At 64.9% G+C, this 219,927-nt stretch carries 236 protein-coding genes, 2 tRNA genes and 1 other RNA gene (1 of these 239 cut by a window edge); 152 read left to right on the top strand and 87 right to left on the bottom strand.

Translation table 11 applies throughout. The features are described 5' to 3' along the window. The 5 genes from J2X67_RS02715 (at position 1) to J2X67_RS02735 (ending at position 5,880) form a co-directional block, all read left to right on the top strand. Positions 1 to 1,923, top strand: coding sequence for a DEAD/DEAH box helicase (locus J2X67_RS02715; protein ID WP_309950278.1), 1,923 nt, complete (start codon positions 1 to 3; stop codon positions 1,921 to 1,923). 214 nt (positions 1,924 to 2,137) lie between these two features. Continuing rightward, positions 2,138 to 3,211, top strand: coding sequence for an NAD/NADP octopine/nopaline dehydrogenase family protein (locus tag J2X67_RS02720; RefSeq protein WP_309950281.1), 1,074 nt, complete (start codon positions 2,138 to 2,140; stop codon positions 3,209 to 3,211). Further along, positions 3,201 to 4,208 (top strand): 3-hydroxybutyryl-CoA dehydrogenase, encoded by a 1,008-nt coding sequence (locus J2X67_RS02725; protein ID WP_309950283.1) that lies wholly within the window; start codon positions 3,201 to 3,203, stop codon positions 4,206 to 4,208. The genes J2X67_RS02720 and J2X67_RS02725 overlap by 11 nt, the downstream gene beginning before the upstream one ends. Then, positions 4,205 to 5,005: an alpha/beta hydrolase gene (locus J2X67_RS02730; protein ID WP_309950285.1), complete on the top strand. Its 801-nt coding sequence runs from the start codon at positions 4,205 to 4,207 to the stop codon at positions 5,003 to 5,005. The genes J2X67_RS02725 and J2X67_RS02730 overlap by 4 nt, the downstream gene beginning before the upstream one ends. Further along, positions 5,002 to 5,880 carry a zinc-binding alcohol dehydrogenase family protein gene (locus J2X67_RS02735; RefSeq protein WP_309950287.1) on the top strand — a complete coding sequence of 293 codons (879 nt, stop codon included), beginning with the start codon at positions 5,002 to 5,004 and terminating at the stop codon, positions 5,878 to 5,880. The genes J2X67_RS02730 and J2X67_RS02735 overlap by 4 nt, the downstream gene beginning before the upstream one ends. Here J2X67_RS02735 and J2X67_RS02740 read toward each other — a convergent pair. Continuing rightward, complete coding sequence (locus tag J2X67_RS02740; RefSeq protein WP_309950289.1) at positions 5,877 to 6,353, bottom strand: MarR family transcriptional regulator; 477 nt, start codon at positions 6,351 to 6,353, stop codon at positions 5,877 to 5,879. The two genes, J2X67_RS02735 and J2X67_RS02740, sit on opposite strands and share 4 nt — an antisense overlap. Before the next feature lie 159 nt (positions 6,354 to 6,512). On the opposite strand from J2X67_RS02740, the gene J2X67_RS02745 reads away from it, so the two are divergent. From J2X67_RS02745 to J2X67_RS02850, 22 genes are read left to right on the top strand one after another with little or no spacing between them, the layout of a single operon-like run. Next, a complete protein-coding gene (locus J2X67_RS02745; RefSeq protein ID WP_309950291.1) occupies positions 6,513 to 8,705 on the top strand; it encodes an indolepyruvate ferredoxin oxidoreductase subunit alpha in 2,193 nt (730 codons plus the stop codon). A 4-nt stretch (positions 8,706 to 8,709) separates the two neighbouring features. Continuing rightward, positions 8,710 to 10,218, top strand: coding sequence for an indolepyruvate oxidoreductase subunit beta family protein (locus J2X67_RS02750; protein ID WP_309950294.1), 1,509 nt, complete (start codon positions 8,710 to 8,712; stop codon positions 10,216 to 10,218). A 20-nt stretch (positions 10,219 to 10,238) separates the two neighbouring features. Beyond that, complete coding sequence (locus tag J2X67_RS02755; RefSeq protein ID WP_309950295.1) at positions 10,239 to 11,231, top strand: PDR/VanB family oxidoreductase; 993 nt, start codon at positions 10,239 to 10,241, stop codon at positions 11,229 to 11,231. Positions 11,232 to 11,247: 16 nt separating this feature from the next. After that, entirely contained in the window at positions 11,248 to 12,561 is a 1,314-nt protein-coding gene (locus tag J2X67_RS02760) for an aromatic ring-hydroxylating dioxygenase subunit alpha (RefSeq protein WP_309950298.1), read from the top strand. After that, positions 12,561 to 13,049 (top strand): aromatic-ring-hydroxylating dioxygenase subunit beta, encoded by a 489-nt coding sequence (locus J2X67_RS02765; protein ID WP_309950300.1) that lies wholly within the window; start codon positions 12,561 to 12,563, stop codon positions 13,047 to 13,049. The genes J2X67_RS02760 and J2X67_RS02765 overlap by 1 nt, the downstream gene beginning before the upstream one ends. A gap of 7 nt (positions 13,050 to 13,056) precedes the next feature. Then, positions 13,057 to 14,706 (top strand): AMP-binding protein, encoded by a 1,650-nt coding sequence (locus J2X67_RS02770; protein ID WP_309950302.1) that lies wholly within the window; start codon positions 13,057 to 13,059, stop codon positions 14,704 to 14,706. Beyond that, the gene (locus J2X67_RS02775) at positions 14,703 to 15,875 is read left to right on the top strand and encodes a thiolase family protein (protein WP_309950305.1); all 1,173 of its coding nucleotides are present in this window, start codon (positions 14,703 to 14,705) and stop codon (positions 15,873 to 15,875) included. The genes J2X67_RS02770 and J2X67_RS02775 overlap by 4 nt, the downstream gene beginning before the upstream one ends. Next, positions 15,872 to 17,125 carry an SDR family NAD(P)-dependent oxidoreductase gene (locus tag J2X67_RS02780; protein WP_309950308.1) on the top strand — a complete coding sequence of 418 codons (1,254 nt, stop codon included), beginning with the start codon at positions 15,872 to 15,874 and terminating at the stop codon, positions 17,123 to 17,125. The genes J2X67_RS02775 and J2X67_RS02780 overlap by 4 nt, the downstream gene beginning before the upstream one ends. Positions 17,126 to 17,141: 16 nt before the next feature. Next, on the top strand, positions 17,142 to 17,954 hold the full coding sequence (locus J2X67_RS02785; RefSeq protein ID WP_309950309.1) for a cyclase family protein: 813 nt from the start codon (positions 17,142 to 17,144) through the stop codon (positions 17,952 to 17,954). Beyond that, positions 17,951 to 18,676 carry an SDR family oxidoreductase gene (locus J2X67_RS02790; protein WP_309950311.1) on the top strand — a complete coding sequence of 242 codons (726 nt, stop codon included), beginning with the start codon at positions 17,951 to 17,953 and terminating at the stop codon, positions 18,674 to 18,676. Before J2X67_RS02785 ends, J2X67_RS02790 begins: the two co-directional genes overlap by 4 nt. A 49-nt stretch (positions 18,677 to 18,725) precedes the next feature. Then, complete coding sequence (locus J2X67_RS02795; protein WP_281149687.1) at positions 18,726 to 19,892, top strand: ABC transporter substrate-binding protein; 1,167 nt, start codon at positions 18,726 to 18,728, stop codon at positions 19,890 to 19,892. 49 nt (positions 19,893 to 19,941) lie between these two features. Continuing rightward, complete coding sequence (locus tag J2X67_RS02800; RefSeq protein ID WP_309950314.1) at positions 19,942 to 21,087, top strand: ABC transporter substrate-binding protein; 1,146 nt, start codon at positions 19,942 to 19,944, stop codon at positions 21,085 to 21,087. Between the two features lie 21 nt (positions 21,088 to 21,108). Continuing rightward, the gene (locus tag J2X67_RS02805) at positions 21,109 to 22,428 is read left to right on the top strand and encodes an aromatic ring-hydroxylating dioxygenase subunit alpha (protein ID WP_309950316.1); all 1,320 of its coding nucleotides are present in this window, start codon (positions 21,109 to 21,111) and stop codon (positions 22,426 to 22,428) included. Further along, positions 22,425 to 22,892, top strand: coding sequence for an aromatic-ring-hydroxylating dioxygenase subunit beta (locus J2X67_RS02810; RefSeq protein ID WP_309950318.1), 468 nt, complete (start codon positions 22,425 to 22,427; stop codon positions 22,890 to 22,892). Before J2X67_RS02805 ends, J2X67_RS02810 begins: the two co-directional genes overlap by 4 nt. A 40-nt stretch (positions 22,893 to 22,932) precedes the next feature. Further along, entirely contained in the window at positions 22,933 to 24,096 is a 1,164-nt protein-coding gene (locus J2X67_RS02815; protein ID WP_309950321.1) for an ABC transporter substrate-binding protein, read from the top strand. A gap of 37 nt (positions 24,097 to 24,133) precedes the next feature. Then, a complete protein-coding gene (locus J2X67_RS02820; RefSeq protein ID WP_309950323.1) occupies positions 24,134 to 25,189 on the top strand; it encodes a branched-chain amino acid ABC transporter permease in 1,056 nt (351 codons plus the stop codon). Then, the gene (locus J2X67_RS02825; protein WP_309950827.1) at positions 25,189 to 26,976 is read left to right on the top strand and encodes a branched-chain amino acid ABC transporter ATP-binding protein/permease; all 1,788 of its coding nucleotides are present in this window, start codon (positions 25,189 to 25,191) and stop codon (positions 26,974 to 26,976) included. Before J2X67_RS02820 ends, J2X67_RS02825 begins: the two co-directional genes overlap by 1 nt. After that, a complete protein-coding gene (locus J2X67_RS02830) occupies positions 26,973 to 27,704 on the top strand; it encodes an ABC transporter ATP-binding protein (RefSeq protein ID WP_309950324.1) in 732 nt (243 codons plus the stop codon). The genes J2X67_RS02825 and J2X67_RS02830 overlap by 4 nt, the downstream gene beginning before the upstream one ends. Beyond that, positions 27,694 to 29,292 carry an ATP-dependent acyl-CoA ligase gene (locus tag J2X67_RS02835; RefSeq protein WP_309950325.1) on the top strand — a complete coding sequence of 533 codons (1,599 nt, stop codon included), beginning with the start codon at positions 27,694 to 27,696 and terminating at the stop codon, positions 29,290 to 29,292. Before J2X67_RS02830 ends, J2X67_RS02835 begins: the two co-directional genes overlap by 11 nt. A 41-nt stretch (positions 29,293 to 29,333) precedes the next feature. Then, positions 29,334 to 30,110 (top strand): SDR family NAD(P)-dependent oxidoreductase, encoded by a 777-nt coding sequence (locus tag J2X67_RS02840; RefSeq protein WP_309950327.1) that lies wholly within the window; start codon positions 29,334 to 29,336, stop codon positions 30,108 to 30,110. Further along, on the top strand, positions 30,110 to 30,637 hold the full coding sequence (locus tag J2X67_RS02845) for a MarR family transcriptional regulator (protein WP_309950329.1): 528 nt from the start codon (positions 30,110 to 30,112) through the stop codon (positions 30,635 to 30,637). The genes J2X67_RS02840 and J2X67_RS02845 overlap by 1 nt, the downstream gene beginning before the upstream one ends. After that, entirely contained in the window at positions 30,637 to 31,092 is a 456-nt protein-coding gene (locus tag J2X67_RS02850; protein ID WP_309950331.1) for a thioesterase family protein, read from the top strand. Before J2X67_RS02845 ends, J2X67_RS02850 begins: the two co-directional genes overlap by 1 nt. A gap of 9 nt (positions 31,093 to 31,101) precedes the next feature. Here the strand turns inward: J2X67_RS02850 and J2X67_RS02855 are convergent, their stop codons facing one another. Continuing rightward, positions 31,102 to 31,512: a hypothetical protein gene (locus J2X67_RS02855; RefSeq protein ID WP_309950334.1), complete on the bottom strand. Its 411-nt coding sequence runs from the start codon at positions 31,510 to 31,512 to the stop codon at positions 31,102 to 31,104. Between the two features lie 1,013 nt (positions 31,513 to 32,525). Between J2X67_RS02855 and J2X67_RS02860 the strand changes: the two genes are divergently transcribed. Further along, on the top strand, positions 32,526 to 32,924 hold the full coding sequence (locus J2X67_RS02860) for a hypothetical protein (RefSeq protein WP_309950337.1): 399 nt from the start codon (positions 32,526 to 32,528) through the stop codon (positions 32,922 to 32,924). 29 nt (positions 32,925 to 32,953) lie between these two features. On the opposite strand, the gene J2X67_RS02865 is transcribed toward J2X67_RS02860, so the two are convergent. Then, entirely contained in the window at positions 32,954 to 33,232 is a 279-nt protein-coding gene (locus J2X67_RS02865) for a hypothetical protein (RefSeq protein ID WP_309950339.1), read from the bottom strand. 188 nt (positions 33,233 to 33,420) lie between these two features. Between J2X67_RS02865 and J2X67_RS02870 the strand changes: the two genes are divergently transcribed. Further along, positions 33,421 to 34,941 (top strand): methyl-accepting chemotaxis protein, encoded by a 1,521-nt coding sequence (locus J2X67_RS02870; protein WP_309950341.1) that lies wholly within the window; start codon positions 33,421 to 33,423, stop codon positions 34,939 to 34,941. Between the two features lie 457 nt (positions 34,942 to 35,398). Here J2X67_RS02870 and J2X67_RS02875 read toward each other — a convergent pair whose 3' ends face one another. From J2X67_RS02875 to J2X67_RS02895, 5 genes are read right to left on the bottom strand one after another with little or no spacing between them, the layout of a single operon-like run. Then, positions 35,399 to 36,034, bottom strand: a complete 636-nt coding sequence (locus J2X67_RS02875; RefSeq protein ID WP_309950344.1) for a hypothetical protein — start codon at positions 36,032 to 36,034, stop codon at positions 35,399 to 35,401. Between the two features lie 42 nt (positions 36,035 to 36,076). Further along, positions 36,077 to 37,171 (bottom strand): tyrosine-type recombinase/integrase, encoded by a 1,095-nt coding sequence (locus J2X67_RS02880; RefSeq protein WP_309950346.1) that lies wholly within the window; start codon positions 37,169 to 37,171, stop codon positions 36,077 to 36,079. Then, positions 37,146 to 37,430 carry a hypothetical protein gene (locus J2X67_RS02885; RefSeq protein WP_309950348.1) on the bottom strand — a complete coding sequence of 95 codons (285 nt, stop codon included), beginning with the start codon at positions 37,428 to 37,430 and terminating at the stop codon, positions 37,146 to 37,148. Before J2X67_RS02885 ends, J2X67_RS02880 begins: the two co-directional genes overlap by 26 nt. Continuing rightward, complete coding sequence (locus J2X67_RS02890) at positions 37,427 to 38,080, bottom strand: J domain-containing protein (RefSeq protein WP_309950349.1); 654 nt, start codon at positions 38,078 to 38,080, stop codon at positions 37,427 to 37,429. Before J2X67_RS02890 ends, J2X67_RS02885 begins: the two co-directional genes overlap by 4 nt. A 2-nt stretch (positions 38,081 to 38,082) precedes the next feature. Then, positions 38,083 to 38,307 carry a hypothetical protein gene (locus J2X67_RS02895; RefSeq protein WP_309950351.1) on the bottom strand — a complete coding sequence of 75 codons (225 nt, stop codon included), beginning with the start codon at positions 38,305 to 38,307 and terminating at the stop codon, positions 38,083 to 38,085. A gap of 29 nt (positions 38,308 to 38,336) precedes the next feature. Between J2X67_RS02895 and J2X67_RS02900 the strand changes: the two genes are divergently transcribed. Beyond that, positions 38,337 to 38,576, top strand: a complete 240-nt coding sequence (locus J2X67_RS02900) for a DUF1488 family protein (protein ID WP_309950352.1) — start codon at positions 38,337 to 38,339, stop codon at positions 38,574 to 38,576. 5 nt (positions 38,577 to 38,581) lie between these two features. Here the strand turns inward: J2X67_RS02900 and J2X67_RS02905 are convergent, their stop codons facing one another. Continuing rightward, complete coding sequence (locus tag J2X67_RS02905; protein ID WP_309950354.1) at positions 38,582 to 39,304, bottom strand: hypothetical protein; 723 nt, start codon at positions 39,302 to 39,304, stop codon at positions 38,582 to 38,584. Beyond that, a complete protein-coding gene (locus J2X67_RS02910) occupies positions 39,291 to 39,491 on the bottom strand; it encodes a hypothetical protein (protein ID WP_309950357.1) in 201 nt (66 codons plus the stop codon). Before J2X67_RS02910 ends, J2X67_RS02905 begins: the two co-directional genes overlap by 14 nt. Before the next feature lie 29 nt (positions 39,492 to 39,520). Here J2X67_RS02910 and J2X67_RS02915 point away from each other — a divergent pair, with 29 nt between their 5' ends. Genes J2X67_RS02915 through J2X67_RS02925 form a run of 3 tightly spaced genes read left to right on the top strand, consistent with a single transcriptional unit; the run spans position 39,521 to position 40,618 of the window. Continuing rightward, on the top strand, positions 39,521 to 39,772 hold the full coding sequence (locus tag J2X67_RS02915; RefSeq protein WP_309950360.1) for a hypothetical protein: 252 nt from the start codon (positions 39,521 to 39,523) through the stop codon (positions 39,770 to 39,772). After that, positions 39,773 to 40,012, top strand: a complete 240-nt coding sequence (locus tag J2X67_RS02920; protein ID WP_309950362.1) for a hypothetical protein — start codon at positions 39,773 to 39,775, stop codon at positions 40,010 to 40,012. Between the two features lie 42 nt (positions 40,013 to 40,054). Continuing rightward, positions 40,055 to 40,618, top strand: a complete 564-nt coding sequence (locus J2X67_RS02925) for a hypothetical protein (RefSeq protein WP_309950364.1) — start codon at positions 40,055 to 40,057, stop codon at positions 40,616 to 40,618. A 2-nt stretch (positions 40,619 to 40,620) separates the two neighbouring features. On the opposite strand, the gene J2X67_RS02930 is transcribed toward J2X67_RS02925, so the two are convergent. The 16 genes from J2X67_RS02930 to J2X67_RS03005 form a co-directional block, all read right to left on the bottom strand. Then, entirely contained in the window at positions 40,621 to 42,507 is a 1,887-nt protein-coding gene (locus J2X67_RS02930; RefSeq protein ID WP_309950367.1) for a DNA cytosine methyltransferase, read from the bottom strand. Then, positions 42,504 to 42,671, bottom strand: a complete 168-nt coding sequence (locus tag J2X67_RS02935; protein WP_309950369.1) for a hypothetical protein — start codon at positions 42,669 to 42,671, stop codon at positions 42,504 to 42,506. The genes J2X67_RS02930 and J2X67_RS02935 overlap by 4 nt, the downstream gene beginning before the upstream one ends. Positions 42,672 to 42,675: 4 nt before the next feature. Continuing rightward, a complete protein-coding gene (locus J2X67_RS02940) occupies positions 42,676 to 43,320 on the bottom strand; it encodes a hypothetical protein (protein ID WP_309950372.1) in 645 nt (214 codons plus the stop codon). Between the two features lie 50 nt (positions 43,321 to 43,370). Further along, positions 43,371 to 44,282 carry a hypothetical protein gene (locus J2X67_RS02945; protein WP_309950375.1) on the bottom strand — a complete coding sequence of 304 codons (912 nt, stop codon included), beginning with the start codon at positions 44,280 to 44,282 and terminating at the stop codon, positions 43,371 to 43,373. 118 nt (positions 44,283 to 44,400) lie between these two features. Further along, positions 44,401 to 44,691, bottom strand: coding sequence for a KTSC domain-containing protein (locus J2X67_RS02950; RefSeq protein WP_309950377.1), 291 nt, complete (start codon positions 44,689 to 44,691; stop codon positions 44,401 to 44,403). Between the two features lie 27 nt (positions 44,692 to 44,718). After that, on the bottom strand, positions 44,719 to 46,629 hold the full coding sequence (locus J2X67_RS02955; protein ID WP_309950379.1) for a YqaJ viral recombinase family protein: 1,911 nt from the start codon (positions 46,627 to 46,629) through the stop codon (positions 44,719 to 44,721). 13 nt (positions 46,630 to 46,642) lie between these two features. After that, positions 46,643 to 47,641 carry an ERF family protein gene (locus J2X67_RS02960; protein ID WP_309950381.1) on the bottom strand — a complete coding sequence of 333 codons (999 nt, stop codon included), beginning with the start codon at positions 47,639 to 47,641 and terminating at the stop codon, positions 46,643 to 46,645. A 10-nt stretch (positions 47,642 to 47,651) separates the two neighbouring features. Then, on the bottom strand, positions 47,652 to 47,828 hold the full coding sequence (locus tag J2X67_RS02965) for a hypothetical protein (RefSeq protein ID WP_309950382.1): 177 nt from the start codon (positions 47,826 to 47,828) through the stop codon (positions 47,652 to 47,654). Then, a complete protein-coding gene (locus J2X67_RS02970) occupies positions 47,825 to 48,019 on the bottom strand; it encodes a hypothetical protein (RefSeq protein WP_309950384.1) in 195 nt (64 codons plus the stop codon). The genes J2X67_RS02965 and J2X67_RS02970 overlap by 4 nt, the downstream gene beginning before the upstream one ends. After that, entirely contained in the window at positions 48,016 to 48,498 is a 483-nt protein-coding gene (locus J2X67_RS02975) for a zinc-finger-containing protein (RefSeq protein WP_309950386.1), read from the bottom strand. The genes J2X67_RS02970 and J2X67_RS02975 overlap by 4 nt, the downstream gene beginning before the upstream one ends. After that, the gene (locus J2X67_RS02980) at positions 48,495 to 48,644 is read right to left on the bottom strand and encodes a hypothetical protein (RefSeq protein WP_309950387.1); all 150 of its coding nucleotides are present in this window, start codon (positions 48,642 to 48,644) and stop codon (positions 48,495 to 48,497) included. Before J2X67_RS02980 ends, J2X67_RS02975 begins: the two co-directional genes overlap by 4 nt. Next, positions 48,641 to 48,982 (bottom strand): hypothetical protein, encoded by a 342-nt coding sequence (locus J2X67_RS02985; protein ID WP_309950389.1) that lies wholly within the window; start codon positions 48,980 to 48,982, stop codon positions 48,641 to 48,643. The genes J2X67_RS02980 and J2X67_RS02985 overlap by 4 nt, the downstream gene beginning before the upstream one ends. Continuing rightward, positions 48,979 to 49,404, bottom strand: a complete 426-nt coding sequence (locus tag J2X67_RS02990; protein ID WP_309950391.1) for a hypothetical protein — start codon at positions 49,402 to 49,404, stop codon at positions 48,979 to 48,981. The genes J2X67_RS02985 and J2X67_RS02990 overlap by 4 nt, the downstream gene beginning before the upstream one ends. After that, on the bottom strand, positions 49,401 to 49,613 hold the full coding sequence (locus J2X67_RS02995) for a hypothetical protein (protein WP_309950394.1): 213 nt from the start codon (positions 49,611 to 49,613) through the stop codon (positions 49,401 to 49,403). Before J2X67_RS02995 ends, J2X67_RS02990 begins: the two co-directional genes overlap by 4 nt. A 174-nt stretch (positions 49,614 to 49,787) precedes the next feature. After that, complete coding sequence (locus J2X67_RS03000) at positions 49,788 to 50,375, bottom strand: DUF4124 domain-containing protein (protein ID WP_309950396.1); 588 nt, start codon at positions 50,373 to 50,375, stop codon at positions 49,788 to 49,790. Positions 50,376 to 50,387: 12 nt separating this feature from the next. Next, positions 50,388 to 51,080: a S24 family peptidase gene (locus J2X67_RS03005; protein ID WP_309950398.1), complete on the bottom strand. Its 693-nt coding sequence runs from the start codon at positions 51,078 to 51,080 to the stop codon at positions 50,388 to 50,390. A 74-nt stretch (positions 51,081 to 51,154) separates the two neighbouring features. Here J2X67_RS03005 and J2X67_RS03010 point away from each other — a divergent pair, with 74 nt between their 5' ends. Further along, positions 51,155 to 51,451, top strand: a complete 297-nt coding sequence (locus J2X67_RS03010) for a hypothetical protein (RefSeq protein WP_309950399.1) — start codon at positions 51,155 to 51,157, stop codon at positions 51,449 to 51,451. A gap of 161 nt (positions 51,452 to 51,612) precedes the next feature. Here the strand turns inward: J2X67_RS03010 and J2X67_RS03015 are convergent, their stop codons facing one another. Next, positions 51,613 to 51,933, bottom strand: coding sequence for a hypothetical protein (locus J2X67_RS03015; protein ID WP_309950400.1), 321 nt, complete (start codon positions 51,931 to 51,933; stop codon positions 51,613 to 51,615). Position 51,934: 1 nt separating this feature from the next. Here J2X67_RS03015 and J2X67_RS03020 point away from each other — a divergent pair, with 1 nt between their 5' ends. The 20 genes from J2X67_RS03020 (at position 51,935) to J2X67_RS03115 (ending at position 63,360) form a co-directional block, all read left to right on the top strand. After that, entirely contained in the window at positions 51,935 to 52,207 is a 273-nt protein-coding gene (locus J2X67_RS03020; protein WP_309950402.1) for a hypothetical protein, read from the top strand. 90 nt (positions 52,208 to 52,297) lie between these two features. Then, complete coding sequence (locus tag J2X67_RS03025; protein WP_309950403.1) at positions 52,298 to 52,684, top strand: hypothetical protein; 387 nt, start codon at positions 52,298 to 52,300, stop codon at positions 52,682 to 52,684. Then, on the top strand, positions 52,681 to 53,007 hold the full coding sequence (locus J2X67_RS03030; RefSeq protein ID WP_309950404.1) for a hypothetical protein: 327 nt from the start codon (positions 52,681 to 52,683) through the stop codon (positions 53,005 to 53,007). Before J2X67_RS03025 ends, J2X67_RS03030 begins: the two co-directional genes overlap by 4 nt. Continuing rightward, positions 53,007 to 55,646, top strand: a complete 2,640-nt coding sequence (locus tag J2X67_RS03035; protein WP_309950406.1) for a DNA methyltransferase — start codon at positions 53,007 to 53,009, stop codon at positions 55,644 to 55,646. Before J2X67_RS03030 ends, J2X67_RS03035 begins: the two co-directional genes overlap by 1 nt. After that, on the top strand, positions 55,643 to 55,891 hold the full coding sequence (locus tag J2X67_RS03040) for a hypothetical protein (RefSeq protein WP_309950408.1): 249 nt from the start codon (positions 55,643 to 55,645) through the stop codon (positions 55,889 to 55,891). The genes J2X67_RS03035 and J2X67_RS03040 overlap by 4 nt, the downstream gene beginning before the upstream one ends. Continuing rightward, entirely contained in the window at positions 55,888 to 56,793 is a 906-nt protein-coding gene (locus J2X67_RS03045) for a hypothetical protein (RefSeq protein WP_309950410.1), read from the top strand. Before J2X67_RS03040 ends, J2X67_RS03045 begins: the two co-directional genes overlap by 4 nt. Next, positions 56,790 to 58,202, top strand: a complete 1,413-nt coding sequence (locus J2X67_RS03050) for a replicative DNA helicase (protein ID WP_309950412.1) — start codon at positions 56,790 to 56,792, stop codon at positions 58,200 to 58,202. The genes J2X67_RS03045 and J2X67_RS03050 overlap by 4 nt, the downstream gene beginning before the upstream one ends. Next, a complete protein-coding gene (locus J2X67_RS03055) occupies positions 58,199 to 58,708 on the top strand; it encodes a hypothetical protein (RefSeq protein WP_309950414.1) in 510 nt (169 codons plus the stop codon). The genes J2X67_RS03050 and J2X67_RS03055 overlap by 4 nt, the downstream gene beginning before the upstream one ends. Then, positions 58,705 to 58,884: a hypothetical protein gene (locus J2X67_RS03060; RefSeq protein WP_309950416.1), complete on the top strand. Its 180-nt coding sequence runs from the start codon at positions 58,705 to 58,707 to the stop codon at positions 58,882 to 58,884. Before J2X67_RS03055 ends, J2X67_RS03060 begins: the two co-directional genes overlap by 4 nt. Further along, positions 58,881 to 59,372 (top strand): recombination protein NinB, encoded by a 492-nt coding sequence (locus tag J2X67_RS03065; protein WP_309950419.1) that lies wholly within the window; start codon positions 58,881 to 58,883, stop codon positions 59,370 to 59,372. The genes J2X67_RS03060 and J2X67_RS03065 overlap by 4 nt, the downstream gene beginning before the upstream one ends. Further along, positions 59,369 to 59,680, top strand: a complete 312-nt coding sequence (locus tag J2X67_RS03070) for a hypothetical protein (RefSeq protein ID WP_309950420.1) — start codon at positions 59,369 to 59,371, stop codon at positions 59,678 to 59,680. The genes J2X67_RS03065 and J2X67_RS03070 overlap by 4 nt, the downstream gene beginning before the upstream one ends. Further along, positions 59,677 to 60,198 carry a nuclease domain-containing protein gene (locus tag J2X67_RS03075; protein ID WP_309950421.1) on the top strand — a complete coding sequence of 174 codons (522 nt, stop codon included), beginning with the start codon at positions 59,677 to 59,679 and terminating at the stop codon, positions 60,196 to 60,198. The genes J2X67_RS03070 and J2X67_RS03075 overlap by 4 nt, the downstream gene beginning before the upstream one ends. Further along, the gene (locus tag J2X67_RS03080) at positions 60,195 to 60,488 is read left to right on the top strand and encodes a hypothetical protein (protein WP_309950423.1); all 294 of its coding nucleotides are present in this window, start codon (positions 60,195 to 60,197) and stop codon (positions 60,486 to 60,488) included. Before J2X67_RS03075 ends, J2X67_RS03080 begins: the two co-directional genes overlap by 4 nt. Beyond that, positions 60,485 to 60,739 (top strand): hypothetical protein, encoded by a 255-nt coding sequence (locus tag J2X67_RS03085; RefSeq protein WP_309950425.1) that lies wholly within the window; start codon positions 60,485 to 60,487, stop codon positions 60,737 to 60,739. The genes J2X67_RS03080 and J2X67_RS03085 overlap by 4 nt, the downstream gene beginning before the upstream one ends. Beyond that, positions 60,703 to 61,188: a hypothetical protein gene (locus tag J2X67_RS03090; RefSeq protein ID WP_309950427.1), complete on the top strand. Its 486-nt coding sequence runs from the start codon at positions 60,703 to 60,705 to the stop codon at positions 61,186 to 61,188. The genes J2X67_RS03085 and J2X67_RS03090 overlap by 37 nt, the downstream gene beginning before the upstream one ends. Continuing rightward, positions 61,185 to 61,691 carry a hypothetical protein gene (locus J2X67_RS03095; RefSeq protein WP_309950429.1) on the top strand — a complete coding sequence of 169 codons (507 nt, stop codon included), beginning with the start codon at positions 61,185 to 61,187 and terminating at the stop codon, positions 61,689 to 61,691. Before J2X67_RS03090 ends, J2X67_RS03095 begins: the two co-directional genes overlap by 4 nt. Before the next feature lie 51 nt (positions 61,692 to 61,742). Beyond that, complete coding sequence (locus tag J2X67_RS03100) at positions 61,743 to 62,417, top strand: Gp49 family protein (RefSeq protein WP_309950431.1); 675 nt, start codon at positions 61,743 to 61,745, stop codon at positions 62,415 to 62,417. A gap of 34 nt (positions 62,418 to 62,451) precedes the next feature. Then, positions 62,452 to 62,769, top strand: coding sequence for a hypothetical protein (locus tag J2X67_RS03105; protein WP_309950434.1), 318 nt, complete (start codon positions 62,452 to 62,454; stop codon positions 62,767 to 62,769). Then, entirely contained in the window at positions 62,766 to 63,023 is a 258-nt protein-coding gene (locus tag J2X67_RS03110; RefSeq protein ID WP_309950435.1) for a hypothetical protein, read from the top strand. Before J2X67_RS03105 ends, J2X67_RS03110 begins: the two co-directional genes overlap by 4 nt. A 28-nt stretch (positions 63,024 to 63,051) precedes the next feature. After that, a complete protein-coding gene (locus tag J2X67_RS03115; protein WP_309950436.1) occupies positions 63,052 to 63,360 on the top strand; it encodes a hypothetical protein in 309 nt (102 codons plus the stop codon). Positions 63,361 to 63,395: 35 nt separating this feature from the next. Here J2X67_RS03115 and J2X67_RS03120 read toward each other — a convergent pair whose 3' ends face one another. Next, entirely contained in the window at positions 63,396 to 64,271 is an 876-nt protein-coding gene (locus J2X67_RS03120; protein WP_309950439.1) for an AbiJ-NTD4 domain-containing protein, read from the bottom strand. A 501-nt stretch (positions 64,272 to 64,772) separates the two neighbouring features. Here J2X67_RS03120 and J2X67_RS03125 point away from each other — a divergent pair. Genes J2X67_RS03125 through J2X67_RS03140 form a run of 4 tightly spaced genes read left to right on the top strand, consistent with a single transcriptional unit; the run spans position 64,773 to position 69,918 of the window. Further along, positions 64,773 to 65,399 carry a hypothetical protein gene (locus J2X67_RS03125; protein ID WP_309950441.1) on the top strand — a complete coding sequence of 209 codons (627 nt, stop codon included), beginning with the start codon at positions 64,773 to 64,775 and terminating at the stop codon, positions 65,397 to 65,399. Positions 65,400 to 65,439: 40 nt separating this feature from the next. Further along, positions 65,440 to 66,090 carry a hypothetical protein gene (locus tag J2X67_RS03130; protein WP_309950443.1) on the top strand — a complete coding sequence of 217 codons (651 nt, stop codon included), beginning with the start codon at positions 65,440 to 65,442 and terminating at the stop codon, positions 66,088 to 66,090. Then, positions 66,080 to 67,615: a terminase gene (locus J2X67_RS03135; RefSeq protein WP_309950446.1), complete on the top strand. Its 1,536-nt coding sequence runs from the start codon at positions 66,080 to 66,082 to the stop codon at positions 67,613 to 67,615. The genes J2X67_RS03130 and J2X67_RS03135 overlap by 11 nt, the downstream gene beginning before the upstream one ends. 8 nt (positions 67,616 to 67,623) lie before the next feature. Next, entirely contained in the window at positions 67,624 to 69,918 is a 2,295-nt protein-coding gene (locus tag J2X67_RS03140) for a hypothetical protein (protein WP_309950448.1), read from the top strand. Here the strand turns inward: J2X67_RS03140 and J2X67_RS03145 are convergent. Next, positions 69,915 to 70,946, bottom strand: a complete 1,032-nt coding sequence (locus tag J2X67_RS03145; RefSeq protein ID WP_309950450.1) for a type I restriction enzyme HsdR N-terminal domain-containing protein — start codon at positions 70,944 to 70,946, stop codon at positions 69,915 to 69,917. The genes J2X67_RS03140 and J2X67_RS03145 overlap by 4 nt on opposite strands. Positions 70,947 to 71,113: 167 nt before the next feature. Here J2X67_RS03145 and J2X67_RS03150 point away from each other — a divergent pair, with 167 nt between their 5' ends. The 20 genes from J2X67_RS03150 (at position 71,114) to J2X67_RS03245 (ending at position 87,903) form a co-directional block, all read left to right on the top strand. Then, a complete protein-coding gene (locus J2X67_RS03150; protein WP_309950451.1) occupies positions 71,114 to 72,202 on the top strand; it encodes a hypothetical protein in 1,089 nt (362 codons plus the stop codon). Between the two features lie 23 nt (positions 72,203 to 72,225). Continuing rightward, complete coding sequence (locus J2X67_RS03155) at positions 72,226 to 73,509, top strand: N4-gp56 family major capsid protein (RefSeq protein ID WP_309950452.1); 1,284 nt, start codon at positions 72,226 to 72,228, stop codon at positions 73,507 to 73,509. 65 nt (positions 73,510 to 73,574) lie between these two features. Further along, entirely contained in the window at positions 73,575 to 74,054 is a 480-nt protein-coding gene (locus J2X67_RS03160; RefSeq protein ID WP_309950455.1) for a hypothetical protein, read from the top strand. 69 nt (positions 74,055 to 74,123) lie between these two features. Beyond that, positions 74,124 to 74,897 carry a RyR domain-containing protein gene (locus J2X67_RS03165; RefSeq protein WP_309950457.1) on the top strand — a complete coding sequence of 258 codons (774 nt, stop codon included), beginning with the start codon at positions 74,124 to 74,126 and terminating at the stop codon, positions 74,895 to 74,897. Beyond that, positions 74,894 to 75,592: a DUF6682 family protein gene (locus J2X67_RS03170; RefSeq protein WP_309950459.1), complete on the top strand. Its 699-nt coding sequence runs from the start codon at positions 74,894 to 74,896 to the stop codon at positions 75,590 to 75,592. Before J2X67_RS03165 ends, J2X67_RS03170 begins: the two co-directional genes overlap by 4 nt. Before the next feature lies 1 nt (position 75,593). Beyond that, entirely contained in the window at positions 75,594 to 76,844 is a 1,251-nt protein-coding gene (locus J2X67_RS03175) for a hypothetical protein (RefSeq protein WP_309950460.1), read from the top strand. Further along, positions 76,841 to 77,347, top strand: coding sequence for a hypothetical protein (locus J2X67_RS03180; protein WP_309950462.1), 507 nt, complete (start codon positions 76,841 to 76,843; stop codon positions 77,345 to 77,347). Before J2X67_RS03175 ends, J2X67_RS03180 begins: the two co-directional genes overlap by 4 nt. Before the next feature lie 11 nt (positions 77,348 to 77,358). Next, positions 77,359 to 77,799 carry a hypothetical protein gene (locus tag J2X67_RS03185; RefSeq protein WP_309950465.1) on the top strand — a complete coding sequence of 147 codons (441 nt, stop codon included), beginning with the start codon at positions 77,359 to 77,361 and terminating at the stop codon, positions 77,797 to 77,799. Positions 77,800 to 77,814: 15 nt separating this feature from the next. Next, on the top strand, positions 77,815 to 78,840 hold the full coding sequence (locus tag J2X67_RS03190) for a hypothetical protein (RefSeq protein WP_309950466.1): 1,026 nt from the start codon (positions 77,815 to 77,817) through the stop codon (positions 78,838 to 78,840). Continuing rightward, positions 78,837 to 80,390, top strand: a complete 1,554-nt coding sequence (locus J2X67_RS03195) for a hypothetical protein (protein ID WP_309950469.1) — start codon at positions 78,837 to 78,839, stop codon at positions 80,388 to 80,390. The genes J2X67_RS03190 and J2X67_RS03195 overlap by 4 nt, the downstream gene beginning before the upstream one ends. 7 nt (positions 80,391 to 80,397) lie before the next feature. Next, on the top strand, positions 80,398 to 82,230 hold the full coding sequence (locus J2X67_RS03200) for a hypothetical protein (RefSeq protein WP_309950471.1): 1,833 nt from the start codon (positions 80,398 to 80,400) through the stop codon (positions 82,228 to 82,230). Next, complete coding sequence (locus tag J2X67_RS03205; protein ID WP_309950474.1) at positions 82,227 to 83,261, top strand: hypothetical protein; 1,035 nt, start codon at positions 82,227 to 82,229, stop codon at positions 83,259 to 83,261. Before J2X67_RS03200 ends, J2X67_RS03205 begins: the two co-directional genes overlap by 4 nt. A 50-nt stretch (positions 83,262 to 83,311) precedes the next feature. Beyond that, a complete protein-coding gene (locus J2X67_RS03210) occupies positions 83,312 to 83,791 on the top strand; it encodes a hypothetical protein (protein WP_309950476.1) in 480 nt (159 codons plus the stop codon). 62 nt (positions 83,792 to 83,853) lie between these two features. Beyond that, entirely contained in the window at positions 83,854 to 84,207 is a 354-nt protein-coding gene (locus J2X67_RS03215) for a hypothetical protein (protein ID WP_309950479.1), read from the top strand. Next, entirely contained in the window at positions 84,204 to 84,788 is a 585-nt protein-coding gene (locus tag J2X67_RS03220) for a hypothetical protein (RefSeq protein ID WP_309950481.1), read from the top strand. The genes J2X67_RS03215 and J2X67_RS03220 overlap by 4 nt, the downstream gene beginning before the upstream one ends. A gap of 3 nt (positions 84,789 to 84,791) precedes the next feature. After that, on the top strand, positions 84,792 to 85,397 hold the full coding sequence (locus J2X67_RS03225; RefSeq protein ID WP_309950483.1) for a hypothetical protein: 606 nt from the start codon (positions 84,792 to 84,794) through the stop codon (positions 85,395 to 85,397). Beyond that, positions 85,397 to 86,470: a tail fiber domain-containing protein gene (locus tag J2X67_RS03230; protein WP_309950485.1), complete on the top strand. Its 1,074-nt coding sequence runs from the start codon at positions 85,397 to 85,399 to the stop codon at positions 86,468 to 86,470. Before J2X67_RS03225 ends, J2X67_RS03230 begins: the two co-directional genes overlap by 1 nt. A gap of 76 nt (positions 86,471 to 86,546) precedes the next feature. Then, positions 86,547 to 86,864, top strand: a complete 318-nt coding sequence (locus tag J2X67_RS03235) for a hypothetical protein (RefSeq protein WP_309950486.1) — start codon at positions 86,547 to 86,549, stop codon at positions 86,862 to 86,864. Beyond that, positions 86,861 to 87,334: a glycosyl hydrolase 108 family protein gene (locus J2X67_RS03240; RefSeq protein WP_309950488.1), complete on the top strand. Its 474-nt coding sequence runs from the start codon at positions 86,861 to 86,863 to the stop codon at positions 87,332 to 87,334. Before J2X67_RS03235 ends, J2X67_RS03240 begins: the two co-directional genes overlap by 4 nt. A gap of 2 nt (positions 87,335 to 87,336) precedes the next feature. Beyond that, the gene (locus J2X67_RS03245; protein WP_309950490.1) at positions 87,337 to 87,903 is read left to right on the top strand and encodes a hypothetical protein; all 567 of its coding nucleotides are present in this window, start codon (positions 87,337 to 87,339) and stop codon (positions 87,901 to 87,903) included. Between the two features lie 66 nt (positions 87,904 to 87,969). Here J2X67_RS03245 and J2X67_RS03250 read toward each other — a convergent pair whose 3' ends face one another. Beyond that, positions 87,970 to 88,245, bottom strand: a complete 276-nt coding sequence (locus tag J2X67_RS03250; protein ID WP_309950492.1) for a hypothetical protein — start codon at positions 88,243 to 88,245, stop codon at positions 87,970 to 87,972. Between the two features lie 132 nt (positions 88,246 to 88,377). Beyond that, entirely contained in the window at positions 88,378 to 88,803 is a 426-nt protein-coding gene (locus tag J2X67_RS03255) for a hypothetical protein (protein ID WP_309950493.1), read from the bottom strand. Between the two features lie 240 nt (positions 88,804 to 89,043). On the opposite strand from J2X67_RS03255, the gene J2X67_RS03260 reads away from it, so the two are divergent. Both J2X67_RS03260 and J2X67_RS03265 read left to right on the top strand, forming a co-directional pair. Beyond that, the gene (locus J2X67_RS03260; RefSeq protein WP_309950495.1) at positions 89,044 to 91,173 is read left to right on the top strand and encodes a hypothetical protein; all 2,130 of its coding nucleotides are present in this window, start codon (positions 89,044 to 89,046) and stop codon (positions 91,171 to 91,173) included. A 3-nt stretch (positions 91,174 to 91,176) separates the two neighbouring features. Beyond that, positions 91,177 to 92,841: a hypothetical protein gene (locus J2X67_RS03265; RefSeq protein WP_309950497.1), complete on the top strand. Its 1,665-nt coding sequence runs from the start codon at positions 91,177 to 91,179 to the stop codon at positions 92,839 to 92,841. A gap of 175 nt (positions 92,842 to 93,016) precedes the next feature. Here J2X67_RS03265 and J2X67_RS03270 read toward each other — a convergent pair whose 3' ends face one another. The 5 genes from J2X67_RS03270 to J2X67_RS03290 form a co-directional block, all read right to left on the bottom strand. Continuing rightward, a complete protein-coding gene (locus tag J2X67_RS03270) occupies positions 93,017 to 93,526 on the bottom strand; it encodes a DUF3592 domain-containing protein (RefSeq protein WP_309950498.1) in 510 nt (169 codons plus the stop codon). A gap of 57 nt (positions 93,527 to 93,583) precedes the next feature. Further along, positions 93,584 to 94,093, bottom strand: coding sequence for a thermonuclease family protein (locus J2X67_RS03275; protein WP_409050459.1), 510 nt, complete (start codon positions 94,091 to 94,093; stop codon positions 93,584 to 93,586). A 29-nt stretch (positions 94,094 to 94,122) separates the two neighbouring features. Continuing rightward, positions 94,123 to 94,368, bottom strand: coding sequence for a hypothetical protein (locus tag J2X67_RS03280; RefSeq protein WP_309950501.1), 246 nt, complete (start codon positions 94,366 to 94,368; stop codon positions 94,123 to 94,125). Positions 94,369 to 94,378: 10 nt separating this feature from the next. After that, a complete protein-coding gene (locus J2X67_RS03285) occupies positions 94,379 to 94,597 on the bottom strand; it encodes a hypothetical protein (RefSeq protein WP_309950503.1) in 219 nt (72 codons plus the stop codon). Positions 94,598 to 94,949: 352 nt separating this feature from the next. Beyond that, entirely contained in the window at positions 94,950 to 95,348 is a 399-nt protein-coding gene (locus J2X67_RS03290) for a hypothetical protein (RefSeq protein WP_309950504.1), read from the bottom strand. Positions 95,349 to 95,812: 464 nt separating this feature from the next. Between J2X67_RS03290 and J2X67_RS03295 the strand changes: the two genes are divergently transcribed. After that, entirely contained in the window at positions 95,813 to 96,565 is a 753-nt protein-coding gene (locus J2X67_RS03295) for an SOS response-associated peptidase family protein (RefSeq protein WP_309950505.1), read from the top strand. 7 nt (positions 96,566 to 96,572) lie between these two features. Here the strand turns inward: J2X67_RS03295 and J2X67_RS03300 are convergent, their stop codons facing one another. The 3 genes from J2X67_RS03300 to J2X67_RS03310 form a co-directional block, all read right to left on the bottom strand. Continuing rightward, a complete protein-coding gene (locus tag J2X67_RS03300; protein ID WP_309950506.1) occupies positions 96,573 to 96,827 on the bottom strand; it encodes a hypothetical protein in 255 nt (84 codons plus the stop codon). Then, a complete protein-coding gene (locus J2X67_RS03305) occupies positions 96,824 to 97,006 on the bottom strand; it encodes a DUF3606 domain-containing protein (RefSeq protein WP_309950508.1) in 183 nt (60 codons plus the stop codon). Before J2X67_RS03305 ends, J2X67_RS03300 begins: the two co-directional genes overlap by 4 nt. A gap of 130 nt (positions 97,007 to 97,136) precedes the next feature. Beyond that, complete coding sequence (locus J2X67_RS03310) at positions 97,137 to 97,388, bottom strand: hypothetical protein (protein WP_309950510.1); 252 nt, start codon at positions 97,386 to 97,388, stop codon at positions 97,137 to 97,139. 83 nt (positions 97,389 to 97,471) lie between these two features. Here J2X67_RS03310 and J2X67_RS03315 point away from each other — a divergent pair, with 83 nt between their 5' ends. Beyond that, a complete protein-coding gene (locus tag J2X67_RS03315) occupies positions 97,472 to 98,095 on the top strand; it encodes an RNA ligase family protein (protein WP_309950511.1) in 624 nt (207 codons plus the stop codon). Positions 98,096 to 98,197: 102 nt separating this feature from the next. Here J2X67_RS03315 and J2X67_RS03320 read toward each other — a convergent pair whose 3' ends face one another. Both J2X67_RS03320 and J2X67_RS03325 read right to left on the bottom strand, forming a co-directional pair. Beyond that, positions 98,198 to 98,626: a hypothetical protein gene (locus J2X67_RS03320; RefSeq protein ID WP_309950513.1), complete on the bottom strand. Its 429-nt coding sequence runs from the start codon at positions 98,624 to 98,626 to the stop codon at positions 98,198 to 98,200. Positions 98,627 to 98,777: 151 nt separating this feature from the next. Next, positions 98,778 to 98,853, bottom strand: a tRNA-Lys gene (locus J2X67_RS03325). Positions 98,854 to 98,989: 136 nt separating this feature from the next. Between J2X67_RS03325 and J2X67_RS03330 the strand changes: the two genes are divergently transcribed. The 16 genes from J2X67_RS03330 to J2X67_RS03405 all read left to right on the top strand — a co-directional run bounded on the left by J2X67_RS03330 (position 98,990) and on the right by J2X67_RS03405 (position 111,002). Beyond that, a complete protein-coding gene (locus J2X67_RS03330; protein ID WP_309950515.1) occupies positions 98,990 to 99,700 on the top strand; it encodes an SDR family NAD(P)-dependent oxidoreductase in 711 nt (236 codons plus the stop codon). 268 nt (positions 99,701 to 99,968) lie between these two features. After that, entirely contained in the window at positions 99,969 to 100,115 is a 147-nt protein-coding gene (locus J2X67_RS03335) for a hypothetical protein (RefSeq protein WP_309950517.1), read from the top strand. 36 nt (positions 100,116 to 100,151) lie between these two features. Beyond that, on the top strand, positions 100,152 to 100,736 hold the full coding sequence (locus tag J2X67_RS03340; RefSeq protein WP_309950519.1) for a prepilin peptidase: 585 nt from the start codon (positions 100,152 to 100,154) through the stop codon (positions 100,734 to 100,736). A 42-nt stretch (positions 100,737 to 100,778) separates the two neighbouring features. After that, on the top strand, positions 100,779 to 101,621 hold the full coding sequence (gene cpaB / locus J2X67_RS03345; protein ID WP_309950520.1) for a Flp pilus assembly protein CpaB: 843 nt from the start codon (positions 100,779 to 100,781) through the stop codon (positions 101,619 to 101,621). A gap of 24 nt (positions 101,622 to 101,645) precedes the next feature. Continuing rightward, complete coding sequence (locus J2X67_RS03350) at positions 101,646 to 103,157, top strand: type II and III secretion system protein family protein (RefSeq protein WP_309950522.1); 1,512 nt, start codon at positions 101,646 to 101,648, stop codon at positions 103,155 to 103,157. Positions 103,158 to 103,177: 20 nt separating this feature from the next. Next, complete coding sequence (locus J2X67_RS03355; protein ID WP_309950523.1) at positions 103,178 to 103,459, top strand: hypothetical protein; 282 nt, start codon at positions 103,178 to 103,180, stop codon at positions 103,457 to 103,459. A 128-nt stretch (positions 103,460 to 103,587) separates the two neighbouring features. Beyond that, positions 103,588 to 103,797 (top strand): Flp family type IVb pilin, encoded by a 210-nt coding sequence (locus J2X67_RS03360; protein WP_309950524.1) that lies wholly within the window; start codon positions 103,588 to 103,590, stop codon positions 103,795 to 103,797. 83 nt (positions 103,798 to 103,880) lie between these two features. Next, positions 103,881 to 104,063, top strand: coding sequence for a Flp family type IVb pilin (locus J2X67_RS03365; RefSeq protein ID WP_309950525.1), 183 nt, complete (start codon positions 103,881 to 103,883; stop codon positions 104,061 to 104,063). Between the two features lie 79 nt (positions 104,064 to 104,142). Then, the gene (locus J2X67_RS03370; protein ID WP_309950527.1) at positions 104,143 to 104,319 is read left to right on the top strand and encodes a Flp family type IVb pilin; all 177 of its coding nucleotides are present in this window, start codon (positions 104,143 to 104,145) and stop codon (positions 104,317 to 104,319) included. Positions 104,320 to 104,365: 46 nt separating this feature from the next. Next, positions 104,366 to 105,589 carry a pilus assembly protein gene (locus tag J2X67_RS03375; protein WP_309950528.1) on the top strand — a complete coding sequence of 408 codons (1,224 nt, stop codon included), beginning with the start codon at positions 104,366 to 104,368 and terminating at the stop codon, positions 105,587 to 105,589. Between the two features lie 4 nt (positions 105,590 to 105,593). After that, entirely contained in the window at positions 105,594 to 106,055 is a 462-nt protein-coding gene (locus tag J2X67_RS03380; RefSeq protein WP_309950529.1) for a TadE/TadG family type IV pilus assembly protein, read from the top strand. Continuing rightward, the gene (locus tag J2X67_RS03385; RefSeq protein WP_309950530.1) at positions 106,052 to 106,480 is read left to right on the top strand and encodes a TadE/TadG family type IV pilus assembly protein; all 429 of its coding nucleotides are present in this window, start codon (positions 106,052 to 106,054) and stop codon (positions 106,478 to 106,480) included. The genes J2X67_RS03380 and J2X67_RS03385 overlap by 4 nt, the downstream gene beginning before the upstream one ends. A gap of 18 nt (positions 106,481 to 106,498) precedes the next feature. After that, positions 106,499 to 107,650 carry an AAA family ATPase gene (locus J2X67_RS03390; RefSeq protein WP_309950531.1) on the top strand — a complete coding sequence of 384 codons (1,152 nt, stop codon included), beginning with the start codon at positions 106,499 to 106,501 and terminating at the stop codon, positions 107,648 to 107,650. Between the two features lie 54 nt (positions 107,651 to 107,704). Then, positions 107,705 to 109,078: a CpaF family protein gene (locus tag J2X67_RS03395; protein ID WP_309950532.1), complete on the top strand. Its 1,374-nt coding sequence runs from the start codon at positions 107,705 to 107,707 to the stop codon at positions 109,076 to 109,078. 10 nt (positions 109,079 to 109,088) lie between these two features. After that, positions 109,089 to 110,081: a type II secretion system F family protein gene (locus tag J2X67_RS03400; protein ID WP_309950533.1), complete on the top strand. Its 993-nt coding sequence runs from the start codon at positions 109,089 to 109,091 to the stop codon at positions 110,079 to 110,081. A gap of 12 nt (positions 110,082 to 110,093) precedes the next feature. After that, on the top strand, positions 110,094 to 111,002 hold the full coding sequence (locus tag J2X67_RS03405; RefSeq protein ID WP_309950534.1) for a type II secretion system F family protein: 909 nt from the start codon (positions 110,094 to 110,096) through the stop codon (positions 111,000 to 111,002). Positions 111,003 to 111,019: 17 nt separating this feature from the next. Here J2X67_RS03405 and J2X67_RS03410 read toward each other — a convergent pair whose 3' ends face one another. The 3 genes from J2X67_RS03410 to J2X67_RS03420 form a co-directional block, all read right to left on the bottom strand. Then, positions 111,020 to 111,709, bottom strand: a complete 690-nt coding sequence (locus J2X67_RS03410; RefSeq protein WP_309950536.1) for a response regulator transcription factor — start codon at positions 111,707 to 111,709, stop codon at positions 111,020 to 111,022. 25 nt (positions 111,710 to 111,734) lie between these two features. After that, on the bottom strand, positions 111,735 to 113,423 hold the full coding sequence (locus J2X67_RS03415; RefSeq protein WP_309950538.1) for a histidine kinase: 1,689 nt from the start codon (positions 113,421 to 113,423) through the stop codon (positions 111,735 to 111,737). Positions 113,424 to 113,729: 306 nt separating this feature from the next. Then, positions 113,730 to 113,805, bottom strand: a tRNA-Ala gene (locus J2X67_RS03420). A gap of 102 nt (positions 113,806 to 113,907) precedes the next feature. Here J2X67_RS03420 and J2X67_RS03425 point away from each other — a divergent pair. After that, entirely contained in the window at positions 113,908 to 114,774 is an 867-nt protein-coding gene (locus tag J2X67_RS03425; protein WP_309950539.1) for an alpha/beta hydrolase, read from the top strand. 24 nt (positions 114,775 to 114,798) lie between these two features. Here J2X67_RS03425 and J2X67_RS03430 read toward each other — a convergent pair whose 3' ends face one another. After that, positions 114,799 to 115,776, bottom strand: coding sequence for a GMP reductase (locus J2X67_RS03430; RefSeq protein WP_309950541.1), 978 nt, complete (start codon positions 115,774 to 115,776; stop codon positions 114,799 to 114,801). Between the two features lie 205 nt (positions 115,777 to 115,981). On the opposite strand from J2X67_RS03430, the gene J2X67_RS03435 reads away from it, so the two are divergent. The 3 genes from J2X67_RS03435 to J2X67_RS03445 all read left to right on the top strand — a co-directional run bounded on the left by J2X67_RS03435 (position 115,982) and on the right by J2X67_RS03445 (position 123,862). Further along, positions 115,982 to 118,393, top strand: coding sequence for a UvrD-helicase domain-containing protein (locus tag J2X67_RS03435; protein ID WP_309950542.1), 2,412 nt, complete (start codon positions 115,982 to 115,984; stop codon positions 118,391 to 118,393). A 121-nt stretch (positions 118,394 to 118,514) separates the two neighbouring features. After that, positions 118,515 to 122,327, top strand: a complete 3,813-nt coding sequence (locus J2X67_RS03440) for a DUF2339 domain-containing protein (protein WP_309950544.1) — start codon at positions 118,515 to 118,517, stop codon at positions 122,325 to 122,327. A gap of 26 nt (positions 122,328 to 122,353) precedes the next feature. Beyond that, positions 122,354 to 123,862: a DUF3999 domain-containing protein gene (locus J2X67_RS03445; protein WP_309950546.1), complete on the top strand. Its 1,509-nt coding sequence runs from the start codon at positions 122,354 to 122,356 to the stop codon at positions 123,860 to 123,862. A gap of 33 nt (positions 123,863 to 123,895) precedes the next feature. Here J2X67_RS03445 and J2X67_RS03450 read toward each other — a convergent pair whose 3' ends face one another. Genes J2X67_RS03450 through J2X67_RS03460 form a run of 3 tightly spaced genes read right to left on the bottom strand, consistent with a single transcriptional unit; the run spans position 123,896 to position 126,188 of the window. Next, complete coding sequence (locus J2X67_RS03450) at positions 123,896 to 124,726, bottom strand: BPSS1780 family membrane protein (RefSeq protein WP_309950549.1); 831 nt, start codon at positions 124,724 to 124,726, stop codon at positions 123,896 to 123,898. Positions 124,727 to 124,735: 9 nt separating this feature from the next. After that, positions 124,736 to 125,782, bottom strand: coding sequence for a homoserine kinase (locus tag J2X67_RS03455; protein WP_309950551.1), 1,047 nt, complete (start codon positions 125,780 to 125,782; stop codon positions 124,736 to 124,738). 43 nt (positions 125,783 to 125,825) lie between these two features. Continuing rightward, positions 125,826 to 126,188 (bottom strand): hypothetical protein, encoded by a 363-nt coding sequence (locus J2X67_RS03460; protein ID WP_309950554.1) that lies wholly within the window; start codon positions 126,186 to 126,188, stop codon positions 125,826 to 125,828. 97 nt (positions 126,189 to 126,285) lie between these two features. On the opposite strand from J2X67_RS03460, the gene polA reads away from it, so the two are divergent. Then, the gene (gene polA, locus J2X67_RS03465; protein WP_309950557.1) at positions 126,286 to 129,108 is read left to right on the top strand and encodes a DNA polymerase I; all 2,823 of its coding nucleotides are present in this window, start codon (positions 126,286 to 126,288) and stop codon (positions 129,106 to 129,108) included. On the opposite strand, the gene J2X67_RS03470 is transcribed toward polA, so the two are convergent. Next, entirely contained in the window at positions 129,064 to 130,611 is a 1,548-nt protein-coding gene (locus J2X67_RS03470; RefSeq protein WP_309950558.1) for an MFS transporter, read from the bottom strand. The two genes, polA and J2X67_RS03470, sit on opposite strands and share 45 nt — an antisense overlap. A gap of 83 nt (positions 130,612 to 130,694) precedes the next feature. On the opposite strand from J2X67_RS03470, the gene J2X67_RS03475 reads away from it, so the two are divergent. From J2X67_RS03475 to J2X67_RS03485, 3 genes are read left to right on the top strand one after another with little or no spacing between them, the layout of a single operon-like run. Further along, positions 130,695 to 131,657, top strand: a complete 963-nt coding sequence (locus tag J2X67_RS03475; protein WP_309950560.1) for a LysR family transcriptional regulator — start codon at positions 130,695 to 130,697, stop codon at positions 131,655 to 131,657. Beyond that, complete coding sequence (locus J2X67_RS03480) at positions 131,654 to 132,949, top strand: M20/M25/M40 family metallo-hydrolase (RefSeq protein WP_309950563.1); 1,296 nt, start codon at positions 131,654 to 131,656, stop codon at positions 132,947 to 132,949. The genes J2X67_RS03475 and J2X67_RS03480 overlap by 4 nt, the downstream gene beginning before the upstream one ends. A 3-nt stretch (positions 132,950 to 132,952) precedes the next feature. Then, the gene (locus J2X67_RS03485; protein ID WP_309950565.1) at positions 132,953 to 133,855 is read left to right on the top strand and encodes a LysR substrate-binding domain-containing protein; all 903 of its coding nucleotides are present in this window, start codon (positions 132,953 to 132,955) and stop codon (positions 133,853 to 133,855) included. A 23-nt stretch (positions 133,856 to 133,878) separates the two neighbouring features. Here the strand turns inward: J2X67_RS03485 and J2X67_RS03490 are convergent, their stop codons facing one another. Beyond that, a complete protein-coding gene (locus tag J2X67_RS03490) occupies positions 133,879 to 135,105 on the bottom strand; it encodes a D-amino acid dehydrogenase (protein ID WP_309950567.1) in 1,227 nt (408 codons plus the stop codon). 236 nt (positions 135,106 to 135,341) lie between these two features. Between J2X67_RS03490 and J2X67_RS03495 the strand changes: the two genes are divergently transcribed. From J2X67_RS03495 to J2X67_RS03515, 5 genes are all read left to right on the top strand, one after another. Continuing rightward, entirely contained in the window at positions 135,342 to 136,229 is an 888-nt protein-coding gene (locus J2X67_RS03495) for a transporter substrate-binding domain-containing protein (protein ID WP_309950570.1), read from the top strand. Positions 136,230 to 136,245: 16 nt separating this feature from the next. Then, complete coding sequence (locus tag J2X67_RS03500) at positions 136,246 to 136,983, top strand: amino acid racemase (RefSeq protein ID WP_309950571.1); 738 nt, start codon at positions 136,246 to 136,248, stop codon at positions 136,981 to 136,983. Between the two features lie 141 nt (positions 136,984 to 137,124). Then, the gene (locus J2X67_RS03505) at positions 137,125 to 138,024 is read left to right on the top strand and encodes a dienelactone hydrolase family protein (protein WP_309950572.1); all 900 of its coding nucleotides are present in this window, start codon (positions 137,125 to 137,127) and stop codon (positions 138,022 to 138,024) included. Positions 138,025 to 138,129: 105 nt separating this feature from the next. Then, positions 138,130 to 139,110: a ZIP family metal transporter gene (locus J2X67_RS03510; RefSeq protein ID WP_309950573.1), complete on the top strand. Its 981-nt coding sequence runs from the start codon at positions 138,130 to 138,132 to the stop codon at positions 139,108 to 139,110. A gap of 135 nt (positions 139,111 to 139,245) precedes the next feature. Then, a complete protein-coding gene (locus J2X67_RS03515; protein WP_309950574.1) occupies positions 139,246 to 139,458 on the top strand; it encodes a hypothetical protein in 213 nt (70 codons plus the stop codon). 36 nt (positions 139,459 to 139,494) lie between these two features. Here J2X67_RS03515 and J2X67_RS03520 read toward each other — a convergent pair whose 3' ends face one another. Then, positions 139,495 to 140,661, bottom strand: coding sequence for an FAD-binding oxidoreductase (locus tag J2X67_RS03520; protein WP_309950575.1), 1,167 nt, complete (start codon positions 140,659 to 140,661; stop codon positions 139,495 to 139,497). A gap of 199 nt (positions 140,662 to 140,860) precedes the next feature. On the opposite strand from J2X67_RS03520, the gene J2X67_RS03525 reads away from it, so the two are divergent. Continuing rightward, positions 140,861 to 141,583, top strand: a complete 723-nt coding sequence (locus J2X67_RS03525) for an XRE family transcriptional regulator (RefSeq protein WP_309950577.1) — start codon at positions 140,861 to 140,863, stop codon at positions 141,581 to 141,583. 24 nt (positions 141,584 to 141,607) lie between these two features. Here the strand turns inward: J2X67_RS03525 and J2X67_RS03530 are convergent, their stop codons facing one another. Continuing rightward, positions 141,608 to 141,748 (bottom strand): hypothetical protein, encoded by a 141-nt coding sequence (locus J2X67_RS03530; protein ID WP_309950578.1) that lies wholly within the window; start codon positions 141,746 to 141,748, stop codon positions 141,608 to 141,610. Here J2X67_RS03530 and J2X67_RS03535 point away from each other — a divergent pair. Then, positions 141,747 to 143,018, top strand: a complete 1,272-nt coding sequence (locus J2X67_RS03535; protein ID WP_309950579.1) for a glutamate carboxypeptidase — start codon at positions 141,747 to 141,749, stop codon at positions 143,016 to 143,018. The two genes, J2X67_RS03530 and J2X67_RS03535, sit on opposite strands and share 2 nt — an antisense overlap. A gap of 19 nt (positions 143,019 to 143,037) precedes the next feature. Here the strand turns inward: J2X67_RS03535 and J2X67_RS03540 are convergent, their stop codons facing one another. The 7 genes from J2X67_RS03540 to J2X67_RS03570 are packed head-to-tail and all read right to left on the bottom strand — an operon-like array spanning position 143,038 to position 149,332. Then, on the bottom strand, positions 143,038 to 143,685 hold the full coding sequence (locus tag J2X67_RS03540; protein ID WP_309950580.1) for a DUF3299 domain-containing protein: 648 nt from the start codon (positions 143,683 to 143,685) through the stop codon (positions 143,038 to 143,040). Between the two features lie 4 nt (positions 143,686 to 143,689). Next, entirely contained in the window at positions 143,690 to 144,952 is a 1,263-nt protein-coding gene (locus tag J2X67_RS03545) for an FtsX-like permease family protein (protein WP_309950581.1), read from the bottom strand. 10 nt (positions 144,953 to 144,962) lie between these two features. Further along, positions 144,963 to 145,718 (bottom strand): ABC transporter ATP-binding protein, encoded by a 756-nt coding sequence (locus tag J2X67_RS03550; RefSeq protein ID WP_309950582.1) that lies wholly within the window; start codon positions 145,716 to 145,718, stop codon positions 144,963 to 144,965. Positions 145,719 to 145,722: 4 nt separating this feature from the next. Continuing rightward, positions 145,723 to 146,307 carry a DUF2796 domain-containing protein gene (locus J2X67_RS03555; protein WP_309950583.1) on the bottom strand — a complete coding sequence of 195 codons (585 nt, stop codon included), beginning with the start codon at positions 146,305 to 146,307 and terminating at the stop codon, positions 145,723 to 145,725. Then, positions 146,304 to 147,212: a sulfurtransferase gene (locus tag J2X67_RS03560; protein WP_309950584.1), complete on the bottom strand. Its 909-nt coding sequence runs from the start codon at positions 147,210 to 147,212 to the stop codon at positions 146,304 to 146,306. Before J2X67_RS03560 ends, J2X67_RS03555 begins: the two co-directional genes overlap by 4 nt. 37 nt (positions 147,213 to 147,249) lie before the next feature. Then, entirely contained in the window at positions 147,250 to 148,167 is a 918-nt protein-coding gene (locus tag J2X67_RS03565; RefSeq protein ID WP_309950829.1) for a DMT family transporter, read from the bottom strand. A gap of 22 nt (positions 148,168 to 148,189) precedes the next feature. After that, the gene (locus J2X67_RS03570) at positions 148,190 to 149,332 is read right to left on the bottom strand and encodes an aromatic ring-hydroxylating dioxygenase subunit alpha (RefSeq protein WP_309950586.1); all 1,143 of its coding nucleotides are present in this window, start codon (positions 149,330 to 149,332) and stop codon (positions 148,190 to 148,192) included. 282 nt (positions 149,333 to 149,614) lie between these two features. Here J2X67_RS03570 and xseB point away from each other — a divergent pair, with 282 nt between their 5' ends. From xseB to J2X67_RS03590, 4 genes are all read left to right on the top strand, one after another. Then, positions 149,615 to 149,881: an exodeoxyribonuclease VII small subunit gene (xseB, locus tag J2X67_RS03575; protein ID WP_309950588.1), complete on the top strand. Its 267-nt coding sequence runs from the start codon at positions 149,615 to 149,617 to the stop codon at positions 149,879 to 149,881. Next, on the top strand, positions 149,878 to 150,792 hold the full coding sequence (locus J2X67_RS03580) for a farnesyl diphosphate synthase (RefSeq protein WP_309950590.1): 915 nt from the start codon (positions 149,878 to 149,880) through the stop codon (positions 150,790 to 150,792). Before xseB ends, J2X67_RS03580 begins: the two co-directional genes overlap by 4 nt. A 41-nt stretch (positions 150,793 to 150,833) precedes the next feature. Further along, a complete protein-coding gene (gene dxs, locus J2X67_RS03585) occupies positions 150,834 to 152,690 on the top strand; it encodes a 1-deoxy-D-xylulose-5-phosphate synthase (RefSeq protein ID WP_309950832.1) in 1,857 nt (618 codons plus the stop codon). 112 nt (positions 152,691 to 152,802) lie between these two features. Continuing rightward, the gene (locus tag J2X67_RS03590; RefSeq protein WP_281149760.1) at positions 152,803 to 153,885 is read left to right on the top strand and encodes a TRAP transporter substrate-binding protein; all 1,083 of its coding nucleotides are present in this window, start codon (positions 152,803 to 152,805) and stop codon (positions 153,883 to 153,885) included. A gap of 108 nt (positions 153,886 to 153,993) precedes the next feature. On the opposite strand, the gene J2X67_RS03595 is transcribed toward J2X67_RS03590, so the two are convergent. Next, positions 153,994 to 155,775: a TRAP transporter large permease subunit gene (locus tag J2X67_RS03595; protein ID WP_309950593.1), complete on the bottom strand. Its 1,782-nt coding sequence runs from the start codon at positions 155,773 to 155,775 to the stop codon at positions 153,994 to 153,996. 12 nt (positions 155,776 to 155,787) lie between these two features. Next, the gene (locus J2X67_RS03600) at positions 155,788 to 156,384 is read right to left on the bottom strand and encodes a TRAP transporter small permease subunit (RefSeq protein WP_309950594.1); all 597 of its coding nucleotides are present in this window, start codon (positions 156,382 to 156,384) and stop codon (positions 155,788 to 155,790) included. A 192-nt stretch (positions 156,385 to 156,576) separates the two neighbouring features. Here J2X67_RS03600 and J2X67_RS03605 point away from each other — a divergent pair, with 192 nt between their 5' ends. After that, entirely contained in the window at positions 156,577 to 157,866 is a 1,290-nt protein-coding gene (locus J2X67_RS03605) for an SUMF1/EgtB/PvdO family nonheme iron enzyme (RefSeq protein ID WP_309950595.1), read from the top strand. Between the two features lie 34 nt (positions 157,867 to 157,900). On the opposite strand, the gene J2X67_RS03610 is transcribed toward J2X67_RS03605, so the two are convergent. The 3 genes from J2X67_RS03610 to J2X67_RS03620 all read right to left on the bottom strand — a co-directional run bounded on the left by J2X67_RS03610 (position 157,901) and on the right by J2X67_RS03620 (position 161,933). Further along, positions 157,901 to 159,340 (bottom strand): MFS transporter, encoded by a 1,440-nt coding sequence (locus J2X67_RS03610; RefSeq protein ID WP_309950596.1) that lies wholly within the window; start codon positions 159,338 to 159,340, stop codon positions 157,901 to 157,903. A gap of 50 nt (positions 159,341 to 159,390) precedes the next feature. Then, a complete protein-coding gene (locus tag J2X67_RS03615; RefSeq protein WP_309950598.1) occupies positions 159,391 to 160,497 on the bottom strand; it encodes a substrate-binding domain-containing protein in 1,107 nt (368 codons plus the stop codon). An 80-nt stretch (positions 160,498 to 160,577) separates the two neighbouring features. Further along, entirely contained in the window at positions 160,578 to 161,933 is a 1,356-nt protein-coding gene (locus tag J2X67_RS03620; protein WP_309950600.1) for an aspartate aminotransferase family protein, read from the bottom strand. 108 nt (positions 161,934 to 162,041) lie between these two features. Between J2X67_RS03620 and J2X67_RS03625 the strand changes: the two genes are divergently transcribed. After that, complete coding sequence (locus J2X67_RS03625) at positions 162,042 to 162,998, top strand: LysR family transcriptional regulator (protein WP_309950603.1); 957 nt, start codon at positions 162,042 to 162,044, stop codon at positions 162,996 to 162,998. A gap of 74 nt (positions 162,999 to 163,072) precedes the next feature. On the opposite strand, the gene J2X67_RS03630 is transcribed toward J2X67_RS03625, so the two are convergent. Further along, on the bottom strand, positions 163,073 to 163,858 hold the full coding sequence (locus J2X67_RS03630) for a FadR/GntR family transcriptional regulator (RefSeq protein WP_309950605.1): 786 nt from the start codon (positions 163,856 to 163,858) through the stop codon (positions 163,073 to 163,075). A 188-nt stretch (positions 163,859 to 164,046) separates the two neighbouring features. Here J2X67_RS03630 and J2X67_RS03635 point away from each other — a divergent pair, with 188 nt between their 5' ends. The 11 genes from J2X67_RS03635 (at position 164,047) to J2X67_RS03685 (ending at position 174,300) form a co-directional block, all read left to right on the top strand. Further along, positions 164,047 to 165,252 (top strand): ABC transporter substrate-binding protein, encoded by a 1,206-nt coding sequence (locus J2X67_RS03635; RefSeq protein WP_309950606.1) that lies wholly within the window; start codon positions 164,047 to 164,049, stop codon positions 165,250 to 165,252. 25 nt (positions 165,253 to 165,277) lie between these two features. Further along, entirely contained in the window at positions 165,278 to 166,138 is an 861-nt protein-coding gene (locus tag J2X67_RS03640) for a branched-chain amino acid ABC transporter permease (RefSeq protein ID WP_062362478.1), read from the top strand. Positions 166,139 to 166,146: 8 nt separating this feature from the next. After that, positions 166,147 to 167,115: a branched-chain amino acid ABC transporter permease gene (locus J2X67_RS03645; protein WP_309950609.1), complete on the top strand. Its 969-nt coding sequence runs from the start codon at positions 166,147 to 166,149 to the stop codon at positions 167,113 to 167,115. Beyond that, positions 167,112 to 167,885: an ABC transporter ATP-binding protein gene (locus tag J2X67_RS03650; protein WP_309950611.1), complete on the top strand. Its 774-nt coding sequence runs from the start codon at positions 167,112 to 167,114 to the stop codon at positions 167,883 to 167,885. Before J2X67_RS03645 ends, J2X67_RS03650 begins: the two co-directional genes overlap by 4 nt. Then, the gene (locus J2X67_RS03655) at positions 167,882 to 168,595 is read left to right on the top strand and encodes an ABC transporter ATP-binding protein (RefSeq protein WP_309950613.1); all 714 of its coding nucleotides are present in this window, start codon (positions 167,882 to 167,884) and stop codon (positions 168,593 to 168,595) included. The genes J2X67_RS03650 and J2X67_RS03655 overlap by 4 nt, the downstream gene beginning before the upstream one ends. A gap of 34 nt (positions 168,596 to 168,629) precedes the next feature. Continuing rightward, positions 168,630 to 169,886: a Zn-dependent hydrolase gene (locus J2X67_RS03660; protein WP_309950615.1), complete on the top strand. Its 1,257-nt coding sequence runs from the start codon at positions 168,630 to 168,632 to the stop codon at positions 169,884 to 169,886. Further along, on the top strand, positions 169,883 to 171,355 hold the full coding sequence (locus J2X67_RS03665; protein ID WP_309950616.1) for a M81 family metallopeptidase: 1,473 nt from the start codon (positions 169,883 to 169,885) through the stop codon (positions 171,353 to 171,355). Before J2X67_RS03660 ends, J2X67_RS03665 begins: the two co-directional genes overlap by 4 nt. A 95-nt stretch (positions 171,356 to 171,450) precedes the next feature. Beyond that, complete coding sequence (locus tag J2X67_RS03670; protein WP_309950618.1) at positions 171,451 to 172,209, top strand: ABC transporter permease; 759 nt, start codon at positions 171,451 to 171,453, stop codon at positions 172,207 to 172,209. 14 nt (positions 172,210 to 172,223) lie between these two features. Further along, positions 172,224 to 172,925 carry a phosphate ABC transporter ATP-binding protein gene (locus J2X67_RS03675; protein WP_309950834.1) on the top strand — a complete coding sequence of 234 codons (702 nt, stop codon included), beginning with the start codon at positions 172,224 to 172,226 and terminating at the stop codon, positions 172,923 to 172,925. Next, positions 172,922 to 173,788: a substrate-binding domain-containing protein gene (locus tag J2X67_RS03680; RefSeq protein ID WP_309950621.1), complete on the top strand. Its 867-nt coding sequence runs from the start codon at positions 172,922 to 172,924 to the stop codon at positions 173,786 to 173,788. The genes J2X67_RS03675 and J2X67_RS03680 overlap by 4 nt, the downstream gene beginning before the upstream one ends. Positions 173,789 to 173,922: 134 nt before the next feature. Next, positions 173,923 to 174,300, top strand: a complete 378-nt coding sequence (locus J2X67_RS03685) for a nuclear transport factor 2 family protein (RefSeq protein WP_309950623.1) — start codon at positions 173,923 to 173,925, stop codon at positions 174,298 to 174,300. A gap of 10 nt (positions 174,301 to 174,310) precedes the next feature. Here J2X67_RS03685 and J2X67_RS03690 read toward each other — a convergent pair whose 3' ends face one another. Further along, positions 174,311 to 175,447: a helix-turn-helix domain-containing protein gene (locus tag J2X67_RS03690; RefSeq protein ID WP_309950626.1), complete on the bottom strand. Its 1,137-nt coding sequence runs from the start codon at positions 175,445 to 175,447 to the stop codon at positions 174,311 to 174,313. A 182-nt stretch (positions 175,448 to 175,629) separates the two neighbouring features. Here J2X67_RS03690 and J2X67_RS03695 point away from each other — a divergent pair, with 182 nt between their 5' ends. The 7 genes from J2X67_RS03695 (at position 175,630) to J2X67_RS03725 (ending at position 183,304) form a co-directional block, all read left to right on the top strand. Continuing rightward, positions 175,630 to 176,133, top strand: coding sequence for a 2Fe-2S iron-sulfur cluster-binding protein (locus tag J2X67_RS03695; protein WP_309950629.1), 504 nt, complete (start codon positions 175,630 to 175,632; stop codon positions 176,131 to 176,133). A 13-nt stretch (positions 176,134 to 176,146) separates the two neighbouring features. After that, positions 176,147 to 178,597, top strand: a complete 2,451-nt coding sequence (locus tag J2X67_RS03700; protein ID WP_309950631.1) for a xanthine dehydrogenase family protein molybdopterin-binding subunit — start codon at positions 176,147 to 176,149, stop codon at positions 178,595 to 178,597. Between the two features lie 22 nt (positions 178,598 to 178,619). Continuing rightward, entirely contained in the window at positions 178,620 to 179,411 is a 792-nt protein-coding gene (locus J2X67_RS03705) for a xanthine dehydrogenase family protein subunit M (protein WP_309950634.1), read from the top strand. A 64-nt stretch (positions 179,412 to 179,475) separates the two neighbouring features. Beyond that, entirely contained in the window at positions 179,476 to 180,378 is a 903-nt protein-coding gene (locus J2X67_RS03710; RefSeq protein WP_309950636.1) for a MoxR family ATPase, read from the top strand. 25 nt (positions 180,379 to 180,403) lie between these two features. Then, entirely contained in the window at positions 180,404 to 181,618 is a 1,215-nt protein-coding gene (locus J2X67_RS03715) for a VWA domain-containing protein (RefSeq protein ID WP_309950638.1), read from the top strand. 31 nt (positions 181,619 to 181,649) lie between these two features. Next, a complete protein-coding gene (locus J2X67_RS03720; RefSeq protein ID WP_309950640.1) occupies positions 181,650 to 182,258 on the top strand; it encodes a carbon monoxide dehydrogenase subunit G in 609 nt (202 codons plus the stop codon). A gap of 14 nt (positions 182,259 to 182,272) precedes the next feature. Continuing rightward, positions 182,273 to 183,304, top strand: a complete 1,032-nt coding sequence (locus J2X67_RS03725; protein ID WP_309950641.1) for an XdhC family protein — start codon at positions 182,273 to 182,275, stop codon at positions 183,302 to 183,304. 35 nt (positions 183,305 to 183,339) lie between these two features. Here the strand turns inward: J2X67_RS03725 and mnhG are convergent, their stop codons facing one another. The 21 genes from mnhG to gyrA all read right to left on the bottom strand — a co-directional run bounded on the left by mnhG (position 183,340) and on the right by gyrA (position 205,855). Then, complete coding sequence (mnhG, locus tag J2X67_RS03730; protein WP_309950643.1) at positions 183,340 to 183,705, bottom strand: monovalent cation/H(+) antiporter subunit G; 366 nt, start codon at positions 183,703 to 183,705, stop codon at positions 183,340 to 183,342. Positions 183,706 to 183,790: 85 nt separating this feature from the next. Then, entirely contained in the window at positions 183,791 to 184,069 is a 279-nt protein-coding gene (locus J2X67_RS03735; RefSeq protein ID WP_281149791.1) for a K+/H+ antiporter subunit F, read from the bottom strand. Then, positions 184,066 to 184,557: a Na+/H+ antiporter subunit E gene (locus tag J2X67_RS03740; RefSeq protein WP_309950835.1), complete on the bottom strand. Its 492-nt coding sequence runs from the start codon at positions 184,555 to 184,557 to the stop codon at positions 184,066 to 184,068. The genes J2X67_RS03735 and J2X67_RS03740 overlap by 4 nt, the downstream gene beginning before the upstream one ends. Next, positions 184,557 to 186,257 (bottom strand): monovalent cation/H+ antiporter subunit D, encoded by a 1,701-nt coding sequence (locus tag J2X67_RS03745; RefSeq protein ID WP_309950837.1) that lies wholly within the window; start codon positions 186,255 to 186,257, stop codon positions 184,557 to 184,559. The genes J2X67_RS03740 and J2X67_RS03745 overlap by 1 nt, the downstream gene beginning before the upstream one ends. Next, on the bottom strand, positions 186,257 to 186,610 hold the full coding sequence (locus J2X67_RS03750; protein ID WP_309950644.1) for a Na+/H+ antiporter subunit C: 354 nt from the start codon (positions 186,608 to 186,610) through the stop codon (positions 186,257 to 186,259). The genes J2X67_RS03745 and J2X67_RS03750 overlap by 1 nt, the downstream gene beginning before the upstream one ends. After that, complete coding sequence (locus J2X67_RS03755; RefSeq protein WP_309950645.1) at positions 186,610 to 189,552, bottom strand: monovalent cation/H+ antiporter subunit A; 2,943 nt, start codon at positions 189,550 to 189,552, stop codon at positions 186,610 to 186,612. The genes J2X67_RS03750 and J2X67_RS03755 overlap by 1 nt, the downstream gene beginning before the upstream one ends. A gap of 82 nt (positions 189,553 to 189,634) precedes the next feature. Further along, positions 189,635 to 190,012: a fluoride efflux transporter CrcB gene (gene crcB / locus J2X67_RS03760; RefSeq protein WP_309950646.1), complete on the bottom strand. Its 378-nt coding sequence runs from the start codon at positions 190,010 to 190,012 to the stop codon at positions 189,635 to 189,637. Positions 190,013 to 190,042: 30 nt separating this feature from the next. After that, entirely contained in the window at positions 190,043 to 191,344 is a 1,302-nt protein-coding gene (locus J2X67_RS03765) for a TRAP transporter large permease subunit (RefSeq protein WP_309950648.1), read from the bottom strand. After that, entirely contained in the window at positions 191,337 to 191,846 is a 510-nt protein-coding gene (locus J2X67_RS03770; protein WP_309950649.1) for a TRAP transporter small permease, read from the bottom strand. The genes J2X67_RS03765 and J2X67_RS03770 overlap by 8 nt, the downstream gene beginning before the upstream one ends. 21 nt (positions 191,847 to 191,867) lie before the next feature. Continuing rightward, the gene (locus J2X67_RS03775) at positions 191,868 to 192,836 is read right to left on the bottom strand and encodes a TRAP transporter substrate-binding protein (protein WP_309950650.1); all 969 of its coding nucleotides are present in this window, start codon (positions 192,834 to 192,836) and stop codon (positions 191,868 to 191,870) included. Between the two features lie 220 nt (positions 192,837 to 193,056). Next, a complete protein-coding gene (locus J2X67_RS03780; RefSeq protein WP_309950651.1) occupies positions 193,057 to 193,416 on the bottom strand; it encodes a helix-hairpin-helix domain-containing protein in 360 nt (119 codons plus the stop codon). 147 nt (positions 193,417 to 193,563) lie between these two features. Beyond that, on the bottom strand, positions 193,564 to 194,742 hold the full coding sequence (gene lapB, locus J2X67_RS03785) for a lipopolysaccharide assembly protein LapB (protein ID WP_309950653.1): 1,179 nt from the start codon (positions 194,740 to 194,742) through the stop codon (positions 193,564 to 193,566). Next, the gene (locus J2X67_RS03790; RefSeq protein WP_309950654.1) at positions 194,732 to 195,067 is read right to left on the bottom strand and encodes a LapA family protein; all 336 of its coding nucleotides are present in this window, start codon (positions 195,065 to 195,067) and stop codon (positions 194,732 to 194,734) included. The genes lapB and J2X67_RS03790 overlap by 11 nt, the downstream gene beginning before the upstream one ends. A gap of 49 nt (positions 195,068 to 195,116) precedes the next feature. Beyond that, positions 195,117 to 195,443 carry an integration host factor subunit beta gene (locus J2X67_RS03795; protein WP_309950656.1) on the bottom strand — a complete coding sequence of 109 codons (327 nt, stop codon included), beginning with the start codon at positions 195,441 to 195,443 and terminating at the stop codon, positions 195,117 to 195,119. Between the two features lie 71 nt (positions 195,444 to 195,514). Next, positions 195,515 to 197,203 (bottom strand): 30S ribosomal protein S1, encoded by a 1,689-nt coding sequence (gene rpsA / locus J2X67_RS03800; RefSeq protein ID WP_281149803.1) that lies wholly within the window; start codon positions 197,201 to 197,203, stop codon positions 195,515 to 195,517. Between the two features lie 228 nt (positions 197,204 to 197,431). After that, entirely contained in the window at positions 197,432 to 199,444 is a 2,013-nt protein-coding gene (locus J2X67_RS03805) for a bifunctional 3-phosphoshikimate 1-carboxyvinyltransferase/cytidylate kinase (protein ID WP_309950659.1), read from the bottom strand. Position 199,445: 1 nt separating this feature from the next. Further along, positions 199,446 to 200,327, bottom strand: a complete 882-nt coding sequence (locus J2X67_RS03810) for a prephenate dehydrogenase/arogenate dehydrogenase family protein (RefSeq protein ID WP_309950660.1) — start codon at positions 200,325 to 200,327, stop codon at positions 199,446 to 199,448. Positions 200,328 to 200,341: 14 nt separating this feature from the next. After that, positions 200,342 to 201,463, bottom strand: a complete 1,122-nt coding sequence (pheA, locus tag J2X67_RS03815) for a prephenate dehydratase (protein ID WP_309950663.1) — start codon at positions 201,461 to 201,463, stop codon at positions 200,342 to 200,344. A gap of 24 nt (positions 201,464 to 201,487) precedes the next feature. Continuing rightward, entirely contained in the window at positions 201,488 to 202,624 is a 1,137-nt protein-coding gene (gene serC / locus J2X67_RS03820; protein ID WP_309950665.1) for a 3-phosphoserine/phosphohydroxythreonine transaminase, read from the bottom strand. Position 202,625: 1 nt separating this feature from the next. After that, a complete protein-coding gene (locus J2X67_RS03825; RefSeq protein WP_126747493.1) occupies positions 202,626 to 203,213 on the bottom strand; it encodes a DUF2059 domain-containing protein in 588 nt (195 codons plus the stop codon). Further along, a complete protein-coding gene (gene gyrA / locus J2X67_RS03830; protein WP_281149808.1) occupies positions 203,210 to 205,855 on the bottom strand; it encodes a DNA gyrase subunit A in 2,646 nt (881 codons plus the stop codon). The genes J2X67_RS03825 and gyrA overlap by 4 nt, the downstream gene beginning before the upstream one ends. Before the next feature lie 223 nt (positions 205,856 to 206,078). Between gyrA and ompA the strand changes: the two genes are divergently transcribed. The 15 genes from ompA to glnL all read left to right on the top strand — a co-directional run. After that, the gene (ompA, locus tag J2X67_RS03835; protein WP_309950668.1) at positions 206,079 to 206,732 is read left to right on the top strand and encodes an outer membrane protein OmpA; all 654 of its coding nucleotides are present in this window, start codon (positions 206,079 to 206,081) and stop codon (positions 206,730 to 206,732) included. A 126-nt stretch (positions 206,733 to 206,858) separates the two neighbouring features. After that, complete coding sequence (gene ubiG, locus J2X67_RS03840; protein WP_309950670.1) at positions 206,859 to 207,593, top strand: bifunctional 2-polyprenyl-6-hydroxyphenol methylase/3-demethylubiquinol 3-O-methyltransferase UbiG; 735 nt, start codon at positions 206,859 to 206,861, stop codon at positions 207,591 to 207,593. Beyond that, on the top strand, positions 207,590 to 208,258 hold the full coding sequence (locus J2X67_RS03845) for an HAD-IA family hydrolase (RefSeq protein WP_309950671.1): 669 nt from the start codon (positions 207,590 to 207,592) through the stop codon (positions 208,256 to 208,258). The genes ubiG and J2X67_RS03845 overlap by 4 nt, the downstream gene beginning before the upstream one ends. A gap of 12 nt (positions 208,259 to 208,270) precedes the next feature. Next, positions 208,271 to 208,655, top strand: a transfer-messenger RNA (tmRNA) gene (gene ssrA / locus J2X67_RS03850). A gap of 140 nt (positions 208,656 to 208,795) precedes the next feature. Further along, a complete protein-coding gene (locus J2X67_RS03855; protein WP_309950672.1) occupies positions 208,796 to 210,391 on the top strand; it encodes a class I SAM-dependent methyltransferase in 1,596 nt (531 codons plus the stop codon). A 51-nt stretch (positions 210,392 to 210,442) separates the two neighbouring features. Beyond that, the gene (gene ggt, locus J2X67_RS03860) at positions 210,443 to 212,179 is read left to right on the top strand and encodes a gamma-glutamyltransferase (protein WP_309950674.1); all 1,737 of its coding nucleotides are present in this window, start codon (positions 210,443 to 210,445) and stop codon (positions 212,177 to 212,179) included. Positions 212,180 to 212,233: 54 nt separating this feature from the next. After that, positions 212,234 to 212,968: a 16S rRNA pseudouridine(516) synthase gene (locus J2X67_RS03865; RefSeq protein ID WP_309950675.1), complete on the top strand. Its 735-nt coding sequence runs from the start codon at positions 212,234 to 212,236 to the stop codon at positions 212,966 to 212,968. 78 nt (positions 212,969 to 213,046) lie between these two features. Beyond that, positions 213,047 to 214,054: a YncE family protein gene (locus J2X67_RS03870; RefSeq protein WP_309950677.1), complete on the top strand. Its 1,008-nt coding sequence runs from the start codon at positions 213,047 to 213,049 to the stop codon at positions 214,052 to 214,054. A 58-nt stretch (positions 214,055 to 214,112) separates the two neighbouring features. After that, on the top strand, positions 214,113 to 214,877 hold the full coding sequence (locus J2X67_RS03875; RefSeq protein ID WP_309950839.1) for a polysaccharide deacetylase family protein: 765 nt from the start codon (positions 214,113 to 214,115) through the stop codon (positions 214,875 to 214,877). A gap of 10 nt (positions 214,878 to 214,887) precedes the next feature. Then, positions 214,888 to 215,862 carry a sterol desaturase family protein gene (locus J2X67_RS03880; protein WP_309950679.1) on the top strand — a complete coding sequence of 325 codons (975 nt, stop codon included), beginning with the start codon at positions 214,888 to 214,890 and terminating at the stop codon, positions 215,860 to 215,862. 38 nt (positions 215,863 to 215,900) lie between these two features. Beyond that, entirely contained in the window at positions 215,901 to 216,782 is an 882-nt protein-coding gene (locus J2X67_RS03885) for an EI24 domain-containing protein (RefSeq protein WP_309950682.1), read from the top strand. Then, positions 216,779 to 217,579 carry a molybdopterin-binding protein gene (locus J2X67_RS03890; protein WP_309950683.1) on the top strand — a complete coding sequence of 267 codons (801 nt, stop codon included), beginning with the start codon at positions 216,779 to 216,781 and terminating at the stop codon, positions 217,577 to 217,579. Before J2X67_RS03885 ends, J2X67_RS03890 begins: the two co-directional genes overlap by 4 nt. Positions 217,580 to 217,725: 146 nt before the next feature. After that, positions 217,726 to 219,141 (top strand): type I glutamate--ammonia ligase, encoded by a 1,416-nt coding sequence (glnA, locus tag J2X67_RS03895; protein WP_126747480.1) that lies wholly within the window; start codon positions 217,726 to 217,728, stop codon positions 219,139 to 219,141. Positions 219,142 to 219,284: 143 nt separating this feature from the next. Then, positions 219,285 to 219,797, top strand: a complete 513-nt coding sequence (locus J2X67_RS03900; RefSeq protein WP_309950685.1) for a hypothetical protein — start codon at positions 219,285 to 219,287, stop codon at positions 219,795 to 219,797. Between the two features lie 16 nt (positions 219,798 to 219,813). Next, positions 219,814 to 219,927, top strand: partial view of a nitrogen regulation protein NR(II) gene (gene glnL / locus J2X67_RS03905; RefSeq protein WP_309950688.1) — the beginning only. The gene runs 966 nt beyond the window's last position; only the first 114 of its 1,080 coding nucleotides appear in the window; its start codon is at positions 219,814 to 219,816; the stop codon falls past the right edge of the window.

Below are 219,927 nucleotides of genomic sequence, written 5' to 3' on the forward strand. Positions count from 1 at the left end.
ATGACCGACGCTTTTGAAGCGCAGGGCGAGTTCGCGCCTGTGCAATCCACCAACAACAACGAATTTGTCGCTGCCGCGGACACCATGTCCGAAGCGCCGATTCTCGATGCGCTCGACGCCGCTCCTGAAGCGGCCGCGGCCGAAGAAGCCCGTGTTCCCAACGGTTTCATCAAGCTCGGCCTCGCGCCTGAACTGATCGCCGCCGTGGCTGACCTGGGTTTTACCCAGCCCACCACCGTGCAAGACAAGGTGATTCCGCTTGCCATGTCCGGTGAAGCCGGCCAGGACGGCAAGGCCCGTTTTGTCGACCTGATGGTTTCGAGCCAGACCGGTTCGGGCAAGACCGCTGCCTTCCTGCTTCCCGTGCTGCACACGTTGCTCAAGCGCCAGGCCGAAGCCGAAGCCGAGGCCAAGGCCGAGTTCCAGCGCCTGGCCGCCGAAGCCGCCGCCCGCGGTGAAGCCGTGCCCAAGAAGCCGAAGCGCAAGGACCCGACCAACGCCCGCCATTTCAAGGCCGCCACCCCCGGCGCCCTCATCCTGTGCCCCACGCGCGAACTCGCGCAGCAGGTTGCGCACGATGCCATCGAGCTGGTTCGCCATTGCCGCGGCCTGCGCGTTGCCAACGTGGTGGGCGGCATGCCTTACCAGCTGCAGATCGCCAAGCTTCAGAACGCCGACCTCGTGGTTGCCACCCCGGGCCGCCTGCTCGACCTGCAGCGCTCGTCGCAGCTCAAGCTCGACAAGGTCAAGTTCCTGGTGGTCGACGAAGCCGACCGCATGCTCGACCTCGGCTTCTCGGACGACCTGGCCGAAGTCAACCAGCTCACGATCGAGCGTCAGCAGACCATGATGTTCAGCGCCACCTTCGCGCCGCGCATCCAGCAGCTGGCCCAGCGCGTGATGCGCGAGCCGCAGCGCATCACCATCGACAGCCCGCAAGAAAAGCACGCCAACATCAAGCAGTCGCTGTACTGGGCTGACAACAGCCAGCACAAGCGCAAGCTGCTCGACCACTGGCTGCGCGACACCAGCATCAACCAGGCCATCGTGTTTGCGAGCACGCAAGTCGAATGCGACGGCCTCGCCAACGACCTGCAGCAAGAAGGTTTCAGCGCCGTGGCGCTGCACGGCGCCCTGAGCCAGGGCCTGCGCAATCGCCGCCTGATGGCACTGCGCCAGGGCCAGGTGCAGATCCTGGTGGCCACCGACGTTGCCGCCCGCGGCATCGACGTGCCCACGATCACCCACGTCTTCAACTTCGGCCTGCCGATGAAGGCCGAGGACTACACCCACCGCATCGGCCGCACCGGCCGTGCAGGCCGCGATGGCCTGGCCATCACGTTTGCCGAGTTCCGCGATCGCCGCAAGATCATGGACATCGAGCAATACAGCCGCCAGCAGTTCAAGGCCGAAGTGGTCGCCGGCCTCGAGCCGCAACAGCGCATGCCGCAATCGCGCCCGCCAATGGGCGAGTACCGCGGCGGCCGTGGCGACAACCAGTCGCGTGATCGCAAGTTCGGCAATGGCGGCGCAGGCGGCGGCGGTGGCTACCGCGGCAACAACGGCGGTGGCTATGCCGGCGCCAGCGGCTTCAACGACCGCAACTCGCGCGGCCCGGCCCAAGGCCAAGGTCCGCGCGGCTTCCAGGGCGGCAACAACGCCGGCTTCGGCGGCGGCCGCGATGACGGCGGCAACGGCGGTGGCTACGGCCGCAAGCCGGGCTGGGGCGACAGCGCACCGCGCGGCGGCCATGGCCAGGGCCATCACGGCGGTGGCCGCGGTGACGGCGGTTTCGCTCCGCGCGAAGGCTTTGCACCCCGCGAAGGTTTTGCTCCGCGCGGCAATGGCGCAGGCCATGGCGGTCCGGGCAAGGTCTTTGTACCCCGCGACGCACAAAAGCGTGCGTTCAAGCCCACGCGCTGATCCATTTCAGAGCGGTCGACCGGCCGCTTTGCCCCAAAAGAAAGCCCGCGCTTCGCAAGAAGCGCGGGCTTTTTGCTTGAGGGTTTTCGTGGAGGCGATTTGCCCGGAATTTGATTGACACATGAACAGATGAAAAGTAATGTAATAAGGCATTGCTTCCCCGGTCCGTACCGCGGCTGCCGGTTCATCGACATCTGCTTTTCAAATTCCGAATATGAAAATTGCGATTCTTGGTGGTGGTCACGGCGCCTACGCGGCTGCCGCGGATCTTTCCGAAGCCGGCCATGAGGTGCGCCTGTGGCGCCGCGATGCCGCCGCGCTCGAGGCGGTTGTGCAAGCTGGGGCCATCACGCTGAAAGACGCCGATGGCACGCGCGAAGTGCCGCTCGCCCTTGCCACAGCCGACATCGCCGCGGCGCTGAAGGGCGCCGAGCTGATCGTTCTGCCCACGCCCGCCATCGCACAGCATGACATCGCACTTGCCATGGCGCCGCACCTCGTCGACGGGCAGGTCGTCTTTTTGCCGCCAGGTACCTTCGGCAGCTACGTGATGGCACGAACGGTGAAAGAGGCGGGCAGCAGGGCCGATGTTGCCTGGGCCGAAACCGGCACCCTGCCATATTTGGCGCGCAAACACGGTGAGCGCGAAGTGAACGTCACCATTCGCGCCATCCGCCTGCCGACCGGCGTCTACCCCGCCCGCAAGGAAGCCGAGGCGATCGAGGTGATCCGCAGGGCCTATCCTGCCGTGCATGGCTGCGGCGACGCGCTGTCGGGTGCGCTCATGAACGCAGGCCCGGTCATTCATCCGCCGCTCATGGTGATGAACGCCGCGCCGCTGCAGCATTTCGAGCGCTGGGATATCCACAACGAAGGCACCCAGCGTGCGGTGCGTGACGTGACCGACCGGCTCGACCGCGAGCGCATGGCCGTGCGCGAAGCCTTCGGCCACGGTGCGCCGCACTATCCGCTGGCGGATCACTACAACAACGACCAGTGGATGTATGGCGATGCGCACAAGCAGCTCGTCAAATCCGGCGACTGGCGCGAGAACATCGACCTGCACACGCACCGCTACATCACGGAAGACACCGAGCTCGGGCTTGCCTTCCTGGCATCCGCCGCGCGCCATGCGGGTGTGGACGCACCCATCGCACACGGGCTGCTTGCCATCGTCGGCGGTTTTCTTGGCCGCGACCTGCGCCGAGGCCCGCGCACTTTCGAAAGCCTGGGCCTCGCCGGCCTGAGCGCGGCGCAGCTCAAGCAAAGGCTGCACGATGGCGAATGAAAGCTCGGCTTTGCCCCGCTTCGCAGCCGTAGGCGCCGGCCGCATGGGGCGCGGCATCGCGATTGCGTTCGCCTATGCAGGCCACCGTATTTCGCTCATCGATTTGCGCCCGCGTTCCGATGAAGCCTGGCAGCGCCTGAAAGACGAAGCCACGGCCGAAATCCAGGCAAGCCTTGCAGGGCTTGCGCAGCTCGGCGTGATCGATGCGAAGCAGATCGGGCCCATCGCCGAACGGGTGAGCTTGATCGACGCCGCCGCTGCGCCGGAGGCGTTGGCCGCCGCAGAGCTGGTGTTCGAAGGCGTGCCCGAAACCCTGGAAGCCAAGCGCGAGGCGTTCGAGCAGATCAACCGCCATTGCCGCGACAACGCGATCCTTACCTCCACCACCAGCAGCATCCTCGTAACGCAGCTTGCGGCCCTGGTGCGCCTGCCCGGCCGCTTTCTCAATATGCACTGGCTCAACCCGGCCTATGTGATTCCTGTGGTCGAACTCAGTTGCCACCCCGGCACCGATGCGGCGGTTCTCGCGCGCACCAAGTCGCTGATGGAAGAGATCGGCAAGCTGCCCGTGGTCTGCGGCGCATCGCCCGGCTACATCGTGCCGCGCCTGCAGGCGCTGGTAATGAACGAGGCGGCCCGCATGATCGAGGAGGGCGCTGCCACAGCCGAGGAGATCGACAAGGCCACGCGCTATGGCCTAGGCCTGCGCTTCGCCGCGCTCGGCGTGGTCGAATTCATCGATTTCGGTGGCTGCGACATCCTGCACCATGCCAGCCGCGAAATGTCGGCCTCCATCGACAAGGGGCGCTACACCGCGCCGGCCATCGTCGATCGCATGGTGGAAGAAGGGCGGCTCGGTCTCAAGACCGGCAGCGGCTTCTATAGCTACGAAGGCCGCGACATCGCAGCCTACCGGCGCGACGTGCTCTCGCGCACGCTCGGCGAACTGAAGCATGCGGGCCTGTGGCGCGCACCGGCCGACGAGACGCTCTCATGACCATTCGCCGCGCCTTTGCCGACCTGTCGGTGGGGCAGGTGCACTACGCGGCGTGCGACGATGCAGATGCGCCGGCCGTGCTGCTGCTGCATCAGTCACCGCGTAGTTGGGCCGAATACCGCGCCGTGCTTCCACTGATTGGGGCGCGGTACCGGGCCATCGCGATGGACACCGCGGGCTTCGGCGATTCCGTTGACGGCGGCGTGCCGGCGAGCATCGAACAATGGGCCCGCGTGGCGTGCGAACTGCTCGATTCGCTGCGTATCGCGCGTGCCGATGTCGTTGGCCACCACACGGGCGGCGTAGTCGCCATCGAACTGGCGTCGGCCTTTCCTGATCGCGTGCGCAGCCTGGTGCTGTCGTCCACGCCATTCACCGACGAAGCCTTTCGCCGAGCTAGGGCACAGCGGCCGCCCATCGACGAAGTTGCGCCTAGCGAAGATGGAAGCCACCTCGCGGCACTGTGGCAGAAGCGGCAAGCCTTCTATCCGGAAGGACGGCCCGATCTGCTCGAAGCCTTCGTGCTCGATGCGCTCAAGGTAGGTCATCGGGTTGAAGAGGGCCACCGTGCCGTTGCCTCATACCGCATGGAAGACCGTATCGCGTGCGTGACGCAACCCGCACTCATCATCCGCGCAACCCACGATCCGTTCGCTGTGCCGCATGCGGCAGAGCTGCAGCACCATCTTCCGCAAGCGCGCATCGTCGACATCGAAGGCGGCATGGTTCCCTTGCCCGACCAGATGCCGGAGGCCTTCGCACGCACGGTGCTCGACTTTCTCTCGACGCTTCCATGAAGGCCGTTCGCATCCACGGCTTCGATGCAGTGCCGTTGCTGGAAGAGGTGCCCGACCCGGTGCACAGACCCGGCCGCACCATCGTCCGCATGCAGGCCGCCACGGTCGGCCACATCGATCGCACCGTGTGGCGCGGCAGTTTCCTGCGGCATCCGCCGCTGCCCTATACGCCGGGCGTGGAAGCCGCGGGCATCGTCGTTGCGAGCGGGCGCTACGCTGCCGGTCAACGTGTGTGGTTGCGCGGCAGTGGGCTGGGTACCTTGTTCGATGGCACCTGGTGCGAGCTGATCGATGCACCCGACGAAGCGCTGGGCATACTGCCCGACGCATTGCCGATGCCTCTTGGTGCTGCGTTCTTTTCTCCCACTACATCGGCGTGGGTGGCATTGCATGAAGTCGCCAGGCTGCAGCGTGGCGAACAGGTGCTGGTCACTGGCGCGAGCGGCGCCGTAGGCTCGCTGGCGGTGCAACTGGCGCGCGAGGCCGGTTGCGCCGTGGCTGCGGTAAATCCGGATGCAGAGCCTCCGCCCACGGCAAGTGCAGACCTCTTGGTCGACACAGTGGGAGGCAGCGTTCTGTCGTCGGTGCTGCCCGCTGTACGGCCGGGCGGCCGCGCGGTGCTCATCGGCTACACCGCGGGCTCAAGCCTTCAACTCGACATCGCCCACTTTCTGCAGCGCGACGTGGCATTGCTGCCGCTCAACATGTTCCGGCGCGAGCCTGCCGGCCGTGCTGCGGTGCCTGGCCTGCTCGCGCGGCTGGCCGATGGCCGGCTGAACCTCGACGTGCGGAGCTTTGCGCTCGCAGACGCCGCCATTGCACTCGAATGGATTGCGCAGCGCGGCCATCGCGGCCGCGCAGTGCTCGTTCCTTAGTCTTCTTCCGGCTCCTCGAGCGGCACATGCACGTGCAGGTCGATCATCTGCCGAAGGGTTTGCTTTAGTTCCTCGGCGCGCCGCAGGCCGAAGGGTTCAAGCACGCGCCGTTCGTGGTCGCGCGCGAGTTCCATCAGGTGCTCCACCGCCTTCAGTCCCTTGCGCGTGATGCGCACCAGCGTGATGCGGCGATCACTCTCATGGGGCAGCCGCTCGACCTGGCCGCGTGCTTCCATGCGGTCTAGCAGGCGGGTCACGGTGGGCTGCTTGGTCACCGTGACCTGCGCAAGCTGGCCAATGCTGATGGGTTCGCTGCCGGCGAGCGATGCCATGACCCGCCACTCGGAAACCGAGAAGCCTTGCTGACGCGCCACCTCGTGGAACTCCGAGGAGATCAGTTGGCTGGCTTGCGCCAGCAGTGCAGGCAGGTAGTCATCGACGAAGCGATGTGTTTCAGAAGGTTGCTCAGCCATGAACGCACCTCGTGGCCAGGCGCCTCATGCCGCTCGCAGGCACGCTGCTTGCATGTCTAGGGTAATTCATGATTGTGGATACATTCATTTGTCAACATTATAGAAAGCGTGATGTGGCAGCTGAAGCGCATCCTCCCACGAGAAAGAAGAAGGACCCACATGGCTGAGCGTTCATTCGTCGAAGAAGTCAAGAAGCTGCGGCTTTCCGGTGGAGAAGTGTTCCGCGGTGAGGGCATTCTGGCTGTCACCAAGGCCTTGCTCGAATCGGGAGTTTCCTATGTGGCCGGCTACCAGGGCGCGCCCATCTCGCACCTGATGGACGTGCTGGCCGATGCGCAGGACATCCTCGCCGAACAGGGCATCCGCTTCGAGAACAGCGCTAGCGAGGCCACTGCGGCCGCCACGCTGGCCGCCTCCGTCAACTACCCGCTGCGCGGCGCAGTCACCTTCAAGGCCACCGTAGGCACCAACGTGGCGTCCGACGCGCTGGCCAACCTGGCCTCGGGCGGCGTCACCGGCGGCGCGCTCATCATCGTGGGCGAAGACTACGGCGAAGGCTCTTCCATCATGCAGGAGCGCAGCCACGCCTTTGCAATGAAGTCGCAGATCTGGCTGCTCGATCCGCGGCCCAACCTGCCGAGCATCGTCGATGCGGTGAAAACGGGCTTCGATCTTTCCGAGGCCAGCAACACGCCGGTGATGCTGCAGTTGCGCATTCGCGCCTGCCATGTGCACGGCCACTTCATTGCAGGCGACAACAAGCGCGCCAGGTTCACCCTGCAAGAGGCGCTGGAAAACCCGCAGCGCGACGTCAGCCGCATCGTGCTGCCACCCGCGAGCTTCGTGCATGAACAAGAGAAGGTGAAAGACCGTTGGCCTGCCGCCGTGCGCTTCATCGAAGAGCGCCGGCTCAACGAGTTTTTCTCGGAAGACGCCGACGACATCGGCATCATCGTGCAGGGCGGCAGCTACAACACACTGCTGCGCGCACTTGAGCGCCTTGGGCTGGCAGACGTCTACGGCAACACCCAGGTGCCGCTCTACGTGATGAACGTGGCCTACCCGGTCATCGAGAGTGAAGTCATCCGCTTTTGCGAAGGCAAGCGCGCAGTGCTGATCGTCGAAGAGGGGCAGCCCAACTTCGTCGAGCAGAATCTCGCGACCATCCTGCGCCAGGCCGGCTCTACCACCGCGCTGCACGGCAAGGACATGCTGCCCGTAGCCGGCGAATACACGGCATCCGAGCTGCTCAAGGGTGCGCGCGCTTTCTGCGAGCGCTACGAGCGGCTTGCGCCACTGCCGGTGCCCGCGCCGGTGCGCAAGGTGATTCCGCTGAAGGAGGTTGCCGCCATCGGCGTCGATGCCGCGCCCGAGCCGGCCATGCCGTCCACGGCGCTCGGCGACGTCGTGCATGCCCGCCCGCCGGGCTTTTGCACCGGTTGCCCCGAGCGCCCGATCTTCAGCGCCATGAAGCTGGTCGAACGCGAACTCGGTGCGCACCACGTAAGCGCCGACATCGGCTGCCACCTGTTCTCGATCCTGCCGCCATTCAACATCGGCAACACCACCATGGGCTACGGCTTGGGCGGTGCCGGTGCGGCAGCGCTGAATGCGCCCGCCGGCAAGCGCGCCATCTCGATGATGGGCGACGGAGGCTTCTGGCACAACGGCCTCACGAGCGGCGTGGCCAACGCTGTGTTCAACAAGAGCGACAACCTCACCATCATCGTCGACAACAACTACACCTCGGCCACCGGCGGGCAGGACATTCTTTCGTCCAACGCCATCAACAAGACGCGCAGCACCGGCCACGAGATCGAGCGTGCCGTGCGCGGCGTTGGCGTGGAGTGGGTCAAGACGATGCGTCGCACCTACGACGTGGCCGGCATGCGCGACGCGCTGAAAGAAGCGCTCACCACCACCAGGAAGGGCCCCAAGGTGCTCATCGCCCAGTCGGAGTGCATGCTCAACAAGCAGCGCCGCGAGAAGCCGCTGGTACGCAAGGCCGTTGCCGAAGGCAAGCGCATGGTGCGCGAGAAGTTCGGTGTCGATTCGGATACCTGCACCGGTGACCACTCCTGCATTCGCCTGTCGGGCTGCCCGTCGCTTTCCATCAAGCCCAACCCCGATCCGTTGCGCATCGATCCCGTTGCCACCGTGCTCGACAGCTGCGTGGGCTGCGGCAACTGCGGCGACGTTTCGCACGCAGCCGTGCTGTGCCCGTCGTTCTACAAGGCGCAAATTGTTAGCAACCCGACAGGCTGGGACAAGCTGCGCGAACGCGTGCGCGGCGCCGTGATCGGCTGGCTGCAGCGCGGCGAGGCGCGCCGCCGCGAAGCCTATGCCTTCTGAAGCGATGACGACCAAGGCCCAACCTATCAAGATCGCCATCCTCGCCATGGGCGGGGAGGGCGGCGGTGTGCTCGCCGACTGGATCGTCGACATGGGCGAAGCCAATGGCTACGTCGCACAGACCACCTCGGTTCCCGGCGTGGCGCAGCGCACTGGCGCAACCATCTACTACGTCGAGCTCTATCCAGTGGCGCAGGCCGAAGCCGACGGCGGTCGGCCTGTGCTGGCGCTGATGCCGCTGCCCGGCGACGTGGACGTGGTGCTCGCGTCCGAGCTCATGGAAGCGGGGCGTGCCGTGCAGCGCGGGCTGGTCACCAATGACCGCACCACCCTCATCGCGTCCACGCATCGCGTCTTCTCCATCGCTGAAAAAAGCGCGATGGGCGACGGCCGCGTCGACAGCACGCAGTTGCTCGCCCATACGGCCAGGGCTGCCAAGCGCTTCATCCGCTTCGACATGGCCGAGGCCGCCGAGGCATCGGGCAGCGTGATCAGCGCGGTGCTGTTCGGGGCGCTGGCGGGATCGGGCGTGCTCCCGTTCAGCCGTGCGCAGTTCGAAGCAACCATCGAGCGCGGCGGCGTAGGGGTCAAGCCCAGCCTCAAGGCTTTTGGCGCGGCATTCGAACGCGCACAGCGCGGCGACGGCGGCGAGCCGCAGCAGGATGCATCGGTTGCTGCGCCGGCGCCGCAGCCGCGCCACCCGGCGGTGCGCGCGCTGGTCGAGCGCGCGCAGCGCGACTTTCCGCTCGCCGCGCAAGACTTTCTGCTCGAAGGCGTACGCCGCCTCATCGACTACCAGGACCCGGCGTACGCCGGCCTCTACCTCGACCGCATGGCTGCCATCGCAGCGTTGCCGGGCGACAGCGCGCACCGGCTGCTGCGCGAAACAGCTCGCCATCTCGCGCTCTGGATGTCCTACGAAGACACTGCTCGCGTTGCCGCCCTGAAGACCCGCGCCACCCGCTTCGAGCGCGTGCGCGGCGAGGCCCGCGTGCAGCCGGGCCAGGTGCTCGCCATTAACGAGTACATGCATCCGCGGCTGCAGGAGATCTGCGAGACGCTCCCGGGCAGCGTCGGGCGCTGGCTCATGAACTCCACGCTTCCTAAGAAGCTCGTCGAGCGCTTCACGCAGCATGGCCGCGTGATCCAGACCAGCTCGCTGCGCGGCTACCTGATGCTGCGCATGGTTGCGGCATGCAAGCGCTGGCGTCTTTCGACGACGCGCTATGCCGAGGAAAACCGCCGCATCGAGGAATGGCTTCAGCGCATTGCCACCGCCGCCAGGCACAACCCCGAGCTGGCGGTAGAGCTCGCGCAGTGCCAGCGCCTGGTCAAGGGCTACAGCGACACGCACGAGCGCGGCATTCGCAACTACGACACCGTGATGCGCGCGGTGGAACGTGCCGGCGCACGGCTCGCGCCTGCCACCTTGCGCGAGCTGCGCGACGCTGCGCTCGCCGACGAACACGGCCACAAGCTGCAGGCAGCGCTGGCGCAGCACGCACTGGCCTGAAGAGAGACAACGGACACACGATGACCGCACCCACCGCCACGCTCCAGCTTCGCATTGCCGAGGCACGCGCACTCAATCCGCTCATCCGCATGCTGCGCCTGTGCGCGGAAGACGGCCGCCCGCTGCCCGGGTTCGCGGCCGGCGCGCACATCCGTGTGCAAGTGAAGCTGCCCGATGGCAAGACCGACTGGCGCCACTACTCGCTCATCAATTTCGCGACCGCGCGCAATGCCACCAACGCACCGGTCGAATACGTGATTGCCGTGCGCAAGGAAGCCGAAGGCCGCGGCGGTTCGCGCTTCATGCACGAGCAGCTGAAAGAGGGCGACACCCTCAGCATCGAGGCGCCCAAGAATGACTTTCCGCTGCATACCGGCCCTGGCGGCTCGGTGCTGGTGGCGGGCGGCATCGGCGTGACGCCGCTGGCCACCATGGCCGCGCGCCGCCGCGCCGAAGGGGCGCCGGTGCGCATGCACTACGCAGGCCGCAGCCGTGAGCTGATGGCCTTCCTGCCCGAGCTGCAGGCGCTGCTCGGCGACGACCTGCGCGTGCATGCCGATGCAGAAGCCGGCGCGCCGCTCGACATCGATGCGCTGCTGGACGAGGTGCCCACCGGAGACCGCCTCTACGTCTGCGGCCCCAAGGTCATGCTCGACGCCGTGCTGGCCCGCACCCGGGCGCGGGGCTGGGAGCATGACCGCGTGCATTTCGAACTCTTTACGGAGCCGGTCGCGGAAGAGGGCGACCAGCCCTTCGAGGTGGAGCTCGCCCAGTCGGGCCAGCGCTTCACCGTCGCTGCCGACCAGAGCATTCTCGACTGCCTCGTCGACAACGGCTGCGACCCGATGTTCGACTGCAAGCGCGGCGAATGCGGCGTGTGTGCCGTGCCCGTGCTCGAAGGCGAGATCGACCACCGCGACTACGTGCTCACGGCCCGCGAGAAGGCCGAAGGCAATGTCATGCAGATCTGCATCTCGCGCGCCAAGGGTGCGCGCCTGGTGCTCGACATGTGAAGGAGCCACGAGAACCATGCCTTCGTACCGAGACAACCCTGATGCCATTCGCGCGCTGGTGCAGAACGACCGCGTGCACCGCGACCTGTACACCAGCCAGGAGCTCTTCGAGCTGGAACAGGAGCACTTCTTTGCCAACACCTGGAACTACGTGGGCCATGAGAGCCAATTGCCGAAGCCGGGCGACTGGATCAGCAACGAGATTGCCGGGCGTCCGCTGATCGTCGTGCGCCACACCGACGGCAGCGTGCGCGCAATGATGAACCGCTGCGCCCACAAGGGTTCGCGCCTGGTGAGCGCGCCCTGCGGCAACACAGGCAAGTTCTTTCGATGCCCGTATCACGCCTGGACCTTCAAGACCGACGGTTCGCTGCTGGCCATTCCGCTGAAGACAGGCTACGAGAACACCGCGCTTCATGAGTGCGAGTCGGCCAAGGGCCTGACCACGCTGAAGCACGTGCGCAGCTACCGCGGTTTCATCTTCGTGAAGATCAACGATGCGGGGCCGGACTTCGACGAGTACTTTGGCGATTCGCTGAGTTCGATCGACAACATGGCCGACCGCTCGCCCGAAGGCGAGCTCGAGATTGCCGGCGGGTGCCTGCGCTTCATGCACCAGTGCAACTGGAAGATGTTCGTCGAAAACCTCAACGACACCATGCACCCCATGGTCGCGCACGAGTCTTCGGCAGGCACCGCCAAGCGCATGTGGGCCGACAAGCCCGCCGATGAGCCCAAGCCCATGGCGGTGGAGCAGTTCGTGCCCTTCATGTCCGACTACAAGTTCTTCGAGGACATGGGTATTCGCACCTACGACCACGGCCACAGCTTCACCGGCGTGCACTTCAGCATTCACAGCAAGTACAAGGCAATTCCCGAGTACGACGATGCCATGAAGGCGCGCTACGGCGAGGAGAAGACCGCGCAGATCCTCGGCATGGCACGGCACAACACCGTGTATTACCCGAACCTCACCATCAAGGGCGCGATCCAGGCGATTCGCGTGGTCAAACCCATCTCGGCCGACAAGACGCTGATCGAAAGCTGGACCTTCCGCCTGAAGGGCGCGCCGCCCGAGCTGCTGCAGCGCACCACCATGTACAACCGGCTCATCAACTCGCCGTTCTCGGTGGTGGGGCATGACGACCTGCAGGCGTATCGCGGCATGCAGGCCGGGCTGCACGCGAGCGGCAATGAATGGGTCAGCTTGCACCGCGACTATGACCCGTCCGAGTTGAAGGGCGGCGAGATCACCACCGGCGGCACCAACGAACTGCCGATGCGCAACCAGTACCGCAGCTGGGTGCAGCGCATGACGGAGACGATGTGATGGCCGGCACCGATATCACTCGCCAAGACCTGATCGACTTCGTCGTGAACGAAGCGCGCCTGCTCGACACGCGCCGCTATGAAGAGTGGAACGCGCTCTTCACCGACGACGCCTTCTACTGGGTGCCCCTTGTGCCCGACCAGGAAGACGGACTCAACCACACCTCGCATCTGTACGAAGACAAGCTGCTGCGAGAGCTGCGCATTGAGCGCCTGAAGAGCCCGCGTGCCTTTTCGCAGCAGCCGCCGAGCCGCTGCCACCACCTGCTGCAGGTGCCGGTGGTCGAGACCTTCGACGTCGAGGACAACCGCTTCGTGGTGCGCACAGAGTTTCACTACACCGAATCGCAAGGCGACGAGCTGCAGTTCTACGTCGGCACCTTCTTCCATTACCTCACGGTGCAAGACGGCGCGCTGCGCATGACGCTCAAGCGCGTGAACCTGCTCAACTGCGACGCGGCGCTTCCGGCCGTGCAGCTCTTCATCTAGGGACGCGATGCAAGACTCCACCGTTTTCGCGAGTGTCCACCAGGTGTTTGCGGCCACTGCCAGGCGCACGCCGGAGGCCGAGTTTCTGTTCACCGAGTCGGTGACCGCCGCCGCCTATGGCATCGCAGCCGGCGGCATCCGCTGGGGCGAGGCAGCGACCGAGGTCGACCGACTGCGCGCTGCCTATGCGCAGGCCGGCTATGGGCATGGCCACCGCGTCGGCCTGCTGCTGGAGAACCGGCCGGCCTTTCTCTTCCACTGGTTCGCGCTCAACGCGCTGGGTGTAAGCGTGGTGCCGATCAATGCCGAGATGCGTTCTGCCGAACTGGTCTATCTGATCGGCCATAGCGAAATCGGCCTCGCGGTCACGCTGCCTGAGCGTGCCAATGATCTGCGAGCCGCCGCCGCACAAGCCGGCGTGCCGTTCGAAACCATGGGCCCCGACGACGCGGTGCCCAGCGCCAGGACCGCTGCGCCGCGAGCCCACGAACCCGTCGGTGTCGACACCGAATGCGGCCTGCTCTACACATCGGGCACCACCGGGCGCCCCAAGGGCTGCATCCTGAGCAACGCGTACTTCCTGCGCGCTGGCGAGTGGTACGCAGCGCTCGATGGCGTGTGCAGCATCCGCCCTGATGCCGAGCGCGTCATCACCCCTCTGCCGCTCAACCACATGAACGCAATGGCGTTCTCCACCATGGTGGTGCTGGTGGCGGGCGGCTGCCTGGTGCAGCTCGACCGGTTCCACCCGAAGACCTGGCTGGCGAGCGCGCGCGAAAGCGGCGCGACCATCGTTCACTACCTGGGCGTGATGCCCGCAATGCTGCTCTCGGCCCCGCCGTCCGCCGCAGACCGCGACCACGCAATCCGCTGGGGTTTCGGGGCCGGCGTGGATCGCAAGAACCACGCACCCTTCGAGGAGCGGTTCGGTTTTCCGCTCGTAGAGGCCTGGGCCATGACCGAGACCGGCGCGGCCGCCTGCATCATGGCCAACCGCGAGCCGCGCCTCGTGGGCACAAGCTGCTTCGGCCGGCAGGAAGATTTCGTGCAGATCCGGCTCGTGGGCGAAGACGGCAGCGAGGTCGGCACCGACACGCCGGGAGAACTGCTCGTGCGCTCGGCCGGCGACGACCCCAAACGCTACTTCTTCTCCGGCTACTTGAAAGACGAAGAGGCAACGCGCGAAGCCTGGGCCGATGGCTGGTTTCACACGGGCGACCTTGTGCGCCGCGACGCCCAAGGCAACTTCTTCTTCGTCGATCGCAAGAAAAACGTGATCCGCCGCAGCGGCGAGAACATTTCGGCGGTCGAGGTCGAGAGCGTGCTCAATCAGCATCCGGCCGTAAAAACCTCGGCCGTGGCGGCCACGCCCGATGCGGTGCGAGGCGACGAGGTGCTTGCGTGCATCGTGATGCGCGAGGAAGTCGCCGACGCATCGCAGCGCGAGGAGATTGCAGCGAGCATCGTTCAGCATGCGCTCGCGCAGCTCGCCTACTTCAAGGCACCGGGTTACGTCGCATTCGTCGATGCACTGCCGCTCACGCCGTCCCAGAAGATCCAGCGCGGTCAGCTGCGCGAGATGGCTCAGTCGCTGCCGGGGCAGGGCCATTGCATCGACACCCGCTCGATGAAGAAAAGACAAGTGGGGCAGGCATGACCAGGCAACGGCTCTCCTACGAAGGCGTTGCGGTGGCCGTGCCCATCACCGTGCCCTACGTGCGCTATTCCACCCGCACGGCTCACTGGTTCATCGGCCAGGCTATCGAGGCGCTGGTCCAAGCCAGCGGTGTAGCCAAGGAGCAGATCGACGGCCTGTGCCTCAGCAGCTTTTCGCTTGCGCCCGACACGGCCGTCGGCGTTACGCAGCACCTGGGCATGTCGCCTCGCTGGCTCGACCATGTGCCCACCGGCGGTGCCTCGGGCGTGATGTGCCTGCGACGGGCTGCGCGCGCCGTGCAGGCGGGCGATGCCGACATCGTCGCCTGCGTGGGCGCCGACACCAACCATGTCGACTCCTTCCGCCAGACGCTCGGCAGCTTCAGCAACTTTGCGCGCGACGCGAGCTACCCCTACGGTTCGGGCGGGCCGAACTCGATCTTCGCGTTCATCACCGCCAACTACATGCGCACCTACGGGGCCAGGCGCGAAGACTTCGGCCGCATTTGCGTGGACCAGCGCACCAACGCGCTCGGCAATCCGAACGCGATGTTCAAGAAGGCGTTGACGCTCGATGAGTACATGGCCGCGCGGCCGATCTCCGACCCTATTCACCTCTTCGACTGCGTCATGCCCTGTGCCGGCGCCGACGCGTTTTTGGTGATGAGCGAGGAACGCGCGCGTGACCTCGGCTTGCCGCATGCCGTGATCCGCGGCGCCATCGAGCGGCACAACGCATACGCCGAAGACCCGGTGATGGTGCAGGGCGGCTGGCGCATGGACCGTGACGATCTTTATGCGCAGGCGGGCGTCCAGCCAGCGCAGCTCGACTTCGTACAGACCTATGACGACTACCCGGTCATCGTGATGATGCAGTTCGAAGACCTGGGCTTCTGCGAAAAAGGCGAGGGCCCGGCCTTCGTGCAGGCCAACACAATGACTTTCGACGGCAGCTTTCCGAACAACACGAGCGGCGGACAGCTTTCAGCCGGGCAGGCCGGTGCGGCAGGCGGCTTCCTCGGCATGGTCGAGGCGATCCGCCAGTTGACCGGTCAAGCGGGCAAGCGTGCGGTGCCCGATGCGCAGCTCGGCCTTGTCGCCGGCTTCGGCATGGTGACCTACGACCGCTGTCTGTGCACAGGGGCGGTCATCCTGGGGAGACCCGCATGACCATGCCCCTGATGCGCCCCCCGCGCAAGAACCCGGTGCTGCGCACCCGGCAGATGAACCTGCCGCCAGGCGCGCGCGGCCGCGTGGCGCTTGGCCTCACGGCAGCGGCTGCCGAGGGCCGGTTCGAGCTTCAGACCTGCGAAGACTGCGGCACCGTGCAGTACCCGCCACGCGAGGTTTGTCACAAATGTCTTTCGGCTGCGCTGCGATGGCGTGCGCAAAGCGGCGAGGGCGAGCTGCTCGGCAGCACCACGCTGCACCACAGCAACGACCTTTTCTTTCGAGAGCGGCTGCCGTGGCGGCTGGGCCTGGTGCACCTGGATGCCGGTCCGACGCTCATGGTTCACCTGCACGGCGAGGTTGGCGATGCGCCCCAGCGCGTGCGTGTCGGCGCCCGGCTCGATCGTGCGGGCCAAGCCGTTCTCATTGGTTTTCCGAATGAAGGGAGTCCCCACATGGCCGACGACAAGATGCTGCGCGAGATGACCAGCGACCCCAAGTTCCGCAAGGTGCTGGTGACCGACGGCAAGACAGAGACCGGCCAGGCCATCGTGCGTGCGCTGGTGAAGGCCGGCGCCGACATCGTCTGGGTCGGCCACGCGGAACCGTGGAAGAAGATGGGTGACGGCCTGGACGACATCTCGGCGCTGCCGCAGGTGACGCTCGTGCCGCTAGACCTGACCAACGGCCGGCAGGTAACCGAGCTCGCAGGCTCCATCGGCGGCAAGGTCGACATCGTGATCAACAACGCCGAGGTGCATCGCACCTTCGGCATTGGCTCGCGCCGCGGCACCGATGTGGCCAAGGCCGAGATGGACATCAACTACTTCGGCCTGCTGCGCCTCGCGCAGGAGTTCGGCCCTGCGCTCAAGGGCCGCTCGGCCGATGGTGCGACGGGGGCCACGGCGTGGGTCAACCTGCTGTCGATCTACGCGCTCAGCAACTTTCCGCCGCACGGCACGTTCAGCGCCTCGAAGGCGGCGGCGCATTCACTCGCGCAGTGCCTGCGCGCAGAGATGCGCCCCGCCGGCATCCGTGTGATCAATGTGTTTCCCGGACCCATCGACGACGAATGGAACCAGCACACACCGCCACCCAAGCTCGCACCCACCGCGCTGGCCAACGCCATCGTGAAGGCACTGCGAGACGGCGTCGAAGACGTGTACCCCGGCGATGTGGCGCAGGAGTGGCTGGAGCGCTGGCGCGACAACCCGAAGGTACTGGAGCGCGAACTGGCCGCAGGCGGCTGAAAACAGGAGCCACACGATGACGACAACCACCGAACTGATGTCCGCCGCCGAAATTCTTGGTGGCCTGGTGACCGCGATGGCCAGCGGCCGCATCCGCGTGATCGACCTCACGCAGACGCTCACGCCCGAGTTCCCGCAGATCGCATTGCCGCCTGAGATGGGCCAATGCTGGCCATTCCGCATCGAGGAAGTGTCGAAGTACGACGAGCGCGGACCGGCCTGGTACTGGAACAATTTTTCGTGCGGCGAGCACACCGGCACCCACTTCGACGCGCCGATCCACTGGATCTCGGGCCGCGACCTGCCGAACAACTCGGTCGACACCATTCCCGTGCAGCACTTCGTGGCGCCGGCCTGCGTGATCGACTGCTCGGCCGATGTGCAGGCGAACGACGACTACCTGCTGAGCGTGGCCGACATCGAGCGCTACGAGGCCGCGCACGGCCGCATTCCCAAGGGCGCGTGGGTGCTGATGCGAACCGACTGGTCCAAGCGCAGCGACCCCGAGGCGTATCAGAACTTCGACGAAACCGGCCAGCACACGCCGGGCCCGAGCACCGAGGCCGTGCGCTTCCTGGTCGAGCAGCGCGACGTGCTGGGCTTCGGCTCCGAAGCCATCGGCACCGATGCCGGCCAGGGCTATCACCTGCGCCCGCCGTATCCGTGCCACTACTACATGCACGGCGCGGGTCGCTACGGCCTGCAGTGCCTGAGCAACCTCGACCTGCTGCCACCCGCCGGCGCAGTGCTGATCTGCCCGCCGCTCAAGATCGAAAAGGGCAGCGGCAGCCCGCTGCGTGTGCTCGCACTGGTGGGAGCGCAGGCATGACGCCGAAGGTCGCAGCGGTTACCGGTGGCAGCGCCGGCATCGGCAAGGCGATCTGCGAAGACCTGCTCGCGCAGGGTTACGAGGTGGTGTCGCTCGCGCGCCGCAGGGCCGAGATCGATCACCCGAAGCTGCACAGCATCGAGGTCGACTTGAGCGATCGCGCGGCGACGGGTGAGGCGGTGCGCGAACTGGTCGAGCGCTTTGCGCCGACCACCATCGTGCACAACGCCGGCGTGATCCGCGCCGCGCTGCTGCCCGAGGTGAAGCTGGACGACCTCGATGCTCTCGTCGATCTGCACCTGGGCTGTGCGATCCAGCTCGTGCAAGGTGCATTGCCCGCAATGCGTGCACAGCGCTTCGGCCGCGTGGTGCTGTTGTCGTCTCGCGCGGCGCTGGGTCTTGCCACCCGCACCAGCTATTCCGCGACCAAGGCCGGCATGCTGGGCATGGCGCGCACCTGGGCGCTCGAGCTTGCGGCCGACGGCATCACGGTGAACGTTGTCGCACCCGGACCGATTCGCACCGACATGTTCTACGACGTCGTTGAAGCCGGCAGCGAGAAGGAGCGCGCGCTCGCGGCCTCGGTGCCGGTCAAGCGCCTGGGCGAATCGGCCGACGTGGCACGCGCCGTGCGTTTCTTTGCCGCGCCCGAAAACAGCTTTGTCACCGGGCAGGTCTTGTACGTGTGCGGCGGCACCAGCGTCGGCAGTCTCGCCCTCTAGTTCTCAGCGTTCGTCTAGTTCATTACCCATAACACCCTGGAGCACCGCCATGAAAGTCCTGAACCGAATTCGCACCCTCGCGGCAATTGCCGCGGGCCTCGGCGCACTCAGCGCCGCCAGCGCCTGGGCCGCAGACCTCAAGGTCGGCTTCATCACGTCGCTGTCCGGGCCGGTGTCGTCGCTCGGCATTCCCTATGAAAAGGGCATGAAGGCCGCGCTCGCCTACAAGGCCGACCTTGGCGGCCGCAAGATCCAGCTGGTGCAACTCGACGATGCGTCAGACCCGACCACCGCTGCGCGAAATGCCCGCAAGATGATCGACGAGGACAAGGTCGACGTCATCATTGGCACGGCGGGCTCTCCGGGAGCACTGGCCATTGCCGGCGTGGCGCGCGAAACGAAGACGCCGCTGATCTCCATCGCCAACGCCAACCTGCCGGGCGAAGAGGGTGCATGGATGGTCACACTGCCGCAGCCTGCGCCGCTGATGGTGAGTGCGGTGGTCGAGCGCATGAAGAAGTCGGGCGTGAAGACGGTCGGCTACATCGGCTTCTCGGACGCGTGGGGCGACCTGGTTTACGGTGCGCTGCAAAAAAGCGCCGAGCCGGCAGGCATCAAGATCGTGTCCAACGAGCGCTATGCGCGGGGCGATTCGTCGGTCACCGGGCAAGTGCTGAAGATCGTGGCGTTGCGCCCCGATGCGGTGATTACCGGCACCTCGGGCACGCCCGGTGCGCTGCCCTACCTGGCGCTTGCGGAGCGCGGCTACAAAGGCCAGATCTACGGCATGCACGCGCTGATCAACCCCGACTTCGTGCGCGTGGGAGGTGCCTCGGTGGAAGGCCTGCTGGCTCCGACCGGGCCGGTGATCGTGGCTGAGCAGTTGCCGAGCGAGAACCCGATCCGCAAGGTGTCGATGGACTTCCGCGCGGCCTACCAGAAGGCCAACGGCGCACCGCCGACCGATGCCTTCTCGGCCTACACCTTCGATGCATGGCTGCTGTACTTGGACGCCGCCCAACGCGCACTCGCTACCAAGGCCGAGCCCGGCACGCCGCAGTTCCGCGAAGCGCTGCGCGATGCCATCGTGAGCACCAAGGAATTGGTCGGCACGCACTCGGTCTACAACTTCAAGCCGAATGACCGCTACGGCTCCGATGAGCGTTCACGTGTCGTCGTGAAGCTCGAGAAGGGCCAGTGGAAGCTGGTGCCCTGAGATGAGGCCTTGTTTTTCCCACGAAGCAACGCAAGCCGGAGCAACCAAGATGAAACAGAACCTAGTTCGAGTCCTCGGCCTCGCCAGCATCGCAATGGCCGCCGCACAAGCCATGGCAGCCGACCTGAAGATCGGCTTCATCAGCTCGCTTTCAGGCCCTGTCGCGGCGCTGGGCGTGCCGTACGAAAAGGGCATACGCGCAGCCATTGCGGAGCATCCGGAAATCGGCGGCCGCAAGGTCCAGCTCATCGTGCTCGACGATGCATCCGACCCCACGACAGCCGGGCGCAACGCACGCAAGCTCGTGACTGAAGACAAGGTCGACGTGCTCATCGGCACGTCCGGCGTACCGGGCGCAATGGCCATTGCCTCCGTGGCGCGCGAACTCAATACACCGCTCATCTCGCCCACGCCCGTGACCATTGCCGGTCCCGAGGGCGCGTGGACCGTCACTGTGTCGCAGCCGTTCCCGCTCATGGTGGCCGGGGTGGTCGAGCGCATGCAGAAGTCCGGTGTGAAAACCGTGGCCTTCATTGGCTTTTCCGACGCGCTCGGCGACCTGGCCTACGACTCGCTTGTGAAGAGCGCCGACAAGGCCGGTATCAAGGTGGTGGCCAACGAGCGCTATGCGCGCAGCGATTCGTCGGTGGCAGGACAGGTGCTGAAGATCGTCGCGGCCCGGCCCGATGCCGTCTTTGCGGGCAACTCGGGCACACCAGGTGCGTTGCCATACATCGCGCTTGCCGATCGCGGCTACAAGGGCAAGATCTACGGGACGCACGGGCTCATCAACGCCGACTTCGTACGCGTGGGCGGCGCCTCCATCGAAGGCCTCCAGGTGCCGAGCGGCCCTGTGCTGGTGGCCGACCAGCTGCCCGACAGCAATCCCATCAAGAAAGTGTCGATGGGCTTTCGGAACGCCTACCAGAAGGTGAACGGAGCGGTACCGACCGATGCCTTCTCCTCCTACACATACGACGCCTACCTGCTGCTGGCAGATGCCGCCTCGCGTACCAAGGGCGAGCCGGGCACGCCGCAATACCGCACGGCCCTGCGCGACGCGATCGTCAGCACGAAGGAGTTGGTGGGCACGCACGGCGTCTACAACTTCAAGCCCGACGATCGCTATGGTTCCGACCAGCGCGGCGTGGTGATCGTGCAGATGAACAAGGGCCAGTGGAAGCTGGTTCCCTGACAACGAGCAGAGCCTCCGCCGATGACCAGCTACCGCCATCATCCCGAGCGCATTGCAGCCCTGGTGCAGGACGATCGCGTGCACCGCGACCTGTACCTGAGCGACGAGATCTTTGCGCTCGAGCAGGAGCGCCTGTTCGCGAACACCTGGGTCTTCCTCGGCCATGCGAGCCAGGTGCCGGAGGCGGGCGATTTCGTCACGCAAGAGGTGGCGGGCCGGCCTTTGCTGATGGTGCGGCAGCCCGATGGCGCCGTGCACGTCATGTACAACCGCTGCGCCCACAAGGGCACGCAGCTGGTCACAGACGAGAGCGGCAATACCGGCCGGTTCTTCCGCTGCCCCTATCACGCGTGGACCTACAAACTCGATGGCGCGCCGCTCGGCCTGCCGTTGAAGAACGGCTACGAGGGCACCCAGCTGAAGGCGTGCGAATCGGGGCAGGGGCTGTCGGTGGTGAAACACGTGAAGGTGTACCGCGACTTCGTGTTCGTGCGACTTTCCGATGCCGGCCCTTCGTTTGAAGATTATTTTGGCGAGGTGCTCGGCGCCATCGACAACATGGTCGACCGTTCGCCCGAGGGCAAGCTCACGGTAGGCGGCGGCGTGTTGCGCAACATCGTCCATTGCAACTGGAAGATGTACCTCGAGAACATCAACGACACGGTGCACCCGATGTCCACGCACGAATCGGCCACCAAGGCGGCCGAGGCGCTGTGGGAGGGGCATGCGCCCACCGACCCGAAGCCGATGGCGATGGAGCAGATATTGCCGTTCGGCTCCGGCTACGAGTTTTTCGACAAGATGGGCGGGCGCGTGTTCGCCAATGGCCACAGCGTTCTGGGCGTCAACTTCAGCATTCACTCCAACTATGCGCAGTTGCCCGAATACGAAGCCGCCATGCAGGCCGCGCACGGTGCGGAGCGCGCAGCCGACATCTTGCAGCGCTCGCCGCAGAACTCGGTTTTGTATCCGAGCCTGTCGGTAAAGGGCTCGCCGCAGGCCATTCGCGTGATCAGGCCGCTGGCTGCCGACCGCACGCTGATCGAGGCCTGGAGCTTCCGCGCAGCGGGCGCGCCGGCGCTGCTCTTCGAACGGGCGATGAGCTACAACCGTCTCGTGTTCTCGCCGATGTCGGTGGTCGCACACGACGACGTTCACCTGTTCGAGAGCATCCAGCAGGCCCTGCGCGCCGGCGGCAACGAGTGGGTGAGCCTGCATCGCAACTTCGATGAAGCCGAACTTGCGCAGGCCACCGTCACCACCAATGGCACCAACGAGCTGCTCATGCGCAACCAGTTTCGTGCCTGGGCGAAGGCGATGGCTTCAGAGGTAACGGCATGACCGGCGACCCGCGCGATTTCGTTGCGCATGAGGCCGCGTTGCTCGACGAGCGGCGCTTCGGCGACTGGCTGGCACTCTTTGCCGATGACGGCCACTATTGGGTGCCATTGCTCGGCGCAGCGCAGGCCGACCCGTTCTCGCACAACTCGTTGGCCTACGAAGACCGCCTGCTGCTGCAGCTGCGCGTGGACCGCCTGAAAAACCCGCGCGCGCATTCCCAGCACCCCGCGAGCCATAGCCAGCATGTGCTTCAGCCCTCACGCATCGAAAGCGAGACGGACGACGAGGTGCGCCTGCGCACGCCGTTTCTCTATGTCGAGGCGCGCGGTGAATCCCAGATCTTGCTGACCGGCACGGCGCGCCACCACCTGGCGCGAACGCCCCTGGGCTGGCGCATCCGCGAGAAGCGCATCGACTTGCTCAACGCGGCGCGCGCTCTGCCGGCCGTTCAGTTGTTCATCTGAGTTTTCCGTTCCTTCCATTCTTTCTCACTGGAGCTACGACATGAAGAGCCTGATGCTGACCTTGACGCGCGGTGCCATCGCCGCGGCGCTGACCGCCTGCGGCGTTGCGAGCGCGCTTGCCGCCGACCTCAAGGTCGGCCTGAGCGTGTCGCTTTCAGGCCCCAACTCCTCGTTGGGCGTGCCGTATGCGAAGGGCATGCAGGCGGCCCTGGCCTACAAGCCCGAGATCAACGGCCGCAAGGTGCAGCTCATCGTGCTGGACGACGGCTCCGACCCCACCACGGCCGGGCGCAACGCGCGCAAGCTCGTCGAGGAGGAGAAGGTCGATGTGCTCATGGGCACGTCGGGCGTGCCGGCCGCCATTGCGATGGCGCAAGTCGGCCGCGACGCGAAGACGCCGATGATCGGCCTCACGCCCATCCTGCTCGACCCTAACGAGAACCCGTGGGTCGTGACGGTTGCGCAACCCACGCAGCTGATGATCGATGCGGTGGTCGAGCGCATGAAGCGCAACAACGTCAAGACTGTGGGCTACATCGGCTTTACCGACGCCTGGGGCGACCTGGTCTACAACGCACTCATGAAGGCCGCGCCCGAAGCCGGCATCAAGGTGGTGAGCAACGAGCGCTATGCGCGCGCCGATGCTTCGGTGACCGGGCAGGTGCTGAAGATCGTCGCGCTGCGGCCCGATGCAGTGATGACCGGCGGCGCCGGCACGCCGGGCGCATTGCCGTTTCTTGCGCTGCAGGAGCGCGGCTACAAGGGCGGCGTATACGGCCAGCACGGCCTCATCAACCCCGACTTCGTGCGAGTGGTCGGCGCTTCCGGCCAGAACGCGCTGATGCCCACCGGCCCCGTGATCGTCGCCGAGCAGTTGCCGGCCGACTATCCGACCAAGAAGATCGCGACCGATTTCCGCGCCGTGTTCCAGAAGGTCAACAACGCACCGACCAGCGATGCCTTCTCGGCTTATTCCTTCGACGGTTGGCTGGTGTTTGCCGACGCCGCCTCGCGCGCCATGAAGAAGGCCGAGCCGGGCACGGCGGAGTTTCGCGTGGCATTGCGCGACGCCATTTTCAGCACCAAGGAGGTGGTGGGCACGCACGGCGTGTACAGCTTCAAGCCAGGCAGCCTCTACGGCGTGGACGAACGCGCCCGCGTGATCGTCAAGCTCGACAACGGCCAATGGAAGCTCGCACCTTGAACCGCTTGACGACGATGTTTTTGCCTGAGGTTTTCCTATGACGTGGGACGTCGCGCTGATCCTCATCACCGATGGCCTGGCCAACGGCGCCGTCTATCTGCTCGCCGGGCTCGGGCTGGTGCTGATCTTTTCGGTCACGCGGGTGGTGTTCGTACCGTTTGGCGACATCGCGGCTTTTGCCGCACTCTCGCTGGCCGCCTTCGAAACCGGCCGCGTGCCGCCGACCATCGGCATGGTTGCCGTGCTTGCGGCGCTGGCATTGGCGACAGAAGTCGGCAGCCTGCTGCGGCGCGGCGAAGCCGCTCGCGTTCCCAAGGCGGTGCTCATGTGGGGCGTGCTGCCCGCGATTCCGTGCGTGCTTGCCTGGCTTGCGGCGCGGCCCGGTGTGCCGGTGGCGGTGCACATCGCGGTGGCGGTGCTGCTGGTGGTGCCTATTGCGCCGCTGCTCGCGCGCGTGGTGTTCCAGCCGATTGCCGATGCGTCGGTGCTGGTGCTGCTGATCGTGTCGCTGGCACTGCACTTTCTGCTCTCGGGGCTGGGCCTGTTGTTCTTCGGCCCTGAGGGCTCGCGCACCACACCGCTTACGAGTGCGGTGTTCACGCTGGGCGACGGATTCACGGTCAGCGGCCAGGTGGTGCTGATGGTGGGCGCGGCCATTGTGCTGAGCGGGCTGTTCTTTCTGGTGTTCGAGCGCACGGTGGCCGGCAAGGCGCTGCGCGCCACGGCCGTGAACCGGGTGGGGGCGCGGCTGGTCGGCATCCGGCCGGTGCGCACGGCGCTGCTGGCCTACGGCTGCGCATCGCTGCTGGCAGGGCTCATCGGCGTGCTGATTGCGCCGGTAACGACCATGTACTACGACTCGGGTTTCATCATCGGCTTGAAAGCATTCGTGGCGGCAATCATCGGCGGGCTCGTGAGCTACCCGATGACGGCTGTGGGCGCTCTCGCAGTAGGCGTGGTGGAAAGCTTCGCATCGTTCTGGAGCGGTGCGCTGAAAGACGTGATCGTGTTCAGCCTGCTCATACCCGTGCTCATGCTGCGCTCCTTCATGGCCGCGCACTCCGAAGAGGAAGAAGACGAGGTGGACCAATGATTAACGGCAACCGCAAACGCATGGGCCTGATCGCCCTGGTGGTCGTCGTGCTGGCGCTGGTGCCGGCGGTGGCGGGCAGCTTCACGGTTTCGCTGCTCAATGACATCGGCATCGGCGCGCTGGTGGCGCTTGGGCTGGTGCTGCTCACCGGCGTGGGTGGCGCAACCTCGTTCGGGCAGGCGGCCTTCGTGGGCATTGCGGCCTATGCAACCGCGTGGCTCACGACCACGCAGGGCATGTCGCCGTGGATCGGCCTCTTGTTCGCGCTGTTGCTCACCGGGCTCTCGGCGCTTGCCATCGGCATGCTCACGCTGCGGCTCGGCGGGCACTTTCTGCCGCTGAGCACCATCGCCTGGGGATTGTCGATTGCGATGCTGTTCGGCAATGTCGATGCGCTTGGGCGCCATACGGGGTTGTCGAACATTCCGGCGCTGCACGTTGCGGGCTGGTCGCTGGCCGATCCGCGTTCGATGTACTACCTGATCTGGGTGGTGGTCGGGCTGGCGTGCCTCTTCAGCCACAACCTGCTGCAGTCGCGCCCGGGCCGGGCGATTCGCGGACTGCGCGGCGGCGCCACGCTTCTGGCGAGTGTGGGGGCCGATGCATACCGCGTGCGGCTCACGCTCTTCGTCACGGCCGCGCTCTTTGCGGGGCTCGCGGGCTGGCTCTATGCGCACATGAACCGCTTCGTGAGCCCGTCGCCGTTCGACGTGCGCGCAAGCATCGAGTACCTGCTGATGGCGGTGGCCGGCGGGCTCGGGCAGCTGGCGGGCGCACTGGTGGGTGCGGCCCTGGTGCTGGTGCTGAAGAACGGCCTGCAAGACGTGCTGCCCATGCTCACCCAGCGCGCCGGGCAACTGGAAGCCGTGGCGTTCGCAACGCTCTTCATCCTGCTGCTGCACTTTGCGCGCGGCGGCCTCATGGGCCTGCTGAGGCGCTGGACGCGCCGCAAGGGCGGCACCCAGGGTTCGTCGCGCTACGAAGCGCCTGCGGTCGATCCCCTTCCGCATCGCCAGCTGCCCGCGCGCGGCACGCAGGTGCTGTCGGTGAAAGGTGCGGTCAAGCGCTTCGGCGGGCTGGTGGCGGTGAACGATGTGAGCTTCGAGGTGAACGCGGGAGAAATCATCGGCCTGATCGGACCCAACGGCGCCGGCAAATCGACCATGTTCAACCTGCTGACCTGCACCCTGCCGATGAGCGCAGGCCAGGTGCGTTTTCTGGAGCACGACATCGCCGGCATGCCGCAGCGCCAGGTGGCGCGGCTGGGGCTGGCGCGCACCTTCCAGCACGTGAAGCTGCGGCCCCACATGAGCCTGCTCGACAACGTGGCTCTGGGCGCCCATTCGCGCACGCGCTCGGGCGTCTTGAAAGCGGGTTTGCGGCTGGACCGAACCGAAGAAAGGCAGATCCTGCAGGAGGCGCAGCGCCAGCTCGACCGAATCGGCCTGGGCGACCGCGCGCACGAGCTCGCAGGCAGCCTGCCGCTGGGCACACAGCGCATTCTCGAAATTGCGCGCGCTTTGGCTGCCGACCCGGTGCTGCTGGTGCTCGACGAGCCCGCGGCGGGCCTGCGCCGCAAGGAAAAGATGGCGCTCGGCGACTTGCTGCGTAAGCTGCGCGAAGAGGGCGTGACCATCCTGATCGTCGAACACGACATGGACTTCGTGATGAAACTGGTGGACAGGCTTGTCGTGATGAACTTCGGCTCCAAGCTCGTAGAGGGCGTGCCGTCCGCGGTGCGCGCCGACGAGCGTGTGCAGGCGGCTTACCTTGGGAGTGTTGTATGACCGCGATGCTGGAGATTGGCGATCTGCACGTGTCTTATGGGCAGGTAGAGGCTGTGCGCGGTGTATCGCTCGACCTGCAGCCCGGGCAGATCATCTCGGTGATCGGGCCCAACGGCGCGGGCAAAACGACGCTGCTGGCCGCCGCCATGGGCCTGTTGCCCTGCAAGGGTACGCTGCGCTTCGAGGGTGAAGACCTGCAAGGCCTCGACGTGGAGGCGCGCGTGGAACGCGGCCTGTGTCTTGTCCCCGAGAAGCGCGAGTTGTTCGGCGAGCTCAGCGTGCTGGACAACCTGCAGCTTGGCGCCTATGCCAAGCGGCTGCGCGGAGACGCGATGAAGAAGCGGCTGCAATCGGTGTATGACCGTTTTCCGCGGCTCGCAGAGCGACGTGCGCAGCGCGCCGACACACTCTCGGGCGGCGAGCGGCAAATGCTGGCGGTGGGGCGCGCACTCATGTCGGCGCCGCGGCTGCTGATGCTCGACGAGCCCAGTCTCGGGCTTGCACCGCTGATCGTGCGCGACATTCTCACCATCGTGCGCAAGCTGCGCGAAGACGGCGTGTCTATCCTGCTGGTCGAGCAGAACGCGCGCGCCGCGCTCGAAACCTCGGATCACGGCTACGTGCTCGAAACCGGCGAGATCGCGCTTTCGGGCGCTTCAGCTGAATTGGCAAGCGATCCGCGGGTGCAAGCCACATATCTTGGCGGAGGTACGCACGATGACGAGTGAGCCGCGCGCGATGCCGCCAGCGCAGCGCACGCTGCCAGGCATGCTGCAGCGCCAGTCGGCAAAGTTTGGCGCACGTCCGCTGCTGCGCATTGCAGGCACTCGCTGGTCGCACGCCGACGCGGCAGAAGCGGCTGGCATTCGCGCCGGCGCGCTCGCGCAAGCGGGTGTCGAGCGGGGAGACCGCGTTGCCGTGATGTGCGGCAATCGCATCGAGTTTCTTGAAACCTTGCTCGGTGCGGGTTGGATCGGAGCCTCGACGGTGCCGATCAACACTGCCTCGATGGGGCCGCAGATCGAGTACTTTCTTGCGCACAGCGAAGCAAAGCTGCTGGTCATCGAAGCTGGTTTTCTGGGTCGGCTGCAGGCGGCGGACCTGGGGCGAACGAAGCTCGAGCAGATCTGGATCGTGGGCGAGGCAGCCGAAGGCGACCCAGCTCCGTGGCTGGCGCCTGTCAGCGTGCGCGTGCTGGCGTATCCCTCCGGCGGTGCCGCCATTGCACCGGCAGACGTGCAGCCCGGCGACCCGCTGGCCATTCTGTATACGTCTGGCACTACCGGTCCCGCCAAGGGTGTGGTCTGCCCGCATGCACAGTATTTCTGGTGGGGTGTGAACAGCGCCGAAGTGCTCGGCGTGGCGGCGGACGACGTGCTGTGCACCACCCTGCCGCTCTTTCACATCAACGCGCTCAACACTTTTGCGCAAGCCGCGCTCACGGGCTCTGAAGTCGTTTTTGAAACACGCTTCTCGGCTTCGGGCTTCTGGCCTTCGATGCAGGCGAACGGCGCCACCGTGGTCTACCTGCTAGGTGCCATGGTGCCGATACTGCTCGCACAACCCGCAGGCGAAGGCGAGCGCAACCACCGCGTACGCATCGGGCTCGGGCCTGGCGTACCCGAAGCCGCAGGCAAGGCGTTTTTCGAGCGCACAGGCGTACGGTTGCTGGAGGGGTATGGCTCCACCGAGACCAACTTTGCAATTGCCACCGCACCCGATTCGCCGCGCGGCGGCGTGATGGGATGGCTGCGGCCCGGCTTCCAGGCGCGTGTTGCCGACGAAAGCGACGCAGAGTTGCCAGCCGGAGAAGCCGGCGAGCTCCTGCTGCGCGCCGACGAACCCCATGCTTTTGCAAGCGGCTACTTCAGCATGCCCGAGAAGACGGTCGAGGCCTGGCGCAATCTATGGTTTCACACTGGCGACCGCGTGGTGCGCGAAGCAGACGGAGCCTTCAGGTTTGTCGACCGCATCAAGGACGCGATCCGCAGGCGCGGCGAAAACATCTCCTCGTTCGAAGTCGAGCAGGTGCTGCTGAGCCACCGCTGCGTTGCGTCGTGTGCGGTGTACCCGGTGCGCTCCGAGCTGGCCGAGGACGAGGTCATGGCCGCATTGGTTGCCCGTGATGGTGAGCGGATTGATCCCGCGGAACTGATGAGCTTCTGCGAGAGCCGCTTGCCGTATTTTGCGGTGCCACGCTACGTCGATGTGCTGCCCGACCTGCCACGCACCGAGAACGGCAAGGTGCAAAAGTTCAGGCTCCGCGAGCGCGGTGTCAGCGCGCAAACCTGGGATCGCGCGCTGAACAAGCGATAAGCCGCATTCGCTAGAATAGTTCAGAACTAAACATTTCAGGTATGCATGAAAATTCATTGAGCGGCCGCCACGCCGTGGTGACTGGCGCCGCGCGCGGCATTGGAGCCGAAATCGCCCGTAGCCTCGCTGGCGAAGGCGCTACGCTGACCTTGCTCGGACGAGACATCGACGCCCTTCAGCGCGTAGCCGCCGCGCTCCCGGGCCAGGGCCACGGTGTTGCCGTTGCCGATGTGGCCGATGCGCAAGCCGTGCAGGCAGCCTTCGCGCAAGCACGCGCCGGGCGAGGGCCCGTGGCAATCTTGGTGAACAACGCAGGCGCGGCAGAGAGCGCACCTTTTCTCAAGACTTCGGTAGAGCTCTGGCAGCGCATGTTGTCGGTCAATCTGACCGGCAGCTTTTTGTGCGCTCAAGAGGCGCTGCCCAACATGCTCGACGCGGGCTGGGGCCGCATCGTGAACATTGCCAGCACCGCCGGCCAGAAAGGTTATGCCTACGTGGCCGCCTACGCTGCGGCCAAGCACGGCGTTGTTGGCCTCACGCGTTCGCTTGCGCTCGAAGTGGCCCGCAAGGGGGTGACGGTAAACGCGGTATGCCCCGGATACACCGATACCGACATCCTGCGCGCGAGCGTAGCCAACGTGGTGGGCAAGACCGGCCGCAGCGAAGCCGATGCGCTGGCCGAGTTCTCCAACGTCAATCCGCAGCGGCGTATCGTGCAGCCCGCCGAGGTGGCCGACACGGTGCGCTGGCTTTGCGGCGAGGGCGCGACGTCTGTTACCGGGCAGTCGATATCGGTTTCGGGCGGGGAGGTCATGTAATGCGCAACGACGCCTCGCACGCTGCGCTCAGCGACGCCGAAGAACTCGGCCACGAGGCACGCGCTGGCCGCGAAGACCACGCCATGCTCAAGCTGTGGCTGCGCATGCTCGCGAGCACCACGCAGATCGAGGCTGAAATTCGGCGCCGGCTGCGTGAGCGCTTCGGCATTTCGCTCGCGCGCTTCGACTACATGGCACAGCTCTATCGCTACGAAGAGGGCCTGAAGATGCGTGTGCTGTCGCGCTACCTGATGGTGACGGGCGGCAACGTGACCGGCCTGACGGATGAGCTCGAGCGCGACGGCGTGGTGGCGCGCGCGCACAGCCCCGACGATCGGCGCTCGTGGATCGTGAGCCTCACGCCCAAGGGCCGCGCCAGCTTCGAGACCATGGCCAAGGAGCACGAGCAATGGATTCTCGAGATGTTCTCGGGCCTCGACATGAAGACCGTCAAGCAGATGCATGCGCAACTCGGCCAGTTGCGTGTTCATGTGATGCGCGGCGAGCCTTCGGGCGAGGAGGGCTGATGAGCGCAAGCGAGACGAAAGCGCCCGGTGCCGAGTTCCGCCGCGCGCGGATGATCCGCTTTTCTGACTGCGACCCCGCGGGCATCGTGTTCTATCCGCAGTACTTCGTCATGCTCAACGGGCTGGTGGAAGACTGGGTGAGCGAAGGCCTTGGCATCGACTATCACGCGCTCATTTCCGAGCGGCGTGTGGGCTTGCCCACCGTGCGGCTCGAAGCCGACTTTCGCGCGGTGAGCCGCATGGGCGATCAGGTCTCGCTTGGCCTTTCTGTGGAACGGCTGGGCTCTCGCTCGATGTCGCTCGTCTTGCGTTGCTTCGAGCCTGTGAGCGGCGAAGTGCGCATGCAGGTGAAGCAGGTGCTGGTAACTACCTCGCTCGTGAGCCATCGCGCTGTGGAAATTCCGCAAGACCTGCGCGCAGCCATCCTGCGCGAGGCGCCTTCTCCGGCAGCCTGACGAAACGGATCAGGAGGGCTGCGGGCTTTCGCCCGTTGCGCCCGATCCATCTGGCGAGCGTGCACGCTGCTTGAGCCAACCGCTCAGTTCTCTTTTTTCCTTTGCATTGGCTTGGCGCCAGGCTTCGCGCGCGGCCGCAATGAAGCGTTCTTCGGCTGCGTCGGGGACCTCGGAAATGCGGTCTTCCTTGTCGAGCCAACCGGCCTCCACCTCGCAGTGCCGCTCAATCTGCCGCGCCAGGTTGTCGCCAATGGGCCGCGAGCTTTTGATCTGGCTCCACATGCTCGGGGAGATTTCGATCTTCTTGGCGAAGGCCTGATCAAGTCCCTTTGCGGGCCGGCCCGCTGCAATGGCCTCTTCGAGAAAACGGCGGTGCAGCGCAAGAACATTGCGACGACGCGCGACGGTGATATTGGGCACTGTTTGAAAGCAACAACAAGAAGACGAGAAAAGATTGTCCGGGTTGTTGACGGTGCCGTAAACACTATTTACAGTTCGCCTCATTCGCGGCCTAGGCCCGCAGCGTTTTCATGATGCGGCACCTGTGCCGCACAGGCAAAAAACTTCAACCAGGAACCACTGTGACCACCGCCACCACGCCGCGCATCAGCAGCATTCGACCTGCTTCGGGCCGATCGCTCGCGCGCGTCGCCGTCGCGTTCAAGAATCACATTCCGGGCGGAGGTTGCGCGTAGCGCGCACTTCCCCAGCTCTCTTCAGCAGAGGCCCGGAGACCGCAAGGTTCCGGGCCCTTTTTGTTTTTACTTCTCTTGTTTTTTTCGGCTTTGCCATTTCGGGTGTGCCTTCGCAACACCGCCAGTTTCAAGCCGCGTGCGCGGTCTGGCGGGATGTGCAGGAAAGTGGACCGTTCCTGTGCGGCGACGTCGTACGGGGCAGCACCTATGTGCTGTCCGTCGCGCGAGGACACAACCGAAATGGAAAGACCAGCGAGAGCCGCCCCTGATGGGCAGGCTCAGCGGCTGAAGCCTCCGAAAACGCCGTAGGCGATGATTCCGGCGGTTGCGAGGCCGCCTACGATCAGGCAGAGCACCTTGGTAGCGCGGCCGCTGCGGCGTCTCGAACGTGCCCAATGCTCCGGGCCGATCAGGTCGATGGGAACAGTGGGTTTGCCTAAGTCTGACGCCTTTTCCATGGCCGGAAATATAGCGTAGCCGGCGAGGTTGTTGGTCCTCCGGACTTATCCAGTTGACCTTCATCCGCCGTGTCGACAGGAAGAGCAGGACAAAAAAATACCCGCCGAGGCGGGTGCAACGAGCTTGAGCTTCGAGCTTATGGGCCCCTGTCGTCGGAGTTCTTGTTTTTCTTGCGATGCATGACAGCAAACCGCAAGATGCCACGCCAACGGCCCTGTCCGTGCGGGACAGGGCCGGATGCTAGTGAAATCACTTTATAAAAGTGTGAAATATTGCCGTATGGACAAAGAAATCATCACCAAGAGCCTGATGCGGGCGTTGGAAAGCTGGATCCGCCACGCTTCCGCCGAACAACTGTGGCGTGTGCTCCAGGCGGGTGGCCTTGGCGCCACCATCGCGGTGGAGGGCGACGTCGTTCACGTCCGCATCGAGCTTGGCGGCCCGCCAAACCCGCTATCAGAGCTGGGGAGAACGGATGGGCGCTTGCCCGTTACGGAGGCTTTTCTGGGCGAAAGTGCCATCTGGGGCAAACCGCCTCCGACAGGCGATGAAACACGGGAACAGTGGTTCCTGGCGAGCGAACTGGCTCAAGGGCATGCAAGGCAGTATCTGCTTGCGGAGGTTGGTGAGAAGCGCGAAATGTTGTTGCGCTTTGTCGAAGGGTGGATGGTGAACTGATCGATTTGAAGAAATCCGCAGTGCCCCTGTCACCACGCCGATGCGCTGGCGCTCGTAGAAACCGCCGCCTGCGCATTCTGAGCGGGGCCGACAGGCGTTCTGCCGATGCTGGTCGCGAACCATCGAAAGGTGTTTACCAGGTGGTCGCCGCGGCCCGTGGTCCGCACGAAGAGGTATCCGCAGGTCGCATTGCCCAGTTCGTCCACTGGAATCCCGGCAGATCGAAGCGCCGCAATCTCGGCGCTGGCGCTCATGTCGAGCGGCAGTTGCAATGTGATGGTCGCGTTGTGAATGACTTGATTGAGCATTGCCTTGGCCTCCGATGAAAGCCTTCAGCATCCGCCTTGGAGCGCTCATCCATGTCGCGGCCCATCGTAAAAAATGTGACTTTCTCACATTTCGAGCGGCTCCCCGAGAAGTACGCATCGAAAACTAAAGTTTTCGGCGCCGCTGCCGATAAGCAGGTGTATTCATCTCCTGTTGTCCGATGCGCTCCATGAAGCTCCGAACCCGAATTCTCCTTTTGTGCGCTGCGGCGCTGCTTGGCATGGTTGTGCTGGCCTCCGTTTCGCTGTCGACATTGCGCCACTCGATGATGAAGGAGCGCACCTCGCAGCTCTCCACGCTCGTGGTGCTGGCAAATGCCTCGCTGGAGCGCTTGTACGAGCAGGAAAAGTCGGGCGAACTCACGCGCGACGAGGCACAGAAAGAGGCGAAGAAGCTCATTGGCAGCCTGCGCAAGGACGAGCTCTATTTTTTCGTTCGCGGCTACACCAATGACGTGAACTATGTGCACCCCAACCCCAAGCGTGTGGGCATTGTGGACGCCAAGGGTGGCAAGGAAGCCGGGGAGCGCTATCGCGCGGCGCTTGCGGGGCAAAAGGTTGCCACGCTCACGGCCTACGGCACCCGCCCCGGAGCCAAGGAAGAAGTGCAAAAGCTCTACGCCATCATCAAGTTCGAGCCTTGGGACTGGATCGTGGGCTTTGGCGACTACATCGATGACATCGATACCGTCTTCTGGCGCAACACGGCCATCCTGCTGGCAATTGGCGGTGTGCTCATGGTCGTTGTGGGAAGCATGGCCTGGGGCATGGCGCGAAACCTTTACCGCCAGCTCGGCGGCGAGCCCAGCTACGCCTCCGAAGTGGTGCGCCAGATTGGCGCAGGCGACCTGGGCATTGAAGTGCGGCTGCGCCCGGGCGACACGGGCAGCCTGCTGCACGCCATGCACCAGATGCAGCGTAGCCTGGCCGGCACGGTGACCGAGATTCGCGGTTCCACCGACACCATTGCCACAGCCAGCGGCCAGATCGCGTCGGGCAACCTCGACCTGTCGTCGCGCACCGAAGAGCAGGCCAGTTCGCTGCAGCAGACCGCCGCATCGATGGAAGAACTCACCTCCACCGTGAAGCAGAACGCCGACAACGCGCGCCAGGCCAACCAACTGGCCGTTACGGCCTCCGAGGTTGCGGTGCGCGGTGGCGACGTGGTCGGACAGGTGGTCGACACCATGGGCTCGATCAATGCGTCGTCCAAGAAGATCGTCGACATCATCGGCGTGATCGACGGCATTGCTTTCCAGACCAACATCCTTGCGCTGAACGCGGCCGTTGAAGCGGCGCGCGCCGGTGAGCAGGGGCGCGGCTTTGCGGTGGTGGCTTCCGAGGTGCGCAACCTGGCGCAGCGTTCGGCCGGCGCAGCCAAGGAAATCAAGACGCTGATCGACGACTCGGTCGACAAGGTGGGTACGGGCAGCGACCAGGTGGCCGAGGCCGGCAAGACGATGCAAGAGATCGTGGCCAGCGTGCGCCGGGTAACGGACATCATGGGCCAGATCATGGCTGCGAGCCAGGAACAGACTTCGGGCATCGAGCAGGTCAACCAAGCCATCTCCCAGATGGATCAGGCCACGCAGCAGAACGCCGCGCTGGTGGAGGAGGCCGCGGCTGCGGCGGGCTCGCTGCAGGAGCAAGCCGACAGCCTTGTTCAGGCGGTGCGCGTGTTCAAGGTCTGAGCGGGTCGTCGTTGCCGTGGCCCTGCGCGAGCAGAGGGCCATGCGTAGGATGAGGGGCTAACGAAATCCGACGGGCCCGGCTTGGGGCACAAATTAAAAAACCTCCCTGCTTTGCGGCGGGAGGTTTTTCTATTTGCGAACTACGCGTCGCAATGGCGGCACGGTACTCACAAAAAAATAGCGCGGGAACCGCGCTATTTCTGGTGTTGGTGGTGGGCCCTGAGTGACTCGAACACTCGACCTACGGATTAAGAGGCCAGCGGTTGAATCGGGCCGCAGGGCGCGCCAGTGTTGCGTTTGCGGCTCCGGCCGTCACATATTCGGTGTTCTCTCTCACTCTTTGTTCCCTCGGACGATTTCGGGAAAACCACTGTATATGAGACGGGTTCTGGGTCGCCCTGAACCCGCGCCGCCGAAACCCACGCTGGAGTAGTTCGCCCAAAACGAGGCGGTCACCTTATGGCGCCAGGGGGATTGGCCGCCACGCTGCGCTCTCACTAAATTCCGCATGGCAACGTGGACAGGCGAGAGCATCCATTGGAATTAACGCTTCGCAGTTGGGACAGTGACCGTGAGGGCCACTTAAGCTCCCATCCGGCGAGAGCTTGGCGAACCGGCGCGCATCTTCCTTGCGTCGTGAGGCCGCAGCTGCATTGCTCCATATGGAAACAGCGGCGCCGCATGCAGCTCCGGCTCCCGTTCCAGCCAAAATAAATTGAATCACGCCGTTCAATTCAGGAAGTAGGCTGCCAAACTTGACGAGGCTCCACGCCATCATGCTCACTACTCCGCTGAAGGCCCCGAGCGCACATCCGAGAAAGAAGCCGATACGGCGCAATCGCAAAACGCGAAAGCACAAAAAGCCGAACAAAGAGTAGAGGCAGCCCGAAGCCAGTGCCGGCAGCGCGCCGATGGCGTAGGCAACAATGAGGGCGAAGAATAGAACCGGGGAACCGGCTCTAATTTCACCTGCAATCAGGATGAAAAATCCAATTGGCGGGCCGACTGCACCAAAAATCAGGGGGGCGAGGCTCAGCTTGTCCAACCTGTCGGCTGTTTGCTGGTCCTTAACATCCGTCTTGGGCTGTCTCATGAAGGAACTGTACTCGGTCGATAGCGCTTGAGCGCCAGTCCGCTAGAGCTCGACGCCATTCCGTAGCATCGCCACCTGGTTGGGCGTGGCCGTTTCCGACCATCGGGCCTTGATGTATTTCTCGGTCGTGGCCTTGTCGGCGTGGCCGCACAGCAGCTGGATCTGCTCGATGGGGATGCCGGCGCGCCACATGTCCGTTGCCCCCTTGCCTTTGAGGTCTCGAAATCCGAAGCTCGGAATTGGCGCCAAGCCCTTCTTCGCTCGCTTGGCATTGATCCGCGAAATCTGAGCGGTGAGCATCGAATGGATGCCCGAGTACGTGTAGCCCTCGCCCTCGCGGTTGTGGACGATGGGCTGATGCAGAACCGGCACTTCGCCGATGGCTTGATCGACCAGACGTGCGAGGTCGGGGGTCAGCTGGATCTTGAGCAGCACGCCGGTCTTGTGCTGGCGGTGCTTGATGATCCGGTGCCCGTTCTCGTCGCGCATGACGTTCGCGGGCGTCCACTTGAGGATGTCGCTCTCGGGCCGTTGGAGCGTCCGGTAGGTCAGGTCCATCAGCAGGCGCACCTGCCGGCCGGCGGCCTCGTGGACGATCCGGTATTCCTCGTGCGTGACGTACCGGTCCCGCTTGCTCTCGGGATTGCTGACGGTGCCCGATTTTTGCATGCACGGATTCACCTGGAGGGCGGTCTTGTGCGTGCGCAGCAGCCAGCTCAGCATGCTCGAGAGGCAGGCTTTCTCCCGATTGCCGCGGACCGGGCGGCCGGCGCGGGCCTGGAGCTCGAGGTAGCCCTGCACGATGTTTGGGGTGATCGACTCGGGAAGCATCGAGCCGAAGTAGATCTTCAGCGGCACCACGTTCTGCCGGTAGTCGTCGAGCGTGCGCTGCGAGAGCGTCTTGGCCTTCACGCGGGCCTCGCAGTCCACGAGGAACATGTCGAGCCAGTAGCCGGTGGTGCCGTAGACGCCCGAAGGGTCGTTGTACAGCGCCGCGCGCGTCTTCGCCGTCTTGATGTCAGTGCCGACGCGCTCCCAGCGACCGTCGCTGTGGCGGTAGTAGAAGGCGTTGTTCTTGAAGGTCAGCCGAGTGCCCGCGAGGGCCATCGGGTCACCGTCCTTGCGTTTTCTGCCCATGTTTCTTTCGTTGTTCCAGGTGAGCCATCATTCCGACGACGTTGGGGGCGTTCTGTGGGGTGCTCTGCTGCAGGCCGAAGCGCTCGGCACCCAGCACCCGCTCGAACTCGCTGCGGGCCACCAGGGGGCGCCCGTTGGGCTTTTCGTGCACCTGCAGCTTGAGTACTTCAGCCAAGTAGCGGCGCTGCGCGCCGGGCTGCGTCAGGGGCTCGCAGATCTGGTCGATCTCGGCCTGGGTGAGGAAGGGCAGTGCGCTCATGTGCATTCCTTCAGCGCGTCTTCCCGCGCCTGGTTGAGTTCGGCCATCTTTGTGGCGTCGCCACCGGCGCGGTCAGGGTGGTGCTTGCTGGCCAGCCTGCGGTAGGAATACTCGATGGCCTCGCGCCCGGAGTTCGGGCTGCAGTCGAGCACAACCCACCAATCCCGCTTCATGCCAGCCACGATGGGCGCCGGCAGCGCCGTGAAGCCTGTGAACGCCCGCTCGAGCACGATGGCGCCGCCATGGCGCTCGATGGCGCGCATGGCCTCGATGGTGGCTGCCAGCGCGGCGATGTTCATCTCGACCTTGGTGTAGCGGTCGATGGCCATGCAGCGCGGCGCGCCGGCCCACGGGTCGTTCCAGTAGACAGCCGCGCCCGGGTCGGCCGGCTGGGCCTGGTCGCTCCGTGGCAGGCCGTCGAGGCGCAGCTTCAGGTTCGTGCTGAGCACCAGGTCGTCGCCGCGCACCGCCATGCGGTCGAGTTCAACGCGCAGGCGCTGCGTGGCCGCCGCCACGGTGATGTTCTGCACCGAACGCCAGCTGCCCATGCTGGATTGCTTTGTGGTGCCGAACCGGCCGTAGGCGCGTTCGCCGGTGGGCGTGCGCTTCCAGCCGGGCGGCCAGGCGAGAGGGAAGGCGGTGATCGTCATGTTCAATCCGTCCACTTAATGCAGCCGGCGCTCGTGCAGCGGCCAGAAGTCCGGCCATCGACAGCCGAGACCGTGAAGGTGAGAAGCCCGCGGCACTTGGTGCAGCGGATCGAGCCGCGCTGCGTCTGGGCAGGGCGGTAGTGAGGAGGCTGGCAGTGCTGCTTGCGCACCTCGGCCATTGCGCGCGCCACTGCGCTGGAGAAGGCGCCGAAGCCGGGAGTAGTCATACTCGTGCCTCTTTCCTATGGAGCGAGACATGAACGACGCCCACTTCCGAGACAGCCACGACATCATTGAGTTTTCGGTCTACCCGGATGGCCAGCGCAAGATCTGCTGGATCAGCTTCGAAGCTCTCAGCGATCATTTCGGAGCAAACCGAGACAACGCGGTGCAGCTGCTTCTGCAGCACATGGACCGCATTGCTCCTGTGGCAATACGTGTCGCGTCCAGAACCCCTGCAGGTGAACTGATACTGGTCAAAACGGCGGACTTTTGAGCAGTTCATAGTGGCCGGATCCTCCGGAACTCGACCACCCATACCCATGGGTTGGCTGCCCAGCTTTCGGCGCCGTTGATTCGCTCCCACAACCGCTGAAACGATGCGCGGTAGGACCATTGGTAGTCGTCGCTTGGAGGCGGCTCATCAACGCCTTCTTCGTATCCCGGCGCGCCCTCTGCCCGCGCGTCAGCCTCGCTGATGTCCTGAAGGCGTTCGATGCGCACTCCAGTCACCTCGAGGTCGATTCGGCTGTAGCGACGTGGCACGTGAATGCTCGGAATGCCTCGATCCGGCATCTTGTCGTCTTCGCTGTAGGCGTCTCCGAACACTTCGCACAGGTACTTTCCGTCAGCCCACTTGTGGCCCCATTCAGGGTCGTAGCCGAGACTCTCGCGCACCCACAGCCGGTTGCCTCGCTCCCGCGCATAAGGGCAGATGCATTGATCATCCTTGCCGTCCGGCCAGTCGGGCGCATGCTCGATGGCTACCCATGGTTGTGCCCAGCCGCCGCAGCGCTTTGCCTCATCGTCCGGGTGCCCGCGCTGCCCGAACAACGTGTAGTCGGTGAACGCATGCTGCTTCTGACGCGCCATCACGCGCCGCGTCTGCGTTTTGCTGCCGTCGAGCAGCGCGCGCACCATCGGCGCCGAGAAGAGGATCGGCCGCTCCTTGAACGCCGGCACCAGCGGGCACGCCTTCGTGCTGACGAATTCAGGAGGTGCCATTGCGAGCCTCCCGGATGTCGATGACGTGGCGGTAGTTGCGCGCGGCGAGCGGCTTCAGCGACTCGAGCGCGATGGTCACGACGATGCCGTGCGAGGTGGCGTAGTCCACCAGTTGCTGGGCGGCCATTTGCACGGCCTGGATCTCGTGCGCGCGCTCGCGGGCAGGAGAGGTGTCTAGGAGGTTCAAAATGCAGCCCTCGGAAGAAGGAGTTGGAAATGCTGAAATGGATCGAGCGCATTGATGGCGACAGGACCATTCGGGAAACGACGTACCAGGGCTATGCGCTGGAGGTGACTGCGGTGCCGGTCGGGAACGGCGAAGATTTCGCCGCGACCGTCTACCGTCTGCTGCCGCATGGAGGTAGCGAGCGCGACAACCAGCCGCATTGGGGAAAGTCGGCGGGCGAGTCGCTGGATCGCGCTTGCTGGGCAGCGAAGTGCCAGGTCGACGCGGACGTGCTCGCGTAAATGGCCAAGCCAACCCGAACCGCCGAGCAGCTGAAGCAGATGCTGCTGATGCGCATCGAGGCCTTGCCGGGCCTGCGAGGCCAGCAGACTGACGTGCACCGCGGTGGGGTGATCGGTATGCCCTCGGAAGAAGGCGGCCCGAACTGGACCGTACGCGTGGTCAGCGACCGCGGCACGCACCGCGCCGACATCGCCCAGATCATCCGGACGCTGCAGATGCAGTTCGACCTGGAGGATTGAGCCAAGCGATACTTCGGCTCCAAAACAATAGAGGAGTCGGAAATGTTTGATGGACCGTGGCAGACGTGCATGCTGGTGCGCGGGCTGAATCCAAGTGAATGCGCGTCTTGGGTTCAAGCTTGGGGAACCATCTTGGCAATCGTTGCGGCTGGTTCCTTCACTTGGTGGCAACTTCGCACTCAACGTCTGAGCACATTGAAGGCGAGGCGTGAGCGCTTGGGAGCATTGATCGAAACGGTGTCTACGCTCTACGATTCGCTCGCACGAGAGGTGATCGGTGTTGAGCCATTCTTGAAACGTCTTCCAGAGGCCAAGATGCTCCGAACGCGGTTCGCCCAGAGCCCAGCTTTCTCTGATATCGAGCGATCGGCGCAATCTCTTCCCCTGCACGAGTTTTCTGATCCGGCGTCGGTGAAACTCGCAGTCGACTTGGTGGCGGTAACCCGCCTTGCGCGGGCTGCTGTCGAATCCGTGTTTGAGCAGTTGGACGGTGATCTTGCGGAATTTGTGCTCACGCAAGAGCCGTTGAAGCCCGTGCTCGCCAGCATTGGAGTTCTCCTTAAGAGGTGTGCATCTGCGCGCGAGCGAGCAGCGACTGCGACATGACTTCATGTCGATCTCTCCATGGTCAAAGCCATCGCGACCTCGCGCACCCAGATCGGTTGGGATGACAGCATGAAGGTCTCGCCGCTCCACGCGAGTAGCAGAGTGGTGCCCATCACGCCGGCAATGGCGCAGGCGGCATCGCTAGGTACGGCATTCCCGATGCGCTCGCGCCAAGCCTGATCACTGAGGCCGTCGAGCTCGAAGCGCTCCTCCGGATCGAACAGCGACTGCAGGGCGGCCAGCTCAAGGGTGGTGAACGGGCGGTGCCAGGTGCCGTCGAGCGCCTGGATGCGACACACCACCTTGTCGGCCGGCGCGGGCATGCGCGGATCGGCAACGCTCCACCGACCGTTGTCGTGGCCAGCAGCTGCGCTCACGGCGCCGGCAGGCTCGTTCCACGGCATCACGCCGTAGTGGCCGGCCGTCAGGTAGTTGTCGCCCTTGCCGCGCTGGATGCCGCTGCGAGGATCCGCGACGGCGAAGGCGCCTTGACCGGTGGTGCTGCCGCTGATCACAGTTCCAGAGGCTTCGTCGAAACGAGTCACGGAGTACTTGCTGAAGGGCAGCCCCGGCTGGCGCGGGTCAGCTACCCCTTGGCCAGTGCCGTGGGCGCTGGTGACCGCCATGCTCGACCGCTCCCACGGGACGATCCGGAATTCGTTGCTGTGCTTTGCTGGGCCTGAGTGGCGCGGGTCGGCCACGCTGAATGTGCCCTGGCCGGGCGACTTCACGCCGATCACCGCGCCCATGGGCTCGGCCCAGTCGAGCACGCCATACTGCTGATACTGCAGCGCGGCTGCCGGCGCGCGAGGATCGGCTACCGCGAACTTGCCATTCGACGGCAGCGATTCGCCCGCCACGGCGCCGCTGGGTGCATCCCAATCGGTCACGCCGTAGCCTGCGGCATAGAGCTGCTGACGGGGATCAGCAACGGAGAAGGCGCCATTGGTAGGTGTGTTGCGCCCAGCAACCGCGCCAGTCGCTTCTTCCCAAGCCCGCACGCCAAGCACACCACGATGCATCGAGGGGACGATCAGGTAGTCGCGCAGATGGCCGTTCTCCACAGCCAGCTTGTTTAGGCTGCGCCAGTCGCTGCCAGCTTCGACGAACGCCAGACGAACCCACGTCTTCCACTGCAGCGCGGGTATGCGATGCATCGGGCCTGCGCGCTGATCGCCAGGCATGAGCATCTTGCCAAGCACGTCGCCGACTGCGCGCAGAGGTCGCTTCTCCGGTTCGTAGAGGAATGGCGGCACCTTCTCGATGTGCCGCGCGACGAGCAGGAAGCGCTTGCGGCTTTGCGCCAGGCCGCCGATCTCGCCGCAGTCGTGCGTCGTCTCCGCGACGGCGTAGCCGTAGCTCCGCAGCAGGCTTGTGATCTGGTCCAGCAGGTGCCGCCCGCGGGTAGCGATGCGCGGCACGTTCTCGAACAGGATCATCTCGACGGGATCGTCTTTCCAGGCCTCGAGCATCAGCCAGACGCCGCGCAGCGTGAGCCGGTTGAGCGCCTGATACTTGTCGGTCTTGCTTTTGCCTTCGGACAGCAAGCCGCTGAATCCCTTGCAAGGTGCCGAGAGGAAGATGATGTGCGGCCGCTCGTGGCCGGCGGCGCGGTGCACGTCGGCCACGGTGGCTTCCACCCAGCCTGCCGGCGGCGTGCGGCCGTGGAAGGCCTCGTACTGGCTGCGGTCGAAAAGATCCAGCACCGTGCCCTTCGCGTCGGCCAAGCGGTCGAAGTCGCGAATGGCAGCCGCGTCAACATCGATGCCGCCAATGCAGCGGAATTTCGCCTGCGTGGTCCCCACGCGCGGATTGGCCTTGTTGAAGCCGCGCGCGCCGCCGCCGAGGCCGACGAAGGCGTGGAAGTGCCGAATCTCGACTGTGTTCATGCTGTTTCCGTGGTGTGAGCAGTGACGACATCGCGTACCGCTTCGTAGGTGATTCCGAGGGTTTGCGCGGCCACGCGCATGGCAGCCTCGCGGTCGGGGTGCAGGGCAACGGCGCGCGCGAACGCCGCCATCACCTTCTCGATGGGAATGACGGTGAAGTCCATGCGCTCAGTCGCTCCCGTCGCCGTGGGTGTCGGTGAACACGTCTTCCGGTGTGAGTGGCTTCTTGGGCTCGCTCGGCTCGGCGTTGGGGAACACGTCGCCTTCGGTGAGCTGCTTTGCGGGCTGCTCGACCTCGGGCATGTTCAGCTTCAGCGAAATATCGCGCTGCTGCAGGATCGACAGCGTGCCGATGATGTGGTCATCGATGTCCGCCGAAGACGACACAGCGAACTTCACTTCGGCCGAGCCACCCTCGATGGGCGTCACGCGGAACTTGTGCACCTTGCACAGTTGCAGCACGATGGCCGTGGTTTCGTCGATGCCGTAGGCGACCTCGACGCGTGCGCCGACCTGCTGGAAGTCGAGCTTCACCGGGTAGTCCATGCCGGGCACGCGCACGTTCGGCATCTCGTCGACCGGCAGATCCATTGCGGCCTGCGCTCCATTCGACTCTTGCGCGCCGCCAGACTCCTGCGCCAGGTTGCAGAACAGCGCGTTGCGCAGCTGCTTCTGTATCGCCGTCAGCGAGCGGTTGTTGGTATTCCAGGTCACGGCGAGGTCAATGGCCATGACCTCTTCGTCGCCGTGCTTCTCCACGCGCGTCTGGACGTTGGAGAGCTTGACGGTGGTTGGTTCGAGTAGTTCGAGCATGAGTACCTTTCGGGTGAGGGGATGCGGGAGAGATCTGGGGCGAAGGAGGCTTAACCGCCGGCCTGCCACGGCATCGGCTGGATGCGCTGCGCAATTGGGTCGGGTTCGCCGTTCAAGATCGCGGCTGCGCGCTTGGCACCGGCGCTCGGGCACGGCGTGCCGGCCGCTTCCATGGCCTTGGCGATGTCGGCCTTCTGGCAGAGGCGAGCGCGGGCAGCGAGCTGCAGGCCGGCGGCGCGGAGCGCTTCGGCGTCGTAGCGGATGTCGCAGCTGCTGTCGGTCCACGTCGTGGCGAAGCTGATGCCGATGGCGGCACCTTGGCCGCCGCCGCTGGAGGAGCCCATGCAGGTGCCGTTCGAGGCAATCACCGGCGCGGCATAGGCCGTGGCCACAGGGTTGCGCTCTTGTGCTGGCGCAATGTAGGTGTCGCCCTTGGCACCTTCGACCGTCACAGTGACCGCGCCGCCGCTCAGCGTGTTGCCACCCGAATTGCCGCCAGCCGCCGTGGCCTGGCCACCTGCGCCGCCCGCTGCCGTGTTGGTGTTGCGGCTCGACTGGCTCTGGCCTTGCTGCTGCCCCTGCACGTTGGTGTTGTTGTTGGTGTTGCGGATGCTGTTCGTGCTGTTGCCCGAACCGACGACAGCAGCACCAGACGAGCTCGAGCTGTTGCCCGAGCCAATGACCGCTGCGGCCGCACCCGACGTGCTGCTGGACGCTGCTGCGGCGCCAGCGATGCCCACGCCTACACCAACGCCGGTGCCGCCTTGGCCGCCAGCACCACCGGCGCCGCCGTTGTAGACCGGTGCCGGAGTGGGCGTCGTGCCGCCGCAGCCGTTGGTTTGCTGACCAACGCCGCAACCGCCATTGCCGCCGCCGTTGTTGCCGGGCTGCGTGGCATGTGCACCGGCCGCGAGGATCGCCAGCACAAGGCCGGCAAGCATGGAATTCAGGATTGATTTCATAGAAGCTTTCAGTGGTTGAGGAAGGGAAAGAAAAAGGGCGGCCGCTCTCGCGGCGCTGGCTGGAAACGGAGGGTGGGAGGAGGAGGGTTCAGTCCAGTCAGCAGCGCCCGGAAAAGGGTCAGGCCACAGCCGGAGCGGGAGCGCGGAACTTCTCGAACGGCAGCTGCTTGATGTGCTGCCCGAAGTACTTGCCGATCGACTCGGCGCCGACGAACTCGGCATGCACCTTCGCGTCGACGTTCGGGTAGTGGTAAATCGAGCCGTTGCCGCGGGTGAAGGTCACGGCGAGGGTCTTGCGGGCGGCGTCATAGCCGATGGCGGCGACCTGGTTGGAGGTCACGGGTGTCATCGGAATGGCGACGTACTCGGCTTCGGAGAAGGCTTGCGGTTCGGCAAAAGGCTTGGACATGGTGGTGGTTCTCTGGTGGTTGATGAATCAGGCGGCCTGCTTGGCCTGGATGGACTGCACGTGCGTGGCGATGGCCGCCAACATGTGCGCGAAATCGCTCTCGTGGTACCGGGGCGCGGCGCGCTCGCGGCCGGCGGCTTCGAAGCCCAGGCCGCGCAGGCCCGCTTCCGTCACCGTGAGGTGCTGCAGCCGTTCGTTGATGGCGCCGATGCTCAGCGTGGGTACGACGGTCGCGGCCGGCTGCAGCCGCGGTTGCAGCGGGATCACGGCAGGAGCCGGCGCGGCGGCGGGTGCGTTGCTTGGTGTTCCCGACAGCGGTGCAACAGCGGCGCTAGCCGCACTGTGCGAAGCCGCAGGCGCTGGCGCGGCGGCCGTGGCGGCCACTGCGATGCGCTGCTCGGCCTTGGAGAGCAGCGCGCGGATCTCGGCAACTGCCGTTTCCTTGGCTTGCTGCGCCATGCCGGCGAGGGCCCCGAAGCGCTCGGCGTCGATTGGCCAGGCCTCGGTTTCAGCGAGCGTGTCGCGAATGCATTCGATGGTTCCGCCTACGCGATTGCCGCGGCCGAGCGTGGCGATCATCACTTGCTGCTGGATGCCCTGAATCTCGGACGACGCCAAGTCTTTGCGGATCTTTTCGCGCCGCTCTTCTTCCTTCTTCTCCTCGGCGGCTTGGTGCTCGGCCACGCGGTTCTTCACCAGCGCAGTCAGGTCTTCAGGCGCCTTTTGAACGATCTGCGCCGTATCGGGGAACAGCTGCGGCAGGTCGGATGCGAGTCCGCGCAGGGTGCCGAGGTTGATCTGAATGCGGTCGGCTGCGGCGCTGGCCACGATCTTTGCGTTTGCCAGCGCCGTGTCGACGGCGTTCTGCATGCTGTCGAACGAGCGCATGCCCTTGATGGCGCCGCCGAAGTCGACGGACACGGCCGGCATGTAGGGCTTGCCAAGACGCGTGTTCAGCGCCGCGATGTGGTCGGCCAAGCCCTTGACGCCGCCGGCGACGATTTCACTCTTGCGCGCAAGCTTCCGTGCCTCCACCAGCCTGTTCAACTCCAGCCGCGTGGCACGCGCTTCTTCGGTGATTGCGTCGATGGTCTTGAAAAGCTTGTCGATGCTTTCGGTCTGGCTGAGCGCGTGCTCCTTGGCCGCCTTCAGGCGCGTTTCAACCTCGCCGCACCATGTGACCGTCTTGGCGGCATTGGCGAAGTCCTGATCTGTCTGCAGGTCGCGGTTGATGCCAGCGAAGACGGCCAGCGCGTGCTCGCGGTACTGCTCAAGGTTGCTGTCCGTCACCTCGCCGGTGACTTCGATGCGCAACGCGGGCAGCGTCTCAGGCGTGCGGCCCACGACCTCGGCGACAGGTTCAGTCGGCACGTAGGTGGCCAGGTCGTGCTCGAATTGCGCCCAGCCAGCGCGGATGCGCTCGAACCACTCCTGGCTTGGGAACACCCAGACGTAGACCATCTTCTCCGGCGTGCCGTCGGACACCACGAAGATCAGCTTCTCCGCGCCCGTCACCATCAGGATCTGCTGGCACTGGGGCATGTGCTCATCGGGAACCACGCCCGAGGCGACCAGCGCTGCCAGCGATTCATTCCATTGCTTGTGCTCCATGGCAATGCGGTCATCCATGGTCAGCCCGTCGCATGATGCCGAGGGCTTGCCGTCCGAGCAGGTGACGGCGTAGAGCTCTTCCCCGATCAGCTTCTCGATGTGCGGCCGCGCCAGCGCTTCGACTTCGTGGCCATGGTCGAGTACGTTCACCTGCAGCCATTCGCTGAAGGTCTTGGCGATGCCCGTCTTCTTCATGCGCAGCAGCTCGTTGCGCGTGGTCTTCTTCGACAGGCCCAGCATGGCTGCTGCCTCGCTGGCGCCGAAGTGCTCGAGTCGGAACAAGTCCCAGGGATCGGTGCCCTGCACCAGGTCGTGTGTTTGCTTCATGGTGGTGGCTCTTTCAGGCGTTGAGTTCGGCGCGGCGCTTGTCGAAGAGCGCATTGAGTTCGGCGCGGTGGGCGGCGTCGGCCACGGCCTTGATGAGGTCGGCGGCAACGTTGAGGGCGTCGTCGTTGGCCGCCTTGTTCAGCTGGTCAGCGACATGCGCGTAGGTCGGGCCCGCGGCGCGGGGGGACGCGTGAATGGCGCGCTTCTGCTCTTCGGTGAGAGGGTGCTTGGTCTGCGCCATCGAAATGATTTCGGCAGGCGTCTTCCGGCCTGCGGCGATAACCTCGCGCCACTTCGGCACGTTCGCGTCGAACTGCGCTTGCGGGTAGGTCGTCGGTGTGGCCGGCGGGGGAGGCGGGGCGCCTCCGCCCTGGTCGTCATCGCCGCCTCGGCCGTCGTCGTCGGAATCGTCCTTGGCGGCCAAGCCCGTGGCGGCGAGCAGCGTGTAGCGCTGCAGATATGTGACGGTGGAAGCGACCTGCTGGATGCCGTTTTTCTTGCCGCTGTTGTCCGGCGCGCCGTCGAGCGCTACCGACTCGGAATGGCCCAGGCGGTGGGTGATCGTGCAGGTCACCACGATGCGGCCGGCGTTCTGTTGCAGATCCCATCGGTGCGAGAGGCCATGACGCGCCATCGCAGGCACAACTACATCGGTGATGTGCGCAAGTTCCGCGTGCTTGTAGCCGACAAAGTCGCCGTCTTTCGTCTCGTAGCCGACCTTCTTGCGCTTGAAGATCTCTAGCGGCTCGGCCTTGAAGTCGGCCATGGCCTTCACGAAAGCCTTGCGCGCCTCATTCGCCTCCCAGCGCTCCTGCAGCTTCATTGCGCTCTCTACCAGTTCAAGCGACGCGCCGCGGCCGAGCGCCGTGAGCATCATTCCGAACGGCGAGGTTTCGGCCGCCTGGGTGCTGGCCAGCGCGCCACTGGATTGGACAGAGGGAACCGGTGCGGCTGCGCGCTCGACGGGTTCGAGGTCGAGGACGCGTGCGTCTTCGATGGTGGTTGCGTTCACTGTGGACCTTTCAGCGGAAGAAGAGGAAGAACGCCCCATAGCCGAGCACTGCGCCCGCCATGAGGATGAAAATCAGCGCGCGGCCCATTTGCAGCACGGGGCGCAGCAGGGCGTCGATGGCGTCGTAGGGCATTGCCACCGGTTCAGGCGTGTCGTCGGGGAAGTAGTGAGGGCGGGCGCGGCTCATCGCGGGCCTCGCATGGCGGCGTGCTCGGCCGCGCGGTCGTCCACGACCTTGGCCGTGAGTCGCATGGCCTCGGTTTCAGACTGCTTGTGATCCATCCATGCCATGAGGAAGAGCAGCGCGAAGCAGGCGAGGGTGCCGAGGGCCCAATCGACAAGGCGTTGTGTGAGGTTCTGACGGGAGGAAGCGTTCAAGTGGTCCTCGCTTTCACGGCGGCCACGACTGCAGCGCACTGCGCCACGTCGAACCAGGCGATGTGGCATTGCTCGACATCTGCGATACCGAGAGCGCTGGCCAGCCAGGCATATGCGTCACTGCGCGTCATCGGTCCGTCTTGCCAGAGCGGGTTGAATGCGTCCTTGGCTGCGCTGCGGGCGCGCCGCATTTCTGGGGTGGCCAGGGTGCCGAGCGGGATGCCCGTGAACGGATGCAGACCGACGTAAGAGTCGCAGCCGGTGCACATCAATGCCCACGGCCATTCGCCGTACTCGCGTCCGTAGATGCAGCTGTTCGAGTCGATGAAGACCGGCGAACCACAGTGCGGGCACTTTTCCGGCACCGGCAGCGGGTTCTTGACCCGCGCCACTGCACGGCGCGATGGCGCCCATGGCGATACCGGCTCGGTTCTCGGCGGAAGCGCGGCGCGCAGCTGATCACGCATGCTGCGGCTCACGACACCAGCTCCAGTTCGCGCTGGGCGAAGTGCTGTGCGAAGAGCCGTGCCGCCGGCTCACCGTCAACCACCTGCACCTCAAGGGCTTGCTTCGGGAACGCCGGCAGCACGTGCTCGGCGTCGAAGAGGAAGTGAGGGCCGTTCATGCGGACCTCACTTTCAGCATGGCGTCGGCCTGCTGGTAAGCGCACAGCGCGTTGTTCTCCATCGCCGACAAGCCGTTGACGGGCTTGAATTCGAGATCGCGCCAGCTTGCGCTCGCGACGACGGCGGGCAGCGCCTGGGCCGCGAAGTAGTCGCGCAGCGTCATGCCGATGACGGCGGCGGCGCGCGCCAGGATGTAGGCGCGCTCGCGTTCCACCGGGTCTTCGATATGGATCGAAGCGGCCATTGCCGTGGCGTGGGTGCTCTGCGGGTCGCTGATCGGAAATGCGGGGCCGCCGTCGTCGTGCGCTGCAGGCTTGAACTCGACTTGCCCGTTCATGACGTGCTCCCAACCGCCTTGGCAACCGAGCCCAGCGCGGCGTCGCCTGTGCGGTGCGAGTCGATCAGCTGTTGGGCGGTGAGGGAGAAGCCGCTGATCGCCTTGGAGATGGCTGCATCCAGGTCATCGCGGGCGGCGTTGCGACGACGGAGCAGGACACAGTAATCCTCGGCGTTCGGCCCTTGCAACTCGCGGTTGTCGAGCGCGTCCTGTGCCTGCAAATAGGCTTCCGTCGCCTCCAGAAGATGGGGCGCGGCGGCGATCAAGAGCTTGTTTGCGGCCCGCTCGGCCGTCTCTTTCGCAAATCGGTCGTCTTGGCCTTCGTAGCGCTGCGCGGGATTCGTATGACAGATGTACCCACCTCTGTCGCGAACGCCAGAACCTGTCGTCCACCACGGGCCCGGCGTGTGCTGCCCGCTCATGCTGCCCGCCCGTTCTGCTGCTCGAGCGCGAAGTGGTCGGAGAAGGCGTAGTACGCCTGCGTGCTCTTGGCTTCGTTGACGGCCAAGTCGCTGCCCAGCGCCTGGTCTTCGGTCGGCACGAACACCGCTTCGGGGTGGTGCTTGGCTTCAACGCGCTCGCGGCGTTCGCTGCGGCGGTTCCGGCTCCTCTCGACTCGTTGTGTCTGCATGCCCATCTCCTGTGTTGATGGGTAAATTACATCAAACGATGAAATTCATGTCAACATCAAATGATGTAGTTTCCAAAAATATTTCATCAAAAGATGACGGAGGGGCGAAGCAGACGTGAAAAAGCCCGCGCGAGGCGGGCTTGGTGGGTCGATGCGGCGCGGCGGTTTAGTGGCTCAACGGCAATCGAAATTTCCGGGCACCCCAGGGGTCGGGGTGCACGTCTTCCCGTCGTTGCGCTGGAGGTTCTCGCCGCTGCGCATGTAGCTTCCGCCACGGCTGTCGTAGCAAAAGTCTCCGCTGCAGTTGCTGATCTGGCGTCGGCCGATTGAAGCTAGTGGTGGGGGAGGTGGGGCGGCCCTGCGGCGCTCTTCTCGTTGCGCCCGCCGCGCTCGATCAGCTTCTAGTTCGCCAAGGCGGCGCTGCATGTTTCGGTCATCCTGAGCACGGATGCGCTCATTGGGATCGCTCTGAATGATGCCGCCACCAGCATCGCCCACGGCGTCACTTGTGGGCTCTCGCAGAAGACGGGAAGCACCCTCGATGCTCTCCATATTCCGTTGTCTGCCATAGGCCTCGTTTTCCCAGCGCCGATCAGTTGCATCGGCGCCGAGTACTCGGGCAGCCTGTTTCGCAGAGCTCGGGCATGCGGTGTCGCTGAAGGACACTTTCCCCGCTGCGTCAGTGCAGCGATGGACCTGTGCGCCTGCGCCGAGGGCCGCTGCGGCAAAGGCAGCCGCCACCAATGCTTTTGAGTAGGCCATCTCTCGCTCCCTTCACAGTTTTTTCCCGTTCCAGGCCCAGACTACGCGCCCGCGCACTTCCACCGGCTGCGAGCCGTCGAGCACGTCGACAGTTTTCACTGTTGGATTGTCACTGCTGATCTCGTACGTGCCATCGATCCGCTGGCGCACGCGCTTGATGTAGATCCGGTCGTTGGCCTCCATCACGTAGACGCCGTCGATCTTAGGTTCGCTCACACCGACATCGACAAGGAGGATGTCGCCATCGGCAAAGGTCGGGTCCATCGAGTCACCGTAGCCGTGGATGAATCGCAGGTTCTCCAACTTGGTGAGCGGCTTAATGGTGCGGCTGACCCATTGGGGCGATACGGTGAGTCGGCCAATGACGACCTCCTCGGGCATCGCGTCGGAACCCGGCCCCATGGACCCGGCCACGGAGAGCAGGGGCACATCGAATGTGTCGTGATCGACTGAGCCGCCTGCGCCCTTTATCACGGCGCGCGTGACCTCTCCGCCCTCGTCTTCGTCCAGCCAGCCTGCGGGCAGACCGGCAAAGCTTTCGATGCTGCGGGCGACCTTCTCGCCGAACGACGCCCGACCAGAGACAAGGTCACTCGCCTGATTGGTCTTGCGGCCGATGGCCTGGCCCAGCGCCACTGGTCCTTCGATGCCTCGTTCTTTGGCAAATTTTTTAAGCCGGGAGATTCGAATGAGCTTGGCGGTCATGGCCGCCGAGTGAATCAGTGCGACTACATCATTTGATGTTGACAGCTCTTTCATCATTCGATGTAATTCAGGGTATGGACATAAAACCGTACTTCTTCGGGCTCAGCGCGGAGGATCGAAAGATCTTCGCCGACAAATGCGGCGCCACTGTCGGGCACATTCGCAACGTCTGTTACGGCGACCGCAAGGCCACCACGGTGCTCGCTGCGCAGTTCGAACTGCATTCGAACGGTGAGGTGACGGTCGAGGAAACACTACCCGCGCACCAGTGGCACCGCGTCAAGGACCGGACTTGGCCTCACGCCAAAGGCCGCCCGCTGTCGGATGTAGCGGCTGAGCCAAAGCTCGAGCCCGCGAAAGAGGGCGCCTGACATGCGCAGCACCCAGGAGAAGGCGTCACGCAAGTCCGCGCAGGTTCGAGCGCATGAAGCCGAATCCCCGAGAGGGTTGGCTAAGAGATTCAAGCCGACAGGGCGGTCCGCCGAGCACGAGATCCTTGTTCCCGCGGTATCAATCAGCGCGGCAGAGGTGATCAGGGCTTCGGGTTGGATGCCTCGTGCCGAGCCTTCAATTCCGTCCGCATCACGTCCAGCCAGTCCTCGTAGCTGGCTGCAGCGATTTCGTTCGTGGCTTCTGACCAGGAGGCGTACATGAACTGGATGGTCAGCTGTTCCGAGAGATCGTCGAAGGTCCGCTCCAGTGCGGCTAGTTCCCTGCTCGGGAGTACGGCAACGAGGCTTCGCAGCAATGCGAAGTTCGCCATGGCGCGAGCCTTCGCTCCTTCCGCCTCCTGCTCCAGCAAGTCGATGCGCTGTTCCATCAGCGCGAAGCGGTGCTCGTCCTCTGGTGTCATTTTGTCCGCCCCTCGCGGGGTCCGTGTTGAGGAACTCGGACTCTACCCCGCGGGAGGGTGGGCACCCGCCACCGAGCGCCAGGCCATCGTCGTCGCGCTGGTCCTGGCCTACGCACTGTTCTTGGTGGCGGCCGCGCTCGCCTTGAGCGCCTTCTACATCGGCCGTCCGGCCGCTGCTCTCGTCGCATTCGCCGCTGGCGCGGTCGCCATCTGGCTCGTGCTGAAGGGCGAGAGCGCGCTCGACACGCAGGCGCTCGACGAGTTCAACGGCTAGTTCGTGAAGGCTTTGAAACATAGGACCGATGGTCTTTTTTTTGGGCTGAACCCACACCCCTTTTGACCCCTAACGATTAGGGAAGCATTGATGAAGCTCTTCTACGACGACGAATTCGACGCCATCGCCACCGCGATTGGCGACAGCGGCAAGACCTTCAAGGAGGTGGCCGCATTCATGTTCCCGGACATGAAGCCCGAGAGCGCATATGCCCGGCTGAAGGCCTGCTGCAGCCCCACCGGCGACCAGCGCCTGACATTCGGCCAGGTGCTGCGCCTGATGTCTTTCTGCGAGGCCTACGACCCTCTGATGCATGCGTGCGACGAGACCCTGCATGCGCGGCCGGATCGCAAGACGGCAGCCGATGAAGAGGTGAAGCTGGTCGAGGTGCTCAATGGCGCGGCGAACACGATGAATCGCGCGATGAAGGCGCTGGAGCAGCTGAAGAACCGCAGCGCGGTGAGGGCGGCCGAATGAACGCCGACACCAAGATGATGCGCACGCTCGCAGCGATCGGGCAGTGCACCACCTACAGCGAAATGGCCTCGGTCACAGGCATCGACGCCAAGCTGCTCATGACCAACGTTGCGCATCTCAAGCGCCGCGGCTATGTCGAGCGCATCAACGAAGGCGCGCCGAAGTGCGAAATCGCGTATTTCCGCCGCACAGCGGCCGGCGATGAGTTGATCCAGGGTGAGCCGGAGCCCGAGATCGAGCCGTTTCCCGTCGTCGTGATGACCTCCGTGCAGCGCGCGATTCAGCGCCGGCATGCGCTCGCTACCGTCTGGAGCGCCGCGTAATGGAGTACGCGGAATTCCTCAAGTCCAAGGTACAGATGGCGCAGTCGCTGGGCTTCGAGATCGACGCCAGCGAGGTCAATCCGCTGCTGGCGCCGTTCCAGATTGCGACGGTCCGGTGGGCGGTGGCCGGCGGCCGGCGCGCCATCTTCAAGCGCTTCGGCTTGGGCAAGACCTTCGACCAGATCGAGATCGTGCGCATCGTCCGCGCGCGCGCCGGCGGCATGGGTCTGATCGTGCTGCCGCTGGGCGTGCGACAGGAGTTCATCCGCGACGCCGAGAAACTGGCGACCGGCATTGATCCGAAGTTCACCGATGACCAGAGGGCGCAGCTCCGCTCGTGGCAAGCCGGGCGGCCCGACCGCATCCCGAAGTTGAAGTTCGTCCGCTCGGCCGCGGAATGCGATGACCCCGAGGGCATCTACCTCACGAACTACGAAACGGTGCGCGACGGAAAGCTTGACCCCGAGTTGTTCTCGGTGGCCAGTTTGGACGAAGCCGACTGTCTGCGTGGCTTCGGTGGCAGCAAGACCTTCCGGGAGTTCATGGCGCTGTTCGCAGGCGATGACCGCCGCAACATGCACGAGCGCCTGCGCAGCGGCGGCGTGCCTTATCGGTTCGTGGCCACGGCCACGCCCAGCCCCAACGAGTATGTCGAACTGCTCGCGTATTGCGCCTACCTCGGCGTCATGGATGTCGGCCAGGCGAAGACCCGATTCTTCAAGCGCAACAGCGAGAAGGCCGACCAGCTGACGATCCATCCGCACAAGGAACGCGAGTTCTGGTTGTGGATGGCCAGCTGGGCGCTCTTCGTGCAACTGCCGTCGGACCTTGACCCGAGCTTCTCCGACGAGGGCTACGTCCTGCCGGAGCTCGACGTGCGCTGGCACGAGATTCCTTCTGACCACAGCGACGCTGGCGCTGATATGCGCGGCCAGGGCCTGATGTTCAAGCACCAGGCGATCGGCGTTGTGGACTCTGCCCGCGAGAAGCGCGAGAGCCTGCCGGCGCGCATGGCCAAGCTGCAGGAGATCCGCGCCGAAGACCCGGCTGCGCACCGCGTGATCTGGCACGACCTCGAAGCCGAACGTCATGCGATCGAACGCGAAGCCCCGGGCGTGGTCACCGTCTACGGGACACAGGAGCTTGACGAGCGCGAGGCGGCGGTCATCGCCTTCTCCGACGGCCAGATCCAGGAGCTTGCCGGCAAGCCCGTGATGCTGGGCTCGGGCGTCAACTTCCAGCGGCACTGCCACTGGTCGGTGTTCCTCGGCATCGGCCACAAGTTCAAAGACTTCATCCAGGCAATCCACCGTCTCCAGCGCTTCCTGCAGGAGCACACGGTGCGCGTCGACCTGATCTACACGGAAGCCGAGCGGGAGGTGCGCCGCAACCTCGAGCGGAAGTGGAAACAAGACATCGAGTTGAGGCAAAAAATGAGCGAAATCATCCGTACCTACGGGCTGTCGCGCATCGCGATGGCGCAGACCCTGTCGCGCGCCATGGGCGTTGAGCGCGTGGAGGTGACCGGCGAGCGCTACACGCTGGTGAACGAGGACTGCGTGAAGGAAACGCAGCGGATGGCCAGCGACAGCGTCGGCCTGATCCTGACCTCGATCCCTTTCTCGACCCAATACGAGTACTCGCCCAACTACGCCGACTTCGGCCACACCGACAACAACGAGCACTTCTTCGCCCAGATGGACTACCTGGTACCGGAGCTGTTGCGCGTGCTGCAGCCGGGCAGGGTGGCTGCCATTCACGTCAAGAACCGCATCGTGCCCAGCGGCATGGTGCCGGGCGTCGGCTTCCAAACCGAATACCCCTTTGATCTCGACACGGTGGCGTGCTTCCGTCGTCACGGCTTTCACTTCATCGGTCGCAAGACCATCGTCACCGATGTGGTGCGCGAGAACGCGCAGACCTATCGCCTCGGGTGGACCGAGCAATGCAAGGACGGCTCCCGCATGGGCTTCGGCATGAATGAATACCTGCTGCTGTTCCGCAAGGCCCCGACCGACGGCAGCCGCGGGTATGCCGATGTGCCGGTGGTCAAAGACAAGGCGCAGTACTCGCGGGCCCGCTGGCAACTTGACGCCCACGGCTTCACGCGCTCCAGCGGCAACCGGCTGCTGCAGCCTGAGGACCTGATCAACCTGCCGGCCGACGAGATCTTCAAGCTGTTCAAGCAGCACTCGCTGACTCAGGTATTCGATTTCGAGCACGACGTGGCGCTCGGCGAGGCCTTGGCCGCCCGCGGCATGCTCCCGCCTTCGTTCATGCTGCTGCAGCCGCAGTCCTGGCACGACGAGGTGTGGACCGACATCACGCGCATGCGCACGCTCAACGGTGCTCAATCCGCGGCCGGCCGGGAAATGCACTTGTGTCCGATGCAGTTCGACATTGCTGACCGCGCAATCGCTCAGTACTCGAACCCGGGCGACGAGGTCTACGACTGCTTCGGTGGCTTGATGACGGTGCCTTACCGGGCCATCCGGCTGGGCCGGCGCGGCCGTGGGTGCGAGCTCAGCCCGGGCTACTTCGCAGACGGTGTCATGTACTGCGAATCGGCGGCTCGAGAGATCTCGATGCCCAGCCTGTTCGACTTTGAAGAACTCCGGACCGAAGCGGAGGCTGCATGACCCCCATCCAGAAGCTGGTTCACCGCCAGCGCGCGCACCTGATCCTCGCCGAAGGCTTGGGCATCGAGATCTGCATGGCGCTGGGCGACCGCGAAGGTGCCCACCGGCACCGACGGGAGATGGAGGCTCAGATCGCCGCGCGCGATGCCGCCATTCAGCAGGCAGAAGAGGAGGGCGAGAGCTACTTTTCTGCTGCTGGTGCCGCAGCGCACGTGCAGGCCAAAGCGAAGGAGCTGGTCGGGTGACAGATTCCACCGCCACGAAGCGACCGGCGTCCCAGTACTACTGGGGCGACTGGTGGAAGGACAAGGCGCTGCATTCCTGTTCGCAGCCGGCCCGGGGACTCTGGCACGAAATGAACTGCCTGATGCACGAAGGTGAGCCGTACGGGCACCTCACGCTCAACGGCAAGCCCATGGCGCCCGCTCAGCTGGCGAATCTGTGCCGCATTACGACGGGCAAGTGCAAGTCGATGCTCGACGAGCTCGAGGACGCCGGCGTGTTCTCCCGTGCCGAGTCGGGGGCGATCTTCAGCCGCCGCATGGTGCGCGATGAGGCCTCGCGCGAACTGCGCGCGCAGATCGGACGCGAGAACGGTCACAAGGGGGCCGAGCACGGCGCGAAAGGTGCCGGACACGGGGTTAAAGGTGGGCGTCCTGCCAAATCGGAAACCGGGGCAGAAACCCCCCCAGTGAAACCCGGGCAGAAACCCCCCCATAACCCCCACCCTTCATCTTCTTCTTCGTCTTCTCCTACGGGGTTATTTCCGGAAGCTGACGCTTCCTCGTCGACAGCGCGGCTGCCGACCTGCAAGCCGGACCAGATCGTCGCGATCTACCACGAGGTTTTGCCTGAATTGCCTGGCGTGCGGGTCATGGACAAGGCCCGGGAGAAGGCGATCCGCGACCGCTGGCAATGGGTTCTGACATCGACCAAGCCTGACGGCTCGCGCCGTGCCACCACTGCCGAAGAAGCGCTGGACTGGCTGCGCAGCTACTTCCAACGTGCCCGCGAAAACGATTTTCTGATGGGCCGCACGCCGCGAACCGGCGAGCACGCGAACTGGAAACCCGACATCGAGTACTTGATGAAGTCGCAAGGGCTGAAGCAGGTGCTGGAGAAAACCAACCTTGAGGCGACCACATGAACGACCGCGTCGATGAACAACTCCTGGCGCCTGTGGTGCTGTGGAGCCCTGAATCCGAAACATCGCTGCTGGGCGCGCTGCTGCTCGACAACGGCCTTTGGGACCGCGTGGGCGACATGGTCGTTGAAGCGGATTTCTTCAAGAATGAGCATCGGCTGATCTTCGGCGCGCTGAGCAGCCTGCTGAACGCCTGCAAGCCGGCAGACGTGCTCACGGTGTACGACCAGCTGCAGCGTGATCGCAAGGCCGACATGGTCGGGCTGACCTTCCTGAACAGCCTCACCCAGTACATGCCCAGCGCCGCCAGCGTGCGGCAGTACGCGCTGATCGTTCGCGACTTCGCGCTGCGCCGGAAGCTGATGACCGCGAGCAGTGAGATCCACGGCTTGGCGTGCCAGCGCGGGGTCGGATTCGAGGAGACGCTCGAGCAGGCGACGTCGCTGCTGACCCACATGTTCGATGGCGGCACTGGTGGTGAGTGGCAGGGAATGGACGTTGGCGTGGTTCAACTGCTGGACCGCATCAATGCGCAGGCCGAGGGCACTGCCGTCGACGACTTCACCCCCACCGGCCTGATCGACTTGGACGCTCGACTGGACGGCGGCCCACGCGACGGCGAGCTGGTCGTGATCGGCGCGAGGCCAGGCATGGGCAAGTCAGCGCTGGCGCTGTCGATGGGCATGCACATGGGTCTGAACAGCGGCAAGACCGTGGGCATGTTCTCGATGGAGATGCCGAAGGCCCAGGTGGTGAGCCGCGCCATGTCGCTGCTGTCGCGCATCCACCTGAGCCGCATCAAGCGCGGCGAGCGACTGAAGGATTACGACTGGCCCGCCATCACGGCGGCCGTCGAACGGCTGCGGAGTGTGAATTTCCAGGTGAACGACCGCAGCGGCTTGAACATCAACCAGCTGCGCGCTGCCGCGCGGGGCCTGCGCCGACGCCACGGCAAGCTGGCTTGTCTGATCGTCGACTACCTGGGACTGATGGCCGGTACCGATCCAAAGATGCCGCGGGTCTACCAGATCGAGGAAATCACGAAGGGTCTCAAAAGCCTGGCCAAGGAACTCGGCTGCCCCATCTTCCTGCTGTGCCAGCTGAACCGGAAGGTCGAAGAACGCGTGGACCAGATGCCCGTGCTGTCCGACCTGCGCGACTCGGGTTCCGTCGAGCAGGACGCCGACATCGTGATGTTCGTGCACCGCCCCTTCAAGGCGAACCCCACCCTTGCCGACGAATGGAAGTACTTCGCGAAGCTGTCGGTCGCCAAGCTGCGCGATGGTGAGCCGGGCTATGTCGACCTGATGTATGTCGGCGAGAACACGCGCTTCCAGAACTGGCCCGCAGAAACGCCTATCCCGACCAGCCAGGTCCGCGTCGCCCGTGGCTCGAAAGGCGGTGACCTGTGATCAACATTGGCATCGATCCCGGCATCACGGGCGCCGTAGCCTTCGTCGACAGCGCGACCGGGCGTGCCTCGGTTTTCGACCTTCCCATTCATCCGAAGGAGCGGCGCATTGATGGGCTGGCGCTGGCGCTGCTGAAGCGCGAGCACGCGCCGGCAGCGGTGGGCGGCCGCGTCTTTCTCGAGAAGCTGCATGCGCGCGCTGGTGGCGGTGGCATGCAGCAAATGGGCTCCATGATGAAGACGGTCGGGATCATCATCGGCGCGATCGACTGCACGAAGTTCCCTCTGGTCGAGGTCATCCCCCAGACGTGGAAGCGGACCTTCGGCCTGATCGAGGCTCCCAGTGCGTTCCGCGCGAAGAAGACGGACGCCGAGCGCAAGGCTGGCTCGCTGGTTGTTGCCCGCCGGCTCTACCCATCCCTCGAAGCTGAGCTGCGGCGCGCCAAGGACGACGGCCGCGCCGAGGCGCTGCTCATTGCCCACTGGGGAAGGGTCACGCAGTCATGACCATCTGCGCCCGTTGCCATCGCGCGCTGTCGCGCCAGCCGGTCTACTTGGCCGGCTCGGCCTACGGCCCGAAGTGCGCCACCGCCATCACCGGCTCGAAGCCGCGCCGCGGCCCCGGCCGCTTGCCGGCGTCAGACGCTCGCCAGCCAGACCTTTTCACCGAGGCCACACCATGAAGACAGTCACCATCACCAGCCCGGAGCAATACAAGTCAGTCGTGCGCGCTTGGTATGCGTCCGACGTCTCCGAAGACCTGCAGGCCGGCCACTCCATCGAGCTCACCCTCAAGCGGCGCAAGGACACGAAGAGCCGGCTGCAGGAGGAGAAGTACCACGCGATGCTCAACGACATTGCGAAGCAGTGCCGTCTGTTCGGAAAGCAACTGCCTCCGATCTCGTGGAAGCGCGTGCTGGTCGACGCCTTCAAGCACGAGACCAAGGATGACCCACAGTTCCGTGACCATTGGGCGAGGTTTGGTGACATCGAACTGGTGCCGGCGTTGAACCACCCAGGCTTCGTGATGGTGGGTGAGCAGACGCGCAGCTTCAACACGACCTTGGCGGCCGGCTTCATCGAATGGCTGCTGGCGTACGGCGCCGAGAACAGCGTGCAGTGGACGCCTTCGCGCGCGCAGCGGGCTCAGTACGAGGCGATGCAGCGATGAGGCAGCGCAAGCGCAACCCTATGTGCCCTGTGCATGGCGTTTTCAAGGGCGGAGCGCTCGACGGTCAGCGGGATGCCTTTCTCCGCGCCGAGGTGCTGCCGAACATGGACACGCTGCTGCACGTGCGCGTGTCCGATGGCGTCTGGCCGTTCCCGCAGGACCGCGCCATCCCCCTGGAGCAGTTCGACGGCGTGCTGTGGGTGCCGATCAAGGGTGATCGCGCGCGGCGCTTCAACATTGACGGCGTACTCGAAGCGGCGCACGTCGAGCACTACGAGCGCATTGTTGCGACGGAGGTGGCGGCATGAAGCGCTCGCCCATGTCCCGCGGCACCGGCTTCGCACGCCGCGCCTATGTTGCGCCGCCGGCAGCGCCGCTGCGCCGCGTCGAGCGCGCTGGCGTTATCGCCCGGGTCTCCGCCGCGCCCACGGCTCGACCAAAGTCCGAAGCGCACCGCAACTCGCATCTGCTGAGCATGGCGCGCGGCCGCTACTGCCTGCTGCGCGTGCCCGGCGTGTGCATCGGCGGCACCGAAACAACCGTGGCATGCCACTCGAATCTCTCGATCCACGGCAAGGCCGGCGCTCGCAAGGCCAACGACGAATACCACGTGCCCGGATGCTTCGCCTGCCACCGCTGGCTCGACCAAGGGCCGGCGGACGGCGTGCTGAAGGCAATGACCTTCATGCGCGCGCACCTCGAACAGGTCGGCTACTGGCGCGCCGTGGCCGCCGACATCACCCAGCCGCCTAAGGATCGCGCTGCCGCGCTGTGGGCACTGGACCACCTGAATGCAACCCCTGTTGGGAAAGGAGAGACGCTATGAACTGCGTACCTGGAGACACGGCGTACATCGTGGCGCCGTACTTAGACATCGCCATGCGAGGGCTGCCGGTGTACGTCGTGTGCGCCGAAAGTGGGCATCGCCTGGTCGAGGCAAAGAATGGCGCGCGCAGCCACGGCCGCGGGCATCAGTGCTGGCTGGTTGACGGTCACGATGTCCGTCTGCCCATGGTGATTGGCGACCAGTACCTGCGACCGATCCGCGACCCCGGCGAAGACGCTGTGGACGAAGTACTCCAACGGCTCGGCCTTCCGGAAGACGTGCCGGCATGAGCCACGACCTCACACCGAAACAGGCGGCCGTGCTCGCCTACATGGTCGAGTTCGAAGCCGCGAACGACAACATGCCGACCATGCCCATGATCGCGCGGCACTTCGGCTACGCCAGCGCCAACGCAGCCAGTGAGCACATCCAAGGCCTGCTGCGCGCCGGCAAGCTGGAGCGCCTGCAGGGCCAGGTCGGCTTCCGCTTCAAGAGGAGCACGGAATGCGCAAGCGCACCCGCCGCCAGCACTACGCGCTGACCAATCCGGTGGCGCTGGCCATCGCCGGCGCGCGCATCACCGAAGACCGCCTGCTGGACCAGTTGCGCCTGCGCGAGCTGTCGGCGATCCAATGCTTCGCCACCGGCGCGGCCACGGTCGACGACTGGCGGACCATTGCCGACCTCACGAACCTCGCCCAGACGTTGTGCGCCATGGGTATCGGCCCCGAAGTACTCCCGGCCGCTATGGCTGTCGAGGAAGTGCTGAACGAGGCACACCAGCGCTACCTGGCCACGAGCCGCATGGGCACCACCGGCCCAGGTCTGCACGCCATGCGCGACCTGCAGGAGTGGCACCACCTTCAGCGCACCAGTGTCGCGCGCTCCGTCTACGAAGCCGCGATTGTGCGCACAAGCAACCGGATCCGCAGTGCGCACCCCAGCGTCAAGGTGTGCATCGCCACCCAAAGTCACACAGGAGCCCGATGAGCCAAAAGCCTCAACCAGCCCGCCGCGGTGTCGGTGAGCTGGTTTTCCAGACGATCTTGGACCTGCACAACGCCGGTCGCATCGCCACGCGCCCCGTCGTGGTCGCGATGACCGGCCAGAGTTACAGCGTCGTCGATGACCACGTCAAACGGATGCTGGAAGACGGGAGGCTGCGGCGTGTCGCACCTGGTGTCTTCGAGCCGGTGGAGGAAATGCCGCCGGCGCAGGCCATCTCGCTCACCGTGCTGCCGAGCGGCATGGCCAAGCTCGAGGTCGGCGATGCGTGCCTCGACCTGAACCCGGCCGACCGGCGCTGCATCGGCAACCTGTTTCGCGGCAGCTCCGAGGAACTGACCAGCCTCCAAGGGGCCCGCGAACTGGCAGATGCCGTCGCCGAGCTCAAGCGCCAGCTCGCCGTCGCGCAGCGGCGCGTCGACCAGCAAGACGAAGTAATCCGCCGGCTGCAGCGGCAGCCCAAGCAAGACGAGATCCCGTTTCTATAACCGGCCGCGAGGCCACCACCCGGGCGAGAGCCCATTACCTCAGGAGCTTCAGTGAACCCTTCCACCATCAATCCCACCGTGGGCCGTGTCGTCTGGTATTTCCCGGCGACCAACGCGGCAGAGTCCGGTTTCGCACGACCAGACGAAGGCACGCCGCTGGCCGCAATCATCGCGCGTGTGTGGACCGACGCGTGCGTGAATCTCACCGTGTTCGATGCCAACGGCGTGCCGCATCCGCGCACCAGCGTGCGCCTGATCCAGGACGGCGAAGATGCGCCGGTGTGCCATGGCCACTGCGAATGGATGCCCTTCCAGAAGGGGCAGGCCAAAGCGCAGATCCAGACGCGACAGTACACGGACGGCACGACGGCGACCGGGCCGGGCACTCTCCCCGTGATGTCGCCCGCACAGCAGGACGCGACGAGCGAGCAGATGCTTGTGGCCAAGGGCAAGACCGCGCCCCGTATCACGCCTGACGACCTTGCCGCGAACATCGTTGACACCGAGATCGTGAAGCACGTGAGCCCCTCCGGCCAGATCCTGCGCTGGGCCGTGCTCACCACGCGCAGCGGGTTCGCTGTCACTGGCCGCCCGTCGGCCGCAGTATCGGCGGAGAACGACGATCCAGAGATTGGCGTGGCAAATGCCATCGCAAATGCGCGCGACGAACTGTGGCCGCTCATGGGCTACGAACTCAAGTGCCGCCTGGCGTCTGCGGCCGCCTGATCGAGATCACCTCCATCCACTCCACATAAGCACCATGATCCCCAGCATCGAAGAAATCCTCGCCATGTTCGCAAAAGGCGAGTGCACCCAAGAGCAAGCCCTCCAGTGGGTCGGCAGCCACATCGACTCCGCCACGCGCGACGCCGCGCTGCTCGACCATTTCGCCAGCACCGCGGCTATCGGCCGCGATGCCAAGGGCAACATCTCAACGCTTAGCGCCACGGCGGTGATGGGCGAAGACCCGCCGGATTGGCCGGCGAACCCCGGTAAAGCCATCCAGTGGTGGTGTGACGCCGAGGCGCGCATCCGCTACCTGAAGGCCGAATCGATGATGAAGGCGCGGATCCTGTGAACGTCAAGCCCATCAGTCCGGTGGGCACGTCGACGCCGGCCGTCGCGCAGACAAGCGAGTGCGCCGTGTCGGGGACGCCGGACCCGCGCGACGCTGTGCTCGAGCGCTGCCATTCAGACCCGGCCTACCGGCGCTGGGTGCTGGCCTGCCTGCAGGTGCGGATCAGCATCCAGGCCGACCAGACTTTCCCGCACCCACCGGACCGGCGCGCGCAGGTGGCGAAGATCATCAGGGCTTCGCTGTCGACCGGCTGAGCCTTTCGATGCTGGAGAATCGTCCAGCATGAAGACATCGGAAATCGGCGGAAAAACTCTCGATGCGTGGGTCGCGAAGGCTCTGGGCGAGCTACCTGGCACGGCCTACACCAGCGCCTGGCCCAACTTCGACCAGCTTCTTGAGCGCGATGCAATCCATGTCGCCCCGATGCCTGGCAAGAACTTCACGTGGTGCGCCATCGTCGTCGGTCGCCCCAATGGCAAGTTGCCGGAAGGCCGCGGCGGGTGGGTTGAGGGAGCGACGCCTCGCATCGCGGTAGCCAGGGCTATCGTCTCGGCACGCTACGGTGCCGAGGTCGCCGGCACAAGCGAATAGGGGTTGGAAGAGGCGTTGACCAGCTTACGGGCGCTTTACTCGATGCTCAAGCCCAGCTCAGCGGCCAATGTCCAAAGATAACTGCAGAACGCAGAGCAAGCTACCAGCATGAATTTTGCATCAGCGTAAGTCGGCTCAACCGCGTTTTCGGTTAGTGCGTGTCGAATGCCGCCAGCGTCATTTGTATACGCGTACAGCTTAATAAGCGCTTGCTCGAACAAAGGTTGCACGGGTTTGCTTTGTTTGATCAGCTTCAAGGCGTCCCCCAAGGTCGCGCCTGACTTGCCTGTGATTGTTTTGCAGACGCTTTCAACGGCAGAAATCGATTCTTTGATGGAATTTCGAAAGTCCGGCTTCTTTCGATCTGCAAGCATGCTGAGTGCTTGCTGAAAGTGCTCTTTGGAGCTTCTGGAACCGCTCGTCGTCGCGGTCTCAATCGCTTCAATTTCCTGTGGCTCAGTGATTTGCACGAGTTCATCTCCCACGAACCTGTAGCCGGCGTTCTCTCTCGCCAGAACTCCATTGAGCATTTCGAGAAGATGTTCTTGCATATATTCGGGCACGTTCTGCGCTATGAATTCGACAAGGTCGTAAACCTCATGCCATTCGCTCTCGAGCACCATTTGTCTCAACACAAAGTATGAGGACCGCTTGCTCTGAGTGCTAGGTTCGAACTCCGGAACTGAGTCGATCGGCAGCTTGAACAGGTGGACGTAGATCATCTGAATCAGGAGCCGAACGTCCTTTGCTTGTCTCTCCGCCACTTGCGAGCCGAGGTACGGTTTGAAGTAGTCCCAAACGCCAATCTTGAGCACCGTCCAAAGCCCGTTCCTCAGTTCAGTGTCGATCGCCTCGGTTTGAATCGGTTTTTGCAAAGGTTTTAAGCCGATGCGTTGGGAAAACGTGGCCATTGGCCCTCCTCAATGTATTTGCCCGGAGTGTGCCACCGTGTGCCCTTGAGTCTGGATATACAGGAGGTGGCCGTAGCCAAGTTCCAAAAGCGGCGCTACGCACGGTCGCCAATCGGATTGCTCTATGGGTGCTACTACGCACTCGCCTTGGGCAAGTGCCAACGCCCGGTTGTGACGCCCGGCTGACGCATGTGCCCCTCTGCTTGACCTGATTCGCCCTCTCCAAGGGCAAGCCGCTGCCGAGAGAGCAGCGCAAGGGTCAACTGGCACCACAATTGAGTGGCCTTCTGTCATGGGGTGAACCCGAGGGTTCTGAAGTGTCACAACTCGTAAGATCGGGCATGGCAACCAAACCTCCATCCCCTCCGCCGCCACCTCCGCCGCCTCCCCGCCCAAGTCGCCCCCGCACGGGAGGTAGCGTAACTGGCGGTCTGAGCCAGAAGCGCGACACGACGGTATTTCAAACGCGCCCGCCACCTCCCCCTCCGCCGAAAAAGTAGCGTGACGCAAGAGACGCTCGCTTCCTCTCGCTATTCGCCGGAGGCATGGGACCTCTATTGGCGGGTCATGCTTTCTGCGCTGTACCACCAGAAACGTGAGCGGTTCCTGGATGGTGTGGACCGATGCGCGCAATGCGTCGGCATCTTGGGCGGAGCCGCTGCCTTTTCCCAGATTATTGGCAACGTCCGATTCGGCTGGATTCCTGCCGGGTTGGTCGCGATCGTGAGCGCAGTCGCCCTTTGCTATGGCCCGGGTGCGAAAGCTCGAAAGCACTCCGAGCTTGCACGCGATTTCAAACGGCTCCATGCGCAAATCATGCTCGCGGGCCGGTTGGAAGCCGGGGAGACGCTGAACAAATTCAACGCCGAAGTCCTATTGCTCGAAGCCCAAGAGCCCGGCGCCCTGCGTTGCTTGGTCAGGCAATGCGAAAACGAGCTTTCTGAAGCGTTCGGCAGCGACGGGGACATCCGGCCGTTGACCCGCTGGGACCGTCTATGGATGAACGTTGTTGACCTCGACCCTTCAAGGAGGGAAAAGAAAGCTGCGAACAAGGCGAAGGCCGAAGCTTTGAGTCGTCAGGCAACCACGTCAGTAGCTTCACCGCCCCAAGGCGAAAGCCCCCAGTAGGGTTCGCAGAACAGGTACGCACCCGGAATCATCCGGGTCCATGACAGACGCGCGCGTACCCGAAGCAGACAAGCCCACGGCCCACTGGCCGACCATCGAAGCCGACTACCGCGCGGGCGTGAAGAGCGTTCGCCAGATCGCCAGTGAGCACGGTATCTCCGAAGGAGCCGTGCGGAAGAGGGCGAAGGCGCAGACGTGGACCCGTGACCTCTCCGCGCAGATTCAAGCCAAGGCTGACGCGCTGGTACGCATGGAAGCGGTACGCAATGAGGTACGCACGAAGGAGCGCGTACCTGATTCCGTGGTCGTGGACGCCAATGCCAACGTGGTCTACAAGGTCCAAATGGCCCATCGCGCGGGCCTGACCAAGCTCTCCAGCCTGCGGGACTCGTTGCTGCTCGAACTCGAAACAGCGGCCACGCCGGATCCGAAGACCGCCGCGGCGCCGCCCGGTACCGAGAACCCGACCGAGCCCGCCACCGGCCTGGCGTTGCCGATCCGCATCGAATCGCTGAAGAAGCTGGCCGAGGTCGACGAGAAGATCCGCCGCGGCGAGCGCGAGGCCTACGGCATCGACAAGCTGGTGCCGGACGAAGGCGGGATCGTGAGCAAGCTGAGCGACGCCGAGCGTGCCAGCCGCCTGGCCGCGCTGTTCGCTGCCGCACGGAAGAGGGCAGCCGATGGCGCCTGACATCTCTGCGCCCGAGCTGGTGAAGCTCATGCCGTTCCTCACGGACATGGAGCGCGCCGAGCTCGACATCCTGCTGACCGAAGGCCTGCCGCTGTGGATGGCGCAGGTCGGGCCGCAGTCGATGGCGTTGGAGTCGCTGGCCGACATCGTCTTCTACGGCGGCTCCGCCGGCGGCGGCAAGACCGACCTGCTGCTCGGCGCCGCGCTCACCCAGCAGGAGCACAGCATCATCTTCCGGCGCGAGTCGGTGCAGCTGGTCGGCATCGAAGAGCGCATGACCAAGATCCTGGGCACGCGCAAGGGCTACAACAGCCAGGACGGTGTCTGGCGGCTGCCCGGCAAGCGCGTGCTCGAACTGGGCTCGGTGAAGGAGCCCGATGACTGGATGAAGTACCAGGGCCGGCCGCACGACCTGAAAGCCTTCGACGAGATCACCCACTTTCTGGAAACCCAGTTCCGCACGCTGATCGGCTGGATGCGGACGGACAACCCGAAGGTGCGCCAGCGCGTGATCTGCGCCGGCAACCCTCCCACCAGCAGCGAGGGCGAATGGGTCATCCGCTTCTGGGCGCCGTGGCTCGACCCGAAGCACCCGAAGCCGGCCAAGCCGGGCGAGCTGCGGTGGTTCGTGACCGACGAACTGGGCAAGGACATGGAAGTGCCCGGGCCCGAGCCGGTGATGGTCGGCAAGGAGCTGATGAAGCCGATGAGCCGGACGTTCATCCCCTCATCGGTCGACGACAACCTCTATCTCAGCATGACCGGCTACAAGGCCACGCTGCAATCGCTGCCCGAGCCGCTGCGCTCGCAGATGCTGCGTGGCGACTTCCTGGCCGGCCGCAGCGATCCGGTCTGGCAGCTGATCCCCACCGAGTGGATCAAGGCCGCCATGGCGCGCTGGAAGCCGAAGGACAACAAAGGCCCGATGTCGGCCGTTGGCCTGGACGTTGCCCGCGGCGGCATCGACAAGACCTCGGCCGCGCGCCGGCACGGCAGCTGGTTCGATGAGCTGTCCACCGTGCCCGGCATCGCCACCAACGACGGGCCGAAGGGCGCCGCCTTCGTGGTGGGCCTGATCCGCAATGGCGCGCCGGTGGCGGTGGACGCGATCGGCGTGGGCGTGTCGGTGCTCGACTTCCTGCGTGGCCTGAACGTGCTGTGCGTCCCCGTAGTCGGCTCGGAGAAGAGCGACATGATGGATAAGACCGGCAACCTGCGCTTCCGCAACAAGCGCGCCGAGATGTACTGGCTCATGCGCGAGGCGCTCGACCCCACGGCCGAAGACCCGATCTCGCTGCCGCCCGACGACGAGCTGCTGGCCGATCTGTGCGCTGTTCGCTACAAGGTCGTGCAGCTCGGCCGCTTCGCCGCCATCCTGGTGCGCGACAAGGACGAGATCCGCGAGGTGCTCGGCCGCTCGCCCGACAAGGGCGACTCCGTGGCCCAGACCTTCCTCTCCGACATCCCTGAGGTCGTGGCACTGCACGAAACCTCTCCCCGCGAGGCGCCCGACTGGCGCATCTGAGAACCACCATGAACGCATCCACACTCGAATTGAATGGGCCCGAGCCTCGCACGGCCGACAAGGACGCGGAGACCGGCGCGCTGACGCTCGACGAGTTCAGCCAGTACTTCCACGAGATCGAAGAGCAGCCGGCCTGGCGTGCGAAGGCCGACCGCGAAATGGAGTACTACGACGGCAACCAGCTGAGCTCCGAGATCCTGCAGCGCCAGCAGCAGATCGGCATGCCGCCCGCCATCGAGCCGCTGATCGGTCCCGCCATCGATGCCGTGCTCGGCCTGGAAGCCAAGACGCGCGCCGACTGGCGCGTCCAGCCGGACGCCGAGGATCCGAGCGGCGACACGGTCGCGAAGGCGCTCAACTTCAAGCTGAACAAGGCCGAGCGCAAGAGCAAGGCCGACAAGGCGTGCTCCGACGCGTTCAAGACGCAGGTTGCCGCGGGCATCGGCTGGGTCGAAGTCTCCCGCAACCCCAACCCGTTCCAGTTCCCGTACCGGTGCAAGGCCATCCACCGCAACGAGATCTGGTGGGACATGCTGGCCACCGAGGAAGACCTGAGCGACGCCCGCTACCTGATCCGCCGGCGCTGGACGCCCACCTCGCAGGCCAAGCTGATGTTCCCCGACAAGAAGGAGCTGATCGGCCAGGTGGTCAGCGGCTGGCCGATCTACGAAGGTCTCGGCACCACCGAAGGCGGCACGTCCACCGACCTGGTGAGCGCATGGGACCAGCAGCGTGGCTGGAGCGTGGAAGAGCAGCAGTGGCGCGACATGACGGGTAAGCGCGTGTGCCTGTTCGAAGTCTGGTACCGCCGCTGGAACCGCGTGCTCGTTCTCAAGATGCCCGACGGTCGGGTGGTCGAATACGACCGCAAGAATCCGCTGCACGTGCAGTTCGTGGCCATCGGCGCTACGGTGCCGGAATGGGCGATCGTGCCGAAGATGCGCCTGTCGATGTGGATGGGACCGCACCGGCTCTCGGACATGCCCACGCCATACCGCCACCAGAAATTCCCGTACGTGCCGTTCTGGGGCAAGAAGGAAGACCGCACCGGGGTGCCGTACGGCTTGGTGCGCGGCATGATGTACATGCAGGACAACGTCAACGCCACGAACAGCAAGCTGCGCTGGGGCCTGTCGGCCGTGCGCACTGAGCGCACCAAGGGCGCGGTCAACGGGACCGACGAGCAGTTCCGCAGGGAAGTCGGGCGCGTGGACGCCGACATCATTCTCAACCAGGAGCACATGGCCAAGCCGGGCGCTTCGTTCAAGGTGCAGCGCGACTTCGAGCTCAACCAGCAGCAGTACCAGATGCTGCAGGACTCGCGCGCCGGCATCCAGCGCGTCAGCGGCATCTCGCCCAGCCTGCAGGGCGCCCAGAGCGGCGCGAACTCCGGGCTCCAGGAAGCCACGCAGCTCGAGCAGAGCACCCAAGCGCTGGCCGAGATCAACGACAACTTCGCCACGAGCCGCGCCGAGGTCGGCGACCTGCTGCTGTCGCTGATCGTCGAAGACACGATCGGCCGCGAAGAGACGGTGGTCATCAAGGGCGATCCGCTGCGCGAAGAGCAGGTGGTGAAGCTGAACGCGCCCGTGCAGGACGAAGACGGCATCACCTACCTCGACAACGACGTGGAGCGCACCATGCTCAAGGTCGCGCTGAACGATGTGCCCAGCACGCCGAGCTACCGCAGCCAGCAGCTGTCGGCCATGTCCGAGGCGTTCAAGGCCATGCCGCCGCAGTTCCAGCAGGTGGCCATGCCGTACCTGATCGCTCTCATGGACCTGCCGAACCGCGAGGACATCATCAAGGCCGTGCGCGAGGCGGCCAAGCAGATGACACCGGATCAGATCCAGGAACGCATCGACGAGGCCGTCAACCAGGCGCGCCTTGCCGACGCCCGCGACCTCAAGCTGCAAGAGCTGTCGATGCGTTACCCGAAGGAGAAGCTGGATGCCGAGATCGGCGAGATGCTGGCCAAGTCCTTCAAGACCTATGTCGAAGGCCTGTATTCCGCCAACCAGACGGCTGCGACCATCGCGATGAACCAGGCGATTGCGCCGGTGGCCGACGTCGTGGCGCAGGCCGCTGGCTATCGGCCGCCGTCGCCGGGTGGAATCGATCCGAACCTACCCGTACCCGCCGGGCTGCCGCCCCCGGCCTTGGTCGACGTTGCGGGCACGCCGGGAGTCGCGGAGAACACCAGCCCGGCGCTGCCACCGGTGCCGCCGGGTCCGGGCTCGCCGCTGGATGGTAGCGGTCGAGGCATTGAGACCGAGAGGGCTACAGACAACGTTCCCGCCTAAACGAGTGTCAACTGGAAGGCGCCGGCATTGTTGAAGTCCATCGCTCGGAGGCCGACTTCCGGCAGTTCCATTGTCATTCTCATCGCCGAAGTGAAGGTGCCCGCGAAGTTCTGTCCTCGGAGGTGTCCGGCAGCCTCCCAAATGACCTGCATGCGGATGTCCACAGACGCGATGCTGTGCTTCCAAGTATTGATATCGATGGTTGGCGTTCCCTTCGGGATCACAAATTCGCGCGCTGCTCGAAACATCGTCGGTTTCGCGGGATCAACCGAAAGGGTGTTGTCCTCAGTCAAGAGCTCGACGACGTTCAGACCGATCTGCTCGTTCATCGCCTGCAAAACCGCGACCCCGATCTCCGACCTATAGGTGACTGCAATTCCACCCTCGGGTCTGCGGGCAGCGAAGCCGTCAACGATGTTGACTGTCATCTGATCGACCGGCGCAACCCTGGGCTCGAGCCGGTGCACCCGCAGGCGGCCGCTGCTGATTCGCACCCTGGACCTCAGCCCTGGGCCGAGTGGCTCTCCGTAATCGATCACAACATCAGGGAAGTCACGAAGAATTCCGCCGGGACCGAGTGTGTTGGTGATGGCGCCAAGTCGCGCCGGAATATCTTCGTAGGCGAATTCCAGTACAGCCGCGCTGTCGGGGCCGCGAGACGTGACATAGAGCTGGAAGTGTCGGCCGTTCGTGACGAGAAAATACACGGCGCGAACGTCTGGATGGTTGGCGTATGACCACGCCTGAGCCGCTACTGCTTGGTCCAGTGGTGCGGATGGTGCCTTGGCCTCAACCACCCATCGAACTCTTCTACCCGCCTCGAGGATGTAGTCGGCCTTGCCTCTCAGGGGTGGGTCCGTGGCCTTCTCTCGTCCAAGCTGCACTTGGCTGTAGGTCAAGTTGAGCTCGCGTAGTACGTTGTGTTCTGTGCCGGTTCGGTATCCCAGCTTCCTGATGAGGGGCGCAATCACCTCCTCTCGAACATCCGTCTCGTTCATTGCGTCGAAAACAGGCGCTATCGGTTCCATGGGTTGTCCCTCCTAACGGCAGCGTAGCGCACAGCAGCACTCCCCCCCAGTAGGGTTCGCCCGCTTCGTTCCTCCTCGACACCATCACGCCCAGCAACGCCATCCCGGCGAAGCACCCACCAAGACCTTTGGCGGCCACGGCGAGATGTGGCAAGGAACTGGAACACATGGCAAACATTGAGCAGTTTTTGGAGAAGCACGCGGACGCCGACGGCAACGTGAGCGAGGAAGCGATGGCCCGCCTTCTGACGGGCGACATCGAGGGCGATACCACGGCAGCACCTGCCGCGGACACCGGCGCGCCCGCCGCCGGCACCGAAGCGACGACCGACGCACCCGCAGCCGCTCCGGCTGCACCAGCACCCGCGCCTGCCGCGCCGGCACCGGCCCCTGCGGCTGATGCAACGGCAGCAGCACCAGCACCCACGCCGGCACCGGCTCCCGCAGCAGCTCCGGCTGCCGAAGGCGCCGACTCTGTGATCCTGGCCAAGGATGGCAAGCACACCATCCCGTACCAGAAGCTGGCGAGCGCGCGGGAGGAAGCGAAGGCCGAGAAGGCGAGAGCCGACCAGGCCGAAGCGGAAGCGGCGCAACTGCGGGAGCAGCTGGCGAAAGCCACCACTGCCCCTGCGGCTGCGCCGGCATCGGCACCTGCAGATGCCCCGGCACCGGCCGGGAAGGTCTTCGGGGACTACTCCGACGAGGCAATCGAGAAGGGCTTGAGCACGCTGGTCGCGAAAGCGATGGCGCCGTTCAAGGAAGACCTCGCTGCTCAGTTGGAGCCGGTGAAACGGCAGGCCGCAGAGACCGCGGCCGAAGCGCACTTCCGGACCATCTACACGCATCATCCCGACATGGATTCCATCGTCGACAGCGCGGAGTACCAGCAATGGCTCACCGCGCAGCCGTCGCTCGTGCGCCAGACGTACGAAGCTGTGTTGGCAAAGGGGACCGCGGGGCAGGTGGTCGAAATGCTGGACACCTACAAGGCTGCTCAACCCGCCACAGCGCCCGCGCCGGCGCCTGCACCTGCCGCGGCTCCCGCCCCAGCAGTCGACCCGCAGAAGAAGGCCGACGAAGTCATTGCCTCGGTAAAGCCGAAGACGCCCACCAGCCTGACGGATGTTCCGGCCGGCTCGCAGGCGCATCACGACGAAGCCGAAGCCATGGCCGAAATGAGCCCGCTCGACCTCATGGCCAAGTTCGAGGGCAAGACGCCCGCGCAGATCGAAGCCTTGATGCGAAAGCTGGTGTGACCAATCCCGCCACGGAGTTTTGAATGCCAACCACCAATATCCCGTACGGCTCGCCGCTCGCGCTCAAGGCGCAATCGGTCGGGCTCTTCGCTGCCACCATGCAGCGCCTCACCAACCTGAACCGCCTGACCGGCCAGATGCCGACCCAGAGCGACGCCGAGGGCAAGCTGCGTGTGCAATCCAGCACCGACATGCCCATCGTGCGCTGCATGGACCTGACCAAGGTCGCCGGCGACGAAGTGACCTTCGACCTAGTCAACCCCATCGGTGGCAAGCCCATCATGGGCGGCCGCATGGCCGAGGGTCGCGGCGAGCGCCTTGACCTTCAACAGGACAAGCTGCGCATCAATCAGTCGCGCAAGCCGATCTCGGCTGGCGACACGATGACGCAACAGCGCACGCCGCACCAGCTGCGCCAGCTGGCCCGCGCCGCTGGCCAGGGCTACATGCTGCGCCTGGAAGACCAGCGCACGCTGGTGCACCTCGCCGGCGCCCGCGGCTTCCACGACAACATCGAATGGGCGATGCCCTTGGCTTCGGATCCGGACTTCGCGGAGATCGCCGTGAACCCGGTGAAGGCGCCCACGCGCAACCGCCACTACATGTCGACCGGTACCGGAATCGAGCGCATCGCGGCCACGGGCAACGAGATCTCGATCGCGACCACCGACGTCATGAACATGGACGTGGTGGATTCGATCGCGACCGTCATCGCTTCGATCCCGCTGCCGCCGCCGCCCGTCAAGTTCGAAGGCGACGCGATGGCCGACGATGCACCGCTGCGCGTGCTGCTGCTCTCGCCCGAGCAGTACACCTCGTTCGTGAAGTCGGGCAACTTCCGCACGCTGCAGGCCTCGGCCATGGCGCGGGCTCAGCAAGCGAAGGGCAACCCGCTCTTCACCGGCGACGCTGGTCTGTGGAACGGGATCCTCCTGGTCAAGATGCCGAAGCCGATCCGCTTCTACGCAGGCAACTCGCTGCGCTGGTGCCCGAGCCTCACCGACGAGGCGGAAACCGCAACGGACCTGGTGCCGGCCTCCTTCGGGACGGGCTTCGCTGTCGACCGCGCCATCCTGTTGGGTGGCCAGGCGCTCGCCGAGGCCTGGGGCAAGAACAGCCGCTCGGGCAACCCGTTCTTCTGGAGCGAGAAGGAGCTCGACCACGGCGACAAGCTGGAAGTGCTCATCGGCTCCGTCGGCGGCAAGAGCAAGGTGCGCTTCGACGTGAACTACGGCGGCGACACCTACCAGCCGACCGACAACGGCGTGATCGCGATCGACACCGCGGTTGCCATCGCCGGCCAGTGATGCAACGGGCCGGCTCCGGCCGGCCTGCTTGACACAACCCGTTCAACTCACTTCAGGAGCCTCAAATGGCAACCATCAACGTCACCAAGCCGCTGGCCGCTCCGGCCTTCGGCGGCACGCCCTACGGCAACATGCTGCGCCGCCAGTTCGTGCTCGAAACCAACGCTGCGGGCGTGCTGCTCGGCGGCGACGCCACGGCAGCGATCGGCGCCACCGACAAGGTGCGCCTCGGCCTGCTGCCGGCTGGCACGCGCCTCGACGATGCCCTGGCAGTCATCTCTGACGCCTTCACGGCCACCATCACCGGTGACCTGGGCTTCGAGTACGCCGACGGCGTGGACGATGCCAGCGTGCCGCAGGACGCCGACTACTTCTTCGCCGACCTCGCTGCCGCCACGGCCGCGCGCACCCGCATGACGGCCGCCAACAAGCCCGTCACGCTGCCGAAGGATGCCTACCTCATCTGGACCAACCAGGTGGCGGCGCACGCCTCGGCCGGTCGCGCGGACTTCTTCATCGACGGCGAAGACCGCGGTCCCCTGTAACCCATCCCTCCTTGAACCCCTTCGGGGCGGGCTCCGGTCCGCCCCTTTTTCCATCCAAAGGAGCAAGAGATGAATCGAGAACAGATTGCACAGGTCGCGCACGAGGTCAACCGGGCCTACTGCGCCTCGCTCGGCGACACCACGCAGCCCGCGTGGGCCGACGCACCGGACTGGCAGCGCGCGAGCGCAGTGGCGGGTGTCGACATGCACTTGGCCAGTCCCGATGCCACGCCCGAAGAGAGCCACATCAGCTGGTTCGAGCAGAAGCTGGCCGACGGCTGGGTCTACGGCGAAGTGAAAGACGCCGAGAAGAAGGAACACCCGTGCATGCGGCCCTACGAAGAGCTGCCGGCCGAGCAAAAAGCGAAGGATTACCTGTTCCGTGGCGTGGTGCATGCGCTGGCCGCCGTGGCTGCCGCACAGGCCGCAGAACAGCCGGTCATCGGGAACATGACGCTGCCAGCCGGGCAGGGCGTGCAAGCCGTGGGCGTGCAGTACATCGGACGCCGCGACACGCACGCTGAGACCCTGTACGGCTCCGGCACCTGGGCCAAGGGCCAGATCAAGGCTATGAGCGCATTGCTGGCGCGTCAGCTGCTGAAGCACCGCGACATGTTCGAGGAAGCGCCGCTCACGGTTGGCGACGTGGTGCATGCCGCGAAGCTCGGGGAAACCGAGGATGAGCAGTCGCAGGACATGCGCGACCAGGTCCAGAACATGGACAAGGCCGCGCTGCGCGAGTTCGCGATGACGCACTACCGCCAAAAGGTCGACGGTCGTCTCTCGCTGCCCGACACGCGCGCCGCTGTCACTCGCCTCATCGACCAGTACGGCCCGCAATGACCCTCGTCGACCTCATCGCCTCGTTCCGGTTCGACGCCGACGACCTTCCGACAAGCGAAGGCGGCGGCGATGGGGATCTGCTGTGGAAGGACGCGGAGCTTGCGCGCTTCTTCGGCGAGGCCGAGGAAGAGGCCTCCATCCGCAAGAAGCTGCTGTTCGACGACTACACGCTGGCCATTGTGCAGATCAGCGTGGTGGCCGGCCAGAGCTCGTATCCGCTCGACCCGCGCATGTTCGAGGTCACGAAGGCCCGGCTGCTCAATGCCGACACCGGGCGCTTCGTCGAAGACCTGTACATCACCACGCGCGACGAACTCGACGCAATCGACCGGTGCTGGAGGGATGAGCGCCGCTGTCCCGAGCGGTTCATCCAGGACGACAAGCGCATTGTTCTGCCGGGCATTGTCGATCGCGCCTACACGCTGCGGCTCGAGGGCTACCGCACGCCCCTGACGCCCATCACCGCGGACAGCGACGGCAGCACGGAGCCGGAGATCGGGTCGATCCACCATCGCTTCCTCGTGCACTGGGTGCTCCATCGCGGCTACAGCAAGCCCGACAGCGAGGTGTTCAACCCGCAGAAGGCCGCCATCGCACTCACTGCCTTCGAGCAGTACTTCGGGCTGCGCCCCGATGCCGACCTGCGCAAGGACCAGCGCACGAACCGGCCGCATCACAACCAGGCGTGGTGGTGACATGGCCGGTGTCAGCCCTACCAAGCTCGGCTCGTTCGCTCCCGGCGTGAATAACCGGCTGGAGCCGACGCGACTGGCGCGCACGCTCCCCGACCGCACGAAGGCGACCTACCTTTCTGCCGGCGACAACATCGATCTCACGTCTCGCGGTTCGATGAAGCGCCGTCGCGGCTATGTGCTCGCCGCCGCTGGTGTCGCCGCGCACTCGGTCTGGGGCGACGAGACGGAAGGCTACTGCGCCATCGCCAACGACCTGATGCACCTCGAGCCAACCGGCAGCGGCCTGGTGCCCACGAGCGTGCTATCCGGCCTGCCTGAGCTGGCGCCGATCAGCTATGCCCGCATGCCCGATGGCGACGTGGTGTGGTCCAACGCCCAGCGCATCGGCCGGCTGCGCGGCACCAGCGCGCTGCCCCTGGCCACGCCGCGGCCAGCGGTGACGCCTTCCGTATCAGCCATCGCCGGCAGCCTGCCGCCTGGCCGCTACCAGCTGGCCTTCACCGAACTGGGCCCGCTGGGCGAGTCGGGCTCCACGCCACCGGTCGCGATCACGCTGCCCGAGAACGGCGGCCTGCACATCGTCGGCCTGGGCCCGAACACCATGATCTACATGACCGGCCCGAATGGCTCGGTCTTCAACGGAACCTTCGCCGACGGCGGCGACATCGTGGCGCTGTCGAACAATGGCCCGGTGCCGCGCTCGCTGCTGTTGGCCGACATGCCGCCCGGCTCCAGCGTGCGCCACTACAAGGGCTCGCTGCTTGTGGCGGCCGGGCCCGCGCTGATCATCTCGGAACCGTACTACTACGGCTTGTTTTCGCCCTCGAAGGGCTACATCCCGTTCCCGGCACCGATCACCGTCGTGGAGCCCTGCGAAGGCGGTGTCTTCGTCTGCGCCGACAAGACCTACTGGCTGGCCGGCGGCCTGCTCGACACCGCACCCGCCGTGGTGCTGCCGTATGGCGGCCTGCAGGGCTCCGGCGGCTCTGTGCTGACGCCGGACGGGCAGGGCACGCAGCAGGCCTTCTGGCTGTCTCCGCGGGGGCTGGTCATCGGCGCGCCGGATGGCAGCGCCTCCAACGTCCAGGAGCACGCGCTGAAGTTCGGCAAGGCCCGCGCAGGCGCCACGCTGTTCCGCGAGCAGGACGGCGCCCACCACATCGTCGCCGCGCGTCAGGAGCCTGCGCGCCCCTTCGCCGCGGCCGCTGCTTCTTCTTCCATCGCATCCATCGTCAAAGGAACCGAGCCATGAATGCCAACCAACCGCACCGCGGCCTCCGCTGGGACTTCGAAGTCAGCAACAAGGCAGGCGAGGTGATCGACCGTTTCCACGCCTACAACCTGGTGCCGACGGAAGGCCTCAACTTCCTGATGAGCCTGGCCTTCAAGAGCGCCAGCGCGGTGCCGGCGTGGTTCATCAGCATCTTCGAAGGCGACTACACGCCGACCGAGGATGTGACCGCCGCCACGCTGCCCGGCCTTGCCACCGAGATCACGGCCTATACGCCCGCCACGCGCCCCGAGTTCGTAGACGGCGCCATTACCGACGGCGCGCTGAGCAATGCCGCTTCGCTTGCCGAGTTCACCTTCACCCAGAGCAAGACCGTGCGCGTGGTGGCCCTGACCTCGGCCTCCGCCAAGGGCAGCACCGCGGGCGTCGCGCTCAGCGTGGTGCGGCTGCCCTCTCCGAAGGAATACGAGATCGGCGACGTCATGCGCGTCTTCGCCGGTCCCAACGTCACCCCAGTTGCCTGAAAGGAAACACCATGTCGATCAAACTCTCCACCGGCCTTGTCAACGCGATGCTCGTATCGGGCTCGCTCAAGTCCATCTTCGATGCAGGCAGCGAGATCCGCGTCTATGCCGGCGCGGTGCCCGCGGACGCGGATGCGGCCATCGGCGGTGCCACGCTGCTGGTGACCATCAAGAACGGCTCGAGCGGCATCACCTTCGAGGCCACGCCGAGCGGCGGCATCCTCGAAAAGAACGCGAGCGAGACCTGGAGCGGCACCAACGCGGCCACGGGCACGCCCACGTTCTACCGCCACGTGCTGACGGCCGATGACGGCACGCTGAGCACCACGGCCCCACGCTACCAGGGCACGGTCGCCGTCGCAGGTGCCGACATGAACCTGACGAACTCCACGCTGACCAGCGGCGCCACGCAGACCTTGCCTGCGCACGCGGTCGCTCTGCCGCGCGCATAACGCCTCCCATCCAGCATGACTCCAGCCTGGTGCGTCCCGATCAGCGACCCTGGCACCCCGACCGAGGGGTCGACGGGGACGAACACGCCCGACACCTCCACGCCATACTTTGCCGGCGTGGCGGGCGACACGTCGGGGCTGATCTCCGGGGACGTGGTGTGGGCGGGGCAGTGGAACGGTGGCGCCACCGCGCCAGTGGTGTCGAGCGGGAGCTTCACCTACCCGTTCGCATGTGAAGTAGCGCTCTCTGGCGGCCTTCCCGACGACGGCACGCTGACTCTCACCTGCTGGATTCTGGGCGTCGCCCAGGCGGTGCAGCTGTACGTCACCTTCTCCGCGGCCGGGACCGTCGCGACCTGGGGCATCGCGGGCACGCCGACCTCCCTGCGCGACGACTTCACCGGCTCGGGCACGATGACCGACCGCCTGCCGGACCTGGAGGGATGGATTCCCGGCGGCCAGTGGAAAAAGTCAGGCGTTAACGACATGACCGTTGCCGGCGGTGTCGTCACCAGCGCTTTCACTGGCGCTGAAGCGCAGTACCCCCTGCCCAGCTCGAGCGTTGATTCTCCCGCGATGCCAGGTTCGGAAGACGGCTTTGTGCTCGAAACGCGGTTTCGAGTGCTGACGTCCACCCCGGTCACGAGCTACTGCTCATTCGAGCTCGCCGACCACAACGACTTCAACTGGATTCAGTTCGGGCTCTATTTCGACGCTGGAGAACACTTTTTCTTCGGCGAGGCCTATACCAACAACTTCGCCAACGACTCCTACGGTGAAATCGGCGGCGTGGTGGTACAGGACGCGTGGGTTGTGCTACGCGCCGTGGTCTCGCCTAGCGGCACAGTGGAAGTGTGGCTCGACGGGGTGCTGCGCTTCACACTGGATCTCACCATCCCGTTCGTGGACCTCAGCCTGAAATTCGTGAAGCTGAATGTCCCTGTCACCTCAGAGGTGGACTACCTCTATGTCTCCCCGGGCGCAGCGCCCGAAGCCGATTCCTTCTGGACTGGTTTCGTCAACACCCGCGAGGTCGTATGAGCTTCCGCCCGATCCGCTACCGCGACGGGTTCAACAATCAGGGCGGCATGGACGCAGCCTTCCTGGATGATTCGTCGCGCGTGCCCTTCCTGAAGAAGCGGCGTGCGGACGGTGCCGGCGGCACGGTCATCGCGCACAAGCGGGGCGAGTTCCTGGAGGTCACGCGCGAGGCTCAGCTGGCTGACGGCTTCTACAGCGTGGGCTTGATCGGTGACGAACTGCGCGTCGTCGGATCCGCCACTGCGCGCGGCCGCTTCACCAACCGAGGTGTGTTTGCCGACGATGGCGACCTGGTGGGCGTCACGGCCATCCTGAACTACGGCCGCGGTCTGGGCTTCGATCAGTCGGCCGAGTTCGTCGGCGAGGCCATCGACTTCGACGGCAAGCCCTGCAACGTCTTCCGGGTGACGATCCACCGCACCCGCAACGGGCGCGAGTTCGTGCCGTTCTACGACTACCTCGCGGCGGCACCGTTCGGGGCGGCGACCTTCTTCTCTTTCCTGTTCGGCGAGGTCTACGGGCCCGCCGGCGCGCGCAAGGCCTTCAACAACCACGCGTACATGAGCCTCGATGAGGCAGGGCAGCACTTCATTGCGTTCGTGCGCGACGACGGCACCACGCAGACCTTGGGCACCACGCTGACCATGCCGAACCAGCTTGCCGCGGCCGCGCGCGTGAACCGGATGGCGCCGGGCTCCTACGTGATGATGACCAAGTACCTGCGGCCCGACTATGTGGGCAGCAGTGTGGTGGTGGCCGACTGCCCGGGCCTCGACTTCACCTTTTCGGCGGATGCCGGCGAGACATGGAGCGCGGCCAGCGCCACCGAGCTCTTCGCCGAGTTCTTCGACACCGTGCAGACGCTTCCCGAGTCAGGCTACGCGACCAAGTTCAATCAGGCCGTGACGGCCGCCAGCATCAACGTGGCGCCGCGCGCCGCCGGCATCGGCATTGCCCATGCGGTGGTGCCCTATGCGGCGGTCGATCCCGACATCGGACCCGAGTTCCAGATCTACGCCAAAGTCAAGCTGGGGATCGTGAATTCGGCGAGCCGCACGCTCCTCGGTACCGTGACGCTGTTCGACGGTTCGCTCGCGGAAGCCGTCGCGTTCTGGGAGGGCGGCTGCACCGGCGTCGAGGGTGGCGCGGTCATCGTCTCCAAGCCCACGGACGGCACCGGAGTGGCCGGGCTGCCCGCTGTGCCGCCTGAGATCCTCTTCACGCCCGACGCCGTGAGCGTGGTTTCCATGGGCACCATGCCGCAGCCGAACTACAAGACCGGCATCGTCACCGCGCTCGCGCCCAACCTGCTGGTGTGTCCGATGTACGACGGCGAGCATTCGCTGTTCGAATCGCGCGACCGCGGCGCCACGTGGCAGAAGCGTGCGGTGCTCACGGACCAGGCCGCCGCGCCCGTCCTAGTGCCCGAGGCGCGCCGGCTGCTCGAGTTCGGCGTGCTGACCTTCCTACGCCGCAACAACGAGCCGGCGAACTCGACGCCTGGCACGCCCTGGGCCAGCGACTCGCGCATCGCCGCACCGATCCTCTGAGGCCACCATGACCAACCAGCTCGTTCGCATCGGATCGACCTACAGCGTCCCGGCAGTTCGCTACCAGCCGGCGCGCCCGGCCTACACCTCCGTCGAGACAGTCTATGGCCGCGTCACGCCAGCGCAGGCCGGTGGCTGGGTGATTCTGCGGCGTCAGGTGTCGGCCGGCACGCCGGGTTCTTTCGTCGACGCATCCGGCACCTATTACATCGAAGAGCGCGCGTGGCTGCCCGGGACGCCGGCCAGCCAGCAGGTTTTCTCCATCGTCACGAACCACCCGGCCACGCCCGAGGTTCAGGGTTCGGGCGCGCAGCGCATCGACAACCCGCCGGCAGGCTGGACCTCCTTTGCGCGGTCCAAGGCCGCCATCGGCGCCGGCTATGCGGAGTTCACGGCTCGCGAGGGCAACGCCGGCGTGGCCATCGGCATGTCCACGATGGTCAGCCCGACACCCGGCTATGGCCACATCCCGCACGGCCTGCTGCTGTCAAACGGCACGGTGCGCAACCTGCGCACGGGCGCCGACCTCGGCAGCTTCACCGCCGCCGACGTGCTGCGCATCGCGGTGCAGCCGCAGGGCGTGACCTTTCAGAAGAACGGCAGCGACATCGGGACGGACCCGAACAGCTACGCGCCGGGCGCGCAGATGTACCTGTCGGCCGTGATGTACGGAGCGCTGGACTACGTCGATAACCCGGTGCTGGTGAGCGAGCCCTCCGGCACCTCGCTGGCGACTTTTCCGAAGGCCGAGGCGCTCAGCGCGGATTTCGACTACAGCGAGTCGGTGGCGCGCTTCCCGAAGATGGAGGCCACCTCGCTCGAGCCGGAGGGCGGCACCGCCACCTTCCCCAAGATGGGTGCGTTCTCCAGCGACACGCTCGACTCGGGCAGCTCGTTCGCCACCTTCCCAGCAGCGACCGCGTACAGCTACGGCGGCACGCTGGTGGTGGTGCCCGACAGCGACTCCTTCGCTCAGTTCCCGAAGATGGAGGCCGCCTCGCTGATGCTGGTCGGCGGCACCGGCGAGAGCCTAGCCACCTTCCCGACGATGTTTGGCATCTCGGCCGACTATCCCTACGGCGAGTCGTTCGCGGCCTTCCCCAAGGTCGAGGCCTACAGCTACGACGAGTCCGACCCCACGCTGGCCGTGCTGCTCGACGGCGTGGTGCTGGGCGTGCCGATGACCGCCGGCAAGGTGAACACGGTGCAGGTGCTGGACGGCATTACGTTCGATGTGCCGATGACCGTGGAGCGCATCAGCCAGGTCGACGTGCTCGATGGATTCGCGTTCGGGGTGCCGATGACGGCCCAGAGCGAGCAGACGGTGCGCGTGCTGGAGACCTTCGGCCTTGCCGTGCCGCTCACGACGCCTGGCGCCGACCTCGAAGTGCATGCCGTGAACCTCGATGGCTTCGGCAGCACGACGTACAGCAACTATCCCTTCAACAGCTTCGCGCGCATCGGCGACCGCTACTACGGCGCCAGGCTGGACGGTCTATTCGAGTTGAGCGGCGCCAACGATGCCGGCGCGCAGATCGATGCTGCGATCTGCCCTGGAAAGCTCGACTTCGGTAGCCCTCAGCAGAAAACCATTTCCGAGGCCTTCATTGGCGCCGCGTCGGAACGCCCGCTGAAGGTCAAGGTCGCGGTTCCCGGTGGCGAGTTCGTGTACCAGGCGCAGAGCAGCTCCGATGACCTGAAGCAGCACCGCTTCAAGCTCGGCAAGGGTCTGAAAGCGAACTACCTGATCCCCGTTTTCTACAACCAGGATGGCTCCGACTTCGAGGTGGACAGCCTCGAGTTCGAAGTGGCTGACCTCTCTCGAAAGACACGCCCATGACCACGCCCATCAACCCAGGCGACATCGTTTCGATACCGGACCCGAGCACGGGCGGCGCGGGCGCGCCGGTCGTCACTTCGCAGATCATCAATGCGAAGTGGCGCAATGCGGTCACCCTGTTGAATGCGTCCTCCGAGCGGGCCGACGATGCCATCGCGATGACCGACCCGGCGCCGCAGGTGCCTCTCGTTGACCTCGACACGAGCTACTTGATGCCGGTGAAGCCGGTGCTGCCCGACAACAACCCGGCTGATGCGAAGGCAATCTTCGACGACGCCCGCGCCGACATCCACGACGAGATCACCACCGGGTACGTGGACTACCTGCAGACCTACTTCCCCGATCGCTCCTACTTCGACAACGCCATCGCGTGGATCAACCGCGCGCTGACGACCGGCGGTACCGGCATCAATATCAACGTCGAGCAGCAGATCTGGGAGCGCGGCCGCGCACGGCTGCAGGGCGAGGCCATGCGCGCCGAGGCCGACGCCATGCAGGGCTTTGCGAACCGTGGCTTTCCGCTGCCGCCGGGTGCGCTCGTGCACCAGCTGCAGCTGATCCAGCAGGATCTGCGCAACAAGCTTGCCGAGCAAAGCCGCGACATCAGCATCGAGGCTTTCCGCGCCGAGCTGGAGAACGCCCGTTTTGCCGTGCAGCAGGCGCTGGACCTTTGGATGAAGGCCATCGCGAGTGCCGGCGACTACATCCGCACGCTGCTGCAGGGCGACCAGGTGGCGGCCGGGCTGGCCACGGCCATGGTGAGCGTGCGCAGCGACCTGGCGCGCAATCTCGTGGCGCTCTACCAGGCCGAGAGCGCCGCGCTCGAGCCGCGCGTGCGCCTGGCCATTGCCGACGCCCAGATCAAGCAGTCCGGCAACGAGGCGAACCTCCGCTCGAAGAACCAGACGCTGAACGATCGCGTGCAGGCGGCGATTGCGGCGTTGACGACAACCACCCAGGTGGCCGCGGCATCGCTCAACGGGATCAATGCTGGCGCCAGCGTTAGCGGGAGTGACAGCAGCAGCATTTAAGTTCGGGCTGCCTTCTGGCATGCTCCGGATCTTTGGGAGTGGGGACCAGAATGAAGTTCACGTGGAAACTTGAGATGGGCGGGGCCTTGCTATGCCTCGCTGCGCTTCTGCTCGGAGTCTATTTGGGGTGCAGATATGACGCAACGTGGCTCAATCGCGCCGGCTCGGTGATCATTGTCATCGGCATAGTTCTTGGGGCAATTCGAATACCCGATCTGCTCCGCCGGAGGATGTCAAAGATGATGAAAGAGGTTCTCCCGAAAGCGATGGAATCGGCTCGCACGGCCTTCGAGCAGGAGTCGAGCCGGCGCTTTTCTGAGGACGAAATCAAGGTCCTCCACGACAAGGTAGGGGCCGACACGGAAAGGGAGTTTGCACGGGTCGCAGCAGAGTACTGGACACGTGGCGAGGGCAAGGCGCTCACGGCACGATTCAAACTCTTCGAACTGACGATGCTGGTGACAGGCACGTTGGTGAACGGCTTCGGAGATTGGACCCTGAAGCTTCTTGGCTGGGCTCCAGCAACATGAAGGTTTAGGCACACCCCAGTAGGGTTTGGCACGCGCCACGTGCGTCGGCAAAGTGCCGACCCATGCCCGCAGCCAAGCTCAAGCTCTCCATCGACCAAGGCGCCACGTTCACGAAGACCGTGACGTGGAAGACTGGCAAGCCTGCCGTGCCCGTCGACCTGACGGGCTGCTCGGCACGCATGCAGGTGCGCGAGAAGATCGATTCGGAAGACGTGCTCCTGAGCCTGTCCACCACGGACGGGCGGATCGCTCTTGGCGGTGCCGCGGGGACCATCGTCCTTCGCGTGGAAGCGGTGGACACCGCGGCAATCACATGGAAGGCTGGCGTCTACGACCTGGAGGTCCAATTCGCCGACGGCACCGTGCGGCGCCTGTTCGCAGGATCGGTGTCGGTCTCGCCCGAGGTCACGCGATGAGCAACTGCGCACCAGAGATCATCGAGGTTGGCGAGAGCGAGCTCATCGTCGATGAGCAGATCGTCGTGGTGGTCGATTCGGTCGAGCAGCCGGCCGACGTGGTCGAAACCGCGTCCGACGAGATCGTGACAGTCGACGGCGAAGACACGGTCATCGTCACGCGCGAGCCCGAGATCACCCTGATTGACGTCGGCACACAAGGACCGCCCGGACCGCCGGGCGAGATGGGAGCGGCTTACGTCGAATTCCCTGCCGCAGTCCCGCTCGGCGGCAACCGCGTGGTGAGGGTACTGGCCGGCGAAGCCGTCTACGCCGACCACACCACTGTGGCCGACGCCAACCTGGTGCTGGGCATCACCCGCGGCGCGGTCGCCGCAGGCGCGCTGGCGCAGATCCAGACCGGCGGCCTCATGACCGAGCCCTCGTGGGCCTGGACGCCGGATGCACCGGTCTTCGTCGGCCCTGTGGGCACGCTCACCCAGGTGCCTCCCGCCACCGGATTCAACTTGATCGTAGGCGTGGCCACCAGCCCGACCCAGATCTTCATTGGGGCGCGCATGCCCATCGTTCTTCAGGAGTAAGCCATGGGCACCGCATCAACCAAAAAGTTCCTCAAGAACAACGCTGGAACGATCACCGAAGAAGCCGCGCTGCTCGACAGCGCCGGCGCGGGCGATGCCAACAAGATTCCAGCGCTGAACGCCAGCGGCGTTCTTGATCTGACCATCACCAATGGCAAAAACGCCAGCGCAGGTGCTGGTGATGCGGGCAAGTTGGTGGCTCTGGATGCTGCCGGCCGCATCGACAGCACCATGATGCCGGTCGGTATCGGCGCCGACACCGCCTCAATCCTGACCAGCGAGGCACTTGCTGCGGGCAACCTGGTGAACGTCTACAACAACGCAGGCACCGCCAACGTGCGCAAGGCCGACGCCACCACGGCTGGCAAGGAGGCGCACGGCTTTGTCTTGGCCGCCGTCGGCTCGGGTGTCAACGCAACGGTGTATTTCGAGGGCACAAACACTTCAGTCACTGGCCTGACGCCAGGTGCCCAGTTCCTCCACACTACAGCTGGGGGCGCTACGGTGACCGCTCCCAGTGCCTCGGGCAACGCGGTGCAGCGCGTGGGCCTCGCCACTTCGGCCACCTCTCTGAACTTCGAGCAGGGCACGCCCATCGTGCTGGCGTAATGACGGACCGCCGCCCGCTCGTCGTCGTTTCCGGCACACCGCGCGAGATCGCCACGGGCGATACCGTGCCCGTCGCCAACGGCGGAACGGGCGCGATCACGGCTGCTGCGGCGCGAACGAACCTCGGCGCGGTGAACATCGCTGGCGACACGATGACGGGAAATCTGAGTGTCGCTCACGCTGGTTCGACGGAACTCCGCATCGACTCTTCCAACGACAACGCGGTTCTCATTTTTGATAAAGGCGCGTCCGGCAAAACCAATGCGATCAACGCGATGTCCAACAACGCGATCCGTTGGCAGATGCAGTTCGGCGACTCGACAAGTGAGTCTGGCTCCAATGCTGGCTCAAATTTCTCTATCGGTCGGTTCAGTGATGCCGGTGCAGCGCTCGCCAACGCATTCTCGATCCGCCGTAGCGACGGTCAGGTAGATATTGCAGCGAGCGTGATCGCTCAGTCGTACGGAATTTTTGCTGGTACGCAAATTCTGGGTGGCGCACAGGCCGTAGCCAGCTCTAACTACGGCACCAGTGGCTCGACCAATTTCAACAATTTCTTGACGGCGACTGTCAATGGATCGGTGGGTGTTCTGAGCTACCAGCACACCCCCGGCACGTCAGCCGCCTGGCAGTTTCAAGTCAATAACAGTACCGCTAACTTCACGTTCTTGAACAACGGTCGCGCCCAAGCTGCGGTAGCGTGGGATGTGGTGTCCGATGAGCGCCTGAAGACGAAATTCGAACCCATCACTGATGCGCTGGATCGGATCGACCATGTGGATGTTGAAACCTACGAGCGTGTCGACGAGCCGTCTCCCATGCATGGGCCTTCCCAGCGGACGCGGTATGTCGGCGTTCGTGCACAGAGGATGCGTGTTGCTCTGCGCGAAGGCGTCACCGTGGCCGGAACCGAGGCGATGCCCGGCCGACTGGTAGTTGCGTCGGACGCAGCAGGATTGCTTGCGCTGGCCGCCGTCAAAGAACTGAAGGCGCTCGTGATGGCGCTGCAGGCCGAACTCCACGCGCTGCGAAACCCAACCCCCAGCGCGAGCCTCTCCGGAAAGACGAAATGAACCCGCACTCTGCACGACCAACAAAACCCCCGCCACGGATCGATGACCGGTCCACCATCTTGAGGATTGCCGAGTCATGAGCGAAGAGCAACAAACCGAACGCACCACCCGGATCATTGATCTGCGCATTCCATTGCCGTGGGTGCTCACGGGACTCATCACGGTGGGCTTCACCTTGGTGAGCATGTATTTCAACGTGAACCAGCTGGTGCGCGATGTCGGCGAGCTGCAGATCACCGTGAAAGCAGGCAACACCCAGGTCACCACTCTGGCCGGCGAGCAAGCGTTGCTGCGCTTCCGGATGGAAAACATCGAAGGCGAAATGCGGGCCTTCAAGTCGACCCAGAGCGCCCCCGCGGCGCCCACCTATGCTCCAGCGAGGAAAGTCCCATGAACTTCGACCAAGCATTCGACCGCCTTATCGGCCACGAGGGCGGTTACGTCAACGACCCCAACGACCCGGGTGGAGAGACGAACTGGGGCATTAGCAAGCGCTCCTATCCCAACGTCGATATCAAGGCGCTCACGCGGGACGGCGCGAAGGCGATCTACCTGCGCGACTTCTGGCAGGCCCTCGGCGAGGCGCATCCTGCGATCAAGTACCAGGTGTTCGATTTCGCCGTGAATGGCGGTCTCCCGACGGGCCTGCGCAAGCTGCAGGCAGCCATCGGCGTTGCCGACGACGGGCGTTGGGGGCCGCTGAGCGCCGCGGCCCTGGCCAAGATGGAACTGAACGACGTGCTGCTGCGCTTCAACGCACAGCGCCTGCGCTACTACACGTCGCTCGGCAAGTGGCCGAACTTCGGCAAGGGCTGGACCAACCGCGTGGCCGGCAATCTCGACTACGCAGCACAGGACAACTGATCATGGCCGATTTCGACTGGAAGAAGATCGTGGGCACCGTTGCCCCCGCAGTGGCTTCGGCCTTCGGGACACCCGCCATGGGGGTGGCCGTGGCCGCGTTGTCCAACGTCATCTTCGGCCGCGTGGACGCCAGCGCCGAAGACGTGGCCGGCGCCATCGCGAATGGACAGCTCACTGGCGAGCAGCTCGTGGCCATTCGCCAGGCCGACAACGACTTCAAGGTGAAGATGGGCCAGATGGGCCTCGACCTGCAAAAGCTCGAGGCTGACACCGAGCAGGCATACCTCAAGGACGTGCAGGACGCGCGCGCTCGCCAGGTCGCCACCAAGGACTACATGCCGCAGGTGATCTTCTTCATCCTGCTCAGCGTGTATGTGCTCGAAGTCTGCCTGTTCTTCTTTGGCCAGATGCCCAGCGACGAGTTCGTGCGCGCGCTTATGACCCGGGCATTCAGCACCGTGGAAATCGGCCTGACGGGCGCCATTGCCTATTTCATCGGCTCGAGCCGTGGAAGCAAGCAGAGTGGTGACGCGGTGCGCAAGATTGCCGAGCAAGCTGGAACGAAGTAACCGGCTGGAGGCTTCCTCCGATAGGGCTCGCCACGGTCGCCCCGCGCCACGAGCGGCTTGCGAACCTCACTGGAAGCACATGTTGTCAGCATCGCCGCCCATGGGAGATACGCAAGTCATGCCACCCACGAGTGGCACCTTCACCGCAACTAGGCAGCAAACGCCTCCTTGAGGGCGCAGTGCGCCGCTGAGGTGCGCCTTGATCGCCGTTTCATCGGCGAACGACAGCTCGATCTCTTGCGCATTGATGCCCTTGATTTGATCTGCCGGCAAATAGTTCTCGGGATTCGAGCGAACCTTTTTTGTCCACTCATCTTTGAAGTTTTCGACGTCGCTTGCCATGGCTGCGCTCCGTTTCAGGTAGGTTGAGGAAAGATGCACTGTGAGACTTGATGGAGGCGGGGTAATGCGTGGAAGTCCTCGCCCTTTTTCGCCAGTGCGCAGTGCTCGCGTGCTGGCAGAGAACACGGTCGGCTATTTCGCGGGAGGCGCGCCGGTTTCCGCGGTGAGGATGTACTGCATCGCTGACTCGTATCCGGCCCCGAGATCCTTCGCCTGACGCTTCATCGTGCTGTAGCAGCGCTGGTACATCTTTGCTCGATTGACAGTCGACTGAAGCTCCTTCGCTCGTGCCTGGATGCTCTCTGGATTGCCAGATGCCAGTGCGTCGTTGAGCCTGCAGTGCGCCTTCGAAAGCACGCGCCACCGTTCGGCCTTGTCTTTCTTCGATTTGCCACAGTTTGGATGGGACGCGAGCATGACGGCGCGTTTGCCGTCTCCGGTGTCGCACATGTAGGCCGTCTGCACCCCTAGGGCCTGATTGAGGTCGAACGCCGACGCGGCGTGTGCGCCCGCTACCGCCACTGCAGCGACGCAGAGGTTGAACAAAATCCTATTCATTGGTACTCCTCACGTTGGGTGATGCACGCCGCAGGAGTAGTTCTTGATGTGAGCGGCCAGATGATCTTCGAGGTCCAAAGCCGTTGCTCCTACAGCGTCAACCCTTTCGCGCGTTTGATCTACCTAGTTGAAGGTACCCAGGGTAGGGCGACGCCAAGGGCCGATGGAGCTCCCCCCTGTAGGGTTCGACCCTTCGAGCGAGCGCGCCAAGAATGCCGGGGAATCCCAGAAAGGCGCCTCATGGCTACTCAACTCTTGCCCGACGAAACCGGCTTCGGCGTGCGCCCGCGGCCGCTGCCTCCGGCGACCACCTCACTTGGCGCTGTACCGCCGCCGGAGTCGGGGAGCGTGATCGGTCGGCGACCCCCCATCAACATGGGCATGGCCGACGTGGTCCCGCCGACGCAACTGCCACCAACGCAGCCTGCAACTGCCGTTCCCGCGCAGACAGTACCTGCTCAGCCAAGCAGCGAAGTGATCGGACGCCGGCCAGCAATCAACATGGGGGCGGCGGATGTCGTGCAACCAGGTCGCGTCACGGCCGCGGCGGCACCAGCCGCATTGCCTGCCGCAGAAGCTGCCGCGTCCCGTTTCCCGATGGCGCGCGCCGTGGGAGGTGCAGGTGCAGCATTGGGCGTCGGGCTCGAAGGCAAGCAGATCTACGACGTGGCGAACAACCCGGGTTCCAGTGGACTCGACGTCGCCACCCAGACCGCTCAAGGCGTGGGCCGGCTCAGCGCGGCAGGCGCGGGTGCCGGGGCAGGTGCCGCAGCAGGTTCAGTGCTCGGTCCGGTGGGAACTGCCGTGGGCGGCGTGCTGGGCGGCGGGCTGGGATATTTCGCCGCTGAGCGCGCCATCGCTGCTGGACGTTCGGCGCTGGGCAGTGATCCACGCTCGCCTGCCGATCAGATCCCGCCTGTACCGGCTGCGCCGGCAGCACCGACGGAAAGCGGCGGCGCTGTGTTCGGCATTTACCCACGCCCAAGCAGCCGGTTGAGCACAAACGCCAACGATGCCGCCCTGCAGCGCGGCGTGCAGGCGACCGGACCTTCGACATTCGTGCCGGCCACGCCCGCGGTCGCTGCTGCACCTGAGCCGGCACAGCGCTTCAACAACTTGACGGATCCGCGCAGCACGCAGTTCCAGGGCGGAGTCGGCGCTGCGGCGCCTGCGGCAGCGCCGCCCGTCGACGGCGAGCCTCGAGCGGCTGCGCCGGCAGGCTTCGGCGCAGTGCCCGCTGCGGCAGTTCCGGCACCGGCATCGAACCTGCCGCTGGGCGTCACGCGCACCGACAACAGCTTTTCCGGCAGCAACGTGGGCTCGCCGGCCGGTGCAAGTCCTGGCGCACTCGGCGGCCTTGAAGACACGAATGCGCGCCTCGCCCGCCTGCAAGCATCGAACGCCTCTTTGCCGCAGGGCGGACTGACGATGATCGACAACCCCGGGCCCACGGCCGCGCAGGCCATGTTCGACGGTGCGGCGCTGCGCACGACGCTCGCGCGCGGAGCGCCTCCTGGCCGCAACGGTGCGCAGGCTTTCGCGCAGCAGGTCGAGGGTGCATTGAGCCCGATTCAGCAGCGCAATGCACTTGCTGCACAAGCGACGAAAGAGACCGGCGAAACGCAGCGCTCGCTGATTCAGGAGCGCGCAGCTGATGCGCGCACGCGGGCCCAGACCACGCAACAGCAGGAGGCGAACGCTATCGATCGCGCGCGATTAGGCATCGATGCGATTCGCGCTGGCAACACGGGAGTACCCGCTGGCTACCGCGTGAAGACGGATGGCACTGGGCTTGAGCCGATTCCCGGCGGCCCCGCCGACCCCAACACACCGAAGGGCAAGAACGCGCTGAATGACACGCAGGCGAAGGCGCTTCAGTTCGGCAGTCGGATGCAGGCGTCCGAGGGCATCCTGGACAAGCTGGCAGCGCAGGGCGTCAATCAGCCGGGTCTGATCAAGCGAGCTGCAGAGACGGTAGGCCTGGGCGCCGCGGCGAATTTCACGCAGAGCGCGGAGCAACAGCAGGTCGAGCAGGCGCAACGCGACTTCATCAACGCGGCGCTGCGGCGCGAGTCCGGCGCGGCCATCGCCGATTCCGAATTCGCCAACGCGCGACAGCAGTACTTCCCGCAGCCAGGCGACAGCAAAGAGGTGATCGAGCAGAAGAAGGCCAATCGTGAGCTCGCGACGCGCGGCATCTTGGCCGAGGTGCCCGACTCGGAGAGGCGGCTGGCCCAGGTGCGCGAGGCAACCCCCGGGGCGCCTACGCCAGCCGCGGCATTGCCAACCGGCATGAGCAAGCAAATTGGCACCTCCGGCGGCAAGCCGGTGTACGAAGACGCGCAAGGCCGTCGATTCATTGGAGCCTGACCCATGGCACTGCAACCCTTCGACGGTCAACTCGATCCCGCGCCAAGTGCGCCCGCTGTCCTGCAGCCCTTCAGCGGCCAGCTCGACACTGCACCTGCCGCGGCACCTTCGGTCAATCCGGTGGCCGGGTTTGTGGCAGGTCTCGGCCGCGGTGCGCGAGATGTTGTCGACACCGGCGCGCAGCTTCTGGCCAGCGGCTTCGACAAGATCGCCGGCACTGCCGAGGGCGAACGTGTTGCCGCCATCAACAAGACCGGTGTCGATCAGTTCAAGCAGGAGTACGGCGGCAGCACGGCAGCCGACATTGGCCGCGTCGGCGGCCAGATTGCCGCCACGCTGCCGGTCGGTGGGGCGCTGGGCGCTGGCGTGCGAGCCGCTGGTGCCGCCGGTCTCGCGCCGCGCGTAGCGGTGCCGCTGGGCGAAGCCATCGCTTCCGGCGGACTTGCAGCACCTGGTGCCGGCCTAGGCGTGCGTGCAGCGGGCGGCGCAATCTCAGGCGGCGTGACTGCGGGCCTCGCGGATCCCGAGCAGGCCGGTACCGGTGCAGTGCTGGGCGCCGCGCTGCCGGTGGTCGTGCGCGGTCTCGGCGCAGTCGGCCAAGCGATCGGCAGCACGCTGCGCGGGCCCGAGGTGCCGCTGGGCGTCCGCCAGGCTGCACAAGCCGCCCAGAACGTCGGGTATGTCATCCCGCCGAGCCAAGTTGCGCCAACGCTGACCAATCGCGTCATCGAAGGCCTGGCTGGAAAGATCTCGACCGCGCAGAACGCCAGCGCCCGCAATCAGGAGGTGACCACGTCGCTCGCCAAGCGAGCCATTGGCGTGGCCGACGACGAAGTGCTGACACCTGAGCTGCTGCAGAACATCCGGCAACGCGCAGGCACGGCGTACGAGGCCGTGGGCAGCACGGGGACCATCACGCCCACGGCTGCCTATGGTCGCGCGCTCGACCAGATCACGGCCCCATACCGCCGCGCTGCCGCAGGCTTCCCTGATGCGGCACCGAATCCAGTGATTGCAGAGATCGACTCGTTGCGTTCGCCCACCTTCGATGCTCGCAGCGCGATTGACAAGATCCGCGAGCTGCGCGGCATGGCCGATGCGGCCTACCGTCGTGGCGAGGCCGACATGGGCCGCGCTTTCAGGAGCGGCGCCGGTGCGCTGGAGAACGTGATTGAACAGCACCTGGCGACGAATGGATTCCCGGCGGCGATGCTCGACGAGTTCCGCAATGCACGTCAGCTCATCGCCCGCACGTACAGCGTGGAGCGCGCACTCAATCCGACGACGGGCAGCGTGTCGGCCAAAGACCTCGCAGCGCAGCTCAAGCGCGGTAAGCCACTGTCCAACGAGTTGCGCCAGGCCGGCGAGTTCGCAACGGCTTTCCCGACTGCAGCACAGGTAACCGAGAAGGTGGGCAGCCGCCCGCAGTCATCGCCTCTGGATTGGGCACTCGCTGGTGGCTTGGGTGCAGCAACGGGTGGAAGCCCGCTGTCTTTGATCGGGCTTGGAGCGCGGCCCCTTGCTCGAGCGGCAGCGTTGTCAGGCCCAATTCAGAGGGCGCTTGCCGCAGCGCCCGCGGCGGCCATGCAGCCAGCTCTGGGTGTCAACCGCGCTCGCCAGGCTCTGGGGCGCGGTGCACCGGTCGTCCTGACAAATCGCGACCTTTGAGGCCGCAGTAGATGCCCCAGATCAACGCAGCGATTCCGAAGAGCGCGAGCTTTCCGATCTGGTACGCAGTGAAGGTCATTTCCGGAATGTAGCAGGCCGAATGGAGGGGTAAAACAGGAGGAGTGCGTCAGCCCTTGAGGCACTCCCAAGACACGACGGCGCTGCATTCGCTGGGCTATGGATAGCTCTTGCGTGGCTTGCTGGGCTCTCTCACGAGGGGCATCTTCGCTCGAACTTTGCGCAGCCACCACAAGCACCCTGCCAGAAACAGAGTGATCGGCAGAGCTATACCAGCGCAGATCGTCCCGACCACGACAAGCACCTGAGCGAGCGTTTCGTTCGGCCTCGCGAGGTCATAGTAGCGTTTGAGTTCGGCAACAGAGGGATCTCTGGTGTCGAATGCAACCTGCTGCGCAGTTCCGATATAAAACTTCACTCCCTCTTCGTCGGTTTTGGATGTGCTTATCCGGTACGTTGAGCCGCTCACCTGGTATTTGTATTTGACCCAGTAGGAGACGTGGCCCTTGCGTTTGCCCTCGTGCTTCGATATGCCGTCAAGGATCGCGGGCGCGAAGCCAGGCGATTGAGCAATCTGCCTGTGGGTCAGGTGCCTTTCAATTTCCTCTGCCCCGAAGAGATAGTAGGAAAGGGCAAAGAGCGCTACAAAAATGGCAAGAAGCTTCATGTGGAACCTATGGTGCGGCAAATCGCGTGCCGATTCTGATGCATGCGCGCTCCTGCGCTAAGGTCGCTCTGTACGGCCCATCTGCCGCCAGTTCCATGGGGGCATTGGATCTTCGTCCCTCCACAAGCCGACCCGCTTGGCTTTCGCTTCGAATTCGGCAAACTCGTATTGCCCGCGTTCTTCGGCGGTCTGCTCTCGCGAATAGGCGCGATACCACCAGGCCATGCCAAGCGTGACCATGGCCAGGCCCACATCGAGCGTCTTGCGGCCGGCTGGCGCGGAGGCTGGCGCCACCATCACCTTGCAGACGCTGCGGCCGTAGCGGTCGACCTTCGGGCAGTCGAGCTGGGCCTCCTTCATGTAGACGAGATCCGACAGCGCTTCCTTGGATCGCTGGCCGAACGGCTGCTTCCTCTCGGGCGCGTCGATGCCATTGAAGCGCACCTTGATCTGTTCGTAGTCGCCCGCGGCGCCGCAGCGCGCGGTGATGGTGTCGCCATCGCTGACGCCGACCACCAAGCATGTGCGCGGCTCCGCCGCTTGGGCCAGCACCGGCAGTGATAACAGGCCGGCCAGAAGGAGAGGGCGGAGCACCCTCACTGCAGCGAGACCTCGCTGCCGTCGGCGGCCACCATTACGCCGGGCGTGCCTTCGGAGATCTCGATCGGCACGCCCATGTGGACACTGCAGTCGGTCTTCGGGCCGCCAATGCCCGTGCGACGGGACTCCGCGTATTCCTTGTGCTGGGCCGGCGTGAGGATGAACTTTTGAGGGTAAGCGTTGCCGTGCGCTTTCCAATGCTTGATCAGCGCGTCGGTCATCGGGAGAAAAAGGGTTGCCATCGTCTTCTGCTCAGGCCGCTGAGCGCTCGCGCAGGATCTCGACAGGGCCGATTCCGTCGTAGACGATCTCATTGGTCTTCAGGGAGGTGACGGTCCAGCGGTCGCCAGGCGTCACCTTGTAGTCGCCTAGTGCCAGCGGCAGTTCGCGGTCTTCGTGCACCTTGCGGCCCAGCCAGGATGGCGTGCGCAGGATGGTGGCGGGCTCAGGAAAGAATTCAGTTTGGCTCATGACTTATTGTCGAGGCTGCTTGCACCAGCTCGAGGGAAAGCGCCGGCGGAAGGTTATGGGCCTCGCAGAACCAGACTTGATAGCACCAGCGTCCGTCGACCAGTTCGGTCCCAGCGAAGCTGATGGTGTCATTTGCACATGCGACCACTTCGGGGCGCCAGAGGATGCCAAGGGGCGGCGGTATGGTGTCTGGACGCGCCTCCCACAGCCCGAGTTGCATTCTTCCTTCCACGTCCCGCAGCGTCAGCATTCCGCACGCCCATGGCTGATCAACGAACTCCCGCTTGCTGAGCTGGGTTCCGCCGCGGTAGCGGCGCCTCATCTTTACTCTCACGTGAATGCCAACGTCGATTCAGGCGGGGCCATACACCGAGCGGATGTGGTCTCCGGCGTTGCCATAGGCTTTGTCACCGTAGCGGTCGCCAATTGCTGCGCACAGGTCGACCACGCCATAGGCGAACTCCATCTGCACATCGTCGAGCCGGTCCCCCGGCTTGATGATGCCGAGATCTGCCGCGAGGTCGGTGAATGCACCCTCGGGATCGCGCGCAGGGTCTTCCTGCTCTTCGTGGTTCTCAAAATATTTGGCCACGATTGCTTCGGGAGGTTGATCGCCGACCACTCGTGACAGCGTCCAGCCGATCTCGTGCACTGCTTCCAGGTCGCAGTGACCTTCGACAAGCCGATTCCACTCTGAAGCGAACGCATTGACCCATTCGTGAGGGGCCAGCTTGGGGGAGGGTTCAGTCATGGTGAACTCCGGAAGGCATTGGATGGATATTCAGTATTTGGCAGGGCTGGTCGCCCGTCAATTTGTTGCTCAAGGTCGTCTCCCGCGCACATCCAACAACGTGCAGTCCCACTCCTGTACGCACCAGCACAGCTCGGGCGTAATTTCCCAGCCCATAAAGCGGATCACGTCCCCCGAGACCTCCGTCACCCTGGCTTCAAAAAGCTCGGGGCCCGGCAAGCAAGGTCCTGGGTGGCCCTGCCGAGGCTCCAAATTGATCGTGAGGTACGGCACTTGCCGGTCCCAGACCATCTTTCGCATGGTCGTCAGATCGCCAGTGAACCCCTCGGTTTTCCGGAAGCGGGCGATGAAACGGCCCGCCTGCCGGCGCAGCTCAACTCGGACTCTCATGCTGGATGAATATACAGTAAATTGGGCTACACAGCGACGTGGACAGCGGCGGGCCGCCGCGCCCAAAATGCGCCATGTGCTCCCACTACCAAGCCGAAAAGCGACGCCGCCAGCTGGAAAAATTCGGCATCAAGCTGCCGCCCGACTGGGTGCCGCCGCCGGGCGGCATGCACATCTATCCAACTCAGATGGCGCCGTTTATCCGTCGGCCGCCCGAGCGCGAATCAGGCGACGACGCCGTGCCGGATCTGGAGATGGTCGACGGGCACTTCGGCCTGTTGCCTGGCTTCGCCAAGGACGTGAAGTACGGCCTGCGGACGTACAACGCTCGCACCGAGACGGTCGCTCAGCTGGCCAGCTTCAAGAACGCATGGGCGAAGCCGCGGCACTGCATCATTCCTTGCGAGGCGATCTATGAGCCGGATTGGCGGACTGGCAAAGCCATCCCGACGCGGTTCACTGCCGCCAACGACGACGCGATTGGCGTGGCCGGCCTGTGGTCGCCGTGGAAGAACCCGGCGACGGGTGAGTGGGAGTCGAGCTTCACGATGCTCACGATCAACGCCGATACGCATCCGCTGTTCATGCATATGCACCGGCCGGACCCGAAGCGGCCGCCTCACATGCAGGATAAGCGCATGGTCGTGATTCTGCCGCCCGCGCAGTTCGAACCGTGGCTGGATGCGACGCCGCAGGAATCGTTCGAATTCATGCGGGAGTATCCGGCCGAGCTGTTGACGATGACTCCCGAGCCATTGCCGCCGAAAGAGAAGAAGGCTGCGGCCGCGCCGAAGGCCTCACCACCAGAGCAGCCGTCGCTCCTGTAAGCCCTGGCTAAAGTGGGATGCCGATTGGAGGCAGGTCTTCATCCTCTCCGTCTGCGCGCGGGCCGATGCGCTCGTCTGACACGTACCGCAGCAGCGCTGCCGAGCCGGCCTGAAACGCGTCGATCCACATCTCGGTGGGCGCATCGGCCGATTCGAGTTCTACCCATTGGCTGGCGTCGTCGCCTTCTTCCATGAGCACCCAGAAGAAGTGCCCAGGATCCGGCTCGTCGACGTGGACAGCGATCCGCCGGAGGTGGCTCATTTGGTTCTGCCGGCCAGGTATTCGCGCACCGCGTCGGCGGAGTTGCCGACGGCCTTCACGGCGTCGCGCAACTGGGTCTCCGAGCACTTCAGCGATTCGGTCCACGAGCGCACCTCGTGAGGCTCTTCAAGCGAGATCAGCTTGCGGTCAAGCCCGGTCTTTTTAGTATCGTCTGCCATTTTGTGTCTCCAGGTGATCGCGCGGAAGGCCCGTCGCATTACCAAGATGACAGCATTGATGAGCCGGAGCCATGCCGGTTTACCGCCTTTTCCTGACAGTGGCTCTCCTACGCCGGCCGCTCCAGCAAGGTCAGGAAAAGACCATCGCCAGAACCACGAGGAACGCCAAGAGAAGTACGACGCCAAGCTCGCTGACTAACGTGAAGCCGAGGGCGACGAAACGCGGCAAGCTGCCGGCAAATGCTCGCAATCGGTCTGCCGACGGGTGGCCGCGGGGAAACATCGCCGCGGCGACAAGGCAGCTGATGATGACCAGCCCGGCGAGCACCAGCGCTCCGGCCGCACACGCCAGCAGAAGCCCGAACACAGGGAAGTAGTTCATCGCCAGTGCAATGCTACGCGTATCCGGTCAAGTAGAGCTTCGGACTTACAACCAGCCGGCGGATTCCGGAGCAGCGTGGCTGCATGCTCAAGCTGGACGAACTTCGACCTATGCTGCTCGACGAGAGGCCGCTCGACTTGGAGGCGCCGGGGTGGATTTGCGAAATCAAGTTCGATGGCTACCGGCTGCTCGCGGAACTGGATGACGGTGTGCGGTTGATCACGCGCAACGGGGCTGACGCGACGAAGTGGTTTCCCGAGGTGGCGGCGAGCTTGGCCAAAGTGCAGGACGGCCCGTATGTGATCGACGGTGAGGTCTGCGTGCTCGATGACCGAGGCCGGAGCGATTTCAACCTGCTGCACGAGCGCGCTCGCCGGCGGCGCCGGTATGCGGGTGGGCCCGATGTCGTCTATTGCGTGTTCGACCTGCTGATGAACCGAGGTGTTGACGTGACACAGCAGCCGCTGGTCAAGCGCAAGGCCGCGCTGGCCAAGCTATTCAAGCGCCCGCTGCCATCGATCATGTACGTCGGGCACTTCGAGGGCAAGGATGCGGCACGCATCTTCGAGGATGCGGTCGTCCCAATGAAGCTCGAGGGATTGGTGGCGAAGAGGGCGGCCAGCTTCTATCAGCCGGGCGTGCGCTCAAGCGACTGGGTGAAGGTGAAGCGGAAGGGCGCAGTACCGGCTGAGCGGTTCAAGCGCTGACGCAGCGCTGCACATTCGACGAAGCGACGCTGAGGGTGTCGCCGGTCGAGGATCCGGCTGCGGCGCCGGTGACACCAGCTTGAGGGCGCGTCGGACCAACTGCTATTTGAGAATCAAAATTCCGCCTTTGCCGTACCGCAGCACCATTGAATCAGATTCGAAAGAGAACTTGGGCTCTTCTTCTTTGGATGATAGGGATGTGTACGAAATCATCGTAAACAGGCTGCAGGCGGTCCGGTCACAGGCGTAGTACCACGCTTCCACCTGTTCGATGCCGGGTCCTCGTGAACCGTAGAAGCCGTAGATCTTGCCGAAATCTCTGGGGGCGTTTGCCACGGCTTCTTCGCGCATTGCTGAGTCGGCGTAAGACTTCGCAAACCATGCCTTCGCAGCACTGACGTTCCGAAACTCTATAGGCGCGTTAAGGGCGCTGGCGCTTGTTGCGACAGCCACCAAGAGGAGGGCGGCTATTCGAAGCAGTCGGCTTCTTTGCATGTCTTGAGTACTCGCGTGTTGCAAGAAGTACAGCATAGCGTGCGCCGGTCTTCGGCTTCGGGTTTGGGCTGCCGGGCAGACCACTGGATATGAGACGCGTCGCATATCTCGTCTCATATTCGAGCGCAATGAAAAAAGCCCGCTATCAGGTCGATAGCGGGCTTTCCCGCATTACTGCGCTTGTTGGTGGTGGGCCCTGAGTGACTCGAACACTCGACCTACGGATTAAGAGTCCGCTGCTCTACCAACTGAGCTAAGAGCCCTTGCGCTCAAAACGTTGTGCGTTTTTAGGCAAGACCGCAAGTATAGCGTAAAAATTCTGGTGCTCAACGATTTTGTACGGGGCGGCGGTACGATTCGTCATCATCGACGGGCCTGCCCTCAACCAAGGAGATTTCCATGATCGACACCATCACCGACATGCGCCATGTCGTGATCACCGGCGCCGCAGGTGCGCTGGGCCGGGCGGTGGCCCAGCACTTTATCGAGCAGGGCGCCCGCCTTGCGCTGATCGATCACCGCGCCGACCGTCTGGCCGAGGTCTTCCCAGGCTTGGACAATTCGCAGCACTTGCTGCTCGAAGGCGACGTGACCTCGCCATCCGACATGTCCGACCTGGCCACCCAGGCGCTCAAGGCTTTTGGCCGTATCGACGCGCTGGTCCACATTGCCGGGGGCTTCGAGATGGGCGAGGCAACCCATGCGCTCTCACGTGCAAGCTGGGACCGCATGATGAACCTCAACGCGTGGTCCTTCGTTGCGGTCACGCAGGCGGTGTTGCCTTCGATGATCGAGCGCGGCGCGGGGCGCATCGTTGCCGTAACCGCCAAGGTGGCGGCGCGCGGCCTGCCCGCCATGGCCGCGTACATCGCGTCGAAGAGCGCGCTGCAGCGTCTGGTGGAAGCCATGGCGGCCGAGGCCGCGCCGCATGGCGTGTGCGTGAACAGCGTTGCGCCCAGCGTGCTCGACACGCCGGCCAACCGCCAGGCCATGCCTGATGCGAACCCGGCGGAATGGGTGTCGACTTCAGTCGCTGCGCAAACCATCGCCTTTCTTGCATCGCCCGCCGCTGCTGCGTTGCATGGGCAGCATCTCGCGCTCGATACCTGAAGCGCGGCATCTGATCCAAGAATGAACAAACGCCCTGGCGCAATGCCAGGGCGTTTTGCTTTGCGCCGCCGCAAAGGCACGCGCTGCCGAGGGCAGGCGCTTTGTCATGGGTGCGGTCGGCGGGAGCGGGGCGATTGTCTCCCTCCAGAAGGTGCGCATCGCTCATGTGCGCAGGCGGCGCAATTTCTACAGTGACTCCACGGCAAAACGCTGCTGGTCCGCTCCGGTCCACAGGCTGCGCCGGTTGGCTACCTCACTGGGGACACGCATGGAACCGCTCGAAACGCTGCCGAGAAGCTTCACGAACCTGCTGCGGGAAGACACAGGCAAGTCGTTCATGGAGTTTGCGCTGATTGGTGCGCTGGTGGTGGTGGTGTGTCTTCTCCTGCTGCTTGCGGTACAGCGCAGCGCCTGAAGTGCCACAGACCCTCTTCATACGGAGCACAGACCCATGACGGAATTCGAAGCCTTTCTCGATCTTCTGATGTTGCTTGCATCGGACTTCCGCATGGGCGGGCTCTTCGTTCTGCTCGTAATGGCCGCGGTCAGCGACGTGCGCTTCTATCGCATTCCCAATTGGCTCACGTTCGGCGGCATGGTGTTCGCGCTCATCTACGGCACCTTCGCAGCGCGTACGCCGATGGCTGGCGCAATGAACGCCCTGGGCGGGCTAGGCACCGGCTTCGCGATCATGCTGCCGTTCTATGTGCTGAGGATCATGGGCGCGGGCGACGTCAAGCTGATGGCGATGGTCGGCGCCTTTCTCGGACCCTACCAGACGCTGCAGGCCATCCTGTTCACCTGCATTGCCGGCGGCTTTGCGGCCGTGGCGGTGGCCATTCACCGGCGCCGGCTCGGCCACATGCTGGCCAACGTCAAGGGGGCAGCGGAGGGAATCCTCGTCTCGGGCCTTGCCGGCATCCGGCCGGACGGAACGATCGACGCGCGGCAATCCATCGGAAAGCTGCCTTACGGCATCTGCATTTGCGTGGGGACGATTGCACAGGTCCTGGCGCATCAGTTGGGCTTTGTCTAGCCCGTCCCATCCTTCATCCATCCATCCACGGCGGAGATTCGCATGAAAAACATCAAGGCGCTCGGGCTGCTTCTGCTGGCCCTCCTGACCGGCCTGGCGGCCGCGGTCTACGCAGCGGGCTGGGTTTCCCGGCAGGGCGGAATCGCTTCCAACAAAGTGGTGGTCGCCGCTGTCGACATCGAGCTGGGCAGCCGGGTCAACCCGCAGATGCTCTCGCTGGTCGACTGGCCAAGCGGCTCGTTGCCGCCAGGTTCGTTCACGGATGCCAAGTCGCTCGAAGACCGCGTGGTCAAGGTCGGCGTGTTGCGCGGCGAGGCCATCCTGGAGGGCAAGCTTGCGCCCGTCGGCACCCAGGGCGGGCTCTCGGCGGTCATTGCAAGCGGCAAGCGCGCCATGACCGTGCGGGTCAACGACGTGGTCGGCGTGGCGGGCTTTGCGCTGCCGGGCAATTACGTCGACGTGATGGTCAATGCGCAGCAGGACAAGAACAGCGGCGAAGAGGGACGCCAGATCAGCAAGACAGTGCTCGAAAAAGTGCTGGTGCTGGCCGTGGCGCAAGAGGCCAACCGCGACGACACCAAGCCCAAGGTGGTCAGCGCCGTCACGCTGGAGCTCTCGCTCGAAGATTCCGAAAAGCTCGACCTGGCCCGCAGCGTGGGAACCCTCTCGCTGGTGCTGCGCAACCAGATGGACAAGACCACGGTCGCCACCGCTGGCATCACCAAGGGCCAGCTGTTCGGCGAGAAGGAGATTTTGCCGATTGCCACCACGGTGGCAGCGCAGCCGGCCCCGGTGCGGGTGGCGCGTACCGCCCCGGTGGCGCTGCGGCAATCGGAGTGCGTGGAAGTGATCCAGCACGCAGCCCGCTCGCTCAACTGCTTCTGATCACCCTGTCCGGAGGAACCACAAGTGCAATATCTCTCTTCTTCACCCGCCTGGCTGTTGGCGGCGCTCACAGCCCTGGCGATGCCCGGGTTTGCCGCGGAGATCGCAGCCCCGGCTCCGGCACCTGCTGCGGCGCAATCGGCGACCGCGCCGGCCGCCGCACCTGCCACGCGCCGCTGCACGGCCATCATTCCCGATGACCAGCCCACCTACGCGGTGCTGGGCAAGTCGGTAGTCATTCCGCTCAAGGCCCGGGTGGCGCGCATCGTGGTCAGCGGGCAGCCGCCGAACCGCGCGCCGGCTGCAGCCGCTGCGGCTCCGGCAGGGCAGGCCGCACCGGCGGCGCCCACTGCCGCAAATGCAGGCGACGGCGTGGCCGATGTCGACGTGATGCTGCTGAGCCCCAACGATCTCTTCTTTCGCGGACGGCAGGCCGGCTCGATGAACGTGGTACTGCAAAGCGCCGACGGCACCTGCTACATCAAGGACGTCATCGTCACCATCGACCCGGGCGCACTTCAGTCGAAGCTGGCCGAGTTGATGCCTGAAGAGAGCCGCATCCGCGTGCGCAGTGCAGAAAAATCGATCGTGCTCACCGGCGAGATCAGCGATGCGCTCAAGCTCGACGACGTGATGAGCCTGGCCATGGCCTACGGCGCCGATGGCAAGAAGGTCGTGAACCTGCTGCGGGTTACAGCGCCGCAACAGGTCATGCTCGAAGTGAAGATTGCCGAAATCAGCAAGACGCTGCTCGACCGGCTGGGCGCACGTGTCGGCCTGAGCCGCACAGGCGGCGGCGGGCGCGACAGCTACTCGCTGATTTCCAGCTTCCTGAGCGGCGGCGGAGGCCTGATCGAGGCACTGAGGATCGGCCGCACGTCGATCGGCATCGATGGCCAGAAGGACGATGGCCTGGTGCGCATCCTGGCGGAGCCCAACATCATGGCCATCAGCGGCCAGCAGGCGAGCTTCCTGTCGGGCGGAAAAATCTTCATTCCGGTTGCGCAGAGTGCCGCCGGCGGCGGCGGAACGAACATCACGCTCGAAGAAAAAGAGTTCGGCATCGGGGTCAAGTTCACCCCCACCGTGCTCAACGGCGGCCGAGTCAATCTCAAGATGATTTCCGAAGTGTCGGACCTCTCGCAGACCGGCTCGCCATTTACCACAGTGACCGGCGTCACCGCCGTGCTGCCCTCGCTGACGGTGCGGCGCGCCGACACCACCGTTCAGCTCAACGACGGCCAGAGCTTCGTCATTGCGGGGCTCATCAAGAGCAATGTCACCGAGTCGATCAAGCGCTACCCCGGGCTGGGCGAAGTGCCGGTGATGGGCGCGTTGTTCCGCAGCACCGAGTTCCAGAACGACCAGACGGAACTGATGTTCGTGATTACGCCGCGCCTGGTTCGGCCGCTGGCCGAGGTGCCCCGCGTTCCGACCGACAACCACGTCGTTCCGAGCCGCGCCGAGGTCTACCTGAACGGCAGCCTCGAAAGCGCCACCCCGGCACCGGCCGCACCCGCCGGCAACACCCAATGACACCCGCGAGGAGCACCACCATGTTCATCAAGTCGACCACTCTCGCACTCGCGCTGCTCCTGGGCGCCGGATGCTCACACGTCACGCCCAACTACGACGCGCGCTTTGGCGATGCGGTGCGCGACGCCAGGAAGAAGATGACCCTCAATCCCGACGCGGGCAAGGACGGGAACCCGATTGCCGGCATGGACGGCCGCTCGGCGGGCGAGTCCATGAAGCAGTACCACGAGTCGTACAAGGCGCCGCCTCCGGCGGTGAACGTCATCAACATCGGCGGTGCGATTGGCGGTGGAGCCAAGTAACCGCTGCTTGCATTACCAACCCCGTTCTGAAAGGAGCGCGCCACGAACTGCAACAACTCATTCTCCCAACCTGCTTGACGAACCAACGAAATCCATTCGTTCATTTCAAAATTTTTAAGGAAGAACTCATGAACAACGTCCTGACGGCCATTGGCCAATACACCCGCAACTTTCTGCGCGACGACGATGGAGCCCAAGTCATCGAGTACGCGCTGATCATTGCGGTCGTCTCGATCGCCCTGGTTGTTGCCTTGAAGGGGCTTACCGCAAATGGCGGCGGCTTCTCGACCTTCATCGCAACAGTGACCAAGTGCCTCACGACGACCACTTGCCCCTGAGCAACTCGAGGGCGAAGCGGGCAGAACGTTGCCCGCTTCCGCTGTTCCCACCGTCCATTCAATCCAGAAACGAGGTACTCACCATGTTCAAGTCATTCCTGAAGGACGAGAGCGGCGCTCAAGTCATCGAATACGCGCTGATCATCGCCGTCGTCTCCATCGCGCTGGTTGTTGCACTGAAGGTGCTCACCGCCAACGGAGGCAGCTTCTCTACCTTCATCACCAACGTAGGCGACTGCCTCAAGGGGACCGGACCCTGCGCATAAACGGCTGGAGGTGGGCGGCTTGTTTACCCGCTGCTCACCCTTCAAGCGGCATTCAGTAAAAAAAAGCGAGGTACTCATCATGTTCAAGTCATTCCTCTGGGAGGAAACCGGCGCCCAGGTGGTGGAGTACGCACTGCTCATTGCGGTGATCTCGATCCTGCTGATCATCGCACTGCAGCCACTGGCAACAGGCACCGGTCTGAGCGACGTCGTCGATCGCGTTTTCATCTGTCTCGCCGGCGTGGACTGCGACTGAAGCGTCGAGCTTTTCCGAACCGACACCACCGCATAGGAAGCCGATCATGCAAGCCCAAACTCCCGGCCGGCGCCAACGCGGCGCGATGATCATTACTACTGCATTGGTCCTGCTGTTTCTCCTCGGATTCATGGGCATTGCATTGGACTTCGGCCATCTGTTCGTCGTCAGGACAGAGTTGCAGACCGCTGTGGACAGCTGCGCATTGGCTGCCGCGCGCGAGCTCGACCAGCAGGGCACCGCAATCACGCGGGCCCAGAGCGCGGGCCAGACCGCGGGCAACGCGAACCGGGTCAACATGCAATCTGCCACCTGGAGCGGGCAGGGCCAGCTGATCGTCGCCGACATCACTTTTCGCGACGCCTCCTATGCGCCTACAGTCAACTCCGCGGTCGCTACTTATGCGCAGTGCGTGCACACGCAGCCCAACATCGCCATCTGGCTCATGAAGGCCATGGGCGCCTTCTCCGGCAACGCCGCCGCCTATCCAGCGACTGGCAGTGTCCTGGCCAGCGCAGTGGCCACACGCGCCAGTGCACAAACCACCTGCCCGATCCCCGTCGCACTCAAGCCGAAGGCAGGAGGCGTAGCACCGAACTACGGGCTCAACGTCGGCGACTGGGTCAAGCTCATCCAGGCGCAGAACGCATCTGCCGGCGGCGAGATCGGCTGGGCCAATCTCGACGGCAGCAACAGCGCGTCGGAAACCGAATCCGAACTCGACAACCACTGCGGAACGAAGGTAGGCGACAAGCTAGGCACCCCCGGTGTGCAAACCTCGGTGGTCGACGTGTGGAACCAGCGCTTCGGCATCTACAAGAACAGCGGCGATCCGAGCGTGCAACGGCCGGACTACACGGGCTACGCCTATACCGCGGCCACCTGGCCCGCCCAGTCCAACGCCTTCGGCGACTTTCAGGCCAAGCGCGCTGCCTTTGCCTCCTGTGCCGCCACCGGCAAGGTGAAGGACTGCGAAGACCTCACCGGACTCTCGCTCAACAGCTTCCAGAAGCTGGCCGCGTCAGGCAACGTTGCCGGAGGCCACAAGCAGTATGGCCTCGACCGGCGCATCGTCACGGTTCCGGTGATCGACGGCAGCGGGCGGGTGGTCGACTACGCCTGCATGCTGATGCTGCAGCCACTGACCATTCCCATGAGCGACACATGGCTGGAGTTCCGCGGCAACGCCGGTGCAGCCGGCAGCCCTTGCACAACGAGCGGGCTCGCCGGTGGTACGGCGGGGCCGCTGGTACCCGTTCTGGTGAGGTGAAGCGATGAAAAGAATTTCGAACCACAGGCAGCGCGGCGCCGCGCTGATCGAGTTGGCGCTCATCACGCCGCTTCTGCTGCTGCTCACGTTCATCACGACCGAGTTCGGCCGGGCAATGTACGAATACAACCTGGTCGTCAAGTCGACACGGGACGCAGTTCGCTACCTGTCGGTCCAGACGCCGGGCACCCACATCACCGAGGCGCGCAACCTGATGGTGTTCGGCAACATTGCCGGCACCGGCACCCCGCTTGCGCGTGGCCTGAGCCTTTCGAATGTGCCTGCAGGCACCTGCTGCACCTGGCAGGCAGCGGGGGCGAGCCCGCTCATCACTACCGTGACGGTGCGCATCAGCAGCTACAGCTTCCATTCGCTCTTTCCGTCGGTGATGGGCGTGGTGTTTGCCAATGCGAACGGCAACATCGTTTTCAGCGACATCACCGCCACCATGAGGGCTCCGTCATGAGACACCGCACATCAGGGGCAACCACCGTCGAGTTTGCCCTGGGCCTGCTCATCTTTCTCATGCTGCTGCTGGGCATTGTGGACTTTGCACGCATGCTGTTCACGTGGAGCATGGCCAGCGAGGCCACGCGCGCCGGCGCGCGCTACGCGGTGGTGTGCGACGACACCGCCCAGCAGGCGGTGGTGCTGGCCCGCATGCAGGCCTTGCTGCCGCAGATTACCGCGGTGAGCGTGGCCTGGACGCCGGCGAGCTGCACGGCCGCCACCTGCCAGGGCGTCACGGTGGGCATTACCGGACTCAACTACCAATGGATTTCGCCCATCGTCGGGGCGGCCGCGCCGCTGATCCCGATGCCGAGTTTTTCGACCTTCCTGCCGCGCGAAGTCATGCGCAAGGACCCTCACAGCCCGACCATCTGCTCGTAGTGCGAAACGGAACCAGCCATGAAGATCTCCATCATCTCCCCCAATCCCAGCCACCTGCAGGACATGCGCAAGGTGCTCGAAGCGCGCTCCCATGTGGTCTCGTCCTTCGAAGGCGGAAAGAGCCGCATGCAATGGGTGGTCGAGCGATCGGCGCCTGAGCTCCTGCTCGTGGACGGCATGTGCTGCGACCCCCAGGAGATTGCAATGGTGGAGCAGCTCACGATGCGCCATCCCTCGATTGCGGTGGTGCTGCTGTGTGCGATGCAGACGCCCGAGTTCCTGATTCTTGCCATGCGCTCGGGCGTGCGCGAAGTGCTGCCTTCGCCGCCGGAGCCTGCCGCGCTCGAGGCGGCCGTGGAACGCATCGCACTCAAGATGGCCGGCACGCAGGCGCGCGAGCCCGGCCAAGTGGTTGCCTTCATACCGTGCAAGGGCGGTAGCGGCGCCACCTTTCTTGCGACCAACATCGGCCATCAGCTCTCCATGCGCCGTTCAGTGCTGCTGATCGACCTGAACCTGCAGTTCGGCGATGCGCTTTCCTATGTGTGCGACCTGCGCGCCACCTCCACCGTGGCCGACGTCGCAAGGGACATCGGCCGGCTCGATGCCTCGTTGCTTGCTGCAAGCACGGTAAAGGTGGCGCCGGGCTTCAGCATTCTTGCCGCCCCCGAAGACCTTTCGCGCGCCCTGGAGGTCAAGGCCGAGCACATCGATGCAATCTTGCAGGTGGCAGTGGCGCAGTACGACTTCGTGCTGTTCGACCTGGGCCTGCGCATCGATCCTCTCGCCATCCGCGTGATGGACCGCGCGGACCGCATCTTTCCGGTGCTCCAGCCCAGCCTGCCGCACATCCGCAATGTGACCCGGCTCATGCAGATGTTCAAGTCGCTAGGCTACGCGGCCGGCAAGGTCGAGCTGCTCGTCAACCGCAGCGCCGGCGGCACGGAAATCGGCTTGTCCGACATGCGCCGTTCGCTCGGCGGAGCCACGCTGGTCAGCGTGCCCGACGGCGGCAAGGACGTGGACGCCTCGATAAACCGCGGCGTTCCCCTCGCGGAAATGGCACGCGGCAGCGCACTTTGCAAGCGGCTGGTGGAAATTGCCCACACGCTCAGCCCACGCCAGAAGGAAGCGCCGGGCTTCATCGGCCGGCTCTTCCGGCGGGCCTGACCCCGCAGCGTCCTCACGAATCTTCTTCCTCCTCCAACAGCAAGGCAGGTCCACATGTCATTCAGAGAACAGCTCAATGCGATCGAAGCCGAGCCGGTCGCGCGGCCGACGGCCCTGCCAGTGGCCGACGCACCGCTTTCGTCCTTTGCCTCGGACGCCTACAAGCTCCTGAAGGAGCGCATGCACCTGAAGCTGCTCGACAGGTTCGACCTGGCGGTGCTCGAAACCCTGAAGCCCGAGGTGCTGCGCCAGGAAATCTCCACGATGGTCGCGCGGCTGCTGCAGGAAGAGCCCGAGGCGCTGAACGACATCGAGCGGCGTACGCTGATACGCGACATCCAGCACGAGATGCTCGGCTTCGGCCCCATCGAGCTGCTGATGGCCGACCCCACGGTGTCGGACATCCTGGTCAACTCCCACGACCAGATCTATGTCGAGCGCAAGGGCCGGCTGGAGCTGACGGACGTGAGCTTTACCGATGAGAAGCATCTGCTGCGCATCATCGACAAGATCGTCTCGCTGGTGGGCAGGCGCATCGACGAATCCAGCCCGATGGTCGATGCACGCTTGCCGGACGGATCGCGCGTCAATGCGGTGGTGGCGCCCGTTGCGCTGGACGGCCCGATGATGTCGATTCGGCGCTTCGCGAAAATTCCGCTGAAGATGGAAAACCTGGTGGACGACCTCAAGACGCTCACGCCGCAGATGGGCCTGATGCTCGAAGGGCTCGCCAGCTCGAAGATCAACATGCTGATTTCTGGTGGCACCGGTGCCGGCAAGACGACGCTGCTGAACATTCTCTCGGGCTTCATTCCCGCCACCGAACGCATCATTACCATCGAGGACGCGGCCGAGCTCCAGTTGCAGCAGCCGCACGTCGCCCGTATGGAAACCCGCCCGATGAACATCGAGGGCAAGGGCGAGATCACGCAGCGCGCGCTGGTGCGCAACGCACTGCGCATGCGGCCCGACCGCATCGTCATCGGCGAGGTGCGTGGCGCCGAGGCGGTCGACATGCTGCAGGCCATGAACACCGGCCACGAAGGTTCGTTGACCACCATCCACGCCAACAGCCCGCGCGATGCCCTGGCACGGCTGGAGAACATGATCAGCATGGCCAACCTGAATCTTCCTCATCATTCGGTGCGCCAGCAGATCGCATCGGCCATTACCGTCGTGGTCCAGGTCCTGCGCCTGGTGGACGGCCGGCGCAAGGTCACCAGCATCCAGGAGATCACCGGCATGGAAGGCGAGGTGGTCACCATGCAAGAGATCTTCGCTTTCCGCCAGACGGGCATGGGGCCCGACGGCCGCGTGCGCGGTTACTTCCACGCCACGGGTGTCAGGCCGAAATTCGTCGAGCGCCTGCACTCTTTCGGCGTGGTGCTGCCCGACACCATGTTCGATCCCGACAAGCACTACGAATAAGGAGGCCGTCATGTTCCAGAACCTGGTTGGCGACACGCTCATTACCCTGTCCGTGCTGGTCTTCGTGACGGTGCTGCTGGTGATCGAAGGGCTCTATATGCTTTGGCGCGCGTACCGCGGGCCCGAGGCGCAGAAAATCGGCAAGCGGCTGCAGGCGCTTTCGGCAGCTACCGACCGCATTGCGCAGGCAAGGCTTGTGAAGGACCGCGTGCTCAGCGAGGCACCATGGATGCAGCGCGTTCTGCTCAAGCTTCCTCGAGCCCACCGCCTGGACCGCTTCATTCTCCAGGCCGGGCTGGAGTGGACTGTGTCGCACGTGCTGCTCGCATGCCTCCTGTCCGGCATGGTCGTTTTCATGGCGATGGTGTCGCTTGCAAACCAGCCTGCCTGGATTGCCATGCTGGTAGCCGTCGCTGGCGCGACGGTGCCCCTGTTCTACCTGAACCATCGGCGCGGCCGCCGCCTGGCGCATCTCGAGCGGCAACTGCCGGACGCACTCGACCTGGTAACGCGCGCACTGCGCGCGGGCCATTCGTTCGCAACCAGCGTGCAGATGATCGGCGAAGAAATGTCCGAGCCCATCGCGGGAGAGTTCCGCATGGTGGCCGACGAGGTGGGCTTCGGCGTTTCGCTGCAGCAGGCGCTCACCAATATGAGCGAGCGTGTGCCGCTCACCGACCTTCGCTACTTTGTTGTGTCGGTGCTGATCCAGCGCGACTCGGGCGGCAACCTGACCGAGGTGCTCGGTAACCTGAGCAAGCTCATCCGCGATCGCCTCAAGCTGCTGGCGCGGGTACGGGTACTGTCTGCGGAAGGGCGCTTGTCGGCCTGGATTCTTGGCCTGATGCCTCTTGCCCTGGTGGCGCTCCTGAACGCCTTCAATCCGGAGTTCATGTCGCCGCTATGGACCGATCCGATCGGCATTACGGCCGTCAAGTACATGCTGGCCCTGATGGCGGTTGGCGTGCTGATCCTGCGCAAGATCGTGAAGATCCGTGTCTGAAGGAGAAATGCCATGCTGCTTCCCATCCTCGTTTTTGTTGCCGTGTCCCTTGCCGTCGGCGGATTCGCAGTCTGGATGCTGCCCACGCGCACCGAGCAGCGCTTGCGGGCCGTGACGCCTTCATCAGGCAAGTCGGCCTGGACCGAAACCGCCGTGAAGATCGTCGGCCCCTTCGCCCAGCTGTCTTCGCCCACGGGTGAGGGCGAAACGTCGCCCCTGCGCCTGAAGTTTCTGAACGCGGGCATTCGCCATCCGGACGCGAGCCTTTTCTACTTTGGCTTGAAGACGCTGCTGCCGCTGGGCCTTGCGGGCTTGGCTTTTGTTGCAGTACGCGCGGCAGGCGCGGACGATGGAGTCACGACTTTGCTGTGGCTGGCTATGGTGGCCTTGTTCGGTTGCTACCTGCCCAACATCGTGCTGCGCATGATGATCAGGGGACGCCAGCGCGAGATCTTCGAGAACTTTCCCGATGCCGCCGACTTGATGCTGGTGTGCGTCGAGGCGGGGCTGGGGCTCGACGCCGCGTTGGTCAAGGTGACAGAGGAGATCCGCGTCAAGAGCGAGGCCCTGGCGCAGGAACTGCACTGGACCAATCTCGAGATGCGTGCGGGCGGCACGCGCGAGAAGTCATTGCGCAACCTGGCGCTTCGCACTGGCGTGGAAGAAATCGGAACCTTCGCCACCATGCTGACCCAGGCGGACCGGTTCGGCACCAGCATTGGCGAATCTCTGCGCGTGTTTTCGGGCGACCTGCGCCACAAGCGCCAGGTTCGTGCGGAAGAGCTTGCGGCGAAGGTACCAACCAAGATGCTGTTGCCGCTGGTGCTGTGCATCTTTCCGTGCATCTCCGCGGTCATCCTCACGCCGGCGGCCATTCGTATGGTCCGCATCATCGGGCCCATGCTCGGGGGCGGAAACTGAGCCCCGGCGCCCCGCGCTCAGTGGGGCACGGCGTCCAGCTGGTGCTTGATCGCGTAGATGTACAGCTCGAGCCGGTTCGCCACGCCCAGCTTCTGGTAGATCGAAGTGAGGTGATTGCGAAACGTGTGCTCGGTAACGAAGAGGCGCGAAGCCAGCGTCTTGTTCGCCGCGCCGCTGCCCTGTACCACCGCCTGGATGACCTGCCGCTCCTTCTGCGTGAGGCTGGCCAGCTTGGCCGCTTCGGGGTTGACCTTGGCCGGCTTCTTTGGCGCGGTCAGTTCCGAGAAGACCCGGCTCATGGCTTGCGGGTCGACACACAGCTCACCCTTGTGCACGCGCTCGATCGCATCGAGCACCTGCTCCGCCGAAGCATCCTTGTGCAGCACGCCCCTTGCGCCGCGCAGCACCGCGAGATCCAGCGTCTGCTGGCTGCGCTCGCCCGTGAGAATGAGCGCACGCGATACGTCGTTCGACAGCAGCATCGGAAGAATGTCCAGGGCCGACTTGCCAGCCAGGTCCAGGTCGAGCACGATCACATCCGGCGAGAGCTGCCCCGTTCGCTCCAGCGCGTCCTCGCAGCAGTTGGCCGTGGCAACGACCTTCATGCGTGGCTGCTCGCCGTCGATCAGTCTCGAGAGCCCCCAGAGCATGGTCTGGTGGTCGTCCACGAGCATGACGCCGATAGGCTGGCTTGTTGTGGGTTGCATGGTTGCACCTGCTCTTTCTTCATCATCAGATGGGTATTTCGACCAGAACTGCCGTGGCGCCGCCGGCGCCCTGGCTGACTTGCGCTCGCCCGCCAAGGGCGGCCGCGCGTTCGCTGATGGAGCGGGGGCGGAAGTTTGAGAACTCCGTGCCGCAGCTCTCGTTTTCAATCCGGATGTGCAGCTTGCCGCCCACGCAGCTGATGCGGATGCAACCGCGATGCGCATGCGTGTGCTTGCAGATGTTGTTCAGCCCCTCGCGCACCAGCTGGAGCACCTCGGCGGTCATACGGTCGTCCAGGTGAACATCGCTTTCGAGCAGGATCGCAATGTCGATCCCGTAGAGTGTCTTGATGTGTGCCGCTTGCCGGTGCAGGTGCGGAAGGATGAACTCGCAGCGGGTGTCCGCGCCATGCTTTACAGCGCCCGCATAGCGGCGCAGGTCGGTCACCACGCTTTCGGCCATGCTGGCCAGCTTGTCCAGGTCGTCGATCAGCGGGTTGTCTGCAGTGGCCTTCTTGCGCAGGGCGCTCAGCCCCAGCTTCAGGCCGATATAGGGCTGGATCGCCGTGTCGTGCAGGTCGAGCGAAATCTTCAGGCGCTCCTTCGAGGCGGCCTCCGAAGCCATGCGGTCCAGTACCTCGATGGTTTCGATCACCGGGAAGACGTGCCCCATGATGTGCGCGAGAAACAGCGCGTCGGACTTGCGGAATTGTCCGTAGCGCGACGACACGAAGACCCGCCCTTCGCCCAGCCGCATGGGCAGCGGCGCGCTCATGAAGGAGCGCGCCTCCAGCATTGCGGCAACGGCCGAGCTGCGACGCGCACCGTGTTCGTCCAGCGCAAACCAGCGGTGGTTGCGCTGGTCGCAGGCGTGGCCCTCCGCCCGAAACCAGTTCAGCGGCCAGGGGCGGCGGTTGTTCAGCACGATGCGCTCGCCAGCCAACGCCATGAGGGGCGAATCTGAAATGCGGTTGATCGTCTCGACGTCGACGGAGTCTGCCGAATCGCCTTCCTTGAGCGTGCGCATGACCCAGGCGCCGGTTTCGGAATTGCGCATTAGCAGGATGCAGTGGCTCGCCGCGAAGAAATCGAGCGTTCTTTCCATCGTGCTGGCAATCGTGCGGTTCACGCCGAACCGGGGGTTCGACAGCCGGCTCACCTGGCCGAGCAGGGAAAGGCGCCGCCGCAGCTCGACCTTCGAGCCGCCCCAATGGCCGATCATGTGCCCCAGCGCCAGCAGGAACGTGGTGCGCATGAGCAGTTGCGGCGTGTAGGTGTCGGTGCCCGTGGCCAGCCCGCAGACGGCAAATGACGCAACGGAGGCCATCGTTACCCTGGCGCCTTCTTCATAGCCCCAGCGAAACGACGACGTGAGGATGACGAAAAAGTAGAAGAGGAAGTAAAGGCTCGGGAGCCCGCCCGTTACGAAGACAAGAAGCGTGAACCAAAGCACGTCGAACCAGTGGATGGCCTTGCCGCGGAAATACTGCTGGCCCGCGCGTGTGCAGATGTACACACTGACGCTGTAGACCAGGTAGCTGGCAAAGGCCAGCCAGGTGATATTGCCTATGTCCTCTTGCGCCTCGCCTGCGTCAACCGCGACCGCCAGCAGGGCGGAGATCGACAGCACCAGCCGCATCCTTGCAACCATGACCGCATCGGCGGTAAGGTTGAAGTCGGTCCCGCAGTCCGGGTCGAAGGAATTGGCTGGCACGGCGTTTTTCCAGTACGTTGAGCAATGTCATGCTCCGCTGGTGTGTCCGGAGGCCCGCCAGGCTTGGCGCTCCGGAAGATTGAGTACTGGGGCTGCTCTGTTCACGTTTGAAACCAAAGAACTAATGTGAAGATTTCACCTTACTACTTTGGTAGTCAAATGCAATACTTTGTTTCTGGTGTTTCTCTGGCATTTTTGTTACCAAATGAAAACTTTCTACTGCCTTTGTGTAACAGCAACCAATGGGCAATACCGTTCCAGGCAAGAAAAAAGGGACCCGGAAGAATCCGAGTCCCTTTGTATGGGTGGTGGAGAGGATGAGGATCGAACTCACGACCTCCGCATTGCGAACGCGGCGCTCTCCCAGCTGAGCTACCCCCCCAACGCAGGCCGGATTTTAACCAGAACACCCCTCGCAGCGCATGCGCCAAGCCGAAGATGCGCCAAGATGCGCATCTTCAAAAAAGAAGGAATCAGGAACCGAATGGCCTCGTACGACCCCGCCTGGCTGGAAGGCATGTACAACAATCTCGCGCGGGTAAAAGACCACCCCGCGTACTTCGAACGCTGGGCCAGGGATTCCGCAGCCGCGCGCGAAACGCTTTCCGGTCGCATCGATGTGCCCTATGGCCGGGGCATCAACGAAACGCTCGACATTTTTCCCGCGCCGGTGCCCGGTGCGCCGGTGCTGGTGTTCATTCACGGTGGCTACTGGCGCGCGATGGACAAGCGCGATCATTCCTTCATTGCGCCCGCCTTCAACGATCGCGGCATGTGCGTGGTCATGCCCAATTACGCGCTCTGCCCGGGAACAGCGGAGCAGCCGGTGACGGTGCCGGGCATCCTCATGCAGATGGTGCGGGCCCTCGAGTGGACGTGGCGGAATGCCGCAGGGTTTGGTGCCGACCCGTCGCGCATCACCGTGGCCGGGCATTCAGCTGGCGGCCACATGGCGGCCGCATTGCTTGCCTGCGCGTGGAAAGCCGTCTCGCCCGATCTTCCGGCTCAGCTGGTTCGCAATGCGCTGTCCATTTCTGGCCTGTACGACCTTCGACCGCTGCAGCGCACGCCTTTTCTGGAAAACGTGCTCAAGCTCGGCGACGCCGACGCATTGCGTGCAAGCCCGGCGCTGTGGCCGGCACCTGCGCGCGGCCAGCTGCATGCGGTGGTGGGAGGCGATGAAAGCGAAGAGTTCTTGCGCCACAACGCCTTGATTCGTGAGGCATGGGGCCGAAACGCCGTGCCCGTGTGCGAGTCGCTCCCGGGGCTGAACCACTTCAGCATTGTGGATGCGCTGGCCGATCCGGCCCACACATTGCACCGCCACGCGGTGCAGCTCCTGGAGGCCTGATTTCAGGCCCCCGGAGGAGGGCGCCTACATCAGCAGGTGCTCGCCCGCGTTGTCGCCGCCCAGCGTGACGTAGTTGACCTTGCGGATGTCCATCAGCGTGCGGCCGCCCGCGTAGCTGATGGAGCTCTGCACGTCCTGCTCCATCTCGACGAGCGTGTCGGCCAGCTTGCCCTTGATGGGCTCGAGGATGCGCTTGCCCTCGACGTGCTTGTATTCGCCCTTGTTGAAGTCGCTGGCCGACCCGTAGTACTCCTTGAAGAGCACGCCGTCGACTTCGACAGTCTTGCCCGGCGACTCTTCGTGGCCAGCGAACAGCGAGCCGATCATCACCATCGACGCGCCGAATCGCACGCTCTTGGCAATGTCTCCGTGGTCGCGAATGCCACCGTCGGCAATGATCGGCTTGGTTGCCACGCGCGCACACCACTTGAGCGCACTGAGTTGCCAGCCGCCCGTACCGAAGCCCGTCTTGAGCTTGGTGATGCAGACCTTGCCCGGACCGATGCCGACCTTGGTGGCGTCCGCGCCCCAGTTCTCCAGGTCGATCACGGCCTCGGGCGTGCCCACGTTGCCGGCAATCACGAAGGAGCCCGGCAGCTTCTGCTTCAGGTAGCCGATCATGTTCTTCACGCTGTCGGCGTGGCCGTGCGCAATGTCGATGGTGATGTATTCGGGCACGAGCCCCTGTGCCACCAGCTGGTCGACCGTGTCGTAGTCGGGCTTCTTCACGCCCAGCGAGATGGACGCAAACACGCCCTTGCCCTGCATTTCCTTGACGAACTTCACGTTGTCCAGGTCGAAGCGGTGCATCACGTAGAAGTAGCCGTTCTGCGCGAGCCAGAGGCAGATCGACTCGTCGACCACCGTCTTCATATTGGCCGGCACCACCGGCAGGCGGAAGCTGCGCGCGCCCAGCGTTACGCTGGTGTCGCACTCGGAACGGCTTTCCACGCGGCATTTGCGCGGAAGCAAAAGGATGTTGTCGTAATCGAAAATCTGCATGACCAGGCTCCTGAAAAGGAATCGTTGAAAAAAACGAATGAGCGCTTGGTCCGGCCGGTTTCCGTGGCGCTTCGAAAAGAAAACGCCCACAAAAAACCGGACGCAAGAAACTTGGGCCCGGTGATTGATTTTACGCAGTCTCGCAAAGGGGGGTCTTCCGGTTCTTCATATAACCCGCATACGGGTTGGTTTCTACAATCGACGGATGTTGTTTAACGAACCTGCGGCTGATGCCAACCCCCTGGAACTGCCGTTGCTGCAGAACCTGAACCCGGAGCAGCGCGCCGCGGTCACTCTCCCCGCGGGCAACGCCCTCATCCTGGCCGGTGCCGGATCGGGCAAGACGCGCGTGCTGACCACCCGCATCGCCTGGCTGCTGCAAACCGGCCAGGTTTCAGCAGGCGGCATCCTGGCCGTGACCTTCACCAACAAGGCCGCCAAGGAAATGATGACGCGGCTCACGGCCATGCTGCCCGTCAATGTGCGGGGCATGTGGATCGGCACTTTCCACGGCCTGTGCAACCGCCTCTTGCGCGCGCACTGGAAGCTGGCCAACCTGCCTTCCACCTTTCAGATTCTCGACACGCAAGACCAGCTTTCGGCCATCAAGCGGCTGATGAAGCAGTTCAACGTGGACGACGAGCGTTTTCCGGCCAAGCAGACGCAATGGTTCATTGCCGGCGCCAAGGAAGACGGGCTGCGCCCGCGCGACGTGGAGATCCGCAGCGACGACGACCGGAAGAAGGTCGAGCTGTACCAGCTCTATGAAGAACAGTGCCAGCGCGAAGGCGTGGTCGATTTTGGCGAGCTCATGCTGCGCAGCTACGAACTGCTGCGCGACAACGATCCGGTGCGCGAGCACTACCAGCGGCGGTTTCGCCACATCCTGATCGACGAGTTCCAGGACACCAACCGCCTGCAGTACGCGTGGATCAAGATGCTCTCGGGCAACACCGTGGCCGGCCAGTTCACGCCGGGCCAGAACAGCGTGATTGCGGTGGGCGACGACGACCAGAGCATCTACGCCTTTCGCGGTGCGCGGGTGGGCAACATGGCCGACTTCGTGCGCGAATTCGATGTGCAGCACCAGATCAAGCTGGAGCAGAACTACCGCAGCTACAGCAACATTCTCGATTCGGCCAACGAGCTGATCAGCCACAACAAGAAGCGCCTGGGCAAGAACCTGCGCACCGACCAGGGCCCGGGCGAGCCGGTGCGCGTGTACGAATCGCCCACCGACCTGGCCGAGGCGCAGTGGATGGTCGAGGAAATGCGCCAACTCGTGCGCGATGGCTTCGACCGCAAGGAAATGGCTGTGCTCTACCGCAGCAATGCGCAGAGCCGGGTGATTGAAACGGCGCTCTTCAATGCCTCGGTGCCGTACCGCGTGTACGGTGGTCTGCGCTTCTTCGAGCGCGCTGAAATCAAGCATGCGCTTGCCTATCTGCGCCTGCTCGAGAACAAGGACGACGACACCAGCTTTCTGCGGGTGGTCAACTTTCCACCACGCGGCATTGGCGCGCGCACGCTCGAGCAACTGCAGGACGCGGCGCGCACGGCGGGGCGTTCGCTGCACGACGCGGTGCATGCCGTCGGCGGCAAGGCGGGCTCAAACCTGACGGCCTTCGTGGCCAAGATCGACGTGCTGCGCGAGCAGACGCAGGGCGTCAGCTTGCGCGAGATCATTGAACTGGTGCTCGACCACAGCGGCCTCGTCGAACACTACAAGGCCGATCGCGAAGGCGCCGACCGCATAGAAAACCTGGAAGAACTGGTAAACGCGGCCGAGAGCTTCGTCACGCAGGAAGGCTTCGGCCGCGACGCCGTGGCGTTGCCGGTCGACGAACTGCGGCAGTCCCCCGCAAGCCAGGGCATCGACCTGACCCGCCCCGTTGTCGACGAGCCGCTCGCGCCTGATGCAGAAACCGGCGAAACGCTGAGCCCGCTGGCCGCATTCCTCACGCATGCGGCGCTCGAGTCGGGCGACAACCAGGCGCAGGCCGGGCAGGACGCCGTCCAGCTGATGACCGTGCACGCGGCCAAGGGGCTGGAGTTCGATTGCGTGTTCATCACCGGCATGGAAGAGGGCCTGTTTCCGCACGAAAACTCGATGAGCGATTTCGAAAGCCTCGAGGAAGAACGACGCCTGATGTACGTGGCGATTACGCGGGCACGCAAGCGCCTGTACCTGAGCCATTCGCAAACCCGCATGCTCCACGGCCAGACGCGCTACAACGTCAAGAGCCGCTTCTTCGAAGAGTTGCCTGAAGGCGCGCTCAAGTGGCTTACGCCGAAGAACCAGGCGTTCACGCCGTCGGCCTTCGGCTACGGCGGCGGCTATGCGAGCACGCGCGGCGGCGGCGGCGGCGGCAGCTACAGCGGCGGTAGCGGCTATGGCAGCAGCAAGGACACGTTCGCCAGCCCGCCCGTGCCGCCGCAGAAAACTGCGCCGTCGCACGGCCTTCGCTCGGGCATGCAGGTGTTCCACAACAAGTTCGGCGAAGGCACGGTGCTGTCGCTCGAAGGCACGGGCGACGACGCACGCGCGCAGGTCAAGTTCACACGGCACGGCGTGAAGTGGCTCGCGCTGTCGGTGGCCAAGCTCACGCCGGTGTAAGAGCTGTCAGGTTTGCTATTAAACAAATAGCTGACCTTGCAATAGCCACGGGCGTTTGCGGCGGTTTCTAACAAGGCAATCGCCGTACACTCCATGCTCGCCAAAACAAGGGGAGCTGAGGATGTGGTTCATTGGCATGATTGCCGGCCTTTTCATAGGGGCCTTGGCCGAGTCGATTCCGGCTGCGCTGATATTGGCGGTCGTCGGCGCGTTCGCATTGCCGAAAATCGTCGGCAAGAAGAGCACCGCGGAGCCTGAGCGCACCGAGGCCGAGCGCGCGCAGCCTCCCGGCATTGCATCCCCGTCCGGCACCGCTGCGTCAACGGCCCCGGCGGGCGGCATGCTGAAGCTGCAGCAACGCGTGGCCGAACTCGAACAGCGCGTGAGCATGCTCGAGCGGCGGCTCACGCAGGGCGCTGGCGAGGCGATGCCCGACGATGCGCAGCCTGTCTCGGCAGCAAGCGCCGCTGCCACGTCGGCAGCGCAGCCGGTTCCGCAAGCGATGCCGGCCACCCCAGCCGCCCCTGTCACGCCAGCCACGCCGAACCCCATCGCCCGGCCCGCCCAGGCGGCCGCAGCCGCAGCCGCCGCAGCACGTGCCTCGATTCCGGCCACGCCGCCCGCAGTTGCCGAGCCAGTTCCCGCGCCTGTCCCAACCAAACCACCGGTTGCCGTGCCAGTGCCCCGGCGCCTCCCGCCACCGCCGCCCCCACCCGCAATTCCGCTGCGCGACCGTCTGCCCGCACCCATCGCCAACCTGATCTTCGGCGGCAACATGCTGGTGAAGCTCGGCGTGCTGATCCTGTTCCTGGGGCTTGCCTTCTTGCTGCGCTACACCGCCGAGCGCGTGACGGTGCCAGTCGAGCTGCGCTATGCAGCCGTCGCACTGGTGGGCGCGGGCCTGCTGGCCCTGGGCTGGTTCCTGCGCCGCAAGCGCACCGGCTACGCTCTCATCCTGCAGGGTGCCGGCATCGGCATTTTCTATCTCACGACGCTCGCGGCCATGAAGGTTCATGAGCTGCTGCCACCCACGGCCGGCTTCGCTTTCCTGTTCGGCGTGGCCGTGCTCAGCGCGGTGCTGGCGCTGCTGCAGAACGCGCCGGTGCTGGCCATTGTTGCGGCGCTCGAGGGCTTTGCTGCGCCGGTGCTCGCATCCACGGGGCAGAACCGCCCGATGGGGCTCTTCACGTACCTGCTGGTGCTCGACGTCGGCATTGTGCTGATCGCCTGGTTCAAGGCCTGGCGGGTGCTGAACCTCATCGGCTTTGTCGGCACTTTCACGCTTGCCGCGGGCTGGGCGCACAAGTACTACACAGACGACCAGTACGGCATCGTGCAGCCTTTCCTGCTGGTGTTTTTCCTGATGTTCGTCGCGGTGGGCCTGCTCTTCGCGCGCCGCACGCTGTTCGACGCACCCGTGCAGCCCGCACAGCCGCTGGCCGCCCGCGCGCTGGACACGCTGCGCCGCGCGGGCCGGGTCGACAGCTCGCTGGTGTTCGGCACGCCCATGGTCGCGTTCGGCATGCAGTACCTGCTGATGCAGCCGTGGGAATACGGCGCCGCCTTCTCGGCCATGGCGCTTTCAGCCTTCTACCTGGTGCTCGGCCGGCTGGTGTTCGCCACGCAACCCAAGGGCCTGGCCTTGCTTGCGGAGGCCTACGCCATCGTGGGGGTGATCTTCGGCACGCTTGCCATTCCGCTCGGCTTCGAAGGCCGGTGGACGGGCGCGGCCTGGGCCGTCGAAGCGGCAGGCATGTACTGGCTGGGCGCACGGCAAGGGCGCATGTATGCGCGGGCCTTCTCGTTCCTGGTGTTTGCCGGCGCGGTGTGGAAGCTGCTCGAAGCCACCCAACTCGATGCGGCGCCGGGGCATCCGCTGCTGCAGGGCTCGGTGATCGGCCCGCTGCTGGTGGCGGTGAGCGCCTTTGCGATGTGGGCCATTCACCGGCGCGCCAGGCTCGATGAAGGCAACGGCTGGGAAGCGCTGGTGGGTACTGCCTTGCCGTGGCTCGGCATGGGTGCGCTCACGCTGCTGTTGTGGCAATGGTTCACTCCGCCGTGGGCGGCCGCGGCAACGGCGGTGCTGGTGTCCATCACCTTTGCGGTGGCGGTGCGTTTCATGCTCAGGCCGCTTGCTTTTGTGACCTACGGAATGCAAGCGCTGGCGGTGGCCGGTTTCATCGCCACCCTTCATCGCGCGGCCGATGTAGCCGGCAGCGGGGAGCAGGTGCTCGCAAGCGGCTGGCAGGGCGCCGTGGCGGCAAGCCTCATTGCACTGAGCCTGCTCGGCAGCGCCGCGTGGTCGATGCTGCAGGCGCACCGCGCCGCGCTTGCGCGGGGCATCCCGCCGGTGTGGTCGCTCGGCAATGCCATTGCTGCAATTGTCGGCGTGAGCTTGCTGCATCTCGCGATGCTGTTCCAGGTGAGCCTTGCGCAGGCCGCTCTGCTGTGGCCGCTTACGGCCACGGTCGTGCTCTGGGTGGCGCTGCGCATTGCGCACAAGCCGCTCGCCGCACTGGCGGGCCTGCTGCAGGTTGTCTCTGCGGTGCTCTACGTTTTCGACCAGGTCCTGATCTACCACGGCAATATCCCGCCATCGGCTTTTGCGCACCTGGGTTTCTGGACACCGGTGGTGCTGGGGCTCGCAGCCTTGCTGGCCGGCGCATGGATGAGCAGCGAGGCATGGCGGCGTGCGACCGAAGGCACCACAACCGCCAGGCGCACGCGCTGGATCAACGACTGGTGCGCCAACCCGGTCGTGCTGTGGGCGCCGGTGATCTGGGGCCTGGGCTGGTGGCTCTTCGGCTGGCTCGGCGAAGCCGCCGAGGTGCTGCGCCGCAACGGCTTGGCCGCCTATCTGGCCGCGGCTGCGCTCGCCATCGTGCTCGTCACCTCCGTTATTTCTGCGGTGGTGGCGCACCGGCGCGGCTGGCCACAGCTTGGCCGCGCCACGCTGGCAACGTTGCCTAGCCTTGTGCTGATCGCCGCCTGGGGCGTTGCCCTGGCCGCACCGCTCGTCTATGTGCCTTCGGGCGCCCTGGGCTGGGCGGCCTGGCCGCTGGCTCTGCTGTGGCACCTGCGGTTGCTGCACGCACAGAAGCGCTGGCTTGCTCCTGCGGCGCTGGTGCCGTTCCACGTGGCGGGCTTCTGGTTCTTCTTGCTGCTTGCTGCGCGCGAGTGCCAATGGCAGCTCGGCCGCATCGGCGCAGAGTGGTCGAGCTGGCAGTTGCTTGGCTGGGCCATCGTGCCCGCGGTTGCGTTGTGGCTGCTGCGTTCGCGCGCCCTGTTGCAGCGGTGGCCGCTGGCCGAGTATCGGGCAGCGTACCTGGAATTCGCGGCGATGCCGGTGGCGGCCTACCTGCTCGCGTGGGTCTGGGTCACCAACGGCACGAGCCCGGGCAACGCTGCGCCGCTGCCCTATGTGCCGCTGCTGAACCCGCTCGAACTTGCGCAGTGGCTGGTGCTGTTTGCGCTGGTGCTCTGGTGGCGAGCCTTGCCCGTGGGGTCGTTCGCGCGCGTGCAGCCGATGGTGGCCAGGGGTGTGCTCGGCGTTACCGGCCTTGCGCTGCTGACCGGTGCAGTGCTTCGCAGCTGCCATCACTATGCGGGCGTCGAATGGCGTTTCGATGCGCTCTATGCATCGTGGCTCACGCAAGCGGCGCTGTCGATTACATGGGCCATCTGCGGCGTGATCGCAATGGTGCTCGGCCACTCTCGCGGCGTGCGCACGCTCTGGGTCGGCGGCGCCGCGCTGCTGGGCGTTGTGGTGCTGAAATTGTTCTTCGTCGAACTGGCGGACAGGGGCGGTCTGTTCCGCATCGTGTCGTTCATTGCGGTGGGTGCATTGCTGCTGCTGGTAGGTTATTTCGCCCCCGTGCCGCCTAAGAAAATCGAAATGGAGAAAGATGTGTTGCCGCAAGGAGATGCAGCATGAAGCCGGGGGCGAAACGATCGCGCCACGTGGCGCAACTTGGTCTTGCCGTGGTGCTGGCAACGGCGTGGTTCGGTGCTGCCCGCGCGCAGACTGCCGCGACCGCAACTGCGCCCGTTGCCTTGCAAGGCAACGGACCGTACTACCGGCTCACGCTGCCGCTCGGCATTTATGCCCACGCCGCATACGGCGATCTGCGCGATCTGCGGGTGCGCAATTCAGCTGGCAGCGCGGTGCCTTATGCATGGCTGCGCAGCGAAGCCGCTGAGCCCCGCCTTGCGTCGAAGGAGGTGCCGATCTTTGCGCTGCCTGCAAGTACCGCAGGCTCGGCGGACGCATCCGACGATGCCGCGCTGAGCTTCAGGGTGCGGCCCGACGGCTCCCTGGCGCTTGCCCGCAAGCCGGCGCGCAAGCAAGCCGAGGCGGCCCAATGGCTCATCGACGCGAGCCAACTAAAAGGCAGCCTGCTGCAGGCGCGCTTCGACATGGCGCCCGAGGCGCGCGGGTTGTTCGCATTCAGGCTCGAGGCCAGCGACGACCTGCGCCACTGGCGACCGATCGGGGGCGAAGAGCAACTCATCCGGCTGGCCCATGGCGGACAGACCATCGAGCGGTTGGCCGTCGAGCTGGACAACGTGCAGGCGCGTTTTCTGCGGCTGCGGTGGAGTGACCCGAATAACGGCGCACCGTTGACCGGCGTTTCGATCGACAGCGTGCAAGAGATCGAACCGGTTGCTCCGCTCGAATGGTCGGCCGCGCTCAGGCCCGAGCGCTGCGGCACCGACCATTGCGACTATGCGTTGCCGCGCGGTGTTCCGGTCGAAAGCCTGCGCATCGACCTGGCGGACGTCAACACGCTGGCCCAGGTCGGGATTTCGGGCTTGCTCGCTGCCATTCCCGCGCCTGCCGCCGAGCCGGCGCGCGTTCCGCGCAATCCGCTGTATGCGTTGCGGCACCAGCAGCGCCGGCCGCCGTCGTCCTCTACGGGCATGCCGGGTGAAGTGCCGCTGCTCGACACCGTTGTGTATCGCCTGGCGCAGTCGGGCGGCGAAGCGCGCTCGCCGGTGCTGGCGCTCGACGGCACAAGCTATTCGCACCTGCGGATTCGCACCTCGGGGCCGGTGAGCCTGCTCGGCGCAACGCCTCCGGCGATTTCAGTTGCGGCCACGCCGCGCACGCTGGTGTTCCTTGCGCAAGGTGCCGCACCGTTCTCGCTCGCATGGAGCACGGCGCCGCTAAAGAACGCGGTGCAAGGCGGTGTGCCCGGCGCGGCCTTGGCCTTGGCTACGCTGCTGCCGGGGTACGACCCGAGCAAGCCCGTCGCGGCAGACCGCGCCACCGTCACATTGCCGCCGCCGCCGGTTGCAGTGGTCGATGCCGTGGTGGCTGCGGCCGCGCAACTGCCGGTGCCCACGCAGCCGGATCCCTCTCGCAAGTGGTGGCTGTGGGGAGCGCTGGGCGTCGGCTTCCTGCTGCTGGCCGCCATGGCATGGTCGCTTTTTGCGAGCTTGCGCAAGGACCGGGCGGCAACCGGCTGACTGAAAGCTCAGGCCTGCGGGCCTGAGATCGCCTCAGTTCGGGTCGAAGCTGTCCCGAAAGGTGAACCAGGTGGAGCTCATCGACATGGCTGCGAGCACCAGCGCAGAGCCCACGATCAGTATGTTGCCCATGGCTGCGGCGGCGCCGCCTCCCCCCCCGGAGCCGACGCCGATTAGCACCGTGGCAACCAGGCCCATTCCAATGCCGGCGAGAAGGAACACGCCAAGCCAGGCCAGGCCGAACAGCGCATAGGCGCCGAAGTTGCGAAACACCGCAACCACGCTGAAGAAGATGCTCTTTACCGGCTCCACCCCGTGCCAGTGCACAAGCGCCGGTGCATGCCACATGGCCAGCGAAAGCGGCAGGTTGAGGCACATCAGGAACATGCGCGCTACCTGGAAGTCGCTGCTTGCCATGATCTCGGGCGTCAGTGCCTCGTCGAGCAGATACGCCTTCGCCAACTGCCCGCCGTCGATGAACGACGTCAGCAGTACGGCGAACACGAAGTACACCGCCGAGATCACCCCCAGCTTGACCAGCGAGCGCCATTCGGTGCGCATGGCGGCAACCACCGCCACGAACATGGCGGAGCCCGTGGGGCGCTGCGCGTGGCCGGCGGTGCCAACGCCTTCTGCGTTGTCGGTGCAGGCGACCGAGGTTGCCACCATCAGCCCGAGCGTCATGAAGGGCAGCAGCACCGGCGCCAGCACGCTGCCGAGCAACGGCAGCAGCGACACCGTCGAGATCAGCGCCATCAGCAGGAAGAACAGCGAAATGAAGGCGAGCGGTTGCCGCCAGAAGGTCTTGAGCCCGAGGCGGACCCACGTAGCGCCGGTTCGCGCCGGCACGAGATTGAGTTTCATCTTTTAAGGTCAGGCGGCCAGCGGCTCGAGCGATTGCGCCATGGCATGCGGATGGGAGGCGCGCCCGCGCAGCACGCGCTCGAAGTGCGCCGGATCGTGCGGCTTCAGCATGCTGGCTTCGCGCGGGAGATGAAAGTCCCAAAGCCGCGAGATCCAGAAGCGCAGGGCCGCGGCGCGCAGCATGGCGGGCAGCAGCGCGCGCTCGGACGCATTCAGCGGGCGCACGGTTTCGTAGGCGGACAGCAGCGAATCCGCGCGTTCGGCATCGTGTTCGCCCGTCGGCAGGTCGATGGCCCAGTCGTTCAGGCACACGGCCAGGTCGAACAGCCAGGTGTCGGCGCCCGCAAAGTAGAAGTCGAACACGCCCGTCAGGCGAGGTGCCGCGCCGGCGTCTTCGCCGGTTGCGAACATCACGTTGTCGCGGAACATGTCGGCGTGCACCGGGCCTCGCGGCAGTGCGGCGTAGGCGGACGACTCGACCACGTGGTTCTGGTAGGCGAGTTCTGCGCGCAACAGTGCTGCTTGCGATTCGTCGACGTATGGCAGCACGACCGGTACGGTTTCGTTCCACCACGCAAGGCCGCGCAGGTTGGGCTGGATGCGCGGAAAGTCGCGCGCCGCGATGTGCATGTGCGCCAGCATTTCGCCCAGTTGGGCGCAATGCGCGCTGCCCGGCGCCAGTTCGCTGCGGCCCGAGAGCCGCTGCACCAGCGCGGCAGGCTTGCCAGCCACCTTGAGCAACAGTTCGCAGGGGGCGTTTGCGGCAATGGTGAGCGCATGGCCCGAAGGCGGCGCAACGGCGGGGTCGGCCACGGGCTCAGGCACCGGCAAGCCGCGGCCGGCCAGGTGCTTCATGAGACAAAGGTAGTAGGGGAGCTGCTCGGCGTGCAGTCGCTCGAACAGCGTCAGCACGAACTCGCCGGTTTCGGTGGTTGCGAAGTAGTTGGTGTTCTCGATGCCACCCTCGATGCCGCGCAGCTCGCGCAAGGGGCCAAGGCCCAGGCGCTGCACGAGCGCGTCTGCCTCGCCGAATTCGACTTCGGTAAAAACTGCCATGGCGGTGCTCAGCGTTGTGCTGCCGATTGAAGGCGCAGCACGGTCAGAACTTCATCACGTTCCAGACGCGCGGGCCGTTGCCGTTGGAGTCGGCCGAGCCCGGGCGTGCGCTGCCTGCGTCGTTGGGCAGCACTTCGTAGCCGGGCACGTTGGCCTTGGGCTTCACATTGATGCTTTGCGTGCGGCCGCCATAGCGGACTTCATCGACGGATGCGCCGCTGTCTTCCGTGTGGATGTGCTCGACCTTCTGGTTGCGTCGGCCGTCGGGTTGCTCCTGATTTTGTAGCGGCTCGGCCGGTACAGGCGCCCGGGCGGGTGCGGACTGCGCCTGAACGGCGGCAAAAGGAGCGGCAAAGGCCAGCGCCAGCAGAATGCGGCGGGCGACCAGGAGTGTGGGGCTAGGCATGCAAGGATTGTAGGCTTGGCGCCGCTTTCGAGGTGTCGGTTTGCAGCGCGCACCGCCGTGGTTCCGGGCGCTGCGCCGGGCACGGCAAAATGGCCTGATGACCGACAAGAAAACGCTGCTGCTCGTCGATGGCTCGAGCTATCTTTACCGCGCCTTCCACGCCATGCCCGACCTGCGGGCCGTGCCGGGCGATCCGAAGAGCCCCGCCACCGGCGCCATCCGCGGAATGATCAACATGATGACCGCGCTGCGCCGCGAGGTTCGCGCCGACTACGCGGCCTGCATCTTCGACGCGCCGGGCAAGACGTTTCGCGACGACCTGTATCCCGAATACAAGGCCAACCGCTCGCCCATGCCCGACGACCTGCGCAGCCAGATCGAGCCCATCCACCAGGTGGTGAAGCTCATGGGCTGGCCCGTGCTCTGCGTGCCCGACATCGAGGCCGACGACGTGATCGGCACGCTCGCCAAGACGGCGGCGGCGCAGGGGGTCGAAGTGATCGTATCCAGCGGCGACAAGGACCTGAGCCAGCTGGTGGACGAGCACATCACCATCATCGACACGATGAACGGCAAGAAGCGCGACGTGGCGGGTGTCACGTCCGAGTTCGGCGTGCCGCCCAACCTGATGATCGACTACCAGACGCTGGTGGGAGACGCGGTCGACAACGTGCCCGGCGTCGAGAAGGTCGGCCCCAAGACAGCCGCCAAGTGGCTGCTCGAATACGGCTCGCTCGACGCGCTGATCGAACGCGCCGCAGAGGTGAAGGGACAAGCCGGCGAGAACCTCCGCAAGGCTTTGGACAAGCTGCCTTTGAGCCGCCAGCTGGTCACCATTCGCACCGATTGCGACCTCGCCGGGCACGTTACCGGCCTGCCTTCGCTCGAAGGGCTGCCCGTGGGCGCGCCGCAAACGGCCGAGCTCAAGCCCTTCTACGAGAAGTTCGGCTTCAAGAGCCTGGTCAAGTCGCTCGAGGCAATGGAAGTGCCGCCCGAGCTCATCGAAGAAAACATCAAGAAGCAGCAGGCCCGCGGCGGCGCTGCGAGTGCCGACCAGGGCGGCCTGTTCGATGAATCGTCCAATCTCGGGGCCATCGAGGCTGCATCGCCCGCGAGCAACCTGAAATACGAAACCATCACGACCTGGGAGCAGTTCGACAGCTGGCTCGCAAGGCTGGAGGCCGCCGACCTGGCCGCCATCGACACCGAAACCACGTCGCTCGACGAAATGGTCGCGCAGATCGTGGGCGTGAGCTTCAGCGTGGAGCCCGGCGAGGCGGCCTATGTTCCGCTGGCGCACAACTACGGCGATGCGCCCGCGCAGCTGCCCATCGACGAAGTGCTTGCAAAGCTCCGGCCGTGGCTCGAAAACCCGGCAAAGAAAAAGCTTGGCCAGCACATCAAGTACGACCGCCACGTGTTCGCCAACCACGGCATCGAGGTGCAGGGCTACGCGCACGACACCATGCTGCAAAGCTACGTGCTCGAAGCGCACCGCCCGCATGGGCTGGCGAGCCTGGCCGAGCGTCACCTGGGGCGCAGCGGCATTTCGTACGAAGACCTGTGCGGCAAGGGTGCGCACCAGATTCCGTTCAGCCAGGTCGAGATTGCCAAGGCTGCCGAATATTCGTGTGAAGACAGCGACCAGACCCTCGATGTTCACCTGGCGCTGTGGCCCCAGATCGAGCGCGACGAAAAGCTGCGCTTCATCTACCAGCTGGAAATGGATTCGAGCGAGGCGCTCTACCGCGTGGAGCGCAACGGCGTGCTGATCGATGCACCCACGCTCGCCGCACAAAGCCATGAGCTCGGCACGCGCATCATGGCGCTCGAGCAAGAGGCCTACGAGATTGCAGGGCAGCCTTTCAACCTGGGTTCGCCCAAGCAGATCGGCGAGATCTTCTTTACCAAGCTGGGCCTGCCCGTGGTCAAGAAAACGCCGAGCGGCGCACCCAGCACCGACGAAGAAGTGCTCGAGAAACTGGCCGAGGACTACCCGCTGCCGGCCAAGATCCTGGAGCACCGGGGTTTGTCGAAGCTCAAGGGCACGTACACCGACAAGCTCGGCCAGCTTGCCAACCCGCGCACCGGGCGCGTGCACACGCACTATGCGCAGGCAGTGGCGGTTACGGGGCGGCTCTCGAGCAACGATCCCAACCTGCAGAACATTCCGATCCGCACGCCCGAAGGCCGCCGTGTGCGCGAGGCCTTCATTGCGCCGGCCGGCAGCGTGATCGCGAGTGCCGACTACTCGCAGATCGAACTTCGCATCATGGCGCACATCAGCGGCGACGAGTCCTTGCTGCGTGCGTTCCGCGAAGGCATCGACGTGCACCGCGCCACCGCAGCGGAGGTGTTCGGCTCCACGCCGGACCAGGTGTCGAGCGAGCAGCGCCGCTATGCCAAGGTGATCAACTTCGGGCTCATCTACGGCATGAGCAGCTTCGGGCTGGCGCGCAACCTGGGCATCGAGACCAAGGCCGCGGCCTCTTACATCGAGCGTTACTTCGCGCGCTACCCGGGCGTGAAGGCATACATGGACGAGACCAAGGCGCTGGCCAAGGAAAAGGGCTACGTCGAAACCGTGTTCGGCCGGCGCCTGTACCTGCCCGAGATCAATTCGCCCAACGGCCCGCGGCGCGGCGGTGCCGAGCGCGCGGCCATCAACGCGCCCATGCAGGGCACGGCGGCCGACTTGATCAAGCTCAGCATGATCAAGGTGCAAGACGTGCTCGATGCCGAGAAGCGCGCCACCAGGATGATCATGCAGGTGCATGACGAACTGGTGTTCGAAGTGCCCGAAGCCGAGGTCGAATGGGTGCGCACCGAAATCCCGCGCCTGATGGCTGGCGTGGCCGATCTGAAGGTACCGCTGCTAGCGGAGATCGGCATCGGCCCCAACTGGGACAAGGCACACTGAGCGCCGGCTGCGCCTGAAGAAGGCGCGGCTCGCCAGTGCAAGCAGCCCCACGCCTATGCCGGCGTAGAGCATCACCTCGCCAAAGCCCTGGCGCAGGGCGGCTTGAGCGAGCGCGGAGCTTGCTGCGTCGGGCAGGGTGTCGAGCTTGCCCGCCGCAACCGCCTGCGCCATTTGCAGCAGTTCTTCGGGCCCGGCGCCCGGGCGGGCGTCACCCAGATGGCGCGCGATGCCGCTCACCAGCACGAAGCCCATCAGCGCGATGTTCAACGCGAGGGTGATCAGCCGCGCACTGAAGTCGATGCCCGAGGCCATGCCCGCGCGCGCTGCCGACACTGCGCCGGTGCTGGTGTTGGTAACAGGCGAGTTCGTGAGCCCGAGGCCGATGCCCGCAACCAGGCAGGCGGCAATCACCAACGTGTCGCTGCCGTGTGCGTTGCCCGCGGCCATGAGCAGGAAGGCCAACGCCATCAGGCCGAGACCGCCTGGAATCACCCGCTCGGCACCATGGCGCAGCGCCAGTCGTTCGGCCAGCGGCGGCACCAGCAAGGTGGGCAGGGTATAGGCCAGCAGCGCCCAGCCCGCGTGCATCAGGTCGTGGCCGAGCGCCGACTGAAAGTAGATCGGCAGGTAGATCATGAACGGCCAGAAGCTGAAGTTCATGCCCATCGAGCCCATCAGCGCGCCGTTGAATCGGTGGATGCGGAAGACCGAAAAGTCGAACATGGGATGCGCGCTGCGCCGCTCCGCCGCAATGAACAACCCCACGCTCACGAGCGCAACGGCCAGCAGAGCCAGCCCCAACGCATTTGCAAAACCCTGCACTGTGCCCAGCGTGATGAAGCAGACCAGCGCGAACACCGCAAGCGTGAGCGTGAACATGCCCGCCATGTCCAGCCGGTGTGCGTCGGGGTCGCGCGACTCTTGCACGCTTGCGCGCACCAGGCCCAGCGTGAGCAGCGTCAGCGGGGCGTGCACCAGGAAGACCCAGCGCCAATCGGCCAGCGCCACGATGGCGGCGCCCACCAGCGGACCGAAGCCCAGCCCGATGCCCGCCACCACGCCCCACACTGCAAAAGCGCGTGAGCGCGCCGCCGGCTCGCGAAACTGCTGCGAGAGGATGGCGAACTGGCAGATCATCATGGCGCCTGCACCCACGCCCTGCACAAACCTGGCAGCAATCAGCAGCGGCGCACTCGTCGCCCAGCCGCATGCCAGCGATGCGAGCCCGAACAGCCACAGGCTGGCCACCAGCACGCGGCGGCGGCCATACCGGTCGGCAAGCGTGCCTGCGGCCATCAGCACCGAGGTGCAGGCCAGGGTGTAGGCGTTCATGATCCATTGCGCATCCAGAAAGTCGGCGTGCAGCACGCGCTCGAGCACCGGCAGGATCACGGGGACGCTGGAGATTTCGAGACCGAACATGAGGGCGACCAGGCAGACGGCGGTGAGTGCGACGGCATCGCGGCGCCGGTCGGTGGTTGAACGAGTTGAAGAAGGTGTCATGCCGCCATCTTGACGGGACAGGGGTTCTTCATTGAGGACATTGCGTCGGCAGATTCGGGAATCGAAAGGCACAATCCCGTGCCATGACCGACCGTTTCGATGGCATCCAGACCTTTCTCGAGGTGGTGGAAAGCGGCAGCCTCACGCTCGCGGCCGAGCGGCTGAACCTCACGCGTTCGGCCGTGGGCAAGGCGCTTGCACGGCTGGAGGCGCGGCTCGGCGTGCGCCTGCTCCAGCGCACCACGCGCAGCCAGAGCCTGACGGAGGAGGGGCAGGCCTACTACGAGCACTGCCTGCGCGCAGAGGCCGAGCTCGAGGCGGCCGAGTCGGGGCTCGAAAGCGGCCGGCGCGAGCCGCGCGGCCGCCTGCGCGCCAGCCTGCCGCTGGCCTTCGGCCATCACCACGCGGCGCCGGCGTTGCTGGGCCTTATCGAGCGCTATCCGCAACTGCAGGTGGACATTGCCATCAGCGACCGCACGGTCGACCTGGTGCAGGAGGGCTACGACCTTGCGGTGCGCATCGGCGAGCTGCCCGACAGCGACCGGCTGGTGGCCCGCCGCCTTGGCGAGCAGACCATGCTGCTCGCAGCCGCGCCGGCTTATCTGGCGCGCTTCGGACGGCCGGCGGACGTGGCTGCGCTGGCGCAGCACCGGGGCATCGACTATTGCGGCCCGGGCCATTCGCAGCGCTGGGAACTGCGCGACCCGCAAGGCCACCCGCACACCGTGCACCTGCCCTGGCATGCGCGGCTGAACGACCTGCAGGCGGTGGCCGATGCGGCCATCGCCGGTGCCGGAGTGGCATGGCTGCCGAACTGGCTGCTGGCACGCTACGTGCAATCCGGACAACTCGAGCCCGTGCTGGCCGACCACCGGGCCGCGGCCATGCCCATCCATGTGCTGTGGCCGCGCTCGCGCCACATGCCTGCGAAGACGCGCTGCGCAGTCGATGCGCTGGTCGCCGCAATGCCGGCCTGCATGGAAGAATGCCAAGACCGCGCGGTACCTGCCGCGCGGACCAGAAAAATACAAGGAAGCCATTCATGATCCAGTTCCCCGTTCGTTCCTGGTGCCGCGCAGGCGGCGCACTTTTGATTGCCGCAGCCTGCCAGGCCGCAGTGGCCGCGCCCGACGCACGCATTGCATCGCTGGCGGCCGAGCAGAAGCAGCCGCTGCTCGATTCGCTGTCGCAGCTCGTCGGCATCGAGTCCGGCAGCCGCGACCTGGAAGGCCTCGAAAAGATCTCCGATCTCATTGCCGGCAAGCTCAAGGCGCTGGGCGGCGAGGTCGAGTTCATCGACCCCAGCGCGGAGGCTTACCGCATGGACGACACGCCTGAAAAAATAGGCCGCGTCGTGCGCGCGACCTTCAAGGGCACGGGCAAGAAAAAGATCATGCTCATTGCGCACATGGACACGGTCTACACCGTGGGCATGCTCAACAAGCAGCCGTTCCGTGTCGAAGGCGACAAGGCATACGGCCTCGGCATTGCAGACGACAAGCAGGGCGTGGCGGTCATCATCCACACGGTGGCAATGCTGCAAGCGCTCAAGTTCAAGGAATACGGCACGCTCACCGTGCTGATCAACGGCGACGAAGAAATCAGCTCGCCCGGTTCGCGCGCGCTCATTACGCGGCTTGGTGGCGAGCACGATGCGGTGCTGTCGTTCGAAGGCGCCTCGATCAAGGAAGACAAGCTCTCGCTTGCCACCGCGGGCATTGCCTCGGTCACGCTCAACGTCGCGGGCAAGGCCTCGCATGCGGGCTCTGCGCCCGAGCTTGGCGTGAACGCACTCTACGAACTCTCGCACCAGGTGCTGCAGATGCGCGACCTGTCCGATCCGGCAACGGGCCTCAAGATGAACTGGACCATTTCGAAATCGGGCAGCAACCGCAACGTGATTCCGGCCAGCGCCACGGCCAGCGCCGACGTGCGCGTGCTGAAGGTGAGCGACTACGACCGCATCGAACAGCAAGTGCAGGAGCGTGTGAAGAAACAGCTGATTCCCGAGGCCAAGGTCGAACTGAAGTTCGAGCGCCGCCGTCCGCCGCTCGAAGCCACCGAGGCCTCGCGCGCGCTTGCCGCGCACGCGCAGCGCATCTACAAGGACGAAGTGGGCAAGCCGCTGGGCGCAGACGACAAGGCCGCCGGCGGCGGTACCGATGCGGCCTTTGCCGCCCTCAAGACCAAGGCCCCGGTGGTCGAGCGCTTCGGCCTGCAGGGCTTTGGCGCGCACTCGGCCGATGCCGAATACGTGCTGGTCGATTCCATCGAGCCGCGCTTGTACCTTGCCACGCGCATGGTGATGGACCTTTCGCGCAACAAGATCGGCAACTGATCGATGCGGCTGCGCCATATCGAGGTCTTCAACGCCATCATGCTCACGGGCAGCGTGAGCGCGGCGGCGCGGCTCATCAACATCACGCAGCCGGCGGTGAGCCGCACGCTGCAGCATGCCGAGCTGCAACTGGGTTTTCCGTTGTTCCAGCGGGCCAAGGGCCGGCTCACACCGACCACCGAGGCGCTCACGCTGTACCCGCACATCGAGCGGCTGTTTGCGCAGCTGGACGAGGTGCAGCGCCTTGCGGCCAACCTGCGCGCGGGCAGCGACACCGGCGAGCTTCGCATCCTGAGCGTGCTGGCACTGAGCTACGAGGTGCTGCCGCGCGCGCTCAAGGCCTTTCGCGAAAAGCATCCGGGCTATTCGATCACGGTCGAATCGCTGCATTCGCCGCAGATCATGTCGGCGCTGCTGCTGCAAGAGGCCGACGTGGGCTTTGTCTTCAGCCCCGCGGTGCACCCCTCGCTCACGCAAGAGACGCTTGCCGATACGCGCATGGTGTGCATTGCGCCCAAGGGCATGCTCCCGCGTGCGCTGGTGCGCAACGGTTCGGTGGCGCTGCATGACCTGGTCGACCGCCCCGTGATCGGGCTCGACAGCCGCGACCCCGTGGGCACCAGCCTGAGCCAGGCCTGCCGCCAGGCGGGCGTGGGTTTTCAGCAGGCGGTGGTCACGGTGCAGACCTATCACGCAGCGCTGTCGATGGCCCACCATGGGCTGGGCGTGGCGCTGGTCGATGCCTGCACGGCACGTTCGGCCGACAGTACCAAAGTCGAGGTGCTGGCACTGGAGCCGCACATTCCGGTGCCGGTGCGCGCGCTGCGCTTTGCGGGGCGGCCCGATTCAGTGGCGGTTCGCGGCATTACCCGCTGCATGCGCGAGGCGATAGAGCAGGGCAGCTGAAGGCGCCTGCCGCCCGCCGGGTTTCAAGCCAATGCCGCCGCGGGCTCCAGTGCTTCGGCAATCCGCCGCGCGGAGCCGAAGGCCAGCGTGAAGCCCAATGCGCCGTGCCCGGTGTTGAACAGCATGTTCGACGGCGCGCTTGCGAGCCGTCCGATGATCGGCAGGCCCTTCGGCGTGGCGGGCCGCATGCCGGTCCACGGATGCAGTTCTTCCAGCCGGCTCGCATGCGGAAACACCGCGCGCGTTGCGGCTGCCAGTGTTTCGATGCGCGTGGCCGGAATGCTCGCGTCGTGCCCCACGAGTTCGGCCATGCCCGCCACCCGCAGGCGCGACCCGATGCGTGCGAACACCACCTTGCGTGCGCTGTCGGTCACGTTCACCCTGGGCGCGGCGCCGGGCGAGGGGTCGACCTCGACCGTGATGCTGTAGCCCTTGAGCGGGTACACCGGCAGGTAGGCGCCGAGCGCACGCCCGAGCTTGTGCGAGGCCGAACCCAGGGCCATCACGAAGGCGTCTGCGTCGATATCGCCTTCGCTGGATTTCACCGCTGCCACCCGCGCACCATCGCGCGCAAAGCCATGTACGTCGGTGCCGAGCAGAAAACGCACGCCGCGCGCCCGCAGCGCGCCCATGAGTTCGGCGCATACCTTGAGGCAGTCGGCCGCGCATTCGCTCGGTGTGTAGACCGCGCCCGCGATCTGGCCGCGGTAGCTTTCGAGCGCGGGCTCGATTGCCACGCATTCATGCGGCGCAACCATGCGCTGCTTGCTGCCCATCGTGCGCTGCAGCTCGAGCTGGGCCCGCGCGCTTTCGAGCGACGATGCATTGCTGTAGAGCACCAGCTTGCCGGTCGCGGAAAAATCGCAATCGGGCGACAGTTCGGCGCGCATGGTTTCGAACTCTGCCCGGCTCGATGCGGCAAGCGCCAGCAACTGCGAGGTGGTGTCGCGCGAGGTCTCGGCGTTGCAGGCGGCAAGAAATTCCAGGCCCCAGCGCCACTGCAACGGATCGAGCTGGGGCCGCAGCTTGAGCGGTGAGCTTGGCGAAAGCAGCAGCTTGGGCAGCTGCCGCCAGATCGACGCGTCGGCCAGCGGCTGCACATACGAATAACTGAGTTGGGCGCCATTGCCGCCGCTCGCGCCGGCCCCAGGCGTGGCGCGGTCGATCACCGTAACCTGATGACCCCGGCGTTCGAGCTGCCAGGCGGTCGCCAGGCCCACGATGCCGGCGCCGAGCACACACACATGCATGGAGGCAACTTTCGGAAGAAGGACATTGAGAAAGAGAGGGTGCGGTGAATGTAGGGGCACACGCGAATGCCCGGAAATGCCAAAAGCGCGGTACACCATAGCCAAAGCGCATGGCCGCGTTCCGGCCGGCCTAGTCCATAACCTTTAGGTATGACCTAGGGTTCATTTGGAATTGTCGCGCTGTGTCACTCCTTCTTACACTGGCCGCTCTGTTCAACCAACTGAAGAAGGCTCGCATGAAACTCTCCGCATTGATGGCCGCCGCTGCCGTGGTGCTGCTTTCCGCTACCGGCGTCCAGGCCGCCGACACGCTGGCCAAGATCGCCGAGTCCGGCAAGATCACGCTCGCCTACCGCGAGTCGTCGGTGCCCTTCAGCTACCTGGACGGCCCCAACAAGCCGATCGGGTTCTCGGTCGAGCTCTCCAACGCGGTGGTCGAGGCGGTGAAGAAAAAGCTCAACAAGCCGAACCTTCAGGTGCAGCTGATGCCGGTGACGTCGCAGAACCGCATTCCGCTGATTACCAACGGCACGGTCGACTTGGAGTGCGGCTCCACTACCAACAACACCGCGCGCGGCAAGGACGTGGCCTTTGCCGTCAACCATTTCTACACGGGCACGCGCCTGTTGACCAAGAAGTCTTCCAAGATCAAGGACTACGCAGACCTTGCCAAGAAGACCGTGGCCAGCACCACCGGCACCACCAATGCGCTGGTCATGCGCAAGTACAACACCGAGAAGAATCTCGACATGGACATCGTGCTCGGCAAAGACCACGCCGACGCCTTCCTGCTTGTGGAAAGCGACCGCGCGGTTGCGTTTGCCATGGACGACATCCTGCTGTTCGGCCTGATTGCCAACGCCAAGAACCCGGCCGACTACGAGGTGGTGGGCGAGGCGCTGCAGGTCGAGCCCTATGCCTGCATGCTGCCCAAGGACGACCCGGCCTTCAAGAAGCTGGTGGACGACACCTTCACCGGCCTGATGAAGAGCGGCGAGTTCGAGAAGCTCTACACCAAGTGGTTCATGTCGCCGATCCCGCCGAAGAACATGCCGCTGAATTTGCCCATGAGCCAGCAGCTCAAGGACAACATCAAGGCTCCTTCCGACAAGCCGGCGACCTGATCAACGAAACCGCGCAATGGCTTCAACCAACGTAGTCGGCATTCTGGGCGGCATGGGCCCTGCCGCGGGGGCGGACTTCGTCCGGCTCTTCGTGCAGGCGTGCGCCCAGCAGATGCAGGCACGCGGGGAGCCGGTGCGTGACCAGTCTTTTCCGGAGCACTGGCTGGCGCAGGTGCCGGTGCCAGACCGCACCCATGCGCTGGGCTCGGCGGACAACGGCGCGCACCAGCCGCTCGAGCCGATGCTGCAGGCATTGGGGCGGCTGGCCGCGCTGGGCAGCCAGGCCGTGGCCATTGCCTGCAACACCGCGCATGCCTGGCATGCCCGGCTGCAGGAACGTTTTCCCCAAGTGGAGTTGCTGCACATGGCACGCGAGGTGGCGCAGCATCTTGCCGCGCAAGGGGCGGGCAATGTGGCGCTGATGGCCACCGAAGGCACCTACCGCGTGCGCCTGTACGAGCAGGCTTTGGCCGAAGCGGGGCTCGACTGCCTTGTGCCGCTGCAGGAAGAGCGCCGCATCATCACGCGCGGCATCTTCGACGGCGTGAAGGCCGGAAACATGCGGCTTGCAGAAGAATGTTTTTCGCAGGTGGCACTGCGGCTCGCGGAACGCCACGGGCCGGTCACCATCATCATGGGCTGCACCGAGGTGCCGCTCGGGCTGCAGGGCTCGGCCGCGGTTGCGGGCCTGAACCTGGTCGATCCGGCGCAGGTGCTGGCCGCCGCATTGGCCCGCCGCGCTTATCGCGACTGAAAACTTTAGGTCACAAGCAACCCTGTTGGCATACAGCGGTCGGATACGGGCCGGGCTGAATTCGCCTACATTGCGGCGTGCGTTTTCACGCATCCCCTTTTCACGTCCTTTCAGTCCGACGATTCCACTGGAGCCCCTCCCATGTCCCTTCGCGATGACAGCCGTTCCGACTTCGATTCGCTTCGCCCCGGCGAGAGCACAGAGCAGGGCGCCACGCGCCGCACCGCACTCAAGGCCGCCATCGGCGTGGGCTATGCGGCCGCCGTGATGCCGGTCATGGCGCAGACTGCGATCAGCACTTCGGCCGAAGGCCTGAAGGCCGGGCCGATCAAGTACACCGTCAACGGCTTCGAGGTGCCCGCCTATGCGGCAGCGCCGGCTGGCAAGACGGGCCTGCCGGTCATCCTGGTGATCCAGGAGATCTTCGGCGTGCACGAATACATTGCCGACACCTGCCGCCGCTTTGCCCAACTCGGCTACCTGGCCATTGCCCCCGAACTCTATGCGCGCCAAGGCGATCCGCGCGGCTACACCGACATTCCCAAGCTGCAGGCCGACATCGTGAGCAAGGTGCCCGATGCGCAGGTCATGGCCGACCTGGACGGCGCGCTCACGTATGCCGCGGCCAACGGCGGCAATATTGCAAAAGCCGGCATCACCGGCTTCTGCTGGGGCGGCCGCATCGTTTGGCTCTATGCCGCCACGGGCAAAGTCAAGGCTGGCGTGGCCTGGTACGGCCGGCTGGTCGGCCAGCCGAGCGAACTGGCGCCCAGGCACCCCATCGACATCGCTGCAAACCTGCAAGCGCCGGTCCTAGGTTTGTACGGCGGAAAAGACCAGGGCATCCCGCTTGACACGGTTGATAAGATGAAAGCAGCGTTGGCAAATGGAACCCCGGCTGCCAAGGCTTCGAGCTTCGTCGTGTATCCCGAAGCAGGCCACGCGTTCCATGCCGACTACCGCCCCAGCTACGTGAAGAGCGCGGCCGACGACGGATGGCAGCGAGCCACGGCCTGGTTCAAAGCCAATGGCGTCGTCTGACGACGGCCTGTAGCCACTCACCGCCGAAGGCCGTCCACGTGACGGCCTTTCTCTTTGTATGAACGTTGTCGGGCATCGGTGCCCATCGAAATTGCGCAAGCAGCTATGAATTTGATAGTGATCATTGCGGCGACCCTGGTTGCCGGCATCGGAAGCGTATGGCTCGCGGCCTTGCTCCTGCGCGTGGGCGTGCGCAGCGGATCGGGCGGTGTGAATTCGCAGCACCTGCTCAGCCTGGCGGCCGGTGCGCTGCTTGCCACCGCCTTCATGCATCTGCTGCCCGAAGCCTTCGAAAGCCGCATCGAACCCGCGCTGCTCTTTGGCGTGCTGCTGTTCGGCCTGGTGTTCTTCTTTCTGCTCGACAAGGCCGAGCTCTGGCATCACGGGCACGAGCATCACCACGGCAGCCCGGCGCCGGGGGCCGCAGGGCAGAACACGGGCCACACCGGGCACGACCACCCGCACGATCATGCCCATGACCACGCCCACCACCATGACCATGGAGAGCACGGCCATTCGCACAGCCATGCGCCCCGCGGGCGCGGCGGCTGGGCTGTGCTCACCGGCGACAGCGTGCACTGCTTCGGCGACGGCATCCTGATTGCATCGGCCTTCATTGCGGACATGCGCCTTGGCCTGGTGGCCGCCATTGCGGTGCTCGCGCACGAAGTTCCGCATCACATCGGCGACCTGGTGGTGCTGCGCCAGAGCTCGGCCAACCAGCGTGCGGCATTGATCAAGGTGTCGCTCGCCGGCACCATGACCATGCTCGGCGGCATCGTCGGATGGTGGCTCGTCGACCAGTTGCACGGATGGTTGCCATACTTCCTGGTGCTGGCGAGCAGCAGCTTTGTCTACGTAGCACTGGCCGACCTGATTCCACAACTGCAGAAGCGTTTGCCCGCACGGCAGACCGCGGCGCAGATCGTCTGGCTTGTGGTGGGCATTGCGCTCGTCACGCTTGTGAGCCGGCTTGCGCACGGAGAGCACGATCACGGCCACTCGGATCACGGCCACTCGGAACATGGGCACGCCGATCACGGCCATGCGCACGAAGGCGAGGGGGCCCCGGCGTACAAGGACTGAGTTGCGCTGGGCGGGGCGATGGATACGTTCCGAAACCGACGCTGTTCCGGGGAATTGACGCACGGCACCCGAAAGAGGTGCAACATCGGGGGTCTGACGAATGTTTTCGCCTATCTCATCGCCGAGGAACCGATCATGAACAACGTCGACGCCAAGAAGCGCCCCGCACCGCCATCGCCCGAAGATGACGACGACGATTCGCCCGTCGACGACTTCGAAGAATCGGAATCCGAAGCCGATGACGACCTGTCGGAGACCGGCATCGACCTGACCGATGCCAGCGAACTCGATGCCGACAACGTGCCCGCTGACGAAGAGTTTGCCCGGGTGATGAACGCGCCCGACTGAGCCGCTTTCAACGAGCCCCTTCCGGCTGCTATCCGGCTATCCAGCTATTTCAGTTGCGGCACGCAAGCGCTGCGGCCCGAGCATTTCGGCCGTGAGCCCGAAGCTCGCAATGCGCTGCGGCACGGGCAGGCCGCGCGCGAGTGCCGCACAAGCCTCGCCCATGGCCGCCGAGGTCTGGATGCCGTAACCCCCCTGTGCCGCAAGCCAGAAGAAGCCGGGCGCTTCGGGATCGAAGCCGCCCACCAGGTCGCCATCGGCCACGAAGGAGCGCAGGCCCGCCCAGGTGCGGGTGGGGCGGCGAATGGTGAGCGTGGTGGCTTCCTCTATGCGGTGGATGGCAAAGGCGACGTCCAGCTCTTCGGGCTGCACGTCTTGCGGTTCGACCGGATCTGCGTTTGCCGGCGAGCCGAGCAGCATGCCGGCGTCGGGCTTGATGTACCAGCCTTCGTCGGCACTGAACACCATGGGCCAGTGCGCGACGTTGCTGCCCTCCGGCGGCGCGAAGATGAAGGCCGAGCGCCGGCGCGGCTCGATGCCGATGGGCCGCACGCCCGCCAGTTGTGCAATGGTGTCGACCCACGCACCCGCGGCATTGATGACCACTGGCGCCTCGTAGGCCGCGCCGCCTGCGGTCACGCGCCAGCGGTCGCCCACGCGCTCGAGCGCAGTTACGCCGGCGTCGCACACCAGCTTGCCGCCGGCCTGGCGCATGCCGCGCAGGTAGCCCTGGTGAATGGCGTGCACGTCCATGTCTGAAGCATCGGGCTCATAGACGCCGCCCACCACTTGTTCGGGCCGCAGCGCTGGCACCATCTCGATTGCTTCTTCGCCGCTGAGCCGCTTTGCGCCTCTGTTCATGGCGCGCAGCACCTCCCAGTGGGCTTCGAGTTCGGCCAGGTGGTCTGCGTCGGCCACCATCAACGCGCCGCGCGGCGTGAGCAGCGGGTGCTCGGCAAAGCCTTCGGGCGGATGTTCGAGAAACGCGCGGCTTGCCATGGTGAGCGCGCGCACCTGGGCAGTGCCATAGCTTTCCATGAATAGCGCGGCCGAGCGGCCGGTGGAGTGGTAGCCGGGCTGGGCCTCCCGTTCGAGCAGGATCACGCGGGCGTGGGGCGCAAGCCAGTAGGCCGCCGAGGCGCCGGCAATGCCGCCACCGATCACGAGGTAGTCGGCCGCAATGGGCGCTGGTGTGTTGGAAGTCATCGGCGAAAGTGTAGGTAGAAATTTGCGTATACGCAAATTAATTGGAGTTCACCAGAAGAGGGATGGCGCACCACATCGGTGAAATTTGCGTCGATGCAATTTGCGAATACGCAATTTCGCAAGGCGGAGGCGAAAGCCGGAACGGAGAATCGAGTGCCGGACTGGCAGAATTGCGCTGCACTACAAGAGAGAGCCAAGCGTGAATCCACACACGGGCAACAAGCCGCGAGCCAGGCCGGGAGCAAAGCCGAAGGACGAGCAGCCGGCGCTGGACCGCACCACTTTCGGCAACCGCCTGCGCACCGCGCGCAAGCGTTTCGGCTGGACGCTGGCACAGCTGGCCGAGCGCTCGGGCGTGTCGATCACCACCATCTCGCGCGCAGAGCGCGGACAACTCGCGCTCGGGTACGAAAACTTCACCGCACTCGGCCGTGCGCTCGAGATGGACATGAACGCGATGTTCGCCGGGGCGGGCGTCAAGCCCGCGCAGCTCGACGGGCCGGTCGTTACCCGTGCGGGCAAGGGCGTGGTGTATCGCGGCCTTTCAATCGCCTACGAGTTTCTGGGCACCACGGCCGCCGGCAAGCAGATGAGCCCGATCGTCGGCACCGTGCATGCCCGCCGCATCCATGGCCCCGAAGATTTCGTGCGGCATGCGGGAGAAGAGTTTGCCTACGTGCTTTCGGGCGAGATCGAAGTGCACTTCGACAACGGCAAGGTCGTGCGCCTTGCACGCGGCGACTCGCTGTACTTCGACAGCCGCATCGGCCATGCCTATGTGAGCGTGAGCCGCCAGCTTGCAAAGATCGTGGGCATGACCACGGCGGAAAGCGGTCACATGAAGTCGGCGCGCGAGGCGCCGGGGCCGAAGCCGGCACGCAAGGCCGCGGCAAGGAAGCCCCGCAGCAGCAGGAAGGATTGAGAACACCTCTTGCGGGGCGGGTATTCATCGGGTTTGCGGAGACCGTGCGGCGTGGCGCTTCACGACCATTGCGGGCAGGCCGGCACTGTCGCCAATTTGCAGCGCGCCGGGCGTCGGCTCGCTATGCTGGCGCTCGCCATCCACTCCAACAAAGAGAACCTTCATGACAGTTCGCTCTTCGTCTTTCTTCACCCTGCGCTCCATTGCTCTGGCTTGTGGCCTTGCGCTCGGCGCCGCCGCCGCCGTGCATGCCGCGCCCGATGCAAAGCTGCTTGCCGCCGCCGAAAAGGCTCAGCCCGCGGTGATCGAAAACCTCAAGGAAATGGTGCAGATCGAATCGGGCAGCCTCAACGTCGATGGCCTGCTCAAGATGGCCGACGTGGTGGAAGGGCGCCTGAAGGCGGCCGGCTTCAAGACCGAGCGGCGCAAGGCTGCCGCCGGGGCTGGCGCCGACCTGGTCATCGGCACCATCAAGGGAACGGGCAAGCGCAAGATCATGCTGCAGGGCCACATGGACACTGTGTACGCCGCCGGCATCCTGAACAGCCAGCCCTACAAGGTGGACGGCAACCGGATCTACGGCCCCGGCATTGCGGACGACAAGGGCGGGCTCGCGGTCATGCTGGCGTCGCTGAAGATCCTGGCCGATGCGGGCTGGCGCGACTACGACACGCTCACGGTGCTCATGAACCCGGACGAGGAAGTGGGTTCGGTCGGCTCCGGTGAAATCATTGCGGCCATGGCCGATCAGCACGACACGGTTCTGTCTTTCGAGCCCACCGCGGCCAAGTCGGTGGCCAAGGGCGAATCGCTGCTGCTGGGCGCCGCCGGCATTGCTCAGGCCACGCTCGAAGTGAAGGGCCGCGCATCGCACGCGGGTGCCGCACCCGAGCTGGGACGCAACGCGCTGTATGAGCTGTCGTACCAGCTGTTGCAGACACGAGACGTGGCAAAGGACATTCCCGGCGTGGCGCTCAACTGGACCGTGGCGCGTGCCACTGGCCCGATCAACCAGATCACCGAAAAAGCGCAGGCGCTCGGCGACATCCGCATCACACAGCCCGGCGCCGAGAAGAAGCTGGAGGCCGCCCTGCAGGCGAAGCTCGCGAGCGGCAAGCTCGTGCCCGACACCGAGACCACGCTCAAGGTTGAAGTGGGTCGCCCGGCTTTCGTGGCGGGCGAGAAGGGCCGTGCGCTGGCCGAGAAGGCCCAGGCCATCTACAAGGAGATCGACCGCGAACTCGCTCTCACGCCAATGACCGGCGGCGGCACCGACGCGGGCTATGCGGGCCGCTCCGGCAAGGCCACCGTGGTCGAGAGCTTCGGCCTGGCGGGCTTCGGCTATCACGCGCGCGACGAATACATCGAGGTCGACTCGATCGTGCCGCGCCTTTATCTCGTTACCCGGCTGCTGACCGAAATCGGCAAGCAGTAGCAGCCTGCGCTGGTCTCTTTTACTTTGCGCCGCCCGCGTACTTGGTAACGCTGGTGGCGTTCACGTGATAGCCGCTCACGCCCATCATCGAGTCGTTGCGCATGGTCTGCAGCTTGCCGGTAACCCACACCGTGTCCATGGCGCGGAACTTGGCACCCTTCGACGACACCACGTGCAGGATCTGGTTGGCCGGTGGCGGCGGCGTGTGGATGCAGGCGCCGAAGTAGGGCACGAGCAAGAACTCGGTTACTTCGCCCTTGGCTTCTTCGAGTGGCACGATGAAGCCCGGGATCTTGATTTCGGCGCCGTTCATCGCAGGGTTGGTCGGTGCGTTGTTCGAGACCTCCTGCATCTTCATGAGCAGCTCGTTGGCACGCGGATCACCGTCGTTGAGCGAGCTCAGGTCCATGCCCTTGAACTCCTTGGCCGGGTCCCAGTCTTTCGGCACCAGTTCTTCCCAGGTGATCTGCCGCGGCTGGCCCGGCGTGCCCTTGGCTACGGCCGCGGGTGCAGCCGGTGCTGCCTTGCCGCCGAGCGGATTCGATGCGGTCGTGTCCTTGGGTGCAGGTTCGGCGGCCCATGCGGCTGCCGCAAGGCCGGCACCGGCGAGCAGCATCGAAAGCCGGGTGAAAGCTCGGAACGTGGAGGTCTTCTTTGCGATGCGCATGGTTTCAAATCCTGGGTGAGAGGCCGTCGGCCAACGACAGCCGGTAAGCACGGATGCCGGGCAGCAGGCTTGCGAGCCAGCCGGCAACCAGCAGGCTCGCCATCAGCAGCCATTCGTTCAGTGTAGGTTCTGAAAGGCTCAGTGTCAGCCCGAACTGCGACTGCAGCCATGGCGCGAGCAGGGCAATGCCAAGCACCGCCATGACTACGCCAAAGGCAACGCCCAGCACAGTGACCATGGCGCCCTCGAGTGCGAGCAATGCCAGCACATGGCGCAGGCCGGCTCCCACGGCGCGGAGCACGGCGAGTTCGCGGCGGCGCTCGTTCAGGCCCGCCATCACGACCGAGACAAGCCCCGCAAGGCTCACCAGCGCAACCAGTGCCGACATGAGCAGCAGTGCGTTCTCGCCGACGCCGATCACGCTCCACAATTCGTCGAGCGCCACGCCGGGCAGGATGGCCATCAGCGGCTCGCCGGCATAGGTGGAAATCCAGCGCTGCACGCCGAATACGGCAGAGCGGTTCTTCAGGCCGACAAGGGCGGCCGTCACGTTCTTTGGTGTGAGGTCGAACTTGCGCACCTGCTCGGCCGGAATCTTGACGCCGGGCATGGGGGCACCGCCCACCCATTCAAGATGAATGGCTTCCATCGCCTCGAGCCCGATGTGCACTGTGCGGTCGACCGGCGTGCCGGTGCGCGCGAGCACGCCGACCACGGTAAAGGGCTTGTCGGCGTGCTCGGACGCATTGAGTTCGCCGCTGCCGTGGGCAAGGGTGATCTTCTGGCCGACGTGGTAGCCGAGCTTGTCGGCCACTTCGGCGCCTACCACCGCGTCGAACAGTGCGCTGAAGGGCTTGCCTTCGCGCACCTGCAGCGACTGGCGGTTGCCGTACCGAAACCGGGTGAAGTATTCGGGCGAGGTGGCCAGCACCGCGAAGCCCCGGTGCGAATCGCCCAGCGAAAGCGGCACCACCCAATCGACGCCCTGGTGCGAGGCCAGGGCCTGCACGCTCTTCCACGAGATGTTGTTGGTGGCCGCGCCGATGCGGAACACCGAATACAGCAGCAGCTGGGTGGAGCCCGTGCGCGCACCCACGATCAGGTCGGTGCCGGAAACGGACGACGCGAAATTCTCGCGCAGTTCGGTGCGAATGCGCTCCACGCCCAGCAGCAGAAAGGTCGACAGAGCAATAGAGAACACAGTGAGCGCGAGCGTGAAACGGCGGTTCCATGCACTGCGCCAGGCAATGGAAAAAAGGGCGCTCATGGGTGGGCCTTCATGCGTCCGCCGCCATTGCCGCGGTTGCTGCGCGATTGATGTCGGGCAGCAGCACGTGGCGGGCAAAGCGCTGCGCAATGCGCTGGTCGTGGCTCACGAACACCAGGGCGCTCTGGTTGGTTGCGCAGGCCGTCAGCAACACGTCCAGAAAGGACTCGCGCCGGTCCTCGTCGAGCGCGGAAGTGGGCTCGTCGGCAATCACCACCTCGGGCTGGCCGATGAGTGCACGCGCCGCCGCCACCCGCTGCTGCTGGCCGACCGAAAGCTGCATGGCCTGGCGCTTCCACAGGTTGCGGTCGAGGCCCATCTGGTCGAGCAGGTGTTCGGCCTGCTCACGCGACCCGTGGGAACCGCCGCTGCGCGCCGCCTGCGCTTCGCGGCGCTGCGAGAAGCGGCACGGCAGCAGCACGTTGTCGAGCACGCTCAGATACGGCAGCAGGTTGAATTGCTGAAAGATGTAGCCCACGTGCGCAACGCGGCAGCGGTCGCGCGCGGCGCCCGAGAGCTGCGACCAGTCGTGCCCGAGCAGCGTCACGCGGCCTTCATCGGCCACCAGCACGCCCGCCAGCAGAGACAGCAACGTGCTCTTGCCGCAGCCGCTCGGGCCGTGCAGGAACACCAGCTCTCCGGCAGTGATGCGAAAAGCCTCTATGTCGATGCAGGGCCTCTTCATGCCCGGCCACGCAAACCGCAGCGCTTCGGCAGCCAGCACCACGCGCAGCGGCGCCGATTCGGCCTGGGGCTCGGTGCTCACAGGCTTACTTGCCCCAGCCGAGGCGCACGGGCTGGCTCGCCTGCGTGCCGGCCGGACGCTTGAGCTGGCGCTTGAACTGTCCTTGCGCCGAAGCAATCTGCGAATCGATCTGGCGCGTGCCCTTGAAGGCGTTGAACAGGTTCACATCAATGAACTTTGCCGCGGCCGCATTGGTGCAGTTGAAAGAAAAGGTGGCGTCCAGGTCTGCATGGCCGGGCGGCTCGTTCGGGTCGGGGTTGCCGAGGCCCAATGCGCCGGAGCGCAGGTCGACCGGGCCAAGCTTGCAATTGGCGGCGGGGTCGATGGCAAAGAGCTTGTCGGCCGCGCGCAGCTGGGCAATGGCTTCTTCGACGGCTTTCTTCTCGGCATCGGTCTTGGGTGCGCGCTCGAAGCCCACGATGTTGTCGAGCGGCGACTCCATGTCGATCACCACCGTGGGGCCGTCAATGGCCACGTCGAGCTTGATCTGGCCGTGCACATGCGCGTGCTGCTGCTGGGCCTGCGCATAAAGAAAGGGCGCTGCGAACAGCGCCGCTGCTGCGAATGCGAGTCCGGATGAAATGCGTCGTCGAAGTCGGCTGTGCTTCATGGTTCTGCGCCTTGCCGGGTCGGCAGCCCCGGCGTGTTGCTCCACTCGCTCCAGCTGCCGGCGTAGAGCGCGGTCGTCCCAAGCCCCGCGATCTGCATCGCAAGCAGGTTGGGCACGGCGCTCACGCCGCTGCCGCATTGGTGGACAACCGTAGCCGGATCGCGGCCCGCCAGCAGTGCGTCGAACTCGGCACGCAATTGCGATGCCGGCTTGAACTTGCCGTCGGGACCGAGGTTTTCGGCGAAGGGCCGGTTCAGGGCCCCGGGGATGTGACCCGCAATGGGGTCCAGAGGTTCCACCTCACCGCGATAACGCGCAGCAGCCCGCGCGTCGATCAGCTGCTGGTCAGCTTGGCCGAGCCGGCGCACCACCGTGCTGGTGGTCACAAGCTTTGCAAGCGGCTCGCCCGGTACGAAGTTCGACTGGAAGTGCGCCGGTTCTTCGCGGCTCGTGACTTCGCCGCCCGCGGCCTGCCAGGCTTGCAATCCGCCGTCGAGCACTGCCACTGCGTCGTGGCCCATCCACTTGAGCATCCACCACAGGCGGCCGCAGTAGTTGGCCCCGTTGCGGTCGTACACCACGGCCTGCATCTCGTTGGAAAAACCGACGCTCGACAGCCAGGCTGCAAACTTTTCGCGGCTCGGCAGCGGATGGCGGCCGCCCGAGGCAGGTACGCCGTCTTCCTGGGCCACCACCACGTCTCCGTGCGCGCCGGGCATGCCGTGCTTTGCGCTGAGGTCGGTGTCGAGGTTGGCATACACGGCGCCCGGAATATGGGCCGCGGCGTACTGCTGCGCGCCTGCCTCGGGCTTCATGAGGTCGAAGCTGCAGTCGAAAACCATGAGGGGCAGGTCGCCAGCTTGCAGCTGCTGGAGTTGTTCGACGCTGACGAGGGTTGTGTACATGGCGGGCTCCTTCGTTGTCGATGGGGTTCGATGCGGTTCAGTGTTCTTCGGCCGGCGCCTTGGGCACCGCTCGCTGGCGCAGCACCGTGGCTGCGATGCCGCTCACGATGATGAGCGCCATGCCGGCCCAGCCGGCGGCGTCGATGCGGTCGTCGAACAGCACCACGCTGTAGAACGCCGCAAAGACAATGCCGGAATACTGCAGGTTGGCCACTACCAGCGTACCGGCCTGGGTCTTTGCGGTGGCATAGGCGCGCGTCATGCAAAGCTGCCCAAGGGCGGCCAGGAAGCCGATCGGCAACAGCCACAGCGCATGCTGCCACGTCCATGAATTTCCGCCAGAAAACCCGGTGGCGGCCGTGGCAAACGCGCCGGCCACGGCCGAACCGACCGCGAAATAGAACACCGTGCGCAACTCGGGCTCGCCGATGCGCGACAGCGCCACCACCTGCATGTAGGCGAACGCGGCCGTAAGCCCGGAGAGCAGGCCCAGCAGCCCTGCGAAACCCTGGCTCGCATCCACGCTGGGCTTGAGCATGAGCACCACGCCCACGAACCCCGCCAGCACGGTCAGCGCAAGGGTGCCCTGCAGCGGCGGCCGCTCGACGCGGCCGTCGCGTCCGGGCACCGGCACCCAGGCCAGCAGCGTGCCGCCGACCAGAAAGGCAGCGATCCACACGCTGCTCATGTAGTTGAGCGTGACGGCCGCAGCCAGCGGCATGTGGGCGATTGCGTAGAACCATGCGCCGAGCGACACCACCCCAATGGTGCTGCGCCACGCGTGCATGCCCGGGTAGCTTGTGGCCAGCGGAACACCGCGGTTGCGCGCCAGCAGCCACAAGAAAACGATGCCGATCAGGCCGCGCCCGAGCACCATCTCACCACTGTTGAACCACGCAGAAGCCACCTTGACGACCACGCTCATGGTGGCGAACAAGAAGGCGCCGAGCACCATCCAGAGCGCTTGCACTACGGGCTCAGGCGTTCTGCCGCATTGCGCTGCGGTACCACTCGTGGAACTGCTGCATGCCGTCTTCCATGGGGCTCTGGTAAGGGCCGCTCTCGTCGTCGCCGCGCAGCATCAGCGCGCGGCGGCCGGCGTCCATGCGCTCGGCAATCTCGTCGTCTTCCACGCAGGTTTCCATGTAGGCGGCCTGCTGGGCTTCGACGAATTCGCGTTCGAAGGCGACTATTTCCTCGGGGTAGAAGAATTCCACCATGTTGAGCGTCCTGGTCGGGCTCACCGGGTGCAGTGTCGACACCGTGAGCACGTGCGGATACCACTCGACCATGACGTGCGGGTAGTAGGTGAGCCAGATGGCGCCGTACTTCGGCGGCTTGCCTTCGCGGTACTTGAGCAACTGCTCTTGCCACTTTTGGTAAATGGGGCTGCCCGCGCGGCCGAGCCGGTTGGCCACGCCCACGGTTTGCACCGAGAAGTTGCGGTTGAATTCCCAGCGCAGGTCGTCGCAGGTAACAAAGCTGCCAAGGCCCGGATGGAAAGGCCCGACGTGGTAGTCCTCAAGGTAGACCTCGATGAAGGTCTTCCAGTTGTAGTTGCACTCGTGCAGTTCGACGCGGTCGAGCGCGTAGCCCGTGAAGTCCAGGTCGGCGCGGGGGCCGAGATCGGCCATGTCGGCCGCCACGTCGCGCCCGAGGCCGTTTGCGCCGCGCTCGAACAAAAGGCCGTTCCACTCGGTGAGCGGATAGTTGTGCAGGTTCAGGCAGGGGTCCTGCTCGAAATGCGGCGCGCCGATCAGCGTGCCCGTGGTGCGCGGGTCGCTTGCAGCGTAGGTCCAGCGGTGCAGCGGGCAAACAATGTTGCCGCCGGTCTGGTTGTCGAGCTGGCCACGGCCTTGCAGGATGAGCGCCTGCCGGTGGCGGCACACGTTGGAAATGAGCTCCACGCCCTTGGGCGTGTGCACGAGCGCGCGGCCCTGGTGCTCTTGCGGCAGGGTATGAAAGTCGCCCAGCTCGGGCACCGCCAGGCGATGGCCCACGTAGCGCGGGCCTTGCGCGAACAGCGTTTGCATTTCGCGCGCGTAGAGCGACTCGTCGAAGTACGCGGAAACTGGAAGTTGGCTCGTGGCCTGCTGCAGTTGAAGACTTAAATCAGACATGGAGGACCTGACCAAGCTCCCCACAGGGAGAAAAAAGAGAAAAACGGAAGGCGCCGTCTGGGAAGGCAACGGCCCGAGAGTTGTGCCGGCGCGGCCGACAGGGGAACACGCGATTGTACCCAAGGGGGCACTGCGGTGCCCGCAGCCTTTTGTATGCCATTGCGGCAGATCCGGAAGCGCCGCCGCGGCCCGTGGTGGCGCCAGGCAACGGCCGCACCACGGCGAGCGGCGCCCATTTGGTTCCCCGCCCTAAAATGCCCGATTTCATACTTGTTGTCCCGCATGCCCAAGGTTCCTTCTTCCGCCGCCTCCAGCCCGGCGACCACGCCCGACACCGGGCCGCTGCCGCCCAGCTACGAAGCCGGGCTCCAGGAGTTGGAACAATTGGTTGCAGAGCTCGAATCCGGCCAACTGCCGCTTGACCAGTTGCTTGGCAGCTACCAGCGCGGCGCCGCGCTTCTCGCCTTCTGCCGCGAGAAGCTCCAGGCGGTCGAAGACCAGATCAAGGTGCTGGACGCGGGCAGCCTCAAGCCCTGGACCGCCGAATGAGCGCCGCTGTGGCCGATTGGGATGCCGCGCGGCTCGCCGGCTGGAGCGAACCGCATCTCGCACGTGTAGAGGCCGCGCTTTCGCGCTGGGTCGGCGTCGATTCACCCGTGCTGCTTGGCGACGCGATGCGCTACGCCGTGCTCGACGGCGGCAAGCGGCTGCGGCCCTTGCTGGTTCTGGCTGCAAGCGAAGCAGTGGGCGGCAACGCGGCCGCTGCGCTGCGCGCGGCGTGCGCAACCGAACTCATCCATGCCTATTCGCTGGTGCACGACGATCTGCCCTGCATGGACAACGACGTGCTGCGGCGTGGCAAGCCCACCGTGCATGTGAAATTCGGCGAGGCCGATGCGCTGCTGGCCGGCGACGCCCTGCAGGCCCTGGCCTTCGAACTGCTGACGCCCGAAGGCGACGAGATTCCCGCGTCGATCCAGGCCACGCTGTGCCGGCTGCTTGCACGCGCCGCCGGCAGCCAGGGCATGGCCGGCGGACAGGCCATCGACCTTGCCAGCGTCGGCTTGGCCCTGAACGAAGCGCAACTGCGCGAAATGCACCGCCTGAAGACCGGCGCCCTGCTGCAGGGCAGTGTTGAAATGGGTGCGGCCTGTGCGGCCGGCGTGGCGCCCGCGGCATTGGCTGCGCTGCGCGGCTACGGTGCGGCCATTGGCCTGGCGTTCCAGGTGGTCGACGACATTCTCGACGTGACCGCCGATTCGCAAACCCTTGGCAAGACGGCCGGCAAGGACGCCGCGGCGGACAAGCCCACTTATGTTTCGCTGTGGGGCCTTGATGGCGCGCGCGCGCAGGCAAAGCAGTTGCTCGCCGAATCGCTCGCGGCCCTCGAGCGCAGCGGCCTGGCAGACACCGCGGCGCTGCGTGCGCTGGCGCACATGGTCGTCGACCGCGACCGATGAACTCTGTTGAACAGATGGACAAGAAGAACCACGACGCTCCCATGGCCCCGCTGCTTCCCACGCTGCACGATCCCTCGCCCATCCGCCAGTTCGACCGGGCCCAGCTCAAGCAGCTGTCCGACGAAGTGCGCGCCTGCGTGCTCGACAACGTATCGCGCACCGGCGGGCACCTGAGTTCCAATCTTGGAACGGTGGAGCTCACCGTGGCGCTGCACCATGTGTTCAACACGCCGCACGACCGGCTGGTGTGGGACGTGGGCCACCAGACCTATCCGCACAAGATTCTCACGGGCCGGCGCGATCGCATGCCCACGCTGCGGCAGATCGGCGGTATTTCTGGCTTTCCGCAACGCAGCGAGAGCGAATACGACACCTTCGGCACGGCGCATTCGTCCACCAGCATTTCGGCCGCGCTGGGCATGGCCATGGCGGCCAAGCAAAAGGGCGAAGACCGCCATGCGGTGGCCATCATCGGCGACGGCGCTCTTACCGCCGGCATGGCCTTCGAGGCGCTCAACAACGCCGGCGTGTGCGATTGCAAGCTGCTGGTAATCCTGAACGACAACGACATGTCGATCAGCCCGCCGGTCGGCGCGCTCAACCGCTACCTTGCGCAGCTGATGAGCGGCAACTTCTACGCCGCCGCAAAGAACGTGGGCAAGAGCGTGCTGCGCGCCGCGCCGCCGTTGTTCGAGCTGGCCAAGCGCTTCGAGCAGCATGCCAAGGGCATGGTCGTTCCGGCCACGCTGTTCGAGCAGTTCGGCTTCAACTACGTGGGTCCCATCGATGGTCACGACATCGATTCGCTGGTGCCCACGCTCGAAAACCTCAAGCACCTCGACGGCCCGCAGTTCCTGCACGTGGTCACCAAGAAGGGGCAGGGCTACAAGCTCGCCGAGGCCGACCCGGTGGCCTACCACGGGCCCGGCAAGTTCGATCCGCAGGTGGGCCTGGTCAAGTCGGCCGCGGTAGCCAAGCAGACCTTCACGCAGGTGTTCGGGCAATGGCTCTGCGACATGGCCGCGCACGACGGCCGTCTTGTCGGCATTACGCCTGCCATGCGCGAAGGCTCGGGGCTGGTCGAGTTCGAGCAGCGCTTTCCCGACCGCTACTACGACGTGGGCATTGCCGAGCAGCACGCCGTAACGTTCGCGGCCGGCCTTGCATGCGAGGGCCTGAAGCCGGTCGTCGCCATCTACTCGACCTTCTTGCAGCGCGCCTACGACCAGCTGATTCACGACGTCGCAATCCAGAACCTGCCTGTGGTGTTTGCGCTGGACCGCGCGGGCCTCGTGGGTGCGGACGGCGCCACGCATGCGGGCGCGTACGACATTCCGTTCCTGCGCTGCATTCCCAATATGAGCATTGCGTGCCCGGCCGACGAGCGCGAATGCCGCCAGCTGCTGTCCAGCGCCTACGAGCAGAACCATCCGGTGGCCGTGCGCTATCCGCGCGGGGCGGGCGCTGGCGTCACGCCGCACCTGGCACTCGACTCGCTGCCGTTCGGCAAGGGCGAAGTACGCCGCGAAGGCAAGCGCATTGCAATCCTTGCATTCGGCACTTTGCTGTACCCGGCGCTCACCGCAGCCGAATCGCTCGACGCAACCGTGGTCAACATGCGTTGGGCCAAGCCGCTCGACGTCGACCTGCTGCTGCAGGTGGCAGGCACGCACGACGCCATCGTCACGCTCGAAGAGGGCGCCGTCATGGGCGGCGCGGGCAGTGCGGTGCTCGAAGCGTTGCAGGCGGCCAACGTTCAGAAGCCCGTGCTTCAGCTGGGCCTGCCCGACCGATTCATCGAGCATGGCGATCCGGCCAAGCTGCTCGCGTCCATCGGCCTCGACGCAGCGGGCATCCAAGCCTCGATTGCGCGCCGCTTCGGTTCCGTCGCAGGGTAAACCCCGGCGGGCTGCCTGTAAGCACGTTTTTACAATCGCGGCGACTTACGAAAGTCGTCGACGCGGCCACAAGCCGCGTTTCGTTTTTTCCAATGCACTCGGAGTGAATTCAATGGATCGTCGTTCCCTCATCAAAAACGCCGGCATCGCCGGCGTTCTGGCCGCCGGCATTGCGCCCGCAGTTCATGCGCAAGCCGCCGTCCGCTGGCGCCTGGCCTCCAGCTTTCCCAAGTCGCTGGACACCATCTACGGCGGCGCTGAAGTGTTTGCCAAGGCGGTCAAGGCCATGTCGGGCGGCAAGTTCGAAATCTCGGTCCATGCCGGCGGCGAGCTGATGCCTCCTTTCGGCGTGGTGGACGGCGTCCAAAACGGTTCGGTCGAGATGTGCCACACCGTGCCTTACTACTTCTACGGCAAGAATCCCGCATTTGCGCTGGGCTCGGCCATTCCGTTCGGCCTGAACTCGCGCCAGATGACCGCGTGGATGATGCACGGCAACGGCCGCAAGCTCATGAACGAGTTCTACGCCAAGTACAACATGGTGAGCTTCGCCGGCGGCAACACGGGCTGCCAGATGGGCGGCTGGTTCCGCAAGGAAATCAAGTCCGTGGCGGATTTCAAGGGCATGAAGATGCGCCTGGGCGGCGGCCTGATCGGCGAGGTCATGCAGAAGATGGGCGCCGTGCCGCAAAGCCTGCCGGGCGGCGAGATTTACCAGGCGCTCGAAAAGGGCACCATCGATGCCGCCGAATGGGTGGGACCGTACGACGACCAGAAGCTCGGCTTCAACAAGGTGGCGCCGTTCTACTACTACCCGGGTTGGTGGGAAGGCGGTCCGGAAGTGGACTTCTTCATCAACCAGAAGGCCATGGACGGCCTCTCGGCCGAGAACAAGGCCATCGTGGAAGCCGCCGCTGCCGTGGCATCGTCGGACATGCTTGCCAAGTACGACGCGTTGAACCCCATCGCGCTCAAGCAGCTCGTGGCCGCCAAGACCAAGGTGCTGCCGTTCTCGCAAGCCATGATGGACGCCGCCTACAAGGCTTCGCTCGAGGTCTACGCCGAGAACGATGCCAAGAGCCCTGAATGGAAGAAGATCTACGCCGACTTCCGCAGCTTCCAGCGCGACCAGGTGCTCTGGTTCCGTTTTGCGGAATCGCGCTTCGACTCGTTCATGTCCACGCTCAAGCTCTGATCCGGATTCATTCCGGCCAGCAAAAAGCCCCGCGTCGCGGGGCTTTTTTTGCGTCTCCGAAAAGTACGCCGCTGCGACCCGTCCGGGGCCGCAGCGGCCTTCTTTGAACTACTTCTTGCCGGCGTCCCGGTCAAGCTGTTCCTGCATGGCCTTCATCGGGTCTTCTTCCGCTGCAGGCGTTTCGGCGCCGGCCGGTGCCGAGGCGCCGGGCTCCGGCTCGGGGGCGGGCTGTGAATCGTCCTTCGGCATGTTGGCCTGCATCTCGGCGCCGATCTTGTCGAGGTCGACCGCTACCTCCTTGTCGAGGCCGCTCGAGACGATGGCCGGGAACGCGATGATCAGGCCGACCATGATGATCTGGATGAGCACGAACGGCACGGCTCCCCAATAGATCTGCATGGTGGTGACGGGTTCGATGCGTTCGTTGGTGACCTTGTCGTTGTAGGCCTTCGTGGGCGCCACGCTGCGCAGGTAGAACAGCGCAAAGCCGAAAGGCGGATGCATGAACGAGGTCTGCATGTTCACGGCCAGCAGCACGCCGAACCAGATCAGGTCGATGCCCAGCTTGTGCGCCACGGGGGCCAGCAGCGGCACGACGATGAAAGAGAGCTCGAAGAAGTCGAGGAAGAACGCCAGGAAGAAGATCAGCACGTTCACCAAAATCAGGAAGCCGAGCTGGCCGCCTGGCATGCCGGTGAGCAGGTGCTCGACCCAGCGCGGCCCGTCTACGCCCTGGAACACCAGGCTGAAGATGGTCGAGCCGATCAGGATGAACACCACGAAGCACGACAGCTTGGTGGTGGTGTTGAGCGCCTGCTTGAGGAGGCTCATGCTGAGCCGGCCGCGCACCATGGCCATGATGAAGGCGCCGAGCGCACCCATGGCACCGCCTTCGGTAGGGGTGGCCACTCCAAGGAAAATCGTGCCCAGCACCAGGAAGATGAGCAGCAGCGGGGGGATCAGCACGAAAGTCACGCGTTCGGCAATGCGCGACAGCAGGCGCAGCCGTAGCAGGCGATTGGCCACCGCGATCAAAAAGGCCAGCATCACGCCGACGCACATCGACACGACGATGGTTTCATCGGTGGCTACGCTGGTCACGGGCTGGCCGGTCCACCAGGTGTGGACGTCTGCAATGTGCTTGGCGAAGAACACGGCCGCCGCAGTGGCAAGGGCGGTCAGCACCAGCAGCGAGGGCAGGCCGCTGCTGCCGCTCGGCTCGCGGAAGGTGCGTGCTTCGAGCGGCAGGGCCGGAACCCACTTGGGCTTGAAGATGGCCAGCAGGACCACGTAGCCCGCGTACATGGCGGTCAGCATGAAACCCGGCACGAACGCGCCCTTGTACATGTCGCCCACGCTGCGGCCGAGCTGGTCGGCCATGATGATCAGCACCAGCGAAGGCGGAATGATCTGCGCCAGCGTGCCCGACGCTGCAATCACGCCCGACGCGATGCGCCGGTCATAGCCGTAGCGCAGCATGATCGGCAGCGAGATCAGGCCCATCGAGATGACCGAGGCCGCGACGACGCCGGTGGTGGCCGCAAGCAGCGCACCCACGAAGATCACCGCCAGCGCCAGGCCGCCGCGCACCGGGCCGAAGAGTTGCCCGATCGAGTCGAGCAGGTCTTCGGCCATGCCGCTTCGCTCCAGGATCAGCCCCATGAGCGTGAAGAACGGAATGGCCAGCAGCGTGTCGTTCTGCATGATGCCGAACACCCGCAGCGGCAGCGCCTGCATCAGCGCCTCGGGCAAGAGGCCGAGCTCCACGCCGACGAAGCCGAAGAAGAGGCCGCAGGCGCCGAGGCTGAAAGCCACCGGAAAGCCGAACAGCAGGAAGACGATCAACCCCGCGAACATGATCGGGGCGAAGTTTTGTGTAATGAATTCCATGGGTGCTACCGCTCAGCCTTTGGCGTTGGATTCGGCGAGCCGGCGGATGGACTCCGCCAGCTCTTCTTCGGCGGTCTTTTCTTCCCGCTTCTGCGTCGGGTCGTCGATGCGGCCTTGCAGGAACGCGATGCGCTTGATGAGTTCGGACCACCCCTGGAGCATCAGCAGCGAGAAGCCCAGCGGGATCATGGCGTAGATCGGCCAGCGGATCAGCCCGCCGGCGTTGTTCGACATTTCGCCGGAGCGATAGCCCTGCAGGAAGAACGGAATGCCGTACCAGAGGATGGCGAGGCAAACCGGCGTGAGAAAGAAGCTGAAACCGATGATGTCGACCCAGATCTGGCCACGCTTGGACAGCCGGCTGAGGATCACGTCGATTTTCACGTGCTCCTGGTTCAGCAGCGTATAGCCCGCGGCAATCAGGAAGGACGCGGCGAACAGGTACCACTGCACTTCGAGATAGGCGTTGGAGCTGACGTTGAACACCTTCCGGACCACGGCATTGACGCCGCTGATCACGGTGGACGCAAGGATGAGCCAGATCACGTACTTGCCGATCTGGCCGTTCAGCCAATCGACGGCGCGCGAAAATCTGAGCAGGAAATTCATGCTCTTCTCCAGAAGAATGGATGCTTGGATGCAGAAGCGGTCCGGACTCGGCCGGCGGGCGGCGGTCGGGGCTTTTGCGGACGCGCGATTTTATCGGCGCGGAAAGCCGTTTTCGGGCGCAGCCGGGCGGTGTATTCCCGTAGACGCGCTCGCTGTGCGCCGCGCTGGTGCCGCGGCTCGCCATAATGAAACATGCCATCGTCGCCGCCTTTGCTGCCCGCGGGCCTGCCGCACTCCATCGACTCGCCCGAGATGCGGCGCGCCGGACGCGAACTGCTGTCGCTGGCCCTCATGGACGCGCGCAATCACACGCTCCACCTGCTGTCGCTCTACGAAGAGGCGCTGGCTTCGCCCGATCTTGCAGTGCCGCCCTCGGACGACGCGGGCGTGGTGCCACCGGTGTGGCTGGCCGGGCACATCGGCTGGTTTGCCGAATGGTGGATTGGCCGCAACACGCAACGCGCGTTCGGCGCCGACTGCCCGGTGCGCCCAACCCGCCTCGCTGCCATCGATCCCAATGCCGACGGCTGGTGGGACCCGGCCCACGCAACGCGGCAGCAAATCTGGTCGCCGGCCCTGCCGGACCTCGGCCAAACCAAGGCCTACCTGCTCGAAACGCTGGAGAGCACGCTCGAACTGCTGGAGCATGCGGCCGAAACCGATCCCGGCCTGTACTTCTATCGCCTTGCCCTTTTCCACGAAGACCTGCGCGGTGAACAGCTGATCGTCATGGCGCAAACGCTGGGGCTGCCTCTTGGGATCGAACAACTGCCGATTTCGGTCACACGCGAGCCGTTGGTGCTGCCCGCCACGCAGTGGGAGCTTGGCCAGCCTGAAGGCTGCGGGTTTGCCTTTGCACAGGAGCAGGGGGCCTATCGCGTCGACGTGCCTGAATTCGAGATCGACGCACAGCCCGTGACCTGGAACCAGTTCATCGAGTTTGTCGACGAAGGCGGCTACGACCGCGAGGAGCTCTGGCATCCGGAAGGCTGGCGCTGGCTGGCCGCGCAGGTTGAAGGACGCCGCGGGCCGCGGCACGTCGAGCAGATCGGAGCAGCCCGCAACGGCACTGGCGGTTCGGTGCTGCAGCACCGTTTCGGTGCAACCGTGCGGGCGGCGGGCCACCACAGCGCGGTGCACCTGAGCTGGTGGGAGGCCGATGCCTGGGCTCGCTGGGCCGGCCGCCGCATCGCGACCGAGGTCGAATGGGAGATTGCGGCGCAGACGGCGGCCCGGCGTGGCTTTCGCTGGTCGGACGTGCATGAATGGACCGCGGGCACGCTGCGGCCATGGCCGGGTTTTCGGGCCGATCCATGGAGCGGCGGCGGCGAGTTCGATCCGACCCCGGCATTCGGCCAGGCTCGCGTGCTGCGCGGCGCCTCGTTCGCAACCCGCGCACGCCTGCGCTCCCCGCGGCGGCGCAGCTTCGCACTGCCGGGACGCGACGACGGGTTCTTCGGCTTCCGGACCTGCAGCCTCTGATTCGTCTCGGAGCCCTCGCGTAACTCGCGTCGCTTCAGTGGTTGCCGCCGTCCGAAGAAAGCGGTGGCGCCACTTCCTCCAGCGGCTTGCGCTCCGCATCGGCCGCATAGCGCAACGCCAGCAATCCCGCGACGATGACCAGCGCGGCGCCAATGGCGTAGCCGACCATCACGGCGCCGCGGCTGCCGGTTTCGATGAGTGCGCCGAACAGCACCGGCGCCACGAAGCCGCCGGCGCCCATGCCAATCGCGTAGAAAATGGCGATGGCCATGGCCCGCATCTCGAGCGGAAACACTTCACTCACCGTGAGATAGGCCGAGCTGGCCGCGGCCGAGGCCAGGAAGAACACCGCCGACCAGCACAGCGCCTGGCTGCGCGCGTCGAGCCAGCCCATCATGAAGGCCCATCCGGTAAAGGCGAGCCCGACGCCGGCAAGCACGTAGGTCAGCGCAATCATCTTGCGGCGGCCGACACTGTCGAACAGCGGCCCCAGCAGCAGCGGCCCGAGCACATTGCCCAGCGCGAACGGAAAGATATAGAGCGCCACGCTGCCTTCGGCCACGCCGTAGAAGCGCGTGAGCACCAGCGCATAGGTGAAGAAGATCGCGTTGTAGAAAAAAGCCTGCGACACCATCAGCGCCACCGCGACCACGCTGCGCTCGCGATAGCGGCGCAGCAGCACATGCGCCACTTCGCGCATCGACGGGCTGCGGTGGCGCCCGCCGGCGTAGGCCACGCGCCCTTCGGCTGCTGGCAGCGGACCACGCTGCGCCCGAACCTCGGCCTCGATGGCCTCGACGATGCGCAGCGCCTCGTCCGTACGGCCATGCGCCATCAGCCAGCGCGGGCTTTCGGGCACGTTGCGCCTCACCAGCAAGATGGCCACGGCCAGCACCGCGCCCAGCGCAAAGCCCGCGCGCCAGCCCCACACCGGGCCGATCACGCGCGCATCGAGCAGCACCAGGCTGAGCGCGGCACCCAATGCCGCGCCAATCCAGAAACTGCCGTTGATGGCAAGGTTCACGCGGCCGCGCACGCGTGCCGGAATGAGCTCGTCGATGGCCGAGTTGATGGCCGCGTATTCGCCGCCAATGCCCAGGCCAGTCACAAAACGGCAGAGCGCAAAAAAGGCGAAATCCGGCGAGAACGCCGTTGCCAGCGTGCCCAGCGTGTAGACCACCAGCGTGACGAGAAACAGTTTCTTGCGCCCGAGCCGGTCGGTAAGCCGGCCGAAGAGCAGGGCGCCGATGACCGCGCCCGCGATGTAGATCGAACCCGACCAGCCGATCTCGGCGGCGCTGAGGCCCAGCGTGTCGGGCCGCTCGAGCACGGCGCCTATGGAGCCGACCAGCGTCACTTCGAGGCCGTCGAGCACCCAGGCCACGCCAAGCGCGATCACCACGCGCCAATGCCAGCGCGACCATGGAAGGCGGTCGAGCCGGGCCGGAATGTCGCTATGCACAGCATCCGTCATGGACACAACCTTAACTTATTGGCCCATGGCGAAGCTTCGGCGCGGCAATTTCAGTGCTTGCGCGCTTTCTCGCGCTGAAAGGTCCACCAGGGGAGCAAGGCCCGGAGCGACTGCACTTCGCCGCTGCCTGCGGGCTCATAGCCGGGCAGGGTGCCAAGCAGGTGCTGCCAGCTTGCGCTCTGCAGCACATCCACCAGCGCCCGCATTGCGGGTTGCTCGAGTGCCGACTTCAAGCAGGCCAGGTGATACCGTTCATGCACCAGCGGCACGAAGCCGAGGCCTTCGGCGTGGGCTGCCGACTCCACCCCGAGCCCTGCATCGGCCTGGCCCGACGCCACAGCGTGCGCCACGGCGGCATGCGAGGTTTCGCAGCGTTCGTAGCCTGCTAGTGCCGCGGCATCGATACCGGCTTGCGACAGCAGCTCATCGAGCAGCACGCGCGTGCCGGTGCCTATCGCACGGTTGACATAGCGTGCGCGCAGCCGCGCGACGTCCGCCAGCGAGCGCAGTCGGAGCGGATTGCCGGGCGCCACGATCAGGCCCTGCGTACGGCGCGCAAAGCCGATGAGCTTGTGCTGCCCGGGCTTGAGCAGCGGCTGATAGGTGCGCTGCGCCAGCGAACCCTGCGGCGGATGCTCCAGCGTGTGAAAGCCCGCCATCACGCAGCGGCCCTGGTTGAGCGCGCGTATCGCATCGACGCTGCCCGTGAAGTGAATATCGAGGTGCAGTTGGGCGGTGCCTGCCGCGTGGGTGCGCAGCATTGCAAGCGCATCGTCGTGGCTCGCCTGCAGGCTCAACACGTGGGTGCGGTCGTCGAAGGCAAGGGCGAAGGCGCGTTCGAGTTCTGCGTGCAGCGCCTCGATCTGCGGTGCGAGCCGCGCTTGCGCCTGGCGCTCGGCCCACAACAGCTTGTCGCCGAATTCGGAAAGCTGCGCACGCTGGCCCTGCTCGCTCTGCACCAGTGCATGGCCGAGCGTTTGCTCCCACTGCTTGAGCTCGCCCCACACATGGCGGTAAGACAGGCCGAGTGCGCGCGCCGCGGCCGAGATGGAGCCATGCTCACGCACCGCCTGCAGCAGTTGCATCAGCGGATTGCGAATCTGCCGCGAACCGCTGCGGCGGGGACGGATCGCGTAGGAAAGGTCGATCTGTTGCACGGGGCTGGCGAGACGGAAATGGAGGCCGGCTCATTATGCAGAGCCGCCATCTCCCATCTCCCACCGCCCGCCGCCGTGCGTCAGGCCGTCTCTGCGAGCGCGTCGGCCAGTGCGTTGACGAGGCGGTCGATCTCGGCCTTCTCGGCAATGAAGGGCGGCGCAAGCTGTATGGTGTCGCCGCCGTAGCGCACGTAGAAGCCCTTCTTCCAGCAGTTCATCGCAATCTCGTACGGGCGGCGCGCCGGCTCGCCCGGGAGGGCGGCGATGGTGATGCCGGCTGCGAGCCCGTAGTTGCGGATGTCGGTGACGTGCTTGCTGCCCTTGAGGCTGTGCACCGCATTCTCGAAATGCGGCGCAAGCGTTTTCACGCGGCCGATCATGTCTTCTTTCTGCAGCACCTCGAGCGCCGCAATGCCGGCCGCGCAGGCAACCGGGTGCGCGCCGTAGGTGTAGCCATGCGGAAACTCAAGCATGTAGTCGGGACCGCCGGCTGCCATGAAGGTGTCGTAGATCTCCTTGCTGGCAACCACCGCGCCCATCGGCTGCGCGCCGTTGGTCACCTGCTTGGCAATGTTCATGATGTCGGGCGTCACGCCAAAAGCCTCTGCACCCGTGAGCGCGCCGCAGCGGCCGAAACCGGTGATCACTTCATCGAAAATCAGCAGGATGTTGTTCGCGGTGCAGATGTCGCGCAGCCGCTTCAGGTAGCCCTTCGGCGGAATCACCACGCCGGCAGAGCCCGCGAACGGCTCGACGATGACCGCCGCGATGTTCGATGCATCGTGCAGCGCGATCAGATCGAGCAGGCGGTCGGCCAGCTCGGCGCCGTTTTCTGCCATGCCGCGCGTAAAGGCGTTGGCCGCAATCTGCGTATGTGGCAGGTGATCCGCTTCCACGCCCTGGCCAAAAAGTTTTCGGTTGGCCGCAATCCCGCCCACCGAAATGCCGCCGAAGTTAACGCCGTGATAGCCCTTTTCGCGGCCGATGAGGCGCGTCTTGCTCGCAAGGCCCTTGGTGCGCCAGTAGGCGCGCGCCATCTTCAGCGAGGTGTCGGCCGCTTCCGAGCCCGAGCCGGTGAAGAACACGTAGTCCAGCCCCGCGGGCGTGAGCTCCTTGATCTTGTTGGCCAGCTCGAACGAAAGCGGATGGCCGAACTGGAAGGCGGGCGAGTAGTCGAGCTTGGCGATCTGGCGGCTCACCGCCTCGGTGATTTCGGGGCGGCCATGGCCGAGGCCAGAGCACCAGAGGCCCGAAAGGCCATCGAAGATCTTGCGGCCGTCGCCGTCGGTGAAGTAGGCCCCCTTGGCCTCCACGATCATGCGCGGATCGGCCTTGAAGTTGCGGTTGCCGGTGTAGGGCATCCAGTGCGCGTCGAGCCATGCGGCGTCGGTGCGCAAGGCGGGCGCCGGTTCGATGGCGGGTGTTGCAAGTGTCATGGCGCTTCCCGCGCAGGGCGGGCTCCGGAAGGGTGATGAGGTGTGCCGATTGTTGGCAAGGCAATCAGTGTGGAGAATGGCGCAATATCAATGTTCACTTGACGTTTCATGCAAGTAAAAGCCAGAGCCCAAAACAGTGCCCAGGGCACGCGCAACCGCGCCGTTCTGGGGCAGCTCAGCGACATGGACCTGCGCCTGCTCAAGGTGTTCAAGAGCGTGGTCGATTGCGGCGGCATGGCGGCCGCAGAGCTGGAACTGAACATCGGCACCTCCACCGTGAGCCGGCATGTGAAAGACCTGGAGACTCGCCTCGGGCTGGTGCTGTGCCGGCGCGGCCGCGCCGGTTTTGCGCTCACGGCCGAGGGCCAGCGGGTGTACGACGAGACGCTTCGGCTATTGGCGTCGGTCGATGCCTTCCGCGGCAGCATCGACGACATCCACAACCGCATGGGCGGGCAGTTGGAGGTGGCGCTGTTCGACAAGACGGCCACCAATCCCAAGGCGCGCATCGGCGAGGCGATTGCGCGCTTTACCGAGATTGCGCCAGAGGTGAACCTGGCGGTGCATGTAGGTTCGATCAACGCCATAGAGCAGGGCGTGCTGGAAGGCAATTTCCAGATCGGCATCATCCCGGCGCACCGCGCCTCGAAGAGCCTGGTGTACGCCGACCTGTTCGACGAGACGATGCTGCTTTACTGCGGCAAGGGACATCCGCTCTTCGAGAGCAACAACGCAAAGCTCACATGGGCCAAGCTGCGCGAGCACCACTTCGCAGGCTTGGGCTACCACTCACCCAATATGGAACTGAGCCACCGGGCCAAGCTCTCGCGCAAGGCGACGGGCTTCGACCAGGAGGCGATTGCGACGCTGATTCTTTCCGGGCGTTTTCTCGGCTTCTTGCCCGACCACTATGCGCAGGTGTTCGAGGAGCGCGGTCTCATGAAGCCTGTGCTGCCGGCCCGGTTCAACTACGCGTGCCGGTTTGTAAGCCTGTTGCGGCGGTCGCCCAAGCCGTCACGGGCTGTGTTGGCTTTTCAGGAGTGTTTGGAGAAGGCGCACGCCTGAATTCGGGGCGCGCACCTTTATTTCGCTGCGCAAGGCACCCCGCCAGCGGGCGCGTTGCACAGAGCGGGGTTTGATCAGCGCTGCCCGCTAGGCAACAGCAAATGCTTGGCCCCGATATGCGCCTCCATCTCATGCATGTGCGCCTCGGCGTCGACCATGTGCTCAGCCATCAACCGGCGCACTTCATCCGCGTCTTCGCGGCGGTAGGCCGACAGCAACTGCGTGTGATAGTCGACATTGGCCTCGCCAAAGTGGTGATGGTCCAGCGCCTTCTTGTAGACCACCAGATCGCGCAGCAAGTCGTTCAGGAAGCGGCACATGAAGGAGAGCACCGGGTTGGGGCACGCCTCCGCCAGCATCGTGTGAAACGCAAGCTCGGCCTCGCGCTGCGTGCGCAGCTCGTCTTCGTTGGTGGGCTCCAGCGTGCAAAGGCGCACATTCGCTTCCAGCCGTTCGAAATGTTCGGGCGTCAGCTTGCCGACCACGCTCACCGCCAACTCAGGCTCCAGCACCTTGCGCAACTGGTAGATGTGGTGGCCGTCCAGGTGATGAAAGTGCAAAAAGTTGCGTAGCGGCTCCGACGCATGGTCGACCGACACCTGCTGCAGGTATGCGCCGCCGCCCGGCCCCGTGCGAATCGAGATCAGCCCGCGCACTTCCAGCGCCTTCAAGGCTTCCCGCACCGTGCTCTTCGAATAGCCGAAAAGCTCGATCAGTTCCTTCTCATTCGGCAGCCGATCGCCCGGCTGTTTGCGCTCGGCAACGATCCAGCGCTTGACGTCCTCGACGATGACGTCGGAGAGCTTTTGCCGCTTGGGGCGGTTCTGCCCAAAGGCCATGGCGTCCTGCGTCGATTTCATGCGTGGCGAGTCATTTCTGGGAGTGATGAGGCATCTGGAGCAGGTATCGGGCCCGGCCTTGTCCGGATTTTGGCACGGCCATTGCTAGCGGGTTTTTACCAGCATATTAATCATATTTATCCGCTTAAATTGCAGCCGACCTGAGGCCGCACCTTTCTCTTTCCTCCCAACCACGTCCGGAGAATTTCATGCAACGCAGACACCTTCTTCAGCTTGCCGCTCTGTCGGCCGCTCCCGCCTCGCTTTTGGCCGGCCGCGCCGCCTTCGCCCAATCGGCCGAAGCGATCCGCTTTGGCTGCCCGGTGCCCATGTCGGGCGCCTTTGCGGCCAACGGCAAGTTCGCGGACCTGGGCATGAAGCTGGCCATCGAGCAATACGGCAGCGTGCTCAAGCGCCCCCTGGCCTACACCGTGCTCGACACCGAGGGCAAGCCAGCCACCGCCGTTCGCAAGGTGCAGGAAGCCTCGCAGCAGCAGGGCGCCAAGTTCTTTGCCGGCGGCATCCTGTCGTCTGAGGCACTGGCCATGGGCAAGGAGGCCGAGAAGGCCGGCGGCGTGTTCATCACCACCGCGGGCGCCGACGAAATCACGGGCAAGGACTGCAACCCCGCCACCTTCCGCTGGTCGGTGCCCACCTTCGGCGCCATCGAGCAGACCGTGCGCCCGCTGATCGCCTCCATGCCCAAGGCCAAGCGCTGGTACACCATCACGCCGCAATACGTGTTCGGCGAAGGCCTCCTGGGCGCGGCCAAGAACATCTTCCAGGAGAAGGGCATCGAGCATGTGGGCAACAGCTACCACTCGCTCAACGAGAAGGAGTTCAGCGGCTACCTCACCAACGCCATGGCGGCCAAGCCCGACGTGCTGCTGCTACTGAACTTCGGCGCGCAATCGTCTGCCGCGCTGCGCCAGGCGGTGAGCTTTGGCATGCACAAGAACATGACCATCCTCATGGCCTGGGCCTCGGGCCTGGAGCAGTTCGACGAACTCGGCGCCGACCTGTGCGACGGCGTGTACTTTGGCGCGCAGTACTGGCACACCGCAGACACAACGCTCAACAAGGACCTGGTGAAGCTCACGGCCGACAAGCTGAAGATCGTGCCCAACTACAGCCTCGCGGGCTCATACGTCTGTACCAAGATCCTCATCGACGGCATCGTCAAGGCGGGCACCGTGGACCAGAAGGCCGTGATTGCCGCGCTGGAAGGCATGAAGTACGAAGGGCTCACCGGCACCGAAGAAATCCGCAAGGCCGACCACCAGGTCATCAAGGACTACTACCTGCTCAAGGGCAAGGCCAAGTCGAAGATGAAGAACGCGGCCGACTATGTGGACGTGGTGAGTTCGGGCAAGTCGTTCCTTGCCGTAGACAAGACCGGCTGCAAGCTGGCCTGAGGCCGCAGAGGACACCGACGCGCCCATGACCGTCTACCTGCTCCAGACCATCAACGGAATCGGCATCGGCATGCTGTATTTCCTGCTGGCCGTTGGCTTGTCCATCGTGTTCGGCCTGCTGCGCTTCGTGAATTTTGCGCACGGGGCTTTCTATCTGCTGGGTGCCTACCTGTGCTTTCAGGCCATGCAGTGGGGTCTCGACTTCTGGGCCGCGCTGGTGCTGGTGCCGCTGTTCGTGGGCGCGCTGGGGTGGCTGGCCGAGAAGCTGCTGCTGCGCCGCGTGTACGCCAAGGCGCACGAGTTCCACATTCTCGTGACCGTGGGGCTTGCGCTTGCCGTGCAAGAGATCGTCATCGTGTTCTGGGGGCCGCTCGGCAACAGCGTGCCCACGCCGGACTTGCTGCAGGGCGTGGTGATGTGGGGCAGCTTCATCTACCCCAAGTACCGGCTGTTCGTGATCGGCTTTACCGCCGTGCTCGCGGTGCTCTTGTGGTGGGTGCTCGAAGGCACGCGCCTGGGGAGCGCGGTGCGCGCGGGGAGCGAATCGACCGAGATGGTGTCGCTGCTCGGCATCAATGTGTTCCGCGTGTTCAGCCTGGTGTTTGCGCTGGGCGCTGCCACCGCGGCGCTGGCGGGTGTGCTGGCCGCGCCTATTCGCGGCGCGGAGCCTTTCATGGGCGTGGAGGCGCTCAGCGTTGCCTTCGTGGTGGTGGTGATCGGCGGGCTCGGCAGCTTTGGCGGGGCGCTCGTCGGCGGCCTGCTCATCGGCATTGTGCAAAGCCTGATGAGCACCATCTGGCCGCCGGGCGCGAGCCTGATGATCTACGTTGCAATGGGTGCCGTGCTGCTGCTGCGCCCGCATGGCTTGCTCGGCCGCAGAGGATGAAGATCGCCATGCCAAGAAAAATCACTTTCCTCCTGGCGCTCGTCGTTGCGCTGGGCCTTCCGCTGGTGCTGCGCTCGGGTTCCCTCGCCAGCGAGGTGCTCATTTATGCGCTTGCCGCGCTGGGCTGCAACCTGCTGCTGGGCTACACGGGCCTGCTGTCGTTCGGCCAGGGCATCTTCTTTGGGCTGGGCAGCTACACCATCGCCATCCTGCTCACGCGGCTGCAACTGCCCATGCCGATCGCGCTGCTTGCGGCCATTTCCATGGGTGCGCTTGGTGCAGCGCTGGTCGGCTGGGTGGCAATTCGCCAGCGCGGCACCTACTTCGTGATGCTCACGCTGGCCTTCGCACAGATGTTCTACTTTGTGGCGTACACCGCTTCGGGCCTCACCGGCGGCGACAACGGCCTGCTCGACGTGCCGCGCCCGGCCTTCATGGACACGCCCTGGAAGTACTACGCCTTCGTGGCGGTGGTGTTCCTCATCGCCTTCGGCCTGCTGCTGCGCGTGACCGATTCGGTGTTCGGCCGCACACTGCTTGCCATTCGCGACAACGAGGACCGCGCCGCCGCCGTGGGCTACGACCTCAAGCGCTTCAAGCTGCTGGCTTTCGTGATCTCGGGCGCCGTCACGGGCCTTGCGGGTGGGCTGCACGCGATGATGACCGGCATTGCGCCGCTGTCGAATGCCGAGTACCACACCAGCGAGATGATCCTGGTCATTACCGTGATCGGCGGCACCGGCAACCTCTTTGCTTCGGTGCTGGGATCTGCCTTCTACGTGCTGCTGGCCGACTGGCTCTCCACGCTGTGGCCACGATGGCTGCTGCTGCTGGGGCTCCTGCTGATCGGCGTGAGCATCGGCATGCAACGCGGCCTTTGGGGCCTGGGTGAAAGCGTGTGGCGCCGCGTGTTCCGCAAGGAGCGGGCCGCCAAGAGCGCACTGCAAGCAACTCCCGCGCAAGGAGAAAAGGCATGAGCGAAGAACCGGTACTCATCGAAGCCATCCGCGTCACAAAGCACTACGGCAAGTTCGCTGCGCTCGGCGGGGTCGACCTGAAGATCAGGCGCAACACGGTGCACTCGGTCATCGGCCCGAACGGCGCAGGCAAGACCACGCTGTTCCACATGCTCACCGGCACCGGCACCACCACCGGCGGCCGCATCCTGTTCGACGGGCACGATGTGACCCGCGAGCCCGATCACAAGCGCGTGCAGCGCGGCATGGCGCGCTCGTTTCAGGTGACCAGCCTGTTTGCGAGCTTGCCGGTGCGCGAGAACCTGCGTGTGGCGGCGCAAGGCATTGCGCCGCGGCAGGCAATGAACTGCTGGCGAGCGCCCGTCGGCGAACGCGCCTGCGCCGAAACGGTGGCAGAGGTGCTGGAGCGCATTGGTCTCACGCGGCTGGCCGACGTGCCCGCGAGCGAGCTTTCGCATGGCCAGCAGCGCCGCCTCGAGGTGGGCATGGCGCTGGCCGCCAGGCCCAAGGCCATCTTCCTGGACGAGCCCACCTCGGGCATGGGCATCGACGACCTGGACGACATGAAGCGGCTGATCCGCGGGCTGCGCGATGCGCACACCGTGGTGCTGATCGAGCACAACATGAACATCGTGATGGACATTTCCGACACCGTGACCGTGATGCAGCTGGGCCGCGTGCTGGCAGAAGGGTTGCCTGGCGACATCCGGGCCGACGCGCGTGTGCGCACGGCCTACCTGGGCAACATGATCACCGGGGGCAGGGCATGAGCGGAAACAACATCCTCGAAGTCGAGGCGCTGCATGCGCACTACGGCAAGAGCCACGTGCTGCAGGGCGTGTCGATGGCGGTGGGCGAGGCCGAACTCGTCACGCTGCTCGGCCGCAACGGCGCGGGCAAATCGACCACGCTCAAGAGCATTGCCGGTGCGGTCACGCCCACCAGCGGCCGCGTGCGCTTTCAGGGCGCGGACATCGCGGGCATGCCGCCGCACCGCATTGCCACGCGCGGCGTGTGCCTGGTGCCCGAGCACCGCGGCGTGTTCAAGCTGCTGACCGTCGAAGAAAACCTGCTGCTCGGGCAGCGGCGCGATTCGCCCTGGCAGCTGAACGACATCTACCGCATTTTTCCTCGCCTGAAGGAGCGGCGCCGCAACGGAGGTGGCCAGCTTTCGGGCGGCGAGCAGCAGATGCTGGCCATTGGCCGTGCGCTCATGAACCACCCGCGCCTGCTGATTCTCGACGAGCCCGTAGAAGGCCTTGCACCGGTCATCGTGGAAGAAATCGTCGCGCAGCTCAAGCTCATCAAGGCGGCCGGCGTGGCCATTCTGCTGGTGGAGCAGAACCTGGAAGTCTGCGTGCAACTGGCCGACCGGCACTACATCCTCGAGCAAGGCGTGATCGTGCACGAGGCAGGCAATGCCGCCTTCATGGCCGACCATGAAGTGAAAGACCGCTACCTGGGCGTAGGCCTTGCTTGAGGCCTTCGAACCCCTTCATCTTTTTTGCAAAGCCATGAACTCAACAACCCAACTCCGCATCAATGGCAAGCGCCTCTGGAACTCGCTGATGGACCTGGCGAAGCTCGGCGCGACCGAGAAGGGCGGCGTTTGCCGCATTGCGCTGACCGACCTCGACCGGCAGGGCCGCGATCTCTTCACCCGTTGGGCGCGCGAGGCCGGCTGCGAGGTGCGTGTGGACCAGATCGGCAACATCTTTGCGCGCCGCGCGGGCCGCAACAACACGCTGCCGCCGGTGGTCACGGGTAGCCACATCGACACCCAGCCCACGGGCGGCAAGTTCGACGGCAACTATGGCGTGCTGGCCGGGCTGGAGGTGATCCGCAGCCTGAACGACGCCAACGTGCTGACCGAGGCGCCGCTGGAAATTGCGGTGTGGACCAATGAGGAGGGCTCGCGCTTCGTGCCGGTGATGATGGGCTCGGGCGTTTTCGTGGACGCCTTCACGCTCGAGCATGCGCTGGCGCAGCGCGACACCGAGGGCATCAGCGTGGCCGAAGCACTTTCTTCCATCGGCTACGCGGGCAGCGCGCCGGCTTCGGCAGCCGCATCGCCGGTGGGCGCTTATTTCGAGGCGCATATCGAACAGGGCCCGGTGCTCGAGGCCAATGAGCGCGTCATCGGCGTGGTCGAGGGGGCGCTCGGCCAGCGCTGGTACGACGTGGTGGTGCAGGGCATGGAAGCCCACGCCGGCCCCACGCCCATGGAACTGCGCAAGGACGCATTGCTCGCCGCTTCCGAACTCGTGATCGAGGTCAACCGCATCGCGCTGGCCCATGCGCCGCATGCGCGCGGCACGGTCGGCTGGATCGACAACTATCCGAATTCGCGCAACGTGATTCCGGGGCGCGTCAAGCTCAGCGTCGACCTGCGCGCGGCGGACGACGTGGTGCTTTCAGCCATGGACGCCGAGCTGAAGGAGGCCGTGCAACGCATCGGCGCGAAAGGCAAGGTCGAGGCGACGGTGGAGCAGGTTGTCTACTTTCCACCGCAGCCCTTCACGCCCACGCTGGTGTCGGCCATCCGTGAAGCCGCACAGGCGCAGGGCATGACCTGGATGAACGTGATCAGCGGCGCGGGGCACGATGCGGTGTACCTGGCGCGCGTGTGTCCCACGGCGATGATCTTCGTTCCGTGCCTGGACGGCATCAGCCACAACGAGATCGAGGACGCGCAGCCCGATCATCTGGAGGCCGGCTGCAATGTGCTGCTGCAAGCCATGCTGCAAAGCGCGGGAGTGGCGTTGCAATGAAGGTGCTGATTGCGCGGCTCAACCACGAGACCAACACCTTCTCGCCGGTGCCCACGCCGCTGGCGGCGTTCGGGCCCGAAGGCCCCACGTTCGGCGAGCAGGCCTACACGGACAACAAGGGCATGCGCACCGCGATGTCGGCCTTCATCGACCTGGCCGAGCAGGCGGGCGCGACGCTGGTTACGCCGGTTTCGGCTTCGGCCAACCCGAGCGGGCCGGTGGATGCGAAGGCCTACACCGCGCTCACCCAGTGCATCGTCGATGCGGCGCCGGGCTGCAATGCGATCCTGCTCGACCTGCACGGCGCCATGGTGGCGCAGAACAGCGCCGACGGCGAAGGCGACCTGCTGGTGCGTCTGCGCGCCGCGGCACCCGGGGTGCCCATTGGCGTGGCGCTCGACCTGCACGCCAACGTCACGCCGGCCATGGTGGGCAATGCGGACGTGATCGTCGGCTTCAAGACCTATCCGCACATCGACATGTACGAAACCGGCGAGCATGCCGGCCGGCTGCTGTTCGACCTGCTCGCGGGGCGCAGCAAGCCCGCGATGCGCTGGCACCAGCTGCCGTTGATGGCGCACACGCTGCGCAGCGCATCGTTCACCGGCGCAATGCAGCGGGCCATCGAGGCCGCGCGCGAAGCCGAAAAATCGGAATCGCTCGCGGTGTCCATCTTTGCCGGCTTCTCGCTGTCCGACATCGAGGCGCCCTGCATGAGCGTGGTGGCGGTCGATGCGCAATCTCCAGAGCGCGCGCAGGCCACGGCAGATCGCATTGCGGCGCAGATGTGGGAAGAGCGCGAGGCGTTCATCTACCGCAGCGAGCCGCTGGCGGAATCGGTGGCACGCGCAAAGGTTGTCGCCGCCGGCGCGGCGCGTCCGGTGCTGCTGCTCGACCATGGCGACAACTGCATGTCGGGTGGCAGCTGCGACACGATGGATGTTCTGCAGGAGGCGCTGGCCCAGGGGCTCGACGGTATCGGCGTGGGTCCGCTGTGCGACCCCGCGGCGGTGGCCGAGCTGATCGCGGCGGGCCAGGGCGCGACGGTGACGGTCGCGCTCGGCAACAAGGTTTCTCTGGCCGGCATCGGCCTGTCGAAAAAGCCTGTGGCGCTGACCGGCACGGTGCGCACCATCTGCAACGGCGAATACGTGATCACCGGCCCCACCTACACCGGCCAGCGCAGCAGCATGGGCCGCACGGTGCTGTTCGACATTGGTGCGGCGCGCATCGTGGTGACCGAGCGCACGCAGGAGCCCTGGGACATTGGCGTTTTTGAATGCGCGGGGCTCGACCCGCGCACGGAGCGCTTCTTGCTGCTCAAGTCGCGCATGTATTGCCGGCCGGTGTTCGAGCCGATTTCGGCCGCCCTGGTCGAGTGCGACAGCCCGGGCGTGACCAGTTCGGACTACGGTCTGTTCCCGTTTTCCAAAGTGCGCCGGCCGGTGTTTCCGCTCGACGCGATCTGAGCAAATCGGGTACCCGCCTACCTATGCAAAAAATTGCATAGGTAATTGGAGGTACACCCCGATACTGCGGCGCTTCCACCCATGAAGCCCACCGCGTGAACACATTTGCACAGAGCGCCGTCGCGGCCTGGCAGCTGCTTGTCTCGGGCGATCCGGTGCTGCTGGCCATTGTGGGGCGGTCGCTCGCGGTCAGTGCCAGCGCGTGCGCACTGGCCTGCGGATTCGGCCTGTTGCTCGGGGCATGGCTTGGGGTGGCGCGTTTTCGCGGCCGTGCCGCGCTGCTTACGCTGCTGAACACGCTGCTGGCGCTGCCCTCGGTGGTGGTCGGGCTGGTGATCTACCTGTTGCTTTCGCGTTCCGGGCCGCTCGGGTTCCTGGGCTGGCTTTTCTCCTTCAAGGCGATGGTGCTTGCACAGACGGTGCTTGTGCTGCCGGTGGTAACGGCGCTCACGCGCCAGACCATCGAGGACGCCGAGCGCGCGCATGGCGAGCAGCTGCGTTCGCTGGGCGCCGGGCCGCTGGTGCGCGCGCTGCTGCTGGTGTGGGACGAGCGCTATGCGCTGCTCACCGTGCTTATTGCCGCCTTTGGGCGCGCTGTTTCGGAGGTGGGCGCGGTGATGGTGGTGGGCGGCAACATCGACGGCTTCACGCGCGTGATGACCACCGCCATTGCGCTCGAAACCAGCAAGGGCGACCTGCCGTTGGCACTGGCGCTGGGCATCGTGCTGTTGGGCGTGGTGCTGGTGCTCAACCTGGCCATTGCCGCGGTTCGCGGCTGGCGTGAGCGGGTCGATGGCGGCGGAGGCGAGGGCGGTGGTCTTGCGGCGTGGCGGCGGCCAGAGGTGCGGCCGTGAACGAACAAGCCCAGATGGCGAGCGCCGACAACACCGTGTTCGCGCTGTACGGCGTCGATGTTCGCCTGGGGCGGGTGGCGGCGCTGCAGGGCGCCACGCTCACCATTGCAGCCGGCGAGCGCGTGGCGCTCATCGGCGCCAACGGCAGCGGCAAGACCACGCTGCTGCGGTTGCTGCACGGGCTGGTGCCGCATGCCGCGGGCAGCTTTACCAGCGCGGCGCCGCGGCGCCACCAGGCCATGTTGTTCCAGCGCCCGCACATGCTGCGCGCTTCGGTGGTCGTCAACGTGGCAATGGCGCTGTGGCTGCGTGGCACGCGCTGGCGCGATGCGCGGCGCGCCGCCATTCCAGCCCTGGCCCGCGTCGGGCTCGAAGACTTGGCCGACCGCAATGCGCGTGCCCTCTCGGGCGGCCAGCAGCAGCGCGTGGCGCTGGCACGCGCCTGGGCGCTGCATCCGGCGGTGCTGCTGCTCGACGAGCCCACCGCCAGCCTCGACCCTACTGCCAAGCACGAGGTCGAAACGCTCATTGCCGAAGCCGCAGTCGGCCGCACGCTGGTCTTCGCAAGCCACAACCTCGGCCAGGTGAAGCGGCTCGCCAGCCGCGTGGTCTACCTGGAGCACGGCCGCGTGCTGGCCGATTTGCCTGTGCATGATTTTTTCCATGGGCCCCTGCCTGAAGAGGCCCGCCTGTTCGTCAAAGGAGAGTTGGCATGAATTCGTTCTTCAAGCGCCGCGGCAATGCGGGCATCCGGGCCTCGCTCGCAGTGGCTGTTTTCTTCGCCGCCGCGGGGGTCATGGCTAGTGCGCAAGCCGAGACCATCACCATGGCGTCGACCACGTCCACCGAGCAGTCGGGCCTGTTCGCCCATCTGCTGCCGGCCTTCAAGAAGGCCAGCGATATCGACGTCAAGGTGGTGGCGGTGGGTACCGGCCAGGCCATCGACATGGCCAAGCGCGGCGATGCCGATGTGCTGTTCGTGCACGACACGGCGGCCGAGGAGAAGTTCGTGGCCGAGGGCTTCAGCGCCAAGCGCTACCCCGTGATGTACAACGACTTTGTGCTGGTGGGCCCGAAGGCCGATCCGGCAGGCGTGAGCGGCAAGGACATTGCCGCCGCGCTGAAGAAGATTGCCGCGGCCAACGCGCCTTTCGTCTCGCGCGGCGACAAGAGCGGCACCGACGCGGCCGAACGCCGCCTCTGGACGCAGGCCGGCGTGGCCGAAGCAGGCCAGCCGGTGCCCAACGACCGCAAGGGCACGGGCTACAAGGAATGCGGCTGCGGCATGGGGCCGGCGCTCAACATTGCGGCATCGTCGGGCGGCTACGTGCTTGCGGACCGCGGCACCTGGCTCAGCTTCAAGAACCGCGCCGACCTGGCAGTGCTGGTCGAGGGCGACAAGCGGCTCTTCAACCAGTACGGCGTGATGGTCGTGAGCCCGGCTAAATTCCCCTCGCTCAACAGCAACGGCGCGCAGAAGTTCGTCGACTGGGTGACCTCGCCCGCGGGGCAGCAGACCATTGCGGCCTACAAGATCGGCGGCGAGCAACTGTTCTTTCCGAACGCGCAGGCGAACTGATGAAACCTGCGGCGGTGGCAGCCGCTGCGGTGCGCACCATGACCTCCCAGGTCATCGACGCCGGAAGTGCCCGGCGCGACCATTCCTTCACCCCGCGATGTTGCGGGTCGAGATCTTCGAAAGGAATCGTCATCATGAACACCGCCGCACACAACGCCACCGCCATTGCCCAGCGCTACATCGCCGTCTGGAACGAAACCGACGCCGCTCGCCGGGCCGAGTTGATCGAAGCCGCCTGGACGGCCGATGCGAACTATGTCGACCCGATGGCCCAGGCCAGTGGCCGCGAGCAGATCAGCGCTCTGGTCGGCGCCGTGCACCAGCGGTATCCGGGCTTTCGCTTCAGCCTGTTCGGCAACGCCGAGGCGCATGGCGACAACCTGCGCTTTTCGTGGACGCTGGGGCCGAGCGGCGCAGAAGACCTGATTCAGGGCACCGACTTCGCCCAGCTCGATGCCGGCAAGCTGCGCACGGTAACCGGCTTTCTCGACAAGGTGCCGGTCGGCGCCTGAACGCCGGCCCTCAGTCGGCAGACCCGGCGGGCCGCCCGCGCCACAGCTTGCGGTAGACCGTGGCGCGGCTGATGCCCAGGGTGCGCGCTGCTTCGGCCACGTTGCCGCGCGCATCGGCCACGGCTTTGCGGATCAGGGCTGTTTCAACGTCGCGCAGCCGGGGCTGGGCTTTGGGCGCCGCGCCCAGTGAGCGCTTTCCGCCGCGCCGGGCTTCGACCTGGACGCGCAAGCCCGACCACAGCGGAACTTCGAGCACGGCATCGCCGCGCCGGGCGGCGTCGAACAGCATGTTCAGGGGCAGGGCGAACAGGTCGTTGCAGTGCAGCGCATGCTGGCTGCGCGCCAGCGGCTGGTGCAGCATTTGCCGCGCCGCGGCATTGGCACCGGTGACGTTGCCGCTTTCGTCGATGCACAGCAGGCCTTCGGTGGCCTCGCTGCCCGCGCAGCCCGGCCACGAAAGATGCAGGCGAAGCTCGCAGGGTTCGTTCAGCACCAGCGCGTTCTCGATGCTGCGCGCGGAAAGCACGGCCAGGTGCCGCAACTCGGGCCGTTCCACCACCTGTACGCCGGTCAGGTCGAGCATGCCGATGCAATTGCCCTGCGGGCCGAAGAGCGGTGCGCCGGCGCAGCTGTAGATGCTGGTGTCCTCGAAAAAATGCTCGCCGCGGTGCAGCCACACCGATTCCTGCTCGGTGAGCGCGGTACTGATGGCGCTGGTGCCCACCGCGCGCTCCGAAAGGTCGACCCCCACTCGCGCGATGTGGCGGGCATAGCGGGTAGAGGTGTCGGTGCCGTCGGGCAGCGGGCCCACGTCGACGACGATGCCCTCGGCATCGGTCAGCACTGCGAAATAGCGTGTGTCGGCAATCGCGCGGGACACACGCTCGATCACCGGGCGAGCCGCCGTCACCAGTGCCCGGTTGCGCTCGGCCACCTCTCGGATGGCCGACTGGGCCACGGGCTCGAAGTTGACACGCTGCTGGGGTTGCCGCCCGGCTTCGATGCAGCGCTGCCATGAGCGGACGATCCAGGGTTCGATGCGCGCGCTACTCCGCGAGCGGGCGGCCTCTCCGTGAATCAGCTCCCGGCGGGCTTGCGCAATGGCGAGGGAACGCTCGGGGACGGATGGAACGGTGGGGGCGGACATCGGGTCGGGTCGCTGGGAGGGGGGCGTCTTTTTATGAAGCTTGCCTAGCCGCAAGTTGTTTCATTTTGAGAATTTCGCGCGCACTGCGCAAGCGGTGAGGGTTTTGCCTAGGATAGTGCAGGGGGCCGGCGTCCAAGATGCCATTCGCTGAACCAGCCATCACCTTCAACGGAGACAGCCAAATGCAGGTAGCTTTCACGGTCAACGGCCGACCAGCCACGGTCGACGCTCCCCCCAATACTTTTCTGGTGCACGCGATCCGCGAGCATCTCCATCTGACCGGCACCCATGTCGGCTGCGACACCGCCCAATGCGGCGCATGCACCGTGCACCTGAACGGCCGGGCGGTGAAGTCGTGCAACATCCTGGTGGGGCAAGTGGCCGGCGCAGAGATCACCACCATCGAGGGCGTGGCCCAGCCGGACGGCACCATGCATCCGATGCAGGCCGCCTTCAAGGAGTGCCACGGATTGCAGTGCGGCTTTTGCACCCCCGGCATGGTCATGAGCGCCATCGACCTGTGCACGCACCACCCAAGGTCGAGCGAATCGGAAATCCGCGAGCTGCTCGACGGCAACCTGTGCCGCTGCACCGGCTACCAGAACATCGTCAAGGCCGTGCAGATGGGTGGCGAGGCCATGGCCTCGGGTACCCCGGTCAAGACAACGGCCACGGCCGCGGCCTGAACGGAGCGGCATCATGGGTGCTTCCGACTTCTCGAACCTCCCCCACATCGGCGAGGCGCTGCGGCGCAAGGAAGACTACCGCTTCCTGACCGGCGCGGGCAACTACACCGACGACATCACGCTGGCCAACCAGAGCCATGCGGTCTTCGTGCGCTCGCCGCACGCCCACGCCGTCGTCAAGTCTGTCGACACCGCCGAGGCGCTCAAGATGCCCGGCGTGGTCGGCATCTTCACCGGCAAGGACATCGAAGGAAAAATGGGCGGCCTTCCCTGCGGCTGGCTCATCAACAACCCCGACGGCACCCCCATGAAGGAGCCGATGCACCCGATCCTCGCGATCAACAAGGTGCGCTACGTGGGCGACCACGTGGCCATGGTGGTGGCCGAAACGGTCGAGCAGGCCAAGAACGCGGCGGAGGCCGTGGTGGTCGACTACGACGTGCTGCCCGCGCTGGTGAGCGTGGCCGACGCGGCCAAGACGGCGAGCGGCGTCACGCTGCACGACGAGGCGCCCGACAACCGTTGCTACAAGTGGGCGCTGGGCGACAAGGCCGCGGTGGATGCGGTGTTTGCCAATGCCGCGCACGTGACCAAGCTCGACCTGGTCAACAACCGGCTGGTGCCCAACCCGATCGAGCCGCGCGTGGCCATCGGCAGCTACAGCCGCGGCACCGACGACTACACGCTGTATGTGTCCAACCAGAACCCGCACGTCGAGCGCTTGCTGATGACGGCCTTTGTGCTGGGCCTGCCCGAGCACAAGGTGCGCGTGATTGCACCCGACGTGGGCGGCGGCTTCGGCTCCAAGATCTTCTTGTATGCCGAAGACGTATGCCTGACCTGGGCCGCCAAGCAGCTCAACCGCAACATCAAGTGGACGGCCGAGCGCTCTGAATGCTTCTTGTCCGATGCGCATGGCCGCGACCATGTGAGCCACGCCGAAATGGCGATGGACAAGGACGGCAAGTTTCTGGCGATGCGCGTGCACACCGATGCCAACCTGGGCGCCTACCTGTCGACGTTCTCGACCGCGGTGCCCACCATCCTCTACGCCACGCTGCTCGCGGGCCAGTACACCACGCCGCAGATCTATGTCGAGGTCGATGCGTGGTTTACCAACACCGCGCCGGTCGATGCCTACCGCGGCGCCGGGCGGCCCGAAGCCACCTACCTGCTGGAGCGGCTGGTGTCCCGCTGCGCCTGGGAAATGAACCTGGGCCAGGACGAGATCCGCAAGCGCAACTTCATCACTACCTTTCCGTACCAGACGCCGGTGGCGCTGCAGTACGACACGGGCGACTTCCACGCGTGCATGGACAAGGCCAAGGTGCTGGCCGAAGTCGAAGGCTATGCGCAGCGCAAATCGGCCAGCGAAGCCCAGGGCAAGCTGCGCGGCATCGGCTACTCGAGTTATATCGAGGCCTGCGGCATTGCGCCCTCGAACATTGCGGGTGCGCTCGGCGCGCGGGCCGGCTTGTTCGAATGCGGCGAGATCCGCGTGCACCCGACCGGCAGCGTGACGGTGTTCACCGGCTCGCACAGCCACGGCCAGGGCCACGAAACCACCTTTGCGCAGGTGGTTGCGGCGCGGCTGGGCATTCCGGTCGACAACGTCGACGTGGTCCACGGCGACACGGGCCGCGTACCTTTCGGCATGGGCACCTATGGTTCGCGGTCGATATCGGTCGGCGGCGCGGCCATCATGAAGGCCCTCGACAAGATCGAGACCAAGGCCAAGAAGATTGCCGCCCACCTCATGGAGGCAAGCGACGCCGACATCGAGTTTGCGAACGGCGAATTCACGGTCAAGGGCACCGACAAGAAGATTCCGTTCGGCCAGGTGGCGCTCACGGCCTACGTGCCGCACAACTACCCGCTCGACAAGCTCGAGCCCGGCCTGAACGAAACCGCCTTCTACGACCCGACCAACTTCACCTTTCCCGGCGGCACCTACATCTGCGAGGTCGAGGTCGACAAGCAGACCGGCGAGGTTCGCGTCGACCGCTTCACCGCGGTGGACGACTTCGGCACCATCATCAACCCGATGATCGTCGAAGGCCAGGTGCACGGCGGGCTGGTGCAGGGCATTGGGCAGGCGCTGCTCGAAAACTGCGTGTACGACAACGAAACCGGCCAACTGCTCACCGGCAGCTTCATGGACTACGCCATGCCCAGGGCCGGCGACTTTCCGCAGTTCAAGCTGGACACCGTGTGCACGCCCTGCACGCACAACCCGCTCGGCACCAAGGGTTGCGGCGAGGCGGGCGCCATCGGCTCGCCGCCGGCAGTGATCAACGCGGTGCTCGATGCGCTGGCGCCGCTCGGCGTGAAAGACTTCGACATGCCTGCCTCGGCCAGCCGCGTCTGGGAGGCAATGCAAAAGGGCAGCGGAAGCGCGGCGGCAGACACGCAGCCGCAGGAGCCTGCCCTTTCCGCAAGCACCCAAGGCCGCCCGGCTCCCTGAACTTCAAAGAAGGAATCACACCATGTACGCCTTCACACTCGAACGGCCCTCCACCGTGGCCGATGCGGCCAAGCTGGTTACCGCCGGCGGCAAACCACTGGCCGGCGGCCAGACGCTGCTCGCCTCCATGAAGCTCAGGCTTTCGGCGCCCGAGCGGCTGGTGGACCTTGGCGGCGTCAAGGAACTCACCGGCATCAAGAAAGACGGCGACGCGATCACCATCGGCGCCATGTCGCGCCACCTGGACGTGGCCAACAATCCCGACGTGAAAGCCGCGTTCCCTGCATTGGCCGACCTGGCCTCGCGCATTGGCGACCGGCAGGTGCGCGCGATGGGCACCATCGGCGGATCGGTGGCCAACAACGATCCGGCGGCTTGCTACCCCAGTGCGGTGCTCGGCTCGGGTGCAACGGTCGTCACCTCGAAGCGCGAGATCGCGGCGGACGACTTCTTTCTCGGACTTTTCACCACGGCGCTGGAAGAAGACGAGCTGATCACCTCGATCCGGTTCCCTATTCCCAAGCGCGCCGTGTACGAAAAGCTGCGCCAGAAGGCGTCGCACTTTCCGCTGGTCGGCGTGTTCCTGGCGCAGTACGACAGCGGCGTGCGGGTTGCCATTACCGGTGCGGGCAACGGCGTGTTCCGCCACGCGGGGCTCGAAGATGCGCTCAACAAGAGCTTCACGGCGGCCGCCGCGGCTGCCGTGAAGATCGACGCCAGCGACCTCAACGGCGACCTGCATGCTTCTGCCGCGTATCGCGCCAACCTGATCGGCGTGCTCACGCAGCGCGCCGTGACCAAGGCGCTGGGCTGAAGCGGCCGGGCGAGAGAGAACCGGAAGGCGCGACGGCATCTCGCGTCTTCCGCTACGCTTTGCCATGATCTTCCCGACCATCGATTCTCTTTCGGACGGCTTGATGCAGGCCGGCTACTTTGCCGACCGCCGCCTGGCGACGGCCGTGTTTCTTGCGCTCAAGCTGCAGCGCCCGCTGCTGCTCGAAGGCGAGCCCGGCGTCGGCAAGACCGAGCTTGCCAAGGCGCTGTCGAACGCGCTTGGCCGTGAGCTGCTGCGCCTGCAGTGCTACGACGGGCTGGAGCAGCGCGAAGCGCTGTATGAATGGAACTACGCCGCGCAGCTGCTGCACATGCGCGCGGCGGAGGCGACCGGTGCGGCACGCGACGTAGAAGCCGAGGTCTACCAGCCGCATTACCTGATTCGCCGCCCGCTGCTGCAAGCGCTGCAAACACCGGCGCCCGGCGCGGTGCTGCTGATCGACGAGGTGGACCGCGCCGACGAACCCTTCGAGGCCTTCCTGCTCGAGTACCTTGGCGAATACCAGGTCAGCATTCCCGAGTTGGGCACGGTGCGCGCGGTGGTGCCGCCGGTCACCATTCTTACGAGCAACCGCACGCGCGAGCTCAACGATGCGGTCAAGCGGCGCTGCCTTTATCACTGGCTCGACTACCCGGAGCGCGAACGCGAACTGGCCATTGTGCGGGCCCAAGTGCCGGAGGCCGGCGAAAAGCTTTCGGCGCAGGTGGCCGCTTTCGTCGCCCGGCTGCGCGATGCGCCCTTCGTCAACGCGTTCCAGCGTGCGCCCGGTATTGCCGAAAGCGTCGAATGGGCGAGAGCGCTGATTGCGCTCGACACAGTCGAGCTCGACCCTGAAGTGGTGGTCGACACCGCGGGCATCCTCTTCAAGCAACGCGACGACGTGGCGGCACTCACCCGCGAGCTGGCGTCCGATTTGCTGAAACCCGAAGAGCCGGTCGCGCCTTGAGCGCGGCTTGCCGTGGCCGCCTGCAATGACTGGCATCCAGCAACTCGGCGACGTACGCGGCGGCAAGCTGGCCGGCAACATCACCGCATTTGGCCGCGCGTTGCGCCGCGCCGGCGTACGCACCGATGCGATGCGAATCTCCCTCGCCGCCGAAGCGGCCACGCTGGTGGGCGTTGAAAGCCGGCTCGACCTGAGCGCCGCCATGGAAGCCGTGATGGTGAGCCGCGAGCAAGACCGCATGGTATTTCGCGAACTGTTCGATGCGTGGTTTCGCGATCCCGAACTGGCCAACAAGCTGCTCGCGCAAATGCTGCCGAGCGCCGAGGGCAAGGCCGAGCCCTCGAAGCGCCGGCCGCGCGTGCGCGAAGCGCTCACGGCGCCGCGCGATCCGCGAACGCCGGCAGTGGCCGCCAAGCCCGACAAGGAGATCGAGTTCGATGCGGCCATGACATCGAGCGACCGCCAGCGGCTGCAGCATGCGGACTTCAACGCGCTGGGTGCTTCGGAATACCGGCTGGTCGAACGCCTTGCGCGCGATATCTCGTTGCCTGTTCCTTTGCTGCCGTCGCGCCGACTGCGCCCAGCCAACGATTCGGGCTCGCAGCATGCACGTATGCACTGGCCCGGCGTGCTGCACGAGGCGGCGCGCACAGGCGGCGAAATACTTCGCCTGCCCAAACTCAGCCGCCGCGAAGAGCCGTTGCCGCTCCTGGTGCTGGTCGATGTGTCCGGCTCGATGGAACGCTATGCGCGCCTGCTGCTTGCGTTTTTGCATGCGGCAACCCGGCGGGCCGGACGGAGGGACGTGTTCGCATTCGGCACCGGGCTGACCGACCTGACACCCGCCTTCCGGCTGGCCGACACGGACGCCATGCTTGGCGCCGCGAGCCTTGCCATCGACGATTTTGCGGGCGGCACGCGGCTGGGCGGTTCGCTGGCCGAACTGCGCCGCGGGCATGCGCGCCGGCTCACGGGGCGCCGTACGCTGGTGCTTGTTATCAGCGACGGGCTCGACACCGGAGAGCCCGCGCTGCTCGAAAGCGAACTGCTTTGGCTCAAGCGCCATTCCCGCCGGCTGCTGTGGCTCAACCCGCTGCTGCGCTTTGAGGGCTACGCCCCTTTGGCGCGTGGGGCCAGCGTGCTGCACCGGCATGCAGACGCGATGCTGGCAGTTCACAATCTCAGTGCTCTTGAACAGTTGGCCGCCAGCCTTGCGGCCTTGATGCGATCCGGCCGCTAGCGCCTTACAGCAAACAAAAAAGGAATCCAACATGGAAATGCTCGGCAACCGCCGCCTCGGCATCACGCAGCAACAGGCATGGGAAGCGCTGAACGACCCCGAGACGCTCAAGAAGTGCATTCCCGGCTGCGACAAGTTCGAGCTCACGGGCGACAACCAGTACAGCGTGGCGCTGGCGGTCAAGATCGGCCCTGTGTCTGCCAAGTTCAACGGCAAGGTCATGCTGTCAGACATCGTTGCGCCCGACGGCTACAAGCTCACCTTCGAAGGGCAGGGCGGCGTTGCAGGTTTTGCCAAGGGATCGTCCAGCGTGACGCTCAGGCCGATCGATGGCGCCGCCGCGGAACCGGCGCCCGCCGGTTGCGAACTCGACTACACCGTGCAGGCGCAGGTCGGCGGCAAGATCGCCCAGCTTGGGCAGCGCCTGATCGACGGGGCCGCCAAGTCGACGGCGGACGACTTTTTCAAGCGCTTCGAGGCCGAGATGCGGAGCCGCTACGGACCGCCGCCAGCCGCCGCCGTTGAAGGGGCCGAAGCGCCAGCGGAAAAGACCGGAGTCATGTCCGGTCTCATGAAGAAAATGGGCCTTGGCAAGAAGGACGACAAGGACGCGTCCGCCGCGCCGGGTAACGAAAGCTGAGGACTGGCGAGGCTATGGAAAATCTGGACGTCATGGTGCTGCGCACGCTGCGCGACTGGCGCCGGGCCGGCAAGCGTGCACTGCTGACCACGGTGGTGCGCACCTGGGGCTCGTCGCCGCGGCCGGTCGGCTCGATCATGGCGCTGGCGGACGACGGCGCGGTAGTGGGCTCGGTTTCGGGCGGCTGTATCGAGGACGACCTGATCGCCCGCTACAGCCACGCCCATGCGAACAACGGCCAGGGAGAAGAGGTGCCGCCGGGCGCGCCGCCCAGGCTTGTGAAGTACGGCATTACGGCGGACGAGGCGCATCGCTTCGGCCTGCCCTGCGGCGGCACGCTGGAGTTGCTGCTCGAGTACGACCCCGACGCCGCGCTGCTCGATGCGCTGGTGACCGAGCTCGAGCAAGGCAAGCTGATGCAGCGCACGGTCATGCTCGCAACCGGCGCGGTGCGGCTGAACGAAGCCAAGGCGCCGGACGAACTCAAGGTGAACGACACCGAGCTCACCAACACCTTCGGGCCCGAGTACCGCATGCTGCTGATCGGCGCGGGTCAGTTGGCCGAATACCTGGCAACGATGGCCAAGTTCAGCGGCTTTGCAGTGACGCTGTGCGACCCGCGCGCGGAGTACCGCACCGCATGGTCCTTGCCCGGCGTAGAAATTACCACCGAGATGCCCGACGATGCCGTGCTGGCCTTCAGGCCCGACCGGCGCAGTTGCGTGGTTGCGCTTACGCACGACCCGAAGCTCGACGACCTGGCGTTGCTCGAAGCCCTGCAGAGCGAGGCCTTCTACGTAGGCGCCATCGGCTCGCGCCGCAATGCCGAAGCGCGGCGCGACCGGATGATCGAGCACTTCGACCAGACGGGCGAGTCGCTCGCGCGGCTGCGCGGCCCCATCGGCATCTACATCGGCAGCAAGACGCCGCCGGAAATCGCGGTGAGTGTGATGGCGGAAATTCTCGCGGTGAAAAACGGCGTGACGCTGCCGCGCGAAATGGAAGTGGCGCGTGCCAAGGGCCTGCAGCAGCTTGCGATGAGCTGAGGCGCGGGGCGCTTTCTTCCTCTGTCCAGTTCAGTTCAGTTCAGAGGGGCCGACTTTGCCGCGGGCGGCACGTCGCCGCCCTTTTGCCGCTCGCGAAAGAGCGCCGCGCGCATCAGGAAGATGGTGGTGATGGGCGCCGTGAGCGCAATGAACAGAACGATCAGCACGGCGTGCAGGAACAGGTTGTAGCCCTGCACCGAAAAATACACGATGGTGGCAATGGTCATGCACCACACACCTGCCGTGGCGCCGAGCGTCGGCGCATGGATACGGCGGAAAAAGGTGGGCAGGCGCACGAGGCCGAAGGAACCGATGGCTGCAAACGCGGCGCCGAGTACCGCAAAAACGGCAGTCACGATTTCTGCCCACAGCGGCAGTGGTCCGATGATGAAGTCGTTCATGGCTGTTGCCCCCACGCTCGGCACTTCGTGTCCTCGCTGCCCCCCAAGGGGGCGTTCGCTTGCTTGGGGCGGCCCGGCGCGGCGCTCATTCGATGACCTCCCCGCGCAAGAGAAACTTGGCCATGGCCGTCGAGCCGACAAAACCGAACAGCGCCGTGAGCATGGCGGCTTCGAAGTACACATTGCTCGCATACACGATGCCGAGCACCAGCATCATCAGCATGCCGTTGATGTAGAGGCAGTCCAGCGCCATCACGCGGTCTTGCGCGGTGGGCCCGACCAATAGCCGGGCCACGGCGCAAAGCATGGCCACGGCCAGCAGCAGGAGTGCCAGCCTCAAGGCCCAGAAGAGTACAGGCGTCATGATTCGAAGATCTCCATCAAGGGGTGTTCGTAGCGCTGCTTGATCATGGCGACGAAGGCGGCTTCGTCGTCGACATCGAACACGTGGATCAGCAGCACGCTGCTGTCGAACGAGATTTCGCCCCAGGCGGTGCCGGGCGTGAGGCACATGATCATGGCCAGCACCGCAAGCCCGTTCGGGTCGCGCATTTCGAGCGGCACGTTCACGAACTTCGATTCGATGCGCGAGGTACGGCGCGTGAGCAGCCGGCGCGCCACGGACAGCGCGGATTGCAGCATGTCGGCCAAAGCCCGGCCAGTGAGCCGCAAGGCAACCCAGGGCTTGCGCATTCGCACGGCAGCGGGGCGAAGGCCCTTGGTCAGCAGCGGCACTGCAACGGCCAGCACCGCGGCCGATGCCAGCGTGGCAGCGTCCAGCGACTGGTTGAGCAAGAGCCAGACGACGAACAGCGCAATCGAAAGCGGCGGCGAAGGAATCCAGCGCTTCATCATGGTGCCGTCGCCTTCTTCGGGGCTACCGGGTTGGGCACTTGCTGGGCATTGAATACGGCACTGCGGTATGCCGTGGGCGTGCGCAGCCCCTCTGCGGTGATGAGGGCATGGCGCATCACCGGGCCGGCCCACACGGTCAACGCCACGCAGGCTGCAAGCAGGCCAGCCACGGGCAGCACTTCGAGTGCGGGCAGCGCAGGCATGGTGGGATGCGGCTGCGTCCAGAAATGGCGAATGCCGGTGCGGCTCAGCGCAATCAGCGCCAGGAAGCCCGACGCGATCAACAGCGCCAGGAAGATCCATGCGGGCGTCGAGGTGCCGCTGGTCACGAAGGTGCCGGACAGCATCGCAAACTTGCCCACAAAGCCGGAGAACGGCGGCAGGCCCGCAAGCAGCAAGGTGCAGGCGATGAAGCTCAGGCCGAGAAACGCAACGCCGGCGGGAATGGCACGGCCATAGAGCGCCTGTGCCTCGTCGTCGAGGTTCACGTCGTCGAGCACGCGCAGGTCTTCGGCAAGGAAGGGCGCATTGCCTGCGGCTTCATGCGGCGCAACGCTCATGCCGGCGTTGCGCCAGCGCTCGATCATGTCGATCAACAGGAAGAAGGCGCTGACTGCCAGCGTCGAACTCAGCAGGTAGTACAGGGCACCGGCCCACACGGCGGGCTCGCCAAGGCCTATGGCGGCAAGCAGCGTGCCGGCCGACACCAGCACGCTGAAGCCCGCAAGGTTGGAGAGTCGCTGCGTTCCGACGATGCCCATGGCCCCCGCGAACAGCGTGGCAAGGCCGATGGCGATGAGCGCCGACTGGCCGAACGCGGCAGACGCGCCGGAATCCGGCGCAAAGAGCAGGGTCCACAGGCGCAGCAGCGTGTAGATGCCGAGCTTGGTCAGCAGCGCGAAGACGGCACCCACCGGCGACACCGCCGCGCTATAGGCTGGCACCAGCCAGAAGTTGAGGGGCCATGCGCCGGCCTTGGCGAAAAATGCGGTCGCGAGTATGGCTGCGGCCGCATGCACCAGGCCGCGGTCGGCGGGCGCGAGTTCGGCAATGCGCACGCTCAGGTCGGCCATGTTGAGCGTACCGGTCACGCCGTAGAGCAAGGCCGCACCGATGAGGAACAAAGACGAGGCGGCCAGGTTGATGGCAATGTAGTGCAGCCCTGCCTGCACGCGCAGCCGGCCGGAGCCGTGCAGCAGCAGGCCGTAGGAAGCGGCGAGCATCACCTCGAAAAAGACGAACAGGTTGAACAGGTCGCCGGTGAGAAAGGCGCCGTTCAGGCCCATGAGCTGCAACTGCAGCAGCGGATGAAAATGCACGCCTGCGCGGTCCCAGCGCGACGTCGAATAGATCGAGGCCGCGAACGCGACAACCCCGGTAAGCGCCACCATCATGGTCGACAGGCGGTCTGCCACCAGCACGATGCCGAAGGGCGCCCGCCAATTGCCCGGCAGGTAGACGCCGATGGACCCGGGGCCATCACCGGTGTCGGGCGCATTCACCCAGCGAAGCAGCGCCAGTGCCGCCAGCAGGCCTACCAGCCCCGAGACCACGCTCAAGGCCGACTTGGCGCGGCGCCGGTTTTCGCCCAGCAGCAGCATCAGTGCCGCGGTGAGCAAAGGCACGAGGATTGGCACGGCCACCAGGTGCGGCATGCTGAAGTCGAGCAGGCGGTCGAGCAACTGAACCGGTTCCATCACTCAGCCGCCTCCTGCCGCTCTTCGCCGTCCACATGGTCGGTGCCGGCGAGGCCGCGCGAGGCCAGCAGCACCACGAGGAACAGCGCGGTCATCGCAAAGCCGATCACGATGGCCGTCAACACCAGCGCCTGCGGCATCGGGTCGGCCGTGTTGGCCAGCGTGGACTCAATGCCCTTGATGAGCACGGGTTCGCTGTCGAGCTTGAGCCGTCCCATGCTGAAGATGAAGAGGTTGACCGCGTACGAGATGAGCGTGAGGCCCATGATCACCTGGAAGGTGCGCGGGCGCAGCAGCAGGTACACGCCCGAGCCGGTGAGCACGCCTATGGCGAGTGCGAGCACGATTTCCATCAGTGCACCCCTTCCACGGCCTCGGACTGGGCCTTTGCTTCTTTTTCGGCCTGCTCGTCGGCCCAGCGGTGGCTGCGTATCGACTGGTGGGCCAGCGCGGTAAGAATGAGCATGGTGGCGCCGAGCACCAGCGCGAACACGCCGATGTCGAAGAAGAGGGCACTCGGCACATGCAGCTCGCCCAGCACCGGAAGATGCAGGTGGGCCGTGTGGGTGGTCATGAACGGATAGCCCAGCGCCACGGCGCCGCTGCCGGTAACCAGCGCCAGCAGCAGGCCGACGGCAATCCAGCGGCGCGGATAGATGCGCAGGTGCTCTTCGACCCATTCGGTGCCCGAGACGATGAACTGCAGCAGCAGCGCCACCGACATCACCAGCCCCGCGACGAAGCCGCCGCCGGGAGAGTTGTGGCCGCGCATGAAGAAATAGACCGCGACCAGCACAGCGAGCGGAAGCAGCAGCCGCACGAGCACGGCTGGCACCATGAGGTAGCCCACGGCGGTGTCCTTGGCGAGGCGCGGATTCAGCAGGTCGCTGCTCCCGTCGTCGGTCTGTGCGCGTTGCTGCACCGGCAGCGCCATCGATTCGCGCGCCGGGCGAAAGCGGCGCAGCAGCGCATACACGGTGAGCGCAACCACGCCGAGTACCGTGATTTCGCCGAAGGTGTCGAAAGCGCGAAAGTCGACCAGCATCACGTTGACCACGTTGGTGCCGCCGCCTTCGGTGAGCGAGTGCTCCAGGAAGAACGGCGAGATGCTCTGCGGAAACGCGCGCGTCATCATCACCCAGGCGAGTGCCGACATGCCGCTGCCCGCGGCGGCGGCCACCAGCAGGTCGCGTCCGCGCCGCCCCCATGGACGCAGCCGGGCGCGTGCAGGCTGTATCGCGTCCTTGCTGCGCATCGGCAGCCAGCGCAGGCCCAGCAGAATGAGCACCGTGGTGACGGCTTCGACCACGAGTTGCGTCAACGCCAGATCGGGTGCGGAGAACCAGATGTAGGTCACCGAGCACACCAGGCCTGCGCCCGATGCCAGCATCAACGCCGCAAGCCTGTGGAACTTGGCCTGCCATGCCGCCGCCAGCGCGCAAACGCCGCCGATGATCCAGGTCATTGCGAACATCGTCGAAAAGGGCAGTAGCTCGCGGCTGCCGCGCGCAACGGGCGCAGCCCAGAGCGAGACCGCGGCCCCGGCAGCGGCCACTGCAATCAGCAGCAGCAATTGCGACTGCAGCCGGCGTGTGCCGAGCACGCGTCGGCTGCGCCGGCCGGCTTCGCTGAGCTGCGCGAGCAGGTGCTCGAAGATGACCTGCCCATCGAAGCGGTGCAGCAGCGGCGTGTGCGCCAGGTCGCCGAGTGCGCGGCGGCGGCGCTGCGAAAGGTAGAGCGCCATGCCGCCGGCCAGTGCCACGAAGCTCATGGCCAGAGGCAAATTGAAGCCGTGCCACACGGCCAGGCTGTATTGGGGCAGCACGCCGCCGACCACCGGGGTTGCGGCAGCGGCCAGCAGCGGGCCAATGGACCAGGCGGGTGCAACGCCGACCACCAGGCACACCAGCACCAGCAGTTCGACGGGCACGCGCATCCAGTGCGGCGGCTCGTGCGGCTGCCGGGGCACGTCGGCACCGCAGGGTGGCCCGAAGAACACGTCGAACACAAAGCGCGCCGAATAGGCCACGCTGAAGATGCCGGCCACGGTGGCAATGATCGGAAGGCTCACGTTGATCCAGGCCGTTGCCTGGATGAACACCGTCTCGGCGAAGAACATCTCCTTGGAGAGAAAGCCGTTGAGCAGCGGCACGCCGGCCATCGAGGCGCTTGCGATGACTGCCAGCGTACCGGTGATGGGCATCAGCCGCATCAGCCCGCTCAGCTTGCGGATGTCTCGCGTGCCGCTCTCGTGGTCGATGATGCCCGCCGCCATGAAGAGCGAGGCCTTGAAGGTCGCATGGTTCATGACGTGGAACACCGCCGCCACGGCCGCCAGCGGGCTGTTGAGGCCGAGCAGCAGCGTGATGAGCCCGAGGTGCGAGATGGTCGAGTACGCCAGCAGTGCCTTCAGGTCGCGCTGGAACATGGCAACGAAGCCACCGAGCAGCAGCGTAATGGCGCCTGCGCCGCCCACCAGCCAGAACCACAGCTCTGTACCCGACAGCGCCGGCCAAAGCCGCGCCATCAGGAACACGCCGAGCTTCACCATGGTGGCCGAATGCAGGTAGGCCGAAACCGGGGTGGGCGCTGCCATGGCGCGCGGCAGCCAGAAGTGAAACGGGAACTGGGCGCTCTTGGTAAAGGCGCCGAGCAGTATCAGCACAAGCGCGGTGGGGTAGAGCGCGTGCGCGCGAATCTCGTTGCCTGAAGCAAGCACCACGTCGAGCTCGTAGCTGCCCGCAATGCGGCCCAGCACCAGCACGCCGGCAAGCAGGCAGAGGCCGCCGGCACCGGTGACGGTAAGCGCCATGCGTGCGCCGCGCCGCGCATCACGCCGGTGATGCCAATAGCCGATCAGCAGGAACGAGAACAGGCTGGTGAGTTCCCAGAACAGCACCAGCTGGATCAGGTTGCCGGAGAGCACCACGCCCATCATCGCGCCCATGAACGCGAGAAAGAACGAGAAGAAGCGCGGCACCGGGTCGGACGCCGACATGTAGTAGCGCGCATAGAGCACCACCAGCGCGCCGATGCCGAGCACCAGCATGCAGAACAGCCAGGCAAAGCCGTCCATGCGAAACACGAGGTTGAGGCCGAGCTCAGGCAGCCATACGATTTGCTGGCGCAGCACGTTGCCGTGTGCAATTTGTGGAAAGAACCACGCTGCCTGCACTGCGCAGCCCAGCGCGACGAGTCCTGCGAGCGTCGACTCCCGGTTGCGCGCGTTCGACGGCATCAACGCGGCGAGCACGCTGGCAATGAAGGGGAGTGCGACGAGAAAGACCAGGGGCATTGCGATCGATTCTATCGACCGGCCCCCTGGAGAGTCCTTCTAGAAACCCGGGATCTCCGCGCGTCTTAAGCGCGGCGGGGCGTCAGGCGGCCAGGGCCTGAACGCTGCGTATGCCAAGCCACGTGAAGAACAGCGAGCCGCCCAGATGCGCCGTTGCCGTGAGCAGGGCCACGCCCAGCCGGCCTTCGAGGAGCATGGTCACCACTTCGGCAGAAAAGCTCGAGAAGGTGGTAAGCCCGCCGAGGAAGCCGGTCACCAAGGCAAGCCGCCAGACGGGGTCGAGATCGGGCAGCAACTGGAACGAGGCAATGGCCACGCCGATGAAGTAGCCCCCGATCAGGTTGGCGGCCAAGGTGCCCCACGGCATGAGTCCCCCGGCCCCGAACCAGAGCGCGAGACCCCAGCGCGCCAGTGCGCCGGCAGAGGCGCCGATGCAGATGGCGAGAATCGGAAGCAGCATCGCTCTATTGTCGGAGACGCTCGTCCCTGTTCATGGCGCCATTTGCTGGGGCAGCCAGGTGACCAGTTGCGGCACGAAGTAGATGATGAGCACGGCCGCCACCATCAGCATGAACATCGGCAGCGTGACACGGGCGATGTAGAGCAGGTCTCTTCCGGTCATGCCCTGCAGCACGAAGAGGTTGAAGCCCACCGGCGGCGTGATCTGCGCCATCTCGACCACCAGCACGACGAAGATGCCGAACCAGATCGGGTCGATGCCGGCCGATGTGACGGTCGGCATGATGACGCCCATGGTGAGCACCACCATGGAGATGCCGTCGAGGAAGCAGCCCAGCACGACATAGAAAACTGCGAGCATCACGATCAGCTGGAACTTCGACAGCCCGAGCGAACCGATCCACTCGGCCAGGTGCCGCGGCAGGCCGATGTAGCCCATCGCAAGCGTAAGAAAGGCCGCCCCCGCGAGGATCAGCGCCATCATGCAGTAGAGCCGCGTGGCACCGAGCAGCGCTTCCTTGAAGCTGTGCCAACTCAGCGAGCCCTGCGCGGCCGAGATGATCATGGCGCCCACGACGCCCACCGCCGCCGCTTCGGTGGCTGTGGCAATGCCCGCATAGATGGAGCCGAGCACCGACAGGATCAGCAGCGTGACCGGAATTAACGAGAGCGATGCACGCAGTTTCTCGGCGAAGGGCAGCTTGGCGTCGGCCGGCGGAATGCGGTCGGGATGGCGCAGGGACCAGAAAACGATGTACCCCGAGAACAGCAGCGCAAGCAGGATGCCGGGGATCACGCCCGCGATGAACAGGCGCGCGATGGACACATCGGCGCTCACGCCGTACACGATCATGATGATCGAGGGCGGGATCAACAGGCCCAAAGTGCCGGCTCCGGCGAGCGTGCCGATGACCATGTCGTCGGGGTAGCCGCGGCGCTTGAGTTCGGGCAGGCTCATCTTGCCGATGGTGGCGCAGGTGGCGGCGCTCGAGCCCGACACAGCCGCGAACACCGCACAGCCCACCACGTTGGTGTGCAGCAGCCGGCCCGGCAGGCTTTGCATCCACGGCGCAAGACCCTTGAACATGTCCTGCGAGAGCCGCGTGCGGAACAGGATCTCGCCCATCCATATGAACAGCGGCAGCGCGGTGAGCGTCCAGCTCGAGGCAGAGCCCCAGATGGTCACGGCCATGGCGTCGCCCGCCGGGCGGGAAGAGAAAACCTGCATGGCGATCCACGCCACGCCGGAGAGCGTGAGGCCGATCCACACGCCGCTGCCCAGGATCAGGAAGAGAGCGGCAATCAGCAGGCCTGCAACGGCAATGTCACTCATGGCGCAGCGCCTCCGTTCCGACCGGCCTGGCGGGTCTTCCGCGCCACTCGATCACGAATTCGTCGAAAGCCGCAATCGCGAACACCAGCGCACCGACCGCCATCGAGAGCTGCGGGAGCCACAGGGGGGTGGCGTCGTTGCCGGTGGAAATATCGTGGAAGTCGTATGACTGGTAAACCAGCCGTGCGCTGTACCAGGCGAACAGCAGCGCGAGCAGGGCGCCCGCGCCCGTGGCCCAGCGTTCGAGCCAGCGCTGTGCGGCCGGCGGCAGGTGCTGCAGCACCAGGGTGACGCGAATATGTTCGCCGCGCTTGAGCGTGTGCGCGAGCGCAAGAAAACCGGCGCCGGCCATCAGGTAGCCCGCGTAGGCATCGATGCCCGGAATGTTGAAGTGAAGCTGCCGGCCGATGATGGAGAGCAGCACCATCACCAGCAGGCCGATCATGAAAAGCGCCGCCAGGGCGGCGGCGCTGTTATATAGAAAATCGAGTGTCTTTCGCATCGCAAACTGTTCGGCGTTGCGTCACATCTTCTTGTATGCGTCGACCACCGTCTGCCCATCGGGGCCGGCCTTTTCGAGCCACTCCTTGAGCATGGTGTCGCCGACCTTCTTCATGTCGGACTTGAGCGCGGCGGAAGGCACATGGACCGTCATGCCGTTCTTCTTGAGCAGGTCGAGGTACTCGGTGTTCTTCTTCTTCGAAATGTCCCAGCCGCGCTTCTCTGCATCGGCGGCTGCCTTCAAGACGGCGTCCTGGGTGGGCTTGTCGAGGGCGTCGAAGGCCTTCTTGTTCATGAGCAGCGCATTCTTGGGCAGCCAGGCCTGCGTGTCGTAGAAGTTCTTGATGTATTCGTAGGTCTTGGTGTCATAGCCGGTGGAGCCGGACGACATGTAAGACTCGATCACACCGGTGGCCATGGCTTGCGACAGTTCGGCCTGCTGCACCGTGACCGGTTGTGCGCCGACGAGTTCGCCGATGCGCGCGGTGGCGGGGCTGTAAGCGCGCCACTTCACACCCTTGAGGTCGGCGGCCGAGGCGATTTCCTTTTTAACGAAGATGCCCTGCGGCGGCCAGGCCACTGCGTAGAGCAGCACGATGCCTTGTTCGGCGAGCTTCTTCTCGAGCACGGGCTTTTGCGCCTGATAGAGCTTCCAGGCGGCGTCGTAGCTGTCCGCAAGAAACGGGATGCCGTCGGCACCGAACATCTGCCATTCGTTCTGGTAGTTGACCAGCAGGATCTCGCCGAGTTGCGCTTGGCCCCCTTGGACCGCACGCTTGATCTCGGGCGCCTTGAACAGCGAGGCGTTGGCGTGCACCGTGATCTTGAGCTTGCCGCCGCTGGCCTTGTCGACGTCGCTGGCGAACTGCACGTTGTTTTCGGTGTGGAAGTTGCTCGCCGGGTAGGCGGTGGGCAGATCCCACTTGGTTTGCGCAAAGGCTGCGGCGCCAAGAGTGAGACCAGCGAGGGCAATACCGAACTTGTGATTCATGAGCGCTCCGGAACGTATGAAAGTGAAAACGAAAGCGAGCATACGTGCAAATTCCGGGCCATACGCTGAGGCATTTCCCTGCCACGCAGCCGCGGGATCGCCGCGTCATGGCCATGTGAGGCGGCGCTTCGTCTTTTGCGGCGCGCGCAAAAAAGCCGCCTTGTCGGCGGCCTTGTTCATCGCATTGCCTGGGGAACCGCGAGCGGGCCCCAGAACGCGGTCAGGGCTTGGCGGCGGGCTTCGTGTCGGCAGCGGTTGCCTTCACGGGCTTGACTGGCTTGTCGGCCTTGGCCGCAGCCGGCGCGCTGGTCTGGCCGGCGAAAGCCTGGCCGTTTACCGTGAGGCCTTCGCCCGACAGCTTGGCGGCCTTCTTTTCTTTCACGCCCTTGATGCGCTGCATGAAGTCGGGCCAGTCCTTGAACTCGCCTTCCTTGCGGGCGTCGAGGATGCGCTTGGACATTGCGGGCCCCACGCCCTTGATGCCGTCTAGATCAGCCGCAGTGCCCTTGTTGACATCGACAGCGGCGAAAGAGGCAACCGCAACCAGCATGGCCATGGCGGCCAGGATTTTCTTGAACATGATCGAACTCCCTGATTTGTTGATTTGACTGTTTGCCGACAGAGATGTCGGCTCGCGTTCAACGAGTACAGGGAAGAGGGCGTTGACGGCTTTGCGCGCCGCAGGGCCCCTGGTGACCATTGTTCCGAAATATGTTCGGAACGTTGCTCAGAGTTCTTCGACGCGGCGGGGCGGATAGCTGTCCCAGGCCTGGCAACCGGGGCAATGCCAGAAGTACTGGTGCGCCTCGAAGCCGCATGCGGCGCAGCGATAGCGCATGAGCGGACGGGTGGCCTGGTCGAGCGCGCGTTGTACCTGCGGATGGAACTGCTCGTGCTCGAACCGTTCGCCGGCAAGCCAGCGCGATGCGGCAACCAGCGAGGGCTGTTGGGCGAGGTGTGCGATGTAGCCGTCGCGCGGGGCGAGCGCCTGGCCATCGGCGGCCGGAACGGCCGCGGTTGGTGAACCGCCGAGCGCCATCAGCGCCTCGAGCACGTCGATGGACGGCGAATCGGCATAGCGCCGCTGCAGTAGCGCGAGCGCTTCGCCCTCGCGGTGCGCGGCAACTGCGGCCTGCTGCAGTGCGGCGGCATACAGCGGCAGCGCAAGCGGTGCGGTGTCGCTCAATGCAAGAAGGGTGTCGAATGCCGTGGTCGCCTCGCCGTTGCGCAACTGCAGCATCGCGGAATCGATGGCCGGCCGCGGTGCCTGCGGAGCCAGCGCCACGGCCTCGGACAACAGCCTGCCGGCAGCGGCCGGGTCGCCGGCCGCCACCTGTTCGGCGGCTTGCTCGCACAGGTGGTGTGCCCGGCGCGTGCTGTAGCTCGCCTGATCGGACTCATCGAGTTTCTGCGCCACGTCGGCGGCCTGGGTCCATTCGCGCGAGCGTTCGTAGATGGCCAGCAGCGCGAGCCGCGCCTCGTTCTCGTAACGCGTGCCCTCGAGTTTTTGCAGCGCTGCCTCGGCGCGGTCGAGCAGGCCGGCGCGCAGGAAGTCTTGTGCGAGTGCGTGCTGCGCGCGCTCCCGGTCGGCGCGGCTCAAGTCGCCGCGGCCCAGCAGGTGCTCATGCACACGCACCGCGCGCTGGTATTCGCCGCGCCGGCGAAACAGGTTGCCGAGCGCAAAGTGCAGCTCTTGCGTGTCGGGGTCGTTCTGCACGGCCTCGATGAAGGCGTCGATGGCCTGGTCCTGCTGCTCGTTGAGCAGGAAGTTGAGGCCGCGGAAATAAGCCTTGGGGGCTTGCCTGTTCTCTAGCTTGAGTTGCCGGATGTCGAAGCGCGATGCGAGCCAGCCCAGCACAAATGCGACGGGCAAGCTGATCAGCAGCCAGCTGGGATCAAAGTCCATGTTGACGTACGGCGGGAAGGTCGGTGGCGGAAATGGAGGGAGCGGCCGCGGGAGTGGTTGCTACGGCGGATCCGGCCGTAGCCTGCAGGGGTGTGGCGGGTTGCTGGGCCGCTGCGGCGGCGCGGTGCTTCCACCATCCGGGCAGCATGCCAAGCGCACCTACCACCAGTCCACCGGCAAAAGCCGCGAGCACGACAAGCACCAACGGCGCGCGCCAATAGGTGCCAAAGAAAAAATAGACGGTCGCGTCGTGCTGATTGTTCAGCGCGAAGGCGAAAAGCGTAAAAAAAATGGCTGCCTTGAGCAGCCACAGGAGGTATTTCATAGCCATTCCCGTTGCCGGGAGCATTCTACGTTTGCATCATCCATGCAGGTCAGGCCTTGCTGCTGCTGGCTTGCTGGCTGCCGCCGAGCTCGGCGGTCTTTGCGTCGACCGCTTCGCGCAGCGCCTTGCCCGGCTTGAAATGCGGCACCCGTTTTTCGGGGATCTGAACGCTCTCGCCCGAACGCGGGTTGCGGCCGATGCGCGGTGGACGCCGGCTGACCGAAAAACTGCCAAAGCCGCGAATCTCGATGCGATGCCCGCGCACCAGCGCGTCGCTCATCGCGTCGAGGATGGTCTTGACGGCGTATTCGGCATCGCGGTGCGTCAGCTGCGCAAAGCGCGCTGCGAGTTCTTCGACGAGGTCAGAGCGGGTCATAGGCCAAACAAAAACGTGGACGAAAAAAAAGACAGAGCGGCCCCAGGGCCTGCTCTGTCTTCTGGCTCAGCTTACTTGCTGTCGTTGTTGTCGAGCTTGGCGCGCAGCAGTGCGCCCAGGCTCGTCGTGCCCGCGTTTTCGCGTGCCGACTGCTGGCTGAGGTTGGCCATGGCGCCTTGTTCGTCGACCATGTCCTTCTGCTTGATCGACAGCTGGATGTTGCGGGTCTTGCGATCCACGTTCAGCACGATGGCAGTGACTTCGTCGCCTTCCTTCAGCACGTTGCGGGCATCTTCGACGCGGTCGCGCGAGATTTCCGAAGCACGCAGGTAGCCGAGGATGTCTTCGCCGAGGTCGATTTCAGCGCCGCGGGCGTCAACGGTCTTGACCTTGCCGGTCACGATCTGGCCCTTGTCGTTCACCGTGGTGAAGGTGGTGAACGGATCGCTGTCGAGCTGCTTGATGCCCAGGCTGATGCGCTCGCGGTCGACGTCGACTGCCAGCACGATGGCTTCGACTTCCTGGCCCTTCTTGTAGTTGCGAACGGCGGTTTCGCCGGCTTCGTTCCACGAGAGGTCCGAGAGGTGAACCAGGCCGTCGATGCCTGCAGCCAGACCCACGAACACGCCGAAGTCGGTGATCGACTTGATCGGGCCCTTGACGCGGTCGCCGCGCTTGGTGTTTTGCGCGAACTCTTGCCACGGGTTGGCCTTGCACTGCTTCATGCCCAGGCTGATGCGGCGCTTGTCTTCGTCGATCTCGAGGACCATGACTTCGACTTCGTCGCCCAGCGAGACGATCTTGTTCGGAGCGATGTTCTTGTTGGTCCAGTCCATTTCGGAGACGTGCACCAGGCCTTCGATGCCGGGTTCGAGTTCGACGAACGCGCCGTAGTCGGCAATGTTCGTGACCTTGCCGAACAGGCGGGTCGATTGCGGGTAGCGGCGCGAAACCCCCATCCACGGGTCGTCGCCCATTTGCTTGAGACCCAGCGAGACACGGTTCTTTTCGGTGTCGAACTTGAGGATCTTGGCGGTGATTTCCTGGCCGGCCTGAACGACTTCGCTCGGGTGGCGAACACGGCGCCATGCCATGTCGGTGATGTGCAGCAGGCCGTCGATGCCGCCGAGGTCGACGAACGCGCCGTATTCGGTGATGTTCTTGACGACACCGCGCACGACTGCGCCTTCCTTCAGGGTTTCCATCAGCTTGGCGCGTTCTTCGCCCATGCTGGCTTCAACCACGGCACGGCGCGACAGCACGACGTTGTTGCGCTTGCGGTCGAGCTTGATGACCTTGAATTCGAGGGTCTTGTTCTCGTAGGGGGTCAGGTCCTTGATGGGACGCGTGTCGATCAGCGAGCCGGGCAGGAATGCGCGGATGCCGTTGACGAGCACCGTGAGGCCGCCCTTGACCTTGCCGCTGGTGGTACCGGTGACGAAGTCGCCCGATTCCAGGGCCTTCTCCAGGGCGAGCCACGAAGCCAGACGCTTGGCGGTGTCGCGCGAGAGGATGGTGTCGCCGTAGCCGTTTTCAACGCTGCCGATGGCAACGGAAACGAAATCGCCGGCCTGGACTTCGAGTTCGCCCTTGTCGTTCTTGAACTCCTCGATCGGCACGTACGCTTCGGACTTGAGGCCGGCGTTGACGACGACGTGGTTGTGTTCGACGCGCACGACTTCGGCCGTGATGACCTCGCCGGTGCGCATTTCGGAACGCTTCAGGGACTCTTCGAATAGGTCGGCAAAAGATTCAGACATTTATGGTTCCTTCCGTCAGGCAGGGTTGGCAGGCGCTCATGCGAAATTGCGTGCGGCTGCTGTGAGTCTGGAGACGGCGGTTTTTTGGGCGTGAGCCCGGTTGGTTGAACAACCAGCAGGCCGGTGCGCTGTCGCGCGGAAGGAACCTGCTGGAGCGGTATGCGCCTCTGGATATTCCGTCGGGCGCCGGCTTTTCAAGCGGACTTGAAAGGCCGTACTTCAAACCGGTCAAGCGGACTTGAACGGTTGTTTTTCTTGCCACCAGTTCAACACCTGGTCGATCGATTGCTCGATGGATAGCTGGGAGTTGTCGAGGTGGCGAGCATCTTGCGCCGGCTTGAGTGGTGCAACGCTGCGGGACGAGTCCCTGGCATCGCGTGCTTCCAAGTCGGAGCGAAGACTGTCGAGTGTAGTTGAAATACCCTTTGAAATCAACTGCTTATGCCGGCGTTCGGCCCTCTGGGCGGCGCTGGCCGTCAGGAAGACCTTGAGTTCTGCATCGGGGAAGATCACGGTGCCCATGTCGCGGCCGTCGGCCACCAGGCCCGGGAGCTGCCGGAAGCGCTGCTGCAGGGCCAAAAGGGCCTCGCGCACGGCGGGAAGAGCCGAAACGCGGGAGGCATCCATGCCTGCGGCTTCGGTGCGGATCTCGTCGCTTACGTCTTCGCCAGCCAGCAAAACCTTGCCTTCGGCAAACTGCAGGGGCAGGGTGCGTGCCATTTCGGCAATCTGCGCTTCGTGCTGCGAATCAGCGCTGAGCCCGGCGCGCCGCATGGCCAGGCCGGTGACGCGATAGAGCGAGCCCGAATCCAGATAGTGGTAGCCCAGCAGGCGCGCCACCTCGGCTGCGAGCGTGCCCTTGCCCGAGGCGGTGGGGCCATCGATGCAGATCACGGGTATTCCGGCCGCCTCGGCGACCGAGAACAAGGTTTCGAAGTAGTCCGGAAAGGTCTTGGCGACGCAATGCGGCTCGAGAATGCGCACCGGCACCCGGGCCGGATTGAAGGCTGCGAGCGAGAAGCACATTGCCACGCGATGGTCGTCGTAGGTGCGGATGGCGGCAGCCTGCCAATCGGCCGGCGCGAGGGGATGTACCCGGATGAAATCGGGGCCGGACTCGACCGTGGCGCCGAGCTTTTTCAACTCGTTGGCCATGGCGTCGATCCGGTCGGTTTCCTTGACCCGCCAACTGGCAATGTTGCGCAAGGTGCTCGGGCCGTCGGCATAAAGCGCCATCACGGCCAGCGTCATTGCGGCATCGGGAATGTGGTTGGCGTCCAGGTCGATGGCCTTGAGCGGCCACGCGCCGCGGCGCACTTCGAGCCAGTTCGGACCGCTGTCGACTTGGGCGCCCATTTGCCGGGCCGCATCGATGAAGCGGATATCCCCTTGGATCGAATCAGCGCCGACACCTTCGATGCGGATGCCATCCTGGCCCGACGTGCCGGTTGCAATGGCTCCGAGTGCTATGAAATAGCTAGCAGAAGAGGCGTCGGCTTCAACGTGGATGTCGCCCGGCGAGCTGTAGCTGCTGCCGGCCGGAATGATGAACCGCTCCCAGCCGTCGCGCCGGACCGCGATGCCAAAGCGCGCGAGCAGGTTCAGCGTGATCTCGATGTATGGTTTGGAAATCAGTTCCCCGACCACTTCGATGACGATGTCCTTGCGTGCGGCGAGCGGCAAGGCGAGCAGCAGCGCCGTGAGGAACTGGCTCGACACGTCGCCGCGCACGCGAATAGGCGAATCGAGCACCAGCGCACCGTGATCGACCGGGCTGATGCGTAGAGGCGGGTAGCCGGGATTGCCAAGGTAATCGATGCGGCAGCCGAGCTGGGTCAGTGCGTCGACCAGATCGCCGATCGGCCGCTCATGCATGCGCGGGACGCCGCTCAGTTCGAAATCGCCGCCGAGCAGCGAGAGTGCCGCGGTAAGCGGGCGCATTGCGGTGCCGGCGTTGCCAAGGAAAAGCGCAAGCAGCTGGCCCTTGGATTTGAGATGACCGCCAATGCCGGTGATGCGCAGCGTGTTGCCCACGGCGTCGATGCCGCAGCCGAGGGCGCGCAATGCATCGAGCATTACGCGGGTGTCGTCCGAGTCGAGCAGGTCGTGGATGGTGGTGGTGCCGCTTGCAAGGGCGGCCAGCAACAGCACGCGGTTCGAGATGCTCTTGGAGCCCGGCAACTGCACAGTGCCCGAGGCGCCCACCAACGGAGGAATATCCAGGAATGCCGTCGAGAACATGTCAGGAGTCCTGTGAGGCGTCGGTGTTGGGCTGCCAGGCGGCGCGCGCCTTCTGGGCGGCGGCAATCGATTGTTCCAGCGCCTGGGCATCGGTCGCAACCATCAGCGCCTCGAGATCCAGCAAGGCCTTGCGGAAGGCCTGCGATTGCAGCAGCACTTGTTCGCGGTTGGCGAGCAGCACGTCGCGCCACATGACCGGATCGCTGGCCGCAATGCGCGAGAAATCGCGAAAGCCGGGTCCGGCCAGGCTCAGGAAGCGGTCGCCTTGCGGCTGGGCGATGAGCGCGTTGACGTAAGCAAAGGCCAGCAGGTGGGGCAGATGACTTACGGCCGCGAAGGCGCTGTCGTGCTCTTCGTGGGTCATGGTGACCACGTTGGCGCCAATGCCGCCCCAGAGCTGCGAAGCACGCTGCACGTTGGAACGCAGCGTGGCCTTGACGGGAGTCAGCACGACCTTGCGGCCCGTGTAGAGCGAAGCCTCGGCGTGTTCGATGCCGGACACTTCCTTGCCGGCAATTGGGTGGGCCGGCACGAAGTTGGCAAACTGGCTTTGAAGGCCGTTGCGCGCGGCCTCGATCACGTCGCCCTTCGTGGAGCCCACGTCCATGACCAGTGTGTCGCTCGAAATGCCGTGGCGAATGGCCCTGAATGTTGCTTCCGAGGCCGCCACCGGCACCGCCAGAAGAACAAGGTCTGCACCCGAAACCGCGAGCAGCGCGGAGGGCGCCACCACGTCGATCACGCCGAGCTGGCGAGCGCGTTCGGTGGTGGAGGGCGACTTGCTGTAGCCGACTACGCGTTTCACCAGCTTTGCGCGCTTGAGCGCGAGTGCAAAGGAGCCGCCCATGAGGCCGCAGCCGATCAATCCCAATTGCTCGAACATGATGCGTGTCCGGCTCAGGCTTTGACGGGGTAGGCGCCGAGCACCTTGTAGAACGCGCAAAGGCCGCGCAGTTCGGCCAGCGCTGCAGCCACGTTGGGCTGCGAAGGATGGCCGTCCAGGTCGATGTAGAAGTAGTACTCCCACTGGCCGGTGCGCGCGGGGCGCGACTCGAAGCGGGTCATGGACACGTTGTTGAGCTTCAGCGGCACCAGCAAATCGTGCACGGCGCCGGGGCGGTTGGGCACGGAGACGATCAGGCTTGTGCAATCGCGCCCGGACGCCGGCGGCATCGCCAGGGTCTGCGGCAGGCAGATCACGGAAAAACGGGTGCGGTTGTACGAGTCGTCCTGGATGGCGTGCGCAACAATGTGCAGGCCGAAGCGGGTAGCGGCGCGTTCGCCGGCCAGCGCGGCCCAGGCCGGGTTGGTGGCTGCGAGCCGTGCGCCTTCGGCATTGCTCGAAACGGCGCGCCGTTCGGCATTGGGCAGGTGCTTCGAAAGCCAGGTCTGGCACTGCGCAAGCGCTTGCGGATGCGCAAGCACCGCCTCCACGCCGTCGAGCGTGTTGCTGCTGCGCAGAAGATGGTGCCGCACCAGCAAGCTGACCTCGCCGACCACATGGGTGGGCGAATGCAGGAAGAGGTCGAGCGATCGCGTGACCACGCCTTCGGTCGAATTTTCGACGCCCACCACGCCGTATTGGGCGCTGCCCGCTGCCGTGGCGTGAAACACCTCGTCGAAGCTGGCGCAGTAGATGAGATCGGCGGCGCCCCCGAAGTACTCGATGGCGGCTTGTTCGCAGAAGGTGCCCTCGGGGCCCAGCACCGCAACGCGCTGCGGCGATTCGAGCGCGAGGCAGGCCGACATGATCTCGCGCCATATGGCGGCCACGTGCAGGTCCTTGAGCGGGCCTGCATTGCTCTTTTGCATCTTCTCGATGACTTGCGCCACGCGATCGGGGCGGAAAAACGGCGTGCCCTCGCGCTTTTTGACCTCGCCGACCAGTTCCGCCACGTGGGCCCGCTCGTTGAGCAGGCTGAGCAGTTGCTGGTCGAGCGAGTCGATCTGCACGCGCAGGCCGGCAAGGCTTTCGGAGTTGTCGGGAGTAGAGGGCGGTGTAGGAGCGGAGGCGGTCATCGGTGCGAGCAGCTGGGCATGCGCCTAGGCATGCGATCGCTCGAATTCTCGCATGTAGCTCACAAGTGCCTGCACGCCTTCCAGCGGCATGGCGTTGTAGATGCTCGCACGCATGCCGCCGACCGACTTGTGGCCCTTGAGCTGCAACAGGCCAGCTTCCCGGGCACCCGCCAGGAAAGCATCGTTGCGGCTCTCGTCACGAAGGAAGAAGGGCACGTTCATGCGCGACCGGCAGCTCGGGTCGATCTTGTTCACGTAGAACGAAGAGGCATCGATGAACCCGTACAGAAGGTTCGCCTTGGCGATGTTGCGCTGCTCGATGGCAGCCACACCCGTGAGCCCGCCTTCGGTCTGCTGCAGCAACCACTGGAAAGTGAGCCCGGCCATGTAGATGCCCCACGTCGGCGGGGTGTTGTACATGGACTTGTTGTCGGCCACGATCTTGTAGTTGAACGCGCTCGGGCAGATTTCGAGCGCATGGCCGAGAAGGTCGTCGCGCACGATCACGAGCGTGAGGCCTGCCGGCCCGAGGTTCTTTTGTGCGCCGCCGAATGCAAGGCCCACGCGGCTCCAGTCGACGCTGCGCGAGGCCACGTGCGACGAGAAGTCGATGACCAGGGGCGCGTTGCTGCCAAGAGCCGCAAGGTCGGGCAATTGCTGGAATTCGATGCCGTTGATGGTCTCGTTGGTGCACAGGTGCACGTACGAGGTGTCTTGGCTCAACTGCCAGGTCGAGGGATCTGGCAACTTGGTGTGATGGTCGCCGGCGTTGCTTGCGGCAACGTTCGCAGTGCAATAGCGCTGCGCTTCTTTCTGGGACTTGATGCTCCAGCTGCCGGTGATCACGAAGTCGGCGGTTTTGCCGCGCGACAGGTTCATCGGCACGATGGCGTTTTCGCCCAGCCCGCCACCCTGCATGAACAGGATGTGGAAGTGCGCGGGCACAGCCAGCAGCGTGCGGATGTCGGCTTCGGCCTGGGTGCAGATTGCGCCGAACTCCTTGCCGCGATGGCTCATCTCCATCACGCTCATTCCGCTGCCCTGCCAGTCGAGCATTTCGGAGGCGGCGCGTTGCAGCACCGCCTCCGGCATGGCGGCCGGACCTGCGGAAAAATTGAACGGACGCGTGCCGACCGGCTTGGGCTGCTGCTGTTCTGTCACGTCACTTCTTGGCGGGAGCCTTGGCTGGGGCCTTGGCGGGAGCGGCGCCTTGCTGGCCGCCGGTCGGCGCACCGAGTGCCTTGGCCACGTTTTCGTCGAGCGCGCGCATCTTCGGTTCGATGGTGGCGCGCGTTTCGGTCACGAGCTTTTCGGTCAGCGCGGTCTGCATCTTGGGATTGAGATCCTGATACTTCTTGCTGAGCGGCGAGTTGATCCAGGCCAGCAACTGCTTGAGCTCGTCTTCGGTGAAGTTCTGCTCGAGCAGCGGTGTCAGGGCGACAGGCGCCAGTTGCACGGCCTTGTCGCGCACGATCGGGTAGGCGTCGTCGAAGTACTTCTTGAGTTCGGCGTCGGCAGCCTTGGCGGCAGATTCGCGCTTGGCTTCGGGCACTTGCGTCTGCAGGTACTGCGAGCCGGCCTGTGCAATCGGAGAACTCGACTGTTCGACCAGGCCGCGCGCCAGCGATTCGATGCCGGGGCGCTGCACGTCGATGAACTGCTTGATGAGCGCAGCTTTGTCCTGGGCCATGGCGGCCATCGAGCTGCCAGCCAGGGCGACAGTAAGAAGTGCGAGCTTGAATTTTTTCACTGAGGGTTCTCCGTTGAAGATGTGGAAGTATCGTCTGCGCCCGGCTCGATCTCGCCGTTGGCGTCGTTCTCGACGATACGCTGTAGCCCGCTTAGTTTGGCGCCTTCGTCGAGCCCGATCAGCGTGACGCCTTGCGTTGCGCGACCTAGTTCACGAATTTCGGCAACTCGGGTGCGCACAAGCACGCCCTTGTCGGTGATGAGCATGATCTCATCGTCCGCATGCACGAGTGTGGCGGCAACGACCTTGCCGTTGCGCTCACTCTGTTGAATCGCAATCATGCCTTTGGTTCCGCGGCCGTGACGCGTGTACTCGGTAATGCTTGTACGCTTTCCGTAACCATTTTCTGTGGCCGTGAGCACGCTTTGCTGCTCGTCCTCGGCCACCAGCATGGCGATGACGCCTTGCCCCGGGTCGAGCGACATGCCGCGAACGCCGCGCGCATTGCGGCCCAGCGGACGAACGTCTTCTTCGTCGAAGCGCACGGCCTTGCCGCCGTCGCTGAACAGCATCACGTCGTGCTTGCCGTCGGTCAGTGCGGCGCCAATGAGATAGTCGCCTTCGTCGAGGTTCACGGCAATGATGCCGCCCTTGCGCGGGTTGTTGAACTCGTCGAGCGTGGTCTTCTTGACCGTGCCCATCGAGGTGGCCATGAACACGTACTGGTCGGCCGGAAAGTTGCGCTTCTCGCCGGTCAGCGCGAGCGCGACGTTGATCTTCTCGCCTTCTTGCAGCGGGAACATGTTGACGATGGGCCGGCCACGCGAACCGCGGGAGCCCGCAGGCACTTCCCACACCTTGAGCCAGTACAGCCGGCCGCGGTTGGAGAAGCACAGGATGTAGTCGTGCGTGTTGGCAATGAAGAGCTGGTCGATCCAGTCGTCTTCCTTGGTGACGGTGGCTTGCTTGCCGCGGCCGCCGCGCTTTTGCGCGCGGTATTCGTTCAGCGGCTGGCTCTTGATGTAGCCGCTGTGCGAAAGCGTGACCACCATGTCGGTCGGCGTGATCAGGTCTTCGGTCGAGAGGTCGTAGGCGCTGTGCTCGACCAGGCTGCGGCGCGCGCCGAGCTTCGACTGGCCGAATTCCTGCTTGATGGTGCCAAGCTCTTCGCCAATGATGACCGAGACACGTTCGGGCTTGGCCAGGATGTCGAGCAGGTCGTCGATCTCGGCCATGACCTCTTTGTATTCGGCAACGATCTTGTCCTGCTCGAGGCCGGTAAGGCGTTGCAGGCGCATCTGCAGGATTTCTTGCGCCTGTGTCTCCGAAAGGCGGTAGAGGCCGTCGGAACCCATGCCGAATTCGCGCTCCAGGCCTTCGGGTCGGTAGTCGTCGGCGTTGACCACGCCGCCGTCGGCGCGCGAACGCGTGAGCATTTCGCGCACCAGCTTGCTGTCCCAGCTGCGGGTCATGAGCTCGGCCTTGGCAACAGGCGGAGTGGGCGACTCGCGGATGATGCGGATGAACTCGTCGATGTTGGCCAGTGCCACAGCCAGGCCTTCGAGCACGTGGCCGCGCTCGCGGGCCTTGCGCAGGGTGAAGACCGTGCGGCGCGTCACCACTTCGCGGCGATGCTGCAGGAAGACCTCGATCAGATCTTTCAGGTTGCACAGCTTGGGTTGGCCGTCGACCAGCGCCACCATGTTGATGCCGAAGGTGTCCTGCAGCTGCGTCTGCTTGTAGAGGTTGTTGAGCACCACCTCGGGCACTTCGCCGCGCTTGAGTTCGATGACCAGGCGCATGCCCGACTTGTCGGATTCGTCCTGGATGTGGCTGATGCCTTCGATCTTCTTCTCGTGCACCAGTTCGGCCATGCGCTCCTGCAGCGTCTTCTTGTTGACCTGGTAGGGGAGCTCGTCAACGATGATCGCCTGGCGTTGGCCCCGATCGATGTCCTCGAAGTGGCACTTGGCGCGCATGACCACCTTGCCCCGGCCGGTGCGATAGCCGTCCCGGACGCCGTTGATGCCGTAAATGATGCCGGCGGTGGGAAAGTCGGGCGCCGGCACGATTTCCATCAGCTCGTCGATGGTGGCCTGCGGATTGCGCAGCATGTGAAGGCAGGCGTCTACAACCTCATTGAGATTGTGCGGCGGGATATTGGTGGCCATGCCAACTGCAATACCGCCAGAGCCATTCACCAGCAAATTGGGCAGTTTGCTCGGCAGAACCTTGGGTTCTTTTTCGGAGCCGTCGTAATTGTCTTGAAAATCGACCGTTTCCTTGTCGATATCGGCCAGCATTTCGTGCGCAATTTTGGCCAGGCGGATTTCCGTATACCGCATTGCGGCCGCATTGTCTCCGTCGACCGAGCCGAAGTTACCTTGTCCGTCCACCAGCATATGGCGCATGGAAAAGTCCTGCGCCAGCCGCACGATGGTGTCGTAGACCGATTGGTCCCCGTGCGGGTGGTACTTACCGATGACGTCGCCCACGATACGGGCGGACTTCTTGTATGCACGGTTCCAGTCGTTGTTGAGCTCGTGCATTGCATACAGCACGCGCCGGTGCACGGGCTTGAGGCCGTCGCGTGCATCGGGAAGCGCTCGGCCCACGATCACGCTCATGGCGTAATCGAGATAGCTGCTGCGCATTTCCTCTTCAAGACTGATGGGCAGGGTTTCTTTGGCGAAGGAGGTCATGAGCGAGAGGCTGGCGGCGGAAGGCGGAATTTTACGCTGTGAGGGGTGTCGTACCGCCGCAACACAAGGCGGCTATTCCGCCTCCGTCCTACGCTTCCGGGGGGCGCTGCGGGCTGTTTGCCAAAGACCCTATGGCACAATCGCCTCAACGTTTTGGGTGGTGGTCACTTAAAGCGTCCTTGATTCGCAGCGCGGCTGCGGCTTTTTCCCCAAGAGGAGAACCATGAAGAAACTGAATAAAGTGGCGATGATGTTTGCAGTCGCTGCGCTCGCCACTGCCGCCGGCGCGCAGACCCGTGTCACCGCTGCTGACGGCGGTCCTACGATCGACAACTGGCAAAACGGCACCGGCGAACTGGTTTGGAAGAACGGCACGAACGAACTGTGCTGGCGTGATGCCAACTGGACGCCGGCTACCGCCGCCGCCGGTTGCGACGGTGCTCTGGTTCCGGCAGCTCCTGCTGCAGTTGCTCCCACCCCGGGCGCAGCTACCCCGCCGCCTGCAGCTCAAGTCGCCGCTTCGAAGGTTACCTTCGCTGCTGACGCATTCTTCGACTTCGACAAGTCGGTTCTCAAGCCTGAAGGTCGCGCAAAGCTGACCGATCTGGTCTCGAAGATCCGTGACGTCAACCTGGAAGTGATCATTGCCGTGGGTCACACCGACTCGATCGGTTCTGACTCCTACAACCAGCGTCTGTCGGTGCGCCGCGCCGAAGCCGTCAAGGCCTTCCTGGTCTCGAAGGGCATCGAACGCAACCGCGTCTACACCGAAGGCAAGGGCGAGAAGCAACCTGTTGCGGACAACCGCACCAAGGAAGGCCGCGCCAAGAACCGTCGCGTGGAAATCGAAGTGGTTGGCACCCGCGCCACCAAGTGATTCGATTGAATCGCTAAAAAGAACCCCGCTTCGGCGGGGTTTTTTTATGCCCGTTGAATTCCGTTCGGCTGTTCCCAAGTGCCGGCCGATGTTCGCCGGCGCATTCTCCGTTTCATAATCCACGGTATGACAGATAACGTGAATGCCGATCCGGCGGAACTCGCCAAGTTTTCGGAACTTGCCCATCGCTGGTGGGATTTGGACAGCGAATTCCGCCCGCTCCACGAAATCAATCCGCTTCGACTGGAATGGATTGACGGTATTGCACCGATTTCACAGCGCAAAGTGCTTGATATCGGCTGCGGCGGAGGAATCCTTGCCGATTCGATGGCCCGAAAAGGCGCTGATGTGCTCGGCATCGATCTGGCGAGCAAAGCGCTCAAGGTTGCCAAGCTGCATGCCCTCGAAGCCGAAACCAAGGGCGTCAAATACCGCGAAATCAGTGCAGAGGCATTGGCCGCGGAGCAGCCGGGCAGTTTCGACGTTGTTACGTGCATGGAAATGCTCGAACACGTGCCCGAGCCTGCTTCCATAGTTCAGGCGTGCGCAACTTTGGTCAAGCCGGGCGGCTGGGTGTTCTTTTCCACCATCAATCGCAACCTGAAGTCTTTCATGCTGGCGATCGTCGGGGCCGAATACGTTCTCGGCATGTTGCCCCGCGGCACGCATGAGTATGCAAAGCTCATCCGCCCCAGCGAACTCGCGGCCTACTGCCGCACCGCCGGGCTTGACCTGCGGCATACACGGGGCATGGAGCACAACCCCTTGACGCGGCGGTATTGGCTCAGCGGCGACACCAGCGTCAACTACATGTTCGCCACGCAAAAACCGGCGTCGGTTGCTGCGGGATCGAAAGCGTGACGACCGCAGCAGTGCGAGCCGTGCTGTTCGACCTGGACGGCACGCTGATCGACAGTGCCCCCGACCTGGGCGCCGCCGCCGACAAGATGCGCACCGATCGCGGTCTGGAGTCTTACCCGCTGGAGCGTTATCGTTTCATGGCGGGGGCGGGCGCGCGGGGCATGCTGGGGGTGGCTTTCGGCATTACTCCGGATTCGCCGGAATTTCCGGAACTGAGGGAAGAGTTTTTCGTTACCTACGAAAACCGCATGCTGCTCAACACGCAGGTGTTTGACGGGGTGCACGGGCTCATCGATGCGATTCGCGCTCGCGGGCTGGCTTGGGGCGTGGTCACGAACAAGTCGGCGCGCTTTACCGATCCCCTGACGCGCGCCATTCCTCTTTTCGGCAGCGCCGGCGCCATCATCAGTGGCGATACGACGCCCTTCTCCAAGCCGCATCCCGAGCCGCTGCACGAAGCGGCCCGGCGGCTTGGAATTCCATCCAACGCCTGCATTTATGTTGGAGACGATGAGCGCGACATCATCGCGGGCCGTGCGGCCGGCATGCGAACCGTGGCGGCAACCTACGGCTACATGGGGCCGCAGGCCAACGCCACCCTTTGGGAGGCGGACGCTGCAATTTCTTCGCCCATGGAGCTCTTGCAGTTTCTCAACCCGGCCTAAAATAGACCTCTTGGGGCTGCACTGGTTTCGACGTGGGTTCGGAGTCGCAGCGGGGCATGTCGAGCTGAATGCGCTCGTAAAACAGATTCAAACAAACTAACTGCAAACGACGAACGTTTCGCACTCGCTGCTTAATTGCCAGTGAGCCTTGCAACAGTTGGCCGATGGGCTGGGCAAGGGGGTCTGGAGCAATCCTGACCTCCCGGCTGCAAGGATAATTACATGGGCTGGCTCCGATCCGGGTACCTTGGGTCGGGGCGAGAAAATAGGGTACTGGCGTCCGGTTTAGCGTGTGACTGCGCGACTCCGGAAGCGAGACTTAAATCAGATCACTAAACATGTAGAACTGCGCGATGAAGGCTTGCGGACGGGGGTTCAAATCCCCCCAGCTCCACCATTCATCAAAAAAGCCAACCTGAGGAAGGTTGGCTTTTTTTTGCCTGGGCCGAGGGCTATAGTCAGCGGGCGCGGCGCGCCGCCACCGTTGCCTCTGCCTCACGGAGGGCGGCATTGCCGCTTCGATTCAAGAAAGACGCCGTGTCCGATTCACTGACTTCGACGCTCACCAGCTACTACGACGAGGTGCCTTATGAATCGCATCCGTTCCCCCAAACCGCGATCGAACACCTGGAAGCGCTTGCCTTCCTGTTCGGCCTTGACGCGCCGCCCCCCGCCACGGCGCGCGTGCTCGAACTCGGATGTGCCGCCGGTGGCAACCTGATTCCGTTTGCTGCGCGCCATCCCGAAGCAACGGCCCTCGGCCTCGATCTGTCGAAGGTGCAGGTGGAACAAGGCGTCGGGGCTATCTCACGCGCAGGGCTGTCGAACATCGAGTTGCGGGCGTTCAACCTCGCAGATGTCGATGCTTCGTTCGGCCAGTTCGACTACATCGTCTGCCATGGTGTCTACAGCTGGGTGCCTGGCCCGGTGCAGGATGCGATCTTGCGCATCTGCTCGGAGAACCTGGCACCAAACGGCGTGGCCTACGTCAGCTACAACGTGTACCCGGGCTGGAAGGCGAGGGAGATCGTGCGCGACGCAATGATTCTGCGCGGCGGCCTGCGCGACACGCCTGAGGAAAAGCTGTCCTATGCGCGCGGCATGCTCGAATTTCTGGAGCAATCGGCGCGACCTGACAGCGTTCTGAAGAAAACGCTTGAAGAGACGATGCCCATCGTGCGCGGCTCCAGTGGCTACTACCTGCTGCACGAATTTCTCGAGCCCTGCAACGCACCCTGCTACTTCAAGGAGTTTGTGGCGCGAGCCGATGCCAACGGCCTCAGCTACCTGGCGGATGCGGAGCCCTCCACGATGTTCGTCCAGAACTATGGCGAAAAGGTCCGTGAGCCGTTGCTGCGCGAGTGCGGGGGCAGCCAGATTCTGATGGAGCAGTATCTCGACTTTCTGGTGAACCGCACCTTTCGCCAGACCCTGCTTGTGAAGCGGGGCCGCGCGGCAGATATCCGCTATCGGCTCGATCCCGCGCGTGTCCAAGGGCTTGAGTTCGCTGGCGTTTTCACCCCCGAGGACGGCACCACGCTGACGCTCGATGCAAGCGAGCAGTGTTGCAATGCACTGCGCACCCTCAAGGTCACGCTGCGCCTTCCGGTGCACAAGGCCGCGGCGCAGATGCTCGATGCGCATTACCCCGCCAGCGTCTCGGTCCAGGCATTGGTCGGCTCCGTGGTTGCGGCCACGGGCGAGCCGCCTGCTTCGGTCGAGCGGGTCGTCATGTCGATGCTCGAGGAATTGCTGATTCTTGGCGCCGTTCGCATCCGGCGTGCCCCGGTACGCGCCGCAACCCAGGTGTCCGCGTTGCCGCTGGCGTTGCCGTTCGTACGCAGCGCGCCTGGCCTGGCGCTATCTGCCGGAAGCTCGGTGAGCGTTTGCAACCAGTGGCATGAGTCGGTAAGTCTCTCCGCGCTGGAGCGCTGCCTTCTGCCGTTGCTCGACGGCACGCATTCGCATGACATGCTGGCCGACTATCTCGCGGCCGAAGTGCGCGCCGATCGGCTCCGCTTCGTCCAGAATGACAAGCCGCTGACGGATCACTCCGCATTGAAGGAGTTTGCGTTGAAGCAAGTGGAGCTTGGCTTGAGGGACTTGCGGCGCAAGGCGTTGCTCGTCGCCTGAAGGCTGGCAATTGCCGTTTCTAACCATCGAACTCAAGAAGGGACTTTCTTCATGCAGCAACTCCACTGGACCCCGGCATTGCGCGCCGTCATAGCGGCAACGCTTGTGCTCACCGGCGCGGGCGCCTCGCACGCCGCGTCGCAGGCACCCGTCGCGGCCGAGCACGGCATGGTCGTGAGCGCGCAGCACCTCGCCACCAAGGTGGGCGTCGATGTTCTCAAGCGGGGCGGCAACGCCGTCGACGCGGCTGTGGCCGTGGGCTACGCGCTGGCCGTGGTGTACCCGGCCGCCGGCAACCTGGGTGGCGGCGGCTTCATGACCGTGCAGCTGGCCGACGGGCGCAAGACATTTCTCGACTTCCGCGAGAAAGCACCCTTGGCCGCGACGGCCAACATGTATCTCGACAAGGATGGCAACGTCATCAAGGGCCTGAGCACCAACGGCCATTTGGCCGTCGGTGTGCCCGGCACGGTTTCAGGCATGGAATACGCGCGTGAGAAGTATGGCACCATGAAGCGCGCCGACCTGATCGCTCCCTCGATCCAGCTGGCCGACAAGGGCTTTGCGCTGGAGCAGGGCGATATCGACATGCTGCGCACCTCGACCAACGACTTCAAGAAAGATCCGGTTTCCGGCGCCATCTTCCTGAACAAGGGCGAGCCTTTTGCGGTCGGCCAGAAGCTGGTGCAGAAAGACCTTGCCAAGACCCTGCGGGCAGTCAGCGCCAAGGGTGTCGACGGCTTCTACAAGGGCTGGGTGGGACAGGCCATCGTGGCGTCCAGCCAGGCCGGCAAGGGCATCATCACCCAGGCAGACCTCGACCAGTACAAGACGCGCGAACTGGCGCCGGTCGAATGCGATTACCGCGGCTATCGCGTGGTGTCGGCGCCGCCGCCGAGTTCTGGCGGCGTGATCATCTGCGAAATGCTCAACATCCTCGAGGGCTATCCGCTCAAGGACCTGGGCTTCCGCTCGGCCGAGGCGGTGCACTACCAGATCGAAGCCATGCGCCATGCCTATGTCGACCGCAACAGCTACCTGGGCGATCCTGATTTCGTAAAGAACCCGCTCGACCGCCTGCTCGACAAGGGCTATGCCGAGAAGATCCGCGCCGCCATCGATCCCAAGAAGGCCGGCGTCTCCAAGGACATCAAGCCCGGTGTTGCTCCGCACGAAGGCAGCAACACTACCCACTACTCCATTACCGACCAGCAGGGCAACGCCGTGTCGGTGACCTACACGCTCAATGACTGGTTCGGCGCCAAGGTCACGGCCGACAAGACGGGCGTGCTGCTCAACAACGAGATGGACGATTTCACCGCCAAGATCGGCGTGCCCAACATGTACGGCCTGGTGCAGGGCGAGGCCAATGCCATCGCCCCGGGCAAGCGTCCGTTGAGCTCGATGAGCCCGACCATCGTCTCCAAGGACGGCAAGCCGGTGTTCGTGGTCGGTACGCCGGGCGGCAGCCGCATCATCACGGCAGTGCTGCACACCATCCTGAATGTGGTCGACTACGGCATGAACGTGCAAGAAGCCGTCGATGCCCCGCGCTTCCACCAGCAATGGCTGCCTGACGTCACCAACGTCGAAACCTTTGCCATCAGCCCCGACACGCGCAAGATCCTGACCGACATGGGCCACAACCTGGGCGTGCCGCAACCGGCCAATCACATGGCTGCGATCATCGTCGGCGCTCCGTCGCTGGGCGGCAAGCCGGTGGGGAGCAACCGCTTCTACGGCGCCAACGATCCTCGCCGCAACACCGGCCTTGCCGCCGGCTACTGAACCTGCCAACCTGCAGCGGCCGTGCCATGCTGGCGCGGCCGCTTTTTCATTTCCATGCACCTGCAAGACATTCTTTATTCCCAAGGCTTTGGCACGCGGCGCGTGTGTGCGGGGCTCATCCAGCAAGGCCACGTGACCATCGGCGGCAAGGTGGCCGACGACCCCTTCGACGACCTCGATCCCGAGGGGCTGCTTTTCACCGTGCAGGGCACCGAATGGGCGTACCACGAGAAGGCCTATCTCATGCTGCACAAGCCGGCGGGTACCGAGTGCTCACAAAAGCCTTCCACCTACCCGAGCATCTACACGCTGCTGCCTTCGCCGCTGCGGCTGCGGCCCAACAAGGGCGCGGTTCAGGGCGTTCAGGCCATCGGCCGGCTCGACCAGGACACAACCGGGCTGCTGTTGCTGACAGACGACGGCCAGTTCATCCACAAGATGGGCTCGCCCAAGCACCATGTGCCCAAGGTCTACGAGGTCACGGCCAAGCACCCTGTGGACGCCGCGCAAATTGAAAAGCTGCTGGCCGGCGTGGTGCTCGACGACGACCCGAAGCCGGTGCGCGCCGCCGCCTGCGAATCGGAAAGCCCGCTGCATCTGCGCCTGACGCTCACCGAAGGCAAATACCACCAGGTCAAGCGTATGCTGGCAGCCGTGGGCAACCGGGTCGAGGGGTTGCATCGGTCGCGCATTGGCAACCTGGCGTTGCCCGAAGACCTGGCGCCGGGCCAGTGGCGATGGCTGACCGCCGAACAGGTTTCGGCATTGCGTGCAAAAACAACGGTATAGCCCCCGGATGCTCTGCCGGTCAGCCGGCAGTAGGGTCTGGCCGTTGATAATCGAAAGCACTCTTTCGGAACCTTTCCCTTGCGATTCCTTGCCCGACCGAATGGCCGCCTCGCGGCTTGCCTGTTTTCTTGCCTGACGGTCTGGGTGGCACAAGCCGCCGCCGCTGCGCCCGCGGAACCCCCGCCCATCTTCGTGCTCAATTCGCTCGACGCCAGCGTCAGCGTGATCAATCCGCTCGACTGGACTGAAAAGCAGCGCATTGCCACCGGCAAGGAGCCGCACCACATCTACATGACGCCCGACGAAAAGTCGGTCATCGTGGCCAATTCGGCAGGCGATTCGCTGACCTTTCTCAACCCGAGAACGGCCGAAGTGCAGCGCGTGGTCTACGGCATCATCGATCCGTACCAGCTGCAGTTCTCGCGCGACATGAAGTGGTTTGTCACGGCTGCAAACCGTCTCAATCACGTCGACATCTACCGCTGGGACGGCAAGGACCTGAAGCTCGCCAAGCGCATTGCCACAGGCAAGACGCCCAGTCACATCTGGATAGACAACACCAGCACCGTCGCCTACGTGACCATGCAAGACAGCGACGAACTCATCGCCGTCGACCTGCCGACGCAAGCCGTTCGCTGGCGCGTGGCAACCGGCGCCATGCCGGCCGATATCTACGGCGCGCACAACGACAAGACCCTGCTCGTGGGCCTCACCGGCAGCGACGGCGTACAGGTGTTCGACGTCGCGGGCCCGGAGCCGAAGCTGGTCGGCAAAATTCCGACGGGCAAGGGCGCTCACGCCTTTCGTTCGGCTGGCGACGGCAAGAGCGTTTTCGTGAGCAACCGCGTGGCCAACACCATCAGCCGGATCGACCTGGCAACGCTCAAGGTGAGCGCCACCTACGCCGTGCCGGGCGGCCCCGACTGCATGGACGTATCCGCCGACGGCAAGACGCTGTACGTCACCTCGCGCTGGGCCAAGAAGCTCAGCGTGATCGACCTGGACACCCAGAAGGTCGTGCGCCAGGTCAATGTCGGCCGTTCGCCGCACGGCGTCTGGACCCTGGCCCATGCGAAAAGAATCTGAGCGGGCGCCATCGGCAGGCCGGCAAAGCCGGTTCCGCAACCTCGCCGGCATCGTTTTCATGGTCGCCTGTGCGGCTACGCCCGCTGCCTGGGCCCAAGGCGCCTCCTGCGAAAAGCCCGTCTACCTGACCCTCGACACCGGCCACATGGGCATTGCCCCGTTCGTGGCCGACGTGCTCAAGCGCCAGAACGTGCGCGTTACCTTCTTTGCCGCGGCCGAGCGCACGCAGACCGATGGCGACAGCCTCGACAGCCACTGGGCGCCATGGTGGAAGGCAAGGGCGGCCGAGGGCCACGAGTTTGCCTCGCACACCTACGACCACGCGTACTGGCGCTCAGACCTCAAGGGTGAGCCACCCAGCTTCCGTATCAGGCCTTCGGCGGGTGCGTTCGCCGGCCGCGAGTTCACCTGGAGCGCGGCCGAATACTGCGCCAACATCAGCAAGGCTTCAGAACGCCTGGCGCTCATTACCGGCAAGAAGCCGCTGCCGCTGTACCGCGCGCCGGGCGGCAAAACCTCGCCCCGGCTGCTTGCCGCGGCCAAGGCCTGCGGTTTCGAGCATGTGGGCTGGTCGCCTGCCGGTTTTCTGGGCGACGAACTGCCAAGCGAGAAGTTCAGCAACGAAAAGCTCCTGGCGCAGGCGCTCGAAACCATCCGCCCCGGCGACATCCTGCTTGCGCATCTGGGCATCTGGTCGCGCAAAGACCCCTGGGCGCCGGCCAACCTCGAACCGCTGATCGTCGGCCTCAAGGCCAAGGGCTTTTGCTTCGAAACGCTGCGCCAGCATCCGCAATACCGCGCCTGGATCGCGTCCCACCCTTGAGGCAGTCGCCGTGATCGATTGGTTGACGGATACCTTTTCGGCGCTGCAGGGCTGGTTCTTCGAAACGCTGATCCAGCCCCTGGTCTTTGCGGTGGGCCTTGGCGGCTGGACCGAAGACGCCTTCACAGCCACCGGTTGGCTGCTGGTCGGGTTCATTCAGGTTGCGGTGCTCCTCGCGATCATCGGGCCGCTGCAGCGTTGGCGCGCCGTCGAGCCGGTGACCGACCGCCGAGCGATCCGCATCGACGTGCTCTACACGCTGATCCACCGCCTGGGCCTGTTCCGTCTGGCCATGTTCTTCACGCTGGAGCCGTTCTTCGACGAGGCCATCGGAAGCCTGCGCATCGCGGGCTGGGGCACTTTTCATCTGGACGAAGTGTGGCCCGGCGTTACCGACGTGCCCTGGGTCGCATTCGCGATCTATCTCGTGGTGCTCGACTTCGTCGGTTACTGGATCCATCGCGGCCAGCACCAGCTCAACTGGTGGTGGGGCCTGCACTCGCTGCACCACTCCCAGCGCCAGATGACCATGTGGAGCGACGACCGCAACCACCTGCTGGACGACATCATTCATGACACCCTCATCGTCATCGTGGCGCAGCTCATCGGCGTGGCGCCCGGCCAGTTCATTGCGTTCGTTGCCTTCACCCAGCTCAGCGAAAGCCTGCAGCACGCCAACCTGAGGCTGGGCTTTGGCGCCATCGGCGAACGGCTCTGGATCAGCCCGCGCTTTCACCGGCTGCACCACAGCATAGGGCTCGGACACGAGTCCCAAGGGGCCCACACGCTGGGCGGCCACAACTTTGGCGTGCTGCTGCCCTGGTGGGACATGATTTTTCGCACCGCCAACTTCGAGAAGCGCTACGACCCGACCGGCATCCGCGACCAGGTCGAACCCGGCGCCGACGGCCGGGTGCGTGACTACGGAAGCGGCTTCTGGGCCCAGCAGTGGCTCGGCCTGAAGCGAATGGTCGGCCGCGGCTGAGCGCGGGGCATATCACCGGGCGGTTATCCTTCGCATCAATGCGCCTGCTCCTCGATTCCTTCTGGCGCGCGGTTGCATATTGCATGCTGCCGCGCGTGATCGTCCTGTCGCTGCTGCCGCTGGGCCTGATGGTGCTGCTGGCCGCAGGATTCGGCTATTTCTATTGGGATGCGGCAGTTGCGTGGACCCGCGAGGCGCTGGATGCCTGGCCCCTGCTTTCCAGCTTCTGGGGGTGGATCAGCAAGCTTTTCTCAGGCGACGTCACGGCCATGCTGGCGCCGCTCGTGGTGGTGTTTGCCGCCACGCCGCTCATCGTGGTGGTTTCGCTCCTGATCGTGGCCGGTCTCATGGCTGCGCCGCTCACCGCGTTGGTGGCGCGCCGCCGCTTTCCAATGCTCGAGCGAAAGAAGGGCGCTTCATTTTTTGCCAGCATGGCGCGTTCGCTCGGCCTCACGGTGCTGGCGCTGATAGCGCTCGTGGTGTCGATGCCGCTCTGGCTCATTCCGCCGCTGGTGCTCATCCTGCCGCCGCTGATCTGGGGCTGGCTCACGTATCGCGTGATGAGTTTCGACGCACTGGCCGAACACGCAAGCCCCGAAGAGCGGGCCACATTGCTGCGCGCGCACCGGCTGCCGCTGCTGTGCATTGGCGTGCTCTGCGGCTATCTGGGCGCCGCGCCCAGCATCGTGTGGGCGTCCGGCCTGTTGTTTGCCGCCGCCTTCTTCGTGCTGGTGCCGCTCGCAATCTGGATCTACACGCTGGTATTCGCCTTCTCGTCGCTCTGGTTCGGACATTACTGCCTCGACGCCCTGGCGCAATTGCGCGCCCGGCGCGCTACCGCGGCGGCTTCATCCTCGGGCGGCTCGCCGGCCGTGCAAGTCGACGAGCAGGCGATTCTTTCTCAATGGAAATCCCCATGACCCGCGCATTCGGCCTGATCGTAGTCGGCGACGAAATTCTCTCGGGCAAGCGTGCCGACAAGCACATGCCAAAGGTGATCGAACTGCTCGCCGCCCGCGGCCTGCAACTGGGCTGGGCCGAATACGTCGGCGACGAGCCGACCCGCATCACGGCCGCACTCAGCCGCGCCTTTGCCTCGGGCGACGTCGTTTTTTCGACCGGCGGCATCGGTGCCACGCCGGACGACCACACCCGTCAATGCGCCGCGCAGGCGCTGCGGGTGCCGCTCGAACTGCACCCTGAGGCAGAGCTGCTGATTCGCGAACGCATGCAGGACACCGCGCGCGAGCAGGGCATTGCCTACGAACCCGACCGGCCCGACAACATCCACCGCCTCAACATGGGCGTGTTTCCCAAGGGTGCGACGATCATCCGCAACCCGTACAACAAGATTCCGGGCTTCAGCGTCGACCATGTTCATTTTGTGCCGGGCTTTCCCGTCATGGCCTGGCCGATGATCGAATCCGTGCTCGATACCCGCTATGCCGGCATGTTCACCAGCGGCCAGTCGGCCGAAAAGTCCGTCATCGTTTTTGGTGCGATGGAAGCAACGCTCACGCCCCTCATGCAAGCCATCGAGGCAACCCATGCGGGCGTCAAGGTGTTCAGCCTGCCAAGCGTCGATCATCCGCAATACGGCCGCCACATCGAATTGGGCGTTAAAGGCGCGCCGAGCCTTCTTGATGCCGCCTATTCGCAACTGATCGAGGGCTTGCACGCCTTTGATGCGAAGCTTGGCCCTGAATTGGTGCGATAAAACCATTGGCACCAATTTGGTGATTTTTCGCCTTTTTTTGGGGTTTGTACCCCTCGCCAGAGGCTCCTCGCAAGGGGCGACAATGGCACAGAAACTGCATCCCCCGTCCCTGTATTCCTAACCACCATCCAACTCAGGAGAAACTGATGGCAAAGACCGTCGCCGATGTACTCAAGCTCGTCAAGGAAAACGAGGTCAAGTTCATCGACTTCCGCTTCACCGACACCCGCGGCAAAGAGCAGCACGTGACCGTGCCTGTTTCGGCATTCGATGAAGACAAATTCACCTCGGGCCACGCGTTCGACGGCTCGTCCATTGCTGGCTGGAAGGGAATCGAAGCTTCGGACATGCAGCTCATGCCCGACCCGAACACCGCCAACATCGATCCCTTCTTCGAAGAAACGACGCTGATCCTGACCTGCGACGTGATCGACCCCGCCGACGGCAAGGCCTACGAGCGCGACCCGCGTTCGCTCGCCAAGCGCGCCGAGGCGTACATGAAGGCTTCGGGCCTGGGCGACACGGCCTACTTCGGTCCGGAACCCGAATTCTTCGTCTTCGATGGCGTTCGCTGGAAGAACGACATGTCGGGCTGCTTCGTCAAGATCGAATCCGAAGAAGCCTCGTGGAACACCGACAAGGAATACGAGCACGGCAACACCGGCCACCGTCCGGCAGTCAAGGGTGGCTACTTTCCGGTTCCCCCGGTCGACAGCTTCCAGGACATGCGTTCCGAAATGTGCCTGGTGCTCGAATCGCTCGGCATTCCGGTCGAAGTGCATCACCATGAAGTGGCCAATGCAGGCCAGATGGAACTCGGCACCAAGTTCAGCACGCTGGTTCAGCGCGCCGACTGGGTCCAGCTGCAAAAGTACGTGATCCACAACGTGGCCCACGCCTATGGCAAGACCGCCACCTTCATGCCCAAGCCTATCGTCGGCGACAACGGCTCGGGCATGCACGTGCACCAGTCGGTCTGGAAGGACGGCAAGAACCTGTTCGCCGGCGACGGCTACGCGGGCCTCTCGGACTTCGCGCTGCACTACATCGGCGGCATCATCAAGCACGCCCGTGCCCTGAACGCAATCACGAACCCCGGCACCAACAGCTACAAGCGTCTGGTGCCCGGCTTCGAAGCCCCGGTGAAGCTGGCCTACTCGGCCAAGAACCGCTCGGCCTCGATCCGCATTCCGTTCGTGGCCAACCCGAAGGGCCGCCGCGTCGAAGCGCGCTTCCCCGATCCGCTGATGAACCCGTACCTCGGCTTTGCTGCACTGCTGATGGCCGGCCTCGACGGCGTGGAAAACAAGATCCATCCGGGCGAAGCCGCCAGCAAGGACCTGTACCACCTGCCGCCCGAAGAAGACGCGCTGATCCCGACCGTGTGCCACAGCCTCGACCAGGCCCTGGAATACCTCGACAAGGACCGTGCGTTCCTGACAAAGGGCGGCGTGTTCACCGATGCTTACATCGACGCGTACATCGAACTGAAGATGCAGGAAGTCACGCGCTTCCGCATGGCGACCCACCCGGTCGAGTTCGACATGTACTACTCCCTGTAAATCGGCGGGCGCAAGCCCCTGACGGGTAAGTAAGACAGAAAGGACGGCTTCGGCCGTCCTTTTTCGTTGACATGGAACATCTTGTCACCGGTGGAGTCGAATTGCAGGAAAATGCGCCTTTGTCGCGCCACCCAACGATTCTCATGAAGACTGCTTCTCTCATTTTCCTGGCTGGTTCATTGTTGGCCGTCGCCGTGCCCGCCTCGTCGCAGGAGCGCGTGTGGCGCTGTGGCAATGAATACACCAACAACTCGACGATTGCCCAGCAAAAAGGCTGCAAGGTCATGGAAGGCGGCAACGTCACCGTCGTGCAGGGCTCCGGAATGCCGGCGCCCAAGTCTTCGAGCGGCGGCGGTGGTTCCTCGGCCGCGCGTGCGCCGGCTGGCAGCCCGCGCGTGGAAGGCGTCGACCAGCGCGCCCGCGACGGCGAAGCCCGTTCGGTGCTCGAAGCCGAGCTCAAGAAAGCCGAGGCACGCCAGGCCGAGCTCCAGAAGGAATACAACAACGGCGAGCCCGAAAAGCAGGGCAGCGAAGGCCGCAACTACCAGAAGTACCTCGACCGCGTGGCCGAAATGAAGGCCGAACTCGCGCGCAACGAGAGCGACATAGCGGGCATTCGCCGCGAACTTGGCCGCCTGCCGGCCAAGCAGCAGTAAGGCAACAGGACGATCGATGGCATTTGGGAAGAAGGCGGCCGGCGCCACTCCGCGCTTTCAGTCCTTCGACCTGCTCTCCACGTTGATTGCGGTGGTCAGCACCAATGGTTCGGTGCTGTTTGCCAATGCA

It is taken from the genome of Variovorax sp. 3319, from assembly GCF_031456585.1.
Lineage (GTDB): Bacteria > Pseudomonadota > Gammaproteobacteria > Burkholderiales > Burkholderiaceae_C > Variovorax > Variovorax paradoxus_P.

Coding starts and splice junctions, on each gene's coding strand:
- J2X67_RS03485 (WP_309950565.1), top strand. CDS start 132,953: ATGCGGCTGCGCCATATCGAGGTCTTCAACGCCATCATGCTCACGGGC.
- J2X67_RS03220 (WP_309950481.1), top strand. CDS start 84,204: ATGAGCAACTGCGCACCAGAGATCATCGAGGTTGGCGAGAGCGAGCTC.
- gyrA (WP_281149808.1), bottom strand. CDS start 205,855: ATGACCTCCTTCGCCAAAGAAACCCTGCCCATCAGTCTTGAAGAGGAA.
- J2X67_RS03645 (WP_309950609.1), top strand. CDS start 166,147: ATGCCAAGAAAAATCACTTTCCTCCTGGCGCTCGTCGTTGCGCTGGGC.
- J2X67_RS03810 (WP_309950660.1), bottom strand. CDS start 200,327: ATGTTCGAGCAATTGGGATTGATCGGCTGCGGCCTCATGGGCGGCTCC.
- J2X67_RS03695 (WP_309950629.1), top strand. CDS start 175,630: ATGCAGGTAGCTTTCACGGTCAACGGCCGACCAGCCACGGTCGACGCT.
- J2X67_RS02840 (WP_309950327.1), top strand. CDS start 29,334: ATGCATGAAAATTCATTGAGCGGCCGCCACGCCGTGGTGACTGGCGCC.
- J2X67_RS03355 (WP_309950523.1), top strand. CDS start 103,178: ATGTTCATCAAGTCGACCACTCTCGCACTCGCGCTGCTCCTGGGCGCC.
- J2X67_RS03300 (WP_309950506.1), bottom strand. CDS start 96,827: ATGAGCCACCTCCGGCGGATCGCTGTCCACGTCGACGAGCCGGATCCT.
- J2X67_RS03765 (WP_309950648.1), bottom strand. CDS start 191,344: ATGAGTGACATTGCCGTTGCAGGCCTGCTGATTGCCGCTCTCTTCCTG.
- J2X67_RS02810 (WP_309950318.1), top strand. CDS start 22,425: ATGACCGGCGACCCGCGCGATTTCGTTGCGCATGAGGCCGCGTTGCTC.
- J2X67_RS03655 (WP_309950613.1), top strand. CDS start 167,882: ATGAGCGGAAACAACATCCTCGAAGTCGAGGCGCTGCATGCGCACTAC.
- J2X67_RS03260 (WP_309950495.1), top strand. CDS start 89,044: ATGGCTACTCAACTCTTGCCCGACGAAACCGGCTTCGGCGTGCGCCCG.
- J2X67_RS03225 (WP_309950483.1), top strand. CDS start 84,792: ATGGGCACCGCATCAACCAAAAAGTTCCTCAAGAACAACGCTGGAACG.
- J2X67_RS03710 (WP_309950636.1), top strand. CDS start 179,476: ATGATCTTCCCGACCATCGATTCTCTTTCGGACGGCTTGATGCAGGCC.
- J2X67_RS03390 (WP_309950531.1), top strand. CDS start 106,499: ATGAAGATCTCCATCATCTCCCCCAATCCCAGCCACCTGCAGGACATG.
- J2X67_RS03000 (WP_309950396.1), bottom strand. CDS start 50,375: ATGGCCTACTCAAAAGCATTGGTGGCGGCTGCCTTTGCCGCAGCGGCC.
- J2X67_RS02980 (WP_309950387.1), bottom strand. CDS start 48,644: ATGAACGGCCCTCACTTCCTCTTCGACGCCGAGCACGTGCTGCCGGCG.
- J2X67_RS03230 (WP_309950485.1), top strand. CDS start 85,397: ATGACGGACCGCCGCCCGCTCGTCGTCGTTTCCGGCACACCGCGCGAG.
- J2X67_RS03675 (WP_309950834.1), top strand. CDS start 172,224: ATGGCGAGCGCCGACAACACCGTGTTCGCGCTGTACGGCGTCGATGTT.
- J2X67_RS02920 (WP_309950362.1), top strand. CDS start 39,773: ATGGCCAAGCCAACCCGAACCGCCGAGCAGCTGAAGCAGATGCTGCTG.
- J2X67_RS03665 (WP_309950616.1), top strand. CDS start 169,883: ATGAAGGTGCTGATTGCGCGGCTCAACCACGAGACCAACACCTTCTCG.
- J2X67_RS03320 (WP_309950513.1), bottom strand. CDS start 98,626: ATGCTGTACTTCTTGCAACACGCGAGTACTCAAGACATGCAAAGAAGC.
- J2X67_RS03210 (WP_309950476.1), top strand. CDS start 83,312: ATGAAGTTCACGTGGAAACTTGAGATGGGCGGGGCCTTGCTATGCCTC.
- J2X67_RS03200 (WP_309950471.1), top strand. CDS start 80,398: ATGACCAACCAGCTCGTTCGCATCGGATCGACCTACAGCGTCCCGGCA.
- J2X67_RS02955 (WP_309950379.1), bottom strand. CDS start 46,629: ATGAAGCAAACACACGACCTGGTGCAGGGCACCGATCCCTGGGACTTG.
- J2X67_RS02945 (WP_309950375.1), bottom strand. CDS start 44,282: ATGAAATCAATCCTGAATTCCATGCTTGCCGGCCTTGTGCTGGCGATC.
- J2X67_RS03770 (WP_309950649.1), bottom strand. CDS start 191,846: ATGCGAAAGACACTCGATTTTCTATATAACAGCGCCGCCGCCCTGGCG.
- J2X67_RS03635 (WP_309950606.1), top strand. CDS start 164,047: ATGCAACGCAGACACCTTCTTCAGCTTGCCGCTCTGTCGGCCGCTCCC.
- J2X67_RS03470 (WP_309950558.1), bottom strand. CDS start 130,611: ATGACACCTTCTTCAACTCGTTCAACCACCGACCGGCGCCGCGATGCC.
- J2X67_RS03160 (WP_309950455.1), top strand. CDS start 73,575: ATGGCAACCATCAACGTCACCAAGCCGCTGGCCGCTCCGGCCTTCGGC.
- J2X67_RS03340 (WP_309950519.1), top strand. CDS start 100,152: ATGACGGAATTCGAAGCCTTTCTCGATCTTCTGATGTTGCTTGCATCG.
- xseB (WP_309950588.1), top strand. CDS start 149,615: ATGCCCAAGGTTCCTTCTTCCGCCGCCTCCAGCCCGGCGACCACGCCC.
- J2X67_RS03565 (WP_309950829.1), bottom strand. CDS start 148,167: ATGGTGCTCGGCGCCTTCTTGTTCGCCACCATGAGCGTGGTCGTCAAG.
- J2X67_RS03875 (WP_309950839.1), top strand. CDS start 214,113: ATGGTCGCCTGTGCGGCTACGCCCGCTGCCTGGGCCCAAGGCGCCTCC.
- J2X67_RS03490 (WP_309950567.1), bottom strand. CDS start 135,105: ATGCATGTGTGTGTGCTCGGCGCCGGCATCGTGGGCCTGGCGACCGCC.
- J2X67_RS03140 (WP_309950448.1), top strand. CDS start 67,624: ATGAACGCATCCACACTCGAATTGAATGGGCCCGAGCCTCGCACGGCC.
- J2X67_RS02990 (WP_309950391.1), bottom strand. CDS start 49,404: ATGAGCGGGCAGCACACGCCGGGCCCGTGGTGGACGACAGGTTCTGGC.
- J2X67_RS03630 (WP_309950605.1), bottom strand. CDS start 163,858: ATGAAATCGACGCAGGACGCCATGGCCTTTGGGCAGAACCGCCCCAAG.
- J2X67_RS03715 (WP_309950638.1), top strand. CDS start 180,404: ATGACTGGCATCCAGCAACTCGGCGACGTACGCGGCGGCAAGCTGGCC.
- J2X67_RS03025 (WP_309950403.1), top strand. CDS start 52,298: ATGAAGCTCTTCTACGACGACGAATTCGACGCCATCGCCACCGCGATT.
- lapB (WP_309950653.1), bottom strand. CDS start 194,742: ATGGACTTTGATCCCAGCTGGCTGCTGATCAGCTTGCCCGTCGCATTT.
- J2X67_RS03155 (WP_309950452.1), top strand. CDS start 72,226: ATGCCAACCACCAATATCCCGTACGGCTCGCCGCTCGCGCTCAAGGCG.
- J2X67_RS03005 (WP_309950398.1), bottom strand. CDS start 51,080: ATGACCGCCAAGCTCATTCGAATCTCCCGGCTTAAAAAATTTGCCAAA.
- J2X67_RS03285 (WP_309950503.1), bottom strand. CDS start 94,597: ATGAGCCAAACTGAATTCTTTCCTGAGCCCGCCACCATCCTGCGCACG.
- J2X67_RS03685 (WP_309950623.1), top strand. CDS start 173,923: ATGAACACCGCCGCACACAACGCCACCGCCATTGCCCAGCGCTACATC.
- J2X67_RS02815 (WP_309950321.1), top strand. CDS start 22,933: ATGAAGAGCCTGATGCTGACCTTGACGCGCGGTGCCATCGCCGCGGCG.
- J2X67_RS03745 (WP_309950837.1), bottom strand. CDS start 186,257: ATGGAACCGGTTCAGTTGCTCGACCGCCTGCTCGACTTCAGCATGCCG.
- J2X67_RS03410 (WP_309950536.1), bottom strand. CDS start 111,709: ATGCAACCCACAACAAGCCAGCCTATCGGCGTCATGCTCGTGGACGAC.
- J2X67_RS03205 (WP_309950474.1), top strand. CDS start 82,227: ATGACCACGCCCATCAACCCAGGCGACATCGTTTCGATACCGGACCCG.
- J2X67_RS02830 (WP_309950324.1), top strand. CDS start 26,973: ATGACCGCGATGCTGGAGATTGGCGATCTGCACGTGTCTTATGGGCAG.
- J2X67_RS03580 (WP_309950590.1), top strand. CDS start 149,878: ATGAGCGCCGCTGTGGCCGATTGGGATGCCGCGCGGCTCGCCGGCTGG.
- J2X67_RS03900 (WP_309950685.1), top strand. CDS start 219,285: ATGAAGACTGCTTCTCTCATTTTCCTGGCTGGTTCATTGTTGGCCGTC.
- J2X67_RS03530 (WP_309950578.1), bottom strand. CDS start 141,748: ATGAAGGTTCTCTTTGTTGGAGTGGATGGCGAGCGCCAGCATAGCGAG.
- J2X67_RS03660 (WP_309950615.1), top strand. CDS start 168,630: ATGAACTCAACAACCCAACTCCGCATCAATGGCAAGCGCCTCTGGAAC.
- J2X67_RS03265 (WP_309950497.1), top strand. CDS start 91,177: ATGGCACTGCAACCCTTCGACGGTCAACTCGATCCCGCGCCAAGTGCG.
- J2X67_RS03610 (WP_309950596.1), bottom strand. CDS start 159,340: ATGACGGATGCTGTGCATAGCGACATTCCGGCCCGGCTCGACCGCCTT.
- J2X67_RS03365 (WP_309950525.1), top strand. CDS start 103,881: ATGTTCAAGTCATTCCTGAAGGACGAGAGCGGCGCTCAAGTCATCGAA.
- J2X67_RS03385 (WP_309950530.1), top strand. CDS start 106,052: ATGAGACACCGCACATCAGGGGCAACCACCGTCGAGTTTGCCCTGGGC.
- J2X67_RS02850 (WP_309950331.1), top strand. CDS start 30,637: ATGAGCGCAAGCGAGACGAAAGCGCCCGGTGCCGAGTTCCGCCGCGCG.
- J2X67_RS03040 (WP_309950408.1), top strand. CDS start 55,643: ATGACCCCCATCCAGAAGCTGGTTCACCGCCAGCGCGCGCACCTGATC.
- J2X67_RS02875 (WP_309950344.1), bottom strand. CDS start 36,034: ATGAGACAGCCCAAGACGGATGTTAAGGACCAGCAAACAGCCGACAGG.
- J2X67_RS03480 (WP_309950563.1), top strand. CDS start 131,654: ATGATCCAGTTCCCCGTTCGTTCCTGGTGCCGCGCAGGCGGCGCACTT.
- J2X67_RS03400 (WP_309950533.1), top strand. CDS start 109,089: ATGTTCCAGAACCTGGTTGGCGACACGCTCATTACCCTGTCCGTGCTG.
- J2X67_RS03790 (WP_309950654.1), bottom strand. CDS start 195,067: ATGAAATACCTCCTGTGGCTGCTCAAGGCAGCCATTTTTTTTACGCTT.
- J2X67_RS03010 (WP_309950399.1), top strand. CDS start 51,155: ATGGACATAAAACCGTACTTCTTCGGGCTCAGCGCGGAGGATCGAAAG.
- J2X67_RS03510 (WP_309950573.1), top strand. CDS start 138,130: ATGAATTTGATAGTGATCATTGCGGCGACCCTGGTTGCCGGCATCGGA.
- J2X67_RS03700 (WP_309950631.1), top strand. CDS start 176,147: ATGGGTGCTTCCGACTTCTCGAACCTCCCCCACATCGGCGAGGCGCTG.
- J2X67_RS02805 (WP_309950316.1), top strand. CDS start 21,109: ATGACCAGCTACCGCCATCATCCCGAGCGCATTGCAGCCCTGGTGCAG.
- J2X67_RS03085 (WP_309950425.1), top strand. CDS start 60,485: ATGAGCCACGACCTCACACCGAAACAGGCGGCCGTGCTCGCCTACATG.
- J2X67_RS03330 (WP_309950515.1), top strand. CDS start 98,990: ATGATCGACACCATCACCGACATGCGCCATGTCGTGATCACCGGCGCC.
- J2X67_RS03600 (WP_309950594.1), bottom strand. CDS start 156,384: ATGAATTTCCTGCTCAGATTTTCGCGCGCCGTCGATTGGCTGAACGGC.
- J2X67_RS03500 (WP_309950571.1), top strand. CDS start 136,246: ATGGCTTCAACCAACGTAGTCGGCATTCTGGGCGGCATGGGCCCTGCC.
- J2X67_RS03545 (WP_309950581.1), bottom strand. CDS start 144,952: ATGAGCGCCCTTTTTTCCATTGCCTGGCGCAGTGCATGGAACCGCCGT.
- J2X67_RS03395 (WP_309950532.1), top strand. CDS start 107,705: ATGTCATTCAGAGAACAGCTCAATGCGATCGAAGCCGAGCCGGTCGCG.
- J2X67_RS03425 (WP_309950539.1), top strand. CDS start 113,908: ATGGCCTCGTACGACCCCGCCTGGCTGGAAGGCATGTACAACAATCTC.
- J2X67_RS03650 (WP_309950611.1), top strand. CDS start 167,112: ATGAGCGAAGAACCGGTACTCATCGAAGCCATCCGCGTCACAAAGCAC.
- J2X67_RS03560 (WP_309950584.1), bottom strand. CDS start 147,212: ATGTACACAACCCTCGTCAGCGTCGAACAACTCCAGCAGCTGCAAGCT.
- J2X67_RS02735 (WP_309950287.1), top strand. CDS start 5,002: ATGAAGGCCGTTCGCATCCACGGCTTCGATGCAGTGCCGTTGCTGGAA.
- J2X67_RS02870 (WP_309950341.1), top strand. CDS start 33,421: ATGAAGCTCCGAACCCGAATTCTCCTTTTGTGCGCTGCGGCGCTGCTT.
- J2X67_RS02730 (WP_309950285.1), top strand. CDS start 4,205: ATGACCATTCGCCGCGCCTTTGCCGACCTGTCGGTGGGGCAGGTGCAC.
- J2X67_RS03215 (WP_309950479.1), top strand. CDS start 83,854: ATGCCCGCAGCCAAGCTCAAGCTCTCCATCGACCAAGGCGCCACGTTC.
- J2X67_RS03505 (WP_309950572.1), top strand. CDS start 137,125: ATGTCCCTTCGCGATGACAGCCGTTCCGACTTCGATTCGCTTCGCCCC.
- J2X67_RS03255 (WP_309950493.1), bottom strand. CDS start 88,803: ATGAATAGGATTTTGTTCAACCTCTGCGTCGCTGCAGTGGCGGTAGCG.
- rpsA (WP_281149803.1), bottom strand. CDS start 197,203: ATGTCTGAATCTTTTGCCGACCTATTCGAAGAGTCCCTGAAGCGTTCC.
- J2X67_RS03120 (WP_309950439.1), bottom strand. CDS start 64,271: ATGGCCACGTTTTCCCAACGCATCGGCTTAAAACCTTTGCAAAAACCG.
- J2X67_RS03130 (WP_309950443.1), top strand. CDS start 65,440: ATGACAGACGCGCGCGTACCCGAAGCAGACAAGCCCACGGCCCACTGG.
- J2X67_RS03595 (WP_309950593.1), bottom strand. CDS start 155,775: ATGGAATTCATTACACAAAACTTCGCCCCGATCATGTTCGCGGGGTTG.
- J2X67_RS03735 (WP_281149791.1), bottom strand. CDS start 184,069: ATGACGCCTGTACTCTTCTGGGCCTTGAGGCTGGCACTCCTGCTGCTG.
- J2X67_RS03295 (WP_309950505.1), top strand. CDS start 95,813: ATGTGCTCCCACTACCAAGCCGAAAAGCGACGCCGCCAGCTGGAAAAA.
- J2X67_RS03405 (WP_309950534.1), top strand. CDS start 110,094: ATGCTGCTTCCCATCCTCGTTTTTGTTGCCGTGTCCCTTGCCGTCGGC.
- J2X67_RS02930 (WP_309950367.1), bottom strand. CDS start 42,507: ATGAACACAGTCGAGATTCGGCACTTCCACGCCTTCGTCGGCCTCGGC.
- J2X67_RS02835 (WP_309950325.1), top strand. CDS start 27,694: ATGACGAGTGAGCCGCGCGCGATGCCGCCAGCGCAGCGCACGCTGCCA.
- J2X67_RS02950 (WP_309950377.1), bottom strand. CDS start 44,691: ATGTCCAAGCCTTTTGCCGAACCGCAAGCCTTCTCCGAAGCCGAGTAC.
- J2X67_RS03060 (WP_309950416.1), top strand. CDS start 58,705: ATGACCATCTGCGCCCGTTGCCATCGCGCGCTGTCGCGCCAGCCGGTC.
- J2X67_RS02985 (WP_309950389.1), bottom strand. CDS start 48,982: ATGAACGGGCAAGTCGAGTTCAAGCCTGCAGCGCACGACGACGGCGGC.
- J2X67_RS03135 (WP_309950446.1), top strand. CDS start 66,080: ATGGCGCCTGACATCTCTGCGCCCGAGCTGGTGAAGCTCATGCCGTTC.
- J2X67_RS02755 (WP_309950295.1), top strand. CDS start 10,239: ATGACCGCACCCACCGCCACGCTCCAGCTTCGCATTGCCGAGGCACGC.
- J2X67_RS03690 (WP_309950626.1), bottom strand. CDS start 175,447: ATGTCCGCCCCCACCGTTCCATCCGTCCCCGAGCGTTCCCTCGCCATT.
- J2X67_RS03705 (WP_309950634.1), top strand. CDS start 178,620: ATGTACGCCTTCACACTCGAACGGCCCTCCACCGTGGCCGATGCGGCC.
- J2X67_RS03065 (WP_309950419.1), top strand. CDS start 58,881: ATGAAGACAGTCACCATCACCAGCCCGGAGCAATACAAGTCAGTCGTG.
- J2X67_RS03460 (WP_309950554.1), bottom strand. CDS start 126,188: ATGCCTAGCCCCACACTCCTGGTCGCCCGCCGCATTCTGCTGGCGCTG.
- J2X67_RS03680 (WP_309950621.1), top strand. CDS start 172,922: ATGAATTCGTTCTTCAAGCGCCGCGGCAATGCGGGCATCCGGGCCTCG.
- J2X67_RS02880 (WP_309950346.1), bottom strand. CDS start 37,171: ATGGGCAGAAAACGCAAGGACGGTGACCCGATGGCCCTCGCGGGCACT.
- J2X67_RS03555 (WP_309950583.1), bottom strand. CDS start 146,307: ATGAAGCACAGCCGACTTCGACGACGCATTTCATCCGGACTCGCATTC.
- J2X67_RS03570 (WP_309950586.1), bottom strand. CDS start 149,332: ATGTCTGATTTAAGTCTTCAACTGCAGCAGGCCACGAGCCAACTTCCA.
- J2X67_RS03725 (WP_309950641.1), top strand. CDS start 182,273: ATGGAAAATCTGGACGTCATGGTGCTGCGCACGCTGCGCGACTGGCGC.
- J2X67_RS02900 (WP_309950352.1), top strand. CDS start 38,337: ATGAACGACGCCCACTTCCGAGACAGCCACGACATCATTGAGTTTTCG.
- crcB (WP_309950646.1), bottom strand. CDS start 190,012: ATGCTGCTTCCGATTCTCGCCATCTGCATCGGCGCCTCTGCCGGCGCA.
- J2X67_RS02790 (WP_309950311.1), top strand. CDS start 17,951: ATGACGCCGAAGGTCGCAGCGGTTACCGGTGGCAGCGCCGGCATCGGC.
- J2X67_RS03090 (WP_309950427.1), top strand. CDS start 60,703: ATGCGCAAGCGCACCCGCCGCCAGCACTACGCGCTGACCAATCCGGTG.
- J2X67_RS03370 (WP_309950527.1), top strand. CDS start 104,143: ATGTTCAAGTCATTCCTCTGGGAGGAAACCGGCGCCCAGGTGGTGGAG.
- J2X67_RS02725 (WP_309950283.1), top strand. CDS start 3,201: ATGGCGAATGAAAGCTCGGCTTTGCCCCGCTTCGCAGCCGTAGGCGCC.
- J2X67_RS03195 (WP_309950469.1), top strand. CDS start 78,837: ATGAGCTTCCGCCCGATCCGCTACCGCGACGGGTTCAACAATCAGGGC.
- J2X67_RS03620 (WP_309950600.1), bottom strand. CDS start 161,933: ATGACACTTGCAACACCCGCCATCGAACCGGCGCCCGCCTTGCGCACC.
- ompA (WP_309950668.1), top strand. CDS start 206,079: ATGAAGAAACTGAATAAAGTGGCGATGATGTTTGCAGTCGCTGCGCTC.
- J2X67_RS03515 (WP_309950574.1), top strand. CDS start 139,246: ATGAACAACGTCGACGCCAAGAAGCGCCCCGCACCGCCATCGCCCGAA.
- J2X67_RS03535 (WP_309950579.1), top strand. CDS start 141,747: ATGACAGTTCGCTCTTCGTCTTTCTTCACCCTGCGCTCCATTGCTCTG.
- J2X67_RS03070 (WP_309950420.1), top strand. CDS start 59,369: ATGAGGCAGCGCAAGCGCAACCCTATGTGCCCTGTGCATGGCGTTTTC.
- J2X67_RS03175 (WP_309950460.1), top strand. CDS start 75,594: ATGGCCGGTGTCAGCCCTACCAAGCTCGGCTCGTTCGCTCCCGGCGTG.
- J2X67_RS03455 (WP_309950551.1), bottom strand. CDS start 125,782: ATGGCAGTTTTTACCGAAGTCGAATTCGGCGAGGCAGACGCGCTCGTG.
- J2X67_RS03380 (WP_309950529.1), top strand. CDS start 105,594: ATGAAAAGAATTTCGAACCACAGGCAGCGCGGCGCCGCGCTGATCGAG.
- J2X67_RS03475 (WP_309950560.1), top strand. CDS start 130,695: ATGACCGACCGTTTCGATGGCATCCAGACCTTTCTCGAGGTGGTGGAA.
- J2X67_RS02740 (WP_309950289.1), bottom strand. CDS start 6,353: ATGGCTGAGCAACCTTCTGAAACACATCGCTTCGTCGATGACTACCTG.
- J2X67_RS02800 (WP_309950314.1), top strand. CDS start 19,942: ATGAAACAGAACCTAGTTCGAGTCCTCGGCCTCGCCAGCATCGCAATG.
- J2X67_RS03080 (WP_309950423.1), top strand. CDS start 60,195: ATGAACTGCGTACCTGGAGACACGGCGTACATCGTGGCGCCGTACTTA.
- J2X67_RS02925 (WP_309950364.1), top strand. CDS start 40,055: ATGTTTGATGGACCGTGGCAGACGTGCATGCTGGTGCGCGGGCTGAAT.
- J2X67_RS03050 (WP_309950412.1), top strand. CDS start 56,790: ATGAACGACCGCGTCGATGAACAACTCCTGGCGCCTGTGGTGCTGTGG.
- J2X67_RS03190 (WP_309950466.1), top strand. CDS start 77,815: ATGACTCCAGCCTGGTGCGTCCCGATCAGCGACCCTGGCACCCCGACC.
- J2X67_RS03435 (WP_309950542.1), top strand. CDS start 115,982: ATGTTGTTTAACGAACCTGCGGCTGATGCCAACCCCCTGGAACTGCCG.
- J2X67_RS03185 (WP_309950465.1), top strand. CDS start 77,359: ATGTCGATCAAACTCTCCACCGGCCTTGTCAACGCGATGCTCGTATCG.
- J2X67_RS03430 (WP_309950541.1), bottom strand. CDS start 115,776: ATGCAGATTTTCGATTACGACAACATCCTTTTGCTTCCGCGCAAATGC.
- J2X67_RS02720 (WP_309950281.1), top strand. CDS start 2,138: ATGAAAATTGCGATTCTTGGTGGTGGTCACGGCGCCTACGCGGCTGCC.
- J2X67_RS03720 (WP_309950640.1), top strand. CDS start 181,650: ATGGAAATGCTCGGCAACCGCCGCCTCGGCATCACGCAGCAACAGGCA.
- J2X67_RS02785 (WP_309950309.1), top strand. CDS start 17,142: ATGACGACAACCACCGAACTGATGTCCGCCGCCGAAATTCTTGGTGGC.
- J2X67_RS03740 (WP_309950835.1), bottom strand. CDS start 184,557: ATGAAGCGCTGGATTCCTTCGCCGCCGCTTTCGATTGCGCTGTTCGTC.
- J2X67_RS03440 (WP_309950544.1), top strand. CDS start 118,515: ATGTGGTTCATTGGCATGATTGCCGGCCTTTTCATAGGGGCCTTGGCC.
- ubiG (WP_309950670.1), top strand. CDS start 206,859: ATGACAGATAACGTGAATGCCGATCCGGCGGAACTCGCCAAGTTTTCG.
- J2X67_RS03245 (WP_309950490.1), top strand. CDS start 87,337: ATGGCCGATTTCGACTGGAAGAAGATCGTGGGCACCGTTGCCCCCGCA.
- J2X67_RS02775 (WP_309950305.1), top strand. CDS start 14,703: ATGACCAGGCAACGGCTCTCCTACGAAGGCGTTGCGGTGGCCGTGCCC.
- J2X67_RS02890 (WP_309950349.1), bottom strand. CDS start 38,080: ATGACGATCACCGCCTTCCCTCTCGCCTGGCCGCCCGGCTGGAAGCGC.
- J2X67_RS03280 (WP_309950501.1), bottom strand. CDS start 94,368: ATGGCAACCCTTTTTCTCCCGATGACCGACGCGCTGATCAAGCATTGG.
- J2X67_RS02995 (WP_309950394.1), bottom strand. CDS start 49,613: ATGCAGACACAACGAGTCGAGAGGAGCCGGAACCGCCGCAGCGAACGC.
- J2X67_RS02865 (WP_309950339.1), bottom strand. CDS start 33,232: ATGCTCAATCAAGTCATTCACAACGCGACCATCACATTGCAACTGCCG.
- J2X67_RS03030 (WP_309950404.1), top strand. CDS start 52,681: ATGAACGCCGACACCAAGATGATGCGCACGCTCGCAGCGATCGGGCAG.
- J2X67_RS03540 (WP_309950580.1), bottom strand. CDS start 143,685: ATGCGCATCGCAAAGAAGACCTCCACGTTCCGAGCTTTCACCCGGCTT.
- J2X67_RS03115 (WP_309950436.1), top strand. CDS start 63,052: ATGAAGACATCGGAAATCGGCGGAAAAACTCTCGATGCGTGGGTCGCG.
- J2X67_RS03780 (WP_309950651.1), bottom strand. CDS start 193,416: ATGTTCAAGAAAATCCTGGCCGCCATGGCCATGCTGGTTGCGGTTGCC.
- J2X67_RS03775 (WP_309950650.1), bottom strand. CDS start 192,836: ATGAATCACAAGTTCGGTATTGCCCTCGCTGGTCTCACTCTTGGCGCC.
- J2X67_RS03495 (WP_309950570.1), top strand. CDS start 135,342: ATGAAACTCTCCGCATTGATGGCCGCCGCTGCCGTGGTGCTGCTTTCC.
- J2X67_RS02860 (WP_309950337.1), top strand. CDS start 32,526: ATGGACAAAGAAATCATCACCAAGAGCCTGATGCGGGCGTTGGAAAGC.
- J2X67_RS03150 (WP_309950451.1), top strand. CDS start 71,114: ATGGCAAACATTGAGCAGTTTTTGGAGAAGCACGCGGACGCCGACGGC.
- polA (WP_309950557.1), top strand. CDS start 126,286: ATGACCGACAAGAAAACGCTGCTGCTCGTCGATGGCTCGAGCTATCTT.
- J2X67_RS02715 (WP_309950278.1), top strand. CDS start 1: ATGACCGACGCTTTTGAAGCGCAGGGCGAGTTCGCGCCTGTGCAATCC.
- J2X67_RS03290 (WP_309950504.1), bottom strand. CDS start 95,348: ATGACTGAACCCTCCCCCAAGCTGGCCCCTCACGAATGGGTCAATGCG.
- J2X67_RS03165 (WP_309950457.1), top strand. CDS start 74,124: ATGAATCGAGAACAGATTGCACAGGTCGCGCACGAGGTCAACCGGGCC.
- glnA (WP_126747480.1), top strand. CDS start 217,726: ATGGCAAAGACCGTCGCCGATGTACTCAAGCTCGTCAAGGAAAACGAG.
- J2X67_RS02820 (WP_309950323.1), top strand. CDS start 24,134: ATGACGTGGGACGTCGCGCTGATCCTCATCACCGATGGCCTGGCCAAC.
- J2X67_RS03015 (WP_309950400.1), bottom strand. CDS start 51,933: ATGACACCAGAGGACGAGCACCGCTTCGCGCTGATGGAACAGCGCATC.
- ggt (WP_309950674.1), top strand. CDS start 210,443: ATGCAGCAACTCCACTGGACCCCGGCATTGCGCGCCGTCATAGCGGCA.
- J2X67_RS02965 (WP_309950382.1), bottom strand. CDS start 47,828: ATGAGCCGCGCCCGCCCTCACTACTTCCCCGACGACACGCCTGAACCG.
- J2X67_RS02905 (WP_309950354.1), bottom strand. CDS start 39,304: ATGGCACCTCCTGAATTCGTCAGCACGAAGGCGTGCCCGCTGGTGCCG.
- cpaB (WP_309950520.1), top strand. CDS start 100,779: ATGAAAAACATCAAGGCGCTCGGGCTGCTTCTGCTGGCCCTCCTGACC.
- J2X67_RS03095 (WP_309950429.1), top strand. CDS start 61,185: ATGAGCCAAAAGCCTCAACCAGCCCGCCGCGGTGTCGGTGAGCTGGTT.
- J2X67_RS02765 (WP_309950300.1), top strand. CDS start 12,561: ATGGCCGGCACCGATATCACTCGCCAAGACCTGATCGACTTCGTCGTG.
- J2X67_RS03315 (WP_309950511.1), top strand. CDS start 97,472: ATGCTCAAGCTGGACGAACTTCGACCTATGCTGCTCGACGAGAGGCCG.
- J2X67_RS03170 (WP_309950459.1), top strand. CDS start 74,894: ATGACCCTCGTCGACCTCATCGCCTCGTTCCGGTTCGACGCCGACGAC.
- dxs (WP_309950832.1), top strand. CDS start 150,834: ATGGCCCCGCTGCTTCCCACGCTGCACGATCCCTCGCCCATCCGCCAG.
- J2X67_RS03235 (WP_309950486.1), top strand. CDS start 86,547: ATGAGCGAAGAGCAACAAACCGAACGCACCACCCGGATCATTGATCTG.
- J2X67_RS03075 (WP_309950421.1), top strand. CDS start 59,677: ATGAAGCGCTCGCCCATGTCCCGCGGCACCGGCTTCGCACGCCGCGCC.
- J2X67_RS02895 (WP_309950351.1), bottom strand. CDS start 38,307: ATGACTACTCCCGGCTTCGGCGCCTTCTCCAGCGCAGTGGCGCGCGCA.
- J2X67_RS03270 (WP_309950498.1), bottom strand. CDS start 93,526: ATGAAGCTTCTTGCCATTTTTGTAGCGCTCTTTGCCCTTTCCTACTAT.
- mnhG (WP_309950643.1), bottom strand. CDS start 183,705: ATGAACGACTTCATCATCGGACCACTGCCGCTGTGGGCAGAAATCGTG.
- J2X67_RS03305 (WP_309950508.1), bottom strand. CDS start 97,006: ATGGCAGACGATACTAAAAAGACCGGGCTTGACCGCAAGCTGATCTCG.
- J2X67_RS02750 (WP_309950294.1), top strand. CDS start 8,710: ATGACGACCAAGGCCCAACCTATCAAGATCGCCATCCTCGCCATGGGC.
- J2X67_RS03180 (WP_309950462.1), top strand. CDS start 76,841: ATGAATGCCAACCAACCGCACCGCGGCCTCCGCTGGGACTTCGAAGTC.
- J2X67_RS03885 (WP_309950682.1), top strand. CDS start 215,901: ATGCGCCTGCTCCTCGATTCCTTCTGGCGCGCGGTTGCATATTGCATG.
- J2X67_RS02915 (WP_309950360.1), top strand. CDS start 39,521: ATGCTGAAATGGATCGAGCGCATTGATGGCGACAGGACCATTCGGGAA.
- J2X67_RS03145 (WP_309950450.1), bottom strand. CDS start 70,946: ATGGAACCGATAGCGCCTGTTTTCGACGCAATGAACGAGACGGATGTT.
- J2X67_RS03805 (WP_309950659.1), bottom strand. CDS start 199,444: ATGTTCTCGACGGCATTCCTGGATATTCCTCCGTTGGTGGGCGCCTCG.
- J2X67_RS03105 (WP_309950434.1), top strand. CDS start 62,452: ATGATCCCCAGCATCGAAGAAATCCTCGCCATGTTCGCAAAAGGCGAG.
- J2X67_RS03360 (WP_309950524.1), top strand. CDS start 103,588: ATGAACAACGTCCTGACGGCCATTGGCCAATACACCCGCAACTTTCTG.
- J2X67_RS03750 (WP_309950644.1), bottom strand. CDS start 186,610: ATGGAAATCGTGCTCGCACTCGCCATAGGCGTGCTCACCGGCTCGGGC.
- J2X67_RS03035 (WP_309950406.1), top strand. CDS start 53,007: ATGGAGTACGCGGAATTCCTCAAGTCCAAGGTACAGATGGCGCAGTCG.
- J2X67_RS03755 (WP_309950645.1), bottom strand. CDS start 189,552: ATGCCCCTGGTCTTTCTCGTCGCACTCCCCTTCATTGCCAGCGTGCTC.
- J2X67_RS03605 (WP_309950595.1), top strand. CDS start 156,577: ATGCCATCGTCGCCGCCTTTGCTGCCCGCGGGCCTGCCGCACTCCATC.
- J2X67_RS02935 (WP_309950369.1), bottom strand. CDS start 42,671: ATGGACTTCACCGTCATTCCCATCGAGAAGGTGATGGCGGCGTTCGCG.
- J2X67_RS03310 (WP_309950510.1), bottom strand. CDS start 97,388: ATGAACTACTTCCCTGTGTTCGGGCTTCTGCTGGCGTGTGCGGCCGGA.
- J2X67_RS03520 (WP_309950575.1), bottom strand. CDS start 140,661: ATGACTTCCAACACACCAGCGCCCATTGCGGCCGACTACCTCGTGATC.
- J2X67_RS03240 (WP_309950488.1), top strand. CDS start 86,861: ATGAACTTCGACCAAGCATTCGACCGCCTTATCGGCCACGAGGGCGGT.
- J2X67_RS02745 (WP_309950291.1), top strand. CDS start 6,513: ATGGCTGAGCGTTCATTCGTCGAAGAAGTCAAGAAGCTGCGGCTTTCC.
- J2X67_RS03450 (WP_309950549.1), bottom strand. CDS start 124,726: ATGAAACTCAATCTCGTGCCGGCGCGAACCGGCGCTACGTGGGTCCGC.
- pheA (WP_309950663.1), bottom strand. CDS start 201,463: ATGACCGCCTCCGCTCCTACACCGCCCTCTACTCCCGACAACTCCGAA.
- J2X67_RS02845 (WP_309950329.1), top strand. CDS start 30,110: ATGCGCAACGACGCCTCGCACGCTGCGCTCAGCGACGCCGAAGAACTC.
- J2X67_RS03640 (WP_062362478.1), top strand. CDS start 165,278: ATGACCGTCTACCTGCTCCAGACCATCAACGGAATCGGCATCGGCATG.
- J2X67_RS03865 (WP_309950675.1), top strand. CDS start 212,234: ATGCACCTGCAAGACATTCTTTATTCCCAAGGCTTTGGCACGCGGCGC.
- J2X67_RS02795 (WP_281149687.1), top strand. CDS start 18,726: ATGAAAGTCCTGAACCGAATTCGCACCCTCGCGGCAATTGCCGCGGGC.
- J2X67_RS03625 (WP_309950603.1), top strand. CDS start 162,042: ATGCAAGTAAAAGCCAGAGCCCAAAACAGTGCCCAGGGCACGCGCAAC.
- J2X67_RS03250 (WP_309950492.1), bottom strand. CDS start 88,245: ATGGCAAGCGACGTCGAAAACTTCAAAGATGAGTGGACAAAAAAGGTT.
- J2X67_RS03890 (WP_309950683.1), top strand. CDS start 216,779: ATGACCCGCGCATTCGGCCTGATCGTAGTCGGCGACGAAATTCTCTCG.
- J2X67_RS03795 (WP_309950656.1), bottom strand. CDS start 195,443: ATGACCCGCTCTGACCTCGTCGAAGAACTCGCAGCGCGCTTTGCGCAG.
- J2X67_RS03375 (WP_309950528.1), top strand. CDS start 104,366: ATGCAAGCCCAAACTCCCGGCCGGCGCCAACGCGGCGCGATGATCATT.
- J2X67_RS02940 (WP_309950372.1), bottom strand. CDS start 43,320: ATGCTCGAACTACTCGAACCAACCACCGTCAAGCTCTCCAACGTCCAG.
- J2X67_RS03590 (WP_281149760.1), top strand. CDS start 152,803: ATGGATCGTCGTTCCCTCATCAAAAACGCCGGCATCGCCGGCGTTCTG.
- J2X67_RS02885 (WP_309950348.1), bottom strand. CDS start 37,430: ATGAGCGCACTGCCCTTCCTCACCCAGGCCGAGATCGACCAGATCTGC.
- J2X67_RS02780 (WP_309950308.1), top strand. CDS start 15,872: ATGACCATGCCCCTGATGCGCCCCCCGCGCAAGAACCCGGTGCTGCGC.
- J2X67_RS02770 (WP_309950302.1), top strand. CDS start 13,057: ATGCAAGACTCCACCGTTTTCGCGAGTGTCCACCAGGTGTTTGCGGCC.
- J2X67_RS03335 (WP_309950517.1), top strand. CDS start 99,969: ATGGAACCGCTCGAAACGCTGCCGAGAAGCTTCACGAACCTGCTGCGG.
- J2X67_RS02760 (WP_309950298.1), top strand. CDS start 11,248: ATGCCTTCGTACCGAGACAACCCTGATGCCATTCGCGCGCTGGTGCAG.